This window comes from Alteromonas sp. ABM1_013 (assembly GCF_056160505.1).
In genome coordinates this window covers 173015-336525 of record NZ_JBSWXH010000006.1, presented here as the reverse complement: position 1 = coordinate 336525, position 163511 = coordinate 173015, and the positions used below count along the sequence as shown (strand labels likewise).

General features: G+C 44.8%; 133 protein-coding genes and 1 tRNA gene (1 of these 134 cut by a window edge). 43 read left to right on the top strand and 91 right to left on the bottom strand.

Annotated elements, in window-relative coordinates:
• Positions 1 to 519: 519 nt before the first annotated feature.
• On the top strand, positions 520 to 1668 hold the full coding sequence (locus ACXAGK_RS18625) for an iron-containing alcohol dehydrogenase (protein WP_474857388.1): 1149 nt from the start codon (positions 520 to 522) through the stop codon (positions 1666 to 1668).
• On the opposite strand, the gene ACXAGK_RS18620 is transcribed toward ACXAGK_RS18625, so the two are convergent.
• From ACXAGK_RS18620 to ACXAGK_RS18590, 7 genes are all read right to left on the bottom strand, one after another.
• A complete protein-coding gene (locus ACXAGK_RS18620; RefSeq protein WP_474857387.1) occupies positions 1665 to 2432 on the bottom strand; it encodes a 3-keto-disaccharide hydrolase in 768 nt (255 codons plus the stop codon). The genes ACXAGK_RS18625 and ACXAGK_RS18620 overlap by 4 nt on opposite strands.
• Positions 2433 to 2552: 120 nt before the next feature.
• Positions 2553 to 3170 (bottom strand): gluconate 2-dehydrogenase subunit 3 family protein, encoded by a 618-nt coding sequence (locus ACXAGK_RS18615; protein ID WP_474857386.1) that lies wholly within the window; start codon positions 3168 to 3170, stop codon positions 2553 to 2555.
• On the bottom strand, positions 3170 to 4855 hold the full coding sequence (locus ACXAGK_RS18610; protein WP_474857385.1) for a GMC oxidoreductase: 1686 nt from the start codon (positions 4853 to 4855) through the stop codon (positions 3170 to 3172). Before ACXAGK_RS18610 ends, ACXAGK_RS18615 begins: the two co-directional genes overlap by 1 nt.
• Before the next feature lie 44 nt (positions 4856 to 4899).
• A complete protein-coding gene (locus ACXAGK_RS18605) occupies positions 4900 to 5817 on the bottom strand; it encodes a hydroxypyruvate isomerase family protein (RefSeq protein ID WP_474857384.1) in 918 nt (305 codons plus the stop codon).
• Positions 5810 to 7027: a nucleoside permease gene (locus tag ACXAGK_RS18600; protein ID WP_474857383.1), complete on the bottom strand. Its 1218-nt coding sequence runs from the start codon at positions 7025 to 7027 to the stop codon at positions 5810 to 5812. The genes ACXAGK_RS18605 and ACXAGK_RS18600 overlap by 8 nt, the downstream gene beginning before the upstream one ends.
• Positions 7028 to 7053: 26 nt before the next feature.
• Positions 7054 to 8121 (bottom strand): sugar phosphate isomerase/epimerase family protein, encoded by a 1068-nt coding sequence (locus ACXAGK_RS18595; RefSeq protein ID WP_474857382.1) that lies wholly within the window; start codon positions 8119 to 8121, stop codon positions 7054 to 7056.
• 36 nt (positions 8122 to 8157) lie between these two features.
• Positions 8158 to 9312 (bottom strand): Gfo/Idh/MocA family protein, encoded by a 1155-nt coding sequence (locus tag ACXAGK_RS18590; RefSeq protein WP_474857381.1) that lies wholly within the window; start codon positions 9310 to 9312, stop codon positions 8158 to 8160.
• Between the two features lie 376 nt (positions 9313 to 9688).
• Here ACXAGK_RS18590 and ACXAGK_RS18585 point away from each other — a divergent pair, with 376 nt between their 5' ends.
• The 3 genes from ACXAGK_RS18585 (at position 9689) to ACXAGK_RS18575 (ending at position 12089) form a co-directional block, all read left to right on the top strand.
• Positions 9689 to 10693, top strand: a complete 1005-nt coding sequence (locus ACXAGK_RS18585; protein ID WP_474857380.1) for a LacI family DNA-binding transcriptional regulator — start codon at positions 9689 to 9691, stop codon at positions 10691 to 10693.
• A 55-nt stretch (positions 10694 to 10748) separates the two neighbouring features.
• Positions 10749 to 11702, top strand: a complete 954-nt coding sequence (locus ACXAGK_RS18580) for a sugar phosphate isomerase/epimerase family protein (protein WP_474857379.1) — start codon at positions 10749 to 10751, stop codon at positions 11700 to 11702.
• A gap of 63 nt (positions 11703 to 11765) precedes the next feature.
• Entirely contained in the window at positions 11766 to 12089 is a 324-nt protein-coding gene (locus ACXAGK_RS18575) for a DUF3392 domain-containing protein (RefSeq protein WP_474857378.1), read from the top strand.
• A 26-nt stretch (positions 12090 to 12115) separates the two neighbouring features.
• On the opposite strand, the gene ACXAGK_RS18570 is transcribed toward ACXAGK_RS18575, so the two are convergent.
• The gene (locus tag ACXAGK_RS18570) at positions 12116 to 15958 is read right to left on the bottom strand and encodes a hybrid sensor histidine kinase/response regulator transcription factor (protein WP_474857377.1); all 3843 of its coding nucleotides are present in this window, start codon (positions 15956 to 15958) and stop codon (positions 12116 to 12118) included.
• Positions 15959 to 16032: 74 nt separating this feature from the next.
• Between ACXAGK_RS18570 and ACXAGK_RS18565 the strand changes: the two genes are divergently transcribed.
• Positions 16033 to 16188, top strand: a complete 156-nt coding sequence (locus ACXAGK_RS18565; protein ID WP_474802624.1) for a hypothetical protein — start codon at positions 16033 to 16035, stop codon at positions 16186 to 16188.
• A 3-nt stretch (positions 16189 to 16191) separates the two neighbouring features.
• On the opposite strand, the gene ACXAGK_RS18560 is transcribed toward ACXAGK_RS18565, so the two are convergent.
• Positions 16192 to 16710, bottom strand: a complete 519-nt coding sequence (locus ACXAGK_RS18560) for an HAD family hydrolase (RefSeq protein ID WP_474857376.1) — start codon at positions 16708 to 16710, stop codon at positions 16192 to 16194.
• 278 nt (positions 16711 to 16988) lie between these two features.
• Between ACXAGK_RS18560 and ACXAGK_RS18555 the strand changes: the two genes are divergently transcribed.
• Together ACXAGK_RS18555 and ACXAGK_RS18550 are read left to right on the top strand one after the other, a co-directional pair.
• Positions 16989 to 17882 (top strand): DMT family transporter, encoded by an 894-nt coding sequence (locus tag ACXAGK_RS18555; protein WP_474857375.1) that lies wholly within the window; start codon positions 16989 to 16991, stop codon positions 17880 to 17882.
• A gap of 150 nt (positions 17883 to 18032) precedes the next feature.
• Positions 18033 to 19832 carry a GGDEF domain-containing protein gene (locus ACXAGK_RS18550; protein WP_474857374.1) on the top strand — a complete coding sequence of 600 codons (1800 nt, stop codon included), beginning with the start codon at positions 18033 to 18035 and terminating at the stop codon, positions 19830 to 19832.
• A gap of 70 nt (positions 19833 to 19902) precedes the next feature.
• Here ACXAGK_RS18550 and ACXAGK_RS18545 read toward each other — a convergent pair whose 3' ends face one another.
• The 3 genes from ACXAGK_RS18545 to ACXAGK_RS18535 all read right to left on the bottom strand — a co-directional run bounded on the left by ACXAGK_RS18545 (position 19903) and on the right by ACXAGK_RS18535 (position 23869).
• The gene (locus tag ACXAGK_RS18545; protein WP_474857373.1) at positions 19903 to 21426 is read right to left on the bottom strand and encodes a trehalase family glycosidase; all 1524 of its coding nucleotides are present in this window, start codon (positions 21424 to 21426) and stop codon (positions 19903 to 19905) included.
• A gap of 2 nt (positions 21427 to 21428) precedes the next feature.
• Entirely contained in the window at positions 21429 to 22667 is a 1239-nt protein-coding gene (locus ACXAGK_RS18540) for an MFS transporter (RefSeq protein WP_474857372.1), read from the bottom strand.
• Positions 22668 to 22834: 167 nt separating this feature from the next.
• Positions 22835 to 23869, bottom strand: a complete 1035-nt coding sequence (locus ACXAGK_RS18535; RefSeq protein WP_474857371.1) for a LacI family DNA-binding transcriptional regulator — start codon at positions 23867 to 23869, stop codon at positions 22835 to 22837.
• Between the two features lie 304 nt (positions 23870 to 24173).
• Between ACXAGK_RS18535 and ACXAGK_RS18530 the strand changes: the two genes are divergently transcribed.
• Complete coding sequence (locus tag ACXAGK_RS18530) at positions 24174 to 26432, top strand: TonB-dependent receptor (RefSeq protein WP_474857370.1); 2259 nt, start codon at positions 24174 to 24176, stop codon at positions 26430 to 26432.
• A 266-nt stretch (positions 26433 to 26698) separates the two neighbouring features.
• Positions 26699 to 27370 (top strand): haloacid dehalogenase type II, encoded by a 672-nt coding sequence (locus ACXAGK_RS18525; protein ID WP_474857369.1) that lies wholly within the window; start codon positions 26699 to 26701, stop codon positions 27368 to 27370.
• Positions 27371 to 27441: 71 nt separating this feature from the next.
• Here the strand turns inward: ACXAGK_RS18525 and ACXAGK_RS18520 are convergent, their stop codons facing one another.
• From ACXAGK_RS18520 to mutY, 27 genes are all read right to left on the bottom strand, one after another.
• The gene (locus tag ACXAGK_RS18520; protein ID WP_474802642.1) at positions 27442 to 27702 is read right to left on the bottom strand and encodes a hypothetical protein; all 261 of its coding nucleotides are present in this window, start codon (positions 27700 to 27702) and stop codon (positions 27442 to 27444) included.
• 432 nt (positions 27703 to 28134) lie between these two features.
• On the bottom strand, positions 28135 to 29181 hold the full coding sequence (locus tag ACXAGK_RS18515) for a protein-glutamate methylesterase/protein-glutamine glutaminase (RefSeq protein WP_474857368.1): 1047 nt from the start codon (positions 29179 to 29181) through the stop codon (positions 28135 to 28137).
• A gap of 2 nt (positions 29182 to 29183) precedes the next feature.
• Positions 29184 to 29801 carry a chemoreceptor glutamine deamidase CheD gene (cheD, locus tag ACXAGK_RS18510; protein WP_474857367.1) on the bottom strand — a complete coding sequence of 206 codons (618 nt, stop codon included), beginning with the start codon at positions 29799 to 29801 and terminating at the stop codon, positions 29184 to 29186.
• A gap of 8 nt (positions 29802 to 29809) precedes the next feature.
• Positions 29810 to 30640 carry a CheR family methyltransferase gene (locus tag ACXAGK_RS18505; RefSeq protein ID WP_474857366.1) on the bottom strand — a complete coding sequence of 277 codons (831 nt, stop codon included), beginning with the start codon at positions 30638 to 30640 and terminating at the stop codon, positions 29810 to 29812.
• Positions 30640 to 33555, bottom strand: coding sequence for a methyl-accepting chemotaxis protein (locus tag ACXAGK_RS18500; RefSeq protein ID WP_474857365.1), 2916 nt, complete (start codon positions 33553 to 33555; stop codon positions 30640 to 30642). Before ACXAGK_RS18500 ends, ACXAGK_RS18505 begins: the two co-directional genes overlap by 1 nt.
• Before the next feature lie 101 nt (positions 33556 to 33656).
• On the bottom strand, positions 33657 to 35963 hold the full coding sequence (locus ACXAGK_RS18495) for a methyl-accepting chemotaxis protein (protein WP_474857364.1): 2307 nt from the start codon (positions 35961 to 35963) through the stop codon (positions 33657 to 33659).
• A gap of 5 nt (positions 35964 to 35968) precedes the next feature.
• Entirely contained in the window at positions 35969 to 36472 is a 504-nt protein-coding gene (locus ACXAGK_RS18490) for a chemotaxis protein CheW (RefSeq protein ID WP_474828359.1), read from the bottom strand.
• The gene (locus ACXAGK_RS18485; protein ID WP_474857363.1) at positions 36469 to 38403 is read right to left on the bottom strand and encodes a chemotaxis protein CheA; all 1935 of its coding nucleotides are present in this window, start codon (positions 38401 to 38403) and stop codon (positions 36469 to 36471) included. The genes ACXAGK_RS18490 and ACXAGK_RS18485 overlap by 4 nt, the downstream gene beginning before the upstream one ends.
• A 38-nt stretch (positions 38404 to 38441) precedes the next feature.
• Positions 38442 to 38807 (bottom strand): response regulator, encoded by a 366-nt coding sequence (locus tag ACXAGK_RS18480; protein ID WP_039217225.1) that lies wholly within the window; start codon positions 38805 to 38807, stop codon positions 38442 to 38444.
• Between the two features lie 64 nt (positions 38808 to 38871).
• A complete protein-coding gene (locus tag ACXAGK_RS18475) occupies positions 38872 to 40083 on the bottom strand; it encodes a methyl-accepting chemotaxis protein (protein ID WP_474857362.1) in 1212 nt (403 codons plus the stop codon).
• A 226-nt stretch (positions 40084 to 40309) separates the two neighbouring features.
• On the bottom strand, positions 40310 to 41356 hold the full coding sequence (locus tag ACXAGK_RS18470) for a protein-glutamate methylesterase/protein-glutamine glutaminase (RefSeq protein WP_474857361.1): 1047 nt from the start codon (positions 41354 to 41356) through the stop codon (positions 40310 to 40312).
• Positions 41331 to 41960 carry a chemoreceptor glutamine deamidase CheD gene (cheD, locus tag ACXAGK_RS18465; protein ID WP_474857360.1) on the bottom strand — a complete coding sequence of 210 codons (630 nt, stop codon included), beginning with the start codon at positions 41958 to 41960 and terminating at the stop codon, positions 41331 to 41333. The genes ACXAGK_RS18470 and cheD (ACXAGK_RS18465) overlap by 26 nt, the downstream gene beginning before the upstream one ends.
• 14 nt (positions 41961 to 41974) lie before the next feature.
• The gene (locus ACXAGK_RS18460; RefSeq protein WP_474857359.1) at positions 41975 to 42805 is read right to left on the bottom strand and encodes a CheR family methyltransferase; all 831 of its coding nucleotides are present in this window, start codon (positions 42803 to 42805) and stop codon (positions 41975 to 41977) included.
• Between the two features lie 3 nt (positions 42806 to 42808).
• On the bottom strand, positions 42809 to 45289 hold the full coding sequence (locus ACXAGK_RS18455) for a methyl-accepting chemotaxis protein (protein WP_474857392.1): 2481 nt from the start codon (positions 45287 to 45289) through the stop codon (positions 42809 to 42811).
• Positions 45290 to 45763: 474 nt separating this feature from the next.
• Positions 45764 to 46267: a chemotaxis protein CheW gene (locus ACXAGK_RS18450; RefSeq protein ID WP_474802664.1), complete on the bottom strand. Its 504-nt coding sequence runs from the start codon at positions 46265 to 46267 to the stop codon at positions 45764 to 45766.
• On the bottom strand, positions 46264 to 48435 hold the full coding sequence (locus tag ACXAGK_RS18445) for a chemotaxis protein CheA (RefSeq protein ID WP_474857358.1): 2172 nt from the start codon (positions 48433 to 48435) through the stop codon (positions 46264 to 46266). Before ACXAGK_RS18445 ends, ACXAGK_RS18450 begins: the two co-directional genes overlap by 4 nt.
• A 38-nt stretch (positions 48436 to 48473) precedes the next feature.
• The gene (locus ACXAGK_RS18440; RefSeq protein WP_474802668.1) at positions 48474 to 48839 is read right to left on the bottom strand and encodes a response regulator; all 366 of its coding nucleotides are present in this window, start codon (positions 48837 to 48839) and stop codon (positions 48474 to 48476) included.
• A 57-nt stretch (positions 48840 to 48896) separates the two neighbouring features.
• The gene (locus ACXAGK_RS18435) at positions 48897 to 49568 is read right to left on the bottom strand and encodes a methyl-accepting chemotaxis protein (RefSeq protein WP_474857391.1); all 672 of its coding nucleotides are present in this window, start codon (positions 49566 to 49568) and stop codon (positions 48897 to 48899) included.
• 999 nt (positions 49569 to 50567) lie between these two features.
• Positions 50568 to 50747, bottom strand: a complete 180-nt coding sequence (locus tag ACXAGK_RS18430; protein ID WP_474857357.1) for a DUF2986 domain-containing protein — start codon at positions 50745 to 50747, stop codon at positions 50568 to 50570.
• A gap of 451 nt (positions 50748 to 51198) precedes the next feature.
• Positions 51199 to 54156: a TonB-dependent receptor gene (locus ACXAGK_RS18425; RefSeq protein ID WP_474857356.1), complete on the bottom strand. Its 2958-nt coding sequence runs from the start codon at positions 54154 to 54156 to the stop codon at positions 51199 to 51201.
• Between the two features lie 6 nt (positions 54157 to 54162).
• A complete protein-coding gene (locus ACXAGK_RS18420; RefSeq protein ID WP_474857355.1) occupies positions 54163 to 55104 on the bottom strand; it encodes a FecR family protein in 942 nt (313 codons plus the stop codon).
• Positions 55104 to 55634, bottom strand: coding sequence for an RNA polymerase sigma factor (locus ACXAGK_RS18415; protein WP_474857354.1), 531 nt, complete (start codon positions 55632 to 55634; stop codon positions 55104 to 55106). Before ACXAGK_RS18415 ends, ACXAGK_RS18420 begins: the two co-directional genes overlap by 1 nt.
• Positions 55624 to 57120, bottom strand: a complete 1497-nt coding sequence (locus ACXAGK_RS18410; RefSeq protein ID WP_474857353.1) for a CehA/McbA family metallohydrolase domain-containing protein — start codon at positions 57118 to 57120, stop codon at positions 55624 to 55626. Before ACXAGK_RS18410 ends, ACXAGK_RS18415 begins: the two co-directional genes overlap by 11 nt.
• A gap of 73 nt (positions 57121 to 57193) precedes the next feature.
• Positions 57194 to 59875, bottom strand: coding sequence for a TonB-dependent receptor (locus ACXAGK_RS18405; RefSeq protein ID WP_474857352.1), 2682 nt, complete (start codon positions 59873 to 59875; stop codon positions 57194 to 57196).
• Between the two features lie 644 nt (positions 59876 to 60519).
• Positions 60520 to 60595, bottom strand: a tRNA-Phe gene (locus ACXAGK_RS18400).
• 151 nt (positions 60596 to 60746) lie between these two features.
• Positions 60747 to 61019, bottom strand: a complete 273-nt coding sequence (locus tag ACXAGK_RS18395) for an oxidative damage protection protein (RefSeq protein ID WP_474857351.1) — start codon at positions 61017 to 61019, stop codon at positions 60747 to 60749.
• A gap of 58 nt (positions 61020 to 61077) precedes the next feature.
• A complete protein-coding gene (mutY, locus tag ACXAGK_RS18390) occupies positions 61078 to 62145 on the bottom strand; it encodes an A/G-specific adenine glycosylase (RefSeq protein WP_474857350.1) in 1068 nt (355 codons plus the stop codon).
• Positions 62146 to 62278: 133 nt separating this feature from the next.
• Between mutY and ACXAGK_RS18385 the strand changes: the two genes are divergently transcribed.
• The 6 genes from ACXAGK_RS18385 to arcA all read left to right on the top strand — a co-directional run bounded on the left by ACXAGK_RS18385 (position 62279) and on the right by arcA (position 69175).
• Positions 62279 to 62983, top strand: coding sequence for an alpha/beta fold hydrolase (locus tag ACXAGK_RS18385; RefSeq protein WP_474857349.1), 705 nt, complete (start codon positions 62279 to 62281; stop codon positions 62981 to 62983).
• 91 nt (positions 62984 to 63074) lie between these two features.
• On the top strand, positions 63075 to 63794 hold the full coding sequence (gene trmB / locus ACXAGK_RS18380; protein ID WP_474802689.1) for a tRNA (guanosine(46)-N7)-methyltransferase TrmB: 720 nt from the start codon (positions 63075 to 63077) through the stop codon (positions 63792 to 63794).
• Positions 63794 to 64876, top strand: a complete 1083-nt coding sequence (locus ACXAGK_RS18375; protein WP_474857348.1) for a methyltransferase — start codon at positions 63794 to 63796, stop codon at positions 64874 to 64876. Before trmB ends, ACXAGK_RS18375 begins: the two co-directional genes overlap by 1 nt.
• A 146-nt stretch (positions 64877 to 65022) precedes the next feature.
• Positions 65023 to 66447 (top strand): glycogen synthase GlgA, encoded by a 1425-nt coding sequence (gene glgA / locus ACXAGK_RS18370; protein ID WP_474857347.1) that lies wholly within the window; start codon positions 65023 to 65025, stop codon positions 66445 to 66447.
• Positions 66448 to 66666: 219 nt separating this feature from the next.
• Positions 66667 to 68313, top strand: coding sequence for a sensor histidine kinase (locus tag ACXAGK_RS18365; protein ID WP_474857346.1), 1647 nt, complete (start codon positions 66667 to 66669; stop codon positions 68311 to 68313).
• Positions 68314 to 68467: 154 nt separating this feature from the next.
• Complete coding sequence (gene arcA / locus ACXAGK_RS18360; protein ID WP_014996957.1) at positions 68468 to 69175, top strand: two-component system response regulator ArcA; 708 nt, start codon at positions 68468 to 68470, stop codon at positions 69173 to 69175.
• 78 nt (positions 69176 to 69253) lie between these two features.
• On the opposite strand, the gene ACXAGK_RS18355 is transcribed toward arcA, so the two are convergent.
• Positions 69254 to 72364: a beta-galactosidase gene (locus ACXAGK_RS18355; protein WP_474857345.1), complete on the bottom strand. Its 3111-nt coding sequence runs from the start codon at positions 72362 to 72364 to the stop codon at positions 69254 to 69256.
• A gap of 104 nt (positions 72365 to 72468) precedes the next feature.
• On the opposite strand from ACXAGK_RS18355, the gene ACXAGK_RS18350 reads away from it, so the two are divergent.
• Positions 72469 to 73323, top strand: coding sequence for an AraC family transcriptional regulator (locus ACXAGK_RS18350; protein ID WP_474828396.1), 855 nt, complete (start codon positions 72469 to 72471; stop codon positions 73321 to 73323).
• Here the strand turns inward: ACXAGK_RS18350 and pmbA are convergent.
• Positions 73320 to 74651, bottom strand: a complete 1332-nt coding sequence (pmbA, locus tag ACXAGK_RS18345; protein ID WP_474857344.1) for a metalloprotease PmbA — start codon at positions 74649 to 74651, stop codon at positions 73320 to 73322. The genes ACXAGK_RS18350 and pmbA overlap by 4 nt on opposite strands.
• Positions 74652 to 74723: 72 nt before the next feature.
• Between pmbA and yjgA the strand changes: the two genes are divergently transcribed.
• Positions 74724 to 75281, top strand: a complete 558-nt coding sequence (yjgA, locus tag ACXAGK_RS18340) for a ribosome biogenesis factor YjgA (RefSeq protein WP_334058562.1) — start codon at positions 74724 to 74726, stop codon at positions 75279 to 75281.
• Positions 75282 to 75414: 133 nt separating this feature from the next.
• On the opposite strand, the gene ACXAGK_RS18335 is transcribed toward yjgA, so the two are convergent.
• From ACXAGK_RS18335 to ACXAGK_RS18190, 30 genes are all read right to left on the bottom strand, one after another.
• Entirely contained in the window at positions 75415 to 76332 is a 918-nt protein-coding gene (locus ACXAGK_RS18335) for an acyl-CoA thioester hydrolase/BAAT C-terminal domain-containing protein (protein ID WP_474857343.1), read from the bottom strand.
• A 73-nt stretch (positions 76333 to 76405) separates the two neighbouring features.
• Positions 76406 to 77848 carry a metalloprotease TldD gene (gene tldD, locus ACXAGK_RS18330; RefSeq protein ID WP_474857342.1) on the bottom strand — a complete coding sequence of 481 codons (1443 nt, stop codon included), beginning with the start codon at positions 77846 to 77848 and terminating at the stop codon, positions 76406 to 76408.
• Positions 77841 to 78659 (bottom strand): carbon-nitrogen hydrolase family protein, encoded by an 819-nt coding sequence (locus ACXAGK_RS18325; protein ID WP_474857341.1) that lies wholly within the window; start codon positions 78657 to 78659, stop codon positions 77841 to 77843. The genes tldD and ACXAGK_RS18325 overlap by 8 nt, the downstream gene beginning before the upstream one ends.
• Positions 78652 to 82653, bottom strand: a complete 4002-nt coding sequence (locus ACXAGK_RS18320) for a YhdP family protein (protein ID WP_474857340.1) — start codon at positions 82651 to 82653, stop codon at positions 78652 to 78654. The genes ACXAGK_RS18325 and ACXAGK_RS18320 overlap by 8 nt, the downstream gene beginning before the upstream one ends.
• A 26-nt stretch (positions 82654 to 82679) precedes the next feature.
• Entirely contained in the window at positions 82680 to 84146 is a 1467-nt protein-coding gene (gene rng, locus ACXAGK_RS18315; RefSeq protein WP_474802711.1) for a ribonuclease G, read from the bottom strand.
• A complete protein-coding gene (locus ACXAGK_RS18310; RefSeq protein WP_474857339.1) occupies positions 84143 to 84748 on the bottom strand; it encodes a Maf family protein in 606 nt (201 codons plus the stop codon). The genes rng and ACXAGK_RS18310 overlap by 4 nt, the downstream gene beginning before the upstream one ends.
• Before the next feature lie 36 nt (positions 84749 to 84784).
• Positions 84785 to 85261, bottom strand: coding sequence for a rod shape-determining protein MreD (gene mreD / locus ACXAGK_RS18305; protein WP_474802715.1), 477 nt, complete (start codon positions 85259 to 85261; stop codon positions 84785 to 84787).
• A complete protein-coding gene (gene mreC, locus ACXAGK_RS18300; protein ID WP_474802717.1) occupies positions 85254 to 86156 on the bottom strand; it encodes a rod shape-determining protein MreC in 903 nt (300 codons plus the stop codon). Before mreC ends, mreD begins: the two co-directional genes overlap by 8 nt.
• A gap of 37 nt (positions 86157 to 86193) precedes the next feature.
• Positions 86194 to 87237, bottom strand: a complete 1044-nt coding sequence (locus ACXAGK_RS18295) for a rod shape-determining protein (RefSeq protein WP_118490596.1) — start codon at positions 87235 to 87237, stop codon at positions 86194 to 86196.
• A gap of 353 nt (positions 87238 to 87590) precedes the next feature.
• Positions 87591 to 91313 carry a DUF6701 domain-containing protein gene (locus ACXAGK_RS18290; RefSeq protein ID WP_474857338.1) on the bottom strand — a complete coding sequence of 1241 codons (3723 nt, stop codon included), beginning with the start codon at positions 91311 to 91313 and terminating at the stop codon, positions 87591 to 87593.
• Positions 91313 to 91801, bottom strand: a complete 489-nt coding sequence (locus ACXAGK_RS18285; protein WP_474857337.1) for a pilus assembly PilX family protein — start codon at positions 91799 to 91801, stop codon at positions 91313 to 91315. Before ACXAGK_RS18285 ends, ACXAGK_RS18290 begins: the two co-directional genes overlap by 1 nt.
• A complete protein-coding gene (locus ACXAGK_RS18280; RefSeq protein WP_474857336.1) occupies positions 91791 to 92534 on the bottom strand; it encodes a type II secretion system protein in 744 nt (247 codons plus the stop codon). The genes ACXAGK_RS18285 and ACXAGK_RS18280 overlap by 11 nt, the downstream gene beginning before the upstream one ends.
• Positions 92534 to 93055, bottom strand: coding sequence for a type IV pilus modification PilV family protein (locus tag ACXAGK_RS18275; RefSeq protein WP_474857335.1), 522 nt, complete (start codon positions 93053 to 93055; stop codon positions 92534 to 92536). The genes ACXAGK_RS18280 and ACXAGK_RS18275 overlap by 1 nt, the downstream gene beginning before the upstream one ends.
• Complete coding sequence (locus ACXAGK_RS18270; RefSeq protein ID WP_474857334.1) at positions 93045 to 93506, bottom strand: type II secretion system protein; 462 nt, start codon at positions 93504 to 93506, stop codon at positions 93045 to 93047. The genes ACXAGK_RS18275 and ACXAGK_RS18270 overlap by 11 nt, the downstream gene beginning before the upstream one ends.
• 1 nt (position 93507) lies before the next feature.
• Positions 93508 to 94008, bottom strand: coding sequence for a type II secretion system protein (locus ACXAGK_RS18265; protein WP_474857333.1), 501 nt, complete (start codon positions 94006 to 94008; stop codon positions 93508 to 93510).
• A 22-nt stretch (positions 94009 to 94030) separates the two neighbouring features.
• A complete protein-coding gene (locus ACXAGK_RS18260) occupies positions 94031 to 94618 on the bottom strand; it encodes a prepilin-type N-terminal cleavage/methylation domain-containing protein (RefSeq protein ID WP_474857332.1) in 588 nt (195 codons plus the stop codon).
• Between the two features lie 44 nt (positions 94619 to 94662).
• Entirely contained in the window at positions 94663 to 95157 is a 495-nt protein-coding gene (locus ACXAGK_RS18255) for a hypothetical protein (protein WP_474857331.1), read from the bottom strand.
• A gap of 28 nt (positions 95158 to 95185) precedes the next feature.
• Complete coding sequence (locus ACXAGK_RS18250; protein WP_474857330.1) at positions 95186 to 96415, bottom strand: type II secretion system F family protein; 1230 nt, start codon at positions 96413 to 96415, stop codon at positions 95186 to 95188.
• Complete coding sequence (locus ACXAGK_RS18245; protein WP_474857329.1) at positions 96415 to 98127, bottom strand: GspE/PulE family protein; 1713 nt, start codon at positions 98125 to 98127, stop codon at positions 96415 to 96417. Before ACXAGK_RS18245 ends, ACXAGK_RS18250 begins: the two co-directional genes overlap by 1 nt.
• Positions 98127 to 99473, bottom strand: coding sequence for a tetratricopeptide repeat protein (locus tag ACXAGK_RS18240; RefSeq protein WP_474857328.1), 1347 nt, complete (start codon positions 99471 to 99473; stop codon positions 98127 to 98129). The genes ACXAGK_RS18245 and ACXAGK_RS18240 overlap by 1 nt, the downstream gene beginning before the upstream one ends.
• A complete protein-coding gene (locus ACXAGK_RS18235) occupies positions 99470 to 100372 on the bottom strand; it encodes an ExeA family protein (RefSeq protein WP_474802738.1) in 903 nt (300 codons plus the stop codon). Before ACXAGK_RS18235 ends, ACXAGK_RS18240 begins: the two co-directional genes overlap by 4 nt.
• 2 nt (positions 100373 to 100374) lie before the next feature.
• On the bottom strand, positions 100375 to 102123 hold the full coding sequence (gene mshL, locus ACXAGK_RS18230; RefSeq protein ID WP_474857327.1) for a pilus (MSHA type) biogenesis protein MshL: 1749 nt from the start codon (positions 102121 to 102123) through the stop codon (positions 100375 to 100377).
• Complete coding sequence (locus ACXAGK_RS18225; RefSeq protein WP_474857390.1) at positions 102107 to 102424, bottom strand: agglutinin biogenesis protein MshK; 318 nt, start codon at positions 102422 to 102424, stop codon at positions 102107 to 102109. Before ACXAGK_RS18225 ends, mshL begins: the two co-directional genes overlap by 17 nt.
• Positions 102425 to 102442: 18 nt before the next feature.
• Entirely contained in the window at positions 102443 to 103090 is a 648-nt protein-coding gene (locus tag ACXAGK_RS18220) for an agglutinin biogenesis protein MshJ (protein ID WP_474857326.1), read from the bottom strand.
• Positions 103065 to 103691, bottom strand: a complete 627-nt coding sequence (locus ACXAGK_RS18215; RefSeq protein ID WP_474857325.1) for a PilN domain-containing protein — start codon at positions 103689 to 103691, stop codon at positions 103065 to 103067. Before ACXAGK_RS18215 ends, ACXAGK_RS18220 begins: the two co-directional genes overlap by 26 nt.
• Complete coding sequence (locus ACXAGK_RS18210; protein WP_474857324.1) at positions 103688 to 104602, bottom strand: agglutinin biogenesis protein MshI; 915 nt, start codon at positions 104600 to 104602, stop codon at positions 103688 to 103690. The genes ACXAGK_RS18215 and ACXAGK_RS18210 overlap by 4 nt, the downstream gene beginning before the upstream one ends.
• A gap of 167 nt (positions 104603 to 104769) precedes the next feature.
• Entirely contained in the window at positions 104770 to 105273 is a 504-nt protein-coding gene (locus ACXAGK_RS18205; protein ID WP_474802751.1) for a hypothetical protein, read from the bottom strand.
• A 226-nt stretch (positions 105274 to 105499) separates the two neighbouring features.
• Positions 105500 to 106081, bottom strand: a complete 582-nt coding sequence (locus ACXAGK_RS18200) for a phosphoglycerate mutase family protein (RefSeq protein WP_474857323.1) — start codon at positions 106079 to 106081, stop codon at positions 105500 to 105502.
• 141 nt (positions 106082 to 106222) lie between these two features.
• Entirely contained in the window at positions 106223 to 107770 is a 1548-nt protein-coding gene (gene glpD / locus ACXAGK_RS18195) for a glycerol-3-phosphate dehydrogenase (RefSeq protein ID WP_474857322.1), read from the bottom strand.
• Positions 107771 to 108115: 345 nt separating this feature from the next.
• Positions 108116 to 108874 carry a DeoR/GlpR family transcriptional regulator gene (locus ACXAGK_RS18190; protein WP_474802760.1) on the bottom strand — a complete coding sequence of 253 codons (759 nt, stop codon included), beginning with the start codon at positions 108872 to 108874 and terminating at the stop codon, positions 108116 to 108118.
• 159 nt (positions 108875 to 109033) lie between these two features.
• Between ACXAGK_RS18190 and glpK the strand changes: the two genes are divergently transcribed.
• From glpK to ACXAGK_RS18160, 6 genes are all read left to right on the top strand, one after another.
• Positions 109034 to 110518: a glycerol kinase GlpK gene (gene glpK / locus ACXAGK_RS18185; RefSeq protein ID WP_474857321.1), complete on the top strand. Its 1485-nt coding sequence runs from the start codon at positions 109034 to 109036 to the stop codon at positions 110516 to 110518.
• A gap of 304 nt (positions 110519 to 110822) precedes the next feature.
• A complete protein-coding gene (locus tag ACXAGK_RS18180) occupies positions 110823 to 113636 on the top strand; it encodes a TonB-dependent receptor (protein ID WP_474857320.1) in 2814 nt (937 codons plus the stop codon).
• A 125-nt stretch (positions 113637 to 113761) separates the two neighbouring features.
• Positions 113762 to 115294, top strand: coding sequence for a tryptophan halogenase family protein (locus tag ACXAGK_RS18175; protein WP_474857319.1), 1533 nt, complete (start codon positions 113762 to 113764; stop codon positions 115292 to 115294).
• A 13-nt stretch (positions 115295 to 115307) separates the two neighbouring features.
• The gene (locus ACXAGK_RS18170) at positions 115308 to 116057 is read left to right on the top strand and encodes a SapC family protein (protein ID WP_474857318.1); all 750 of its coding nucleotides are present in this window, start codon (positions 115308 to 115310) and stop codon (positions 116055 to 116057) included.
• A gap of 20 nt (positions 116058 to 116077) precedes the next feature.
• The gene (locus ACXAGK_RS18165) at positions 116078 to 117535 is read left to right on the top strand and encodes an SLC5 family protein (protein ID WP_474857317.1); all 1458 of its coding nucleotides are present in this window, start codon (positions 116078 to 116080) and stop codon (positions 117533 to 117535) included.
• 271 nt (positions 117536 to 117806) lie between these two features.
• Complete coding sequence (locus tag ACXAGK_RS18160; protein ID WP_474857316.1) at positions 117807 to 119936, top strand: alpha-galactosidase; 2130 nt, start codon at positions 117807 to 117809, stop codon at positions 119934 to 119936.
• Positions 119937 to 120019: 83 nt separating this feature from the next.
• Here the strand turns inward: ACXAGK_RS18160 and ACXAGK_RS18155 are convergent, their stop codons facing one another.
• From ACXAGK_RS18155 to ACXAGK_RS18120, 8 genes are all read right to left on the bottom strand, one after another.
• Positions 120020 to 120313 (bottom strand): hypothetical protein, encoded by a 294-nt coding sequence (locus tag ACXAGK_RS18155; protein ID WP_474857315.1) that lies wholly within the window; start codon positions 120311 to 120313, stop codon positions 120020 to 120022.
• A gap of 10 nt (positions 120314 to 120323) precedes the next feature.
• Entirely contained in the window at positions 120324 to 121103 is a 780-nt protein-coding gene (locus ACXAGK_RS18150; RefSeq protein WP_474857314.1) for a tetratricopeptide repeat protein, read from the bottom strand.
• Between the two features lie 170 nt (positions 121104 to 121273).
• Entirely contained in the window at positions 121274 to 122560 is a 1287-nt protein-coding gene (locus tag ACXAGK_RS18145; RefSeq protein ID WP_474857313.1) for an alpha/beta hydrolase family protein, read from the bottom strand.
• Between the two features lie 188 nt (positions 122561 to 122748).
• On the bottom strand, positions 122749 to 123333 hold the full coding sequence (locus tag ACXAGK_RS18140) for a single-stranded DNA-binding protein (RefSeq protein WP_334058631.1): 585 nt from the start codon (positions 123331 to 123333) through the stop codon (positions 122749 to 122751).
• A gap of 266 nt (positions 123334 to 123599) precedes the next feature.
• Positions 123600 to 125162: a sodium/sugar symporter gene (locus ACXAGK_RS18135; RefSeq protein WP_474857312.1), complete on the bottom strand. Its 1563-nt coding sequence runs from the start codon at positions 125160 to 125162 to the stop codon at positions 123600 to 123602.
• 362 nt (positions 125163 to 125524) lie between these two features.
• On the bottom strand, positions 125525 to 126664 hold the full coding sequence (gene galK / locus ACXAGK_RS18130; RefSeq protein WP_474857311.1) for a galactokinase: 1140 nt from the start codon (positions 126662 to 126664) through the stop codon (positions 125525 to 125527).
• Positions 126657 to 127712: a UDP-glucose--hexose-1-phosphate uridylyltransferase gene (locus ACXAGK_RS18125; RefSeq protein ID WP_474857310.1), complete on the bottom strand. Its 1056-nt coding sequence runs from the start codon at positions 127710 to 127712 to the stop codon at positions 126657 to 126659. Before ACXAGK_RS18125 ends, galK begins: the two co-directional genes overlap by 8 nt.
• A gap of 169 nt (positions 127713 to 127881) precedes the next feature.
• Complete coding sequence (locus tag ACXAGK_RS18120) at positions 127882 to 128904, bottom strand: aldose epimerase family protein (protein WP_474857309.1); 1023 nt, start codon at positions 128902 to 128904, stop codon at positions 127882 to 127884.
• Between the two features lie 309 nt (positions 128905 to 129213).
• On the opposite strand from ACXAGK_RS18120, the gene ACXAGK_RS18115 reads away from it, so the two are divergent.
• The gene (locus tag ACXAGK_RS18115) at positions 129214 to 130215 is read left to right on the top strand and encodes a LacI family DNA-binding transcriptional regulator (protein WP_474802865.1); all 1002 of its coding nucleotides are present in this window, start codon (positions 129214 to 129216) and stop codon (positions 130213 to 130215) included.
• 406 nt (positions 130216 to 130621) lie between these two features.
• On the opposite strand, the gene ACXAGK_RS18110 is transcribed toward ACXAGK_RS18115, so the two are convergent.
• A complete protein-coding gene (locus tag ACXAGK_RS18110) occupies positions 130622 to 131485 on the bottom strand; it encodes an alpha/beta hydrolase family protein (RefSeq protein WP_474857308.1) in 864 nt (287 codons plus the stop codon).
• A 210-nt stretch (positions 131486 to 131695) separates the two neighbouring features.
• On the opposite strand from ACXAGK_RS18110, the gene ACXAGK_RS18105 reads away from it, so the two are divergent.
• A complete protein-coding gene (locus ACXAGK_RS18105; RefSeq protein ID WP_474802869.1) occupies positions 131696 to 132304 on the top strand; it encodes a hypothetical protein in 609 nt (202 codons plus the stop codon).
• 53 nt (positions 132305 to 132357) lie between these two features.
• Here the strand turns inward: ACXAGK_RS18105 and ACXAGK_RS18100 are convergent, their stop codons facing one another.
• The gene (locus tag ACXAGK_RS18100) at positions 132358 to 132942 is read right to left on the bottom strand and encodes an HAD family hydrolase (protein ID WP_474857307.1); all 585 of its coding nucleotides are present in this window, start codon (positions 132940 to 132942) and stop codon (positions 132358 to 132360) included.
• Between the two features lie 68 nt (positions 132943 to 133010).
• Entirely contained in the window at positions 133011 to 134348 is a 1338-nt protein-coding gene (locus ACXAGK_RS18095; protein WP_474857306.1) for an MFS transporter, read from the bottom strand.
• Positions 134349 to 134728: 380 nt separating this feature from the next.
• Between ACXAGK_RS18095 and uvrA the strand changes: the two genes are divergently transcribed.
• Positions 134729 to 137560, top strand: a complete 2832-nt coding sequence (gene uvrA, locus ACXAGK_RS18090) for an excinuclease ABC subunit UvrA (RefSeq protein ID WP_474857305.1) — start codon at positions 134729 to 134731, stop codon at positions 137558 to 137560.
• 202 nt (positions 137561 to 137762) lie between these two features.
• Positions 137763 to 137930 (top strand): hypothetical protein, encoded by a 168-nt coding sequence (locus tag ACXAGK_RS18085; protein WP_474802878.1) that lies wholly within the window; start codon positions 137763 to 137765, stop codon positions 137928 to 137930.
• A gap of 64 nt (positions 137931 to 137994) precedes the next feature.
• Here the strand turns inward: ACXAGK_RS18085 and ACXAGK_RS18080 are convergent, their stop codons facing one another.
• Entirely contained in the window at positions 137995 to 139497 is a 1503-nt protein-coding gene (locus ACXAGK_RS18080; RefSeq protein ID WP_474857304.1) for an Hsp70 family protein, read from the bottom strand.
• A 186-nt stretch (positions 139498 to 139683) separates the two neighbouring features.
• Here ACXAGK_RS18080 and ACXAGK_RS18075 point away from each other — a divergent pair, with 186 nt between their 5' ends.
• Positions 139684 to 140103 carry an acyl-CoA thioesterase gene (locus ACXAGK_RS18075; protein ID WP_474857303.1) on the top strand — a complete coding sequence of 140 codons (420 nt, stop codon included), beginning with the start codon at positions 139684 to 139686 and terminating at the stop codon, positions 140101 to 140103.
• 22 nt (positions 140104 to 140125) lie between these two features.
• The gene (locus tag ACXAGK_RS18070; RefSeq protein ID WP_474857302.1) at positions 140126 to 140824 is read left to right on the top strand and encodes a 2OG-Fe(II) oxygenase; all 699 of its coding nucleotides are present in this window, start codon (positions 140126 to 140128) and stop codon (positions 140822 to 140824) included.
• 19 nt (positions 140825 to 140843) lie between these two features.
• Here the strand turns inward: ACXAGK_RS18070 and ACXAGK_RS18065 are convergent, their stop codons facing one another.
• The 3 genes from ACXAGK_RS18065 to ACXAGK_RS18055 all read right to left on the bottom strand — a co-directional run bounded on the left by ACXAGK_RS18065 (position 140844) and on the right by ACXAGK_RS18055 (position 143142).
• On the bottom strand, positions 140844 to 141329 hold the full coding sequence (locus ACXAGK_RS18065; protein WP_474857301.1) for a DUF3299 domain-containing protein: 486 nt from the start codon (positions 141327 to 141329) through the stop codon (positions 140844 to 140846).
• A 142-nt stretch (positions 141330 to 141471) separates the two neighbouring features.
• The gene (gene ppa / locus ACXAGK_RS18060) at positions 141472 to 142002 is read right to left on the bottom strand and encodes an inorganic diphosphatase (protein WP_014947861.1); all 531 of its coding nucleotides are present in this window, start codon (positions 142000 to 142002) and stop codon (positions 141472 to 141474) included.
• A gap of 165 nt (positions 142003 to 142167) precedes the next feature.
• Positions 142168 to 143142 (bottom strand): class 1 fructose-bisphosphatase, encoded by a 975-nt coding sequence (locus ACXAGK_RS18055; protein WP_474802894.1) that lies wholly within the window; start codon positions 143140 to 143142, stop codon positions 142168 to 142170.
• A 309-nt stretch (positions 143143 to 143451) separates the two neighbouring features.
• On the opposite strand from ACXAGK_RS18055, the gene mpl reads away from it, so the two are divergent.
• The 3 genes from mpl (at position 143452) to ACXAGK_RS18040 (ending at position 146320) form a co-directional block, all read left to right on the top strand.
• On the top strand, positions 143452 to 144810 hold the full coding sequence (gene mpl, locus ACXAGK_RS18050; protein ID WP_474802896.1) for a UDP-N-acetylmuramate:L-alanyl-gamma-D-glutamyl-meso-diaminopimelate ligase: 1359 nt from the start codon (positions 143452 to 143454) through the stop codon (positions 144808 to 144810).
• A gap of 65 nt (positions 144811 to 144875) precedes the next feature.
• The gene (locus ACXAGK_RS18045; protein ID WP_014975357.1) at positions 144876 to 145508 is read left to right on the top strand and encodes a flavin prenyltransferase UbiX; all 633 of its coding nucleotides are present in this window, start codon (positions 144876 to 144878) and stop codon (positions 145506 to 145508) included.
• Between the two features lie 2 nt (positions 145509 to 145510).
• The gene (locus ACXAGK_RS18040; RefSeq protein ID WP_474857300.1) at positions 145511 to 146320 is read left to right on the top strand and encodes a S1/P1 nuclease; all 810 of its coding nucleotides are present in this window, start codon (positions 145511 to 145513) and stop codon (positions 146318 to 146320) included.
• A 164-nt stretch (positions 146321 to 146484) separates the two neighbouring features.
• Here ACXAGK_RS18040 and rraA read toward each other — a convergent pair whose 3' ends face one another.
• A complete protein-coding gene (rraA, locus tag ACXAGK_RS18035) occupies positions 146485 to 146970 on the bottom strand; it encodes a ribonuclease E activity regulator RraA (RefSeq protein WP_179982013.1) in 486 nt (161 codons plus the stop codon).
• A gap of 368 nt (positions 146971 to 147338) precedes the next feature.
• On the opposite strand from rraA, the gene ACXAGK_RS18030 reads away from it, so the two are divergent.
• From ACXAGK_RS18030 to ACXAGK_RS17995, 8 genes are read left to right on the top strand one after another with little or no spacing between them, the layout of a single operon-like run.
• Positions 147339 to 147851 (top strand): phosphatase PAP2 family protein, encoded by a 513-nt coding sequence (locus tag ACXAGK_RS18030; protein WP_474802902.1) that lies wholly within the window; start codon positions 147339 to 147341, stop codon positions 147849 to 147851.
• Position 147852: 1 nt separating this feature from the next.
• Positions 147853 to 148920 carry an MJ1255/VC2487 family glycosyltransferase gene (locus ACXAGK_RS18025; protein WP_474857299.1) on the top strand — a complete coding sequence of 356 codons (1068 nt, stop codon included), beginning with the start codon at positions 147853 to 147855 and terminating at the stop codon, positions 148918 to 148920.
• Positions 148921 to 148971: 51 nt separating this feature from the next.
• A complete protein-coding gene (gene lptM / locus ACXAGK_RS18020; RefSeq protein WP_474802905.1) occupies positions 148972 to 149169 on the top strand; it encodes an LPS translocon maturation chaperone LptM in 198 nt (65 codons plus the stop codon).
• Positions 149169 to 150419 (top strand): diaminopimelate decarboxylase, encoded by a 1251-nt coding sequence (lysA, locus tag ACXAGK_RS18015; RefSeq protein ID WP_474857298.1) that lies wholly within the window; start codon positions 149169 to 149171, stop codon positions 150417 to 150419. The genes lptM and lysA overlap by 1 nt, the downstream gene beginning before the upstream one ends.
• Before the next feature lie 35 nt (positions 150420 to 150454).
• Complete coding sequence (gene dapF / locus ACXAGK_RS18010) at positions 150455 to 151285, top strand: diaminopimelate epimerase (protein WP_179982008.1); 831 nt, start codon at positions 150455 to 150457, stop codon at positions 151283 to 151285.
• Positions 151282 to 151977 carry a DUF484 family protein gene (locus tag ACXAGK_RS18005; RefSeq protein WP_474857297.1) on the top strand — a complete coding sequence of 232 codons (696 nt, stop codon included), beginning with the start codon at positions 151282 to 151284 and terminating at the stop codon, positions 151975 to 151977. The genes dapF and ACXAGK_RS18005 overlap by 4 nt, the downstream gene beginning before the upstream one ends.
• Before the next feature lie 5 nt (positions 151978 to 151982).
• Complete coding sequence (gene xerC / locus ACXAGK_RS18000) at positions 151983 to 152903, top strand: tyrosine recombinase XerC (RefSeq protein WP_474857296.1); 921 nt, start codon at positions 151983 to 151985, stop codon at positions 152901 to 152903.
• Positions 152904 to 152922: 19 nt separating this feature from the next.
• Positions 152923 to 153663, top strand: coding sequence for an HAD-IA family hydrolase (locus ACXAGK_RS17995; RefSeq protein ID WP_474857295.1), 741 nt, complete (start codon positions 152923 to 152925; stop codon positions 153661 to 153663).
• Between the two features lie 37 nt (positions 153664 to 153700).
• Here ACXAGK_RS17995 and cysE read toward each other — a convergent pair whose 3' ends face one another.
• A complete protein-coding gene (gene cysE / locus ACXAGK_RS17990) occupies positions 153701 to 154498 on the bottom strand; it encodes a serine O-acetyltransferase (RefSeq protein ID WP_474857294.1) in 798 nt (265 codons plus the stop codon).
• 500 nt (positions 154499 to 154998) lie between these two features.
• On the opposite strand from cysE, the gene uvrD reads away from it, so the two are divergent.
• Together uvrD and ACXAGK_RS17980 are read left to right on the top strand one after the other, a co-directional pair.
• Positions 154999 to 157170, top strand: a complete 2172-nt coding sequence (gene uvrD / locus ACXAGK_RS17985; protein ID WP_118490711.1) for a DNA helicase II — start codon at positions 154999 to 155001, stop codon at positions 157168 to 157170.
• Between the two features lie 42 nt (positions 157171 to 157212).
• Positions 157213 to 158490, top strand: a complete 1278-nt coding sequence (locus ACXAGK_RS17980; RefSeq protein ID WP_474802910.1) for a GGDEF domain-containing response regulator — start codon at positions 157213 to 157215, stop codon at positions 158488 to 158490.
• A 45-nt stretch (positions 158491 to 158535) separates the two neighbouring features.
• On the opposite strand, the gene rarD is transcribed toward ACXAGK_RS17980, so the two are convergent.
• The 3 genes from rarD to ACXAGK_RS17965 form a co-directional block, all read right to left on the bottom strand.
• Positions 158536 to 159450 carry an EamA family transporter RarD gene (rarD, locus tag ACXAGK_RS17975; protein ID WP_474857293.1) on the bottom strand — a complete coding sequence of 305 codons (915 nt, stop codon included), beginning with the start codon at positions 159448 to 159450 and terminating at the stop codon, positions 158536 to 158538.
• Positions 159451 to 159676: 226 nt separating this feature from the next.
• Complete coding sequence (locus ACXAGK_RS17970) at positions 159677 to 161014, bottom strand: magnesium transporter (RefSeq protein WP_474857292.1); 1338 nt, start codon at positions 161012 to 161014, stop codon at positions 159677 to 159679.
• Positions 161015 to 161098: 84 nt separating this feature from the next.
• A complete protein-coding gene (locus tag ACXAGK_RS17965; RefSeq protein ID WP_474802914.1) occupies positions 161099 to 161599 on the bottom strand; it encodes a thioesterase family protein in 501 nt (166 codons plus the stop codon).
• Positions 161600 to 161868: 269 nt separating this feature from the next.
• Here ACXAGK_RS17965 and recQ point away from each other — a divergent pair, with 269 nt between their 5' ends.
• Positions 161869 to 163511, top strand: the 5' portion of a protein-coding gene (recQ, locus tag ACXAGK_RS17960) for a DNA helicase RecQ (protein WP_474857291.1). 199 nt of this gene lie beyond the right edge of the window; 1643 of the gene's 1842 nt are visible here — the first part of the coding sequence; the start codon lies at positions 161869 to 161871; the stop codon falls past the right edge of the window.

The window sequence follows — 163511 nt, the reverse complement described above, 5'->3', positions numbered from 1 at the left end:
AAATATATCGAAATATGAATCGTCGTTGTGACACTCTTAACGAGTGCCCACACAGATTGTCTTGTCTAAATTGTTAAAGAACGTTGCGACTTCTTCGCAATTCACTAGAAGCCGCTGCCTCTTAGTGACTCACCCTGTTCGAGTGAGGTGCGAATTATACGCTGAAAGTTTTCGTTGTCAACACTTTTTGAAAATTTATTTTCTGAAGCGTTTCTTCTAAACTCCCGTCTTTACTGGCCTATATAGGTAGTAGAGACTTACTTCAGGAGGCTTGCTGTTTTGCTTTTCCCCCGAAGCGGGTGCGCATTTTAGGGAAATGAGCGCTCACGTCAACACTTATTTCGAAAAAAACCTTATTTTTCGATCGTTTGCACAAACAACACACAAAACGTTCATTAAAACCACGAATTCACCTCACTTTTAACCATCTATAAGGTTAGTTAAGTGGTATCCGCTGTGTTGTACTATAAATTAAATAACTCGTAGCTATCAAAAAAACGCCCTTATCAGGAGCACTCTATGAAGGTTTCGGAATTTAAGACCGCGGGAAAACTCATTACTGGACTAGGTGCTATTAAAGCCCTTACTGATGAAATGAAGCGTTTAGGAATAAATAACTGCGCTGTAATAACTGATAAAGGCGTATCTTCTTCAGGGCTTCTCGACCAAATACTCACGCTTATTTCTTCTAAACCTGTACTTATTGTTGATGACATACCTCCTGAGCCTGAAGTAGATGTTATAGAAAGAAAGTTGTGCTTGCTTCGGGAAAAACAAATAGACGGAATAATCGCGCTGGGCGGAGGCAGTGCTATTGATAGCGCTAAAGTACTTGCCTCAACATATGACTATACCGGACCTCTTGTAGATCTCTTCGGTGAAAATACACTTACACAAAGAAACCTCCCCCTTATTGTTATCCCCACTACCGCAGGTACAGGTTCCGAAGTTACCAACATTGCTATATTGTCTGACCCAAAGGCGCAAATGAAAAAAGGCATTGTTAGCCACTGCTTATTACCCGATGTTGCTATTGTTGCACCTGAGATGACAAAAACGTGCCCACAGTCGATTACAGCAGCGAGCGGTATAGACGCATTCGTTCACGCTCTTGAAGCTTATATAAGTGTAAATGCTAGCCCCATTACCGACGCGCTTGCAGAGAAGGCGCTTAAACTTATTTTTAGTTCATTAGTACACGCTTATAATAATGGTGAGAACCTGTCGGCGCGTGAAGATATGGCCACCGGCAGTTTAATGGCAGGTCTTGCGTTTGGAAATGCTGGCGTGGGCGCAGTACATGCACTGGCCTATCCCTTAGGCGGGCGCTTTCATTTATCACACGGCATGAGTAACGCAGTAATGCTTCCCCACGTTTTGAAAGTTAATGCGCCTTTCTGCCAAGACAAACTTTACTGCGTGGCCAAGCTACTGAAGGTATGTGAGCGCCACCATTCAAAAGAAGAAGCAGTTAAGCGGCTATTAGGTGCTATAGAAAAGCTGTGTAGGGATGTAGACATACCCGCTTCACTCACCCATTTTAATATTTCGCCAACTTGTGTAGGGGAACTAGCAGAAGAAGCGAGTAAAGTAACTCGCCTTCTTCGCAATAATCCCAAGCAATTAAGTATTGAAGAGATTGAAGATATATATCGGCTTGCGTTTTAAAGCGGTCTTACCCACATATTTTTGAAGCTTACTAAGTTACCGTGATCTTGCAATTGAAGTGGGGCACATCCGTGCGCTTTATATTTAGGTGCACCTATCCATTCTGTGGTTCCTTGGATCTCGGTATGGTTTTGAACTACTACGCCATTATGTATAACGGTAACATAGCCCTTTGTTGCTAAGTCTTCACCGTTAAAGGTAGGAGCTTTATAGATAATGTCATAGGTTTGCCACTCACCAGGGGCCTTCATAGCATTAACTAACGGGATAGTTTGCTTATATACACTTGCAGCCTGACCATTGGGATAGGTCTTATTCTGATATGAGTCTAATACCTGAATCTCGTATCTTTGTTGAAGGAAGATACCGCTGTTATTACGCTGCTGTCCTTCCATACCGGCTTCTGGCCGGGGCGCTTTCCACTCTACGTGCAGTTGTACGTCACAAAACGCTTCGTTCGTTTTAATATCGCCCGTGCCCGGTTTTACGGTAAGTACACCATCTTGAAGCGTCCATTTAGCCTTACCTTCTTTTACCGAACTCCAATTTGATAAGTCATTGCCAATTAAAATGGTGGCATCAGAAGGCACGCCCGCCTTATCAAAAGAAACAACTTCCGGAACCGGCTCCCAAACTTCTGTTTTAGCTGCCTGCTGTTCACGAGTTAGACGTGACTCGCTTTTCTCTTTATCTGCTTCTGTTGTAGCGCACGAGGTAAGCGGCATAAGTAGCGCCACTGTGGAGGCAAGAAGAGTCTTATTCATTGTGTTAGTACCTTTTCTAATCTGTTTCATCACTATGTAGCGATTGGCTTTTTTGTTTTTGCTTTATTCACTAAGCTTTATATATCAAACTCTTGTCTATCAAGCCTTTGTATATCAGGCTTACGTGGCCCACGCTTTGTCGCCCTTCTTATAAGGAAATGCTCCGTCGTAACGCCCAGGAATAGCTACATATCGAAGTACTTTGGTAGCACCAACTTGTGAAGTGAAAAAGCAATAAAGTGTCAGTTGCTTTAATAAGGTGAAGTAGTGAGGGGTTGGCTTATCGGTACCAGGTTCCCATTGACTTGGCTTTCCTGTTTCAACGCCTTGATAAACGCCGTTAGCAAGGTTCGCCTCTTTTGCTTCCACATCCAAGTCATTAAAGAAAGTTTCTCGCTCTTGCTTGGTAAGCTGGATAAATGGCTTATTGAAGCGACTTTTACTTAATGAAGATATTTTATTTATGCCATCGACAAACGTTTTTTGAAGTAAGGGTGTGTAGCAATCGGTTACCAGCACAGCCATTGTTGCACCAACGTTTGCAGCTTTTGCTCCGGGCGTATCTGTTTGGGGGATGATTACCTCCCCCATCTCGTTGAGTAGAGCCACGTCTTTTTCATTAAATAATGTGTCACTTAGCGGTACCGCAGGAATATCTTTGTAGGCAAACACATTTCCTGCAAATAACGCCGTACCCGTGGCTGTCGTGATAAGTTTGAGTAATTCTCTGCGTTCCATTAAAGATTTCCTCGCTTTAACTCTTCCACGGCAAATTCAGCAGCTCTTGCCGTTAGCGCCATATAGGTTAGCGACGGGTTAACACAACTGCCTGATGTCATTGCTGCACCATCTGTAACAAATACGTTAGGTGCGTCCCATACTTGGTTATGCGCATTTAACACAGACGTTTTTGGATCTCTGCCCATACGCGCCGTACCCATTTCGTGAATACCCATGCCAGGAGCATAGTCGGCATCCCAACCTTGAACATTCTTAAGCCCAGCTGCTTCGAACATATCAACGGCGTCTTGCTGCATATCTTTACGCATCTTGAGTTCGTTTTCCTTGATCTCAACGTCCATGGCAAGTACTGGCAAGCCCCACTTATCGGTGACTTTTTTGTTCAGGTACACTTTATTTTCGTGGTACGGAAGAATTTCACCGAAAGCTGTCATCCCGATGGTCCAAGGACCCGGCTCGGTGATCGCATCTTTTAGTCCTGCTCCTATACCAAGCTCGGCAATGTCTTTGCGCCAGCCTGAACGACTTGCGCTGCCTTGATAGCCAAATCCACGTAGATAGTCACGCTTATCACCACCCCAATTTCTAAACCTTGGCACATAGAAACCGCTTGGTCTGCGTCCGTAAGTATATTTATCCTCAAAGCCTTCTACTTCTGCCGATGCTCCTACTCTAAAATGGTGGTCCATAACGTTGTGGCCTAGCTCGCCACTACTGCTTCCCAATCCACCGTCCCACACATCCGTGGCAGAATTCATTAGTACCCATGCCGAGTTCAAAGCTGACGCATTAACGAAAACGATTCTACTTTTGAATACATAAGTCTCGTTGGTTTCTGCATCGATAATTTCAACGCCAGTGGCGCGCTTTTTGTCTTTGTCGAACAAGATCTCTTTTACAATCGAGAAAGGACGAAGGGTTAAGTTACTTGTTTTAACAGCCGCCGGAAGCGTAGATGCTTGCGTACTAAAGTAGCCACCAAACGGACATCCCAACCAACACTTATTGCGGTACTGACAATGAACACGCCCTTCTTCAGGTTTGCTTTGTGTCATATTTGAAGTACGGCCATGCACTATGTGACGCGCGCCTTCGTAGGCCTTTTTCACTCGCTCCGCGACACTTTCCTCTACAATATTCATTGGCATCGGCGGCTGGTAAATACCATCAGGCAACACGTCTAAACCATCACGGTTGCCGCTGATACCTGCGAATTTTTCTACATAGTCATACCAAGGTGCTAAGTCTTCGTAGCGAATAGGCCAGTCAACCGCTATACCTTCTTTAGCATTGGCTTCAAAATCTTCTTTGTTTAAACGGTAGCTTTGGCGCCCCCATAACAATGAGCGCCCGCCTACATGGTAGCCTCTGTACCAGTCAAAGCGCTTGTCTTCGGTATAAGGATTTTCTTTTTCATTTGCCCACATACCGTAGGTTTTTTCATTTAGTGGGTAGTCGCGTTTGAGCACGGGATAATCTACTTTCATCGCCTGTGTAGGTAAGTCGCGATGTGGATAATCCCAATCTTCTTTATGCGCATTCTTGTAGTCTTTTATATGTTCAATATTTTGACCACGCTCAAGCATAAGCACTTTTAAGCCTTTCTCGGTAAGCTCTTTCGCAGCCAAACCACCACTGATACCAGACCCAATGACTATTGCATCGTATTCGTTACTCGCCATAACACGTCCTTAAAACTTCATTCGTCGCTGTGCCTGTTCGCACGTTATACATCGCAGATTTGAATCGCTTGATGTAGCGACGCTATTCTGCTGGTTTTGCTTTTCGGTGTAGGTATAAACTCTTGTGCTAGATAGCCTTTGAAACCGGTCTGAACAATGGCTTTAGCAATGGCTTCATAATTCAGTTCTTGTGAAGCATCTATTTCGTGACGTCCAGGAACGCCGGCCGTGTGATAATGACCAAAGTACTGATGGTTATCGCGAATAGTTCGAATGATATCCCCCTCATTAATTTGCATGTGGTAGATATCGTAAAGCAGCGAGAAGTGCTTAGAACCTAGGCGTTTGCAAAGTTCTATGCCCCACGCAGAGTTGTCGGCCATGTAATCAGGGTGGTCGACTTTACTGTTAAACAGCTCCATAAAAATCACTACATTGCGTTTTTCAGCGTGAGGTAAAATGCGCTTTAACCCTTTGACGGCATTTTCAAGCCCGTCTTCCTGCGACATGCCTCTGGCATTACCGCTAAAACAAATAAGGTTGGTGTAACCTGCATCGGCGACTAAATCGATGTGCTTTAAATAGCGCGCTTCTAGTTCATCGTGTAATTCAGCATGAATAAAGCCATCTTCAAGGCTAATTTCAGCGCCATTACACATAGAAGAGTCGATGCCATATTGCTTTAGTACAGGCCAATCTTCAGGGCCAACTAAGTCAATTGCTCCAAACCCTAATTGCTTAACGGTTTGGCACAACTCTTCAATGCTTAAATCGCCGTAAGTCCATCGACTTACCGAGTGATTCACATTGCCTTTAAGCGGTGTATTCATGACATTATTACCTTTACCTTCTGTGGTTGACTCGGTTGCAGCTAAACTAGAGGCGGTTAACCCTACTCCAGCTATTCCTACCCCGGTCACTGCCATGCTTTGAAGTAACTTTCTGCGGGCATTGTTATGCATCTGCGTTCACCTTTTCCTTTCTGAACAGAATGGCGAATAGCACTAACACCACCGCGGCAAACCCTGCTGGGAATAACCAAATCTGCTGCCAACTATGCGCACCGGTTTCCATCGTGTAGGTATCGGTAATTGAGCCAGCAACCGCAAAGCCCACCAGCATACCCACGCCGTACGTAGCCAAGGTAATTAGCCCTTGCGCGGCACTTTTTACATGCTCTCCCGCTTTCGCATTGGTATAGATTTGCCCTGATACAAAGAAGAAGTCGTAACAAATACCGTGCAGTGCAATACCGATAATAAGCATGAACAAACTTTCATCAGCGTTGCCAAATGCGAACAACGCATAGCGAATTACCCAAGCAGCCATACCAATTACTAAGGTGACTTTAATGCCAAAGCGATTCAAAAATACCGGTAGAGCCAACATAAACAGTACTTCAGATACTTGGCCCAAGGTCATTTTTCCTGTGGCGTTTTCAACGCCTATTTCGGTAAGAAAAGGGTTAGCATTCTGGTAGTAAAAGGCCAGTGGAATACAAATGAGTACCGATGAGAGAAAGAACACAAAGAAGTTCTTATCTTTGAGCAATGCTAACGCATCTAAGCCTAGAATATCCCGTATGGTTACGGCTTTGCCGCTAGATTGAGGAGGCGTGTTTGGTAGCGTAAAACTGAATACACCTAAAATTAACGAGGCAATGCTACATAATAAGAAGGTGTTTTTGAGCATACCATCGGCAATAGATTGGGCAGAATCCCATGAGAATACATAGCTAATCATAAGACCTGCCACAATCCAGCCGATAGTGCCCCACACACGAACTTTTCCGAACTCTTTCGACGGGTCGACCATTTGCCCGAAAGACACCGAGTTGACCAGTGCCAGCGTAGGCATATAGGCAATCATGTACGCCAACACATAAGGGTAGAAGCTGGCAAAATCATTCGCTTGGTACATACAATACATAAGTACGGCGCCAATGAGGTGTAAGAAACCGAGGATCTTTTCTGCATTAAAGAATCGGTCGGCAATAAGCCCCACAATGAAGGGGGCAATAATGGCGCCCCAACTTTGGGTTGAGAAAGCCATACCGATTTGCCCGCCATTAGCAGCCAAGGTATTCGACAAGTACGTACCTAATGTTACAAACCAGCCTCCCCAAATGAAGAACTGAAGGAACATCATCAAACTCAGGCGTAGGGTTATCATAGTTATTGTTATCCTGTTGATGGCGCTTAGCGCTCAAGCCCTAAAATACGATTATTTTTCGCTTTACTCACATCACCACCCGCAAAATCGTCAAAAGCGTATTTGCTTGGTTCGATAATGTGTGAAGTGATGAAAGGTGCGCCTTCTGCAGCACCTTGCGCACTGTCTTTTAAGCAGCATTCCCACTCAAGTACTGCCCAGCCGGTGAAGCCGTACTGGGTAAGCTTGCTAAAAATTCCTTTGAAATCGACCTGCCCATCGCCAAGAGAGCGAAAACGGCCAGCTCGTTCTTGCCAGTCTTGATAGCCGCCATATACACCGTTTCTGCCGTTAGGGTTAAACTCGGCATCTTTGACATGAAACATTTTGATACGGCTGTGGTAACGATCGATAAAGTCGAGGTAATCAAGCTGCTGTAAAACAAAGTGGCTTGGGTCGAAAAGAATATTTGCCCGAGGGTGGTTATCTACCGCACTTAAAAACTGCTCGAACGACGCGCCATCGTGCAAGTCTTCCCCGGGGTGAATTTCGTAGCATACGTCTACGCCCGCATCATCGAATGCATCAAGTATGGGCTTCCAACGCTTAGCGAGTTCAGCAAAGCCTTGCTCAACCAAGCCAGCTGGACGCTGAGGCCATGGATAAACTAAGTGCCACATTAATGCACCTGAAAACGTAGCGTGGGCTTTTAACCCCAAACGTTTACTAGCGATAGCCGCACATTTCAGCTGGTTGATTGCCCACTCGGTTCGCTCTTGTGGCTTGCCGTGTAAGTGCGCCGGTGCAAAATTATCGAATAACTCGTCGTAAGCAGGGTGCACAGCAACTAACTGACCTTGTAAGTGCGTAGAAAGCTCGGTTATTTCCACGCCAGCGTCTTTACAAATTTGCGCTATATTGTCGCAGTACTCTTGGCTTTCAGCCGCTTTCTCTAAATCGAAAAGACTAGGATCGGTAGGAACTTGTATTCCCTTATAGCCAAGCGACGCTGCCCACTTCGCCATATTTTCGAGCGTATCGAAAGGCGCTTCTTTTCCCATAAACTGAGCAAGGAAGATTGCGGGCCCTTTTATAGGTTGATGGTTAGTAGCCATAAGCGATCACCTTTTTCATATTAAGTTGTAGTTGCATTATTGCGTTCCTTCCTGACTAACCGACTCCCATTTAGTGTCACTGTCAGTACTAGCTAGCATGGCGTCGATAAATACCATCCCGCGTAAGCCAGCATTTATTCCAGGAACGCCGTCAGCTTTGCCTTTTTGATTAGCGCGCACTGCTTTGGCAAAGTCGGTATACAAATTTGCCATGGCTTCTAAGTAGCCTTCTGGGTGGCCTGCTGGAACACGACAACGTTCAGATGCCTCATCACATAGACCAACTTGACCTTGGCCCGCTCTAAACACTTGATAAGGGGCATCAACAGGGCGATAGATAACAGAGTTGGGCTCCATTTGTCGCCACTCCAGACCACCTTTGTCACCATATACACGGATCTTCAATGCGTTTTCTTCACCTGCACAAACCTGTGAAGCAATCAAAACCCCCGACGCGCCCTTTCTAGTTTTGATAAGCGCAGCACCGTCATCGTCCAATCGACGTCCTTCAACATGCGTGTATAGTTCACCACATAGCGAGGTAACACTGTCGTTTAATACAAACTCAACCAGACCAAAGGCATGAGTACCTATGTCTCCCATTGCACCTGTTGCCCCAGAAATTGCTGGGTCGGTGCGCCACTGCGCTTGCTTATTGTGCGTTTCTTCTTCGCCAGACAACCAGCCTTGGGGATACTCAACATACACTTTTCGAATGTTGCCCAGCTTACCGCTTTCAATAAGATGACGAGCTTGCCAAACCATAGGATAACCAAGGTAGGTATGAGCCAAGCCATATAGCGATTCATTTGCGTGAATAAGATCTTGCAGCTCTTTTACTTCAGCAAAGTTAACGCCAGCTGGTTTTTCACAGAACACATGAAAGCCCGCTTTAATTGCGGCAATTGAAATGGGTACATGAAGATGATTAGGTGTGACGATTACTACCACCTGCATGCGATCTTGCTCAGGTAACTTCGCTTCTTCGTCAAGCATTGCCTGCCAACTACTGTATGCGCGAGTTAACGGCACGTTTAACGATGCGGCAGTGCGTGAGTTATTATCTTCATTGCGGCTAAATGCGCCACACACCAACTGGTAGTTCCCATCTAACCCTGCGGCATGACGATGTACGGCACCGATAAATGCACCTTCCCCGCCGCCGATCATTCCCATTCGTATTGGTTGCATCGAAATTCCTCTTTGTGCAATTGCACTATTGGTGTAGCTAATGCGACAAAATGTAACCCGTTACATTTTAATGGTCAATACAAAAAACAGCATTTTATTAATCTAAAGTTTACATTCGGCAGCGTAATATCGGTTAAAAGTCGAAATAAATGGCGATAAAACGGGCTTAATTCAGAAGATAGATGAAGTGAAATTTACAATTAATCTACAAATAACCTTTGACGTTCTCGTTAAAGTACGTATTCTTTAACCTAAAATGAAAACGGTTACATTTTAACTTTACGGTTAATTTGAATTCGCTACCATCGTATAACGCCTACCGTTAGCTGGTTGGGTTTACAATGCATACATGAACTAACAAACAACAAAAATAGAAATGGCAAATATTAGAGATGTAGCAGATAGTGCCGGCGTTTCGGTTGCTACCGTATCAAGAACACTACAACAACCTGAGCGTGTTTCTCCTAAAACACGCAACAAGGTAATGGCTGCGGTTCAGGCAGTTGGATATAAACCTAACTTAATGGCGGTAAAGTTTCGCTCGGGAAAAACCCACAATTTGGTGGTGCTGGTTCCCACTGTGGCGAACGTGTTTTTTGCCCGTGTTATTAGCGGAATGCAGGAAGCCGCAGCAGAGCTAGGTTATTCCATTTTGCTTGCCAACACCCTTGGTAACAGTGAAATTGAAAGCCATTACGCCAAAATGGTAAGCACTTCGCAGGCAGACGGACTTATTCAGTTGCGTGCACACAATCCTTTTGATGCCACTATGGTCAACGACAACGGTCTACTTCCCATGGTCAATGCCTGTGAAGTGATTGACGATGGTCAATACCCCGTTGTGTCTTTAGACAACCGGGCTGCAGCTAAGGCGATGACCGAGCACTTAATATCGTTAGGGCACTCCCGCATTGCCATGATCAAAGGGCCAAACTCAAGCCCGCTGACCCAGGACCGGTTAGTTGGCTACCAAGACGCACTAAAGCAAGCAGGTATTTCCTTTGATGAAAACTTGCTGTTCCCGGGCGACTTTACATTGCAGGCCGGATACAACGCTGGTGAAACTATCGCCCGTTTGAAAGCCAGGCCTACCGCTGTTTTTTGTGAAAACGACGAAACAGCTATTGGTGCTATGCAAGCCTTCAAGCAGGCTAATTTGCATGTGCCAAACGACATTTCTGTAGCAGGTTTTGACGACATTGCGTTCTCAGCCTTTGTCGACCCGCCGCTAACGACTATTGCACAACCGGCAGAAGAGTTTGGTAGAACGGCGGTAACGCTTTTAGTGGACCTACTGAACGGCAAAATTCGCAAAGCCCCCAAGGTTATTATGCCGTTTGAACTTATTGTACGTGGGAGCACAGGCAAGGCTTTGAGTTAATTAGTGAGAATAAAACGCCAGCCCCTATGAAACTAGACATATAAAGGAGCACACAGTGAATTGGAGTAAAGAAGCTTTAAGCAAAACAGTAATTTTAGACGCGGCCAGCAACATTGGCTCTGGCGTTTCAAGACGACAGTTCATTAAATACTCGTCTGGTTTATTGGCGGCTATGAGCGCTCCTGCTGTTTTGGCAGATACGAGTTTGGCGAACGGGCATGGTGGTGATAAAGGAGCAATGATGAAGGGCATGCATAACAGCGCGGTTGGCCTGCAGCTTTATACCCTAAGAGATATTATGAAAGTAAGTGTACCGGCTACGCTTAAACTAGTAGCTGACGTAGGCTATACGGAAATGGAGTTTGCAGGCTACTTTGACCATAGTGCAAAAGAGATTAAGCAACTGCTTGACGAAAATGGCCTTACTGCGCCCTCGGCTCATATTCAGTTAGATGAGTTCGATACCAACCTTTCACAAATTTTAGATGACGCTCACACCGTTGATCACAAGTACTTAGTGGTACCTTGGCTTAGCGAAGCTCAGCGCGGTAGGGGAATTGCGCCTTACCAAGCCCTTGCAGAAAAGCTAAACACCATTGGTGAAGCCTGTAAAAAAGAAGGCATTACCCTTGCCTACCACAACCACGATTTCGAGTTTGAAGTACGCGACGGCAAGACACCGTTGGACGTACTAATTACCCAGACCGACCCAGACCTTGTTGCCATGGAACTTGATTTATATTGGGCGGTAAAAGCAGGTAAAAACCCGGTTGATTATTTCAAGCAGTACCCAGGCCGCTTTAAGCTTTGGCATGTAAAAGATTTGGCGGAAGACGGCAGTTTTGCTGATGTGGGCACAGGCACTATTAACTTTAAAGAGATATTTGCGCACGGCAAGTTAGCTGGCATTGAACATAAATTTGTAGAGCGCGACCAAACCACCGACCGCATAGCAACAATTGAACAAGGCTTTAAAGCAGTAAGCGAACTAAATAAAGGCGTTAGCTAACGCTTTTGACCGTACCGTGTTTATAATGGGCACATAGCAAAGCATCATAATAGTAGTAATTTTATGAGTGAACTTTTCAGTGCCCTTTCTCGCACATTAAGCCCCTATTACACCGAAATGAGCATTATGCTTATGGCCACAATTTTAGTGATGTACGGCGACCTGATTAACGGCCATGTAAAACGCATTCTTGCGCCTTATCACTTTATTATTCGCGTTAGCTTGTTTGTAGTGCTGTGCGCCTTCGGCTATGGCGCACTAACCTTGTACGGCGCACCTTTCTTGAAACACACCCTAGCCTACTTGCCTTGGCAGTACCAAGGTGCAGGTTATGTGGCATCGTTTCTATTGATAGGCTTTTTGGCGGAAAGGCGTAGGTATGTTTAGCAGCTTTTTTACTCTGCCTTAAAAAACTAAGCGACAGTTTTACTATATTGCTCTATGTACTTTTTAGGTGGTAGATGCATGACCTTTTTGAAAGAGGTAGAAAAGTAAGCAGCCGTTCCAAAACCCACATCTAGACATGTATCCAAAATGCTATTTCCTTCTAGCAGCAGTGGAATAGACTTTTCGATTCTAAAGCGCGACAGAAACTCGCTGAAATTGTAGTCAAACAACTCAGACATCCTTCGATTTAAGCTTCTTGGACTTATCAATAATTGTGAGGCAGCTTGGTCTCTATTGAATGCTTCGTCTTGATAGTTCTTTTCAAGAACTGCGATGAAGTTTAGATAGAAAGCCATATCCTTCTCGTTATCAAATTCTGGAATTATTAAGCACCCGAATTTGAAAACGGGAAGTGCACTTTCATCATCTTCTTTTTCTTTTGCTTCTCTGACCGACAATAAGTGTTCAACACGCAGTATTATTTCTTCATTTGAGGCAGGCTTTGCTAAGAAGTAATCTACCTTTTCCTCTAGCGCTGCTTTCTCTAGTTCAGCACCTGTTTCAGCAGTGAGCATTAATATTGGAATGTTTGCGTAGCTAGGGTTTTGGCGAATAGCCTTAGTTAAACCAAGCCCATCCATTTCGAGCATCATTTGATCTGTTATGACCAAGTCCACCAAATAATGTTGCATTACATCTAATGCTTGGACACCATTTCGCGCGACTAGACAACGATATTTGTCTGAGAACAGGTCGAAAAGGTAAGAACGGAATTCTCTGCTGTCATCGACAATTAACAGCGATTTTTTGTTTGTTTTTGCATCCGCTGGCAAAAGATCTTCAGCATGCGAATTCACAAAAGTAATATCATCAATCGGTAGCGTTACGGTTACTTTTGTTCCGACACCTTTTTGGCTTTGAAGGGCAATCTCTCCTTGGTTTAACTCTACTAAAGTTTTAACCGTAGCCAATCCCACACCATTTCCATCTAATTTTGTATTGCCCCTAGCAAACCTTTCAAACACTTTACTTTGCAAGTTCTCCTCTATTCCCTCACCATCATCATTTACAATGATCTTTAGCGTCTTGCTATCCTGTATTGCGCTAACTTTTATCGTGCCAAGTTCAGGTGTAAATTTGATAGCGTTCTTAACTAAGTTAGCCACGATTTTCTCTAGGCTTTCACTGATCAGAGACACATCTTTTTTAACCTTTATCCGCACTTCTAGATTTTGCCGCTTTTGCTTTGCTAAAGGTTCTAGAGATAGCACAATAAAACGGATATTTTCGGGTGAATAGGACTTGTAATAATCTTCTGCTTTGAAAGCTGTAGGGACATCTTGGCTCATTTGATTAATTAACTGCTCAACTCTTTTCATGTTGTCTTGAACACAGACTAACTCTTTGCGCGTGCCCTTATCTGCGTCAGAAATTTTTTCTAGTGAACCGTTAATCACTTGAATAGGTGTTCGAAGTTCAGAGGTGATTTGATTAATAAAACGCTCTTTACTACGCAGCATTTTTTCGAACTTTGAATGCCCGTCTGTAATTTCATAGCGAGTTAGATGTGCGTATAAATTGGTGGTTTTGAATTTTTCATAAAGCTTACTTGCAATACCCACCTTCCATAAGTAAGAAAGCAATATGACGATAGATAGATATAAAATGATGCCCCATTTAGAGGCCCAGAAAGGCGGAGCTATATCAAACTTTATAGTCAACCCATTTGAAGTGTCTCTATTGTGGCTGCTAATTACATTAAGCGTGTGAGTACCAAAGCCCAAGTCACTTAAAGTTAAACTCATTGATGTTTTGTTATGTGAGAACCAAGCATTATCGTCTAACTTGAACTCAATCCCCTCGCTCTTGCTATAAACATCACTATCGACAAAATTAAAGGTGATCTCTTTAAAATCGCTGTCGAAGTTAAAATTGAGATGCTCAGGAAAGTGAAGCTCGTTCTGTCCTTTTTTATCATTCCATTTAATGTGCGTTAGAACAGTAGTTTCTACTTCAGTGGGTAGATATTTAAGGCTTTGTATTAATTCCTTTTCATCGAGCAAATAACTGTATTTATCCCCTTTCACTAACACTTTTGTGCGCAGTTCCTCAAAACTTTTGTACTCAAAGTCTGTATCAAAAAGACCAAACTGCATGCCAACATTAAAAGCTGACTTACTTGACCGAGGTTTTATGAAAAGCCCCATATTTGAGGCCACCCATAGATTACCGCTCTCAGTAACCATAGCCCCGCGAATAAACCTTAGTTCACTTAGTCCCTGAATAAATGAAGAGTTGACCGAGCCACTCTTCTTATCGATTTCTTTTAAGCCAGCGCCAGATGTACATAGCAAATAAGCGCTTTCAAACTCAATTAAACACTGAAGTCCAAACCAATTCCCTTCGTCGGAGCTAATTGTCCGCCAGTTGAACTTAGACAACTGAAAATGCACATTATCAAACGCATCAAAAGCAGCTAGCTCACCACCACTTAACAAAGAGCTATAAACAATATTACGGGGAGCTTTGATTGTGTCTTTTATGGCTTCATTCACTAAATAGTAGTAGTTGGCGCTAACCCCATCATCGAAGTAAAAATAGAAAGTGTTTTTATCGACTTGAATAAAATGAGTGAAATCACTTCTACACAGCTCCAATGGGTTTACCCCTGCTAACCGAGCAAAAATTTCTTCTTTGTGGGATGTACAATGGGTAATTTTATCTTTTACTAACTTTTTCTCAGTTAGCTCCCCAATACTTTCATTTAAGGTAAATAGACCATTTTCAATTCTGACCAATGTTTCCGTTTCGTCGATAGCAGATTTCTGTATGTTTTCTCTTAAAGCGTTCCCATTGAGCGATACTAGGTTTGTCGACAACTTTGTTTTGGGTAAAGAAATTAAGCCCAATTGAGATGAAGCAATAAGCATTGAATCATAAGGGCCGACCGCTATTTTGGTTATAGAGCGAATTGCCTCAGATGTAAGAACTGGGTTCATAAAGGGAGGCGTTGAAAGCTTCCCATTTTCTAACATTAATAGCCTCCCATCCGAAACCCAAATTTTGTTATCTTCTGTTTTAATTACATCGTTTATATAAGTACCACTAATTCCCTCAGTAGGAATATATCGCTCTTTATTGCCAAATATGTAAAGTCCCTCTGGACCTCCAATGTATAGCTCTTTATCGATCACCTTGATAAATGTCGCACTAGATAGCAACGGTAATTTGTCTCTTAATTTATACTCTTCCACACTACCTGCCGTTTCTGAAATTGAGACGTAACCTTTGTCTGAAGCTATATGCACGTTACTTTTTTCAGAAAAAAGAGAGTAAACACCATTTAACTTTAAAGCTGCCAATTGGGAGCTTAACTCGGTCGAATGGCTTGATTGCCTATTCACTTGTATAACATCGTCGATGACAGAAAAGTAAAAGTTTGTGGAAGTCATTGTCATGGCCCAAACAGAGCGTGACCAATTTCTATCGGCAAATAGCTGCTTAGCTTCCTTGGTTTTCAAATTAATTTCGAAAATACCCACGCCATATTCGACAACCCACAAACTAGCGCCAATCATATGGATATCAGAGATGATACCTGTAGCATTACTGGTCGTGTTAAACTTTAAACGCTCGGACTCCTTTCCAATTACTTCGAACACACCATTTTCCGCGGCTACATAAACTACCTTGTTTGATACCTCTATATCGCGGATAACGCCTGAAGGAATCCCGCCGAAGGTAGTCCTCCCCTCTAAATTGACACCTATGGCTTGGCCCGTTTTTGGAAGAAAAATCAAATAGACAAGGAAAATTAGGACATAAGGATGAGTCTTCAGTCGATATCGATGAACTGTCTCAGTAGTCATATCTTACATCCCTGTATAGCGTGTACTTTTTAATTGCTCATAAGAGCAGGAAGATTAAAAAAATAGGAATGGACATGAATATCGAACAAAAAACAAACATGCAAGAGCTGGCTGAGGAAGACTATACTAAAGTATATGCAGGGATTAACGTGCCATTATTGGATGGAGGTTATTATTTTATTTTACCAATAGGGCCGATAAAACCAAAAAAACCAGATGTGGATAGATGACATCTAAACCAACAACCACTTCATCCCAGCATTCTCGGCGGCTTGCTGGTCATAAATAAAGTCGCCTACATACAGGCAGTCTTCAGGTTGAAGCTGCCATGTATTCGCCACCATTAATAAGGCTGTTGGGTCGGGCTTGGCTGGGGCATCTTCGCGGGTTAGCACGTAATCGATAGGTATACTGTTGTTGGCTACCTTAATTTCGGTGGCCTGGCGGCAGTTGCGGGTAACTATTGCCATGGGTAAGTTGTTTGCCTGCACTTTCTTTACCATGGCTTTGCCTATGGCTAGCCATTTAGCGTTCTGTGCATCCTCTAGTTCGTGCTGCAAAATAGTGCGGTGTGCATTGGCTTTGGTTTCCGCGCAGCTAAGGGCATCGACAAAGGTAAGAATATCCTCGTCTTGTGGGCAGCCTATGTCGGCGCGCATTCGCGTAAAGTTAAGGCTAGACTCTACCAAGGTGCCGTCTAAATCGAATATTACACCTTTAATGCCGGTTAAGTTCATCTGCTCTACACTCACGCTTTTCTCGTCCTTTTACTTCATTAATACTCTAGAGACACGATTAAGACACACTTAGAACAATTCAGCGCGTTTTTGCTCATATTTTCTGATACCAACATAATGCCACGAAAGTCTTTCACCTTCTGTTACGTTTACTTAAGGCTATGATGTTTTAACTAAAAACCAACTGGATGATTTAAGTTTACGCCAACTACACCATGCATTAGCATAGCCGCTCTTTTTGGCAGACTAAACGTTGCCCTTTCTCATTTATTCATATTGTTAACAGGTAGTTTATGGGTGTTTTTGCTGCGCTAGGTACAGCGCTTTGTTGGGCTATTGCTGCGCGCTTATTCCGTGGTACAGGTAACGCATTTTCGCCGCTAACTATGAACTTTTGGAAAGGCTTAATTTCAATTGCCATTTTGGCTGTTGTGCTACTTTTCGTTCAGCCAACCGGGCTTACCACTGGCACAGTGTTGTGGCTATTGCTTAGCGGCCTAATTGGCATAGGCATTGGCGACACCTGTTTCTTTAAAGCCCTACAAAGCATTGGCGATAGCCAAGCGGTACTGGTAGCCGAAACCCTTGCGCCTTTATTTACCGCGCTTTTCGCTATGGCCTTTATTGGCGAATGGATTACCTGGCAGCAGTGGGTTGGCGTTGCTGTGGTGCTATTTTCGGTAGATATGGTGATAAAGGCACGTAAACGCAGTTCTACTCATGTATTTGCTACCAGCGGTTATTTATATGGCGTAGGCGCCGCACTATGCCAAGCCATTGGCGCGGTAGTCAGCCGCGACATTTTAAGCGCTGGAGAAGTTGACGCTGCAAGCGCGGCATTTTTGCGATTAGTAGGCGGCATGGCCTTTGTGATACCGCTTATAGCCTTAACCAAAACCCGCTATATGCCAGTTATCGACTATCAAAGTAGCCACGACAAGCGCATATGGCCGGCTTTTGTGTTAGCAACACTGCTTGGTACTACTGCCGCTATCTACTTACAAATGTTTGCGTTCGCCTTTGCCAAAGCCGCCGTTGTTCAAACGTTAATTGCCACAAGTGCGTTAATGTCGTTAGGGGTAGCCTGGGTACTTGGTGAAAAAGCGACAAAGGCCACCATTGCATGGTCTGCCGTTGCCTTAGTTGGCGTGGCAATTTTGGTAAGTTTTGGGTCGCCTGTACATTAGGGGTAATGCGCTTACCACTTTTTAATAGCTGCTAAATTCAGACACAAAATACGCATTAGGATACAAAAAAGCAGTAAGATTTACGGGCTTTATATAGTAGTTATTGGCTCAAATCGATATTATAAAGAAAAAACGTAAACGCTATCTCTTATGGCTCGAAGGTTATATTTAACAGTCTTATCTTTTTTCAGCGTGTTGTTCGCTTCTTCTGCGACTCTGGCAAATACTGATGTCGATGCCGTTATCGAAAAAGTTCGCTCGCCCTCGTACGATTGCCCAAGTCAATCGTTACTGCCAGAGCTAGAACAAGCGCTCACTTTAGAAAGCATCACATCCCAACAACGTTTTGCATTGACCGTCGCCAAAGGGCAGTTTTTAATTTGTCGCGGCAAGTATGAAGAAGCAGAAAAGATGCTGCTTAAAGCCATAATGCAAAGCAATATAGATGAGAGCTCGTATGCGTTTGCATCGGCTATTTATCAAATCGGCTTTTCTTATGACGCCAGAGAAAACCCAGCGCGCTGTAAATACTACCAACAGGCCCAAGATTTATCTTCTCCAGAACGCCATAGCGATATTTTTACCAGCTCTTCGCTAGGGCTTATTAACTATTGTTCCGAGTCTACGTCGCCCGAGGTTAGGTTGGGTAAAATGTTTGGCGTACTTAAACGCTATTCCGATAACGGTAGTCCAGGCGAACTCGCGCATATCCACAATGCTATCGGCCTTCTCTATGGTGATTTAGAACAACACGCTTTGGCCGCAGAGCAGTATTTGAAAGCCCATGAAATGGGCCTGCTTGTTTACAAAGGCAGTAATAAGGTAAGTATAATTATTAGTGCCATTGTATCACTGCTAAGCAGCGGACAAACCGACAAAGCCTATCAAAGTATTTTGGAGCTAGGTGCACTGAATAGCGAAATCAACACACCACTTAGTAATTTTTTGTATCAATATGCACTGTCTATCTATTATAGAAAAACGCAAGATTACAATAACCTAGCCTATACTCTGTCCGATTTAGAAGAAGCATCAGCCAATATCTCTAGCTCTTTTGGTCAAATGCTGGTTGATTGGCACAAAGCAGAACTATGCTTACACAACAATAACCTAACCTGTATAAAGCAATACTTAGCTGACATAGGTGCGTTAGATAAAAATGCTATTCCAAGGATTTTCGAAACCAACCTAGACTACTTGAGCTTCAACGTTTCAATATTTTTGGCTTTAAACGATATAGAGCGCGCAAAAGAAGCCCATAATATCTACTCAAAAGAGGTCATTAAGCGAAGAGAAGTTACCCAAGATACCGCGATGATTGTCGGTGCTGCCAACTTGTATACGCGTATTTATGATCTTGAATCAGCTATTGAAAAAGCCGAAGAACAAAGAAGGAATACTTTGTATACCGCTATCGTTGTGTTCTTAGCGCTGGTTCTTATTACCGGGTACGTTTTACGTAAAAAGCACCTAGCACGCAAAGCCATCGACCCGGTAACACTTTTACTTAATGCTGATTCAGCCATCGCACGCATTAACAAATTAGATGCGCCTAAAAAGGGGCGCGCCATTGCTATTGCAATATTCGACATCAGTAACCTACGAGAAATTACGCGTAAAATGGGCTCTACGAAAGGCGATTTCGTATTGCGGCAAATTGCGCAAACTTTTCAAAACGTTATTCGAGGCAACGATATCCTGGGCCGCTTTGGAACCGACCAATTCATTTTATGCCTTCACAATATTGAAGAACGAAGCGCGCGCCAGTTCTTTGACCGAGTGCAAAGCGCGCTAGAGAACACCTTTGAGAGTGACATCACAGATGACTATATTACGGTTGAGTCTCAAATGAGCGTATTTATTGCTACCGAAAAAATTACTGGGCTTAACGATATACTCGATGACATCGCCATGTCGATTGATATGGAAAGTCGAACCGATACCAATTAAAATTTCACAAGCAAAGAACGCGCGGCCCGTTATTACGGTACCGCGCGTTTTTGCTTTAACGGAAGCTTGTTTACTGGTTCAGGTACGTCTGAAAACGGGTATACACGCCATTGGTCCAACCGAAACCTAGCTGAACCTCGTATTCACCGCCGCCTGCTTTTATTTCCGGTTCACACACATTGTACTTTTCAAGTAGCACACCGTTTGATGCAAAGTGGCCTTCAATGGTTTTACAAAAGCGCAGCATGATGGTTTGAGCCTGCATTCCAAACCCATAGTTGCGCAGCCCTTCAACGGCAAACAGTTGAAGCGGCGCCCAGCCATTTGGCGCATCCCATTGTTGCGACGTAGCGTTTGAAGTCGTTACCACGCCACCTTCTTTTAGCAAGGTGTCCATCACCGCTGCGCACACTCCTTTTGCCTGTTGATCATTTGCGATACCAACGAACAACGGCACACACATAGCCGCTGACACTACATCGGTTTGAGTTTGTGTGGGGAAGTGGTAGTCAAAATAGCCCGCTTTTTCAGCATTAAATAAATAGGTGTTTATTGCGTTGATTCGCGCTGTAGATGCCGCACTGTAGCGCGCTTGCTCGGCACCTTCAGTCACGCTTGCCAGGGTTTGCTCAAGCGTTACCAAAAGCGCATTTAAATCTACGGGAATTATTTCAGTAGTACGAATACTTGCCAATGAATTGGGATTAGCTAGCCAACGCGAACTAAAGTCCCAACCCGATTCGCAAGCCGCGCGAACATGCTGGTAAAACTGACTTTTGTCAGCGCCTATGTGCTCTGCTGTTTCTATGTCTTCTCGATAAGACTCAGGGCGAGGCGTAGGCTCGGTGTCGAAGTAACGATTGAGTATAGCGCCACACGGCATGGTGACCGTGCGCAGTTGTGCTGCGCCCTTCTGTGACGCGTTCTCGCCCGCTTCATTCATCCAAAACTGGTATTCTTTCTTTAAGCCGCAGATAACGTATTCTTTTTGCTGGTCGCTTAGAGCGTCTTTTAGCAAGTTATAAAACAACGCCAAAATAGGAGGCTGACTGCGAGAGTAATAATAGGCGCGGTTGCCATTAGGAATGCAGCCCACTTCATTTAAAATATCTACAAAATTAACCAACATGTTGATTGCCATGTCGGTGCGCCCCGCATCAATTAAACCTAGCGCAGTGAAATATGTATCCCAATAATAGATTTCGCGAAAGCGTCCACCCGGCACTATGTATGGGCGGGTTAGCGCTATTAAGCTGTCTTTCTGTTCAGTGTCGGGGGTACGCGTTAGCACCTGCCACATATGCTCAATATAATCGGCTACATTTTCAAACTTGGTTTGCGATGTTGCGCTAATCATTTCTGGAATATCGAAATGGGTATTAACAAACGTAGCTAAGTCTACTGCTTCACCGCTTTTCTCAGCATCTAAACACGCTTGTTCATAGGCCGCTAAAACGGTATTGAGATCGGTTTTAACAATAGTGTCAGCAAAGGTTTTGCTGTCTGGGAATAACTGTGCCATTTGCACATGTTTAAACAAGTCGCTGGCAAAAAACGACAAGCTGTCGCGCCAGTTGTGTGAAGAAGAACTCATAGTTACTGCGCACCTTTAGGCGATAGAGAAGAAGACGCTCGTTTAAAGAAGAATAGGGTTACCACTAATGCACCTATTGGAATAAGCGATAGATAAAATGCTTGTTGGCCCCCTACTGCGTCGAAAATAAATCCAGTCACGATAGAACCTGTGGTTCCCCCAAGAGCCGAAAATACAACAATTAGCCCTGTCATAGGTGCATGTTGATGTTGAGGTAGCGCGCTTAGCATTACCGAGTTTAATACGGGGTAAATAGGCGCCATCATCAATCCAATTAATGGAATAAGGAACGCAGCTATTGGTGCGTCAGCCCAGCTAGCTATTGTGCTGTCAGCCACGTTTTCGGCAAGCGGTAAGCTTAGTAGCATTACCGCAGCCATACCCGCCAAACAGATATTTAAGAAGGGATACCAATTCATTCGCGTAAGTACTGCGCCCGCAGTTAAGCGTCCAACGGCCAGCGCTATCGCAAAGATACTGGTTATTTGAATGCTGACTTGAGTAGGTAAGCCCAGCACCTCTTTGTTAAAAGTTGGCAGCCACGAACCTATGCCCTGCTCAATTAACACGTACAAGAAAATAGAAAAGATAAACACCAGCACTAAAGGCTTGTACGCCAGTTTCAGCATGCTGAAGAACTCGCTTGCAAGGCCTTCTGATTGCGCTTTTTCCACAGGCTTTATAGGCGCCAATGCCACAACAATTAACGTAAAACCAACCAGCGCAGCTAGTAAGTAGTAAACGTTCAGCCAAGATAAAGAAGCGTCGTTATTGGGGTCGATAAAACCAGCGAACACCCAGTAGCCAGACAATACGCCCAACATAAAAATACCTTCAATGGTGTTCATTAATGATGAGTGCGCTTTAGTGGTAGACGACAGCTGCCCAATTATGGCGTACACCGACACTTTCACTAGCGCAAATGCAGTACCTATGCAGGCAAACAACACTTTAATGAACCAGAAACTTGCGATAGAAGGCGTCAGCGCACAGGCAACGGCCACTAATGCTAACCCAAGTAGCATTGAAAGCTTGTAACCAACTCTAGGAATGAAGCTGGCCACTAGAAATGAGACAACAGCAATAGAAAGATCTTTAAAGCCTTCAAGTGTGCTTGCTTCTGGCTTACTAATGTCAAAGCTATTGATCGATTGCAGAATAACGGTACCCACACTGTTAAGTAGTATGGCAAATACATAGTAGCTAATGGCAATGGCTGCAATGACCAAGAATCGGGACATGTGTAAACACTCTGTTAACTGAATTATGCAGGAGTGTAGTCGTAAGAAAATAAAAATGCAAACGTTTGCAAAGCGCTATTATTTTTTCGTTAGTGCTAAATATCGACACTCTGTTATCGTCAAATAATCGCGCTTATGCGTTAGAGGGCTGATTAAAAGATGAAATATTAGTCGCTGTGCTGCGTAGAACGACGAGCAATTAAAGTTGTTTCCACTACCTGGCTTTCTGTCAGTTTGTTTTCAAACTGGTTTAATAGCTGCGTAACCATCTCTATTGCGGCTTGCTGAGTATTCTGACGCACTGTTGTTAGCGACGGGTGCATAAGTTCGGCTAAAGAAATATCGTCGTAACCCACAATGCCTACATCGCTTGGAATACCTACATAGCGCTCTTTTAATGCTTTTAACGCGCCTAATGCCACCATATCACTTACACAAACGATCCCATCGAAATCTAACCCATTCGCCTTTATACGCTCGTTAATGTATTGGTATGCTGCTTTCGACGTAATATCGATGGCGCAGGTGCACTGCGTGTCTATTGGCACATTCGCATCGCGGTGGGCTTGCGAATATCCCTTGTGACGTTCCTGCATTTCTGCGTGTTCAGAGTCTCCAAGAAACAAGATGCGTTTGGCGCCGTGGCTCAGCAAATGCTGGGTTGCCGTATAGCCCCCCAGATAGTTGTCGCCCCCAATAATGGGATAGGGCGCATCTGTTTTTGCATCGCCCCACACTACTATAGGAACGCCAGACTGTGCTGCTCGGTCGATTTTGGAAGTGGATTTACCTTGCCCGATGACAATAATACCGTCGGCGCGTTGGCTGCGAATAAAGTAGTTCGCCCAATCGTCAGATGCCATAAATGAGTTAGACAGTAGTAGCTCGTAGCCTTTGGCATTTAGCGCCTGATTTAGCTCTCCCACCAGCTTAAGCAGGAATGGGTCTGTGGTGCTTTGTTCGGTGTTGTCGATTAGATTTAGAATCACCGCTATCACGTGAGTTTTCTGTGTTCTTAAGCGGCTAGCGGCCGCGTTAATACTAAAGTTATGCTCTTTAGCTAGCGCCTGAATTCTGCTTCGGGTTTCCTGTTTAATAAGCGGGTTGTCTTTCAATGCCCGTGATGCTGTCGATGTTGATACACCAGCAATATCAGCCAGCTTCGCTAAGGTGAGTTTTGTTTCAGAAACCAATGTGACCATTCTCTAAAAATTAGGTATACCGGGTTACCCGTAATAACACTACAAAATAAAAGCATAAAACCGCTATTTAGACCGGATAATTCGTCGACTCAACAGCCGAATTCACAATATAGCGCGAATTGTCTTGGCGTAAAACCATGTTAACAACAATAAACAAAAAATTTGCAAACGATTGCATTTTATCCTTGCAATCGTTTGCAAACAGATCTATTTTGTTTCGCAATCGTGATGCGTATAACAATTTTTAAACCTGTTTAACGCATTCAGTTAACAACGCAATAGAACATTTTCGGGAGCACACACCATGAAAACGTTGTTTACAAAAGGAATGCTGGCGAGTGCAGTAGCGGTAGCACTAACGCAGCCTGCCATGGCACAAGAAGACGTAAAACAACAAGCGAAAGACAACGCAGAGATCATTGTTGTCAGCGGTACGCCAGGCGGCGCAGGAATTAGAAAGATTGACGCAAGCTTCGCGGTAACCAACATCGACGCTAGCGACATTGAAAAATTGGCACCTAAGTCTACGGCCGATTTGTTTAAGGCCATTCCAGGTGTTTGGGTTGAAAGCTCTGGCGGTGAATCGGGCGCTAACGTATTTGTACGTGGTTTCCCAGGTGGTGGCGATGCGCCGTTCTTAACTATTGCGCTTGAGAACTCTCCTATTTACCCTGCGCCTACGCTTTCTTTCCTTGAAAACTCTCAGCTGTTTCGTATAGACGATACAATTGAAATGGTTGAAGGTTTACGCGGCGGTCCAAACCCAGTAGTTAGCAACGGTCAACCAGGTCTTACAACTAACTTCCGCCTTAAACGTGGTGGAGAATCAACAGAAGCGTCAGCCAAGTACACTATCTCTGACTACGGCCTAAACCGAGTAGATGTTGTTGCTAGCGGCGCACTAGATGACGACCTGTACTACATGGTAGGTGGCTACATTAAGAGCTCAGAAGGTATTCGTGATGCCGGCTTCAACTCTGAGCAAGGCAATCAATTCACCGTTAACATCACTAAAGTATTCGACAAAGGCGAGCTTAATCTTTACACCCGCCAGACAGATGACCGCGGTACGTGGTATTTACCTACACCTTTGAATATTGAAGGCGTTGATGCGAACTATACGCAGATAGGGCCGTTGAACCGTCAGGGTACTATTACCTATGGTCCTAACGATACTACCGAGTCATTCGACTTCGGTGAAGGTCGTGGATGGGACGGTCACGTAAGTGGCGGTAGCATTAAGCTAGATTTGGGTAACGACTGGCAGCTAGTTGACCGCTTTAACCTTACAAAAGGTGAAGCCAATACGTTTGGTCTTGTCCCCAGTGGCTCTGCGACGACGGTTGCAAACGTTGCAGATAACGGCGAGTCTGCCACCGGCGCTGTAACTGGAACCGTATATGACAGCGACACTCCAATTCAACAAATTGGCCGCTGGGTTGTACTAAAAGACATTGAAGCCTTCACTAACGACCTTGCTGTATCAAAAAGCTGGGAAGATTTCGACACGTCATTTGGTATTTACAGTGCATCTACAAAAGCTAAAGACTGGTGGAGCATAGGTAATACGGCGTATCACGTGCTGCAGTCGGGTGGAGAATTGCTTGAAGGTATCGAATGTAATACCGATGCACAGGGTTGTGATTTTAACTACGATATTAACTCTGTTGGCGACGCAAGTACCTTTGCTCTATATGCCACAGGTACATGGTATGCCAGTTCAGACTTGAGCATTGATCTAGGGTTACGTCGTGAGAACCACGAAGTTAGTTACTCAGTTGACGAAGACCTTGATGGTGAAATTACCAAAGCGCTTGAATACGATGAGAGTAAAACATCGTGGACACTTGGTGCTAATTACGCGCTCGACGATACCAGTGGTGTATTTGTTCGCATGAACCGCGGTTATAAAATGCCTTACTTCGACGATTTCAGAGACAACTGGGGCGCATATACTGGCGGTAATGATCTTATTAAACAAGTTACGCAGGGCGAGCTTGGCTATAAGTACATGAATGACAGTATTCAATTTTTCGCTACAGCTTTTGCCAATGAAGTCGAAGGTGACACATTTGTCCGCCGTCCTGGCGCGCCAGCTGAAATATTGACTAACGAAGCTTACGGTCTAGAACTTGATGGTCGTTATAATCACGATTCTGGTTTCTCATTGAGCGTTAATGCAACGATCCAGGAAACTGAGATCACTGAAAGCGCAGAAAACGAAGGTAATGAAGCGCAGCGTCAGCCAGGCTGGCAGGTTCGCGTTACCCCTAGCTATGCGTTCGATATTGGTGATATGTACGCAACCGTATACGGAACATTTTCAGCCGTTGATGACCGCTTCGGCAATAATGAAAACACCGTTGTACTTGAGGGATACGAGAAAATTGATGTAGGTCTAACATTAGAGCCGACGGATTCACTTCGTCTACAATTTTCCGTTGATAACCTTACTGATGAGCAAGGTATTACCGAGGGCGATCCACGTAATCCCGAGTCACCTAACGGTCGCTACATTATGCCTCGGAGCATGAAGCTAAGCGTTTCCTACTTGTTCTTCTAAGAACATAGTATTAAATCTACAAGATTAAGCCGGCCTCTGTGTCGGCTTATTGTTATCAGAGTTTCCTTACATTCAGCTCTGTTCAGTGTCTTGCCACTACACGCTTTTATTTTGCTAAGCCCCCTTTGTATTCCTTCAACGCCAATCCATCGACATTGGTCGTATAGCGCTTTAGCAAAACCAATTCTGTTTTACAGTGGTATAAGCAACAGGCGCGTTAGGACAACACGCGACGTTTCCAGTCATTAATAATAGGAAGGTGAATTGTGACGCCAAGGGCTATTTTCTTCGATATCAATGAAACACTCTTAGACATGCAGGCCATTAAAACAGGCTTAGCATCTGTATTAAACGGTGATGAAACACTGGTCGACTTATGGTTTGCTAACCTGCTTCACCATAGTTTGGTGGATGTAACATCGGGGCAGTTCCATGACTTTATTGATATCGGCGCGGCAGTGCTTACCATGGTAGCCCACAATAAAGGAATAACCCTTGATGAAACTACCGCGAAAGACACCATTAAACAGCATATAGCCAAGCTACCCGCTCATAGTGACGTTATCCCGACGTTGAAGGCACTTCAAAGTGCGGGATTCTCCCTAGTAGCACTTTCAAATTCATCAAAAGCAGGGCTGGATGCGCAGCTGGAATATGCCAATATTAAGCCGTATTTTTCTCATATATTGAGTGTGGAAAGCGTACGAACTTACAAACCTCATGCAGCGGTTTATCACTGGGCCTGCCAACAGGCTAATGTGAAGAACGAAGACGCCATGATGGTAGCGGCCCATGGCTGGGATGTAAGCGGCGCTAAGGCGACAGGTATGCAAACTACATTTGTAGAGCGTTCGGGCAAAATGATGTACCCGTTAGGGCTTGCACCTGATCACAGTATTAGTTCGCTGGATGATTTAATACGTATAGTGACTGACTAACTTTATTTACTGTACAAACAAAAAAAGTCTTACCAAGGTAAGACTTTTTTGTTTCTAAACACACTTTGCGATTAAAGCTTTGCTAGCTCTGGACGATTAGCTTTAAAGCCTTTTGTACTACATGAGTTGCGTTTAGTTTCTAATGCACTTAATTGGCGCTTAAGCCATGATTTTTGAATACCAGACTTTGCTACGTCCATTTCAGTGCTTACGCGAGTGATTTCTTTTCCGACGTTTACACATGCTTTCTTATTCGGTTCAAAGCCGCCGTTAGCTAAAACTGAAGAAGAAAACATTAAGGCTGATAGCGCAATTAGCGTTTGCTGTTTCATAAGAGTCCCCAACTACTCGTTATAATCCCGGGTTAGTGTTTTACCGTAAGAATGAGCATATACTTGCTCTTAAATCTGTAAGGAATATAGCAGGCCTTTTTTTGTTATTAGGTACAGCAAAATATACGTAGTAATAAAACTTTGCCTACTTTGCCGCCGCTATCACACATAAACCGTTGTCTTTTATATTATTATGACAACAACGCTTTACCTTACCATTCCACTTACGTATCGATTTTTATATTTTTACGCACTTCCAAGTAAGCCTATCCATAGTATCGGCTTCAGTAACAGCATTCTGAAGCAGCATTACCTACTCATTAAGCTATGCTATTAAAACACCTAAACTTTTCTGTAACAAGAAAAGTTATAACAATCGCTTTACAGTTTTTAGGACAAAATTTGCATTCTGTAAGTATTTACTCACTATTCTTATAAGCGACTACCTGCCGAAAGCGCCTCTACAGTTTGCATTACCGCTTTGCCTATATCATCTAAGCTCAGTACTTGCTTAGCAGCCCCTTTTTCAATTGCGACCTTAGGCATACCAAAAACTATACAACTTGCTTCATCCTGACAGAATGTCTCACAGCCAGCGTTGAATAACTCATGAAGGCCGATAGCGCCATCACTCCCCATCCCAGTTAGCAATACGCCTATCGCGTTATTACCCGCACTTTTACACAGCGAATTAAACAACACATCAACAGAGGGTTTGTGACCCGATACCCGCGCACCGTCAGTAAGCCTAATACGGTAATCTGCGCCACTTCTTTCTATTTCCATATGTTTATCACCAGGTGCTAAATAAGCTTGACCAGGGAGCAAACGCTCGCCGCCTTTTGCCTCTTTCACCTGCATTTGACACACAGAGTCTAACCGCCTTGCATAGGTAGAAGTGAAGCCCGCAGGCATGTGCTGCGTAATCACCGTTGCAGGGGCATTAGCAGGAAAGGTTCGCAACACCTCTTTGATTGCTTCTGTACCACCTGTAGAAGCGCCTATGGCAATAAGCTTTTCTGTTCCTGAGTAGCTCACTTTGTTTACAGAGGACGTCTTAGTCGGCGCGGATTTCTTTACTTTTGAACGTGCGGCAGTTCGAATTTTATCGACAATTAACTCGTGATATTCTGCCATACCTTGTGCCACGCCAATTTTCGGTTTAGCAACAAAATCAATCGCTCCGAGTTCCAGAGAGCGTAAGGTGGCGTCCGCCCCTTTTTCTGTCAGCGTAGAAATCATCACCACTGGGGTTGGCCTGGCATTCATTAGCACTTCAAGAAAGCGCAAGCCATCTACTTTTGGCATCTCAATATCTAGTGTAATTACATCGGGCGACTTTTCGAGCACCAGCTTTTTCGCCACAAACGCATCTGGTGCTGCGCCTACTAGCGTCATGTCTGGCTCACTCTTTATTATTTCACTGAGTATTTGGCGAATAAGCGCTGAATCATCTACTACCAACACTTTTATTGTCATGACTAGTCCTCGAATAAATCTACGCTACCGCTTGGCGCTTGCTTTGATAACTCCCAGCGGTGCTGGCTTTCTCGTTCAATAATGGTTGCGTTGTTAAGCTCGTGAATGCGTTTCATCATCACGTGGCCGCTGCTTGGAAAAAAATACACCTTTCGCGCGTAAACATCGCACAAGTCGCTGGCTAAAATAGGTATGCCTTCGGTTTCTAAAAACTGAGTTACAAACTCGACATTAAACTTACCCACGTCGTTTTGAACAAAAGAAGGTACGACCTTACCGCCGCCGAAGACTTTTGCTTTTAGCCGGCTCTTTTGTGCGCCTACTTTAACGAGTTCATTAATTAAAATTTCCATAGCGTGAACGCCGTATTTTGCTGCCATTCCTTGAACTTGCTCAAATTCACCTGCCGATTTATTCACGGTAGGCAACATAAAATGGTTCATACCACCAAACCCCGTATAGGGGTCGAACAAGCAAGCTGCTACACAAGAGCCAAGCACCGTGACCAGCATTTTGTCTTTAGTGGTAACAAAATACTGACCGGGTAAAAGCTTTACCGCTTCTTTAGAAAAACGCTTGTCGTAATAAGTTATTGGCAGTTCAAAATTGGGTGACGCCACAATCTCTCCTAACCGACTGGGCGATAAATAGTTTTTCCCACCGGTCTAACAAGATTAGTATACATATTGAAATTTTCAGAATGTCCAGCCATGTATAACCCCGTTGGCTTTAACATACCCACCATTTTTTGTAGTACTTTTAGCTGCGTTGGTTTGTCAAAGTAGATCATCACATTTCTGCAAAATATAACGTCTAGCGGCCCCTTAACATCCCACTTCGCATCGGTGAGGTTTAGTTTTTTAAACTGCACCATATTGCGAAGCTCATCGACCACTTTCACCTTTCCCTCGTTAGCACCTTTGCCCTTGTGAAAGAACTGCTTTTGTCGATGTTGCGGTATTTTCGCTATTGAGGCTAAGGGATAAACACCGGCTTTGGCCTTGGCTAACACTTTGCTGTCTATGTCTGAAGCAATAATTTTTACGGGCGTTTTAAAACTTCCGAACGCTTCAGCCACTACCATCGCGATTGAATATGGCTCTTCACCAGTAGAGCTGGCTGCACACCAAATGTTGGTAACGTTGTGCTGGCTAAGATAATCAGCCAGCGCAGTAAAATGATGCGGCTCGCGAAAGAAAGACGTTAGATTTGTGGTTAGTGCATTGATAAACTGCTCTAACTCCGATTCCGATGTGTTCACTAAAGCAAGATATTCATTAAAACTGCGCAAGTTTCTTGCCCTTATCCGACGCGCTAGCCTGCTGTAGACCATTGCTTCCTTTGCATCAGATAGGTTTATTCCTGCCTTTTTAAACAACATTTGCTGCACGTTCTTGAAGTCCGCCTTTTCAAAGGCGAACTCCCTGGAGCTATCTTTTGTGGAAACAGCCGCCGTCATTAGAATGACTCCCACTCTGCTTCGTTTGGCATAGCCGGTGTTAGCACTTTAGCCTGGGGTGCATGCTCCATTCTTTGTGCAGCTAAACGTTGCGGCTGTTGGAAGTTACCATGCGTTAGTGCCGCTACAGGCCGTTGTTCATTAGTAAACCCTTTGCCCACTTCGAAAACAGAAACCCGTTCGTTCAGCTGGAAAGATTGCTGTTTAAGGCTGTCTGCAGCGGCTGCAGCCTCTTCCACCAGCGCAGCGTTCTGCTGCGTCATTTCATCCATTTGAATTACCGCTTTGCTTACCTCCTCTATACCCGATGCTTGCTCTGCTGACGCCGCTGCAATCTCTGACATAATGTCATTCACTCGTTTAATAGAGGTTACTACTTCAGCCATAGTCTCACCCGATTTAACAACCAGCTGGTTACCGCTTGCAATTTTTCCGACCGAGTCAGAAATAAGCTCTTTAATGTCTTTCGCGGCTTCTGCAGAACGCTGCGCTAAATTACGCACTTCAGAAGCAACAACGGCGAAACCACGACCTTGCTCGCCAGCTCGCGCTGCTTCTACAGCGGCGTTCAACGCCAGTATGTTAGTTTGGAACGCAATGCCGTCAATCACACCTATGATGTCTGAAATTTCCTGAGCAGAGTCATTTATCTGCGTCATGGTATCAACCACTTCACTGATAACCTCTCCCCCCTGAGAGGCAATTTGACTTGCCTGCGCTGCAAGGCCGTTGGCTTGCTCAGCATTCTCGGCGTTAAGCTTTACGGTGCCGGTTAGCTCTTCCATGCTCGACGCTGTTTCTTCAAGGCTTGACGCTTGTTGCTCTGTACGGCTCGACAAGTCGGCATTTCCTGTTGCAATCTCCCCCGATGCTACATTAATGGTTTCTACCGCTTCATTAATGCTGGTGATCGTGCCGCGCATTTCATTGATAAATTGATTTATTGCTTCACCTAAGACAGCAAAGTCGCCATCTAATGCATGGTCGATATTAACGGTTAAATCGCCCTCTGTAAGCTTAGTCATAACGTGCTTAATTTCATCAACTGCCTGAGTTCGACCTGTAATGTCCGTAGCGAATTTCACTACGCGGAAGGGCTTACCGTTGTGATCTAAAATGGGGTTATAGGTAGCTTGAATAAAAATTTCTTTGCCGTTTTTGCCAACTCTGCGGTACTCACCAGAAGAGTAGGTGCCACTGCGCAACGCATCCCAAAATGCCGCATACTCAGGGCTAGCACGATATGACGAATCGACAAACATGCTGTGGTGCTTCCCTTTGATCTCTTCTAGGGTATAGCCCACCGTATTTAAAAAGTTTTCATTGGCATCTTGGATAATGCCGTCCATGTTAAATTCAATGATTGCTTGAGACTTTCCTATGGCCGCCAACTGCCCTTCAAAATAGGCATTTTTCACTTTTTGTTCGGTAATATTGCTCGCGTATTTGACCACTTTTACTACGTTACCACTCATGTCTAAAATGGGGTTGTAGGTTGCTTGAATCCATACATCTGAACCATCTTTGGCAACACGATGAAATTCACCAGAATAAAACTGACCTTCAGCCAACTTCTTCCAAAAAGTGCGATATTCCTCAGATTCACGTTCCTGTTTAGTGACAAAAATTCTGTGGTGCTTTCCTTGGATTTCTTCTAGTGCATACCCAACCGTGGCCAAGAAATTATCGTTTGCGGTCGCGATGTTACCGTTGGGGTCAAATTCGATGACTGCTTGAGATTTACTGATCGCATCTATCTGACCTGTGTTAAATGCATTCTGTAGTTTTTGTTCAGTGACATCGGATGCGTACTTCACCACTTTCTGGGGCTGGCCGAACTCGTCAAAAATAGGGTTGTAAGACGCCTGGATCCAAAGCTCGCTACCGTCTTTTTTTACCCGCTTAAACTCGCCAGACTTAAATTCACCCTTTTTCAAGTCACGCCAAAATGCTGAATATTCAGGGCTCATTTTATAGTTAGGCTCAACAAACATACTGTGATGTTGACCTTGGATTTCACTTAAGTCATAGCCTGTTGTAGCGCAGAAGTTTTCGTTGGCGTATTGGATAACGCCTTCAAGGTCGAACTCAATAACAGCAAGGGACTTGTCGATAGCGTTAATCTGGCCTTCGTAGTCGGCATTTTTGCGTTTTTGTGCCGTCACATCGGTAGCGAATTTAACAACGCGAACAATATTGCCCAACTTATCGTAGATAGGATTATACGAAGCCTGGATCCAAATTTTGTCACCGTTTTTCGCTACGCGACAATACTCACCACTGCTGCGTTTTCCGTTTCTCAGGTTTTCCCAAAATCGGTTATATTCTTCAGATACACCATAGTCAGGCAATACAAACAAACGGTGATGCTTACCGACAATATCTTCTTTCGAATAACCTGTTACTTTGAGAAAGTTATCGTTAGCATCTTCAACAATGCCATCTGGGGTAAAAGAGATTATGGCTTGGCAACGGTCGAGGCCTTCCAATAGGCCGGTTTTATGCTGCAGTTCTTGGTCGTTTATCCACTCCACCATAGTTCCAAGCTTCTCACCTTCGACACTTTTAATCGTGGTGAGATTCAATGTAAATAACAGGTCGCCTATAGGTAGTAAAAAGGTGTCGCTACTGTTACAGGTGTCGTACCGCTGATTTAGTTCACTACTATTTGCGAAGAAGCCTGCAACCGAGGAGCCTGTTAAGTTTTCAAAGTCAATGTTGGGAAGAGAGCGCGAGAATTGTGCGCGAAACTCTGCTGTAAGTTGTTTAAATGCTTTGTTGGCAAAGGTTATCGTTCCCGACGCATCCACCAACATTAAACACGCCGAACTCTCACTCAACGCCTGTTCTTGAAAACGAGAAAGACTTTGAGCAGCCATCAACTCTTCATTGTGAAATATATTAAAAACACCCATAGCATCACCTATTTTTTGTAGCGCTACGTGTCTGAAGCGCTGAGTAAAACTGCAAACAATAAAAAGGCGAATTCCCTTTTAAAGAATTCGCCTTTAGTTAACTAAAAAGACTCCCACTCATCATTGTTCGGTACTTTAGGAGCTAACTTTTTATTCGTTCTTAGCGTGGCTACGGAAGCCACTTTTTTCTCTGACACTACCTGAGGCGCTTTTTGTGGGCTCGCTTCTGCAACAGCAGCTTTATCACCTATATTAAACGCCGACACACGCTCAGATAGATTACCGGATTGTTGTTGTAAACTTTCGGCAGCTGCCGCGGCTTCTTCTACCAGTGCCGCATTTTGCTGCGTCATTTCGTCCATTTGCACTACCGCTTTACTGACCTCTTCTATACCCGAAGCCTGCTCAGAGCTCGCTGCAGCAATTTCTGACATGATATCGTTAACCCGTTTGATAGACGTGACTACTTCTTCCATGGTATCGCCAGACTGATTGACAAGTTTATTTCCCCCGTCAATTTTGCTTACCGAGTCTGATATAAGCTCTTTTATCTCTTTTGCCGCTTCAGCAGAGCGCTGGGCTAAGCTTCTTACTTCTGATGCCACTACTGCAAAGCCTCGACCTTGCTCACCTGCTCGTGCCGCCTCAACAGCAGCATTTAATGCAAGTATATTGGTTTGGAATGCAATGCCGTCGATAACACCGATGATGTCTGAAATCTCTTGGGCTGACTCGTTAATTGACGACATGGTATCAACCACCTGACGAATTAACTCACCGCCTTTTGTCGCAATATCGCAGCTCTGCGAAGCTAAGCTATTAGCTTGTTCCGCGTTTTCAGCGTTGAGTTTTACCGTGCCGGTAAGCTCTTCCATACTCGAAGCGGTTTCCTCAAGGCTAGATGCCTGCTGTTCAGTGCGACTTGAAAGATCAGAGTTTCCTGTGGCTATTTCAGACGATGCAGTATTGATGGTTTCTACTGCTTGGTAAATGGAACCGATAGTGCCAGACATTTCACCGACAAACTGGTTTATGGCATCACCTAATACTTGAAACTCGCCCTGGAACTGCTCGTCAAGCTCTGCCGTCAAGTCACCACTAGATAAGCGGGTCATCACATCACTGATAGAACCGATAATACGGCGCATATCGTCAATAAAGCGGTTGATTGACGTGCCGAGCTCTTTAAACTCGCCGTCGAATTCATGCTCGATGCGGCAGTCCAAATTCCCTTGAACCAATTCATTCATTGCCGTTTTGATATCGCTTATTGCTTGCTTTCTACCTGTGATATCAATGGCATATTTCACTACGCGATGGGGTCTGCCGTTTTGATCCAAAATAGGGTTATATGATGCTTGGATCCAAATTTCCTTACCACCTTTGCCAACGCGCTTAAACTCATCAGTAAACAGTACGCCTTGACGTAGCTGCTCCCAAAATTGGCTGTATTCAACGCTGCGCTTATACTCTTCATCAACAAACATGCTGTGATGCTTGCCGACGATTTCATCTAGGCTGTAGCCAACTGTGTTAGTGAAGTTCTCGTTGGCGCTCAGAATTTTTCCGTCAAGGTCAAATTCAATAACCGCCTGGGCTTTATTTATTGCTTCAATTTGCCCTTCGAAATATGCGTTACGTAATTTAGATGCAGTAATGTCAGTGGCAAACTTCACTACGCGAATAACCTTGCCATCACCATCAAATACCGGGTTGTAGGTCGCTTGAATCCAAACCTCTTTACCCATTTTGTCAAAACGGCAAAATTCTCCACTTTGCGGCTTACCCGCTTTGAGATCGCGCCAAAATTGTGCGTATTCCTCCGTGCGAATGTACTGGTTGTCACAGAACATTTTATGATGATTGCCTACAATTTCGTTAAGGCTATAGCCAAGCGCATTTAGGAAGTTGTCGTTTGCGTTTTGGATGACACCGTCTGCATTAAACTCGATCACCGCTTGAGCGTTGTTTAATACATTAAGCATGGTACTTTTGATAAGTAGCTCAGACTGATCAACCCATTCAACCATAGTGCCTATGTTTTGATTGTCTTGGTCGAAAAAAGGCGTTAGCGTGAGCTTAAAGTTCAAGTCGCCTATGCTTATTGTAGAAGTCATTGTCGATTTTAGTTCAGCTAAGATATTGCGCTGATGTGACGGATTACGATGAAATTGGTCGATGTTCTGACCTTCCAAATTATCAGCCGAAAAACTGGGAAGAACAGCCTGAAGTTTTTTTTCATTTTCTTTAAGCAGTGTTTTTACCGACTGATTGGCGTAAATAATATTTCTTTCTGCATCAGCCATCATGATGCAACATGTTGTTGCATCAAGCGCCTGTTTGTTTCTCAATGCTTGATTTACGTCCGTTGCCTTTGTGAAGTCCTCTAACCACGTCATGATTCCCATTGTCTTCAGCCCTCAACCACTTGTGTTTTTGTTTCAACTAAGCCCAATTCGTTACTTGTAATTAAGCTCTCAATATTCACTAAAATAACCATGTGTTCGTCTACATCCGCCAGCCCATGCAGATATTTACTATCGAACGCTACCCCAAACTCTGGCGGAGGAAGCATGTCTTCTTCCGAAAGACGTATCACGTCAGACACCCCGTCGACGACAATGCCAACAATTCGCTCGTGGACATTGAGCATAATGACGATAGTAAAGTCGTTATAGGTTGCTTCGCCTACATTGAACTTAATCCGTAAATCCACGATGGGCACAATATCGCCACGAAGATTTATTACACCTTTAATAAAACTTGGCGCATTGGCTATTTTGGTGACCTGCTCATAGCCGCGAATTTCTTTCACCGTCGTGATGTCTAAAGCGTAGTGTTCTTCGCCTAATACAAAACTTAAAAACTCATTCTCTTTCGACGCACTAACGGCTTGCTGTAATGCTGCTTCGCTCATAGTGAAACCTCTTCATTTGGAATATTGGTACAATTTGCTGCCACTGAGTCGGCATCCAAAATCATTGCGACCTTGCCATCGCCCATAATGGTAGCGCCGGCAATCCCTGCGACTTTTTTGTAATGTTGTTCTAAGCTTTTGATCACGACTTGCTGCTGACCCACTAAAGAGTCCACCAGCACGCCGTAACGTTTCTTGCTACTTTCAAGAAGTACCACTATGCCTTTGGTTGGTTCAGTAATGCCGTCGTCAACCTGCATAAGCTGTGTAAGCGACACTAACGGCCAATACTGGTCTCTAATCCACAGCACCTTGTCATTACCAAGTGTCTTTACTTGGGAAGCTGTGGGCTGGAAAGACTCGATAACATTAAGCAGCGGGATGACAAAAATTTGGTCGCCAACAGACACGCACATGCCGTCGACAATGGCGAGCGTAAGGGGTAAATGGATATAAAAGGCTGAGCCCTCGCCTTGCGATGACTCGATTTCAATGCGTCCGCCAATAGATTCGATATTTCGGCGCACTACATCCATACCTACGCCACGGCCCGACACATCAGTAACCTCAGCTGCGGTAGAAAAACCTGCTTGGAATATAAGCTGCCAAATTTCACTGTCTGGCATGTCGGGCGTAACGGCCAATCCGTTTTGCGTGGCTTTCTCTAAAATCCGCGCTTTGTTTAAGCCTGCCCCATCGTCAATAATGCCAATAATGATGCTGCTGCCTTTTTGCTCTGCACTTAAAATAACCGTACCGTTTTCAGATTTTCCCGCTTCAAGGCGCTTTTCAGGGCTTTCTATACCGTGGTCAATACTGTTTCTGACGAGGTGAGTGAGCGGATCGACCAGTTTTTCGATAAGGCTTTTATCAATTTCAGTGTTGCCCCCTTGAATGACCAAGTCGACTTTTTTGCCTAGCTTTGTCGAAAGGTCACGTACAACACGAGGAAAGCGATTAAATGTCATGTTCACGGGTAACATACGCATAGACATCACCGATTCTTGTATTTCACGGGTATTGCGCTGCAGCTCATCGATAGCAAGCTGTAAGCGTTCGCCCACCTGCCCTTCAACTTCCTGGCCTACGTTAGAAAGCATGGATTGGGTGATGACGAGTTCACCAACCAAATTAACCATGGCGTCAATTTTGGTTGTGTCTACCCGAATTGAAGCCGCTTCTTTTGCCACTGCTTTGGGCTTGGTTTTTACAGGCTTAACGATAGGTTGTTTGGGGGCAGCTGATTGGGTAACCTCTGGTTTTACAGGTAGGTTTTCTGGCTCGAAGAAGCCAAAGCCTTCGTCGTTTTTACTCGCGTGAGGTGCCTCTTCAGCCTGTTTCTCCGCTGTTACTTCATCATCTTCAAAGAATCCAAACCCTTCAACTTCCTCTGCTTCTTTTTTATTTTGCGAAGTTTCAGATGTGGCGCCTTGCGTCTCAGTATCTTCATCATCGAAAAAGCCAAAACCTTCAATCTCGCTATCCGAAGCACCTTCAATATCTTCGGTTTGATCATAAGGCTCATGTGCAACTTCACCTGAAGCGCTAGCAAGCGTTTCTTCAAGTACTTTTATACTTGCGTCTATTTGCTCTTGAGGAAGTTCTGTCTGCTCTTTATAAGCAGAGATGGTGTCTTTGAGTACATCGAGGGTTTGCAGGAAAATATCGACGATATCTGCCGTAACTTGAATCTCTTGGTTACGCGCTTTGTCGAGCAGGTTCTCCATCACGTGAGTAAGGTTCATTAAAGCGTCGAAACCAAAAATCCCGCTACCACCTTTTATGGAGTGCGCCGCTCTAAAAATACTGTTTAATTCTTCGGGGTCGGGAGCATCCACATCTAAGGTCATGAGCAACTGCTCCATGTCTTGGAGGTGCTCATCACTCTCATCAAAAAACACACCGTGAAACTGGTTTACATCAATGGTCATGGTTGACTCCCACTTGCCCTATTAAAACCGACGTTCGATTAGCCCAACACTCGCTTCATCACATCTAGCAGTTTATTTGGATCAAAGGGCTTCACCATCCACCCCGTAGCTCCCGCCGCCTTACCTTTAGCCTTCATATCATCGCCCGCCTCAGTGGTAAGCATTACAATTGGCGTTGAACGGAAGTTGGCTAACCCTCTCAATGACTTAATAAGTGTCAATCCATCCATGCGAGGCATGTTTTGATCGGTCAGTACAAAGTCGAAGCGAGCCCCTTGGCACTTGTCTAACGCATCTTGCCCATCTTGCGCAGTGGTTACATTGTAATTCGCTGACTTAAGGGTCATTTCAACCATCTGGCGAATAGACACAGAGTCGTCAACAATCAATATACTTTTACTCATAATTCAATCACCTTTTGAATTGTCGAAATTGCTCTTACCTTGCTTTGAATAGGTTTTGTTACCGCTAAAAAAGCTCCACATCACCCGCATCCATAGAAGTCGCAGAGACCGGATTGTGGTCTGCCTGCCCTTTTTCAGTAAGCGAGTGTTGATAGTTTTCTAGGTTTTCACGCACACGAGCTGCACTTTCTGGGTTGAGCTCTGAAAGTTGCTCAACAATAAAGTCGATAATTTCGCGGGTATACGTCAGGTTTTGGCCATTTATATCGCCAAACTGAAGACCGCGAATGGCAGCTGCTGTGGAATCTGCAAGCTGTTGTCTGATGGCTTCAAGTTCGCTTGCACCTTGTATGTCTGCTTCTGCTTTTTTAATGATGCCTTTAAGCTGTGCGCTAATTGCATCCTTTGCGTTAACAACATGAGAAATATCTTGAGACGCAACAACTTCAGCAGTTTCCGTTAGTTTATCGATGAGGGATCTAATGTTTTCTATCTGGTTTTTTATTACATCGCTAAATTGCGTGGAGCGAGTAGAAAGCGCACGCACCTCATCTGCGACAACTGCGAAGCCGCGACCTGCCTCACCGGCACGCGCTGCTTCAATGGCTGCGTTCAGCGCTAGTAGATTAGTTTGTGAGGAAATATCATCGATGCCGCTTAACGCTTCAATTACGGTGGGCATTGCTTGCTGTATGGTTTGCACTTGGGTTTCTAACGCTCTTGTAGAATCGGTCATCTCTGTTGTTGATTCGATAAATTGCGTTAACGTAGTGTCTGTGTCAGAGGCAAACGAGCGCATTTTGTCGGCGTAAGCGCACTCACTGTTATCATCGTCTTTTAGCAAATTGTTTATGCTAATTTCTTGCTGACTAAGCAGGGATTGAAGAGAAATAAAAGATTCGCTTAACGTAGCCACCGCATCGGTTTGCGTTGAAAAGATGTCGCCAATATTTGATGAAGTAACTGATAATATGTCGCTAGCTTCGCATACTGCAATATTGATGGAATCAGACGCTAGCGAAGCCTCATGAGAATGAGAGTTGTGCTGTTTTGAATGATTAGCGTTAGGCGTCGCTGCTGCCTGACTTACGCTAGTTACTCTTAGTAGTACGAACAGCAGAAAAATCACACAAGCGGAGCTAAGAGCAAGGCCCAAATGCACTACTGACGTAAAGGATAAAGTCCAACTCCCTAACATCATCAAAAACGCCACAACGAAAACATTGCTCTTGCTAGAGAAGAAGTTATCCAAATAATTTGCTGTGATGGCGACCACAATTTCACCTCAATTGTTACTTCCGAGTTAACGGATGTGCAAAACACAAACAAATTATGGTCTAATTTCCACCAGTGACAATTATACTTTTGATTATTTTTATTAACTTGTTACTTTGGCGACAATTGCGACATCTATTGATAAAGGTTTCCCCGATAACGCATATAGTCTGCAAAAAGGAAAGTACTTGGAGGATTTGTGAAAGCGCCAGAAGGGATAAAAAAGCTTAAAGCCGACTGCCCGCTCCTAATGCTTCGAGTGTATCAAGTATAGCGTCTGATATTTCTTCTAAGGGTTTTATGAAGCTTGCAGCTTTCATTTCTACAGCGGTTTTAGGCATGCCGTATACAACACAGGTTTTTTCATCTTGGCAGAAGGTGACAGCGCCTTTAGTGTGCATGTTCTTTAAACCTTTTGCCCCATCACGTCCCATACCAGTAAGCAATACACCCACTGCGTTTGCACCTGCATGCTCAGCAAGTGAATCGAACATGACGTCAACTGAGGGCTTATGCCCTGATACCTTAGGGCCATCATCAAGGCTCAAGCGGTAATCGGCGCCACTTCTTTCCACTTTCAAATGTTTATTACCTGGGGCTAAATAGGCAAAGCCTGGCAATAAGCGCTCTCCCCCCTGCGCTTCTCGTACCGTTATTTCACAAAGGTTATCAAGACGCTTGGCATAGGTGGTGGTAAAACCCGGTGGCATATGTTGGGAAATAATAGTTGCTGGAGCATTGCGAGGAAAATGCATGATGACATCTTTAATCGCCTCGGTTCCCCCAGTTGATGCACCTATTCCAATAAGCTTTTCAGTGCCTGTGTAGCGCATGGAAGCGTGCTTAGTACAGCGAGTTTCGGTGGGATGGCCTAACTTTGAGTGGGCAGCTGCTTTTATCTTTTCTACGATAACTGCGGCATATTCGGCCATACCTTGCGCCACACCTAACTTTGGCTTAGCCATGAAATCAACCGCTCCTAACTCTAGGGCGCGCAATGTTGCATCGGCTCCTCGTTCAGTGAGCGTGGAAATCATTACCACTGGGGTTGGCATCGCCTTCATCATCACTTCTAAAAAGCGAAGCCCATCTACCTTTGGCATCTCAATGTCTAGGGTAATAACATCGGGCCTGAACTCTTGTACCATTCGCTTGGCAACATAGGCGTCTGGCGCCGCCCCCACCAGCGATAAGTTAGGGTCGCGCGTGATAATTTCTGACAAAATTTGTCGTATTAAGGCAGAGTCGTCAACGACGAGAACTTTTATAGGCATGTGATTGTTCCGAAAATGAAATAACGCCCGTCTTCGCTTGCTCAGAAAGTAGAACGCGGTGCGTAGATTCACGCTCGTAAAGCGTTGCATTGTTAAATTCGCGAATTCGCTTCATGTACACTTTTCCGTCAGCCGGAAAATAATAAATTTTTCGAGCATAAGTAGACATCAAATCGCTGCTAACAAGGGGAATATTTGCATTATCTAAATACTCTAAAACAAACTCTGCATTTACTCGCCCGATGTCTTGTTGCACAAACCCTGGTAAGACTTTTCCGCCGCCAAATGCTTTAGCCACCAGCTTGTTACGACGCGCGCCTAAATGCACGAGTTGGTCTATCAGCATATTCATAGCGTGCACGCCATATTTTGTGGCCAAGCAGGCTTCGAGATTGGTGGTGAAGTTGAGGTCGGGCAACATGAAGTGATTCATACCGCCAATTTTCTTTTCTTGATCGAAAATGCACGCCGCAACACACGAGCCAAGTATAGTTACCAAAGCTTTGTCTGCGGCAGTAGCATAGTATTGCCCCGGCAGGAGTTTTACCGCTTCTTTTTGAAGGCGGTTATCAAAATAACGTATGGGGTTTTCATCCTGACTCATACTGCAAGTTCCCTTTAAACAACTGGTCGATAAACGGTTTTCCCCATGGGCGCCACAAGTTCAGGGTACATAGTGAAATTTTCAGAGTGCCCTGCTACGTACATGCCGTCACTACACATTAACTTCACCATACGCGCTAAAATTTTGCGCTGCGTAGGTCGGTCAAAATAAATCATGACGTTGCGACAAAAAATTACGTCTATCGGCGCATCTACACACCAGCTTGGCGACATTAAATTGAGCGGTTCAAATTGCACCATTTTTCGCAGTTCATCTACCACCCTTACTCTTCCGGTTTGCGAACCTTTACCTTTGTAGAAGAATTGGGTTTTATAATCGTAAGAAAGCTGACTAATACTGTTTTGGGCATAAACGCCTTGGCGGGCCTTCTGCAACACTTTACTATCAATGTCTGTGGCAAGTATTTGTATGTTGGGCGTAAAGGTGCCAAACACAGACGCCACCGTCATCGCAATACTGTAAGGCTCTTCACCCGTGCTGCTCGCAGCGCACCAAATACGTTTAGTTTGCGGTCGCTTTCGAAGGAAATTTGCTAGCGCTTCAAAGTGATGAGGCTCTCTGAAAAACGCGGTGAGATTGGTGGTAAGCGCATTGATAAAGTGCTCCATTTCATCATCATTGCTTCCAACATAAGCTAAGTATTCTTTGAAGCTATTTATTTCGAGCGTGCGCAGCCGCCTCGCAAGGCGGCTATAAACCATCGCGTCTTTAGAGTCGGCTAGGTTAATGCCTGCTTGTTTAAAAAGCAGACCTTTTACCCGCTCGAAATCTCTTCGGCTATATGAAAACTCCCTTTGCGCGTCCGTGCTTTGTATGGCCGACATACACTAAAATGCCTCCCAATCCGACGCATCAGGTGCGGCTGGATTCAGCGCTTTAATTCGCTGTTTTGGCACTTCGCGTTCTCTAGGTAACCCACTGCTGCCATTTAACGATCGTACCTCTGAGCTCTGTTCGGGCTTTCGATTATTTCCTACTTTGAAAACCGATACTCGCTGCGCGAGTTCCCCCGACTGCTGCCGCATACTGTCAGCGGCTGCCGCGGCCTGCTCAACTAAGGCAGCATTTTGCTGGGTCATTTCGTCCATTTGAACCACAGCATTGCTCACTTCTTGAATGCCTGTGGCTTGCTCCGATGATGCCGCAGCAATTTCCGACATAATATCGTTAACACGCTTTATAGCAGTGACGATATTGGCCATGGTCTCACCAGACTTATTCACCAATACATTGCCATCGCCAATTTTTTCCACCGATGCTGAAATTAGCGCCTTAATATCTTTTGCCGCCTCTGCAGAGCGCTGGGCAAGCGTCCTTACTTCAGAGGCAACAACCGCAAACCCGCGTCCTTGTTCGCCCGCTCTTGCCGCTTCAACGGCTGCGTTTAGTGCAAGTATGTTTGTTTGGAAGGCAATGCCATCAATTACGCCGATAATGTCGGAAATACGCTGGGCAGAGTCATTAATTTCACCCATGGTATGCACCACTTGTTCAATAACTTTGCCGCCCTCAGACGCCACATCCGACGCCTGACTTGCCAACCCTTTTGCCTGGTCAGCATTCTCAGCATTTAGCTTCACCGTTCCCGTTAGCTCTTCCATGGCTGAGGCAGTTTCTTCTAAGCTAGAGGCCTGCTGCTCGGTACGGCTAGAGAGGTCGGCGTTGCCCGTGGCTATTTCGTTTGAGGCAGTATCAATGGTTTCAACAGCAGTATGGATTTTCACTATGGTGTCGCGTAGTTCGTCAATAAAGTGATTAATGGATTCACCGAGTACTTTGAAATCACCATCTAGTGGCTCATCTATTGTTTTCAATAAATCGCCTTCTGTAAGGCTCGCCATAATAGACTTGATACTTTCTACTGCTAAGGTTCTTCCCGTTACGTCCGTGGCGTATTTCACTACTCTAAACGGCTTGCCATTTTGGTCTAGAATAGGGTTATAAGAGGCTTGAATGTAAACTGGCTTTCCTGATTTATTTAAACGCTTATATTCTCCGCTGGCATAAACCCCTTGACGCAATTGCTCCCAGAAAGCTGCGTATTCGGGGCTATTTTTAAAAGCAGGATCCACAAAAATACTGTGGTGCTTACCTTTTACTTCATCAAGGGTATAACCCATCGCTGCTAAAAAGTTACTGTTCGCGTTTAAGATTACGCCTTCAAGGTCAAATTCAATGACAGCCTGAGACTTACTTATGGCGTTCAACTGGCCTTCAAAATAGGCGTTTTTCAGTTTATCTTCGGTAATATTGGTGGCGTACTTTACTACCCTAAACGGGTTACCGTTCATGTCTTCTATTGGGTTATAAGAAGCTTGGATCCATACGCTACTCCCTGACTTGCTTACTCGCTTAAATTCGCCAGAGAAGAATTTGCCTTCTTTAAGTTCAGACCAAAAACGCTGGTACGATTCTGTTTGTCTGTTTTCTTCATCTACAAATAACTGATGATGCTTACCTTTAATTTCGTCTAGGCGGTAGCCCATAGTGTTGAGGAAGTTGTCATTAGCGGTAATGATATTGCCATCTACATCAAACTCGATGACCGCCTGAGATTTACTAATAGCGTTAATTTGCCCTTCGAAATATGCGTTTCTTAGCTTATCTTGGGTTACGTCGGTGGCAAATTTAACTACTTTAAATGGCTTGCCTGTACTGTCAAAAATGGGGTTGTAAGACGCGCGGATCCATATCTCTTTGCCGCCTTTTGCTATCCGTTTATACTCCCCCTCGCTGTGCTCTCCCGCTTTTAAGCTTTGCCAAAACGCGGCGTATTCTGCACTTAGCTTATACCTTGGGTCGACAAACATGCTGTGATGCTGCCCTTTAATTTCAGACAGGCTATAGCCCATTGCGGCAAGGAAATTTTCGTTAGCGCTTAAAATATTTCCCTCTAGGTCGAACTCGATTACGGCTTGAGATTTGTTAATGGCGGTAATTTGCCCTTCAAAATCTGCATTTTTCTGTTTTTGTGCAGTAATGTCAGAAGCAAATTTAATGATGTAATCCACCTCGCCGTTGTCGTCAAACACCGGGTTATAGGTCGCTTGGATCCATACCTCGTCGCCTTGCTTATTGATTCTGCAAAACTCACCACTGTGTACGTCTCCGCTTTTTAGCTTTGTCCAAAACGCTTTGTACTCATCGCTTTGTGCGTAGTCACTGTCTACAAAAATACGATGGTGCTTTCCTACGACTTCAGTCTCGCTATAACCCATGGCGGATAGAAAATTGTCGTTAGCCGATAATATTTCCCCATCTGTAGTAAAGGAGATCACAGCTTGGCTTCGCATAATGGCATCGACCATGCCCTTGTTGCGTTTATTTTCTGTGTTGTCCTGCCACTGCGTAACGAAAAGCTCAGTGCCGTTTTCGTCCGCTGTTATTGCAGATGCACTTACGCAAAAGCTATGATCAGCGAGTGAAACAAGCTGCTTCTTGTCACCTGAAGCATGGGTGAGTAAATAAGACGGATTTTCTGAAGAGCTAGTCCCAACAGTAATATCGTCAATGTGCTTTCCCGATAGTGTGGATTCGCCACCGCCGACAGAAAAGTCTTTGGGGTAGGCTTTGGCCATATGCAAGAATGCCGGTGTGCAGTAGTGAATAACCCCAGACTTGTCGATGACCAACAAGTTTGAGGCACTAGCCTTTAAAATATTCGACTTTAATAGCGCGTCGTGTTTCGCTATTTTTAATTCTTCGCCGTTAAGAAAATTAAATACGCCCATAACTAATATTTCCCAATGTCAGGTGTTTCCGTTTAGTGAAGGACCTTGTAACTACGCGTCGTCGTTAACGCTATCAGGTGCAACTAAACCCAGCTCCTCGCTGGTTATTAAGCTCTCAATGTTCACCAGAATGACCATGTTTTCATCCACATCGGCTAAGCCGTGTAAATATCTGCTGTCAAACGCTACGCCAAACTCTGGTGGCGGAAGTACTTGCTCTTCAGACAAGCGAATAACATCGGATACACCATCTACCACGATGCCAACAATACGTTCTTGAATGTTTAGCATTATCACTATTGTGAAGTCGTTATATGTAGCCTCGCCTACGCTAAACTTGATACGCAAATCCACGATAGGAACTATGTCACCACGCAAATTAATTACCCCTTTGATAAAAGCAGGCGCATTCGCAATTTTAGTAACTTGTTCGTACCCTCTGATTTCCTTCACTGTTGTTATGTCCAAGGCGTAATGCTCATCGCCAAGCACGAAACTTAAGTATTCTTTGTCTTGTCCACCAGTAACCGCTTGATGCAAGGCCGTTTCACTCATGAAAGTAACTCCTCTATTTGGCTGGAGGTATAGGTTGTAGCAATGGAGTCTGCATCGATAATAAGTGCAACTTTACCGTCACCCATAATGGTTGCCCCCGCTATTCCAGCCACTTTACGGTAATGCTCCTCTAGACTTTTAATGACTACCTGCTGCTGACCAACAAGCGCATCAACTAAAACACCAAATCGTTTTTTACTGCTTTCAAGTAACACCACAATGCCTTCAGTGGGAGAAACTGCAGCCCCTTCTACTTCCATGAAGTCGTAAAGAGGGACCAAAGGCCAGTATTGGTCTCGAATATAAAGTACGGTGTCGTTACCCAAGGTTTTAAGCTGCTGCTTTGTGGGCTGGAAAGATTCGATAATATTTAAAAGAGGAACAACAAAGATTTGCTTACCTACTGACACACACATGCCGTCAACAATAGCCAGCGTAAGCGGTAAGTGAATGAAGAAAGCTGAGCCTTCCCCTGCACTCGATTCAATATCGATACGTCCGCCAATAGACTCGATATTGCGGCGCACCACATCCATACCTACCCCTCTTCCCGAGACATCGGTAATGGCTTCGGCAGTTGAAAATCCAGGTTGAAATATAAGCTGCCATACTTCTGAGTCAGGCATATCATCAGATACGGCAAGCCCGTTACTACGCGCTTTATCAAGAATTTTATCGCGATGAAGACCACCACCATCGTCGATAATACTGATGATAATACTGCCGCCCTTTTGCTCGGCACTTAAGATAACCGTGCCCTTTTCCGGCTTGCCGGCAGCCGTGCGCTTTTCTGGCATTTCGATGCCGTGGTCGATACTGTTGCGCACTAAGTGAGTGAGCGGGTCGACTATTTTTTCAATTAGGCTTTTATCGATTTCCGTACTGCCACCTTGAAGCACCAGTTCAACCTGTTTACCCAACTTTCCTGCTAGGTCTCTCACTAAACGGGGAAAGCGATTGAAAGTTGCCGTTAGCGGAAGCATGCGCATAGACATGACCGACTCTTGTATTTCTCGGGTGTTGCGCTGTAACTCATCAATAGCAAGCTGTAGCCGCTCGCCAATTTGCCCATCAACATCTTGTCCTATCATGGAAAGCATTGACTGGGTGATTACCAGTTCGCCCACCAAGTTAACCATGGCGTCAATTTTTGTGGTATCTACTCGAATTGAAGCCGACTCTCGAGCAGAGCTTTTTTTCGTAGAAGGTTTAGTTTTCTTTTTAGCAGTTGCAGGCGTAGAGCCAGCCTCAGCTTGCGGTGATCTAGAGGCTGTTGCTGAACTTTTTGAAGTACTGCCGCTTTGACTTTGCCCGTTGTTAGTTGCGTTTGCTGCAGTATTTATGTGGCGAGCCGAAGGTACGTCTTCGAAAAAGCCGAAGCCTTGGCTTTCCTCTTTGTGACCACTTTCAGCTGTTGCTGCTTCTGATTTTACCGGTTTAGATTCGACGAGATTACTTTGGGTATCTTCATCGTCGAAGAACCCAAAGCCTTCTTCAGCTTGAGGTGACGAATGGGTAGTTCCGCTGTCTTGAAGGTCTTGGCTATCAGATACGTCATCAAAAAATCCAAAGCCATCATCGTTTTCTTCGCTGCTTTCGCTAGATAGATTTTGAATAGGCTCATCATCGAAAAAGCCAAAACCGTCGTCAGTAGCTAAACTAGACTCAGAAGGCTCGTCATCAAAGAAGCCAAAGCTGTCATCGTGTTCACTTTCGATTTGCGCGTTCACGCTTACTTCAGTTGACCCATTGTTACCATCTGTTTCGGCATCAGTGGGTTGCCCGTCAATAACAGCGTTGAGTATTTTTATGCGCTCATCAATGCCTTCTTGTGGAATTTCAGTCTCATCACGATAGGCATTAAGGGTGTCTTTTAAAACGTCTAGGGTTTCTAAAAGCACATTAACGATGTCAGCTGTGACGCTAAGTTCATTATTACGGGCTTTGTCTAGTAAATTTTCCATCACATGCGTTAAGTTCATCAACGCATCAAAGCCGAAAATACCGCTACCGCCCTTAATGGAATGAGCAGCGCGAAAAATACTATTGAGTTCTTCAGGATCGGGAGACTCGACGTCCAAGCTCATCAATAGCTGTTCCATATCGTCGAGATGCTCGTCGCTCTCGTCGAAAAATACGCTATGGAACTGTTCAATATCGATGCTCATTCTGAATCCTTCCAGACTTAAGGAATTAGTAAAAGGGACTAACCTAAGACGCGTCTAGTCACATCAAGAAGTTTGTTTGGATCAAAAGGTTTTACCATCCAGCCTGTGGCCCCAGCAGCTTTGCCTTTCGCTTTCATATCGTCGCCCGCTTCTGTGGTTAGCATGACAATTGGGGTTCTGCTGTAGGCCCCTAACCCACGCAAGTTTTTAATGAGCGTAAGGCCATCCATACGAGGCATGTTTTGATCAGTGAGTACAAAGTTAAATTGCTGCCCCTTACATTTGTCCAGCGCTTCTTGACCGTCTTGGGCTGTAGTGACGGTATATCCGGCACCCTTTAGTGTCATCTCTACCATTTGACGAATCGACACCGAATCGTCGACAACTAAAATATGTTTGCTCATATGCTCACTTCTCCAAATTATGTCATTACTGACAGTGCTTCCTGTTCCTTTCTTAGCTTAGAACAATTCAACTTCTCCAGCGTCCATAGAGGTGGCAGACACTGGGTTGTGGTCATTTTTACCTTTTTGTGCGAGCCCTCTTTGGTACTCGCTTAATTCGCTGACGAAACGCTCAATATTGTGGGGATCTAACGTTGCCAACTGTTCTAAAATGAACGTAATCATGTCTTGGGTATATTGGATATGCTGGCCATTGATATCGCCAAACTGCATACCTCGGATAGCAGCATTTATAGACTCATCAAGCTGTGAGCCTATCTCTTCAATTTGTTTAGTAGTAACAAGGTCTGCTTCTGCTTTTCTAATGATTTCGGCCAGTTGATCACTTATATGTGATTTAGCATTAACAACCTGAGATATATCTTGCGAGGCTACAAATTCTGCAGTGTCAGTCAGTTTGTCTACCAAACTACGGATATTCTCAACTTGGGTTTTTATAACGTCACTAAATTGTGTAGATCGCGTTGATAATGCGCGCACTTCATCAGCCACCACCGCAAACCCTCGACCAGCTTCGCCTGCCCTTGCCGCTTCTATCGCAGCATTTAGCGCCAACAAGTTGGTTTGCGCGGCAATATCATCAATGCCGCTAAGTGCGTCAATAACCGTTGGCATCGCCTGTTGAATGGTTTGCACCTGTTCCATAAGGTGCTTTGTTGACGAGGACATTTGCTCGGTTGAATCGATAAATTGGGTCAGGGTTCCATCGGTTTCTTGTGCAAACGTACGCATGCGTTCTGAATACGATTGTGTTTGCGTACTATCGACGCTCAATAACGCATCGATACAATGAATTTGCTGTGCAACAAGCGCTTTTAAGCTGCTAAAAGCATTGGATAAGGTTTCAACAGCGTCATCTTGGGTAGACTTAATGGATGATAAATTGCTATCACATGTGCTTAAAGACAGAGCAAGCTCGTCGCTCGCTTTTTTGATATCAGCACTCCCCGCTTGTTCGCTTTGCGCTTGGGAGTCGTCACTTGGATAGACCTCGTCAACTTCATCCGCACTTTTGCTATAAATGAAAGCACTAAAGACAACTACGCCTGTTAGTACCGCAAGCGCTGTGAGCGCGGACACAAAAAAGAACAAAGCCCAAGAAGCAGCTATGCCTACTACACAAAGTACATATATGCTCTTTAAAGCCCCTTGCTGCATTGAAGGTAAGTTATTAGATGACAAAAAAACTCTCCTTGAAAAAACACTGCGACTTAACTTCAACAGTACTCTTTCATAATTAAGCACGTTACTTGGTTCACGAATTACAAAGCGCTGGGCACACTCTATGAGCGCCAATAGACATAAAGCCTAGCGCAAAGGCAACATAACGTTGTTAGCCAAGTTGGGTAACAACGTTATGCTTAACTGGCTTTGCACACATGAGATAAGCGTAGTACCCAATTTGAAAAGTAGGCAAGAACATGCATAAGTTTTTTATAAAAAAAGCGTTTTAGTCGCTATTTGTGTCTAACTTGCTAAGAAGTGTTAAAGATAGTGTTGATGAGAAAGCACCAAGAGATATGCACATGCAGCAAACTTTGCTGGAACAGTGGTGATGATGATGGCGTTTCGCTATGACATACGTATTCGAGATTGTTCACCTCAGCTGGGCATAAAAAATCCCTTTGTTTTAGCTAGGTAACTTCATCACCCAGTTTGCCCGCTATTTTATCTGTCGACTGGTTTAGTACTTTTTTCTGTCACAGACAATTCATCGTGCTCTTGTTCTGTAAGCTTTGCCCGTTCCGCTTTAGAGATATAAGCTGGCTTATTACTTTTATGAAGTTTAGCCTTAGCTTTCTTATCTTTTTTCTTAAGTTTAGTGAAAATTTTCTTACGACGATTCATGCTCTGTTCTCTTAATCAGTACCGCCTATTGTTCGTATTATACGATGCTCATCGCAAAAGCCGCCATATGAGTTTTCGCGAGCACAAATTTCAAAATAGAGGAAAGTGGCTTGGAATCAAAAAAGCCCCGCATTTTCATGCAGGGCTCTCTGAAAAATGGTGCCTCGACCCGGGATTGTAACGCGCGGTGCAGCCGCAGGGGCACGCGGATTTTCAATGCAACCCTACGCTTTAATTAATTGTTTTTATTAAACTTTCATTTTACTTGCCAATTCTTTGCATAAGCTGGGGTTTCATGACAACTATTAGCATGGCCACTCTTGTTGAACGACTAATGTCTACACAACCACCTGTATGCCTCTAAGTAGTGAGCGTTGTTATGTTGAATAATCAAAAGAAATAGCAGTGCACTTTAATCAGTACTTACGGTTTTATGTGCTTTGTTTCGTGATTAAATCTCTAATGAGAAACCTATCAAAAATGTACGCCCGCTCAATGTAGTATTATAAGCTCGGTCGTTTGAATCGCTGTACAGTTCCTCTCTAACATCAGTTAAATTTAGACCTTCTATAGTCATTCTTAATGATTGACTAAGTTGCATGCTAGCCGATGCATCAATGTAAGTAGTTGCATGATAGCCCGATTCGTCTTGGTCAGTATTTCCTGGCTGGACAGACAATATATAAGGGCTACGGTAGACAGCAGATACACGAGCCGACCAATGCGACTGTTCATAATACAATGTAAAATTATAACTACGTCTAGACAGCCCCGCGAACGTCTTAACCTGATTTTCTCCCGTACCTTGTACGTCTCGGTAAAGGGTTTGACCCTCGGCATAAGTGAAGTTGGTACTAATCCCAAGAAGATCAAAAGGAGAAGGAAGAAATGCTAAATCACGAGAATAAGTCATTTCAAAACCTTTAAATGTGGTTGTATCGGTATTCTTGGGTGTACTAACATAAAAAACATCATCGACACTATCCCCATCTTGAAGCAAGCTAGCGGGGAGTCCCAATTCGCTATACGGTATAGCTTCAACATCTTCCACTACGAAATTATCTATCTGCTTGAAGAAGCTAGAGAGAGCCATAATGCCGCCATCTTCGAAATACCACTCAACACCGGTTTCTACATTCAATGACTTTAGAGGCTTTAAATAAGGATTTCCTAAAAATACTTGCCCAATGTCGCCTTCATTCCGGGATGCTTGCGACACCTCGGCGGTAATAGCCAAATCTTGAATAGACGGGCGCGTGATATTCTCATCAACGCTGGCACGCCACAACCAATTGTCGTTGAGTTCAAGTACGGTATTTACGCTAAAAAGCACATCGTCATAAGTTTTGGTGACGGCGGACGGCAATCCCTTTTGAATACCTGAAGATGTAAACCGCGTATTGAAATACCGAATTCCCCCTTGCGTATAAAGTGGCTTACCCAGCCAATGTCCTACGCTATCGTATATCGCGTAGAGCGCGAGAGTGTTTTCTTTTACCTTAAAGTTGGAACTATCTACTGTATCCTCGGCGGTAAGTTGTACGTTACCCAAGTCAAAATGTGTTTGAATAGCATTAAGGTTGCCCTGCATCCATGTTTTATCTGGGTGCTGACTGAACAGAGATAAGTGCGCTTTAGTCAGCGTATTATCATCAAAAGCCGGGTACACACTTCTAGCGCGATCCATCCCTGTGTTCTCAAAGGATTTATAATGTGCCCCCGCCGACAGGGCATCACCGTTACTAAATAAATAGCGAAGTGATCCCTTTACATTGTTATACGAATTACGTATTTCGTTTTCTTGAAAATAGAGATCTTTTACGGTTAGTCCAGTTAGGGATGCCGTATCCATATTAGTTGAATAGCTCTGGCCGTAAAAACGGTCTTCACGAAAGTCCGTAACGATATCCACCCCAGTTTTACGAATGTTGACTTTATTTACTTTAGGCTGCGAGTAATCACTGGCACTGCTGCCGAGGCTAACGTTAAAGCTTAGTGCAGAAGTGGGCTGCCACTGACTTTCCATACTAATTTGATAAAACGTTGACGTATTTTCATCTTCCCGAGTTTCGATACGCCATGTTGCATCGGTATATTTCGCAAACAATATTTCCTTGTCATTTTTATTTTGTTCCCATGCGAGTAGCGTAACATTGTCATTGTCTTTCACTGCAATATGATGCTCATCAAGGCTATTTTGTAAACGGCTGGCAATACCATTAAACGCAAGTTGCCACTTATCGTTTGGCGCGTATTGCAGTGAGGCTGTTACCCCTAATCGACGTTGATTATTATTCCAAAGAGAATATCGATGGCCTCTGGGAAACCAGAATACGCCTTGTGCTAATTCATGCTGCAACACACTATCTTCGTCTCCGCTGTAATGCTTTTTCTCCTGTCGCCACCGCGTAGTATTAGTACCAAACTCAGTAGTGTGTCGCTGACTGTATACGGCGGAAACAAGACCTCCGAATTTATCATTTCGTCGGCTGAACAGCCCAATAATACTTGGGTCGAGCTGTTTACTGTTTTCGTTGTAACTTTGTTTCACGGTAAAGCTATTTATGTCATCCGCAAAATCGAAGGGGTTTGGCGTATACAACATAACTGTGCCACCAATACCGCCTTCATCTTGTTCCACCGAATACGACTTACTTACATCAATACGATTAAAAATTTCTGATGCAAATAGAGTGAAGTCAAAGGCTCGGGTACGACTCACACTTCCTCTGGCGTCCATCGCCGAGGATGTCATCGCCATCGCTTCCATACCATTTACCTTTACACGGGTAAAGTCAGGACCTAGTCCCCGAAGTGAAATCTGTCGCCCTTCGCCTCCTTCACGGGTGATAGTAATGCCCGGTATACGTTGTAATGAATCAGCCAAATTCAAATCGGGGAAATCAGTAATGTCTTCTGACAAAATCGATTCTTGTGTGACCATGGCAAGGCGCTTTATCTCTCTGGCACGAATAAGAGATTGCCGAAATCCTGTGACTTCTATTTCAACAGTAGGGTGAGTACGCGTAATAGCATTGCTTTCTGTTTGGGTTGTTTTGCTAGTGGTTTCGTTTTGTTGTGTGTCGCACCAGTGAATAACCCAGCCATTTTGGACAGGCGCTAAACAAAGTGAAAACGGTTCCAGTAGTGAAGATAAATCACTGGCGTTAGTCGTGCGCCATTGTGTAGGTGTTATGGTTAACCCCTTAAGCAAGGTGGGGTCAAATGCAATGGTCTTCCCGGCGTCACGGCTAAATTCAGTGACAAGCTGTGATAAGGGAATAGTATTGATGGCTTTGTCTGCTAACCCTTCTTGAGCAGCAAAACAAGCAGGTGATAAACCGACCGATATTAACCAAAAAACGTGACCCACAATGACCACTGACTTTTTGTTTCTTCGGTTTATCATGCCAATTTAGTTTACTTGTCGACGTATTTCGAAACCTGAACGAGTATCAGCTACCTCCAGTTGATAGAGGGAACTAAGTACCGCTAACGTTTGCGCAGTATCTTCTAGTTTAAAGCGACCAGCCACACGGTGTTTCCCAATAGTGCTATCTATCACCAAAATGGGCTTATCTGAATAACGGTTCAATCGTTCCAACAAATAAGTGAGGGATTCATTATCTACTTCTATCCAGCCTGTGCGCCAGTCTACCACTTGTGACAAATTAACACGCTGCACCGGTTCTGCAACTCCCCTATTAATTATTATTTTCTCACCTGCCTTGAGCAATATAGGCGCGCTATCGACCTTACCTCGAACTTCTACAATGCCCTCGTGTACTATCACATCAACACGCTGCCCTTGCCTATCGATGTTGAACGCCGTGCCAACCGCCGTCACTGAAGTCAGTCCGGCCTTAACCACAAACGGGCGAGCCCGGTCTTTCGCCACATCAAAATACACCTGTCCCTTTTTCAAGTTCAAAGCGCGAGTATCGTCAGAAAATAGAACGATTAGCTCACTTTTGGGTTGTAGTTGCACCTCACTACCATCACTTAGTGCCTCGTGCGCGGAAGTAATTAATTGGGATGAGGTTGAGGGTGTTATGATGTGATAGCGTGAAAATACTAGCGCAATCACAAGTAATGACGCAGCAATGGCGCTTCCCCATGTCACAAGTGAATGCCTTCGGTTTGCGATTTTTGACGACTTTTGGGCGTTTAAATAAGCAGCATGAACTGCTGGGTCTTCCCAAGTTGCTATCATCTTTTCTAACGCCTCTTGATGCCGCTCACTTTCATCTAACCAACGGATAAAACGGCGTTTATTTAACGCATCTAAATCTCCGTCTGCGAGCCGGTCAATCCACTCACCTGCCTCTAGGTATGTCTTTTCTTGTTGGCTTGTCATTATCTACCTGCTTTATCCAGATGCAGTTGAATATCTGCCATCGCGCGCGAAATATGCTTTGTTACTGCTTCTGCCGAAATATTCAAGCTAGACGCTATGGCTTGACGGCTTTGACCTTCGATACGACGCATTTCGAAAACACGCCGACGTTGAACTGGCATGGCATTAATCACTTGCGCGATGAGCTCGATTCGTTGTTGTGTTTCAAGGTGCAGCTCTGGATTTTGTCGGTAGCATTGTTGTTCATCAGCATTGTCAGTGTCTGGAAGCTGGCGTTTCGAAAGCAGATTTCTCGCTACGCGAAACGCGTATGCGAGAGGATTATCAATAGTGGTTGATTTAGATTGTTCTAAAACGCGAACGATTGACTCTTGATAAAGGTCTGCCGCCTCTTCACTGTTAACGGAGTGCCTGCGCAAGTATTGCTTGAGGACTTTCGAATTTATCAGCGTTTGAAGTGAAGAGCTGGAGGTTTCTTCTGGCATGTCTAACGACGATACTGCTGTATTAATATGATGGTCACTTATCATCGCACTCGCCTGTGACAGATTCATTGCAGTGTCGAGAAGTGTGAGGATTGGGGTGATGTAAATATACGGGATTGCTGTAAAACCAGAGATCATCCCACGGATTTTCCCCTCTAGGATCAACCTCTGGCTCCAATTCTTCTTTTAAGTTGGTCCCGCGTACTCGTATGTAGGCATCGTTGTCAGGTGCGGGCAAAGAAAATTGCACAACATTATAGGCTCCCTGTCTTTCCCAATCTTGCTGATAAAAACGGTGAATCACCTTCACAGGTGCTTTTTCTGTTTGGGGGTATTTGCCAACCACACCTCCATAGATTATATCTAATCGCTCTACCGTCGGATACTGACGATTAAAGTTAGTACCTTGCGGATCGTGAAACGCCACAGTAACGGTTATAGGCGCTTTATTGTTAACGTCTAAATCTAACGTATCACCAATGTTAACGCGCTCAGCTCCATGTTGAACACTCACATACAGCTCGTCAATCAAATCACCGGTAACGATAAAGACATTTCCTTCGCGCAGACCATCTAGTACGCTGTCGTAGTCTCGTGCCGCTCGTACATACGTTTTTGCGTATTCTCCTGGCCAAAAATCTGTACGGCCTTCGGTATAATGTGCATGGCTATCAGAAACAGCGGTAACCGTCCACTTTCTGCCTTCAGCCAGTAACTTATCCCAAACCCCTCCAACAATTGCCGACATTTGGTCAGTGCCGCCACGGGTCGGATAGCCAAAATACTCTGCGCGAGGCGCTCTCGGATTATTTGTACCGTCTGGGTTGATTGATGCAGCCTGATGACCAGGAATGGCAGTCATACCGGTAACCACATCTGGCGCGGTATCCTGCCACTCCCGCATTTTTTGCGGTGTAACCTTTTGGTACACATTCAAATCAGTAGCCTTTCGGGCAGGGTGATTCACTACCAACACCGGTCGTGGTGACATATTCTGCATAGCTTCTAACGCGCTAAGCATAAACGCCTGCGTATCTCGTGGAGATTCATCTGGGTAAATTTCTCTGCGGTTGTACTGACTTTCCGACTCAAAAAGTTGATCAGCTTCTTTCTTACTTTTTGGAATAATCAGGGTGCTGTGTCGCGCACCTGGCGTGTCGAACTCCATACCATAGAACTGCATAATTTCTGGGATGGCGGCTCTGGAGGCGACGAGTTCAGGGTACGCTGAGTTTCGGTTTACTGCGCTGTGATTTGGACCACCATGGTCGGTTGTTACCATCCAATCTAATTGATGAAATGCTGCCATTTTGGCGTTCAATGCAGTGAAATAGTGGGCGTCACCAAATAAGAGTGGCGAAGGGGGTTGAGTCTTCCAGTTCCATCTTGCGCTATATTTGCCGTGAATATGGTGATCACCGGCTAGCCAGTTTTTTCCATCTTCGGGCACAAAAGCACGGCTTTCATTGTGTTGCTGGTTTACTGATACACACGCTGACAAGACGAGTAATCCGCTCGTAAACGTTATCATTAAAACTTTTTTCATTGCTGTTTAAACGTCCATTGGAAAAAGCATACCAGGCAAGCCTGGTATGCTACTTAGTTTAAAATTGCATGGTTGCACCAAGCATATAAGTACGTCCACTGGTGGTGGTATTGTATGCACGATCGTGAGAATCGCTATATAACTCCTGACGCTCATCGGTAAGGTTAATGCCTTCAAAGCTCAGTTTAATAGTGTCGGTTAGCTGGTAGAATGAAGAGAAATCGATAAATGTTGTACCGTGATAACCTGATTCATCCTGATCGCCACTGGAAGACGCGCCAGTAAGATATGCACTACGGTACGCCGCTGACACTCTAGCTCCCCAGCCTTCCTGCTCGTAGTACAGCGTAAAGTTATAACTATTTTTTGATAGTCCCGTGAACGGTTTTTCCTGATCATTTCCCGCTTCGCCATAGATATTGCGATACAAAGCATCACCATCTGCATAGGTATAGTTTGCAATAACACCTAAATGATTAAATGGAGCAGGAAGAAAATCTAAATCGCGAGAAAAAGTTAACTCTACCCCTTTAATTTTCGAGGCGTCCATATTCTCTGGACGCTGTAAATAAAAAATACTGTCTACGGTTTTATCTACAGGTAGTAATTCTGTCGGTAGGCCTAATGACGAATACACTACTTCGCTGGTAGTATCGACAATGAAATTATCGATATCTTTATAGAAAATCGCAGCTGCGGCATAACCAACGTCATCGAAATACCACTCAAACGCGGTATCTAAATTAATCGATTCAAAGGGTTCCAACATGGGATTTCCCATCGTCACGCTGGTAATCGCATCCCCCGATGTCTGCGAAACTGACGCGTTATAGCTTAGCGACCCCAATGATGGACGGGTTATGTTTTTGCTTGCCGATGCACGCCATAACATGTTTTCTTGCAACTCGTAAACGAGGTTGATAGTAGGTAAAATATCAGAATATGAACGGATGGTTTCTATGGCAACACCCGATGATTTGCCGGCCGCCGTAATATCTGTTTCAAAATATCGTAACCCCGCACTTACTAACAGTGGGTTACCTGCAAACTCTGTCTCCCAGCCATATTGCACGTACATTGCCAACGTTTCTTCTGTTACTGGCGACTTGTCATTACGCGTAAGCTCACTGCTATCAATGTTATAGCCATTCAGCCCATAAAAGTTTAGCAATGCGTCTAAATCACCTTGAAGCCAGCTTGTGTTGGGATGTTCACTGTACACCTCAACCAAAGCATCATTTAATGTTGTGATACCGGTATTTTCAGGTGCAATATTCTGCGCATTGCTCTGGGTTAATTGGTAAGCAGAATTCTCAAATTTTTTATAGTTCACGCCAAATTGGAATTCTCCAGTTTCACCGACGAGGTAGGTGAAATCGACTTTTGCAGTATCAAAATCATTAGTTATATAGTTTTGCTGCATGTAGATATCTTTCATCTCGTAGCCATCGAGTTGCGTAGTATCAAAATTAGGTGAAGTGCTAATACCGTAGAAACGATCTTGTCTGAAGTCAGTAGCAATATCCACGATGCCCTTGGCATGAATATTCGATTTTATAACTTCAGGCTGATCAAAGTCAGATGAACTTGTTCCAATAACGGCACTGGCATAGAACTCCGGGTTTATTGTCCAGCCCATACTAAGCGTATATTGGTTAAAATCTGACTCATTGTAACGACGAGAATTCTCATTTCGCCACGTTGCATTCTCATACAGCGCGTAAACCACTTCTTTTTGTCCGTCGTTTTCTGCCCATATAAGGTCAGATACAACCTTGTTGTCTTTCACTGCAGAGTGATGTTCATCGGTATTGTTTTCTAATTCTGCATGCATGATGTCTAACGTTAATGAAAAAGAATCAGACGGTTTGTATTGGAATGCGGCAGTAACACCTAAGCGATCTTGAGTATTATTCCAGCGAGAAAAGCGATGACCACGAGGAAACCAAAGTTCACCTGAGTCTAACTCAGCTTGTAGGTCGGTGTTTGCTGGATCCGCAGCAGTTTTTCCGCCTTCACGGCGCCAGCGCGTAGTATTCGTGCCAAACTCGGCAGTTTCACGTTCACTGTATGCTACTGAAACCAGAGCGCCAAATTTGTTCCAGACATTAGAAATAAGCCCAGCCATGCGAGGGTTGCTTGCTTCGCTATTGGTGTTGTAGCCACCTCGTACCGACAATGCACTTTTGAACCCGTCATAATCGAATGGCTTTGCGGTAAATAGCCCGACCGTTCCGCCAATGCCGCCTTCTTCCTGATCGGCTGAATAAGTTTTGCTGATGTCGATTCGATTAAACAACTCAGATGCGAAAACATTAAAGTCAAAACCACGAGTGCGACTTACACCACCACGAGCATCCATGGGGGATGAAGACGTACCCATGGCTTCCATACCGTTTACCTGAACACGCGTAAAATCGGGGCCTAAGCCACGCAATGAAATTTGGCGGCCTTCGCCACCTTCTCGGGTAATAGTGATCCCTGGTACTCGCTGCAGTGAGTCGGCTAAATTAAGGTCCGGAAAGTCTGCGATATCTTCTGCCAAGATTGTATCGCGGGAAATAATGGCATCTTTTTTCAAGTCTTTCGCTCTAATTAGTGAGCTACGAAAAGAAGTGACTTCAATTACTTCAACGTTTTCTTCGGCTACTGATGACTGCTGTGCTATCACAGGCGTAACACCCGTTAACCCAGCCAATACACTCAACGAGAGTGTGGTTTTGGTAAATTGATTTTTCATGTGTGATCCTAGTTGTGCAAAGTAAGAGATAGATGTTCCGGTGCGCACGGTTAACACATGTAATGAGTCAGTAGCTGAAAAAAGTAGACAGAGTTTTTGATGAAACTTTTGTGACGAAACGAGTGGGAAGGTTTTTTATAAAAATGTGTGGATAGCGTCGCTATTTTAATAAGCAATAATAAATTTCGATAAATAGGTTGGTTATATACAATGTCACCGTTATCCAAAGAAAATGAAGGAGACAGAATAATATATACTTCGAGCTCAAGCGTAGTGAGGATTCATTGTCGCGGGATCGCAACGCGCGGCGCAGCCGCAGGGGCACGTTAGCGTGTGTCTGGTTTTCCAACCGCCGGAATCAAAAAAGCCCTCGCATTTTCATGCAGGGCTCTCTGAATAATGGTGCCTCGACCCGGGATTGTAACGCGTGGCGCAGCCGCAGGGGCACGTTAGCGTGTGCCTGGCTTTCCAACCGCCGGAATCAAAAAAGCCCTCGCATTTCTGCAAGGGCTCTCTGAATAATGGTGCCTCGACCCGGGATTATAACGCGTGGCGCAGCCGCAGGGGCACGTTAGCGTGGGCCAGGTTCTTCAACCGCCGGAATCAAAAAAGCCCCGCATTTTCATGCAGGGCTCTCTGAATAATGGTGCCTCGACCCGGGATCGAACCAGGGACACGCGGATTTTCAATCCGCTGCTCTACCAACTGAGCTATCGAGGCTGAAACTTGTTAGCGTTCTAGGCGTTTACTGCCTGTCCTGCTGTGGGTGCGTATTAAACGGTTTTCGCCCTCACAAGTCAACCGTTTTTCTCGCTTTTTTTGCGCTTTTATTACTGTTTGCGCATTGTTTGCTCAAAAAACGCTTTTTTGCTTATTTTTCAGGCGGAACATAGCCTTCAATAGTAGGCTCTACATCGTCAAACAAGTAGGCCGACATTTTTTCTTCCAAAAATGAACGGGCATTCGGTTCCATCATATTTAACTTATGTTCGTTAATTAGCATGGTTTGTTTCTTTTGCCATTCGGCCCATGCTTCTTTAGAAATGTTGTCGAAAATACGCTTACCCAGTTCACCCGGATAAAGTTGGAAATCTAAGCCGTCAGCTTCTTTTTGAAGCTTGCGACAAAATACCATTCTTGCCATGTTATTTCCTTTCGTTCGCTATCTGCTTAGCAATTAATGCAAGGCTACCTTTGCAAGCCTAACGCATTAACTGCTGAATTATCTTGGTTGTAGGCGCCGCTAAACCAACTTCAATAGGCTCGTTCAACGAAAACCAGCGATATGCCGTTTCAGCTACGCGCTTTGTTGGAGCAGAGTTTACCACGGCCACTACCGGGGTGATATCTAAATGAAAATGACTAAAGGTATGGCGGAAACCTTCAAGCTCTCGGGTTTCTTCAACTTTAATCCCCCGCTTATTGAGCTGCTCAATACCCTCTTCTATTGAAGATACCTCGATAAAACCATACAACCCGCCCCAGAGCCCTGTTGAGGGACGCTGTTCTAGATATACTTGACCTTTGAACTGAGCCACCATCATAAGAGTAGATTTCTCGGGCAGCGCCTTTTTTGGTTTTTTACCCGGGTACTTGGTTTGCGCACCTTGGGCATAGGCAATACAGTCGGCCTGAAGTGGGCACTCATCACACTTTGGTTTGCTTCGCGTACAGATCATCGCGCCCAAGTCCATCATCACTTGGGTATAGTTGGCACAACGTCCACCTTCTGGATTGGTAGGCGTGTTTTTCTCGGCGACCTCCCAAAGTTGGTTTTCCACTTTTTTCTGCCCCGGCCAACCGCTGATTGCATAGTAACGCGCCAAAACACGCTTCACATTGCCATCTAAAATAGGAAAGCGCATATTGCGAGACAGCGACAGAATGGCACCCGCTGTTGAGCGACCTATGCCGGGCAAATCCATAACTTCTTCAAGGCTGTAGGGAAACTCGCTGTTGTATTTATCTACCAGCGTATTTGCCGCTTTGTGAAGATTTCTTGCTCTTGCGTAGTAGCCAAGCCCTGTCCAATGATGGAGCACGTCGTCTTGAGATGCCTTAGCCAAGTCATGCACCGTCGGGAACGACGCCATAAAACGTTCGAAGTAAGGAATTACCGTAGTGACTTGGGTTTGCTGGAGCATAATTTCCGACACCCATACCTTATAGGGCGTTACCTCTTTCTGCCAAGGCAAATGCTTACGCCCATGTTTGTCAAACCATGCAAGCACTCGCTCTGCAAAGCTTCCTGAATATTGTTGTTCTGTCATAATTATCTATATGGGTAATTGCTACTGCTTATTCTTTTACCAATAAAGCTAAATGCTTTCTGCCTAGCGACCATTCATTAACTAGCGCGCTATGGTAGCATGTAACTAGCTAGTTTAATGTTAAGGAGCACACGTGTCTGTGCAGCACCCTGTTTTGTTTTTTCCCGGTACACTCTGCGACGAGCGCGTATTCCTGCCACTATGGCGCACGTTGAATATTTCACAGCGCAGGTATGTGCCGCTTCAATGGGCAGCATCTCAAGAAGAAATGCTGGCATTAAGTGAAGACCGTATCCTCGATGACGAAAAAGTGCACCTTGTAGGTTACTCCATGGGCGGGTTTATAGCTGCACTAGTCGCACAGCGCAATCCTGCTAATGTAGCCTCTGTCACACTTATAGGCTACAACCCAGAAGGTTTGTCAAAAGAAGAAATTGCTAAGCGTAAGCAGCTGACTACCATGCTTAAACAAGGTAACTTTAAACCCGACAATGATGCCTATCTCTCACGGTTTATTCATCCTTCACGTTTGGACGATGAAAACGTGGCTGGCGTTGTTAAATCGATGGCACAAGATTTAGGTAAAACAACATTACTTAATCACACTCTAGCCACGACGCCACGGGAAAGTACCGTTAAAGCACTCGCAAAGATCAACGCGCCAATCACGTTTATCACCGCACAGCAAGACGCCATTGCACCTGCAGGGGCAATACTACAACTTCAAAGCACACTGCCTAACGCTACGTTTCACACTATTGATGATGCAGGACATATGCTAGTGCTTGAGCAAACTGAAGCAGTAGCATCTATTATTGCTAAACAAATTGGCGTATAAAATTACAGCATTTTTACCACGATAGCGTTGCATAAGCCGTGGGTAAGTGGATAATGCGCCACCAGAAAATTGGGTTAGAAAGGCATTGCAAATGAGGCAATTCAAAAGTCAGGCGGAAGCAGAAGCCGCTGGAGTATATGTAAGCAAGGTAAAAAGCTTCGTTAAACGCGAAGGCAGACTTACAAAAGCACAAGAAAAAGCACTGGCGGATTACTGGCCAACTAAAGGCATAGACTACGTTGACGCGCCCTTGTCGTTGTCAGAGTTGTTTGGCCGAGACGCAGATGTGGTTGTGGAAATTGGCTTTGGTATGGGCAAATCATTGGTTGAAATGGCCGCGAATGCTCCTGAAAAAGACTTCATAGGCATTGAGGTTCACCGCCCTGGTGTTGGCGCATGCTTAGCCGATGCTAGTGAGCAAGGCGTTGAGAACTTGCGTGTAATGGAACATGACGCCGTTGAAGTGCTTAAGAATATGATCCCAGATGGTTCATTGTCTCGCCTGCAGTTGTTTTTCCCAGACCCGTGGCACAAAAAGCGTCACCACAAGCGCCGTATTGTACAGCCTGAATTTGTTGAATTAGTTCGTACTAAGTTGGCTATTGGCGGTTGCTTTCATATGGCGACCGACTGGGAACAGTATGCTGAGCATATGTTAGAGGTCATGACCCAGGCTGAGGGCTACACTAATACCGCAACCGATGGCGACTACGTGCCCCGTCCGGACTACCGTCCGATCACCAAGTTTGAAACTCGCGGTCAAAAACTAGGCCACGGCGTGTGGGATCTAATTTTCGAGCGTACTAAGTAATGATTCTATCTCCTCAAAGCCAGCTGTTAGAACGAAATATTGCGCTTTTTGATGAAGGCCAGTGGGCGTTTATTAACCCTACTGACGCGTATTTTTTGGACGGTCTTAAATCGCAAGAAGTCACTGTTCTTCACCAGTATTTCGACATTTTTTCGGAGTGCGTACGCGTCATACCCTCTGTATCGTTTGATAGCAGAGACATTACGCGCACAGGCTTTGAGGTGACGCAAAAGGTTGGCAATCATACCCATATTTTTGCGCCTTTCTTGGCTTTAGAAAAATCCCATACTGACGTGATGATTTTTTTACCTAAAGCAAAAACCCATTTTCAAATGTTACTGCGAATGGCCGCAAGTATGGTTGGCCAACATGGCCGTATCCATGTGGTCGGTGAAAACAAAGGCGGTATTAAAAGTGCTGCTAAGTTAATGCAGCAATATGGCCCCACGCAAAAAGTTGATTCGGCGCGTCACTGCAGCCTAATTACCGTTATAGTTGAAGAGCCCCACCTTGCCTTTGAGCCCGATGCTTGGCTTGATATGAATACCTACCAAGTTGAAGGTACTGCTTGGGAAGTTGCCTCTATGCCTGGTGTTTTTAGTTATAAAGAACTGGATGCGGGAACAGAGTTACTGCTTGAAAAGCTTTCGACGTCACTGAGCGGTGAGGTATTAGATTTCGCGTGTGGTGCTGGCGTTGTTGGTAGCTACATTATGCTGAAATATCCGCATTTGAAGTTGCACCTTACCGATGTGAGCGCCCTTGCGGTGTATTGTAGTGCTTTGACTCTGGCTGAAAACGGATTATCAGCAACCTTATATGCTGCGGATGGTTTGCATGGGTTTTCCCAAAAAGTACAGCATATTGTCACCAACCCACCGTTTCACACCGGCATTAAAACCGACTACACCATTACGAAGCGATTTATCTCAGATGCAAAGGCAACCTTAAGCCGTGGTGGCAGTATGCAAATGGTGGCAAACCGATTCTTACCCTACCCTGGTTTGCTCGCTGAGCACTTCCAAACGGTTTATACCACAGCACAAACATCACAATTTTCTGTTTATCAGGCAGCTTTGTAATTAAAAAAGCCATTAGCTTGTGCTAACTTAGCTTTTCTACCTGTTGCTTATGCCATTGTGGGTACTTCACAGTGGCACTCAGCGCTTTTCGTACACTTAACTTAAGCATTATGAGTGCACTATATGTACGCTCTGGGAGATTAACTGTGAATATTGTATTTGCTATTTCAGAAGTTGAAGAGTTGGTCAAAACTGGCGGACTTGCTGACGTTGGCAAAGCGCTCCCTCTCGCACTACATAGTATGGGCGAAAGCATCACGATAATAATGCCTTATTACCAAGTACTGGCAGAGCAATTGAACCTCCCCACGGTAGCCGAGCAACAAACCCTGTTCACCGAAGGGCAAGTGTACCATTTCGATATTCGCTATATGCAATGGCACGACATTCCAATTTACTTTGTAGACGCACCTGACTATTTTATGCGTGAAGGGCTATACGCTAATGCCTTTGAAGCTTATGAAGATAATGGCGAGCGCTTTAGTTTATTCAGCGGCGCCGTTCTTCAAACGCTAAAAGCGATTGATAACAAGCCGGATATTATTCACTGCCATGATTGGCACACGGCTATGCTTCCGTTTTTACTTACCCACGACAAATCAGGGTATTTCGACAGCACCAAAACAATATTCACTATTCATAACGCCGCTTTCCAAGGCGTGCACAAACTAGAAACTATCCCGTTTCTTCGGCATCACCCGAACATATTGGCGCAAGTACACGGCGGGTACATCAACATGCTGCAAAGCGGTATTGAGTTTGCCTCGAAAGTGACGACAGTAAGCCCTAACTATGCAAGTGAGCTGCTTACCGACTTAGGCAGTCACGGACTGCATGAACGCCTTGTAAAACGTCAAGCCGACTTAAGCGGTATCTTGAACGGATGTGATTACACCCAGTGGAACCCCGAAACAGATACATTTCTGCCAGAGCACTACAGTGCAGATAACCTTCATCCAAAAACGGCCTGTAAGCAGGTATTACAGGAAAAGTCAGCACTACCTGAGAATAGCAATGTTCCGCTTATTGGAATGGTATGCCGCCTTACAGAACAAAAAGGTTTTGGGTATATACTGCCCATTTTAGACGACCTAATTAAGCATAATATTCAAATGGTCATTGTAGGCACTGGCGATCCAAAGGTATGTATGGACCTTGGTGAGTTTGCCCAACAGCACCCTGACAAATTTGCCTTTATCAACGGGTTTAGTTCAGAGCATGCTCATTTAGTAGAGGCTGGCGCCGACTTTTTCCTTATGCCTTCACAATTTGAACCATGTGGGTTAAATCAAATGTACAGCCTGGCCTACGGTACTATCCCTATTGTGCGTTCAGTAGGAGGGCTTAAAGACACGGTCATTGACTATAGCAACGATAGTGAAGGTACAGGTTTTGTGTTTGATGAACCTACGCCGCATGCTTTGTTAGCTTGTATTCGACGTGCTCTGCTGGCTTTCTATGAAGATACGGGTAAGTTCAGAGCAATGCAGCAACGGGGTATGCGAACCCGCTTTACTTGGGAAACATCCGCCAAACATTATCAGCAGCTGTATTTATCGGCGACTAACTAGTCGCCACTGTAGTTGTATTCCTGTCGTTTTACCCCCTTATTGGAACACTGACTTTACTATAAGCTGTGGCGATATCAGCGTATAAAAAACGTAGCTAAAATAGGTTATAGCTCTATAACCTTCTACATTAATTATTGTTTATAAGCGCCTTTCTTTTTGCCTACTTTTGCGCCACTATTAAAAAACGGATGACGTGGATGGACAGTACACAAGGCAGGTATGACGGATAAGGCAGTAAAGCTTTCTATAAAAAGCCTCTTTCTTTGGGTGGTAATGTCTATTATTACCTTCTCAATTGCAGTGTTGTCGGGCCTTGCTGTTTATACGCAAATAAAAACTTATCGCCATGAGCTTGAATCTAACGCAATGATGCTTGCTAAGTTGGTTGCTAGAAGCTCATCTATCTACCTTTATGATGAAACCCCTGAACGTATAGAAGTTGCGTTAAGTAACCTTACAGCTGCAGAGCATGTACTCAATGCTCACGTGTACAAAGCTCAAAACGGCATATCGCAGCCAGAAATTTTTGCTTCATACAATAAAGAGGGGCAGCTTTTATTAGGTGGCAAGGAAAACCAGTTAGCTTCCATGGTTATGAATCCAATACTAGCTGATAATGGGCATTACCTTGAACTGAGTGCAAAAGTGTTCGACCCAGAGACCAACATCCAGTTAGGGTGGGTATATTTAAGGGTTTCCTCAGACAACTTCAACCAACTGGTAGGAAAGTCAATTTGGCTAAATTTAGCAGTAGCTTTAGTGCTGTTGGCCATAAGCTTTTACTCTGCACTCAGAATGCAGCGCTTTGTAACCGGCCCGGTGGAAAGTATAGCCAATTTTTTACAACGCACGTCGCGACAGCGTGACTATTCAGCTCGCGCTACTGGCTCAAGCATTAAAGAGCTCGACATTCTAGCTGACGCGGTGAACGTATTGCTGCTGCGCATGCAAGAATACATGCAAAAACAAAGACAGGCAGAGGAGCAGCACAGAAAACTTAATGCCAGTCTTGAAGATATGGTCAGCCACCGAACAACAGCACTTAAAGACGCAAACCAAGAGCTTATTCAAACATTAGAAAAGCTGCATCAATTTCAGCGGCAAATCGTGCAGAATGAAAAAATGGCGTCCCTCGGTGATATGGTTGCCGGTGTCGCCCATGAAGTTAATACACCAATAGGTTTAGGCGTAACTGCATCAACCATGATGTTAGACAGGTTGGCTGTTATTCAGAAAGACTTTGAAAATAAAACGCTAAAAGCCAGTGCAATGAAGCGCTTCTTGGAAGAAAGTAACGAAAACCTCAATATTATTTACCGTAACTTGAACAGAGCTGCAGAGCTTATCAGTAGTTTTAAGCAGGTTGCCGTCGATCAAACCTCAGAATCTAGTAGAAGTTTTTGCGTTGTACAGCTAGTTAATGAGATACTGTTGTCATTGCAGCCTCGACTCAAAAAATTAAAACACAACATCAACGTAAATTGCGACCCTACCCTTAGCGTTGAAACGAAGGCTGGCCCAATAAATCAAATTTTGATTAATTTAATAATGAATTCGGTTATCCATGGGTTTGAATCTATGGATAAAGGCACCATTGATATTCGTGCCGAGTTGGTTAGCAGTGATAAGCTCAAACTAGTTTATACCGATAACGGAAAAGGCATTTCCCCAGAAATCCGCAAACGGATTTTTGACCCCTTCGTTACCACCAAACGTGGGCAAGGCGGTTCAGGATTAGGAATGCACTTAGTGTACAACTTAGTAACGCAAGCCCTTAACGGTTCAATATCGATTACCAGCGAGGAGGGCAATGGGGTAGAATTTGTCATTATCTTCCCTGTTGTTAATGCGAAAACATCAGAATAGTTGTATAAAGTATGAACTTTTCTTGATTTTTATTGGCTAACCCCAATACCTTAACAATAAGAATATTCACAAGTTACTTGCAATCAAGTACATGAATATTAAAATTTAACCAGTTAGTTGCTTAAATCGTATTTTAGAAAGAGTGTAAAACACCATGCAGACGCCAAATGTGTTAATTGTTGAAGATGAGGTGGTAACCCGTACCACGCTTAAGAGTCTATTTGAAGCGGAAGGGTATAATGTATTTGAAGCCGAAAATGGTGATCAAATGCATGATTTCTTCGAGAATCACGCTATCAATTTGGTTATCATGGATATCAACCTTCCAGGCAAAAACGGCCTGATTTTAGCCCGTGAAGTACGTGACCGTAAAAACGTTGGTCTTATCTTCCTAACAGGCCGTGACAACGACGTTGACCGCATTCTAGGTCTTGAAATTGGCGCAGATGATTATCTGACTAAGCCGTTCAACCCTCGTGAATTAACTATCCGCGCGCGCAACTTACTGTCTCGTACAACAAACTCTTCAGAAGATGACGATTTACCAAGCCGTGTAAGCTTTAACGGTTGGACTCTTGACGGTGACAGCCGTTCATTGATTTCTCCTAACGGTAAAGAATTCCGTCTACCTCGTAGTGAATTCCGTGCGCTTCACCTTTTCCTAAGCAACCCAGGTAAAATCCTTACCCGTGAACAGCTAATTATGGAAATGACAGGTCGCGAGCTTCGTCCAAATGACCGTACGGTTGACGTTACTATTCGTCGTATTCGTAAGCACTTCGAGTCAGATCCAACAGATGAAGAGTTGATTGTAACTATTCACGGCGAAGGTTACCGTTTCTGCGGTCAGGTTGACGGCTAAACCGCTGCCTGAACGGATAATAAGTTAATATAAAAGCCGCTACCATGTAGCGGCTTTTTTGTGCGTAATGGTATCTGACTAGCTAGCAGTAGCGCTAAAGCAAACCGAGTAGCAGTAATACTTTTCTTCTAATAAAAATACTTTGTGTGTACTTGGGCTCCACGAGTCATCGCCGCCCACGCCCATATGTGCATGGTCAATATAAACAAACACACAATCTTGAGGTGTTAAATCACAGGTGTGCTTTGCCTTATCCAACTGTGCTTGCCCATATTCACTTACACTGAAGTGGAACTGCCCGCTAGCAGCTAATTCGCCGATGGCCAGCTTTTTACAGTGACTGCGCAAGCCATTATCGGTTGGGAACACATAGCGTGTTTGCATAGCGTTAATAGGTAAGGTGTAGTGGCCATAGCGCGCCGCCGCTTTTCTGTCAGGGTAGTTCTCAAACGGCCCAAGCCCATGCCAAGTCACCGGCGTACACTCTTCGGCTACTGGCACTGCCATTTGCATACCAATGCGCGGCATTGGTGGTAAGCCATCGTCTAACAACACGTCTACATCGACTGAAAGCTCGGCTTGTACATCTAGGGTATAAACCCACTTAGTTGAAGCCATTAGCTTTTGACCATAGTGATATTCAAATAACGACGTTATACGCACGTCTTGCGCGCCCTGCTCGACGTTAATACCCGTACAAGTGCGTGACCATTCTCCTATACCAGCACGACGCCAGCGAGACTCCCATGCGTTCGGGTCGGGGTTATCGACTTCACTTACCCCAATGTCGTTATCTAGCGGCGCTCGAAAGAAGTTATCTTCTAACGGCGCACTAAGTATTTCCTCCGCGCCTTGAAGCCACGAGGTTAACAGCCCACTTTCACTGTTGAAGCTAAATACGTTGTTTTGGACTTTTACCAGTAGCACTCCATCTTGGGCCTCGATAACTAGTTCACTTTTGTCGTCTTGTTCATTGAAAGAAAACGGGACCATACCGCACATATTGGTTAGTGCTAACTGCGCAGTGTCCATAACATGCCCTGCACCAGCCCACGCGCAGTCATTAGCTGTTACAACGTCAATATTTAAATGATACTCAGCCCCTGCTTTAAACGTAATTTCGGGGGTTAGGGTTAGCATTTGTGCTTGTTGCGGACCTATATTGATTTCGAGCTCGCCCTTTGCATTAGCAATGGGTTTTCCATCTTCAAGTACTTGCCAACACAACAACTCATTGTCTGTGCGTCTAAACAGGTAATCGCTGCTTACTGTAAGCTCAAACTTGTTGTCTTTTTCAACCAGCGAAAAGCTTAAGTGCTGCTGGCAATATTTGGCTTCAAACAAATGGGGGTGAGGCGTTCTGTCTGGGAACAGCAATCCGTTAATACAGAACTGCCTGTCGTTATCGGTATCACCGAAGTCGCCACCGTAAGCCCAGTAAGCTTCACCACTGTCGGTGTACTTAGTTAACCCTTGGTCAACCCAGTCCCAGATAAAGCCGCCCTGAAGACGTGGATAGTCTTTAAATGCCTTCCAATATTCATCAAAGCTTCCCAAACTGTTACCCATAGCGTGGGCGTACTCACATAAAATAACGGGCCGGTTTTCACCGGGCATCGACAGCCATTTTTTGATAGCCCATTTAGGTACAGCGTCGTCTTCCACATCCGTATCTACCCGCGCATACATAGGCGCGATAATATCGGTAGCCGTAGTGTCGGCACCACCACCTTCATATTGCACAGGTCTTGATGGGTCAAATGACTTCGCCCAGCCATACATAGCGTCGTGAGTAGGCCCATGTCCACATTCGTTACCTAATGACCAAATGATGATACAAGGGTGGTTTTTGTCCCGTTCAACCATTTGGGTGAAGCGGGCCATGTAAGCGCCTGCCCAAAGCGGGTCGCGAGACAACCTACCCATGGGAAACATGCCGTGGGTTTCGATATTCGCTTCATCGACCACATAGAGCCCATATTCATCGCAAAGCTCATACCAGCGAGGGTGGTTGGGGTAATGTGCAGTACGTACAGCATTGAAGTTGTTTTGCTTTAATAGCTTAATGTCTTCAAGCATGTCATCTTCGTTGATGGCATGGCCTTTTTCCTGATGATGCTCATGTCGGTTTACGCCGCGAATAAGCACAGCTTTACCATTAACCAATAGCTGGCCATTTCTCATTTCAATATTTCGAAAACCAATATTGTAGGCTTCACGGTCTACCGTGTTTCCGCTCTCATCAATAAGGGATACAACAATACAGTACAAGTTTGGTGTTTCTGCGGTCCAGTGTTTGGGCTCTTTCACATCTAATGTTTGGAAAACCACATCATCCCAACCGCCCTTTTCATCAATACGCTTATTGTTAGTACCGGTAATAACTTGCTCGGTGACAGCGTCATCGCCATCAAAAAGCTGGATACCCACTTTAAAGGTAGATGGCGCATTGATGGCTGTACGAACTGAAACCGTAGCGTCGCGGTAACACGCATCAAGCTTTGGTGTAACGAACACATCTTGAAGGTGATTCTGAGGCTTAGTGACCAAATTAACGTCGCGAAAGATGCCGCTGAGCCACCACATATCTTGGTCTTCTAAATAGCTGCCGTCAGACCATCTGATCACCATAACAGCCAAGCGGTTTTCACCCTCTACTAAGAGGCGGGATAAATCGAATTCAGCAGGCAAGCGACTGTCTTGAGAATAACCTACATACTCGCCGTTACACCAAAGGTGAAAAGCGCTATTCACGCCTTCAAACACAATATGATTGCGCTGCTTTAGTTCATCCTTGGTAACGTTGAACGTAGTACGATAGCAACCCGTTGGGTTATCGCTAGGTACTACAGGAGGATTTACTGCAAACGGATATTTAACGTTGCAATAAATAGGTTTGTCGTAGCCCTGTAGCTGCCAGTTGGACGGCACGATAATAGGCTGCCAATTTTCAGAGTCATCATTACTTAACGTTTTAGAAAGTAGTCTTTCAGGTACACTTTCTGGGGCATCAAACAAACGAAAATCCCATTGACCATTTAAACTGCGCTTCTGCGCATTGGTACTGTGCAGTGCATCTTCTAGCGTTTTGTATCCGCAATGTGGACTGTGGGCACTGATGCGGTTTCTTTGAAACACAACTGGGTTTTGCCAGTCTTTTTGAGCGACTACTTGGGAAACATTAAGCATGTCATATCCTTTACTTTTTCGTTAAGCGAAATATAGCTAACTTTTCACAGATCCTTTATGCTCTAAACTTACATCTATTTATCCAAAACTATCATTTTACATTTATGCAACCTAGCTTCAGAGACATTGTAGATATTGGCCCCAACTGCTTCGAACGCTTTATAGATAGTAGTAACGCGCCAGAAATCAGCAACCTAGGCATTGAACTAGCAGGATGCTCTAACTTATCAGGAAACTATATAGTGGGGCGAGTTTCTCCGCCTAACCATACCTTGTTTTACAGCATAAAGGGGCAAGGAAAGTTTCGCGTTCCATCAGGCGAACTGCAGCTAAATGAAGGGCAGCTTATTATTTTACCTGCTGGACAAAGCTTTGAAGTTTCCATTATCAGCGAGCAGTGGGACATAATTTGGGTAAATTTAGCTAATGTTGAGCGCTGGAAGTCATTTAGAAAAAGCGATGCCCTAGTTGTAGATAACGCCATGCTAGAAGGACTGCATCACGCCATGGAACTTGTGTACTTGGAACGCGACCTTGATAACCGTCGCGCTGCCATGCAGTTTGTTTCTCGTTACCTGTGCCGCATAGCAGATGCTCCATTAGGTAAAAAGCATGCCAGTGACGAAAAGGAGCGGCGCCAAATAAGCCGGGTACATGCGCTGTTTTCAGTGGTTGATAAACAGCTACAGTTTGACTGGGATATGAAAAGCTTAAGTGAAAAGGCCCATTACTCTGCCCCTCACCTTCATAGGTTGTGCTTACAAGTGTTTGGGCGAAGCCCAAAACAGCACGTTATTCATTTGCGGATGGCACGGGCCAAAAGCTTATTGTTAAGCACGCAGTGGCCCGTTTCCTACATTGCAAGCTATGTTGGCTACACAAATGTATTTACTTTCTCAAAACGCTTTAAGAAATCGACAGGTCTCTCTCCTTCAGCGTTTCGAGAAAACGCGAGCTAGCTGCCCGCTATCTTCATTTGGTCGATAAGCACAGAGCCAGTCTGTACACTGCCGCGCACATCTTTTTCAGCACCAATAGCCACAATGCCTTTGAACATATCTTTTAGGTTACCGGCAATGGTTACTTCATGGACGGGGTATTGAATAATGCCATTCTCAACCCAGTAGCCCGCAGCACCGCGCGAGTAATCACCGGTTACACCATTAACGCCCTGCCCCATAAGTTCGGTCACAAATAGTCCTGTGCCCATTTCTTTTAGAAGCTCAGCGTCGCTATGTCCTGTATCGCCTACTAGCCAGTTGTGAATACCACCAGCATGACCGTTAGACCGAGTATTCAGCTTACGCGAAGAGTAAGTAGTATAAAGGTATGTGGCTAATTTACCGCCATCGACTATTGTCATATCTGCACAGGCTACACCTTCGTTGTCGAAGCTAGAGCTTGCTAAGCCGCCTTTAATAAACGGGCGCTCTTCAACGTTAAGCCATTCTGGGAAAACCTGTTTACCAAGGCTATCAAGTAAGAAGCTAGAACGACGATAAAGGCTGCCACCGCTGATAGCACCGACATAATGACCGAACAGGCTTGATGCGATGTCGCGGTGTAAAAGTACAGGTACATTCGCAGTATTAATCTTACGGGCACCTAAGCGGTCTACAGTCGCTTTTGCAGCGTCAATGCCTACAGCACTTGCTGATTGCAGCAAAGAAGCTTTGCGGCTTACCGTGTAGGCATAATCGCGCTGCATATCGTCATCTTGTGCGCCAATCACCATACAGCTTAAAGAATAGCGGCTACTAGGGTAACCTGCGTTTATACCGTGGGTATTGCCATAAACGCGCATACCTAAATTTGCGTTATACGACGCGCCATCTGAATTGGTAATGCGCGTATCGTAATCCATTGCTGCTTTTTCAGCCTCAATGGTAGTTTTGATGGCCTTTTCAGTATCTAACTCTTCGGGGTGATACAGGTCTAAATCTGGGAATTCAGTAGCAATAAGGTCAGCATCGGCCAAACCAGTACAAGGATCTTCACTGGTGTAACGTGCAATATCTACGGCTTTTTCTACCGCTAATGTTAACGCTGCTTTGCTTAAATCAGCAGTAGACGCGCTGCCTTTTCGCTTGCCTACGTATACGCTTATACCTAAGCCACCGTCGTTGGTAAATTCAACGTTTTCAACTTCTTGCATACGTGAAGATACGGCAATGCCCTGCACTTTCGACATGCTGGCTTCAGCTTGCGTTGCGCCTTTTGAAACGGCTAATTTTAGTACATCATCTACGACATTTTGAATGTCGGCTAACTGCTGCTCAATTTGCATAGTAAGTTTCGCTGTCTTAATTCGACTGTGATAGTTACAATTTAGCTAAAGTGTAACACTAATGAGTTTGAAATGAGTGATCAGAAATACAATTCTCCTGAAGATCCTTACTTCGAAGATGCGCAAGCAGATGAGTTCGAAGAGGAAGAGTTTGTCAGTAAAACTGAGCTAAAGCGTCAAGCAAAAGAGCTTCACAAGCTAGGCGAAACCTTAGTTAACTTAACCGATGCAAACATTGCCACTATTCCTATGGATGAAGAGCTAGCCGATGCGGTTGCTATTGCCCGTAAAGTTAACAAGAAAAAAGATGGTTATCGACGCCAGCTTCAGTTTATTGGTAAAGCTCTGCGTAATCGCGATACTGCCGACATAGAAGAAGCGCTAGCAAAACTTACGCATCAACACCAAGCAGCAAACGCGGCTTTTCATGCGCTGGAGAAAGCCAGAGAAGCGGTAATTGAACAGGGCGACCCAGCTATTCAGAAGTTGATTGAAGCGCACCCTGAGCTTGACCGCCAGAAGCTGCGTCAATTCCACCGCCAAATTAAGAAAGAGCGTGAAAAGAATGCGCCACCCAAAGCGTTCAGAGAGTTGTTTCAGTATTTAAAAGACGTTATTCACGAAGATTAACAAAGGTGCTTCTACACCAAATTAATACGGCTTCTCAGCATGGGGAGCCTGCTTTTTCGTAAACATTGGAAACGACAAGCAGGAAGTATAAGCAGCTATTTACTTATTCCTGATTTAAGTTGTTTTTTACACTTTAATTGCCATCTTCTTGTCGGCAGCTAGCTTTGAAGTGTTTGTCTAAAAAAGTAATAGCGTGACCGTGATAGTCGTTTTGAGGCACAAAATGGTCACCGCCCGGTGCCATAATATGCTCGTAAGGATAAGCAAAGTTGTTTTCTTCAAGTCGCTTTATGACTTTCTCTGACATTTCTGCAGATGGCCAAACATGATCGTTTTCACCAGAGACTAGTAATACTGGCCCCTTTATAAACTCGGCGCGAATTACTGCGTTAACTATGTCCTTCCCCCCTTCTTCAAGCGCAATTTTGTATGCTTCGCGAAAATCTCCGGTAAGCATGCTAGGGATAGCGCTATTTGGTATTTGAACAAAAGGGATGTCACGTCCATTGTGTTGAAACGAAGCGGTAGACGCTCCTGTCTTGAAAGAGGGGCTTGCAAAAGAAACATGGCTACCTGCAAACGCAACAGCACCGTTGATGCCGGGATACATTGACGCTAGTAGCAAAGCCAACTCTGCCCCTTTAGAGCCTCCCATTACTGCTACACACTGAGATTTAATAAAGGGCAATTGCTGAGCTTCTAATACTTTTTCGTAAATTGCGTCTAGTGATACACGATCAAGTTCTTCAGGTAAGCCTGGCATCTGAAAATACCCTACCGCGAGAACGGCATACCCTGCATCTAAATATTGATTTCTTTCAGATAAATTAGAAGCCTTCGACATACTATTGCCACCTTCGCTGCCTCCAAAATAAACAAGTAGGGGGCGGGTTTGTGACTCATCTGTAAAAAGCTCTGTGTCTACACTGCCATAGTTTACAATAGGTTTTGTGCTATCAAAGGAAAGCTGAATAAAGAGAGCATATCCTACAACAGAGAGCACTAGTAGCAGTGCTGTGAAACTAAGCCATTTTAATAGGCGGATAATCATCGATAATTCCTTTTATCTAGACCGAAAAACTGTAGTGGCTTACGATTATGTAAGCCACTGAAATAGCGAGTTGTTAAGCCGTACCACCCACTGTTAGCTCGTCAATTTTAAGCGTAGGTTGGCCTACACCTACTGGTACGCTTTGACCGTCTTTACCGCACACACCCACGCCTTTATCTAGCGCAGTGTCGTTACCGATCATTGAGATTTTTTGCATAACCTCAGGGCCGTTACCAATTAAGGTTGCCCCTTTCACTGGTGCAGTAATTTTACCGTTTTCGATAAGGTAGGCTTCAGCGCTAGAGAAAACGAATTTACCAGAGGTAATATCTACCTGACCGCCAGCGAAGTTCGGCGCATAAATCCCTTTATCAATAGAGGCGATAATTTCTTTCGGATCGTGCTCACCTTCCAGCATGTAAGTATTGGTCATACGAGGCATAGGCAAGTGAGCGTAAGATTCACGACGCCCATTTCCAGTAGGTGCAACGCCCATTAGCTTGGCGTTGTGTTTATCCTGCATGTAGCCCTTTAAAATACCGTCTTCAATTAGCACGTTATGTGCGGTCGGCGTGCCTTCGTCATCAACCGATAACGAACCGCGACGGTCGCTTAATGTACCGTCATCAACAACCGTTACACCTTTGGCGGCTACGCGCTCGCCAATGCGACCGCTGAAGGTTGATGCACCTTTACGGTTAAAGTCACCTTCAAGACCGTGACCTACAGCTTCGTGAAGCAAAACACCAGGCCAACCGTTACCTAACACCACAGGCATAGCGCCTGCAGGTGAGGCTACTGCCTGCATGTTAACCCGCGCCATGTGAAGTGCATCATCGGCGAGTTGCTCATAATAGGGTTTGCCATCTTCATCTTGCTTAAAGAATGAGTAAGCGTATCGCCCGCCAGCCCCCGCTGAACCGCGCTCGCGTCTATCACCTTGTTCTAGCAATACTGAGCAATTTAAGCGCACTAGCGGACGAATATCTGTGGCCAACGTACCGTCGCTACCAGCAACTAAAATTTCTTCATATACGCCGCTTAAACTTACTACCACCTGATTGGCAGACGGCTCTTGCTTACGGATATAAGCATCTACTGCTTTAAGCAATGAAATTTTCTCGGCATCTTGCATCGCAAGAATAGGATTATTTTCGGCATAGCGTGCTTCAACGCTCTTGTGCGCTAAGCCCGCAACTTGTTGGGTGCCGCCACTTGGCGCAATACCACGGGCCGCTTTGCACGCTTTAGTTAACGCTTCTTCGCTTATTTCATCAGAATAAGCAAAGCCCGTTTTTTCACCGCTAATAGCACGCACGCCTACGCCGCGCTCAATGTTATAGCTGCCTTCTTTGATAATACCGTCTTCCAAAACCCAACTTTCGTGTTGGCTCGACTGAAAATACAAATCGGCATAGTCGGTGTCGTGGCGATGAATGGTCGCTAGCGCGCTCTCTAGCTTTGTAATATCTAGGCCTGAGTCAGATAATAAATGACGCTCAACAGATTTAGACAAAATGACTCCTGAATCGGTTATGTTCGGCAACCGGCATATTCTGTTTAATGGTTTCTCTTGCTGCAATATCTACGTTTGCCGATACCAGCCCTGTTTCAGAGACTTGTTCGGCAAGGGTTTCGCCCCAAGGCGACAGGATAATACTATGCCCATAGGTTTCGCGACCGTTAGCATGAACGCCACTTTGATTTGGCGCTACCACAAAGCACTGTTTTTCAATGGCTCTGGCTTGCAACAACGCATGCCAATGGGCCTCTCCAGTACGCTGGGTAAAGGCCGCAGGCAACACCAAAATATCGATATCGCCCATTGCAGTAAATAACCCTGGAAAACGTACATCATAGCACACCGCAAGCCCAATGTTGCCTATTGGCGTTTGAACAGTGACGACTTCGCTTCCCGCTTCAGTGGTAGCCGACTCTTTGTAGCTGCCAGTGTTATCGTTTACCGATACGTCGAACATATGAATTTTACGATAGTCAGCCAAAAGTTCGCCGCTTGGCCCAAATAACATGCATGCAGCAGAAAACTTATCGGGGTTTTCCGTTTTAACCGGAAATGTTCCTGACACTATGTAGCATTGGTGCTGCTTAGCAAGTGAGGATAAACGGCGCTGTATTGCACCATCACCTTTTACTTCAGCGACGTCGAGTTGACCTTTGTCTTTGCCACCAAAGCAGGCGAAGCACTCTGGCAACACCACTAAACTGTCCTTTTCAATATTGGCCGCCGCCATTTCGCTTGCAACTGTATCGAGATTCTCTTCTACATTTGGCGTAGAAGTCATTTGTAGTGCTACTAAATTAACCATCGATCACCTCCATTTTCAGCCTGCGTACGTCATCATCCGTTAATGGCCTGTCTTGCGGATTCTCTGGAACAGGCACATTTTGGGCAGGTAAGCTAATGTCTTTACTGTTACGTTCAACTTCATCGAACTTAGGTTCTTTTATGGTACCCGTTACGCGATAGTTCACATTTGAAATAACTTTCGCAGAGGTTAACACTTGGTCAATGGCAAGGGCAGCTAATGCAGTGGGCGGCGTTGCTAAGAAATACACAAGAAACGGAAGGTTCCCAGTTACATTGGGCGCGAACGACACGTTGTAATTTAATCCACCCGTATTCAAGTCGGTGAAGCCGGTAATTTCTATTTCCCCAGCGCCGCCGTCAATTTCAGTATCGTCAGTATACGCTTTACCGTTAACAATGCTTAAGGTGCCGCCCATGTCGTCGTAGAAAAAGCCTTTGGCAAAAACGTCACGAAAATCTAGGCTTAGCTTTCGTACTAACGAGTTTAAGCTGAACAAGGTAAATATTCGCGACCCCTTGTCACTCAACTCCGTAAGATAACCATCAGACAGTGACCACTCTACGTTGCCGTTAAGCTGTTCAAACCCAAAGTCCATTGGTGCATTTGGCCAGTTAATGTCGAACTGCACGTTTGCACTAGAATCTTTAATACCCGATTCAACGCCATACTCTTTTAGCATTTGCCCCACATCTGGAGACGTTAAGGTACCGTTTAACGCGCTTTTAACCTCGCCGCCTACATGCTTCCAATAGCCCGTAGCGGTTACGTTGCTTTCATCAGATTTCACTAAAAGCTGGCGAATGGCTAGACCGTCATCTTCTTTCGCAACGTCTAACGTTACTTCACCTAAATCAATACCATGCACGCCACAAGACTGACAATAAAAATAAATGGGCGGCAGCGTGTTGGGGTCGATATTATAAGGAGACTCATCTTCGTTGCTTGCAACAGAGTTAGTAGTGGCTACCGCGGCGTCATTATTGTTATCTGCTGTCGCTGATACCTCAGGCTCAATAGGTTTATCTAACGATAAGTAGTCGGCATTTACTTCAATGCCTTGCTCATCTAAATCGCTGTTGATGCGAATGGTCGCTCTAGCCTGGGGAGAGGCTAGGTCTAAAATCCAATCCTTATTGCGCTCGGTGGCATTCAATTCTGCCTTTTTAATGCTATGGCCAGCGAAATTAAGCATGTCGGCTTTAGCAAATATACGCGACGGTGTGCCGAACAAATTTGTGCGCTTGGCTTCAGGAGCTTCTGAATCGATAGATGGTTGAGCATTAGTTTGCGTATAGGTGTTACCCGCATCTTTCCCTTTACCAGAAAGCAACATATCGATTGTGGTAAACCACTCTTGTACATCGGCTTGAGCTAAATTTGCACTGATACTAAAACCTGTTCCAATATTGGCAATATCGCTTTCACCCAAGGCCAAGTGCGCCCGCGAGAACTGCATTTCTTTGTGGGGAAGCACACCGTCAAAGCGGATATTACTGCCAAGCGTAGCTTTGACGTTCGATGCTTTGCCATCGCCAGTACTGATTATCTGTAGAGGTAAGCTAGTACCGGCTGCAGTATCAAAAGGAGCAGGTAATATACTTTGTGTTGCCGTTAAATCTGCCGAGAGATTTGCAGAGTATTTAAACCCGCTATTAGAAAGCGTTAAATCTACTTTGGTGTTCCAATCACTTTCACCATCGATGTACGTGGTAAGATCCGTGTTTACATAGTTAGCCAGCGGGTGTACATGCCAACGCCCACCTAATTCTACATGGAGATCGTAGGTGTCGCTCTGCCTGCCAGACAGCGACAAATTTACCGGCTGCTGAAGAAATTGCGCGGTAAGAGCCCCTGCATCTATATCTCCATTAGTAAATGACACATCACCCGACGCTTTATCAAACAGCATGTTAGTTTTTGTGATATAGACAGGGTTGTCAGATAAATGCGCGGTACCCGATGCCACCACATCCTTGCCTTTAAAAGGTATATCTAACTTAATGTCAGCAGACAGCGGCCCACTAATTTGCACATCATCATTTAATACCTTACCTAGCGAATTTTTAAGGGATGAGTCCATCATTAGCGCTGTAAGCGCCTCGCCAGAGCCTGTACCGGTGGCATAGATATTCAAGCGAGCACCAGGTTTAAAGCTAGGTATAGCAGCCGACATATTGCTTATTTTCACATCAGCAAGGGTTGCACTTGGGCTTTCCATCACTAAGGCATTGTTCACAAAAAACAAAGATAAATCTAAGTCATTGAGCGCAGGCCAGTTAGGCGCAAAAAGAAAATCTCCCTGCTTAATATCAACATAAGCTTGGAAGATGCCGGTATTGTCTTGAAAGGGGAAGTCACTTGTACGGCCATGCCATAGCACACGAGCATTTGTAATTTGCCCTTCTCCAGTGAACGCGCGAGTGAGGTATTTGTCGGTATTAGCTCCCATTAGGGAAGTCGGAAACAGGCTACTCACTTCATTTAAAGCCAGCGGGCTCACATCGACATACAGTGACATTAACCCCGTGGCCGTATTCAGTTTAAACTGCGGGTGCAAATTAACAGCATCACTATCTAGTAGCATGTCGCTACCTTTTACTATCCATTGCTTTGCTGCTTGGCCTGCTTGCTCTGGATAAATATAAAAACGCGATTTGAACTGGTTTATATGAATGTCTTTTTTTATGACACCATCAGCGCTTAACACGCTATCCTGACTTTCTAAGTAAACGGCGCCATTATTTTTATACCAAAACAGTTCGGCGTTGAGGGAAGAAAGGCCTGGCACCTTGTCTGTTTTATCCCACTGCACATCTAGCACTTTAGCGGCCAAAGACGGTTGGCCATTGTGCAGTTGTATTTGCAACGTGGCTAACTCGCCTTTTGGATTTAGCCCACGTATTTCCTCTTCACTGGTATCATCCATAAAAAGAGGTAATAACAGTAAAAACGGGTTAATTTGCAGGGGCTTCATGGTGTTTATTAGCACATCACCGTTTGCACTAATGCTACCAATAAGATCTGTGGTTAGAGTTTCATTACTTGAGGCAAGCACAAGCTGGTCAACTCTCACATTCCACCCGCCTTGTTTACTTCCATTGTTAGGCAACGCCTGTAAGCTACCACCGCTGATGCCGGTTACGGTTTTCGCACGGCCACTTCCCCACTCTAAAAGGCTTTCACTTAGTTCGGCTTGTATACTCGTAATTTCACTTTGAGAAAAGTTCGTCCATACCTCAAAGTTTGCACGACTTTGGGCTAACGGGCGCTTAGTTTTTATTAGGTCGCTTACCCAAGGAGAAATATCAAGTTCTTCGGCTTTGGCGTAGAACACGCCCTCAAACTCTTCTCGCGTACCCGTTATATCAATAATGAAAGACGCAGAGTTAGCAGCTAAATCTGCAACTTTCAGTTGTCCTAACCCTTGGTGCCTCTCTTTATGGTTGTTCCAGGATAAGCTCTCTATATCGAAAGAATTGGTTTCGTTGAGGTGGGTCACGGAAACCACACCGTCTTCTAGCGAAAAGCTTTGCAGTTGTTCTAGGAAAAGTCGCTCAAGGGCTTTAACCACGGGAAAATTATTTTTACCGTCACCGGACAGGCGATCGGCATCAATATCGAGTTTTAAACCCCGCAGTTCAAAGCGATTGGATGAAATAAGCTGATGGCGTAGCGATTCCCAAAAATCTAGCTCAACGTAGATTTGTCTGATGTCCAATGCCACAGGAGATGCATCGCTTTTAGCCAGCGACACGGAATTGAGCACAATGCTGGGGCCGCTGCGCTGCCAAACTGCATGCACACTTTTAATGGATAGATTTACACCATACTGCTCATTTATATAATTTTCCAACAAATGTTTGTTGTGCTCAATATGCGGCAGAGCATAGCGTGCAGCGCTCAAAACAAGCGCGAAAAGTACAAGCAATACGGCAATTAGCAGCCAAAACTTCTTGAGTAGATAAGCGGCTACCGACGAAAAATTTGTCACATTTTGCCTTCGTATACGTTAATGCATTACATCATGACGACGTCGTACTTATCCTGATTGTACAGTGTTTCGGTTTGGACCTTGATCTGTTTAGACACAAATACTTCTAGTTCCGCCAGCATATGAGACTCTTCACCCATTAAGGCTTCTGCCACTTTTGGTGAGGCATAAACCACAAACTTGTCTGCGTCATAGGCGCGATTCACCCTTACAATCTCACGCATAATTTCAAAGCAAATAGTTTCAATAGTTTTTACTGTGCCTCGGCCTTTACACACCGGGCATTCGCCGCACAGTATATGCTCAATGCTTTCACGGGTGCGCTTACGGGTCATTTCAATAAGCCCTAGCGCTGTAAAACCGTGAATATTTATTTTGGCTCTGTCCTTGTTCGTCGCCACCTCTAATGAATGTAAGACACGTCGTTTATGGTCTGGTTCAATCATATCGATGAAGTCGATAAGGATCATACCGCCTAAGTTACGCAATCTTAGTTGACGCGCAATCGCCTGCGTCGCCTCAATATTCGTGTTAAAAATTGTTTCTTCTAAATTACGGTGACCAACAAAGGCACCCGTATTGATATCGATAGTGGTCATGGCTTCGGTTTGATCGATGATCAAATAGCCGCCCGATTTCAAGTCCACGCGACGCTCTAGCGCACGCTGCGCTTCGTTTTCCACATCATACAAATCAAAAATAGGTCTATCACCCGGGTAATATTCGAGCTTGCCGTTCATTTCAGGCACGTACTCTTTGGTGAACTGGTGAAGTTCATTGAATGATAGTTTCGAGTCGATACGAATTCTGTCTAGCTCTGTGCCTACAAAATCGCGTAGAACCCGTCGTGCAAGCGGTAAATCTTCATAAAGCACGTTCGACTTACGCTTTTTCATGCGAGACTGAATTTTATCCCACAGTCTTCGCAAAAACGCGGCGTCTGACTGCAACTCATTTTTACCCACACCTTCGGCAGCCGTGCGTAAAATAAAGCCGCCGTTTTCATCGCAAAACTCTTGAACCAGCGACTTTAAGCGGTCTCTCTCTGCTTCTTCTTCAATGCGTTGAGATACACCCACGTGAGTTACCGAAGGCATAAAAACCAGATAACGGCTAGGGATAGTGATATCTGTGGTAAGGCGTGCACCTTTGGTACCGATGGGATCTTTTACCACCTGAACCACAATATCTTGACCATCACGCACCAGCTCACGAATGTCCTGCTTCTGTATGTGACTTGCCGAGACTTCTTCAGCAATTTCATTATGAATGACGATGTCAGAGGCATGTAAGAACGCCGCTTTTTCTAAGCCAATATCGACAAATGCCGCCTGCATTCCCGGCAATACACGGCTTACTTTTCCACGATAAATATTGCCAACTAAACCCCGTTTAGTATGACGCTCTACGTGAATTTCTTGCAGTATTCCGTTTTCAATAAGCGCCACCCGTGACTCTGACGGGGTAACGTTGATAAGCAGTTCAGCACTCACGATACTACTCCAAATTCATTCAGTCCAAATGCATTAAGTAATTGGCGGGTTTCGTATAGCGGTAGACCTATTACGGCACTTGCACTACCGTTGATAGAGACCACAAATTCACCACCAATACCCTGAATAGCGTAACTCCCTGCTTTGTCAGCAGGTTCTCCTGTTTCCCAGTATGCGTCAATTTGCTCATCCGTCAATGCTGCAAAAGTCACAGATGTGGTAATGACTTGGGTCTGTTGCTGAGAGTCATCGAGTACACAAATAGCCGTAAGTACATCATGAGTTTTACCAGAAAGCATGGTAAGAATGCGTTTAGAGTCGGCTTTATCTTCAGGTTTACCCACACTTCGCCCGTTAAACGATATCAGGGTGTCGCTGGCTAAAATGACTTTGTCTTTCGTCATTGCGCCCTGAGACACTAGCTGCGCCTTTACAGCTTGGGCTTTTTCAGTAGCAAGCCTTGCTACAAGCTCCATCGGTGATTCATTGTCACGAGGCGACTCGTCAATATCGGCAGGTTGTATTGTATGGGCTATGTTCATTTGCTTGAGCAAAGCAGTGCGTCGTGGTGAGGCTGACGCTAACACTACCGATTTTGTCATTGGCTTACCTTTGGTTTAATCGTGAAGGTGTTCACATTAAGAAATTGATAGTTGTCTACGCGTGCGCCTAAGCAGCCAAAACACCCAGGGCCATAGCACCATAGACGTCAAAACTGGCCACAAGTAATCAACTTGGAAATAGATATCCGTCAAGAGGTGCTGAACCCAAAACGTTAATAAATGATATAGCGAAGCAAGTAGACCAATGATAATTGCCTGCTGCCATACAGAGTAATTTCTTAGCCTTTGGTAATTAGCAGCCAATACATAAACACAAATACTTAAACCGAAGCTGTGAATGCCCAGCGTTGTGCCAACCAGCACATCCATAGCAACACCAGTTAAAAACGCCACACCTACATTTACCCTATGGGGCAAGGCCATACTCCAGTATGCGAGCACAACTAGCACCCAGTCAGGGCGATACACATCTACTTGAGAGGGCAAAGGAACAATTTGCAGTACCAGCGCCACTAGCAGACTTAACCAAATAACGAGGTTACGTTTACGCATCTGAAGACTCTTCCTCGCTCGTAGCAGGTGTATTTACCTTTTCATCCTTATCAGTGTCAGACTTTTGTGATGAATCATCCGTTCGCCATAGAAGCAAAAGATGACGAAGTCTGTCTAAATTCGCCATTGGTGTAACTATCACCCGAGCAAAGGGACGACTTTCATCTCTCACTACCTGTTTAACTGTTGCCACAGGGTAACCTTCTGGAAATACCTTACCCAGCCCAGATGAAATAAGGGTATCGCCTTCCTGAATGTCTACGCTGTGCGGTACATGTTCAAGATATAACTCGTTAAGCGCACCGCTGCCGGTGGCAATAAAGCGGATATCATTTCGAAGGGAGCGCACTGGGATGGCGTGTGTCACATCAGCAATCAGCAATACACGACTGTTGGTTGACCCCACTTCCATCACCTGACCCACAATACCTTTTTCATCAAGAACCGGTTGCGATGGATATACCCCATCTATCGCCCCTTTATTGATGACAACCTGCTGACTATAGGGGTTTTTATCTACCGCCATCAGCTCGGCAACCATCTTTTTAGAAGATAGGCGCACGGGTGCTTGCAGCAGTTCGCGAAGCTGAGCATTTTCTTTTGCAATAACATCGTACTGCTGGAGTTTTTCGCTCATTAGCAACAGTTGATTATTCAGCTTTTGATTTTCAGCCAGTAGCTGTTCTTTAGAGGTAAGGCGCTGGGCGCTTTCGCTTAGCATTAACCCGGGGAGGTTAGCAATGTATTGAAGTGGGCTCATCAAAGAGTTGAGGTACACCCGCGTAGATTTGAAGCCATCCATTTTGTGATCAACAAATATCAGTGTTACTGACAACACAAGCGCCAGCGTAAGCCTGATATTTAGAGAAGGGCCGCGAGTAAAAATAGTATCCATGATACAAATAAGGCAACCTTACGGTTGCCTTTCCTGTTTATTCGTAGCTAAACAGGTCGCCACCGTGAAGGTCAATCATATCGAAAGCCTTACCACCGCCGCGTGCTACACAGGTTAACGGATCATCAGCGATAACCACTGGGATACCCGTTTCTTCCATAAGTAGCCTATCTAGATCTTTAAGAAGTGCACCACCGCCGGTAAGTACCATACCGCGTTCAGAAATATCAGAAGCAAGCTCTGGTGGAGACTGCTCTAGCGCCACCATAACGGCAGAAACAATACCCGTTAGCGGTTCTTGAAGTGCTTCAAGAATTTCATTTGAATTTAGCGTGAACCCGCGAGGCACGCCTTCTGCTAGGTTGCGACCACGAACTTCAATCTCACGAACCTCTTCGCCTGGATACGCCGCGCCAATTTCGTGCTTAATACGCTCAGCAGTAGCTTCACCAATAAGAGAACCGAAATTACGACGAATATAGTTAATGATAGCTTCGTCGAACTTATCACCACCAATACGAACAGAAGATGAATAGACCACGCCGTTTAGTGAAATGATAGCAACTTCGGTAGTACCACCACCGATATCTACCACCATAGAACCCTGCGCTTCTGATACAGGCAAGCCTGCACCGATTGCCGCAGCCATTGGCTCGTCAATAAGGTAAACTTCTCGCGCACCCGCACCCAAAGCAGATTCTTTAATAGCTCGGCGTTCTACTTGTGTTGAACCACAAGGTACACATACCAATACACGAGGACTAGGACGCAAGAAATTATTATCATGCACTTGCTTAATAAAGTGCTGAAGCATTTTTTCAGTCACGTAAAAGTCGGCGATAACACCGTCTTTCATCGGGCGGATAGCGCGTATATTACCTGGTGTACGACCAAGCATTCGCTTAGCTTCTGCACCTACTGCCGCAACACTTTTCGGCCCGGCTGCGCGCTCTTGACGAATAGCTACTACTGAAGGCTCGTTTAGAACAATACCTTGGTCTTTTACATAAATCAGCGTGTTAGCTGTTCCGAGGTCGATGGACAGATCATTAGAGAACATGCCTCGAAGCTTTTTAAACATGAAGTGTGTATTCCTGTTTCTGTGTTAACGCGTATTTGCAAAGGTGAGATGGCGACGCTTTAACGTGAAGTCGATATTTATTCGCACACTTTAACAATGGGGGCAATTTTGGGCAAGTGATGCTGTCACTTAGAGCCAAAATAACTACTTTATTAACAAGCAAATTCGGCGACTGCCCCATAAAGGCATAGCACTTACGCGTTAATCGATTGATTCCTACTTTAGACCCACTAATGACCTTACAAAAAACGGAAGGTTCAAAAACCTTGGTCGATTAGCCAGGTCTTTTTGTATTGAGGTCGCGATGGTGTTTTTAACGCACCGCGTTACGACCAAACCTGGCCCTTGCTTTTCTAATTGTTGATTTGCTCGCGCTTGTAAATAATGTTGTCGTTCCCTCGGTAAACACCATAGGTTAGCGTGGCGTTAGGCGGGTTGTCAGCTTCGCCATCCCCATCCCAATCCCAGAGCAACCATGTATCAGGGGTATAGGTCACAGGATAATTACCCGCCCCGTTTGGCGATGATAAACGCATGCCTTGCCCGGTGGTATACGCACCTTCACTTAAGGTTCCGTCTTCAGAAGAAACTAGCTCACCTGAGGCATCACCTATATTAGCGTGTGCAAAATCCGTGCAGCTATCGTGCGTGTTTATGCGCCACGTTTGACCATCCCAGTATTGGATACGAAGTGGTAACAGTAGGTCTTCATCTGCTGCGCCGTAGTTGTTTATTAACGTGGCTCGGCCATAGGCGAAGTTGATCGCATCACCAAAATCATCAACACAGGAACCCGTGCAAGAAAGCCCGTTAAAGTTTGCGTTCTCAATTTGTCCACTATCAGCCACCAGCGCAATAGACGCATTCATATATGCTCCGTCGAGTGCTGCGCTCCCCAAACGACTAAATACTATGTCATTGTCAGAAAAAGTGATTTGACCTGTAGTCCCGCTTTGAGGCCATGAAATCGTGTTTATATTCTCTAAACGATCTAGCAGGCTTCCGTCGTGTTCTACCTGCAGCGTAAGGCTTGTTAGCTTGTCGAAACCATCGTAGTAGTTCACAGTGCGGTTGCCATTTTGATTAAGGGCAGTAAGTGTAAAGCTAACCTCATCAATAGGTTGGCCAAAATAGTTAAACCCATCACTGGCAGTACATGCCGCTACTACGTCTCCAGTTAGAGAAAAGTTAGAGGGCGCAAACCTACCCACATTATCTACCTGCCCTAGCACGGTAGCATTTGTTAAATACGTGCTTTGCGCCGCAATAGATATAGTGCCAACCTCATCATAATTTACGGCCAGGTCAACTTTACCTTCGTTATCAAAGTTAACACTGGAAGTGCTTAATGACCCCGTGGTTCCGCCTGATGGCAAAGTTTGTTGAGGCGTTAGAGTGACACTACCTGAATAGTGTTCGGCTGTGTTGTTATTGGCTAAATCAGCGAAATTATCAGGTACACCATCGTTATTAGCATCTTCGCCATCAACCCACTGCACAGTGCGAAGACCTAATACAAAGTCTTCTCCCGTGCGCGCTAGCAATGAACCATTCGCGTTCGTTGCATACCCGTTAGGATTAGTGCTCGTAGCACTGTCATTTAAGATGTCCATAGCAAACCCAAATGGGCGAACTGCAAAGATATTTGAAGAGCCCGTTATGGCGGTTCTGTCAGTGATTGTTCCTGTAAGCGACAATTCTCCCGCGTCAGGATACTGAACCGTGAACTCCGCCCGAGAATTTGCGTCAAACTGCAGCGCAAATGTCTCTGCTGATAACCCAAGTTCGTACGTATTGGTGTTATTTGAAAAGGCCATTTTATTCGAGCAATTGCTGGAACTTGCGCAATTGTAGTTAAGATCCACATCCACTATTTTATTTTTTAAGAGTTCTGAATTTCCACAGGCCTCGACAGCATAGGTCTTACTATTAAAGCCTTGATCTGATGGTTTGCCAGATAGTTGGGTTACAATAGTGGCGGTGTTGTCTGTAAGGTTTTTAAACACTAGACCATCGTCTTTGAAGTCAATTTTACACCCTTCAATACCTACATCCTTTCCGCCAATAAAACAGCGAAGCTGACTTGATGGCGTTTCGCCTAGTGTTGCAAGCTTTGTATCGTTTCCTTTCAAGCTGTCTAGCGCTAACGAAATCTGTCCAGTAAAAGAGACGACATCATTTCCGCTCCACTGAAAATTAGCATTGTTTTGCGGAGACAGATTAACCGTTGAAGGCTGAGAGTAGATGAGATCGCAATTCACATCTGCACAAGCCTTAAGCGTTATCTGTTTAGCCGCACAGCTACTGCCTTTGTTGTCCGCTAATTCATAGCGATAGTGATTAAGTACTTCGATAACCTCACGACCACATATGCCGGGAATATTATTCGGTACTTCGTTTGCAGTAACTCTAAGAGGTGCTGGAAGAGTTTCCGTTGTTGAAGAAACGGATTCAATTCCTCCACCAGCATTAAAACGACCAATGATGGTTTCATCACCAACATTAGCGAATGTGACCGAACCTTTTGCAATAACTAAGGCGTTAGGGTTAGAGCCATCAATAACTACGTCGCCGTCTACATAAATTGCTAGGTAAGCACCATCAGCAACAGTAACGTTGGCATTAGCCATAACGAAGCGGGTTGGCTCGCCAATTGGATTTGTACCTGGATCGGAAATATAGATGCGTGTAGGGGCTACGACGTTATAGTTACCCGCTGCCATCAGCACATTTTGCCTGCTGAAGTAGTAATCCCCTGCTAAATTACCGGCTGCTATTTCGGGGCCGCTGTCATCAACAGTGATGCTAGGTATTGCTCTGGCTTGTGACTCGGTCAGTGAGTCTGTGTTATTTACGGTACAGTCAACAGCCGGCTCTCCACACTTAGGATAACCTGCTGTACCAGCTGTTCCTCCGGGGATTAATTGCGTTGCACTTAGTACGCCGCTGTTTTCATCGATAATACGGCTATTAGCGGGGAGATTAATAGCCGAGCCGCCAAATGCTGCTACCGCTCCAGGGAATGCCACGTCACAACTTGGCACTTCACCGCTGAACACAAATTCTGATGTCATGGCTAAAATACTGGCATCTTCTTCGGCGTGATTACGTTCTGAATCTAAACTTCGGTCTTCATCAACGCGAAGCCCCAATCTATTTTTGTTTACCTGACAACTGCGCAGCCACCCTCCGTCTTGACCATTGCGGCTGATCTTACTGGCAGCAACCAATGGGGTTTGCGTATAAGAGTTCTTAAAGTTATTTCGAAAACAGCCGTCGTCCCACCCCTGAATGCGCACGTCTGCAAAGTCAGCCTCCCAGACTACCTCTACACCATTGTCGTCGAAGAACCTGCGGTCAAACCCTTCCGTGGTTGCCATGTAAGCAACGGTCTCGGGCTGTGTTACAGGTTCATAATCTGTTTCTGACGCTTCCAAAGCTATATAGTATGATTGCGCTTCATATTTAGCTGCAATGGTTAGGAATGGCAGTAGATGTTCATTGGGAGGTTTCTTGCCATTTACGTCAACTTGGTTATTAACAGTTTGAATAGAGTGGAAGAAAACGGGTTGCTCGCCAAAATCTGTCTGAAGAGGCACTTCTGCGTATCGCGCATCTTCAGTACCAGGCACTAATGGTCCTGTTGGAAAATACCAAGGAGAATTGGTAGCAGCTTGGATGGTAGTAGCATCCAGCTCCATTTTTCCTACCTCAACAATATCGCCGTCAGGGAATTCGTGAACGCCGTAGGCAATCGCTAGGTAATGACCTCCCATAGTGATATGAGGGCCATCTTCACCAGAGGGCTCAAGGGGCAATGCTTCAAAGCCCGTTCTGGTCACGTTGCGAATTTTAACGATAGCAGGGTTACTCCCCTGATTGGTCGATAGCATGAATACGGCCGGAGGCTCGTCATACACCTGCGAAAAGCTTATAGTCGTCCACTCTGCTTTATTGTAGGTATTTTGAAGCTCGATGAACCTACCTTCGATTTGAGGGACAGCTAACACGGGCATTGCCAATACAGATAACATCCCAATAAAAAGGGCTCGAACAAGAGATATACGAAATGTCATTATTCTTCCTGCCTCACTTCAACAAGAACGCGTTTGGAGGTTTCAAGTTGGCCTGCACTGCACTGTGCTTCCGCACCTAACGCATAAACCCTAATTTCACCAGCGGCTACTTCTGGCTCTTCGACCTCGGTCTCTACTTCACAAGATAGCGTAATAACACAATTCTGCACGTTAGCTGCATTAATAATTACTGGCTGAGTAATAACGGAACACGCGGGGTTATTCCCGTTAATTAGTCTCGAAATCGCGACTTCCATTCCACTTTGTGCGGCCAAATAAGCGCGAGCACCATAGTACTCAATGGATTGCTGACGGATGTTTGATGAAATTTGATTAGATAACGCAATACCAAGCCCTAAAAGAACAATGCTTATAATGATCGCAACAATCGTTGTAGAACCTTTTTGCCGAGCAGGTGAACTACATAGACCGGCGGGCCGTCGGTTTTTACTATGAAAAAAGGTTGGTCGCGTTTTTTTATGGCACATTAGGGAAGTGCACCTCGTGTACAACGGATATCTGCTCATCATCACTGCTTTCTAAGGTCATTTGCAGCTCTATAAGACCATTTTGCCGTAGCCCTGCGGTTATTACGTTCGCGCTCCACGCCGCTACATTAGTACCAATAATGCCGGAAGTAGCACCTTGCGTTCTGATTAAACGCTCTCCCTGAGCGGAAGATGTTCTGCATACTGTCACTTGCGCTTCAGGAACAAAGAAGCGTTTGCCTGGAGAGGATTGTGTGTTCGCGGCGCTAAGCGTGAGATCATATTGATTATCGCTAGTCGGCTCGAAAGCGGCATCAGCAATAGTATCTATTGTTCGCCCGTTATCATTCACGCTCTGCGGATTTGTCGGGTAGATAACAAGGGTATCATTCACGCTCAATTGGCTATTGAACACCACAACATGCATGGGATTATTGAATGCATCACCAACGTAGGTGCCGCTTTCCTTGATAGGGTAATATGAGAGGCATCCTAAACTCGAATCGAATGACACAGAGTTGGGTACCACATTGCGCAGCTCTTTTTCCAGTCGCAATATAATAAAGCGCGCGTCTGAAACAAGGCGAGTACGCTCTGCGCCTGTTATATAGATTTGCGCACTTAAAGAAATCACTTGCGCTACAGATACACTAATTACGCCTAAGATGGTGATCACCAAAATAAGCTCTATAAGTGTAAAACCGCGCTGGCGCTGTGCTTTGCATGGAAACATTAATAGCTCCCTCGATAAGCACTGAAATTGTAGACTTGGCCGTCTGGAGCAGTCACTGCTATATCAATACGCTTGAACGTTTGACCGTCAGTGGGCGTACTGTCATCTAAGTCACTGTCGTAATCTACCGTTACCGCAAAACCAAAATTATTATAGTTACCGCCCACATTATTCACTACGTAGCCGTTGTAATCGTCAACATCGTCATAGTCGTCTTCACTCGCCTCTTCAGGACCAAGGGTTGTTGAGCAATTTCCTTTGGCATTACAGGTTTCAAAAGGGGGGCTTCGGTCGCTGTTTTCATCATAAGAGCGGCTTAGAATATCGTTCATTAACGACTGACCTAACTTAGCAGCTTTTACTTGGCGAAATGGCTCAGCCGTTTGTTCAGCTTGCGGCACAATAAGCGATAGCACAATGGTTAAGCTGATAGTGAATACAACAATACCAATTACGAGCTCTAATAAAGTAAAGCCTTCACTGCGTTTTCTACGCGTAGGGAGCATCCCGTTAGCACGCATAAATGGCTCCCTCACTTTGCAAACACATGGTAAAGGAACTTATTTGAATTTTGCAGTTAGTTGAGCAGGCAATATTGCTTGGTCGGCCAAACCCGTCAAACTGAATTTGGGAAAAACTATCGCCGTTTTCATCTGCAGTTTGAAAAGTGAAATCAGTATTAGAAGCATTGATAACTTGGTCGTCGTCAAAAGCAGTGGAAAGAGCATTTGCGCAGTCGTGTCCAGCGGGGGGAGCAATAACTGTACTCGTTATTTTCACGCAGCTGCTGTCTTTTACGTTTTGCATGGCGCGAAGCTGCATATTTCGCACTAGCTGAAGGGCTCTGTCCCGAAGTGCAATGGCTTCTTCGGTGTCGCTACCAAGAAAGCGAGGTGCGGCGGTTACCGCCAGCACCCCAATAACCAATATGGTTATAATAAGTTCTACTAGTGTAAAACCGTTTTTCTTCACATTACTGGACGCAAGAAACAACATTGATAGTAGGGCGAACACCTTCACCAGATGAGTTCGTATAAGTAATCGAACATGGAGCATTCACTGATGTAGGCGCCGTCGTACTATAGCCTGCATATCCTTTATAATAGATAAGGATTGATGCTGGCGTGCCAGATATTTCTTCGGTTAGATAGTCACCGCCAATATCTGAATCTAGGAGGTCAGTTAAGTTATCAAGTGTTCCAGCTGGATAACCATAAATAGTTTCGACAACGCTACCACCGACTGTAACAGAACTTGTTTCAGCGCTCGCTACGCCATTAATTAACGCTTTACCATAAACAATCGATGATGCCGACTCTATTGATCCAGCGATCCCTTGTAAAACAGAATCACGTGCGTCGTCTTGAAGGTTCAGAAACTTAGGTGCTGCGGTTACCGCTAGGATACCCAGCAATACAATTACAATGATTAACTCGATTAGGGTGAAACCCTGTTGTGTTGATACTTTTTGCATAATCAAACTTCCTGAGTATTAATTAAAAAACAGTAACCTGGCCAGTGGCTGGGTTGTAAGTGAAACCGTCAAACGTCGTACCGTCAGGCGTGCCGTCTGCTGGCGCTGAAGTATTAGGTAACCCCATAGACTCAACTAAGTAGTAAACACAAAGCGTGTTTGTGCCAGAGTCATCTGAACGTACCGCGTATCTGAAATCAGCAACAACCGTATCGTTTGTCGATGTAGTGTTGGTAGGTGCCGACTGTAGAATTAGGTCAAATGTGTTTTTACACTCGGTGTTGTTAACCGTAGAAATAAGTGTATTACCGGTAGAACTGCCGGTCGGGTAGCCAATGGTACCGTCAACGCCCACTGGCGTTTGGTCGTAAGTAACTACTGTGCCATTGCCGTTCCCATTGTTGCCACTTGGGCGACCTTCCACTTCCCATTGTGCGCGCACAAGACCTACAGCGGCGGCAAAGCCCCCTGCTACACCCTCTACACTGGCTTCTCGAGCTTCATCGGTAACATCGATAAAACGCGGTAGTGCCGTAGCCGCAAGCAAGCCTAAAATAATTACAACAATGATAAGCTCTATTAGCGTAAAGCCTTGCTGTCTCGTGTTCATAGCATCTCCTAGATTACAAATAAGCGCATAACTCCGACGCTTAGTTAACTTTTTCTTTCTCTTACTACGCCGCTACCAGCGTTGTACTCAAACCAAACTTTGTCTTGAATAAGGAATGCACATTGCAAGTATCCGTTTACGTATTCATCGCTTACCGATATTTTTGACGACACATCGAATTCTCTTAATGTCGCCAATGTAAACAGGTATTCACACGCATTTCCTTGGCCCATTTCAAGCCCTTCAGGCCAACCCTTTGTATTTACAAATAACTCTGCAGCCACTTCTTTTTGCTGCTTTATACTGCCACTGGCATCAAAATCAGTTTCGTAAATCAGAACCCTCGATTGCTTGGTCTTTATCCATTGGGCTCTGGCCAACATAACAACCCGTTGAAACTGAGCTATCGCGTTTTCTTTGTTTACTTGTTCAGCTTCTTCTATCACTGGTGCTGCGTGATACACGTACGATGTAGCCAAAACAGCGAGCACCAACCCAATCACAATAAAGTTAAATAACCCTGCTCTAGTGCTAGCCACGTTTTACCCCACTGAAATAGCGAAACTATTACCCGCCTTTCACCGCCGACATCATGTTCCACATTGGTGTAAAGATGCCAAGCGCCAGTATCAACACCATAACTGCCACAAAACCGATCAAAATAGGCTCTATCTTGGCGGTTAAGCTCTTTAAGTCGAAATCGACTTCACGTTCGTAATAATCTGCACTTTCTTCTAAAAGCGGCTCTAATCGACCCGTTTCCTCACCTACAGCTATCATCTGTAGTACAAGTGTAGAAAACAGTTCGCTATTTTTCGAAACTCTCAGCAAACTTTCGCCTTTTTCTATGCCTTGGCGCATCTCTTTGATGCGCATTTGCATATGAGCGTTATCTACAGCATCCGCTGTTAGTGACAGACCCGCAGTTAAGGGCACACCTGCCCGCAGAATCATAGAAAAGCTACGGCTATATCTTGCTAATAATGATCGCTCAATAATGCTGCCTACAACAGGCAACTTTAGTTTAAATTTGTCCCATTTAAGTCGTCCATTAGTCGAATTAACGTATTGTTTAGCCGAAAAAATTATTCCAATTAATACGATTAAAATTAACCACCAATAATTTACAAAGAAGTTTGAAGTGCCTATAAGCACGCGAGTCATTATGGGTAGCTCGGTGTCGAACCGCTCAAACATTTGTGTGAAAACGGGTACAACGAAAAGATTCAATATAAACATAGCAATAGCGAGCGCTATCAATACGAAAGTGGGGTACCGCAATGCCGATTTAATGCGCTTTCGCGTTTCCTGTTCCCGTTCGAAATAGAGGGCTAACTGCAGGAAAACATCGTCCAGCTTACCGGTATTTTCACCTACTACGACAACAGAAATGGTCAACCGCGTGAAGATTTTTTCATATTTCGTCATGGCAGAAGATAAGCTTCTGCCTTGCTCAAGCTGATCGGCAATGTCCTTTAAAATTTCTTGGAAACGCTTATGTGAGGCGTTTTCACTTAGCCCTTTAATTGCCCGGATAATCGGTATACCCGCTTTCAGCAGCGAGTACATTTGGCGAGAAAAGATGATCATCTCATCCAGCCCGACTTTAGCTTCGAATAGGTGACCTATGTCTAAACCAGTACTCGTTTTCTCTGTTTTTTTAGTTTCTTCTATCGAAATAGGCACTATGTTTTTAGACAACAAAGCCTGCGCCGCTGCTTGCGCTGAGGCAGCTTCAATAACCCCTTTTTCAGGACCACCTTGAGTCGATTTACCCGCATAGCTAAACTGAGGCATTAGTGGTTCACCACCTCAGGCACAAATTCAGCGACTTTGAAGACCTCATCTAATGAGGTTTTGCCTTCAGCTGCATAATCAAGAGCCATATGAGAAAGTGGAACAAAGTCTTTGTTGGCCTTTGTCGCGTCAACAAACCCCTGCGTATCGTCATCTCGCAGCGCTTCCATCATATCTTCGTTCATTTCCAAAAACTCGAAAACACCAATACGCCCTTTGTAACCTGTGTGGTTACAGCTATTGCAGCCCCTACCTTTGTAAAAAGTCGCATTTGCTAGTTCTGGCTTTAGGAAACCTACCCATGCTTGCTCTTGCGCGCTTGGCGGCCGCTCTTCTTTACAGTTGTCACATACACGACGTACCAAACGCTGCGCCAAAACGCCACGCAGTGAAGTAGCTACTAAATAGGGCGCTGCACCCATATCGATAAGACGGATGGCGCTAGTTACAGAGTCATTGGTGTGGAGCGTGCTTAATACTAAGTGGCCAGTTAGTGCGCCTCTAAGCCCTATTTCTACGGTTTCTTGATCGCGCATCTCCCCCACCATGATAATGTCAGGGTCTTGTCGAAGCGTGGTACGCAAAATTGACGCGAAATCTAGGCCAATTTTTGAGTTCACTTGTACTTGGTTTATACGAGGCAAGCGATATTCAATGGGGTCTTCAGCGGTAATGATTTTCAAGTCGGGTTTATTGAGCTCGCTTAGCGCGCCGTACAAGGTTGTGGTTTTACCCGAACCTGTCGGCCCAGTAACCAATATCATGCCGTGGGGTCGGTTTATTGCTGCGCGAAATTTCTCGGCCATTGCATCCGGCATCCCCGTCTGATCTAACGTCAAAAGACCCGCGGATTGATCTAGCAAACGCATCACCACCGCTTCACCGTTAGCGACAGGCATGGTGGAAACACGCACATCAAGGGTGTGACCCTTCACTTTAATATTGAAACGCCCATCTTGAGGAATGCGCTTTTCTGAAATGTCCAAACCTGACATTAGCTTTAGCCTAAGTACCAATGCCGACGCAATTTTAACCTGGCCTAGCGTATTTTCCTGCAGCACGCCGTCAACACGCTGCCTTATGCGCAGAATATTTTCATCTGGCTCAATATGAATATCAGATGCACGCACCTGTACTGCATCTTCAAAAATAGAGTGAAGCAGCTTTACTACTGTGGCATCGGAAGTGGTATCGTCTAAGGCAGAGAGTTCAAAGTCGGCTTCATCGGCGTATTCTTCGCCTAACTTTTCTGCAAATGACGCAATATCCTGAGTACGACGATAAACTGAATCAAACGCTTCTAACATTTGATTCTCTTGTACTATTGCCAGTTCAATATTACGCGGCGCCACTAGCGGCCCAAGCTGATCAAGACCGCCTAAGTCGGTGGGGTCGCTCATACCTAGCAGCACTTCATCGTCGTCAGCTTCGAGTACTAGTGCGCGATAACGTCTTGCATAGGTTTCTGGGATAAGTTGTGCTTGCTCTGGATCTATTCGACGCTGTGTAATATCTAAAAAAGGAATATTGAGCTGCTGGGCAAGAAAGCGAAGAAGTTGTGGCTCACTGATAAATCCTAAGTCAATCAGCGTATCACCAAGTTTTCGCCCGGATGAGCGCTGTGCCGATAGCGCATTATCAAGTTGTTCGCTGGTAATAATATTTTCGTGAACTAATAAATCGCCGAGGCGCATCTTTAATCGAGGACGCATTAAGGTTGCTCCTGTAAATCGGTTAGGCGGGCACTAGCATATTGCGATGATGTAGAAGAGAGGTCACCAATCGCAAGGGCTCTGGAATATGAAGATATGGCTAAACGCTTGTCAGACAGTGCGTCGTAATTAACCCCCAGTGCCAACCACCATTTTGCATTATTCGGTTGTAGCGAGGTCATGGCGCTAAACGCCGAGATAGCTTGTTCTGGTTTATTGATTGTCTGTGCAGAGGTCCCTTTTAGTATCAGGTAATCGATACGCTTTTCAGCCAGTGCTTTCGCATCTAAGCTATCTGGCATAAGGTTTAGAGCTTCTTCAAAACGGCTTTCTTGAGCCAGAATCTTAGCCATGAGTTCGCGCCACACTAACGCCTCTGGTGATATTACAACGCCTTCTGAAAGTACCTGTAACGCTTGTAGGTTGTTATTTTGACCAAAATAAAGCGCGGCCAACTGTTTGCGAGCCTCGGTGTTTTGCGGGTAGGTAGATAATGCAAGAGTAAAGCTTTTTTGAGCGTCGTCGAAAATACCAAAATTATAAGCTTTAAGCCCTGCCTCTAAATGAACGGCGCTTTGTTGCTCTGGCGATTTAGGCGTAACGTCAATCGCTGGCTCACGTGAAATAATGCTATCTGGTTTAGGCGAGCTTAATTCACTAGTTGTTTTAACGTTTGTTCCAGGGTTTGTCCTGCTTACCGTTTGTATGTTTGCTTTTTCTTGGGTTAAGCCTGAGGCTTTCACTACCGCCGAGCCGGTTTCTTCAGTCTCTTCTGATACGTTTGCGGCTGATAGGGTTTCGTCTTTAACTTCGGCTGCCTTGTTATCTGGCTTTTGATCTGATTGGGCATCCGAGTTTGAGCTTGAAGCATTAGCAACTTGCGTACGTTGCCTATATTCTGCCTCGTCATCGACTACCGTTTCATCAATACTGTTAAATACAATCTCAGCCACGTCTGACGGCGTATTTTGGTATGCCAAATCTTGCTCGGATAACGGTGTAGACTTCATGCCCTCTAACTGTTGTTCGGCACTATCGACACCTTGCTTGGAAGTACTTTCACTGTCCGTTTGGATGGGCTTATTTTCCATTGAGCTTGCTGCTGTATTCTGTACATCGCCTTTTGCAACAATGTCAGGGCTACCTGTATTACCAGCACGCTTACTATCCCCAGACTCAGTCATATTGCTCAACACCAGCCAAATAACTAGCCCTAGTGCAATGAGCGCAATTAGCGCTTTTGGCCAAAGCGAACGATTTTCGACGTGCACCGTAGGCGGCAAGCCAAAATCTTCATTCTGGTTTCGCTCATCTAACGATTTTAAGGTGTCATTTAAAATGCTCATAAGCCCTGCGCCCCGTAAAGGTAAAGCGCACTTGCTACAGCAACCGCAGCTATGGAAAAAATAACAATGCTTTGTCTAGGAACAAGCCTTCGCTTGCAGTCATCAGTATCAAACACTGCATTTATCGTATGTTGCCAAGTCGCAGCGCTTTTACCCTGGCCGTAAGCGCGAAGAAGAATTTTGTGGCAAACAATATTAACCAACCGTGGCGTTCCTCGGGTGACTAATGCGATAAAAGCCCGTAAACCTTTAGAAATTAACTGCTCGCTGCCGCCGGCCGTTGTTAGTCTGTGGCCTATGTAATATTCCACTTCTGCCGACGTCATTGTGCGCAGCGTGTACGAAAAGCTGATGCGCTGACGAATTTGCCTAACCTTGGGGTTTGACAGGTTAGCGTCAAGCTCTGGCTGGCCGAATAAAACGATTTGAAGCAGCTTACTTTTCTCAGTTTCTAAGTTGCTAAATAAGCGCAGCATCTCAAGTGCATCCCAGCTTAACGATTGCGCTTCATCGATAATCAGTACCGCTTGCCGCCCCTCTTGTTTAAGTGCTAAAAGCCTTGACTCGATGGCACTGTGTAACCCTTGAGAAGCTTCGTTTTTACATATATCAATACCTAATTCATTGGCGAATGCTATACGCAACTCGTCAGGGCTTAGGTATGGATTCGGTAAGTAACAGGCTACAAATTTGTCCGAAAGGTGATTTATCAATTTGCGGCACAACAGGGTTTTACCTGTACCTACTTCACCGGTCACTTTAATAAAGCCTTCAGACATACTTAACGCAGACAAAATGACTTTTAACGCTTCATTGTGCGGCGCCAGTGCACAAAAGAAATCCGTGTTCGGCGTAAGCGAAAACGGCATTTCTGTGAAATGATAAAAGCCTTGGTACATAATTAGTTTCTATACCATTGATCAAGTAGTGACTGAGTGCGAAGGCGCTGCTTTTCCCACGTATCTGGCTGTACCACAGAAGGGCGAATGAGAATAACCAATTCGCGCTTGCTCTGGGTTTTCGCTTTGTTTTTAAACGCGTTACCGATAATAGGGATATCACCTAACAGCGGTGTTTTGGATTCTTGCTCGCTGGTAACCGTTTCCATTAAGCCGCCTATCACCACAATTTCACCGTCGCGAGCGCGGATCACGGTGTCTGATTCACGAATATTGCTTTGTGCTAGGGGTAACAAAATTTGTTGGTCACCTACTTGGATAACCTTTGTCTGTTCCGCCGTTTCTGTTACTGAAGGGTGAACATGCAGTATTACAGAGCCACTTCTGTCTATTTGCGGTGTTACGTCCAGCGCGATACCAGAAAAGAAAGGAGTAAGTTCGATGTCATTCTCGTTCTCTGTGCTTGTTGTGCTTTGATCTTCACTGGTCGACACATCGGTAACAAAGTACTCGTCTTGCCCTACTTTAATAACGGCCTTTTGGTTGTTAGTTACCGTAACGCGAGGGTTACTTAGCATTTGCACGTCACCCTGGGTTTGAAGCATATTGATAACACCATCAAAGTCGCCGCGAGAAATACGTAATGTTGATACCCCACCGATATCGGTAGAAATAGTATTGCCTATAGCATTAACCGCATTAATAGCTGGGTCGATTCCCGCTGCAGTGTTTGCTGCAAAATTAGAAGCAAGCGCCCCTCCGCTAAACCCAAAATTGAGGCTCCCCGTTAAGCCGCTTGCTATACGGTCCCATCTAACGCCTTGTTGGTACCCATCATTTAGCGTGACTTCAATAATGCGAGCTTCTAGCACCACCTGGCGTTGCAGGCTTTCTTGGCTTTGGTTTAAAAAGTCTTTCACCACGGCAATTTCGCTTGGTAGCGCGCGCACCGTCACCAACCCCGCCTGCGGTGACACCACCACCTGACGGCCTTCAGTAGGTGATACCAGTACTTTTAACGCTTCTTTTAAGTCGCTCCAAAAATCGTTTTCACTGGTGGTTTGAATATTTGAACCGTTGAGCTGCTGTATATTGTTGCCACCAAGACCACTCTGACCACCAAAGCCGCCTTGACCACCCAATGCGTTACCGCTGATATTGTTGTTGCCGTTAATACCGCCGTTGTTACCACCGTTATTCTGGTCCTGTTCGCTTACTCCACCTGCAATCACGCTTACGTTCGACACACCGAAACGCTTTATCATAAGAAAGTTAACCGGGATAGATTCTGTCTTTAACTGCGACGGCATTACCTGAATAACCTTACCTTCTAAAAATACATCCAGCGGATACATTCTTGAAATGATCGTAATCACATCGTTAAGCGCCACGTCTTTAAGCGTTAAGCTAATTTGACCAGACACAGCTGGATGCACAGCCACGCTATAAGGCGTATCTTCCACCAGCGCATCGAAAAACGGTCGAACATCCACATTATTAGCAGATACGGCAAATAGCTTCTGAGACGTAGGAGCTGGTAGCGACTGATAGCGAGCTACTTCTGACAGCAGTTCTTGGTTTAACTGCGGTGGAGGAGCTGGTTTGGTCGCAGGTACATTTTGGGAACGATTGAGTTCATCGCGAATATGCGGTTTCACTTCCTCGCCAACACCATAGGTTTGACAACCCGCGATAACAAACGCCGCAGCTAGCATCAGTGCGTTAGAAATAAGGCTATTTTTTAATTTCATATGCATACATTCTTAGTATTTTCTGCTGACGACCGTCAGTTATAATCACGTGTTTAGGGGTTATTTTGGACACAGTAAATTCATTCAGCGTGTCGCCCTCTCGATAAGACTTGCCAGAGATGATCGCGCTGTAACCGGAACTGCGTTTAAAAATTGACTGCAGTGCCAATTCGCCATCTAAAAGGTTGCTTTCGCTTGCACTCGCCCCTTTGAACTGGGCAGGTTTGGTTGGGTCTACCGCGGCTATTGCAGGCTTAAGAACACTACCTACTACCAACAAACTAAATATGAAGCATTTCATTTTCTTCACCTAGCCTCCCTAAAGCGAAATGAAGGTAGCGTTATTGCTTACTGTCGCTAACCCCAGTGTCAGTGATGCACTGGGGTATTCGTCGACGTTATAAGCGAAGTCCGTCACAATGATTTTTTCTGGTGCCGCTTGTAGACGCGCTAGATAACTGCGTAAGTCGAAGTAACTACCCTCAATCACTAAACGCATATTGTGACGATAGAATGATGTACTTTGCGTTTCACCTTCACCAAAACGAAGGGTTTGAGTAGGTTCTACGTTAAAGTTAACCAAGCTCACATTGTTTTCTTCATTTAATAGCGTCATTAACAACTCGGGCATTCTGTCGGCTGCCACGAAGCCTTCGTTCAATAAAAGTAGCTCATCGTCTACGCTCAGTAGTACTTTTCTCGCGCTATCCAATTCTTGTTGCATACGCTGTGTGTAATCGACAGACAGCGCTTGCTGAATGGCATCCCTTTGAATAACCAGCGCCTTGTATTCACTTTCTTTTCGAGTAAGGGTTTTATCCGCACCAGACATGCTATCTAGCGCGGGCGATATGCCAAACCAAAAGAACAGATAAACGATAAGGCCAAAGCTCACCCACAAAATAAGCTGCTTTTCTCTGTTTTCGAGCGCAGAAAACTTATCAGAGAGCTGTTGATACTGACTCATCAGCGTCTCCCTCAAAATCAGTTGATATTAAAAATTGCTTCACGTTTTCAGCCCCGTCTACTTCATCAAACTTCACGGACGAAAATGACTTGCCCTGAAAGAAAGGTGACTGCTGTAACTTCTTTAACCAAACAGGAATAGACGAAGGTGCCACCGTTTGCCCTGACAAACGAATTTTCTGGGTATCTATGTTTATGCTAGTAAGCCAAAGGTTCTGGTTGTGATAGTTAGCTAAATCGTCCATCACTTCGCCATACTTGGTTGCATCAAAAGACAGCTCTCCACTTTCTAAATAGGCAAGCAATTGCTTTCTGTTTTCTATCTTGGCATTCACTTGCTCAAGCTGCTGCTGAAGCGTTTTGGTATCACGCTTTTTCTCTAGTGCATTATTCAGCGCTTTAATTTCGTTATTAATTTGGCGTGTTGACGCTGATTGCTGTGCTATTTTTTCTTGTTTGGCGCTAAGTAAAACATTTAGAGCCACAACGGCAATTAGCATTACTCCAAACGCTACGACGTTTATCCAAAGCACCTTTGATAGGGGTAAGCGCTCTTTTTTAGGCTTAAGCGAGGGGTGATAAAGGTTTATCGTGCGTTTCACTGGGCCTCCCTCGCTGCAACAAGCGCACTAGCCAAAGCAAAGTGGCAAGTGGGGTCAACAACATCAGCTAATTCAAGCTCTGCAACGAATTTTTTCATAGCCGCAGGCTGAAAGGGCTTTAAGCGCTCTATAACAGGCTCGCAATCAAACTGTGTTCTGAACAAGATTTCTTTTAGCGGTGGCTGTTTTAGCTGTGACTCATAGAAATCCATGGAACGTTGAATTTCTAAACCAAGCATATCGCTTAATTGAACTAAATCTTCTGGGGCGGAGGATTTTTTAACAAATCCCCTCAACCGTCGCGATAGCCAAATAGCGCGCGAGCGCACTATCATCAAAAAAGGTTCGCTATTGGGCTCTTGAATAATAAGTAATCGCGCGTAATCATCATCAGGCACCATTTCGGTAGCCAGCACTTCTTTAGCGTGAATATGGGTGAGTTTAACCTCTTTCTTTTTCGATAGGCTTTGTACCAGTGCAGAAAGCGATGACTTTTCGGCAGCAAACACATCTATTTTTTTGCCGCCGGTCCGTGTTTGAACCGGGTAATCGATGTAGTCCAAAACAATATTACTAGAATCGAACGGAACCAACTCACCAAGTGTCCAAGGTAGTGCAGTCGTGATGTCCTCTTCGGGTACATCAGGCTTTTCCACTTGAACCATATGATACATTTCTTGAGAAAGCACAATGGATACTCGACATGCCTCTTTTTCAAATTCTCGTAAGGCCTCGCTTAATTGCTGTTCAAGAGGTTGTCGATTGTCAAAGGGAACAGACGCAAAAGAGTTGAGTACATAGCCACTGTCGCTAAAATTAACAGCGGCAATATGTAACTCAGCAGCACTCACAGACACACCTACCGTGAGCGTTGTATTGTTCTTTTGCGAAGAGAATAAGCTAGAGAGCATATGTCTACTTAATTCGTTAGTGTCGAGTATTATCTTGTTATCAACAATACCTTAAGGTGCCAATTTATGACATGGCGCTAACTCAAAAGTAGACTAATTATCTAAATAAACCAAATACCTACATAGGTAATTATTTATATTAATATGTTAATGGTATGAAGACCTTACTAGTCTTCCAAGGCAGTTACCGAACCGCTTGCTGGGTAATAGTCGAAGTAGGTTCCTCTACTCAAGCTGAAGCGACACCAGTAGTTATCTTCACTTGTTTCAAGCTCGGCGTAGTATTTTGCATGAACTTTGAATCCGTCGACACGTAATGGGGATGCTACTATTGATGACCAAATTTTTTCACATCCAGCGTCCGACATATCAGCGGTCGGCCATCCATTGTGATTCATACGAACTGGCGTTCGGTTCATTTCGCTGCCAGAGTCGTCATAGTGAATAAGCATTATCATAGTGGTAGGCTGACGTACTCGCCATTGCCAATGTGAAGAAATCACATTCCGCTTGAACGTCTCTAAACGCTCTGCAAAAACTTTTGTAGTGGTATCTTCTTCGCCAATATGAAAATGGTTAATTGCTATGCCTAGCGAGAACGCGAAAACAACGGCGATAGAAGCTTTAATAAGGTTTTTAGTGGTCTCGGTATCTTTATTATTTTTATTCATCTGTGGCTCCTCAGCTTATAACTGAAGTATTAAACCTTGTTTGGCGTGGTGTTTGTCGCTATTTGCGCAACATGAAATTGCTACCGCAGCAAAACGACTTTTCTATGATGATAGTTTATCGGCATTTTGGAGGAAATATGAAGCAATACCAGCTTGCATAGATAATTAACCAAAACCTTAAGCCTAGCGCGTTTTCAAGTATCGATGATTGGAGTAAGACTCTTGGCTAAACGTCTTTCTGCAAAATAGTAATTCCCCAGAAATCACTGTCTTTTTGCTTTAGCTTCCACCCGCTTTTCATTAGCGCCTCTCGCGTATAGTAGTTCGTCATCCCATGCCCAAAAAGAACCACTCTAGGGTGTTTTTCGCTAAGTTTATTAATATGTATTGAAAGTTTTTCAACCCGTTTTTTAGCAAATTTGAAACTTTCAAAGCGGCCTTTAGTTCCCATAAACCAAAGCGCACGGCTTAGCAAAACCCAGTGCCAACTGCGCAATGTGAAAGGTAGCTTGTAGTAAGGTATATCCATTTCTCTCAATTCCGGTAGCTCTTCATCAATTGAAGTTGCCCCATATTGAGCTGCTGTTAACTTTGCTCTTAAAAGCGGGCTGACGGCAATGTAGCTACCGGTTATATCTATTTTTTGTTTAGGTTGGCTGGCTGGGTCTAGGGGGGATTTATTATAGTTACGCACCCAGCTTGCATAATCCGCAGCATTCACTTTCTCATTGTGGGCTGAAAGTGGCTTTCCATGGCGAATGAAAATAACTTCTCTCACTGTGCTTTCTTTTATGACATCCGTGTTCATATTGAGTCCGGCTAATTGAAGCTTGCGACCTTGCTAATGTAAAAAGTTATAAAAAACGGTATCAAATTGATAAGACCGGATATATACGAGAATATAGGGCGTCCTATTAGACGAAACGCCCTTTATATCTATTTAATGAAGCTACGCACTTGCCAATACTGGGTCAATAGCTTGTTGCTCGCTATCAAGTGAATGAGCTTTTTGCTCAATGTATTGCGATAGCGCCTCTTGTTGCGCTTTGTTTAAACGCAATCCATGCTTAGTTCTGCGCCAAATAACATCTTCCAGGGTACATGCCCACTCACTCTCAATTAAATAGTCTACTTCTGCGCGATACATGCCTGCGCCAAAGTCTTCTCCCATCTCAGCAATTGTCAATTTTCCTTTTAAAAATTTGTAGCTTAAAAGGCCATATTGACGGGCATAACGTTGAGCAATATCTTTGTTCAACCACGGGAACTCACCAATTAACTTATTTACAAGCTCGTCTTGGCTTTCGAATGCGCCACCTGGTAAAGGAACATCTTTAGTCCATGCTTTCTTGGCTTTAGGGAAACATGTAGTCAGTTTGTCTACCGCATGCTCAGCTAATTTTCTGTAGGTCGTTATTTTCCCACCAAAAATATTGAGCAACACAGGCTTACCTGTCTCACCTTTTAGCTCAACTTTGTAATCTCGTGTTAACTCTTGAGCAGAAGCATTCTTTTCTTCCAGTAAAGGTCTTACGCCACTGTAAGAGTGAACAATATCGCTTAGGGTAATTTTTGATTTAAAGTATGTGTTTACCACGTCAATTAAGTATTCGGTTTCTTCATCCGATATAGCAGCATCTGATGGATTGCCTTTGAAGTCTTCATCAGTAGTACCTACCAGAGAGAAATCTCCTTCATACGGAATAACAAAAACAATACGCCCGTCTTTGTTTTGCAGTATGTATGCTTCATCAGTATCGTAAAGTTTCGGCACAATGAAGTGGCTTCCTTTTACCATACGCATAGCATTTGGGTTGTTAACATTTACTAAACGATCTAAGAAGGATACCGCCCAAGGGCCTGCAGCATTGACAATAGACTTCGCTTTTACTGTAAACGTTTTCCCTTTTGCTGTTTTAAGCTCAACGCTCCACAGGTTGTCTAGCTTTTCAGCTTTCACACATTCAGTGCGGGTATAAATTTGTGCGCCTTGATCTTGTGCGGCTAATGCGTTCAATACCACTAAGCGTGCATCGTCTACCCACCCGTCAGAATATTCAAAACAGGTTGTAATACCGCTAACTAAAGGGCTTTCGCTGGTTGTGGACAGCTTACGTGAGCGAGGTAGCATGTTGCGTTTCGCCAGTGAATCGTAAAGGAACAAACCAATTCGAATCATCCACGCTGGGCGTAAATGCTTTTGATGCGGTAAACGAAAGCGCAAAGGCCACATGATATGAGGGGCTTTTTGAAGCAATACTTCCCGTTCCGCCAATGCTTCTTTTACTAAACGGAACTCGTAATGTTCTAAATATCTAAGGCCGCCGTGAATGAGCTTGCTACTTGATGAAGATGTAGCGCCAGCAAGGTCACCTTTTTCACATAATGCTACTGAAAGCCCACGTCCTGCAGCGTCTAGCGCCACGCCAACACCGTTAACGCCGCCGCCAACAACTAAAACGTCGACTGTTTTTTCAGATTCATTGCTGTGACTCATAGTTTGCCCCTGCTCATATTCACATTTGCTTTATCTAATGGTTGGCTATTTGACAACCAAAAAGAAAACATGTCAACACAAAACGAACATTATCGAACATTAAAGAAAGTTAAATGAACCCATTTATGCGTTAACTTGCTGGTAAATAATGCAAAGGAAGAATAAAGGGTTTAGCTAATCTATATACGCTGAGTCGCATATTTGTAAATACAACTAGACGAGTAAATCAATACAAAACCATGTGCAAGGGGCACTTGGCAACACACACATTATCGAGTGATAAGGCTAGTCTAGAATTATGACAGATCTGTGATTATGACGATAAGTCAGTAATACAACTAATGGTTATGCTTTTACAAAAGTAATGTTATTTTCTTTTATAATTTTGCCTATGCTTGGCGGTGGTGTTTTGTCGCAAACTAAACAGTCGACTTGTGATATATGGCCCTGTTCAACCATAGCGCGGCGTTCAAATTTACTGTAGTCGGCTGCAAGGATAACGTGTTGAGTATGTTCTAAAATAGCTTGTGAAACTTTCACTTCTCTGAAGTCAAAGTCTAATAGCGCGCCATCTGAACTTATGCCACTTATACCAATGATGCCGTAGTCCATTCGAAACTGACTAATAAAGTCACAGGTTGCTTCACCAATAATACCACCGTCGCGATACCGTACTTCACCTGCGGCAATAATCACCGAGAAGTCTTCTTTAGCAGATAGGATTGTCGCTACATGAATGTTGTTTGTTACTACATGTAGATTTTTATGATTTAGTAGCTTAGTAGCAATAAGTTCAGTCGTAGTACCAATATTGATAAACAAAGACGCACCATCGGGAATCATGGCCGCTACAGCTTCAGCTATTTTTTCTTTTACTTCACTGTTTTGCGTTTTACGCTCTTGATAAGGCGTGTTTTCCCAGCTTCTGTTTAATCCAGCGCCACCGTGATAGCGACTGACCACGCCATTCTCAGCAAGCTGATTTAAATCTCTTCGAATGGTTTGTGGCGTCACTTCACAAGCATTAACCAAATCATCAATAGACATAAAACCATGTTGCTTTATTAGCCCAACAATTTTTTCGTGTCTTTGCGTTTGGTTCATCACACATCCTCATAAATAAAAACGACAATAATTATACGTGCTTAATGACAAACTTCACGCGATAAAACGAAAATCAGATGTTCGTTTTCGAAAATATGGCATTGTTAAACACCTGTAAATGATGCAAACTCTATGAAAATTATCTTCAGGAGTGACCTTATGGGACAACATATTCTTGCCATTGATCAAGGCACAACAAGCTCTCGCAGCATTATTTTCTCTGCCAAAGGCAGTATAGAGGCCATCGCTCAACAGGAGTTTTCTCAAAAGTACCCTAAAGATGGCTGGGTTGAACACGACCCGGAAGAAATTTGGGAAAGCGTTGTCGCTACCCTGAAGGAAGTTTTTAACAAATGTAATGTAACCCCGTCTGACGTCGCCGCTATTGGTATCACAAATCAGCGCGAAACCACGCTAGTTTGGGATAAACAATCAGGAAAGCCTGTTTACCCTGCAATCGTTTGGCAAGACAGACGTACAGCGCAATATTGCCGAGATTTTAGCGAAGACGAAAAATTTGTATCGTATATAACAGAGTCGACAGGGCTTTTACTTGACCCTTACTTCTCAGCAACGAAAGTCGCATGGATACTAGATAACGTCGAAGGCGCCCGAGAGAAGGCAGAAAACGGCAAGCTTCTGTTTGGTACCGTGGATACGTATTTGATTTGGCGCTTAACGGGCGGTGAATCACATAAAACTGATGCCACCAATGCTTCTAGAACCATGTTGTTCGATATTCATAACCAGTGTTGGGATGAAAAGCTTCTTGATAAATTTAACATTCCAGCTTCAATGCTGCCTGAAGTTATGGACTGTGCCGCAGATTTTGGGGTAATTAAAGAAGACATCATCGGAAAAGCTATTCCTATTCAGGGTGTAGCAGGCGATCAGCAAGCAGCACTTGTGGGCCAAGCGTGTTTTGAAAAAGGCATGGCAAAGAGTACGTACGGAACCGGATGCTTTATGATCCTTAACACCGGCGACGCCCCTCTTCAATCAAAAAACCGCTTACTTACTACTGTAGGTTACCGACTAAATGGCAAAACCACCTATGCGTTAGAAGGCAGCATATTTATGGCTGGCGCTACTGTGCAATGGCTCCGTGATGGCCTAAAGCTTATTGACGACGCGGCAGAATCTGAAGCTCTAGCACAGCGCGCTAGAGAAGATAACGGTGTATTTTTAGTTCCCGCGTTTACCGGGTTAGGCGCGCCTTATTGGGACCCTGATGCTAGAGGCGCAATTTTAGGCCTTACTCGTGATACAGGAATAAGCGAAATTGTGGCAGCAGGCCTGCAATCGGTTTGCTACCAAACCAAGGACCTTCAAAAGGCAATGGAGAGCGACGGAGCTCGCCCTACGAATATACGTGTAGACGGCGGTATGTCGCGTAACGACTGGGTTATGGGCTTTTTGTCAGATATATTGGGTGCTGAAGTAGAGCGACCTGAAATCACCGAAACAACTGCGTTAGGCGCAGCTTTCCTTGCCGGGTTACAAGCAGGTGTGTTTAACAGTATTGATGATCTAACCCAGTGCTGGAAGAGTGATAGCGTTTTCACCCCAAGACTATCGAAGCAGGAACGTGATCAAGCCTATGACGGTTGGAAAGCTGCTGTAGACCGTATCCGCTGTAGTTAATTTCTCCTTATTTTTCTTATTGTTAATAAAGTGCGGTTATATACCGCACTTTTTTTATACAAAAAAAATTTTATAACATTGTAATTACATTGTCATTTTGTGCTAGTATTGAATCCAAGGTAAACGTTTCACCTTTTACCTTGGAATAGAAACGCTATATTTTTCATAAAGTTACAAATAATAATCGAGAAAATATAACGTTAAATGTGTAAAAGTAATGTTAATAAGCTTGATCCGCACATACTAAAAACGTAATTTAAGTGCAAAGTACGTTAAAACGTAGCCTACTCACGGAGAAAACACAGTGACACATAAAATTAACACATCACAGTTAGGCCCAATTGCGAAACGCTCACTTTTAGGTGTTGCTATCGCCTCTGCCCTACACGCACCGGTAGCATTTTCTCAAGATGCTGACGCGCAGAATGTAAACGATGCACCTGTTGAAGTTATTGAAGTTCGCGGCATTGTAAGCAGCTTGAAAAGAGCAATGTCTGATAAGAAAGAAAACTTAGCTGTTTCAGACGGTATTGCAGCGGAAGATTTAGGTAAATTCCCAGATCTAAACGTTGCTGAATCACTGCAGCGTATCACTGGTGTTTCTATCGACCGTAATGGTGGTGAAGGCCAAAAAGTTACGGTACGTGGTTTCGGCCCACAGTTTAACACGGTACTTGTAAACGGTCGCCAACTCGCTACTGACGACGCTGGCCGTGCATTTAACTTCGACGTACTTGCTGCCGACCAAATTACTGGCGCAAGTATTTATAAAAGTGGTGTTGCCAACCTTCAATCTGGCGGCATCGGCTCTACCATCAATGTATCGACTGCTCGTCCATTCGACTATGACGGTTTCCAAGCGGTAGGAAGCGTGAAAGGTGTGTATGAAACCCTTTCAGAAGAAACGTCTCCACAAGCTTCATTCTTAGTTAGCAACACATTCGCTGACGATAAATTTGGTTTGCTACTTGCGGTATCTCATCAAGAGCGTCAAGTTCAAATTAACCGCATTCAAACAGCAGGCTGGCGTCCAGGTCTAACGCTTTCGAATAGAAATGACGGAGTTTTAGAATCTAACGTTTATCTACCTCGAAACTGGGACCAAGTTGTAGACCAGCAAGACAGAACCCGTACTAACGCATCACTTGTTGCGCAATTTGCGCCATCTGATGATGTAACCATTACCCTAGACGGTTTCGTGTCTAAGTTTGAAGTTGATTCACAGGTTACTGACCTTGCGTCATGGTTTGAACCAGACCGCGTAGGTTCTGCCACTATTTCTGAGTTTGGTACGGCTGTACAATTTACGCAGGAAATTGACTTACACCAAGGTAGCGGTAACCCAGCATCTGACTTCGTATCATCAACCCGTGGTGTACGTGATGTAACTAACAAAGGGTTCGGTTTAAATGTTGATTGGCAAGTAACTGACGCCCTTTCAGCAACTTTCGATGTATCAACATCCGAAGCGGAAAACGACGTTGCTGGCGAAGGTCGCTTTAACGTTGTAGGTATTATTAACAACTACGAGTTTGACAGCACAGGTGGTACACCTACTGTAATTCACGATGGCTTTGGCAATGGTCAATTACCTGATATTTCGCTAAACCGCCTTCACTATAATGACTTAGGTAACGTTGTTGCGTCTGAAGACGAAGTAACAGAATACAAAGCTGATTTCACTTATTTAGCTGATTCTGACGTTTTCCGTAAAGTTGATTTCGGTATTTTACGTTCAGAGCGTGAAAAGTTCGTATTCCAAGAGTTTGCGTCACAATGTGCATTCTGTGGCTATGGCACAGAGGCGCCTATCGATGAGTTGAACATTCGTCCGTTTACTGCGAACAACTTCTTCAGCGGTTTAATTGACACTTGGTATACGTACGACGGTGATGCATATCTAGATTACCTTGCTTCTCAAGGCGCGCCAGTAACACCAACGTTGCAAAATAACTACTACAACATTGAAGAAGACGTTACCGCGCTTTACGCTAACTTCGAATTTGGTTATGACATCGGTGATATGCCGTTAACCATGAACTTTGGTGCCCGTTATGAAGAGACAAGCGTAGCGGTTTCCGCGGTACAAGCGTTTATTGCTGATATTGTACCTACCTCAGATCTCACGCTATTTAGAAACGTTTTTGGGCCTGCAGAAGATATTACCGGTACATCTTCATATTCCAACCTTTTACCTAGCTTGAATGTTAAGTTAGAAGTACAAGAAGATATGATTGTGCGTTTCTCGCGCTACGATTCTTTGACACGCCCGACTATGTCTCAGATGTCTCCGGCGACAACGTATGGTGAGCCTCGTCGACAAAACCTTCAGGCAAGCGGTGGTAACCCTGATCTTAAGCCATTTAGCGCTGAAAACTGGGATCTATCGTTTGAATGGTATTACAGCGATGATTCAGTATTCTCGTTTGCAGTATTTAATAAAGAAGTGGAAGACTTTATTATTACGCTGGGTGGAACTGAAACTTACACATTGTTTAATCGCTCAGGTCCCGACTTCCGTTGTACAAGCGACCCGTTGTGTGAACCAGGATTGTCACTCGATCCTCAAAACCCTGAGCGTGACGTAGTGGCAACAACTGATGAACTCAATGGAGCTACCGAAGATTATACCGCTACTCGTCCTCAAAACGGCGAAACAGCAACGGTTAATGGTTACGAAGTAGCGATTACCCACGTATGGGATAATGGCTTTGGTGTAACCGCTAACGCTACTGTAGTAAACAGCGATGCGGAATTATCTGGCGATACAACGCAGACGTTTGCGCTAGCAGGTCTTGGTGATTCACAAAACCTTATCGTGTTCTACGAACGCGATGCGTTCCAGGCACGTGTAGCGTTTAACAACCGTGAGTCGTTCCTATTTGCACTAGATAACACTGAAGTTGGCGGCGCGACTGGCGAGCCAATTACGACTGAAACTTACGGTCAGTGGGATGTAAGTGCAAGTTACGACATCAACGAACACCTTACGGTATTTGTTGAAGGTATCAACGTGACTGAAGAAGAGCTTACGCAAGTAGGTCGCTTCCCAGACCAAATTTACTCAATTGAAGACAATGGTGCTCGCTACTCTGTAGGTATCCGAGGCTCATTCTAAAATTTGTGTGTGTGTTTTGGCAGGGGTAAAACCCTGCCATTTATCCATAAGCCTATTGGCAAAACGAGTACGTTTATGGACAAATGTAGAAAACAGTCATAATTCCATTTAAGCAGTGTTGTTTCATGAACCATTCATCTCATACATCTCAAAAACAACGTATTGTCATCGTAGGTGGCGGCACCGCTGGCTGGCTTACAGCCGCCATAGTCGCGGCTAAACACAAGGTAGCAATGGGTGAATGTGGCTTAGACATAACTTTAGTCGAATCCAGTGACATTCCTACTGTCGGCGTAGGTGAAGGAACCTGGCCAACCATGCGCAACACGCTGAAAGACATTGGCCTGTCTGAAAAAGAAGTATTTAGACGCTGCAGCGCTGCATTTAAGCAAGGCGGTAAGTTTGTAAATTGGGTAAATGGCGACGGCGACTTTTATTACCACCCGTTTACCGTTCCGCTAGGTTATGGCCGCGTTGAGATGGCCCCCTACGTAGGCGACATTGCAAATTTTGCCAATGCCACTAACTTTCAGCAGCACGTGTGTGAACGCAATATGGCGCCTCGCACGCTCAGCGAACAGGAATACAGCAGCGCGCAATCGAACTATGCGTATCATTTAGATGCTGGCGCATTTGCTGACATGTTACGAGACTTCAGCAAAACGGAGCTAGGCGTTAAACACATTGTCGCCACGGTAGAAAGCGTAGCCGCAACCTCAAACGAACATATCGAAAGCGTTACGCTTAACAACGGCAAGATTTTAAACGCAGATTTGTTTGTCGACTGTTCTGGCTTTCGCTCACTATTGCTTGGCGAAACCCTTGGCGAAAGCGTTATTTCCACAGACGACGTGCTATTTAATAACTCTGCCCTTGCCCTTCATGTACCCCACGAGGAAGACTTCGAAATAAAGCCCTATACCCAAGCAACAGCACAAGAAGCAGGCTGGATTTGGGATATTGGTTTATCTTCAAGAAGAGGCGTAGGCCATGTTTACTCCACCGAATTTACTACCGATGAACGCGCCGAAGAAGTATTGCGTGAGTACGTCGGTGACAAGCACGGTGATTTGAAAGCGCGCTCCATTCGCTTTAACTCTGGTTATAAGAAGCGTATTTGGAAAGGAAACTGCATTGGCGTAGGCCTTTCCGCAGGGTTTGTAGAGCCGTTAGAGGCAACAGCCCTCATGCTTATTGAGATTTCAGCACGTTATATTGCAGAACAAATGCCGCTGCCCGTTTCTGCTATGCCTATAGTCAGCCAGCGCTTTAACAAACAAATGAATTATCGCTGGCAGCGCATTATCGACTTCTTGAAACTTCATTATATTTTTAATCAACGCAGTGAACCTTACTGGGTTGCCAACCGCGACGCGTCTTCTATCCCCGACTCTTTGAAAGAAGATTTGGAAATTTGGAAGTATCGCGGCCCACAAATTGCTGATTTTTCAGCGGCAATAGAGTTATTCCCTGCCGCCAGCTATCAGTACGTACTATATGGAATGGGATTTTCTCCAGACTTTTCTTTGCAATCTCATTTCTACAACGAACGTGACCTAGCTGATAAAGTAATTCAACAAAATCAGCTAATCACGCAGCAAAAACTAAGCAGCTTACCTAATCACCGCGACTACATTGAGCAGTGGTTAGCAAGCTAACGAGAATTATAATATGCCAACATTTGAAACCTTATCGGCTGATACCCACAGCGCTCTTACTATTGATGAGAGCAAGCTTGCTAGTACTTATTCGAAATTTCACCTTCTCAACATTGAGATAAAAGAAGCCGTCCAAGCATCTAGCGACTTCCCTCTGTTTTTCAGCAAATCTACTGATGCACAGTATTGGACAATTTCGGCCCTGTGCGGCCTAGCTCCTCAAGAAAACGTGTTTGAAACACAAGGTACATGGCTTGGTCACTATGCACCGCTTAGTCTTCGCACCTTACCTTTTATCGTACGATTGGGAAATGATGCTCAGCAGCAAGAAGTTTTAGTTGATGTCGACTCGCCAGCTGTTTCTTCTCAAAACGGTGAAGCACTCTTTTTGCCTTCCAAGCGCCCTACTGCGTACTTAAATAATAAAAAGAAATTGCTAGATGAGCGCGTTACCGCCATGCAACAAACCGCTGTAATGATGAATCAAATTAGCGAGATGGGACTCATTCATACTGTTGACTTGATTATAGAGTACAAAGACAACACCAATCAGCGCGTAGGCGGGCTAGCTACGGTGAATGAACAACGCTTACAAAACCTTACGGGTGAAGAATTGGCTAGTTTGAATCAAAAGGGCCTGCTCAACGTGCTTTTCAATATTCTCGGTTCTATTTTGCAAGTGAACCGCGTTATCCGTCTTCATAACACTAAATTCCCTGATCGCGCTGTTAACAACATTAAGTTCGAAACCAGCAAGTCATAACTGTCCTTTAGGAGTACAACATGTTTTCCAGCACTATTCAGGTGTCTGTTTTTGTCTTTGTGACTGCTTTAATTGGTTTTCTTACCTATTTAAGTTGCCGCGGACAAAATAGAAATGCCCAAAACCAAAACCGCGAATACTTTCTTGCTGGCGGAGGTCTAGCTTGGTATTTCGTTGCAGGTAGTATCACCCTTACCAACCTAAGTACCGACCAGCTAGTAGGTATGAACGGTAACCAAATGGCCTTGTTAGCCCTATGGGAGCTAGCAGCCGTTGTAGGCCTTTTCGTACTGGCAAAAGTATTTCTGCCTGTGTATTACAAGTTCAAGTGTACAACGACAACAGAACTTCTAGAGCAGCGCTATCACGACAAGCACATACGTGCGGTTATTAGTGCGCTCTTCTTTGCAGGTAGTGCTTTAATTTTCTGCCCAGCGGTAATCTATTCGGGTTCTTTGTTTATGCAGTCAATGTTTAACGTTGAGCTGCCGCTGATGTACATTGCAGTTATCTTCGTTATTGTCGGTGCTCTATACGCTATCTTCGGCGGCCTTCGCGCGGTAGCAGTGTCTGATACCTACTCAGGCGTGCTTCTTTTAACCATGGCTGTATTGGTGGTTATTCTGGCGCTTCAAGCCATCGATTATAACTTTGACGGCATTCCGCAAGAGCGACTAACCCTAATTGGCGATGATGAGTCCCCCATCCCTTGGCATACCTTACTTACCGGGATGATTTTCATTCAAATGTTTTACTGGGGAACTAACCAAGTAATTACTCAACGCGCAATGGCGGCACCTTCGTTGAAAGAAGCGCAGAAAGGCGTATTCGCTGCGGCCGGTATTCGCTTGCTGATTGTACCTGCCATAATTGTTATTCCAGGCATTGTTTCATACAAGCTATTTGGTGATATTGGTGATAGTGCTTACGGAAAAATTGTTGCAACGGTATTGCCTGATTGGCTTTCTGGCGTATTCGCAGCGGCTATGGCAGCTGCGGTGTTAACCACGTTTAACAGTAATTTGAACTCTGCTACTGCGCTATATGTTTGTGATATCCACGAAAGCTATATCAACAAAACACCTAACGTACCTAAGTTAAGCGGCTACGTGACTATTTTATTGTGCTTAGTATCGCTTGCGCTAATCCCCGTATACCAACAAGCTGATAGTATTATTAACCTAGTTCAAAAGCTGTACGGTCTATTAAGCATGCCTATTCTTTCGGTATTCATTGTTGGCCTACTGTTTAGAAACGTGCATGCTTTTGCAGCCATAGGTGCGGTACTGTTTGGCGTTTCTATTTACGCACTAATGAGCTTTGAAGCTTCACCTCTTTATGCACCATTTGGGCTTCATTACATACACCTAATGTTCGCTACTCTTATTGGCTGCGTCGCATTCGCGCTGATTGTGAACCGCGCAGTGTTTAACCAAAAGGCAGAGTTTTCGTTAGAGCTTTATAAAAAAGAAGCCTAACAAATTAGTAACATGTAGAAAAAGGATGTCGAAAGACATCCTTTTTTGTTTTTAACAATTAATTTCGTCTATATTTTATGACTATTGGTCAGACTTCATTTCCTTTGCAATGCAGACTACCATTGAAAGTAAAACGTTTACCCTAAAATTGTAGAATAGGTATAGTGAACGTGATTTAATATGCGAAATTATAGCGTAAGAAGACACTTCTTACGTTGTAAAAAAATTTGTATCGCCACCTAATTTACGTTTTATTAACGCTGAGGTTTTTATGTCGTCACTTTCTCAATTCGTACGCCTGTCGAACGAAAAAGTCACCTTAATATTCGACTGTCAGGGTCGCATGCCAAAAGTCATTTACTATGGTGCGCCATTAAGTGACAGCACAACGCCTGAAATGCTTAGCGTTTTAAACACACGCCAAGAAGCTAAATGTGCGCCGGTTATCGAGCCACCCATTACTTTAGTACCTACCCATGGTGAAGGTTGGACAGGACAGCCAGGCCTTGAAGTTTCCGGCGATGCTGACCAATGGTCAGCAGGCTTTAGCTTGGTGGATGTTAATCATAACGCGCAATCAGTCTCTTTTATTGCCGAAGACACGCATCGCGGCATGCGCCTTATTACCACTGCCGAACTCGATGCAGATACCAGTGTAGTTAAGTATGTTTCTCGCATTGAAAATAGCGGTGATACTCCACTCAACTTAACTTACTTAAATGCAGCAAGCCTTCCGCTTCCAACCACAGTGAGTAAAATTAAAACATTCGAAGGTCGTTGGTCTGCTGAATTCCAAACCAAAGATCACGACTTATTCTTTGGCAGCTACGTTCGTGAAAATCGTCGCGGTAAAACGTCTCACGACACTTTTCCTGGTTTGATTGCATTTCCTGAAGGGACAGGGGAACTTAACGGTGAGTGCTTTGGTTACCACCTTGGCGCTTCAGCGAACCATAAACTTCGCGCTGAACTCATGGCTGACGGCAGAAGCTACGTACAGTTTGGTGAGTTATTATTTCCAGGTGAAGTTGTACTTAATGCTGGCGAAAGCTATACATCACCAGTGCTTTACACCGGCTATGGCTGTGAAGGTTTTTCTTCCCTGTCGCAACAGTTCCATAACTTCATTCGCAGCAATGTGCTAAACCACAGCGCTGAATCAAAGCCTCGCCCAGTGCACTACAACACCTGGGAAGGAATTTACTTCGATCACAACGAAGACGAACTTAAAGCCTTGGCTGACAAGGTAGCTCCGCTAGGTATTGAGCGCTTTGTATTAGATGATGGTTGGTTTAAAGGCCGCAGGAACGACAAAGCTGGGCTTGGTGACTGGTTTGTAGATGAAGCTATCTACCCAGAAGGACTAGACGGGCTAATTGACCATGTTACTGGTCTTGGCATGGAATTCGGCATTTGGTTTGAGCCAGAAATGGTTAACCCAGATAGCGATTTATATCGCGCACACCCTGAGTGGGCGCTGCAAACCGAGAATAACCCTCACGTCCCTTTCAGAAATCAGTACGTATTGGATTTAACCAACCCTGAAGTGGTTGAGTACCTGTATAAAGTGATTACTGATGTACTAAAAGCCTATCCCAAAATTAGCTACATCAAATGGGACATGAACCGCGATGTAAACCATCCGGGTAACCTTCAAGGCAAACCAGCAATGCACGGCCAAATGGCAGCGCTTTACGGTTTAATTGACCGTGTAAAAGCAGCTAAGCCAGGCATCGAAATAGAAAGCTGTTGTTCAGGTGGCGGACGTGTAGATTTAGGCATATTGCCACACACAGATCGCTTCTGGACATCAGACTCTAACGACGCACTAGACCGCTTATACATTCAGCGCGGCTGCTCTTACTTCTTCCCATCTGAAGTCATGGGCGCCCACGTAGGTCCGCGTGACTGCCATATTACTGGCCGTAACCTACCTATTGAAATTCGTTCAGCAGTAGCCTTGTTTGGCCATATGGGTATAGAAATGGACCCACGTGAACTGACAGACCACGAGCAAAGCGTGCTAACAGACGCAATTTCGCTTTATAAGAAATATCGTCATATTACCCACGGCGGCGACCTATTCCGCATGGATGATGACGGCATGAATGTGAAATTTGGTTATGTGTCGAAAGACAAGCAGGAAGGTATTTTTGCATATAACAGTGTTACAGAAACCGTACGCACTACGCCGAATCGTTTCTACTTTGCAGGGCTTGATGCTAACAAGCAATACACCATTGAGCGTGTATGGCCTGAAAAGCTGAAAGAATACACTCCTTCAATTTTGCAACAAACTGAAGGGCAAGTATTCTCTGGCGAAGTCTTAATGAAATACGGTATGCAGCTGCCGGTACTCTTCCCGCAAACAGCGCTGATTTATACTGTTAAAGCCCTGTAGTTTTCTAAACGCTATGGCTTTCTAATCGCTGTGGCCTTCTAAGCGCAGCCGAAAGGAAATACGAGTAAGCGAGCTACGCGGTATTACACCGCCGCTCGCTTTTTTAGTGCCTTTTTAATTTTCTTAAGTGTTTTAGCAAAGCGTTCATCGCTGTCTTCTTTTATCGTCTCAACAAGGTTTTGCGCTTCATTCACTTTGTCTGCGTTAAGAAGAAGTTCGGCTAGGCGCAGCTGGGCCCAATTAGCTCCTGGTAAGCCTTCAGTATCAATGGTCGTAACTTGGTAGTCTTCCAAATAGCTTTTTAGCGCATTAATACCTGAAGTTGTGTACTCGCCACTTTCAACAGCAACTTGCCCTAAGCGATACTTTCCATACATAAGATTGGCTTTACGCTTTTGATACGTACTCAGTATCCGCTTTCGAAGCTGCAGTCACATCAGTATCTGATAACGGTAACAAAGTATCGTAAGATGCAGCGTACTGCTCATTACCTAAATAGAAACTACCTAGCTCAACCCTAGCGCGAATGTGGGTGCTGTCATCTTCAATTAAAGAGGCAAAGATCGCCTCTGCTTCTGCCTGCTTATCTTTTTCCAAATAAACTTTAGCTAAAGCAAACTGACCTTCGGTAGCATCAAGTTTTGAAATAGTTTGCGCAAGTTTCGTGGCCTCATCCAAATCGCCACCAGCAATAGAAGGAGCCATTAAGTAAAACTGCATTAGGGCTTGGTAAACAGCAACCTCTTTTGGGGCAATTTCCACTGCTTTTTCTAAACTCTTTTTTGCTTTTTTCGCATAGCCTAGGGCTGAAAATATACTACTTGAGGCTTGGGCTCCCATTACGCTGGCGTGTGTATGATAAGCCTTATAGTTATCACTGTAATCCTGAACAAACTGCTCTGCTGCCTCCTCGGCATCATCTAAATCTAGGTTCATCAGGGCAGAAATAAGCATGTTGTGTTGTTCTGGCGATTTGCCTTCAACGGCTTCGAGGGATTCTACAACATAATTATAGTCGCCTTGTTTGAAGTAGGCCTTTAGCGTTTCTATGTCATCGGCACTTGCTGTAGCAACGTTTTGTGCTGCCGCATAGCTTTGGGTAACGGTTATGGAAGGCATTAACAAAATAGAACACGCACATAGTGCTGACACAGTAGATTTACGCATTTTCACTTCCTTATGGTTTAGTTTATGGGTAGCTCGAAATGCCGCTTTAAAGCGCTTTTTACTATCGATGATTGATAGAAGCAGTCTTACATTACGCCACTATGCGTAAAGTTAGAAAATAAATATGTAACAAAATTAAAAAAGGATGCCGAAGCACCCTTTTCAAACTGTTATTTACTGTCCATTTCTAGCCCCAATGCCCAGCGGTCGTCGAAGCCCTTCCAGGGCTCTGGCTTCTTACCGTCTACGGGTGCTTGGGCAATACTGCCACTCACGTTCAGGTATTCACAATCATCTTTTAAACCTTTCACATGGCAGTTCATAAGCGCCAACGCAAAGTGCTCGTTGATAGCATTTAACTTTTGTACTTCCCACGCAGGTTCAATGTAGCTACCCAAATCAAACTCGCTACCATAGGCCTCTTTAGGTGCTGGGTGTGGCGCTACGTTATGACGCGCATTTTTAACCGTAAGTAGCTTGGAGCCTTCACTGCCGGTATTTTCGAATAACCACTTGATACCTTCGTAACCAGAAATATCGTCGTTATCACCTGCCACATAAAGAACCGGCACCTTGATATTGTTAAGTGATTCAACGTCAAAGAGCTGATGTTGCCCGCCCCATGGGGCAAGCGCTAGCGCTGCTTTCCAAGCTGGCAGCACATCCTTGCTACTTTCTTCGCCACCTGCGCAAGTATTTAGCGCGTCTTTAACTAGCGCTGCCATTTTAGGGTCTTGTGTACCAGTAAAGGTTGCTGCTGTTTGATCGTTAAATGCATAGCAACCACCGACTGTACTTACCGCACCATAGCCTCCCATTGAATAACCAATTACCCCTGCTTTACTTGCGTCAACATTCTCTTTGAAAAATTCGTTTTCGCTGATGCTGTTTAAAGTAAGTACTTGGTCTCGCGAGCGGTTTAGTAATGTGCTTGGAAAACCTGAATACGGGTTTTCTGCGAAGTTAACATCTTTATTCGTAGAGTCTGTGTGGTCGATTGCCGCTACTACATAGCCGTGAGACGCTAGGTGTTCACCTAAATAATACATAAGCGTGCGATAGCCAGTATAGCCATGAGATATAACTACCACAGGGTAATCAGAATCTGCTTTAGCAATAGGCGCATCTCGGCTTGCATCACCCTCAATTTCAAATACTTGACCACTTCGCGTTTCATTCACATACGTTGCCGTCTCGGCAGCACTTGAAGCTGGGTACCAGACCTCTAGCGTCAACTTACGTTCGACATCATTTCCAGCAATATCTTTCACTTTTTCTGGATACGTGGCTTCAATAGTTTTTACGCCAACTGTATGTGTACCTTTCTCACTTAGCGACGGCATCACGTCGGTAGGAAAAGGCTTATACAGCTTTTGTGCAGCTGATACTGTGGGTGAAACGATGGCGGTAGCTGAAACCAAAGCGATGGTACTAGCAAGTAGGGATAACGTTTTCATGGTGATAGGCATTTTTTTTAATTAGTTAATAAAATAATACCTTGCTGCGGATACGGCACAACCTCAAGACTATTGTTATTGATGATTTAGAAATATAAGAGGAAATAATTAGGCGAGTTTAGCTCAAAAAAAGAGCCGCTATAAGCGGCTCTTTCTATACTTTTCAACATTCTCGATTTTGTCTTAGTTCAGAACGGAATATCGTCGTCAAAGTCAAAATCTGGCTCAGCCATTGGTGGGTTCTTAGGCTGACCTTGGTTGCCACCTTGAGGCGCTTGATTGTAGCCGCCACCTTGGTTTTGATTGTAACCACCTTGTTGACCACCGCCTTGCTGTGGCGCTTGATTATAGCCGCCCTGCGCTGGTGCTTGGTTGTAACCACCTTGATTATTTTGAGGACGCTGGTAACCACCGTTACCGCCGCCACCTTCACCGCCGCGACCGCCAAGCATTTGCATTTGGTCTACGATAATTTCGGTAGTGTATTTATCCTGACCTTGCTGATCTTGCCACTTGCGCGTTTGCAATTTACCTTCAACGTAAATCTGCGAGCCCTTTTTCAGGTACTCTCCGGCAATTTCTGCTAAGCGACGGTACATTGTAAGGCGGTGCCACTCAGTGCGCTCTTGAACCTGACCCTGTTGGTCTTTCCAGCTTTCGCTAGTTGCTAGGCTTAAGTTCGCAACGGCGTTTCCGTTAGGCATGTATCTAACTTCAGGATCATTGCCAAGGTTTCCAACAAGAATAACCTTATTAACGCCTTTCGTTGCCATTGATGTCTCCTGTAATGTTTTTAGTGGCTTGCTGTATAACTCTTCTTGTAAGACATCAGCAAGCGCGAAAGTTCATCGAATATTAGCCGGTTAGTATATCGTATTTTATGAGGGAAAATTGAAATTTTTCGCCTCACGTTTACTTCACTAACTGCAACACGTTCTAGAACTTAACAAAATTTATTGTCAGCGTCTTCTGAACTTTCGCGTTGTTTTGAGCAGAGCTTAGTTAGGGCGTTACTATTAGAAACACCCTCTTGTACTTGCTACCACCACGTAATATAAAACGCTGCCGTCAAAATCACTACAGCGATTGAAGCTACGTTAAAACCACTTGTGGTTTTGAACTGCACTTTATTTATATCAACCGCGTTTTCGCTAACGCCCTTTTTCTCCAGAAGTGAAACAACTACAGCCAGAGCAACACACAGTAGGAACACGAGCCCTACACGGTCAATAAACGGTAGTTCTGGCCAGAACTGTCTGAATACAATGCTTAATAAAAATGAACCTAACGCGGCAAGCAGGCCACCGTTTGCCGTGGTTTTCTTCCAGAACATACCTAATACGAAGAGCGCACAAATGCCTGGCGTAAAGAAACCGGTAAACTCTTGAATGTATTGGAATGCTTGGTCGAAATTACCTAATAACGGTTTAGCTACCACCATAGCAATAATTAGCGCGACCAGGCTTACGATTCGCCCTACTTTTACATAGTGCTGCTGTGACTCGTTTGGGCGCTTATCTTTATAAAGGTCCATAGTAAAGATAGTGGACACGCTGTTTGTCATTGAGGCTAGTGATGACACAATAGCCGCCACAAGCGCGGCGAAGATAATACCTTTAAGGCCAACAGGCATTAGCGTCATCAAGCTTGGATAAGCTTGGTCAGGCTTAGCTAGGTCAGGCACAATTAGTACCGCAGCTATGCCAGGCAACACCACAATTAACGGCATAAGTAACTTAAGGAATGCCGCAAACGCGATACCTTTTTGGGCTTCTTGCACGCTCTTTGCCGCCAACGTACGCTGAATAATGTACTGGTTAAAGCCCCAGTACGACAGGTTCATTATCCACATACCGCCAACCAGTACAGAAATGCCCGGCAAGTCCATATAGTGCGGGTTGTCTTTTGACAAAATCATATCGAATTTTTCAGGTAGTTTATTGGTTAAATCGACAAACCCCTGAATAACACCGTTTCCATCACTGATTAGGTTTAACGCGGTATACGACAGGAACAGCCCGCCAATGACTAACAGCACCACTTGAATAATGTCGGTTAACGCTACCGCTTTTAGGCCGCCATAAAGTGAGTAGGCTAGCGAGAAAAGACCTAAGAACATCATGCCGTAAACCATATCGACACCAGCAATAGTGTTAATAGCCAGAGCACCTAGCCACAGCACAGCTGTCAGGTTTACAAAAACATAAACGCCTAGCCAGAATATTGCCATTACCTTACGCACGCGATGATCGTATCGCTGCTCTAAGAATTGAGGCATGGTGTAAATTTTATGCTTTAAAAAGATAGGTAAAAAGAACTTGCCCACAATAAGCAGTGTAATGGCAGCCATCCACTCATACGACGCTATAGCAAGCCCTAGCTGGTAGCCTGAGCCAGACATACCAATGATTTGTTCGGCAGAAATATTGGCGGCAATTAACGATGCGCCAATTGCCCACCATGGCAAGCTTGAGCCCGCTAGAAAGTAATCGTTAGTGTCTTTTTGGTGACCCTGCTTTTCGCGCGAAACCCACCACGCAATTCCGATAAGCGCGACGACGTATACCACGAACAACGTGATATCTATTGATGCTAATTTCATAGTTTTTCCCAAAGTTCTTATTTTGGGTGCGGCGATTGTTATGCAGGGTACACAGGTGAAAAATTGTTTTTATTATTTTATTGGTTGTTGCCACACCAGTGTCACGTTTTTTACAACGCGTTTTTCGCATTCTACGATAACTGTCAACCGGTCAGAAAGTCACCGATAAACGCATCGTGTTATTGCGGGTAGTATTAGTATCACACTTTGTTGATCTTTTTTAACAAGAAACATGCAATTTTGTAAAAAAAAAGCCGCTACCTATGGGAGCGGCTCAAGGGACACAAACAATTCTAACGATAAGGATTGTTTAGAAAAGGGAGAGGTTTTCGTTTCTAATCCTTGTTTTCATTCATGCGAACTTAAGCAAATGCGCCTTGTGTTGCGGTGCACACGTAGATGTCTGCATGGTAGCCAGTTTCGTCAAAGTATTTGTCTGCTACTACTTGCTTCACAACATCAACTTTGTCTGTAGGGGCAAGCGCTACTACGCAGCCGCCAAAACCACCGCCCGTCATACGGACACCGCCAGATTTGCCAAGCACTTCACCGATAATCTCAACCAAATAATCAATTGGGCGTACGGTAATTTCGAAATCATCACGCATAGAAACGTGAGACTGGGCCATAGCGTCACTTACCGTTTCAATATCACCAGACTTTAACGCTTGGCTTGCGGCCAACGTACGCGCGTTTTCAGTAATGATATGCTTTGCTCGGCGATAAACCACTTCAGGCATGTGTGCTTTGGCTTCTTCTAGCATCTCCATGGTTGCTTCGCGCAATGATGAAACACCCAGTAGCGATGCACCTTGCTCGCACTGCTGACGACGCAAGTTATATTCGCTGTCTACCAAGCCACGTTTCACATTCGAGTTGATAATCACGATTTGATGCGAGTCAGGAAGCGGTGAATGTTCGATGGCTAACGACTGACAATCAAGCAGCATTGCCATACCTTCGTTACCCATGGCTGAGATTAACTGATCCATGATGCCGCACGAACAGCCTACGAAAGTGTTTTCTGCTTTTTGACCTAATAGCGCAGCTTGTACACCATCAAGAGGCAATTCATACAATGCGCTTAGGGCTTTCAGTATTGCCACTTCAAAAGACGCTGAAGAGCTTAAACCGGCGCCTTGTGGAACATTACCCGTTACCAACAAATTTGCGCCGCCAAAATCTGGCATCGCCTCTTTTAGCACTTTCACTACGCCGCGAACATAGTTTGCCCAACCTTGTTCCTCGTCGTAATTAATGTCTGACAATGAGAACTGATTCTGCTGATTTTCGTAGTCCATCGCAGTAACCAGAATGTCATTATCGTCGCGCTTCGTTGCCGCAACCCAAGTACCAAAGTTGATAGCAGCCGGAAAGACGAACCCTTCGTTATAATCGGTGTGCTCACCAATGATGTTCACTCGACCAGGGGCGTGTGCTATTAACGTAGGCTCGTTGCCATAATGCGCTTCAAATTTAGAAGAAAGTACTTGGTTATCCATTGGTATTCTCACGTTGCTTGTAGTGCACCGTAGGCAGTGCTTTTAATCTGTCTGCCGCCTGTTCAGGGGTCAAATCTCGTTGTGCTTCGGCCATCATTTCGTATCCAACCATAAACTTGCGAACACTTGCTGAGCGCAATAGCGGCGGGAAGAAATGTGCATGAAGTGTCCACTCAGGATGGTCTTCATTATCAAATGGCGCACTGTGCCAACCCATTGAATATGGGAAAGACGTTTCAAATAAATTGTCGTATTTAGCTGTTATCTCACCAATGATTTTCGCAAGTGAAAGAGATTGCGAATCAGATAGCTTATGCAAAGATTGAACATCAAAACGTGGCAGTAATAACGTTTCAAATGGCCATGCAGCCCAATATGGCACCACAACCACCCAATCATCGTTTTGGCATACTACGCGCTCTTGCTTAATAACTTCTTGCTCAGCGTAATCCAACAACATAGGTGCGTTGTTTTCACCAAAGTACTGCTTCAGCTGTACTAATTTTTTTGCTGGGTCTGTGGGAATGTGCTGCTGCGCCCATACCTGACCATGCGGGTGAGGGTTAGAACACCCCATCATTGAGCCTTTGTTTTCAAACACCTGTACCCAACAATAGCTTTCACCTAGTTCAGCGGTTTGTTCTTTCCACGTGTTAACCACATCTACCCGTTCTTCGTCAGTAAGCTCAGGAAGTGTTTTACTGTGATCTGGAGAAAAACAAATAACGCGACTACAGCCTTGCTCTGTTTCAAATTGGAACAGACCTTTTTTCTCACTGGCTTGCTCAGTATCTTGCTTGAGCGCAGCAAAATCGTTTTGAAAAACGAAAGTGCCTTTGTAGTCTGGATTTACCTCGCCGTTGACACGCGTGTTAGTCGGGCACAGATAACAAGTAGGGTCGTAAGATGGCTTTTGTTCGTTATTCGGCTCTTCAGAAGCCCCCTGCCAAGGACGCTTAGCACGGTGTGGTGATACAAGCACCCACTCTCCCAACAACGGGTTATAACGGCGATGCGGATCATTGGTTGGGTCGAAAGGGGTTCCCATAATCACTCTCTCTGCATTAGTCAGTTACGCTGAGAAGCGCAACGTCAAATAGGGTTAAACGTTTACCCTAGTAATAATATAGCAAGATATACTGTTTATCAATTAACTAACAAAGAAAATTAATTGTTAAATTAATAACAATTAATTTTCTTTTAGCACTTCAGTGCGTTCACTCAGCGCTGAATTTATAACGAATCGTTTCCTCGTAAGTGTCACCCGGTTTTAGGAAACAATTCGGAAACGACGGTTTATTCGGGGCGTCGGGAAAATGCTGGGGTTCTAAACATAGAGCTCCTAGCTGATTACTGTCTTTTAAACTTCCCGTATAAAATTGCAGCCCCGGCAAGCTAGTAAATAACTCCATGGTCAAGCCAGTATCAGGCGCTTTCACAGTTGCTTGCGGACTATTTTCATGGGCAGGCTGAAGTACATAGTTATGGTCGTAGCCACCTACTCGGTCAAACAATGGATGTGAATTGTCTTGTTCAGCCCTTTCCTTTATTGCACGAAATGAAGTGAAATCAAAAGGTGTATCAGCGACATCAACTAAATCACCAGTTGGTAGCAGAGTACTATCTGCATCCGTCACCTTTTTTGCATCGATATGTAGCAGTGTACTACCCACTTTCTCATCGTTACTTAGTGTAAAGTAAGCATGCTGTGTAAAACTAAGGGGCGTTTCCTTATCTGTCGTTGCTTTGACTACAAGGGTTAACTCATTTTGCTGATTAAGCGTATAACACGCCTCAACACTAACATTTCCTGGAAAACCACCTTCGCCGTCTGGGCTTGATAAGGTGAATGTTACACTGGCACTCTCGGGGGATTCTTGGGTACTAGCTTGCCACAATTTTTTGTGAAAGCCGGCATGCCCTCCGTGAAGATTATGCTCTCCCCCGTTTTTATCTAACGTGTACTGCTGGCCATTTAAAGTAAATGTGCCATTCCCTATTCTATTAGCATAGCGCCCTACAATTGCACCGCGATAGCTAGGGTCATCGATATAGCCCTGCAACGTATCAAAAGTTTGAACACAGCTAATCAACTCGCCCTTCGCGTTGGGAAAATAGAGTTCCTTGATAATTCCACCATAGTTGAGCAAGGTAACTGACATCCCGTTGTCATTACTCAAAGTAAAAGCACTAACAGCTTTGCCACTTACTTCACCAAATGTCGATACGTTGATTTTCATAACAATTATTTTACCTTATCGGGTGCTCGATTAATTAATCTCGGGCAATTTTTCGTGCTCGCCTGCAAAGTTTTAGAATCGGTAGAGCGTTCAGAATTGCTAAAAGGTTATACGTTTTCCATTCTTTTTGACAGGGGTTTAGCGAAGAACTGCGTATGGTAAAACCACTTGATAGTTTTATCTATTGCTTGAGATGTGCCGCCATAGCACAGAAAGAGAGAATTTTACCTTTTTATGTAAATATAATGTACGCTATGCCAATCAGACCCCAAGGTCTTCAATGCATTAAAAAACAAAGTTAAAGAGAAAATGGCAACAATAAAAGATATAGCCCAAGCCGCTGGCGTTTCGTTAGCCACAGTATCTAGGGTTATCAATAACGGCCCAAAAGTAGGCAACGATACTCGACAACGCGTTAAAAAAATCATGGAAGAAATGGGCTACCGTCCTAACGCAAATGCACGGGCTCTCGTAACTAAACGCAGTGCCTCATTGGGTGTGGTTATTGCTGAACTCCACGATCCATTTTTCGCAATGTTAGCCCATGGTGTTGAATCCATAACGCGCAAAAATAACGTTCAAATACTATTAAGCGCGGGGTCAATTGAAAAAGAGACAGAGTTGCGCGCCATCGAAACCTTGTTAGAGCACCGTGTTGAAGCCATGGTTGTTCACAGCAAAGCTCTTGATGATAAGACGTTGATTGGCTTTGCTAACCAAGTACCAGGCTTTGTTCTAATTAACCGATACATCCCAGAAATCGCGAACCGCTGCGTATGGCTTGATAACGTGACCGGTGGCCGCCTTATGGCAGAATATGCAATCAACCAAGGGCATGAAAATGTAGCGGTAATAAGCAGCCAATACCGTATTGATGATCCGAATCATCGTCTCGAAGGAATCAGAAACGCCATCGATAGCGCAAAGCTTAGCTTACCTGAAAGCATGATTGAATACGCCACGCCTGATCAAGAAGGTGGAGAATTGGCAATGCAGAACCTGCTTGCCACAGGCGCTAAATTTACCGCTGTCTTGGCTTATAACGATGCGATGGCATCAGGTGCAATGACCATGTTACAGGATCACGGCATCTCAGTGCCCGAACAAGTATCTGTGATGGGGTATGACGATGTATTACTCGCTAAATACTGTCGCCCTAAGTTAACTACGCTGCGTTACCCTGTAGAAATGATGGCTGCAAAGGCCGCTGAGCTTGCATTGAAGTACGCGTCGGGAAGTAAGCCAGAAGAAGGCTTAACCTTTAAATATACACCTACTGTTGTGAAGCGAGATTCCGTGGTACGAGTGTAGTCTTCGGTTATCTCGTAGTTGACGATAGTAACAAGTACCCGCCTGCGGCGGGTATTTTATTTATACAGTAATAAGCCAATTTGATGAGTGATTAATCGTAATTCGCCGCATCCTCGTGCAGCCGTGTTCTAAAAATTTCATGACATGAAACTATTGACAAAAATACGCGCTTGATCGTTATGCTCCAAACTTTTATCCCCAATAGAGAAAATTGCCTGATCCTGCACCAGGTTATGATCGAAAAACAGTAGGATCAGCAACAATGGCTCTACAGCGCTTGATTTAACTGACATTTCGTGATCCGACCAGAAAGCGCTTACGAGATCGTGATCTGTTGTTTTATATGGCTATTAACAGACTTACCAACAAGGTTTTCCACTATTTATCCACAGCAGGTAAGATTGGCTTATTGAGTGAATCTCGCTAAAAATTGTTTGTACTGTTCAATGGCATAGTCACTTTTTAACGTTGCGTTGTGTGTAGCTCCAGGAATGACGGAAATGTATTTCTCACTACTAGATGCATCTTCTAATAACTGCTGACTGATAGGATAAGGCGTTATCTTGTCTTCCTCTCCGACGACTAACCACAGTGGACCTTCATAGTGACGAAGAATAGGCGCGATTTGCATGCTATGAACTTCATCGTGAAGTTTCATATTAGTAAATGAATTAGAAAAACCTGGCACCATGTTGGCGATAAGGTCTGAAATATTATTGAAAGCCCCGTCTAATACCAAAGCATCTATTGATCTATTAGCAGCAACATAGCTTGCGAAATAACTCCCTATGCCTCGCCCGTGAACAATAGTTGGAATTGAAGCATCAAATGCACTTTCTACATAATCAAATTGAGTTAACGCGTCTTGCTTGATAGCGTTAATGCTTAGGCTCTTCGCTTTATCGCTAGCCCCTACTCCCTGATAATCAAGCCACAATATATTGGCAGGCAGCTTACCCAGTCTATGAATAATACTATTATTTTCACTTACCGGCATACGATTGTCCGCGAAGAAAACAATGTTAACGATAGGGTCAGGGTATGAAACGGCAACACCTCTTAGGGTTAATCCGGCTTCATTTTTAACTTCAACACGGGTTATGCCCGCTGAAGTTTTATCTTTTTGAATAGCAGCGTGCAGCTTTGTAGTATCAAGAGGCTTTTGCTGTGTGTCTTGATAAAAAAAGGCCGAAGGGGAAACGTTAATTGCACACCCTATTAGTGAAACACTTGCAAGTACACTGATTACTGCGTTTTTAAAGGTCATCATTTAAGAACTGTCCGTGTTGATTGAAAGTAGGGAAATTTATAATAAACCTATAAGTTATCGTTAGTTGCGTAGCTGAACAAATCTTATACTCTGCTACGCTAAACAGACTGTAACAGTTTGCAACAGTTGTTAGGTTTATTCACGTTACAAATTTTCTTATACTTGAGTCTATATTACTGCCATAAGCTTTCCATAAGAAAAATTAAAATAATGAAAAATAGAGCATTTTTCTCACCCCGCATTGTGCCATCAGCACGCATGTTTGTTGCCTGCTGCACTCTACTTTTGCTCGCTGCTTGTGAGTCTACGCAATCCGAATTCGATTCTTCACTAATACCCGAGTCGCAAAAGGCCGATTATCGACTGACAATGTCTAAAGCGAAGGCTTGCCCGGTTAATTTAGCGGAGCTTATCGATACTCGATCCAGCAAAGATTTGTTAGTGGGGAGCAGTAACGTTACTGAAGATGCTCTTTATACGCTGCTGCAGCAAAGCCTAGAGCAAATGAATGTAAGCCCTGACATTGATGCAAGTAATAGCGTGAAAGTTGGGCTTAATCGCGCTTTCGTAAAAAGCTTGGGAAGTAATTTGGTTGCTACAGTTGTACTTAATGTTAGATACAAACCTGACTATGCTGAGGAGTATTCACCCGTTACTGTTTTTAGAGGCAAAAGCATGAGCGTGAATGTCAGTGAAGAAAAGAGCAATCAAATTGCTATCGATGCTATGAAAACCGCCATTGAAGATGCCACCAAACGTATAAAGTCGTCACTTTTACATAACTGTGGCGATGCGCTAAGTGAACTAGAGGCAGTATAAGCTGAAAAATTATGATAGTAGGCGCTAAACTTTAAAGCTTATGCGAATTAGATTTAATAGATAAGCCGCCTGTTATCGACCATAAAGCACGTCATGCCACCGTCTACAGCCGCTTTTCGGCCCATCTCGGTATCTTCAAACACCACACAATGCTGCGGTGCTACACCCATTAATTCAGCGGCACGCACAAAGGTTTCAGGGTGAGGTTTACCTTTAGTCACATCATCTGCCGTTACCAGCGCAGATAATTGTTCTAATAAACCATGTTCGTTTAATACCCATTGTGCATGTTGCCTTTCTGAGCCTGTCCCCACTGCAATGGGCATACTTCCCTTATAGTGATTAAACACATCCAGGGTATCTTGAATAAGCCTTGGCACATGATCTAACCCTTCAAAGGCCTGTTTTTTATATAAAGCAACCTGCGCAGGATCATGGCTTTTGCCATACTTGGCATTCATAAGATCCACTGTTTCGAAGGTAGGAACTCCACCTAAACTATGTTGATAGTCAGGGTCAAAGGGGTAGTCGAACGCGTCGCAGGTCAACTGCCAGGCATCAATATGCGCGCCCATTGAATCAACCAAGGTGCCATCCATGTCAAAAATAATAGCTTTATAACGGCTTAGGTCAATCATGGTGCTCACTTCCTTTTTAAAAGATTGGGGGATGCAAACTTATCTTGGTATTTAACGTACTGCCTCCATTATGCTGACAGTACGTCTCGCGCTTTTACCGCATCAAAGTCACGGTCCACCTTAAGATATACCGCATTATTTTGACCGTTTAATGTTACTTCCAGCACACCTGGCACCAACATTAATTCTGACTCGATTGCGGAGGCTTTTGAATTATCAAATTCAGCGTTCATCATCACACGCTTAACCCGGCTCACTTCTTTGACCCCAAGAATAATGAAAAGCCAAAGCAGAGTACTGGCAGCGCCGATGCCATACGCTAGTTCTTGCGACCAAATATCGGTAACGAAACCTGAAATTACACCACCTAAAAACGCGCCAAAAAACTGAAAACTAGCGTAAAGCCCCATGGCCGTTCCTTTTTGTCCGGCAGGCGCAATGCTCGACACCAATGCAGGAAAATTCGCTTCTAAATAATTAAAGCCAGTAAAGAAAAGAACAACGGCTGTGGTAACCCACCACCAGCTTTGGTCTTCTAAGCTAAGTGCTAAAAACGCGCCGCCCATTAACACTACACCGGTTAAAAGAAGCGATTTAGGCGTACGGCCTCTTGCTGCTCCCATCATAATGATTAGACCAACAATTGACGCACCAAGTACAGGTAAGTAAATCGTCCAGTGGCTATCTAGCGTCATATCAAAGTTCAGTAGCGTGACGGGCAGTTGTACAAACAGTAGCGTAATCAGCATGTGCAGAATCATTACGCTGACATTTAAACGCCACAACTGTGAAGAGAAGATTAAGCGCTTTAGCTGGTCTTTTTGCGGAAGGGTATCACCACTACTAAGTTGCACACCGTTTGGCACTACCCATTTAACCAGCGGCATGCAAAGAATGGCCAGAATACCAGTAATACCAAACACGCCGGCAAGCCCGTAGTTGTTAGCAATAAGAGGCCCTAAGATAACGGCTAAATAGAAAGAAAACCCAATAGCAATACCTATGATGGCTAACACTTTGGCTCGCTGACTTTCCCGGCTGACATCGGTAGCTAGCGCCATTATCGCACCTGCAATAGCCCCAGCACCTTGAAGAATACGCCCAACAATCATCATGGCCATACTGTCAGCGTTGGCTGCTACAAAGCTTCCCAATGCAAACACGGCTAACCCTAGCAAAATAACGGGTTTACGCCCCCACTTGTCAGACATCATGCCCATAGGAATTTGCAGCGCAGCCTGGGTTAAGCCATATCCACCCACGGCAAGCCCTACCAGCAACGGCGAGTAATCGGGGTAGTCCATCGCGGCTACAGCCAATACAGGCATAACCATGAACAACCCCATCATGCGTAATACGTAAACGGAGGCGAGTGCAAGCGCGGCGCGTAATTCCAAAGCGTTCAAAGCGTCTGTTTCCCTCAATAAATAAAATCAAAAAAACATAAAAGCGCGCAGAGAACACTTGTTTCTGCAGCATCAAGAATAAGGTCGCGAAGTGTAGCATAAATTGCACTTACACCCACTTACCTTAAATTCGATTAATACAATTGGCATTTTCTTCAACTCGCGAGGTTGATTTAGCCTTTTCGCGCTACTCTTTTTCTTAGTAGGGGTTTAAAAGTGGGGATAAAATCACCATTTTACAATGTAGTTTCGTTAGTTCTAATCGTAAGCTTGGGCCTGTAAGGTGATCTGCTTACTCCACTCACAGTATAACTTGAATGTCATATCACTTTACTTGACACCTATGGCATACTGATTCTTTTTCTCTCATTTAGGCTTCAATGGATAAAATCGAAATTCGCGGTGCTCGCACCCACAACTTGAAAAACATCGATTTAACACTGCCACGAGACAAACTGGTGGTGATAACCGGCCTTTCTGGCTCGGGTAAATCGTCTCTTGCATTCGACACGCTTTATGCGGAAGGTCAGCGTCGTTACGTTGAGTCTTTGTCTGCGTATGCCCGTCAGTTTCTATCTATGATGGAAAAACCCGATGTTGATCATATTGAGGGTTTGTCACCTGCAATATCCATTGAGCAGAAATCAACATCGCACAATCCGCGCTCCACCGTGGGTACCATCACTGAGATTTACGACTACCTACGTTTGATGTTTGCCCGCGTAGGCACACCACGTTGCCCTGAGCACGATGTGCCACTGGATGCACAAACGGTTAGTCAAATGGTAGATAGAGTGTTAGCCATGCCAGAAGGCAGTAAGCTGATGCTGCTCGCGCCTATTGTTAAAGAGCGCAAAGGTGAGCACGTTAAGACGCTGCAAAACCTCTCTGCACAAGGCTTTATTCGCGCGCGTATTGACGGTGAGGTTTGCGACTTGTCCGATCCTCCACCACTGGATTTGCACAAGAAGCACACCATTGAAGTTGTGGTTGACCGCTTTAAAGTGCGTGACGACATGGCACTGCGTTTATCGGAATCATTCGAGACAGCCCTCAGCCTTGCTGGCGGTAACGCGGTAGTGGCTGATATGGACGACAAAGACGCAGAAGAAATAGTGTTTTCTGCTAACTTTGCCTGTCCTCACTGTGGCTACAGCATTAGTGAACTTGAACCACGTCTGTTTTCATTTAATAACCCAGCGGGTGCCTGCCCAACTTGTGACGGGCTAGGTACAAGACAGTTTTTTGACCCAGCACGCGTTGTCGGCAATACCGAATTGAGCCTGTCCGGCGGCGCTATTCGCGGATGGGATAAGCGTAGTTACTACTATTTCCAAATGCTGCAGGCAGTAGCAGACCATTATAAGTTTAGCCTTACCGTGCCATTTGAAGAACTCGATAAAAAGCACCAAGACATTGTGCTGTATGGTTCAAAAGGCAAGTCGCTGTCGTTTAAATATATAAACGAACGTGGCGACGTGATGGAGCGTAAGCATCCATTTGAGGGTATTATCCCTAATATGGAACGCCGCTACCGTGAAACCGAGTCGAACTCGGTGCGCGAAGAGCTAGCAAAATATTTAAGCCAGCAGCACTGCAGTAGCTGCAACGGCACGCGTTTACGTGTTGAAGCACGCAATGTGTTTATCCAAGATACTAATCTGCCAGCCATTGCCGAGATGTCGATTGCTGATGCTTACGGCTTTTTCGAGACACTCAACCTTGAAGGCCAGCGAGCGCAGATAGCCGAAAAGATTTTGAAAGAAATCATGGACCGCTTAAGCTTTTTGGTGAATGTAGGCCTAAATTATCTTTCTATGTCGCGCAGTGCCGACACCTTATCCGGTGGTGAAGCCCAACGTATTCGACTAGCAAGTCAAATTGGCGCAGGCCTCGTTGGCGTAATGTACGTACTCGATGAACCGTCTATCGGTCTTCATCAGCGAGATAACGAACGATTACTCGGCACACTTACGCGTTTGCGCGACCTAGGCAACACGGTGTTGGTTGTAGAGCACGACGAAGATGCAATCCGCGAAGCCGATTACATTGTGGATATTGGCCCGGGTGCTGGTGTACACGGCGGTGAAATTATTGCCGAAGGTTCACTTGAAGATATAACAAGCAGTGAAGACTCACTTACCGGAAAATACTTATCTGGTAGAGAGAAGATTGAAATCCCTGCAACACGCACACCGGTGAAAGACGACAAGTGGTTAGAACTTTTAGGCGCTACAGGCAACAACTTAAAATCTGTTGATTTGCGTATACCTACCGGCGTAATGACCTGTGTAACCGGCGTATCTGGCTCGGGTAAATCAACGCTGATTAACGATACCTTCTACAAAATTGCCCAGCGCGAGCTGAACAAGGCGACCACTTCTGAACCGGCACCGCATAAGTCGATGACCGGACTAGATCAACTCGACAAAGTGGTCGATATTGATCAAAGCCCTATCGGCAGAACACCGCGCTCTAACCCGGCGACTTACGCTGGTATTTTCACACCTATTCGTGAAATGTTTGCCGGAACACAAGAGTCGCGTTCACGAGGTTACAAGCCTGGCCGCTTTAGCTTTAACGTAAAAGGCGGTCGCTGTGAGGCATGTCAGGGTGACGGCGTAATCAAAGTGGAAATGCACTTTTTGCCAGACGTGTACGTGCCTTGTGATGTATGTCAGGGCAAACGCTATAATCGTGAAACCCTAGAGATAAAGTACAAAGATAAGAACATTCACGAAGTGTTAGAAATGACCGTGGAAGATGCCCGTCAGTTCTTCGATGCTATACCGGCTATTTCACGTAAATTGCAGACGCTGATGGATGTGGGTTTGTCTTATATCCGACTTGGCCAAGCCGCTACTACGTTATCTGGTGGTGAAGCGCAACGAGTAAAATTGGCGAAAGAGTTGTCAAAAAGAGACACTGGGCAGACCCTTTATATCTTGGATGAGCCGACTACAGGTTTGCACTTCCACGATATTAAGCAGTTGTTAGCCGTACTCCACCGACTGCGCGATCACGGTAATACCGTTGTGGTTATTGAGCACAACCTGGATGTAATTAAAACCGCAGACTGGATTGTTGACCTCGGACCGGAAGGCGGATCCGGAGGTGGCCAGATTATTGCAGAAGGAACTCCTGAGCATGTGGCACAACAAGAAGTTTCACATACAGGTCGTTTTCTGAAACCCATGCTCACACAAGCTTGAGCCAGTTATGATGTAAATTCTTAGGCATTAAGCGCACGATTTCTTCTTGCGAGTTGTTGTGAAATTTACACTTCAATTTGTAAAAAGTGCGCGTTGATGCTTATTTACACGTTTTTTACGCTGGTCAGAGCTTGTTTTGGCAAATCATACGTTACGATGATTTATGTGAATTTTGCAGTAAGAATTGCTGGAGCGAAACCCAATGACTCAAACGCCACCACTAGCCTTAGTTAAGACTTGGTACCACTTACTTTCATCATCTGAAGATAACGATGTGAAAGCGCGCGCACAAGAAATGCTGTTAAATGCTTTCGAGTCGCCAGAAGCCATCGCAGTTTTTTTGAAAGAACACAATATTCTTAAGCACTGATCAAAAAAGCCTTAGCGTAGTAGGCGTAACTACGCTAAGGCTTAGTGTTTAATTATAGACGATATTAAGCGTGCTTAGCCGCTTGAATTGCTAATCCTTCGCACACCGAGTTGAATGCATCGTTTTCTAATCGAGGCAGCCCCGTAAGCAGTTTTTCATAGAGTGCATCAACGACAATAGGCGATAAACTCATACCACCCGTTATCATTACCACCTCTGGTTTTTCACTGCTGTTTTCCAAACATTCCACCACTAACGCTTTCACTTTGTCTAGCCAAGGTTTTAACGCCTTTTTAAGTGAATCCTGTGAAATCTCTACATCAAAGTTGTCTTCAATATAGTGCAGCGGCAGCGTAATGTTTTGCTTGCTCGAAAGTAGTTCTTTGGCTAATCGAGCTGAGTTTACGACTCGAGCAGACAACTTGTTCTCTTGCACGATAAGCAAACGCTCTAATTGGGCCGGCTCTTTAATTACAGACATGGTTTGAGAAATATCTAACCCGTAGTCATCAGAGAAAAAGCGCGTAAGCGCTGGAATGTTGTCAACTGCACACATATCAGAAAAATAGGTAGGCGGAACAGGAAGCCCGTTCATCATTTTAAGGCCCATACCCATTTCAGGCGCTATGCCTTTAAGAACCAAGCTTTTATCACAATCCATACCGCCTAAACGTCGGCCTGTTACCGCTAGCACATCGTCTTTACGGTCAAGCTGATTGGAACGCTCAGGTGAGAGCTTAATACAGCAAATATCTGTGGTCCCCCCACCAATATCTACAATCAGCGTGGTAGTGTCTTTTGGTAAGGTTTGTTCAATCTTATAAGCTGCAGCAATAGGTTCATCCAAGAAGTTAACACCTGAAAACCCAGCATTAGTTGCCGCTTCAGTCATAATTTGAATCGCTTGTGCGTTGCCCTCTTCACCGCGGGTGCCGTGAAATTTCACAGGTCTGCCGATAACCGCATTGTTTACCACCTTGCCTAACTGCTGCTCGGCACACTGTTTAAAGTAAGCTAGCTGCTTGGCAATAATACCGATGAACGCCTGTTTTTGGTCGCCATCTAGCGATGCGCCTAAAAAGTTCTTAGGTGAATAGATAAGTCGGCCTTTGTCCGGCATTTTAAGAAAGCGTCTAAACCCTTCTTCACCAAACGCAAACTTGCCGTGCTCTACTAAACGCAGCAAAGGAATCTCGTCTAGCGACATAGCGTGCATTAACTGCTGAATCGCTTTGCGTTGAAGGGCTGGCTTGTTATGCAGATCACCACGCAGCGAGTCAATTCGGCTGCTATACATTGCCTGCTCTTTCGGGTCTTTTGCCGAATAATAGCCGTCTTTGGCTTTATCTATCTGTTCGCTGATCACTCGCTGTAACTGCGCAACTTTCGCCTCCACCATAGCATCAGGAGGCGGTGGCAGTTCATCCTCAAAATAGATGAACACCGAAGAACGGATTTTGTTGCCTTTCTTATCTAGCGGGTCAAGTTTGATGTGCTGATGGGCCGCTCCATCAAAATACACAACCTCAGAATTTGATGTACCGTAGTCAATCCCAATCGCAGTCATAGTATGTTCGCTCAAAAAGTTAGATGCGGATTGTAATGCAAAAGAAGCTAACGGCACACCCCCTGTAAGCTAATCAAAACACAACGATTTTCCTTAAACACAATCGCTTACACAAGGGCTTACTGAAAACCCCTGCTCATAATGCTAGAGTAGGAATTAAACTTATAACAATGCCTACAAATAATTATGAGTAATACAGCACCACTTATCACTTCTTTTGACGTGCGTTTTTGCGAAACCGATGCTTTACAACATGTTAGTAATACGGCACTAGTTGCATGGTTTGAAGCAGCCAGAGAGCCCATTTTTAGAATGTTTACGCCTGAGCTAGACTTACAAAACTGGCCGCTAATTTTAGCCAGCTACAAGGTCGATTTTTTAGCGCAAATTTTTTATGGCAAACCTGTAACGGTTAAAACTTACATTAGTCGATTGGGAAACAGCGCATTCGACGTGTTTCAGGAGCTTTGGCAAGACGACAAGTTATGCTCAACTGGCGTGACTACCATGGTGCATTTTGACTACAAAACACAGCGCTCTGCGCCTATCCCAGATAATGTGAAGTCAGAGCTACAGCCACACTTTAAAGAACTACCCACTAAGTAATAAAGCGCAGCAAGAGGTATCCATGAGCGATTTAATTGAAGTTATTGATGATGTGTTACCCCCAGAGCTGTGCTCGCAGCTTATGGCGCGCTTTGAAAGCAGCCCTAATTTGAGTCAAGGCCGCACTGGCGGTGGTGTAGATTTAGATAAAAAGCGCAGCATGGATGTGTCCATAAGCCGAAGCCCGGAATTTAAAGACTTATTCCAGCAAGTGATGCAGCATACCGGAAAGCAGCTGGTTGCCTATATTGAAAAATACTATTTTGCGCTTGTTGGGCCTATTGGCTTAACCGTACGCCATCCCAAAACCGGCGAACCGGTAAAAGTTACTGGGGAAAACTTTGAAGAAGTGGGTAAGCCAAATTTAGCCAACCTGGTTAACTACCTATTCCGAGTAGGCGATGTTAATGCCCAGCGCTACACCGCGGGCAACGGCGGTTACCCGTATTGGCACTCAGAAGTGTATCCGCAGCTTCAGCATAACGATGCGCTGCACCGCGTATTGCTGTTTATGTACTACTTAAATGATGTGGACGAAGGCGGCGAAACAGAATTTTACTATCAAAACCGTGCGGTCAAGCCCAAAGCAGGCAGAATGATGATTGCGCCCGCCTATTTTACTCACACGCACCGCGGCCAAATTCCAAAAAGTAACGACAAGTACATTCTAACGTCGTGGCTTCTATTTAACCGCGCTGAACAAATTTATACGCAGGGCTAGCCAACTCGGCTAGCTATCTTTAAAACCCTTCGACTGCTTCGCCGGTCAAACGATAACCTACAGATGCGATATCGCCTTTCCAGCCGTCAGTCGACAGTTCGCCGGTTACCCAAATCGCGTCGTAAATATTGTCTATGCGCACACCTTCTTCAAACTTTACGTACACAATTTGATTCGAAGGGGGTGGTGGTACGTGAATACAAGCGCCAAAATACGGAACGAGTAAGAACTCGGTAGTAAGCTCAGCGGTACCTTCTAGCGGCACAACGAACCCAGGTATTTTTACACGCTTTCCGTCAAAGGTATCGACCACTGGTGCATCAGGCTGAAGCTGACTCATTTCACCATTGTGTTGAACTGAAGGTGGCGCGAGCTCATTAAAGCCTTCAGGCACTAGGTCTTCCCAATATACTTCTACGGGAGCTTTATCTGCCAGAGCGTTGAAGCTTACAACCATCAGTATTACAGCAAATAATGAAGGCATGGATAATTTATGGTGGATCATACTGCTCTCTATCGTTGAGTATTTTGTTAGCTTTTTTTGTATAGGCTTTTGCTTTTCGTTTTCAATCTTCACTTTTAGACCACATACAAAAAGGGCCGGTATTTCACCAGCCCTTTGTATCATCAATTTAAAGCAGCGTGAATTATTCTGCTTCGAAACGCGCGATGCTTGCGGTAATTTCTTCTTTTGCAGCTGCAGCGTCTGCCCAACCGTCAATCTTCACCCACTTGCCTTCTTCAAGATCTTTATAGTGCTCGAAGAAGTGCTCGATTTGCTTAAGAAGAAGCGGAGGTACGTCTGCAATTTCTTTAACGTCACGATAGATAGTAGAAAGCTTATCTACTGGTACCGCTAGTACTTTTGCATCTTTACCAGACTCGTCAGTCATGTTTAGTACGCCAACTGGACGACACTTAATGACAGAACCTGCAAGTAGTGGGAACGGAGTCATCACTAATACGTCAACTGGGTCGCCGTCTTCAGACAAGGTGTTGTTCACGTAACCGTAGTTAGTTGGATAGTGCATGCAAGTTGCCATGAAACGGTCAACAAATAGCGCGCCAGTGTCTTTGTCTACTTCGTACTTCACCGGGTCAGCGTGTGCTGGAATCTCAATGATTACGTTCACTTCATCTGGTACATTTTTACCAGCAGAAATAGCACTCAAGCTCATTCTTAGGTCCTTTCAATAATGGATTAAAAATTTTGGTCGTAAGTATACGGTGACAACAGCAAAATAAAAACGCTTTACGACCCATGTCGTACTAATCTCTTTATTTTTCATTAAATTTTGCTGCTTTTTAATAAAAAATGGCCCTTCAGGGCCATTTTTTCGCTACTACGCTTTGTCGTTGTAGCTTAAGCACATATCAACTTCGTCTTTCGAGCCGATAATGCAAGGTACGCGCTGGTGAATTTCTTCAGGCATTACTTCTAGAATTCGGCCTGCGCCCGTTTCAGCTTTACCACCAGCTTGCTCCATCAAAAATGCCATTGGGTTTGCTTCGTAAAGCAAACGCAATTTGCCTGGCTTAGACGGGTCTCTGTTATCAAACGGGTACATAAAGATGCCACCACGACAAAGTAAACGATGAATATCACCCACCATAGCCGCTACCCAGCGCATGTTAAAGTCTTTGCCACGAGGACCTTCTTTACCTGCTAGCAGGTCTGCAACATATGCCTGCATTGCCGGTTCCCAATGACGCTGGTTCGACGCGTTAATTGAGAACTCAGAGGTTTCTTCAGGCACTTGAATATTCGGGTGAGTCAGTAGGAAGCCACCGTGAGTTTTATCAAGGGTATAGATGTGCGTACCGCGACCTGTAGTTAGCGCTAGCATCGTAGACGGGCCATAAAGCACATAACCTGCTGCAACCATTTGTGTGCCTGGCTGCAAGAACGCAGACGGATCATCTGGCTTCATCCACTGCGGTGCATGGGTGATAGAGAAAATAGTACCAATTAGGCTATTAATTTCAGTGTTTGACGAGCCATCTAGCGGGTCGAAGCTCACTAGATAGTTACCTTCCGGATTGCACGGAACAACATCGTCTTCTTCTTCAGACGAGATGGCTTTAACGTAACCAGACTCCCTTAGCGTATCCTTAAGAATGTGGTTTGAGATAACGTCGAGCTTTTTCTGCGTTTCGCCCTGTACGTTTTCTGAAAGAGTTGAACCAAGCACGCCAGCAAGTGCGCCTTGACTCACGCGGAAAGAAATTTCTTTACAGCCCGCTAGCAGTGTACGAATGAGCAGTATTAACTCAAGCGGTGCACCGTCTTGTTGCAATTGGGAATTTAAACGTTTCATTGAATGTAAGCCTTTTTTTATGTGTAGGGTGTTGTACTTGCAGTCGCTCAGCTTTCCTTACCGGCGTTTATCTGAAGCACACACAGGTTTTAAGCCTGTGGTTAGATTGTAACCGTGTTCTTAGTTAAGTGGAACACACCTTCAAAAAGTCATTCACACACCATACCAGTTTGAAAGCTGCGAATATTCAAATATTTGTTCTAAACAAAGGCTGGCGACCACTATGAATCGATGAAAATTGAATTATCTATCGGTCGTAGGGTTCTGATACAGTACGCCAATAACATAATAAATCACCGAGAATGCGCTATGCATGTACATATTTTAGGCATTTGTGGAAGTTTTATGGGTGGCATCGCCGCCATTGCCAAATCACTAGGCCACAAGGTTACAGGCTCAGATAAGAACGTTTATCCCCCAATGAGCACTCAGCTTGAAGCACTAGGCATCGAGCTTACACAAGGCTATAGCGAAAGCCAATTTGATCCAGTACCAGATATGGTAGTGATTGGTAACGCCATGTCGCGTGGCAACCCGGCGGTGGAGTACGTATTAAATCGCAATTTACCTTACACCAGCGGCCCGCAATGGCTGCTTGATAATCTACTCAAAGATCGTTGGGTCATTGGTCTATCTGGTACCCACGGTAAAACGACCACCAGCAGTATGGTGGCGTGGATTTTAGAACACGCTGGTCTTAATCCTGGTTATTTGATTGGCGGCGTTCCTGAGAACTTTGGCGTATCGGCCCGCGTGGGTGAAAGCCCTTTTTTTGTTATAGAAGCCGATGAATACGACAGCGCATTTTTCGATAAACGTTCTAAGTTTGTACACTATCGCCCAAAAACATTGGTTATCAACAACCTTGAGTTTGATCACGCCGATATTTTCGCAGACCTTGCAGCTATACAAACCCAGTTTCACCATTTGGTTCGCATGGTGCCGGAAAATGGGCTTATTCTTACGCCAAACGGCACGCCCGCTATTGAAGATATGCTCAAAAAAGGGTGCTGGTCGTCACGTCAGTCTTTAGGCAAAGAATGGCATGCTGAACTGCTAAAGAAAGACGGCAGTGAATTTAATGTATTACATAACGGGGTTATAGCCGGAACCGTAACTTGGTCACTTGTGGGTCAGCACAATGTAGACAACGCTCTTATGGCAATAGCCGCTGCCCATCATGCAGGCGTTACCTTACCCGATGCTATAGCAGCACTATCATTTTTTAAAAACGTTAAGCGCCGCATGGAAGTTAAGGGCGAAGTCGACGGCGTCACGCTTTACGATGACTTTGCGCACCACCCTACCGCTATAGCGACTACACTTGATGGACTGCGCAAAAAGGTAGGTAATGCACGTATATTAGCCGTGCTAGAGCCGCGCTCGAACACCATGAAAATGGGCGTACACAAAGATACACTGGCTAATTCATGGCAAAAAGCCGATGAGGTTTACCTTTATGAACCTGAAGGCATGGACTGGTCTTTAGTCGATTCGGTAGCGCACAGTAATGCGCCTACTCACTGTTTCAGAGATGTAGAGAAGATCGTTCAAGACGTTTGCAACGTAGCACAATCGGGCGATCATATTCTTGTAATGAGTAACGGCGGTTTCGAAGGCATTCACGGCCGTATTCTCGACGCTTTAAAAATGAAGTCCAAACTGTAAAAAATTAGAATAACGTTATATTCGATGGACAAGCCACAAGGCTTGTTATCAACAGAGGCTAAATCATGAAACACGATAAGCAAGTTACGCTTGCTATTACAGGGGCATCTGGCGCACCTTACGCTCTAACACTGCTGAAATCGCTGGTTAATGCAGACTATCAAGTTTACGTACTTATCTCTTCAGCGGCCAAGGTGGTATTTGCTACTGAAGAGAACGTAAAAATACCGGGCCGCCCCGAAGACGCTGCGGCTTTCTTTACGGAACACTGCAATGCTAAACCTGATCAAATCAAAGTATTTGGTAAAGAAGAATGGTTTTCCCCAGTTGCTTCAGGTTCAGCCGCCCCAGCTAAAATGGTGGTATGCCCATGCTCTACAGGTACGCTTTCTGCCATTAGTATTGGCGCAAGCGACAACCTTATTGAGCGCGCCGCCGATGTCGTGTTAAAGGAGCGGGGACAACTTATTTTAGTCCCACGTGAAATGCCGCTTTCATCTATTCATTTAGAAAATATGCTTAAACTTTCACAAATGGGGGCTACTATAATGCCCGCTGCGCCAGGCTTTTATCACAACCCCAAAACAATTGACGACTTAGTGGATTTTGTTGTGGCGCGCATACTAGACCACCTGGGTATTGAGCAGTCTCTTGTCGCAAGATGGGGCTATCAGTCTTCAAAACATTCAGAGGATTAATCATGTTCGCGTTTGCAAACAAGATTTGCGCAGTTGCGCTGAGTACACTATTTACATTGTGTATTGCATCACCCGCTTTCGGATGGGGACAAACAGGCCACAGAGTAACAGGCGCTATTGCCCAGCAATACCTTAGCCCTCTATCGCAGGCTGCACTTATGGAGCTGTTGCCACATGGTTCGTTGGCTGAGGCCTCGACCCATGCCGATGAAATGCGTTCTGACCCCAGCGAATTTTGGCAAAAAACCGCTAGCCCTTGGCACTATGTTTCTGTACCTGAAGGAAAGACCTACGAAGAAGTTGGTGCACCAAAGCAGGGTGATGCTGTTACAGCGTTAAAGCAATTTACTGAAACCTTAAAAAGCGACACAGCCAGCATTGAAGAAAAGCGTCTAGCCCTTCAGTTTATTGTGCATATCATAGGCGATCTCCATCAACCACTGCACGCTGGCAACGGCACCGACCGCGGTGGAAACGATGTAAAAGTACGCTTCTTCTGGCAAGATTCTAATTTACACCGCGTATGGGATTCGCAGATGCTAGAGCAGCGCAAATTGTCGTATTCTGAGTGGACTGAATGGCTTACACAAACCATTACCTCAGAAGACATTCGCAGTTGGGCTACGACCGACCCTATGGTATGGATTGAGGAAAGTACCGCTATTAGCGATACCATTTACCCAGATGACGCCAATAACATGAGCTACGACTACTTATACAATCATCTGCCTACTGCTAAAAAGCGTTTACAGATGGCCGGTATTCGCATTGCTATGTATTTAAACCAAGTGTTTGAAGAAGCGAATAAGTAGTTTTAAGTAGCACCGACGTCAATTCGACGTTATCTCTGGGCTTATCAATTCGTCTTATTGGCGCTATCGTAAACCCCGCAAATAATAAAAACGCAAACGGAGGCCTTACGCCTCCGTTTTTTCATGTATTCTTAAAGCAGGTAGCTTTTGTTTACTGCTTAACTTCAATCTAAATCTAGCGGTTCAGGAGAAAGAATAACGCCCGTGCTATCTGCATATAGGTGGTCTTCAGGTAAAAACGTAACGCCGCCAAAGTTAACCGGTACGTCAACTTCGCCAATGCTTTCACATTCGGCATTTACTGGAATGGCTGCTACGGCTAATACGCCAATATCCAATTCAGCAAGGCTATCAACTTCACGCACGCTACCGTAAATCACAACCCCTTCCCAATCGTTATCAATAGCGACTTGAGCAGATGATGCATCAAATAGTGCACGTCGGCTTGAGCCTCCGCCATCTATCAGTAGTACTTTACCTGCACCAGGCTGGGCAAGCACACGGTCGATAAGACCTCGGTCTTCAAAGCATTTTACGGTGGTAATCTCACCACCAAAAGAATAACGGCCACCAAAGCTTGCGAAAATCGGATCTACTACGTCTACGCTGTCAGCAAACAAGTCGCATAATTCAGATGTGTTGTATTCCATTATTTTGCCTTACTAAAATTGAGAAGCGTTGAAGCTCTATGCTCGTTAGACCTAGCATAGCATTTATTCTGATGATGCAAATGGTTGATTTAGCGCGTTTCATCAAATTTTTATGTTTTGTTAAAAAAGCAGTAATTCAACGCAGATGAGCCTTAATTGAGCACGTATTTTGCTTCATGAATCAAGCTAAAATTGTTCTTCTAAAAAATTTTGTTTAATAACCACTTTCCCCGTGAGTGAAATGGGTAAATGACAAAAAATAGGAACCGCGTTAGATGTCAAAAAAGTTTCTTTTTTCCGTCACCCACTGGTCACAGACACACTTTAGCCTGTGCAGTAATTAACCGATAGGGGACAAGGCGATGTTGATGAAATCCTTGACCAAGTACGACACTGACTTATTTTATCGCCTCTACAAACTGACGCAAAAAAGAGACTGTAGAAGTATTGTCTGGTTGTCGAAAACAGGTGACGGCTACTTATACTTTGTAATCGGTATGCTGCTTTGGGCATTTGAGCCGGAGCACGGTGAGCTTTTCCTTTACACAGCGCTGATGGCATATGCGCTGGAATTACCCATCTATGTGCTGCTTAAGAAAATGTTCAAGCGCCCTCGCCCTTGCGATTTTCTAATGAATTTAACAGCACATGTCACGCCTTCTGATAAGTTTTCTCTACCCTCAGGCCATACTGCTGCGGCAACACTAATGGCGTGTATCATTGCGCACTATTACCCGCCATTTGCCTTACTTGCTTACAGTTGGGCAGCACTCATAGGGCTGTCACGGGTACTGTTAGGTGTACATTATCCTTCTGATGTGGTCGCAGGCTCTCTACTAGGCGTAACAATCGCGACACTAAGTATTTCAATTCTGGGGTAGCATGAAATTATTGTATGGTGTGCAAGGCACCGGAAATGGGCATATTGCTCGAGCACGAATTATGGCGGCAGCATTGGCCGAGCGAGACGATGTTAGCGTTGACTTTGTTTTTTCTGGTCGCGCCCCTGACAAATATTTTGATATGGAAGTGTTTGGTACATACCGAACATACAAAGGGTTAAGCTTTATTACGAAAAGCGGGCGCGTAGACAAATGGTCTACCGTTAAAGACGCCAACCTTCGTCAGTTAAACAAAGACATCAAGGCATTCGATACCAGTGGTTACGATTTGCTGGTAAACGACTTTGAGCCCGTAACGGCCTGGGCTGCAAAGAAACAGGGGCTACCTTCTATTTCTATCAGCCATCAAGCGGCGTTTACGTACAACGTGCCTAAAAGTGGCAATACCATTTTTGATAGTTTGATAATGAAGCTATTCGCACCTACCGAACTTCAACTAGGTGTACACTGGTATCATTTTAATCAGCCTATTATCCCGCCGTTCGTTTCGGAAAAACCCGTTGTGTCTTCCGGTAATGGCCACGTATTGGTTTACCTACCTTTCGAAGATATTGAAGATATTCACCAAATGCTTGAACCGCTAAGCGACCAAGTATTCGAATGTTTCCATCCGAATATCGACGAAGCGAGAGAGATGGGCCATATCCACTGGCATCCAACCTCTAAAAAACATTTTCAAAAAGCCCTGCAGCATGCCAGTGGCGTAATTGCTAACGGAGGCTTTGAGCTGTCTAGCGAAGCCCTTCAATTAGGAAAGAAACTGCTCATTAAGCCCTTGCATGGTCAATTTGAGCAGTTATCGAATGTGCTTACTCTTAGTCAATTGGATTTGTGTCAAACGCTATTTCAACTCGACACCGACATAGTAGAAGAGTGGCTTGAAGCGCCTGAAAATGAAGCTATCGCTTTTCCTGATAACCCCAATGTTCTAATCGATTGGCTCAAAAACAAAGACTTTTCTGATACACAGAGCCTGTGTGACGCCCTTTGGAAAAACGTTCAATACGGCGATAAAACACAAGAACGTTTATTGGCTCTTGCAATTTAACACCGCAATGCGATGATAGCGGCATTTGTCGTATTCTTTGCGGGATTTTTCGTGCTTAAAAAGTCAGTTGTTTTCTTGCTAACACTCACAGCATTGTGTGGCTGTGGTTATAAAGGGGCGCTTTATATTCCTGACGCGCCTGCACAAAACACCTCTACTGAACCAACGTCTTCTGAAAATACAGGAGTCGATGCTTCGTCTAGCGCCAATACCCCATCCCCCGCAACTACTTCTGGAGAGCTGAACTAGTGGATTTTTTCGCCTACAGCCAAGGTCAGCTTCACGCTGAACAAGTGGCTGTTTCTGATATTGCAGCCCAGCACGGAACGCCGGTTTATATTTACTCACGCGCTACGTTAGAGCGCCATTGGCATGCGTTTAACGATGCTATCGGTGAACACCCTCACCTTGTGTGTTATGCAGTAAAAGCTAACTCAAACATTGGTGTGTTGAATGTTTTAGCGAAGTTAGGATCAGGCTTTGACATCGTTTCAGCGGGTGAACTAGCCCGTGTTATTGAAGCCGGTGGTGACGCAAGCAAAGTGGTATTTTCAGGCGTAGGCAAAAAACACGACGAGATTCGCTATGCGTTAGAACAAGGCATCATGTGTTTTAACGTAGAGTCAGAGCCAGAGCTTCACCGCATTAACCAAGTAGCCGGCGAAATGGGTGTAAAAGCCCCTATTTCACTGCGCATAAACCCTGATGTGGATGCTAAAACTCACCCTTACATCTCTACGGGATTGAAGGCCAACAAATTTGGTATTGCTCGTGAACGCGCATTGGCTACCTATGAATTAGCTGCATCGCTACCTCATCTGAATGTGGTTGGTATGGACTGTCACATAGGCTCACAGCTTACCGAAATTGGACCTTTTGTTGATGCATTAGAACGCTTACTTCTGCTTATTGATGAACTGGCCGAGCGCAACATTATTATTGAACACCTAGATGTAGGTGGTGGTCTTGGCGTAACTTATAACGACGAGCAACCTCCTCATCCAAAAGCCTACGCACAAGCCATGGCTGAAAAAATGGTAGGCCGTGAAAACCTTAAGCTTATCCTTGAACCTGGCCGAGCTATTGCGGCTAACGCCGGTATTCTGGTCACTGAAGTTGAATTTATCAAAGAAGGTGAAGAGAAGAGTTTCGCCATTGTCGATGCTGCTATGAACGATTTATTGCGCCCTGCGCTTTACTCAGCATGGCAAAATATTATTCCTGTGAAAGAAGAAACCACGGCAACGCCTCGCACCTATGACGTTGTAGGGCCTGTGTGCGAAACCGGTGACTTTATAGGAAAAGATCGAGAATTAGCTATTGAACCAACCGACTTACTTGCGGTTCGAAGTGCTGGCGCCTATGGTTTTGTAATGGCGTCGAACTACAATAGCCGCTGTCGACCAGCGGAAATTATGGTAGACGGCGACAAAGCAATTGTGGTTCGCGAACGAGAAAAACAAAAAGATCTCTGGCAAGGTGAGTATAAACTTCCGTAAACTAGAGACAAACTAACAAGATAGATGCGCGTTTAATGCAGGTTCAATTTTCTAAAATGCACGGTTTGGGTAACGATTTCATGGTTATTGATAACGTTACTCAAAACGTCTTTTTCTCTAAAGAAAAAATTCAGCAATTAGCTAACCGAAACTTCGGTATTGGCTTCGACCAGCTGTTGATGGTAGAACCGCCATACGACCCTGAACAAGATTTCCACTATCGCATCTTCAATGCAGACGGCTCCGAAGTAGAACAATGCGGCAATGGCGCCCGTTGTTTTGCTCGCTTTGTTAAGCAAAAAGGCCTTATTAACCGCAACAAGATAGTGGTAAGTACCAAAGCAGGAAAGATGGTGCTTTATCTAGAAAAAGATGGTCAGGTTACCGTGAACATGGGCAAGCCTGAGTTTGAACCTGCGAACATTCCGCTTACAGCCAACAAGCAAGAGAACACGTATATTTTGCGTGTGGGCGAACGCACCTTGTTTATTGGCTCGGCGTCAATGGGCAACCCTCATTGCGTTATGGAAGTAGACGATGTGAATACGGCTAACGTTGCCGAAATTGGACCGCTTGTTGAGAAACACGAGCGCTTTCCTGAAGGCGTAAACGTTGGCTTCATGCAGATAATTAACGAGTCACACATTAAGCTTCGTGTATTTGAGCGTGGTTCGGGTGAAACCTTGGCCTGCGGCAGCGGTGCATGTGCAGCAGTTGCAATTGGTCAAATACAGGGTAAATTAAGTAAAGACGTACGGGTAGACTTGCCCGGAGGCAGCTTACGTATACGCTGGCCTGGCCCAGATAACGTGTTAAAAATGACAGGGCCTGCCGAACACGTATATGACGGACATATAAATTTATGAGCGAAGTATCAGGGCAATCTAACGCCACGCAATTAATTGAGCCATTTAACGACACAACGGAATTGTCGAGTGCTGATGTGCGCGCGTTCTTATTACAAAACCCTGAGTTCTTTGCAGAGCATGCCGACCTTCTTGAAAAAATTAAGCTTCCCCATGAACACAAAGGCAGTGTTTCACTTGTCGAAATTCAAAGTGAACAGCTTAGACAAAAAGTCAGGCAGCTAAATTTTAAGCTGAATCAGCTGGTTACCATCGCTAAGCAAAACGAAAAAATATATCGCGTTTATACCGATTTAAACGTACAGCTACTACGCTGTGAAAGCGTAGCTGAAGTACAGTTTACCTTAGAAGATGTACTACAAGAGCGTTTGCAGTTGTCTTCTGCGGTGATAAAAAGCTTTAAAGGCCCTCACGCTATTCCTGAACTACAACAACGCCTGTTTACGGAAAAGCGCTTTAAAAATACCAACTTCTTCTTTGGTCGTTTGTCACAGCACGAACGTCAACTTCTTTTCGGCGAAAGCCCTGCAGAGTCCGTAGCGTTAATGCTACTTGGTGACAACCGTGAATTAGGTATTTTGGGCATTAGCAGCAGCGACGCTAGCCACTTTACGCCAGATATGGATACCCTCTTGCTTCAACAGCTTCAGCAAGTGCTAAATATTATCTTGCCTGAAATGATGGGATATTAGGTGTAGTGTCTAAAGACGCCTTAATCAGCGAACCTTGCCAACAATGGCTCGATAAATTTCTACTTCATTTGCAGGTAGAGCGCGGTTTATCCCTACACACCATCAAAAATTATCAGCGCCAGCTAACCGAAGTGGCAAAGCTACTTGGGCTTTACGAATGGTCTGGGCTCACGCCAAGCGATATTAAGCGTGTTATGGCTGATGCTAAAATGTCTGGGCATAGCCCCCGAAGTATCGCACTTAGACTATCGGCACTAAGAACATTCTGCCAATATCTTATTGACCACCAGCAGCTATTCAGCAACCCTGTTGAAGGCATCCAAGCCCCGAAACAAGGAAAGCCGTTACCTAAGCAGCTTAGCGTGGATGAGATGCAGCAACTGCTTAATGCCTCGCCTCGAAGCAGTGACGATGATGAAGGCATGCAGTTAAGAGATGTTGCCATGTTTGAGCTGCTTTATGGTTGCGGCCTGCGCTTAAGCGAACTTACCGGGCTTAATTTAGCCGACTGTTTAAAAGACGGTACGGTGAAGGTCATGGGTAAAGGGAGTAAGCAACGTATACTGCCATTGGGGCGGCACGCGCAAAAAGCGCTAAGCGCATGGTTAAAAGTACGCCCTGCTTACGCTTCACCTTACGAAAGTGCAGTATTTGTCAGTAAGCGTAAAACCCGAATATCGAACAGGCAGGTCGCAAACCGTTTAGATAAAATGGCGCAAGAACAGTCCTTATCGCAAAAAGTAAGCCCCCACAAACTGCGCCATTCTTTTGCTACTCACGTATTAGAATCAAGTGGCGATTTGCGTGCGGTTCAAGAGCTGTTAGGTCACGCTAACTTGTCGACAACACAAGTTTATACTCACCTAGACTTCCAGCATCTCGCCAATGTATATGATGCCTCTCATCCGCGGGCGCACAAAAAATAAAGCTAACCTAAGGTTTACCATGCAGTTTTTTAGGTCTATTAACAAAGTCCAGGCAATGACCTTCGACCTTGACGACACCCTTTACAATAACGAACCTATTATTCGACGGGCCGAAGAAGCGCTTCAAGCGCATATTGCGAAGCACCACAAGTCGGCCGCCGCGCTGTCGGCTAACGACTGGCTAGCACTTAAGCAAGCTGCCATAAAAAAAGATCTGCGCTTAGCCTCTGATATGGGGCAGCTTAGGCGTGTAGTACTTACCGCCGCACTATCGAATACTGCTCCCGAAGAGTTAAAAACAGACCTGACCAACTGTGGTGAACTTAGTGATGCAGTAGAGGCCTGCTTTAACTGTTTTTACGATGCAAGAAGTAACTTTGAATTGGCTAACGATGTGCACGAAACGTTAAAGGCAGTAAGTAGTCAATTACCGCTTATCGGCATTACTAATGGTAATGTAAACGCAGAAAAAATAGGGATTGATGGTTATTTTGAAACCATTCTTCACGCCAGCACATCGCGCCCTATGAAACCGGCCCGAGACATGTTTGATGAAGCCGTAGCACATTTACACATTGCACCGAAACACATTCTTCATGTAGGCGACAATATTATCAAGGATGTACAAGGAGCAATTAACGCTGGCTATCAAGCAGCATGGTTTGCCTGTAACAGACCCATGACGCTAGCGAACGAACCTGTAAGCGTATTGCCTCACGTAGCACTAGACAACCTCAACGACTTAACCCACTTCCTGTGAATAATGGGGTCAGAGTCAGGACTCTGACCCCACAGCTTTAGTTATCTTCTAGGACGTTTTGGCGCATGGATTCACAGGGGCTTTGACAAACCGGTCTCCCAACTACCTTGGCAGGAACGCCCACTACAGTAACGTGAGCTGGAACACTGTTAAGTACAACGCTACCTGCGCCGACTTTCGAACCTTCGCCGATTTCGATATTTCCTAGAATTTTGGCACCTGCGCCAATTAACACGCCTTGGCGAATTTTGGGGTGACGATCGCCCGACTCATTACCCGTACCGCCTAACGTAACGCTCTGCAAAATAGACACGTTATCTTCTACTACCGCAGTCTCACCCACCACAATACCAGTTGCGTGATCGAACATAACGCCCTTACCAATTTTCGCTGCTGGGTGAATGTCTACACCAAAGCTTGATGAATTACGGCTTTGCAAAAATAAGGCTAACTGGTGGCGCCCGTGAAGCCAAAGATAGTGCGCCATTCGGTGCACCTGCACGGCGTGAAAACCTTTAAAGTGCAGTAAAGGAGTAAGGTAATCGTTCACTGCGGCATCCCGCGCATTAATCGCCATTATATCAGCAATGGCAGCCTCGCTAATACCTGGCTCTAACAAGTAGGCTTCGTCGAACACCTCACGTATAGCAAGCGCAGGCATCACGTCATCTGCCATTTTGTTTGACAAAATGAAGCTTAGCGACGACTCAAAATTATGATGCGCAAGAACACTGGCATGCACATAGCTAGATAGCAAAGGTTCGTTTTCAGCAACAATTTGCGCTTCTTGTTTGAGCGTCGACCAGAAATCGATGGGCGTAGAGAGTGCGGTCATGAGCATATCCCGTTAATGTGCTGTTTGTGAGCCAATGTACGTCGTTAAAAAATTGGGGCCGTGTGCTTTTTCAGCTTGCCTAAAATGGCTTAACTTTTTGACTAACTCTCGCCTTGTATGAAAGTGCAGAGGTTGCCAAAGAAAAAGAGCTGAAAGTTTACCCGAGTTTGGCGTGATGCAATACCGATGTGATACCTGCCAAGCGCATAATTCGATCAATTTATCGTATTAATTCGTTATAGCTAATAACTGTATCTTCCAGTTGTGCACTTTTGGGTCTGCCTTTGGCAGCATTAAGCACTGTAACAATTTAATTAGAACGGTTAAAACACCTATTTATTTCATTAAAAGACCCGTATAACTGCACATCTTAAATACGCAAATAACCGCGCTTTTACTTAACGAAAACGCTAAAAAACTGGACTGTATAAATTAACAGTCAGATGGCATAATAGCCCGCTGCTGAATGTATAACACTATCAACTAACAGGTACCACACTATGGATGTATCTCGACTGCTAGACGAGCTTAACGACAAACAGCGTGAAGCAGTAGCAGCCCCATTATCAAATGCCCTAGTATTAGCTGGCGCAGGTAGTGGTAAAACCCGTGTATTAGTGCATCGCATTGCGTGGTTGATGGAAGTCGAAAACATCGCACCTTTTTCTATTCTCGCGGTTACCTTTACCAATAAAGCAGCAAAAGAAATGCGCGGCCGTATTGAGTCGTTGATGGGTCGCAGCCTACACAATATGTGGATTGGTACCTTCCACGGGCTTGCACATCGCCTATTACGCGCACACCACGCTGAAGCTAACTTGCCTGAAAACTTTCAGATTATCGATTCTGACGATCAGTACCGGTTGATTCGCCGCATTCTGAAAGCCATGAATTTGGACGAAAAACATTGGGCCCCGCGTCAAATTCAGTGGTACATAAACGGCAATAAAGACGAAGGCCTGCGTCCTCAGCATATCGAGACACATGGCGATCATATCCAAAAGACCATGCGTGAAGTCTACGCTGCATATCAAGACGCCTGCGACCGTTCAGGCTTAGTTGATTTTGCCGAGCTATTGCTACGTGCTCATGAGCTATGGGCAAAGAACCCTGAAGTGTTGGCTCACTATCAGCGCCGTTTCCGTGCTGTGTTAGTTGACGAGTTCCAAGATACCAACAATATTCAATATGCATGGCTTCGTATGCTGTGTAGCGGCGACAATAACAACATTATGATTGTTGGCGACGACGATCAGTCTATTTACGGCTGGCGCGGTGCAAACGTAGACAATATTCAGCATTTTCTAAAAGACTTTAATGAGCCTACCACTATTCGCCTTGAGCAGAACTACCGTTCTACCGGGAACATTCTGAAAGCAGCGAATACGGTTATCGACAATAATACAGGCCGTTTAGGAAAAGAGCTGTGGACAGAAGATGCTCAGGGCGAGCTTATCTCTGTCTATGCCGGTTTTAACGAACTCGACGAAGCCCGCTTCATTGTTTCAAAAATTAAAGACTGGCTAAATCAAGGCAACGCCCTTAGCGACACCGCTATTCTTTACAGAAACAACGCTCAGTCTCGTGTATTGGAAGAAGCTTTATTACACGAAGGGTTGGCCTATCGCATTTACGGTGGCTTGCGCTTCTTCGAACGCCAAGAAATTAAAGATGCCCTTGGCTATATGCGCATGGTAAGCCACCCCCACGATGATGCTGCTTTTGAACGTGTGGTAAACACCCCAAGTCGCGGTATTGGTGAGAAAACCCTATCTCAAGTACGCGACACTGCACGTATGCATAACTGTTCTATGTGGCAAGCCAGCCAGCTACTTATAAACGAAGGTGGCTTTAAAGGCCGCGCGTTAAACGCTATGCAAAGCTTTGTATTACTCATTACAGAGCTTGAACAAGCCACATTAGACGAGCCGCTTGACCAGCAGGCCGATAAAGCGATTCGTCAATCTGGTCTGTACGCCATGTACCAAGCAGAGCGCGGTGAAAAAGCTCAGGCTCGACTAGAAAACTTAGAAGAACTCGTCAGTGCATGTAAAACTTTTATCGTGCCTGAAGAAGCGGAAGAAATGTCGCCTCTGGCCGCGTTTTTGGCCCACGCTTCCCTTGAAGCCGGGGAAACCCAAGCAGATAAAGACCAAGACGCTGTGCAGATGATGACTATCCACACTGCAAAAGGCCTCGAATTTCCATTGGTGTTCTTAGCGGGCGTTGAAGAAGGCATGTTCCCTAGTCAGATGACCAACGACGAACCAGGTCGAATGGAAGAGGAACGCAGACTTTGCTATGTTGGTATGACTCGCGCTATGCAAAAGTTGTATATCACTTACGCAGAAAGTCGTCGATTATATGGTCAAGATAAGTATCATACGGCTTCGCGCTTTATTCGCGAGATGCCAGCAGATTGTGTGGAAGAAGTTAGGCTTAAATCCACCATCTCGCGACCTGTACATAACCGCTTTAGCCAAGCAACCTCGCACGCCAGTTTTGAAGAAACAGGCTTTAGTTTAGGTGAGCGCGTAGTGCATCGTAAATTCGGGGAAGGCATTGTGCTTAACTACGAAGGTAGTGGTGAGCATGGTCGAGTTCAAGTAAACTTTGATGAGTTTGGCAGCAAATGGCTGGTACTTGCTTACGCAAAGCTGGAGAAAGCGTAACGTTATTAATTGGCAAGGTAGCCTAACTCTAAGTTGGAATGTATGCAGCAACACGTGCTGATCATCGAAAATGGTGAAGGCAACCTTGAACTTATCGCGAAATTAGTACGCCGTTCGAGCCTTACGCCCGTGGGCGCAACCTCGCTCACCGAAGGAAAGGCACGCTTTGCACAAGAAATACCAGAAAGTTTTTTGTGCGCCATTGTTGCTTACTCATTACCCGATGCGCCAAAAGGTGAGGCCATCGACTTTGCGGTCGAATCCTTCATTCCTACCATTGCGACAACAGAAAACCTAGACAATGCTATTCGCGACAAGGTACTTGAGCGGGATGTTGTTGATTATATTCCGAAAGAAAATTCACAAAACTACGACTACCTAAACCGGCTTATAAGCCGCCTTGAAAAAAACAAATCTACCGGCGTTGTGGTGGTAAGTACCAATCGTGTTTTGCGCTCAAAAACGGTTTCACTTCTTCAGCGACATAACTTTATTGCCTTCGAATGCTTAACAGCTACCGACGCAATGCAGTGCCTCTCTGAGCATAAAAATGTTCGTCTTGTTATTACCGATAATACATTACCCGACATGACGGGCACCCATTTTGTGGCAAGCTTGAGAAAAGCGTTCTCTAAAGAACAGCTAGCCATAATGGGCATTGCTGGAGGTAAAGGCATGCTAATGTCTGCACACTTTATCAAAAGCGGCGCTAATGACTTCTTACGCGTACCTTATTGCCATGAAGAGTTCTTGTGCCGCGTAATGCAAAACGTGGAATATATTGAAAGTGTTGAAGAAATTCGTCGCGTAGCGAATACCGATTATTTAACGGGCCTACCCAACAGGCGCCACTTCTTTTACATGGTTACGGTTCAGCATCAAAATTTATCTGACGATCATGCCTTGGCACTTATCGACCTAGACTTCTTTAAGTCAATTAATGATACCCATGGCCATGACGCCGGAGACATAGTGCTAAAGGCCATGGCAGCACTTATTGAGTTTTACTTCCCAGATGAAATTATTTCGCGCTTTGGTGGTGAAGAATTTTGCATTTACATGCCTTCAACGCCTGTTGATGAAGCCTGCAAACGCTTGGAAGATTTCAGAAAAGTGGTAGAAGCTGAAGTTATCCAGCTTCCCAAAACCGATATAAAAGTTACCTGCAGTATCGGAGCAAGTGGTGCCCATACCCAGCGTGTAGATAAGCTGCTAAGCCTTGCCGACAAGCAGCTGTACGCTGCCAAAAATAGCGGGCGAAACCAGGTCAAATGCGAGCCGCCTGATGCTCCTCACCAAGAGCAAGGCTCCTTATTGTAGTTTTCGTTTTGGCTTTACGTCTCAAAAGACTGCAAGAACCAGCCTCTACTCTACCGCTAGCTTTTGCGCTTTACGCTGACTGCGATAATTAACCAAGGAGTCGGCACTAAATAAAATTAGCGCAAGCCACACAAACCCGAACGTAACCAAACGCGACTCTTCAAGGGGTTCGCCGTACAGGTAAACTGCCAATATGAACATAAGCGTTGGCCCTATGTACTGAAAAAAGCCTAACGTTGAGTACATAATGCGTCGCGCTGCAGCGGTAAAGCAAAGCAACGGGGCAGTGGTAACAATGCCTGCCGCTAAAATAAGGGAGTTTAGGGTGGCATCATTATTAAATAAGTTACTGTATTCAGAACCAAAGAATACCCAGTAGACGATAGCTAATGGCGACAACATTAAAGTTTCAATGAACAGACCTGGTAGCGAGTCTACCGCCACCTGCTTACGTAATAAGCCGTATACGCTGAAGCTTCCAGCAAGTACTAAGGCAATCCACGGCACGTGGCCGTAAGAAAAAATAAGAATTGCCACGCCAATAACAGCAAGACCTACCGCTACACGCTGCAAATTGCGCAATCTCTCTCCTAAAAATAGTCGGCCTAAGAAAACGTTGATAAGAGGGTTAATGTAATAGCCCAAGCTTGCATCAAGAATATGGTCGTTATTAATTGCCCAGATAAACAAAAGCCAGTTTGCCCCTAGCAACAGCCCAGCGACAAACAAAATCTGCATAACCCGCTTATTACGAAGAGCAGCCCCCACTTTTGGCCATTGTTTTAATGCAGCGATAAGCCCAACTAAAAGCAAAACAGACCAAATTACCCTGTGCATGAGTATTTCAGCGGCGGGTAATACCATTAACTGTTTGAAATAAACAGGTGCAACACCCCACATACTGTATGCGGCAATCGCGCAAATAACGCCGACTTGGGCGGCACTGGCTTGCTTAGACAAGGCTGGCTCCAACGAGATTCAGGGTAAGAAGGCGCGTATTGTTTATCAGGTTACCGTAATACACAACCCTTAACGCTTTCCAATGCGGCAAAGGGCAGGTAACAGGCGGCGCAACCAACGAAAAAAGCCCCACCGAATGTATTCATTCAGTGGGGCTTTAGATGTGTACGACACTTTTAGGCTGAACGAGGCCTTAGGCCGGAGCCATCTTTCAGAAGAAGCCGACTTATAGAAGAAAGAGCGTTCCCAAACCCAAAAACGCCACGAAACCTACAATATCGGTGACAGTAGTCAGTATGACCGACCCAGACAATGCTGGGTCTATTTTAAGCTTGTCTAAAATGACGGGCACGAATACGCCAGCTAAGGCAGCGGCGACAATGTTGAACAGTATGGCTAAACAAATCACCAAACCAAGCATAGCGTCAGTGAACCAGAAATAAGCAACCACGCCGATTACCAAAGCCCAAATCACGCCGTTCACCCCGCCTACCTTCAGCTCTTTCACCATTAGCGCTCTTAAGTTGGCTGGGGTTACCTGCCCTAGTGCAAGCCCGCGTACAATCAAAGTAAGCGTTTGGCTACCAGCAATGCCGCCCATACTCGCCACCACTGGCATAAGTACCGCAAGGGCAACAACTTGCTGCAGCGTACCTTCAAACAGCCCAATAAACCAAGATGCCATAAACGCGGTGAGCAGGTTTATGCCAAGCCACAGGGCACGGTTTTTCGCACTTTTTGCTACAGGCGAGAATAAATCTTCGTCCTCATCCATACCTGCCGACGCCATCACCTGGCGTTCGTAAAATTCATTGACTAGCTCGCTCGCCGAGGAAACATCTAAACGACCTAACAGTTTGTTGTTCTCATCAACCACCGGCAAAGACGCCAGACCTGAACGCTGTACAAGGAGCGACGCATTCATGGTGTCATCCTCTCCCTGAATAGTACTCACATTTTCTTCAGATAAATCAAATAGCGACACGTGATCTTGTGCGTTAAATAGGTGGCTAATTTTAACCAATGCTGAAAACTGACCCGACCGATTCACAAGAAAAATACTGTCGCAGTGCTGAGGTATATCCCTTCTTAATAGCCGTAATCCCTCACGCACTTTAGCGTTCGACGGCAGCACTAACTGTTCGTGGTTTACCCAGTGACCTATTTGATTATCGGGAAATTGTGTGGCTTCTCTGAAGTACTTTCGCTCTTTGGAGTCGAGTGACTCATACGCCATGTCCACAAGGCGCTTTGGCAGTGAGTCAAGTAGTTCAAGTAAGTCTTCGGCATCAATATCAGCAAAAATAGACGCCCATTCATTGTGAGGCGTATTGTCGATAAGGATTTCACGAGGATCGCTACGCATCTCAACAAGTACATCGAGCTTGCGGTCGCGAGAGATACCATCCCACACCACCAACCGTTTTTCTACAGGCAGTGATTCTAAAAGAGATGCAATGTATACCTCGTCTTGTCCGGCTAAAGCCGCCAACAGAGTTGCCGGGTCATCCCCTATACTTTCGGTAACAATCTCTTCGATTAAATCTGGTAATGGCTCTGCCATGCTACACCTCCCGTAATACCGCTCACTTCCCTCACACAACGAAAAACAAGTATTGCGGGATAATGCAAACCTATTAAGGCACGGCTATCCCAGCATATAAGTACCCGTGCCGAAGGCGATATGATCGCTTTTTTCGTTGTGTAACTCCATTCTGCAAACCACTAGTTTACTACCCTTGCGTATAATCGCTGCCGTCGCGATAAAGCGCTCGCCACGCCCTGGACGCAAATAGTCAACACGCATATCAACGGTGCCCATGGTCGGCAATCTAATCTGCAAATCTGCAAGGTGCTCTTCTGGGGTTTGCTTTATGGTCTCTAAAATTGAAACTAAACCACCGATGGTGTCTAGCATAGTCGCTGTTACGCCGCCGTGTAGAATTTTTTGCAAAGGATTACCGGTAAGCGTAGGTTGCCAATTGAGGTGCAACGAAATCTGTGTATCTAGACCGGCACCTTGCGTAACAAATTCCAAGCCTAACAGCTGATTAAAGGGCATGTTATCACGAAAAAGCGTAATGACATGATCGATCATAGCTTGGTGGTCTAATTTCTTATTTACCCTAGTCTCTTCATTGATAGGCATTGTGTTATCCACTTACTGTGACAGTACCCAAAACATTACTATTGAATATATCGAGTAAGGAAATTCATCCAACCAATATTATCCAATCAGAGTCACTTATGTACCACAACGCCCTTATCGGTTCCGCACCTTCACGCCACACAATTTGTTCAAAAAGCACACGGCCCTGTTTATTTGAATGGTGATTACCCGCGTCATCGCTACATTTTAGTCTAGTTTTTTAAATTGCCCCGTGAAGCCGAGCCTAAAAACGCGTAAAATCCTGCGCCATGACAACTGCAATCGCGCCATCAGAATTAACGCCTAAAACCCAGCACGCAAAAACGCCTGAAACCGTCTTAAAAGAGGTATTTGGTTACGATGCTTTTCGCGATGGTCAGGGCGAAGTTATTCACCAAGTATGTGAAGGAAAAGACGCACTTGTTTTGCTACCTACAGGTGGCGGGAAATCGCTGTGCTATCAAATACCTGCACTGGTGCGAAGCGGCACCGCTATTGTCGTTTCACCGCTTATATCGCTTATGCAGGACCAAGTAGAGCAGCTAAAAGCGCTTGGCGTAAACGCCGCCTATCTTAATTCCACGCTGGAAGCTGACGAACAAGCGCGCATAAACGATGCCCTCCAAGCTGGTAAGCTGGATTTACTGTACGTATCGCCAGAGCGTTTAATGCAGTACTATTTCCAGCAGTCGCTAGCCCACGCCGACATCGCTTTATTTGCCATTGATGAAGCGCACTGCGTTTCCCATTGGGGTCATGATTTTAGGCAGGATTATCGCGCCTTGGGTCAAATAAAGTCTCGTTTTCCCACTATTCCCGTCATCGGCCTAACGGCTACGGCAGATTCAGCGACACAAGCAGACATACTAACGCAGCTAAACCTAAACGACCCGCTCGTTTACAAAGGAAGTTTCGACAGACCCAACATTCGCTACCGCGTAATGAGTAAGTACAAGGCTTTCGATCAAGTTGTCGCTTACGTAAAGCAACAAGAAGGTAGCGGCATTATTTACTGCAACAGTCGCGCGAAAGTCGATGACCTACACGCAAAGTTATTCAAGCAAGGCTTTCGCTGCGCGGCGTATCACGCCGGTATGGATAACGACGAACGAGAGTTAGTACAGCGTCAGTTCCTTAATGACAAAATCGATATTGTGGTGGCCACTGTTGCCTTTGGTATGGGTATCAACAAATCAAACGTGCGTTACGTGGTGCATCATGATGTACCGCGCAGTGTTGAAAGCTATTACCAAGAGACTGGGCGCGCCGGGCGAGATGGCCTAGAGTCTGAAGCCCTATTATTGTTTGACGAAAAAGACGCGGCCCGCGTAAAACAGTGGATAGAGCAAGGCGAAATAGCTGAGCGCAACCAAATAGAGCTGCAAAAGTTCGCGGCCATGGAAGCCTTTTCAGAAGCACAAACCTGCCGGCGGCAAGTGCTTCTGAACTACTTTTCGCAGTTCAGTGACAGCGCCTGTGGCAACTGTGATATCTGTCTAGATCCCCCTAAAATGATTGACGGCTTAGTGATAGCGCAAAAAGTACTATCGTGCGTATTAAGACTTTCACAACAAGCTTCTAGTCAGTATGTAATTGACGTATTGCGAGGCAAGCAGCTTAGGCGCCTCCAAGAGGCCGGCCATCATCAGCTTTCAACCTATGGCATAGGTAAGGATAAATCGGACAGCTACTGGCATAACATTATCAACCAGCTTGTGCATAAAGGGCTTATTCGCGTTGATATAACTGCTCACGCCGCACTGAGATTAACCGAAGCCGCACGGCCCGTACTAAAAGGCGAAGTCGCCGTTCAATTAGCCGTACCGCGACTTGAATTTAAGCCCGACAAGAAAAAGGCAAAGCAAGCGCCTGCTAACTACGACAGAACCTTGTTCACGCGCCTCAAGCACTT

Coding starts and splice junctions, on each gene's coding strand:
- ACXAGK_RS18625 (WP_474857388.1), top strand. CDS start 520: ATGAAGGTTTCGGAATTTAAGACCGCGGGAAAACTCATTACTGGACTA.
- ACXAGK_RS18620 (WP_474857387.1), bottom strand. CDS start 2,432: ATGAATAAGACTCTTCTTGCCTCCACAGTGGCGCTACTTATGCCGCTT.
- ACXAGK_RS18615 (WP_474857386.1), bottom strand. CDS start 3,170: ATGGAACGCAGAGAATTACTCAAACTTATCACGACAGCCACGGGTACG.
- ACXAGK_RS18610 (WP_474857385.1), bottom strand. CDS start 4,855: ATGGCGAGTAACGAATACGATGCAATAGTCATTGGGTCTGGTATCAGT.
- ACXAGK_RS18605 (WP_474857384.1), bottom strand. CDS start 5,817: ATGCATAACAATGCCCGCAGAAAGTTACTTCAAAGCATGGCAGTGACC.
- ACXAGK_RS18600 (WP_474857383.1), bottom strand. CDS start 7,027: ATGATAACCCTACGCCTGAGTTTGATGATGTTCCTTCAGTTCTTCATT.
- ACXAGK_RS18595 (WP_474857382.1), bottom strand. CDS start 8,121: ATGGCTACTAACCATCAACCTATAAAAGGGCCCGCAATCTTCCTTGCT.
- ACXAGK_RS18590 (WP_474857381.1), bottom strand. CDS start 9,312: ATGCAACCAATACGAATGGGAATGATCGGCGGCGGGGAAGGTGCATTT.
- ACXAGK_RS18585 (WP_474857380.1), top strand. CDS start 9,689: ATGGCAAATATTAGAGATGTAGCAGATAGTGCCGGCGTTTCGGTTGCT.
- ACXAGK_RS18575 (WP_474857378.1), top strand. CDS start 11,766: ATGAGTGAACTTTTCAGTGCCCTTTCTCGCACATTAAGCCCCTATTAC.
- ACXAGK_RS18570 (WP_474857377.1), bottom strand. CDS start 15,958: ATGACTACTGAGACAGTTCATCGATATCGACTGAAGACTCATCCTTAT.
- ACXAGK_RS18565 (WP_474802624.1), top strand. CDS start 16,033: ATGAATATCGAACAAAAAACAAACATGCAAGAGCTGGCTGAGGAAGAC.
- ACXAGK_RS18555 (WP_474857375.1), top strand. CDS start 16,989: ATGGGTGTTTTTGCTGCGCTAGGTACAGCGCTTTGTTGGGCTATTGCT.
- ACXAGK_RS18550 (WP_474857374.1), top strand. CDS start 18,033: ATGGCTCGAAGGTTATATTTAACAGTCTTATCTTTTTTCAGCGTGTTG.
- ACXAGK_RS18545 (WP_474857373.1), bottom strand. CDS start 21,426: ATGAGTTCTTCTTCACACAACTGGCGCGACAGCTTGTCGTTTTTTGCC.
- ACXAGK_RS18540 (WP_474857372.1), bottom strand. CDS start 22,667: ATGTCCCGATTCTTGGTCATTGCAGCCATTGCCATTAGCTACTATGTA.
- ACXAGK_RS18535 (WP_474857371.1), bottom strand. CDS start 23,869: ATGGTCACATTGGTTTCTGAAACAAAACTCACCTTAGCGAAGCTGGCT.
- ACXAGK_RS18530 (WP_474857370.1), top strand. CDS start 24,174: ATGAAAACGTTGTTTACAAAAGGAATGCTGGCGAGTGCAGTAGCGGTA.
- ACXAGK_RS18520 (WP_474802642.1), bottom strand. CDS start 27,702: ATGAAACAGCAAACGCTAATTGCGCTATCAGCCTTAATGTTTTCTTCT.
- ACXAGK_RS18515 (WP_474857368.1), bottom strand. CDS start 29,181: ATGACAATAAAAGTGTTGGTAGTAGATGATTCAGCGCTTATTCGCCAA.
- ACXAGK_RS18505 (WP_474857366.1), bottom strand. CDS start 30,640: ATGACGGCGGCTGTTTCCACAAAAGATAGCTCCAGGGAGTTCGCCTTT.
- ACXAGK_RS18500 (WP_474857365.1), bottom strand. CDS start 33,555: ATGGGTGTTTTTAATATATTTCACAATGAAGAGTTGATGGCTGCTCAA.
- ACXAGK_RS18495 (WP_474857364.1), bottom strand. CDS start 35,963: ATGGGAATCATGACGTGGTTAGAGGACTTCACAAAGGCAACGGACGTA.
- ACXAGK_RS18490 (WP_474828359.1), bottom strand. CDS start 36,472: ATGAGCGAAGCAGCATTACAGCAAGCCGTTAGTGCGTCGAAAGAGAAT.
- ACXAGK_RS18485 (WP_474857363.1), bottom strand. CDS start 38,403: ATGACCATTGATGTAAACCAGTTTCACGGTGTGTTTTTTGATGAGAGT.
- ACXAGK_RS18480 (WP_039217225.1), bottom strand. CDS start 38,807: ATGAGTAAAAGTATATTGATTGTTGACGACTCTGTGTCTATTCGCCAG.
- ACXAGK_RS18470 (WP_474857361.1), bottom strand. CDS start 41,356: ATGCCTATAAAAGTTCTCGTCGTTGACGACTCTGCCTTAATACGACAA.
- cheD (WP_474857360.1), bottom strand. CDS start 41,960: ATGAGTCAGGATGAAAACCCCATACGTTATTTTGATAACCGCCTTCAA.
- ACXAGK_RS18460 (WP_474857359.1), bottom strand. CDS start 42,805: ATGTCGGCCATACAAAGCACGGACGCGCAAAGGGAGTTTTCATATAGC.
- ACXAGK_RS18455 (WP_474857392.1), bottom strand. CDS start 45,289: ATGGTCGATGCCATTATGCGAAGCCAAGCTGTGATCTCCTTTACTACA.
- ACXAGK_RS18450 (WP_474802664.1), bottom strand. CDS start 46,267: ATGAGTGAAACGGCCTTGCATCAAGCGGTTACTGGTGGACAAGACAAA.
- ACXAGK_RS18445 (WP_474857358.1), bottom strand. CDS start 48,435: ATGAGCATCGATATTGAACAGTTCCATAGCGTATTTTTCGACGAGAGC.
- ACXAGK_RS18440 (WP_474802668.1), bottom strand. CDS start 48,839: ATGAGCAAACATATTTTAGTTGTCGACGATTCGGTGTCGATTCGTCAA.
- ACXAGK_RS18435 (WP_474857391.1), bottom strand. CDS start 49,568: ATGTCCTCGTCAACAAAGCACCTTATGGAACAGGTGCAAACCATTCAA.
- ACXAGK_RS18430 (WP_474857357.1), bottom strand. CDS start 50,747: ATGAATCGTCGTAAGAAAATTTTCACTAAACTTAAGAAAAAAGATAAG.
- ACXAGK_RS18425 (WP_474857356.1), bottom strand. CDS start 54,156: ATGATAAACCGAAGAAACAAAAAGTCAGTGGTCATTGTGGGTCACGTT.
- ACXAGK_RS18420 (WP_474857355.1), bottom strand. CDS start 55,104: ATGACAAGCCAACAAGAAAAGACATACCTAGAGGCAGGTGAGTGGATT.
- ACXAGK_RS18415 (WP_474857354.1), bottom strand. CDS start 55,634: ATGATAAGTGACCATCATATTAATACAGCAGTATCGTCGTTAGACATG.
- ACXAGK_RS18410 (WP_474857353.1), bottom strand. CDS start 57,120: ATGATAACGTTTACGAGCGGATTACTCGTCTTGTCAGCGTGTGTATCA.
- ACXAGK_RS18405 (WP_474857352.1), bottom strand. CDS start 59,875: ATGAAAAATCAATTTACCAAAACCACACTCTCGTTGAGTGTATTGGCT.
- ACXAGK_RS18395 (WP_474857351.1), bottom strand. CDS start 61,019: ATGGCAAGAATGGTATTTTGTCGCAAGCTTCAAAAAGAAGCTGACGGC.
- mutY (WP_474857350.1), bottom strand. CDS start 62,145: ATGACAGAACAACAATATTCAGGAAGCTTTGCAGAGCGAGTGCTTGCA.
- trmB (WP_474802689.1), top strand. CDS start 63,075: ATGAGGCAATTCAAAAGTCAGGCGGAAGCAGAAGCCGCTGGAGTATAT.
- ACXAGK_RS18375 (WP_474857348.1), top strand. CDS start 63,794: ATGATTCTATCTCCTCAAAGCCAGCTGTTAGAACGAAATATTGCGCTT.
- ACXAGK_RS18365 (WP_474857346.1), top strand. CDS start 66,667: ATGACGGATAAGGCAGTAAAGCTTTCTATAAAAAGCCTCTTTCTTTGG.
- arcA (WP_014996957.1), top strand. CDS start 68,468: ATGCAGACGCCAAATGTGTTAATTGTTGAAGATGAGGTGGTAACCCGT.
- ACXAGK_RS18355 (WP_474857345.1), bottom strand. CDS start 72,364: ATGCTTAATGTTTCCCAAGTAGTCGCTCAAAAAGACTGGCAAAACCCA.
- ACXAGK_RS18350 (WP_474828396.1), top strand. CDS start 72,469: ATGCAACCTAGCTTCAGAGACATTGTAGATATTGGCCCCAACTGCTTC.
- pmbA (WP_474857344.1), bottom strand. CDS start 74,651: ATGCAAATTGAGCAGCAGTTAGCCGACATTCAAAATGTCGTAGATGAT.
- yjgA (WP_334058562.1), top strand. CDS start 74,724: ATGAGTGATCAGAAATACAATTCTCCTGAAGATCCTTACTTCGAAGAT.
- ACXAGK_RS18335 (WP_474857343.1), bottom strand. CDS start 76,332: ATGATTATCCGCCTATTAAAATGGCTTAGTTTCACAGCACTGCTACTA.
- ACXAGK_RS18325 (WP_474857341.1), bottom strand. CDS start 78,659: ATGGTTAATTTAGTAGCACTACAAATGACTTCTACGCCAAATGTAGAA.
- ACXAGK_RS18310 (WP_474857339.1), bottom strand. CDS start 84,748: ATGACAAAATCGGTAGTGTTAGCGTCAGCCTCACCACGACGCACTGCT.
- mreD (WP_474802715.1), bottom strand. CDS start 85,261: ATGCGTAAACGTAACCTCGTTATTTGGTTAAGTCTGCTAGTGGCGCTG.
- mreC (WP_474802717.1), bottom strand. CDS start 86,156: ATGGATACTATTTTTACTCGCGGCCCTTCTCTAAATATCAGGCTTACG.
- ACXAGK_RS18295 (WP_118490596.1), bottom strand. CDS start 87,237: ATGTTTAAAAAGCTTCGAGGCATGTTCTCTAATGATCTGTCCATCGAC.
- ACXAGK_RS18290 (WP_474857338.1), bottom strand. CDS start 91,313: ATGACATTTCGTATATCTCTTGTTCGAGCCCTTTTTATTGGGATGTTA.
- ACXAGK_RS18285 (WP_474857337.1), bottom strand. CDS start 91,801: ATGTGCCATAAAAAAACGCGACCAACCTTTTTTCATAGTAAAAACCGA.
- ACXAGK_RS18280 (WP_474857336.1), bottom strand. CDS start 92,534: ATGTTTCCATGCAAAGCACAGCGCCAGCGCGGTTTTACACTTATAGAG.
- ACXAGK_RS18275 (WP_474857335.1), bottom strand. CDS start 93,055: ATGCGTGCTAACGGGATGCTCCCTACGCGTAGAAAACGCAGTGAAGGC.
- ACXAGK_RS18265 (WP_474857333.1), bottom strand. CDS start 94,008: ATGCAAAAAGTATCAACACAACAGGGTTTCACCCTAATCGAGTTAATC.
- ACXAGK_RS18260 (WP_474857332.1), bottom strand. CDS start 94,618: ATGAACACGAGACAGCAAGGCTTTACGCTAATAGAGCTTATCATTGTT.
- ACXAGK_RS18250 (WP_474857330.1), bottom strand. CDS start 96,415: ATGCCTCAGTTTAGCTATGCGGGTAAATCGACTCAAGGTGGTCCTGAA.
- ACXAGK_RS18245 (WP_474857329.1), bottom strand. CDS start 98,127: ATGCGTCCTCGATTAAAGATGCGCCTCGGCGATTTATTAGTTCACGAA.
- ACXAGK_RS18240 (WP_474857328.1), bottom strand. CDS start 99,473: ATGAGCATTTTAAATGACACCTTAAAATCGTTAGATGAGCGAAACCAG.
- ACXAGK_RS18235 (WP_474802738.1), bottom strand. CDS start 100,372: ATGTACCAAGGCTTTTATCATTTCACAGAAATGCCGTTTTCGCTTACG.
- mshL (WP_474857327.1), bottom strand. CDS start 102,123: ATGAAATTAAAAAATAGCCTTATTTCTAACGCACTGATGCTAGCTGCG.
- ACXAGK_RS18225 (WP_474857390.1), bottom strand. CDS start 102,424: ATGAAATGCTTCATATTTAGTTTGTTGGTAGTAGGTAGTGTTCTTAAG.
- ACXAGK_RS18220 (WP_474857326.1), bottom strand. CDS start 103,090: ATGAGTCAGTATCAACAGCTCTCTGATAAGTTTTCTGCGCTCGAAAAC.
- ACXAGK_RS18210 (WP_474857324.1), bottom strand. CDS start 104,602: ATGCTCTCTAGCTTATTCTCTTCGCAAAAGAACAATACAACGCTCACG.
- ACXAGK_RS18205 (WP_474802751.1), bottom strand. CDS start 105,273: ATGAATAAAAATAATAAAGATACCGAGACCACTAAAAACCTTATTAAA.
- ACXAGK_RS18200 (WP_474857323.1), bottom strand. CDS start 106,081: ATGAACACGGATGTCATAAAAGAAAGCACAGTGAGAGAAGTTATTTTC.
- glpD (WP_474857322.1), bottom strand. CDS start 107,770: ATGAGTCACAGCAATGAATCTGAAAAAACAGTCGACGTTTTAGTTGTT.
- ACXAGK_RS18190 (WP_474802760.1), bottom strand. CDS start 108,874: ATGAACCAAACGCAAAGACACGAAAAAATTGTTGGGCTAATAAAGCAA.
- glpK (WP_474857321.1), top strand. CDS start 109,034: ATGGGACAACATATTCTTGCCATTGATCAAGGCACAACAAGCTCTCGC.
- ACXAGK_RS18175 (WP_474857319.1), top strand. CDS start 113,762: ATGAACCATTCATCTCATACATCTCAAAAACAACGTATTGTCATCGTA.
- ACXAGK_RS18170 (WP_474857318.1), top strand. CDS start 115,308: ATGCCAACATTTGAAACCTTATCGGCTGATACCCACAGCGCTCTTACT.
- ACXAGK_RS18165 (WP_474857317.1), top strand. CDS start 116,078: ATGTTTTCCAGCACTATTCAGGTGTCTGTTTTTGTCTTTGTGACTGCT.
- ACXAGK_RS18160 (WP_474857316.1), top strand. CDS start 117,807: ATGTCGTCACTTTCTCAATTCGTACGCCTGTCGAACGAAAAAGTCACC.
- ACXAGK_RS18155 (WP_474857315.1), bottom strand. CDS start 120,313: ATGTATGGAAAGTATCGCTTAGGGCAAGTTGCTGTTGAAAGTGGCGAG.
- ACXAGK_RS18150 (WP_474857314.1), bottom strand. CDS start 121,103: ATGCGTAAATCTACTGTGTCAGCACTATGTGCGTGTTCTATTTTGTTA.
- ACXAGK_RS18145 (WP_474857313.1), bottom strand. CDS start 122,560: ATGAAAACGTTATCCCTACTTGCTAGTACCATCGCTTTGGTTTCAGCT.
- ACXAGK_RS18140 (WP_334058631.1), bottom strand. CDS start 123,333: ATGGCAACGAAAGGCGTTAATAAGGTTATTCTTGTTGGAAACCTTGGC.
- ACXAGK_RS18135 (WP_474857312.1), bottom strand. CDS start 125,162: ATGAAATTAGCATCAATAGATATCACGTTGTTCGTGGTATACGTCGTC.
- galK (WP_474857311.1), bottom strand. CDS start 126,664: ATGGATAACCAAGTACTTTCTTCTAAATTTGAAGCGCATTATGGCAAC.
- ACXAGK_RS18125 (WP_474857310.1), bottom strand. CDS start 127,712: ATGGGAACCCCTTTCGACCCAACCAATGATCCGCATCGCCGTTATAAC.
- ACXAGK_RS18120 (WP_474857309.1), bottom strand. CDS start 128,904: ATGAAAATCAACGTATCGACATTTGGTGAAGTAAGTGGCAAAGCTGTT.
- ACXAGK_RS18115 (WP_474802865.1), top strand. CDS start 129,214: ATGGCAACAATAAAAGATATAGCCCAAGCCGCTGGCGTTTCGTTAGCC.
- ACXAGK_RS18110 (WP_474857308.1), bottom strand. CDS start 131,485: ATGATGACCTTTAAAAACGCAGTAATCAGTGTACTTGCAAGTGTTTCA.
- ACXAGK_RS18105 (WP_474802869.1), top strand. CDS start 131,696: ATGAAAAATAGAGCATTTTTCTCACCCCGCATTGTGCCATCAGCACGC.
- ACXAGK_RS18100 (WP_474857307.1), bottom strand. CDS start 132,942: ATGATTGACCTAAGCCGTTATAAAGCTATTATTTTTGACATGGATGGC.
- uvrA (WP_474857305.1), top strand. CDS start 134,729: ATGGATAAAATCGAAATTCGCGGTGCTCGCACCCACAACTTGAAAAAC.
- ACXAGK_RS18085 (WP_474802878.1), top strand. CDS start 137,763: ATGACTCAAACGCCACCACTAGCCTTAGTTAAGACTTGGTACCACTTA.
- ACXAGK_RS18080 (WP_474857304.1), bottom strand. CDS start 139,497: ATGACTGCGATTGGGATTGACTACGGTACATCAAATTCTGAGGTTGTG.
- ACXAGK_RS18075 (WP_474857303.1), top strand. CDS start 139,684: ATGAGTAATACAGCACCACTTATCACTTCTTTTGACGTGCGTTTTTGC.
- ACXAGK_RS18070 (WP_474857302.1), top strand. CDS start 140,126: ATGAGCGATTTAATTGAAGTTATTGATGATGTGTTACCCCCAGAGCTG.
- ACXAGK_RS18065 (WP_474857301.1), bottom strand. CDS start 141,329: ATGATCCACCATAAATTATCCATGCCTTCATTATTTGCTGTAATACTG.
- ppa (WP_014947861.1), bottom strand. CDS start 142,002: ATGAGCTTGAGTGCTATTTCTGCTGGTAAAAATGTACCAGATGAAGTG.
- ACXAGK_RS18055 (WP_474802894.1), bottom strand. CDS start 143,142: ATGAAACGTTTAAATTCCCAATTGCAACAAGACGGTGCACCGCTTGAG.
- mpl (WP_474802896.1), top strand. CDS start 143,452: ATGCATGTACATATTTTAGGCATTTGTGGAAGTTTTATGGGTGGCATC.
- ACXAGK_RS18045 (WP_014975357.1), top strand. CDS start 144,876: ATGAAACACGATAAGCAAGTTACGCTTGCTATTACAGGGGCATCTGGC.
- ACXAGK_RS18040 (WP_474857300.1), top strand. CDS start 145,511: ATGTTCGCGTTTGCAAACAAGATTTGCGCAGTTGCGCTGAGTACACTA.
- rraA (WP_179982013.1), bottom strand. CDS start 146,970: ATGGAATACAACACATCTGAATTATGCGACTTGTTTGCTGACAGCGTA.
- ACXAGK_RS18030 (WP_474802902.1), top strand. CDS start 147,339: ATGAAATCCTTGACCAAGTACGACACTGACTTATTTTATCGCCTCTAC.
- ACXAGK_RS18025 (WP_474857299.1), top strand. CDS start 147,853: ATGAAATTATTGTATGGTGTGCAAGGCACCGGAAATGGGCATATTGCT.
- dapF (WP_179982008.1), top strand. CDS start 150,455: ATGCAGGTTCAATTTTCTAAAATGCACGGTTTGGGTAACGATTTCATG.
- ACXAGK_RS18005 (WP_474857297.1), top strand. CDS start 151,282: ATGAGCGAAGTATCAGGGCAATCTAACGCCACGCAATTAATTGAGCCA.
- ACXAGK_RS17995 (WP_474857295.1), top strand. CDS start 152,923: ATGCAGTTTTTTAGGTCTATTAACAAAGTCCAGGCAATGACCTTCGAC.
- cysE (WP_474857294.1), bottom strand. CDS start 154,498: ATGACCGCACTCTCTACGCCCATCGATTTCTGGTCGACGCTCAAACAA.
- uvrD (WP_118490711.1), top strand. CDS start 154,999: ATGGATGTATCTCGACTGCTAGACGAGCTTAACGACAAACAGCGTGAA.
- ACXAGK_RS17980 (WP_474802910.1), top strand. CDS start 157,213: ATGCAGCAACACGTGCTGATCATCGAAAATGGTGAAGGCAACCTTGAA.
- ACXAGK_RS17970 (WP_474857292.1), bottom strand. CDS start 161,014: ATGGCAGAGCCATTACCAGATTTAATCGAAGAGATTGTTACCGAAAGT.
- ACXAGK_RS17965 (WP_474802914.1), bottom strand. CDS start 161,599: ATGCCTATCAATGAAGAGACTAGGGTAAATAAGAAATTAGACCACCAA.